The 230,686-nt window shown below is 35.2% G+C and carries 202 protein-coding genes, 14 tRNA genes and 3 rRNA genes (2 of these 219 cut by a window edge); 64 read left to right on the top strand and 155 right to left on the bottom strand.

Annotated elements, in window-relative coordinates; translation table 11 throughout:
• The 6 genes from EG359_RS20565 to EG359_RS20540 form a co-directional block, all read right to left on the bottom strand.
• Window positions 1-2: a 2-nt sliver of a lipocalin family protein gene (locus EG359_RS20565; protein ID WP_076353565.1), read on the bottom strand. The gene continues 538 nt to the left of window position 1, outside the view; just 2 of its 540 coding nucleotides fall inside the window; only part of the start codon is in view: it crosses the left edge, with 2 bases visible at window positions 1-2; its stop codon lies beyond the left edge, outside the window.
• 74 nt (window positions 3-76) lie between these two features.
• Window positions 77-811 carry a LytR/AlgR family response regulator transcription factor gene (locus EG359_RS20560; protein ID WP_076353563.1) on the bottom strand — a complete coding sequence of 245 codons (735 nt, stop codon included), beginning with the start codon at window positions 809-811 and terminating at the stop codon, window positions 77-79.
• Between the two features lie 72 nt (window positions 812-883).
• Window positions 884-1,300 carry a DUF6326 family protein gene (locus EG359_RS20555; RefSeq protein ID WP_076353561.1) on the bottom strand — a complete coding sequence of 139 codons (417 nt, stop codon included), beginning with the start codon at window positions 1,298-1,300 and terminating at the stop codon, window positions 884-886.
• Between the two features lie 7 nt (window positions 1,301-1,307).
• The gene (locus EG359_RS20550; protein ID WP_076353559.1) at window positions 1,308-2,015 is read right to left on the bottom strand and encodes a DUF4386 domain-containing protein; all 708 of its coding nucleotides are present in this window, start codon (window positions 2,013-2,015) and stop codon (window positions 1,308-1,310) included.
• 128 nt (window positions 2,016-2,143) lie between these two features.
• Window positions 2,144-2,869, bottom strand: a complete 726-nt coding sequence (locus EG359_RS20545; protein WP_076353557.1) for a PA3715 family protein — start codon at window positions 2,867-2,869, stop codon at window positions 2,144-2,146.
• A gap of 10 nt (window positions 2,870-2,879) precedes the next feature.
• Window positions 2,880-4,661 carry a tetratricopeptide repeat-containing sensor histidine kinase gene (locus tag EG359_RS20540; RefSeq protein ID WP_228435020.1) on the bottom strand — a complete coding sequence of 594 codons (1,782 nt, stop codon included), beginning with the start codon at window positions 4,659-4,661 and terminating at the stop codon, window positions 2,880-2,882.
• A gap of 341 nt (window positions 4,662-5,002) precedes the next feature.
• Between EG359_RS20540 and EG359_RS20535 the strand changes: the two genes are divergently transcribed.
• Window positions 5,003-5,677 carry an SIMPL domain-containing protein gene (locus EG359_RS20535; RefSeq protein ID WP_076353553.1) on the top strand — a complete coding sequence of 225 codons (675 nt, stop codon included), beginning with the start codon at window positions 5,003-5,005 and terminating at the stop codon, window positions 5,675-5,677.
• A gap of 150 nt (window positions 5,678-5,827) precedes the next feature.
• The gene (locus EG359_RS20530) at window positions 5,828-7,429 is read left to right on the top strand and encodes a DUF4139 domain-containing protein (protein WP_076353551.1); all 1,602 of its coding nucleotides are present in this window, start codon (window positions 5,828-5,830) and stop codon (window positions 7,427-7,429) included.
• 442 nt (window positions 7,430-7,871) lie between these two features.
• Here EG359_RS20530 and EG359_RS20525 read toward each other — a convergent pair whose 3' ends face one another.
• Window positions 7,872-9,077 carry an NAD(P)/FAD-dependent oxidoreductase gene (locus EG359_RS20525; RefSeq protein WP_076353549.1) on the bottom strand — a complete coding sequence of 402 codons (1,206 nt, stop codon included), beginning with the start codon at window positions 9,075-9,077 and terminating at the stop codon, window positions 7,872-7,874.
• Window positions 9,078-9,192: 115 nt separating this feature from the next.
• Between EG359_RS20525 and EG359_RS20520 the strand changes: the two genes are divergently transcribed.
• Complete coding sequence (locus EG359_RS20520) at window positions 9,193-9,573, top strand: SpoIIAA family protein (protein WP_076353547.1); 381 nt, start codon at window positions 9,193-9,195, stop codon at window positions 9,571-9,573.
• Between the two features lie 76 nt (window positions 9,574-9,649).
• Here the strand turns inward: EG359_RS20520 and EG359_RS20515 are convergent, their stop codons facing one another.
• The gene (locus EG359_RS20515) at window positions 9,650-10,852 is read right to left on the bottom strand and encodes an MFS transporter (RefSeq protein ID WP_076353545.1); all 1,203 of its coding nucleotides are present in this window, start codon (window positions 10,850-10,852) and stop codon (window positions 9,650-9,652) included.
• A gap of 179 nt (window positions 10,853-11,031) precedes the next feature.
• Between EG359_RS20515 and EG359_RS20510 the strand changes: the two genes are divergently transcribed.
• On the top strand, window positions 11,032-11,931 hold the full coding sequence (locus EG359_RS20510) for an AraC family transcriptional regulator (RefSeq protein WP_076353543.1): 900 nt from the start codon (window positions 11,032-11,034) through the stop codon (window positions 11,929-11,931).
• Window positions 11,932-11,976: 45 nt separating this feature from the next.
• On the opposite strand, the gene lipA is transcribed toward EG359_RS20510, so the two are convergent.
• Both lipA and EG359_RS20500 read right to left on the bottom strand, forming a co-directional pair.
• Window positions 11,977-12,843, bottom strand: a complete 867-nt coding sequence (lipA, locus tag EG359_RS20505) for a lipoyl synthase (protein WP_065396933.1) — start codon at window positions 12,841-12,843, stop codon at window positions 11,977-11,979.
• A 139-nt stretch (window positions 12,844-12,982) separates the two neighbouring features.
• Window positions 12,983-13,543, bottom strand: coding sequence for an RNA polymerase sigma factor (locus EG359_RS20500; protein ID WP_076353541.1), 561 nt, complete (start codon window positions 13,541-13,543; stop codon window positions 12,983-12,985).
• A 210-nt stretch (window positions 13,544-13,753) separates the two neighbouring features.
• On the opposite strand from EG359_RS20500, the gene tyrS reads away from it, so the two are divergent.
• Window positions 13,754-15,049, top strand: a complete 1,296-nt coding sequence (gene tyrS, locus EG359_RS20495) for a tyrosine--tRNA ligase (RefSeq protein WP_076353539.1) — start codon at window positions 13,754-13,756, stop codon at window positions 15,047-15,049.
• A 72-nt stretch (window positions 15,050-15,121) separates the two neighbouring features.
• Here the strand turns inward: tyrS and EG359_RS20490 are convergent, their stop codons facing one another.
• Window positions 15,122-15,523, bottom strand: a complete 402-nt coding sequence (locus tag EG359_RS20490; RefSeq protein ID WP_228435018.1) for a hypothetical protein — start codon at window positions 15,521-15,523, stop codon at window positions 15,122-15,124.
• 216 nt (window positions 15,524-15,739) lie between these two features.
• Here EG359_RS20490 and EG359_RS20485 point away from each other — a divergent pair, with 216 nt between their 5' ends.
• Window positions 15,740-17,713, top strand: a complete 1,974-nt coding sequence (locus EG359_RS20485; RefSeq protein ID WP_076353535.1) for an ATP-binding protein — start codon at window positions 15,740-15,742, stop codon at window positions 17,711-17,713.
• Complete coding sequence (locus tag EG359_RS20480) at window positions 17,703-18,341, top strand: response regulator (protein WP_076353533.1); 639 nt, start codon at window positions 17,703-17,705, stop codon at window positions 18,339-18,341. Before EG359_RS20485 ends, EG359_RS20480 begins: the two co-directional genes overlap by 11 nt.
• A gap of 47 nt (window positions 18,342-18,388) precedes the next feature.
• Here the strand turns inward: EG359_RS20480 and EG359_RS20475 are convergent, their stop codons facing one another.
• The gene (locus tag EG359_RS20475) at window positions 18,389-18,820 is read right to left on the bottom strand and encodes a hypothetical protein (protein WP_228435016.1); all 432 of its coding nucleotides are present in this window, start codon (window positions 18,818-18,820) and stop codon (window positions 18,389-18,391) included.
• Between the two features lie 329 nt (window positions 18,821-19,149).
• Between EG359_RS20475 and EG359_RS20470 the strand changes: the two genes are divergently transcribed.
• From EG359_RS20470 to EG359_RS20460, 3 genes are all read left to right on the top strand, one after another.
• The gene (locus tag EG359_RS20470; protein ID WP_076353529.1) at window positions 19,150-19,788 is read left to right on the top strand and encodes an alpha/beta hydrolase; all 639 of its coding nucleotides are present in this window, start codon (window positions 19,150-19,152) and stop codon (window positions 19,786-19,788) included.
• 121 nt (window positions 19,789-19,909) lie between these two features.
• Complete coding sequence (locus EG359_RS20465; RefSeq protein WP_076353527.1) at window positions 19,910-21,229, top strand: PDZ domain-containing protein; 1,320 nt, start codon at window positions 19,910-19,912, stop codon at window positions 21,227-21,229.
• Window positions 21,230-21,232: 3 nt separating this feature from the next.
• Window positions 21,233-21,760 carry a hypothetical protein gene (locus tag EG359_RS20460; protein WP_076353525.1) on the top strand — a complete coding sequence of 176 codons (528 nt, stop codon included), beginning with the start codon at window positions 21,233-21,235 and terminating at the stop codon, window positions 21,758-21,760.
• On the opposite strand, the gene EG359_RS20455 is transcribed toward EG359_RS20460, so the two are convergent.
• From EG359_RS20455 to EG359_RS20430, 6 genes are all read right to left on the bottom strand, one after another.
• Complete coding sequence (locus EG359_RS20455; protein ID WP_076353523.1) at window positions 21,753-22,796, bottom strand: L,D-transpeptidase; 1,044 nt, start codon at window positions 22,794-22,796, stop codon at window positions 21,753-21,755. The genes EG359_RS20460 and EG359_RS20455 overlap by 8 nt on opposite strands.
• Before the next feature lie 112 nt (window positions 22,797-22,908).
• The gene (locus EG359_RS20450; RefSeq protein ID WP_076353521.1) at window positions 22,909-23,667 is read right to left on the bottom strand and encodes a response regulator transcription factor; all 759 of its coding nucleotides are present in this window, start codon (window positions 23,665-23,667) and stop codon (window positions 22,909-22,911) included.
• A 462-nt stretch (window positions 23,668-24,129) separates the two neighbouring features.
• Entirely contained in the window at window positions 24,130-24,432 is a 303-nt protein-coding gene (locus EG359_RS20445) for a hypothetical protein (protein WP_076353519.1), read from the bottom strand.
• Between the two features lie 5 nt (window positions 24,433-24,437).
• Window positions 24,438-24,851, bottom strand: a complete 414-nt coding sequence (locus EG359_RS20440) for a hypothetical protein (protein WP_123867472.1) — start codon at window positions 24,849-24,851, stop codon at window positions 24,438-24,440.
• 177 nt (window positions 24,852-25,028) lie between these two features.
• Window positions 25,029-25,102: transfer RNA gene (locus EG359_RS20435), tRNA-Asp, on the bottom strand.
• Window positions 25,103-25,492: 390 nt separating this feature from the next.
• A complete protein-coding gene (locus EG359_RS20430) occupies window positions 25,493-29,269 on the bottom strand; it encodes an nSTAND3 domain-containing NTPase (protein WP_076353515.1) in 3,777 nt (1,258 codons plus the stop codon).
• Window positions 29,270-29,730: 461 nt separating this feature from the next.
• Here EG359_RS20430 and EG359_RS20425 point away from each other — a divergent pair, with 461 nt between their 5' ends.
• From EG359_RS20425 to EG359_RS20415, 3 genes are all read left to right on the top strand, one after another.
• Window positions 29,731-30,645 carry a DUF4238 domain-containing protein gene (locus EG359_RS20425; protein ID WP_076353513.1) on the top strand — a complete coding sequence of 305 codons (915 nt, stop codon included), beginning with the start codon at window positions 29,731-29,733 and terminating at the stop codon, window positions 30,643-30,645.
• 177 nt (window positions 30,646-30,822) lie between these two features.
• Window positions 30,823-32,013, top strand: coding sequence for a Swt1 family HEPN domain-containing protein (locus EG359_RS20420; RefSeq protein ID WP_123867470.1), 1,191 nt, complete (start codon window positions 30,823-30,825; stop codon window positions 32,011-32,013).
• Window positions 32,014-32,123: 110 nt separating this feature from the next.
• A complete protein-coding gene (locus tag EG359_RS20415; RefSeq protein WP_076353509.1) occupies window positions 32,124-32,762 on the top strand; it encodes a hypothetical protein in 639 nt (212 codons plus the stop codon).
• A gap of 166 nt (window positions 32,763-32,928) precedes the next feature.
• Here the strand turns inward: EG359_RS20415 and EG359_RS20410 are convergent, their stop codons facing one another.
• From EG359_RS20410 to EG359_RS20310, 21 genes are all read right to left on the bottom strand, one after another.
• The gene (locus EG359_RS20410; RefSeq protein ID WP_228450478.1) at window positions 32,929-33,594 is read right to left on the bottom strand and encodes a leucine-rich repeat domain-containing protein; all 666 of its coding nucleotides are present in this window, start codon (window positions 33,592-33,594) and stop codon (window positions 32,929-32,931) included.
• Between the two features lie 230 nt (window positions 33,595-33,824).
• Window positions 33,825-34,379, bottom strand: a complete 555-nt coding sequence (locus tag EG359_RS20405; protein ID WP_123867468.1) for a hypothetical protein — start codon at window positions 34,377-34,379, stop codon at window positions 33,825-33,827.
• A gap of 136 nt (window positions 34,380-34,515) precedes the next feature.
• Entirely contained in the window at window positions 34,516-35,136 is a 621-nt protein-coding gene (locus EG359_RS20400) for a hypothetical protein (protein WP_076353505.1), read from the bottom strand.
• Window positions 35,137-35,246: 110 nt separating this feature from the next.
• Window positions 35,247-36,101, bottom strand: coding sequence for a toxin-antitoxin system YwqK family antitoxin (locus EG359_RS20395; RefSeq protein ID WP_123867466.1), 855 nt, complete (start codon window positions 36,099-36,101; stop codon window positions 35,247-35,249).
• 285 nt (window positions 36,102-36,386) lie between these two features.
• A complete protein-coding gene (locus tag EG359_RS20390; protein WP_076353501.1) occupies window positions 36,387-37,142 on the bottom strand; it encodes a hypothetical protein in 756 nt (251 codons plus the stop codon).
• 50 nt (window positions 37,143-37,192) lie between these two features.
• Complete coding sequence (locus EG359_RS20385) at window positions 37,193-38,326, bottom strand: WD40 repeat domain-containing protein (RefSeq protein WP_076353499.1); 1,134 nt, start codon at window positions 38,324-38,326, stop codon at window positions 37,193-37,195.
• Between the two features lie 32 nt (window positions 38,327-38,358).
• Window positions 38,359-38,856: a DUF4844 domain-containing protein gene (locus EG359_RS20380; protein ID WP_076353497.1), complete on the bottom strand. Its 498-nt coding sequence runs from the start codon at window positions 38,854-38,856 to the stop codon at window positions 38,359-38,361.
• 473 nt (window positions 38,857-39,329) lie between these two features.
• Complete coding sequence (locus EG359_RS20375) at window positions 39,330-39,995, bottom strand: IS1 family transposase (protein ID WP_076353495.1); 666 nt, start codon at window positions 39,993-39,995, stop codon at window positions 39,330-39,332.
• A gap of 287 nt (window positions 39,996-40,282) precedes the next feature.
• Entirely contained in the window at window positions 40,283-41,698 is a 1,416-nt protein-coding gene (locus EG359_RS20370) for a serine hydrolase (RefSeq protein ID WP_084180385.1), read from the bottom strand.
• A 9-nt stretch (window positions 41,699-41,707) separates the two neighbouring features.
• Complete coding sequence (locus EG359_RS20365; RefSeq protein ID WP_076353493.1) at window positions 41,708-43,258, bottom strand: ELWxxDGT repeat protein; 1,551 nt, start codon at window positions 43,256-43,258, stop codon at window positions 41,708-41,710.
• Between the two features lie 78 nt (window positions 43,259-43,336).
• Window positions 43,337-44,626, bottom strand: a complete 1,290-nt coding sequence (locus EG359_RS20360; RefSeq protein ID WP_084180383.1) for a T9SS type A sorting domain-containing protein — start codon at window positions 44,624-44,626, stop codon at window positions 43,337-43,339.
• A 29-nt stretch (window positions 44,627-44,655) separates the two neighbouring features.
• Entirely contained in the window at window positions 44,656-45,792 is a 1,137-nt protein-coding gene (locus EG359_RS20355; protein WP_076353489.1) for an LGFP repeat-containing protein, read from the bottom strand.
• Between the two features lie 24 nt (window positions 45,793-45,816).
• Entirely contained in the window at window positions 45,817-46,209 is a 393-nt protein-coding gene (locus tag EG359_RS20350; RefSeq protein ID WP_123867464.1) for a hypothetical protein, read from the bottom strand.
• A gap of 138 nt (window positions 46,210-46,347) precedes the next feature.
• A complete protein-coding gene (locus tag EG359_RS20345; RefSeq protein ID WP_076353485.1) occupies window positions 46,348-47,487 on the bottom strand; it encodes an LGFP repeat-containing protein in 1,140 nt (379 codons plus the stop codon).
• Between the two features lie 12 nt (window positions 47,488-47,499).
• On the bottom strand, window positions 47,500-48,354 hold the full coding sequence (locus EG359_RS20340) for a hypothetical protein (RefSeq protein WP_123867462.1): 855 nt from the start codon (window positions 48,352-48,354) through the stop codon (window positions 47,500-47,502).
• 37 nt (window positions 48,355-48,391) lie between these two features.
• Entirely contained in the window at window positions 48,392-49,177 is a 786-nt protein-coding gene (locus EG359_RS20335; protein ID WP_076353481.1) for a hypothetical protein, read from the bottom strand.
• Window positions 49,174-49,560 carry a DUF3592 domain-containing protein gene (locus tag EG359_RS20330; protein WP_076353479.1) on the bottom strand — a complete coding sequence of 129 codons (387 nt, stop codon included), beginning with the start codon at window positions 49,558-49,560 and terminating at the stop codon, window positions 49,174-49,176. Before EG359_RS20330 ends, EG359_RS20335 begins: the two co-directional genes overlap by 4 nt.
• A gap of 223 nt (window positions 49,561-49,783) precedes the next feature.
• Window positions 49,784-50,161 (bottom strand): GxxExxY protein, encoded by a 378-nt coding sequence (locus tag EG359_RS20325; RefSeq protein ID WP_076353477.1) that lies wholly within the window; start codon window positions 50,159-50,161, stop codon window positions 49,784-49,786.
• Between the two features lie 88 nt (window positions 50,162-50,249).
• Window positions 50,250-50,990 carry a LytR/AlgR family response regulator transcription factor gene (locus EG359_RS20320; RefSeq protein WP_076353475.1) on the bottom strand — a complete coding sequence of 247 codons (741 nt, stop codon included), beginning with the start codon at window positions 50,988-50,990 and terminating at the stop codon, window positions 50,250-50,252.
• A complete protein-coding gene (locus EG359_RS20315) occupies window positions 50,983-53,934 on the bottom strand; it encodes a sensor histidine kinase (RefSeq protein WP_076353473.1) in 2,952 nt (983 codons plus the stop codon). The genes EG359_RS20320 and EG359_RS20315 overlap by 8 nt, the downstream gene beginning before the upstream one ends.
• A gap of 447 nt (window positions 53,935-54,381) precedes the next feature.
• The gene (locus EG359_RS20310) at window positions 54,382-54,573 is read right to left on the bottom strand and encodes a cold-shock protein (RefSeq protein ID WP_123867230.1); all 192 of its coding nucleotides are present in this window, start codon (window positions 54,571-54,573) and stop codon (window positions 54,382-54,384) included.
• A 446-nt stretch (window positions 54,574-55,019) separates the two neighbouring features.
• Between EG359_RS20310 and EG359_RS22590 the strand changes: the two genes are divergently transcribed.
• Window positions 55,020-55,169, top strand: a complete 150-nt coding sequence (locus EG359_RS22590; protein WP_164463089.1) for a hypothetical protein — start codon at window positions 55,020-55,022, stop codon at window positions 55,167-55,169.
• A gap of 234 nt (window positions 55,170-55,403) precedes the next feature.
• Here EG359_RS22590 and EG359_RS20305 read toward each other — a convergent pair whose 3' ends face one another.
• The 31 genes from EG359_RS20305 to EG359_RS20155 all read right to left on the bottom strand — a co-directional run bounded on the left by EG359_RS20305 (window position 55,404) and on the right by EG359_RS20155 (window position 85,380).
• Window positions 55,404-57,233 carry a hypothetical protein gene (locus EG359_RS20305; RefSeq protein WP_076357747.1) on the bottom strand — a complete coding sequence of 610 codons (1,830 nt, stop codon included), beginning with the start codon at window positions 57,231-57,233 and terminating at the stop codon, window positions 55,404-55,406.
• A gap of 5 nt (window positions 57,234-57,238) precedes the next feature.
• Window positions 57,239-59,206 carry a hypothetical protein gene (locus tag EG359_RS20300; protein ID WP_076357745.1) on the bottom strand — a complete coding sequence of 656 codons (1,968 nt, stop codon included), beginning with the start codon at window positions 59,204-59,206 and terminating at the stop codon, window positions 57,239-57,241.
• A gap of 11 nt (window positions 59,207-59,217) precedes the next feature.
• The gene (locus EG359_RS22975) at window positions 59,218-59,925 is read right to left on the bottom strand and encodes a T9SS type A sorting domain-containing protein (protein ID WP_123867460.1); all 708 of its coding nucleotides are present in this window, start codon (window positions 59,923-59,925) and stop codon (window positions 59,218-59,220) included.
• A 105-nt stretch (window positions 59,926-60,030) separates the two neighbouring features.
• Window positions 60,031-60,651, bottom strand: a complete 621-nt coding sequence (locus EG359_RS20290) for a response regulator (protein ID WP_076357741.1) — start codon at window positions 60,649-60,651, stop codon at window positions 60,031-60,033.
• Between the two features lie 47 nt (window positions 60,652-60,698).
• Window positions 60,699-63,671: a sensor histidine kinase gene (locus EG359_RS20285; protein ID WP_076357739.1), complete on the bottom strand. Its 2,973-nt coding sequence runs from the start codon at window positions 63,669-63,671 to the stop codon at window positions 60,699-60,701.
• Between the two features lie 596 nt (window positions 63,672-64,267).
• Entirely contained in the window at window positions 64,268-64,915 is a 648-nt protein-coding gene (locus EG359_RS20280; protein ID WP_076357737.1) for a hypothetical protein, read from the bottom strand.
• Window positions 64,903-65,640 (bottom strand): caspase family protein, encoded by a 738-nt coding sequence (locus tag EG359_RS20275; RefSeq protein ID WP_076357735.1) that lies wholly within the window; start codon window positions 65,638-65,640, stop codon window positions 64,903-64,905. The genes EG359_RS20280 and EG359_RS20275 overlap by 13 nt, the downstream gene beginning before the upstream one ends.
• A gap of 263 nt (window positions 65,641-65,903) precedes the next feature.
• Window positions 65,904-67,142 carry a site-specific integrase gene (locus tag EG359_RS20270; protein ID WP_076357733.1) on the bottom strand — a complete coding sequence of 413 codons (1,239 nt, stop codon included), beginning with the start codon at window positions 67,140-67,142 and terminating at the stop codon, window positions 65,904-65,906.
• 246 nt (window positions 67,143-67,388) lie between these two features.
• Window positions 67,389-67,462 (bottom strand) — tRNA-Asp (locus EG359_RS20265).
• Window positions 67,463-67,494: 32 nt separating this feature from the next.
• Window positions 67,495-67,568, bottom strand: a tRNA-Asp gene (locus EG359_RS20260).
• Window positions 67,569-67,600: 32 nt separating this feature from the next.
• Window positions 67,601-67,674 (bottom strand) — tRNA-Asp (locus EG359_RS20255).
• Between the two features lie 32 nt (window positions 67,675-67,706).
• Window positions 67,707-67,780, bottom strand: a tRNA-Asp gene (locus tag EG359_RS20250).
• Window positions 67,781-67,907: 127 nt separating this feature from the next.
• Window positions 67,908-68,225 (bottom strand): thioredoxin, encoded by a 318-nt coding sequence (trxA, locus tag EG359_RS20245; protein ID WP_027374941.1) that lies wholly within the window; start codon window positions 68,223-68,225, stop codon window positions 67,908-67,910.
• 84 nt (window positions 68,226-68,309) lie between these two features.
• The gene (locus EG359_RS20240) at window positions 68,310-69,485 is read right to left on the bottom strand and encodes a cysteine desulfurase family protein (protein WP_076357503.1); all 1,176 of its coding nucleotides are present in this window, start codon (window positions 69,483-69,485) and stop codon (window positions 68,310-68,312) included.
• Between the two features lie 2 nt (window positions 69,486-69,487).
• Entirely contained in the window at window positions 69,488-69,964 is a 477-nt protein-coding gene (locus tag EG359_RS20235; RefSeq protein ID WP_076357501.1) for a hypothetical protein, read from the bottom strand.
• A 24-nt stretch (window positions 69,965-69,988) separates the two neighbouring features.
• Window positions 69,989-70,576, bottom strand: a complete 588-nt coding sequence (locus tag EG359_RS20230) for an HAD-IB family hydrolase (RefSeq protein ID WP_076357499.1) — start codon at window positions 70,574-70,576, stop codon at window positions 69,989-69,991.
• A 2-nt stretch (window positions 70,577-70,578) separates the two neighbouring features.
• Window positions 70,579-71,304, bottom strand: coding sequence for an SDR family NAD(P)-dependent oxidoreductase (locus tag EG359_RS20225; RefSeq protein WP_076357497.1), 726 nt, complete (start codon window positions 71,302-71,304; stop codon window positions 70,579-70,581).
• Complete coding sequence (locus EG359_RS20220; RefSeq protein WP_076357495.1) at window positions 71,304-72,623, bottom strand: FAD-binding oxidoreductase; 1,320 nt, start codon at window positions 72,621-72,623, stop codon at window positions 71,304-71,306. The genes EG359_RS20225 and EG359_RS20220 overlap by 1 nt, the downstream gene beginning before the upstream one ends.
• On the bottom strand, window positions 72,620-73,507 hold the full coding sequence (locus EG359_RS20215; RefSeq protein WP_076357493.1) for a decaprenyl-phosphate phosphoribosyltransferase: 888 nt from the start codon (window positions 73,505-73,507) through the stop codon (window positions 72,620-72,622). The genes EG359_RS20220 and EG359_RS20215 overlap by 4 nt, the downstream gene beginning before the upstream one ends.
• Before the next feature lie 107 nt (window positions 73,508-73,614).
• Window positions 73,615-74,304: an OmpA family protein gene (locus tag EG359_RS20210; RefSeq protein ID WP_076357490.1), complete on the bottom strand. Its 690-nt coding sequence runs from the start codon at window positions 74,302-74,304 to the stop codon at window positions 73,615-73,617.
• Window positions 74,305-74,328: 24 nt separating this feature from the next.
• Window positions 74,329-74,820, bottom strand: a complete 492-nt coding sequence (locus EG359_RS20205; RefSeq protein WP_076357488.1) for a lipocalin family protein — start codon at window positions 74,818-74,820, stop codon at window positions 74,329-74,331.
• 227 nt (window positions 74,821-75,047) lie between these two features.
• On the bottom strand, window positions 75,048-76,730 hold the full coding sequence (locus EG359_RS20200) for a S8 family serine peptidase (RefSeq protein ID WP_076357486.1): 1,683 nt from the start codon (window positions 76,728-76,730) through the stop codon (window positions 75,048-75,050).
• A gap of 90 nt (window positions 76,731-76,820) precedes the next feature.
• Window positions 76,821-77,444, bottom strand: coding sequence for a WbqC family protein (locus tag EG359_RS20195; protein ID WP_174567041.1), 624 nt, complete (start codon window positions 77,442-77,444; stop codon window positions 76,821-76,823).
• Between the two features lie 59 nt (window positions 77,445-77,503).
• Complete coding sequence (gene lepB, locus EG359_RS20190) at window positions 77,504-79,150, bottom strand: signal peptidase I (RefSeq protein ID WP_076357484.1); 1,647 nt, start codon at window positions 79,148-79,150, stop codon at window positions 77,504-77,506.
• A 137-nt stretch (window positions 79,151-79,287) separates the two neighbouring features.
• Complete coding sequence (dapB, locus tag EG359_RS20185) at window positions 79,288-79,989, bottom strand: 4-hydroxy-tetrahydrodipicolinate reductase (protein WP_076357482.1); 702 nt, start codon at window positions 79,987-79,989, stop codon at window positions 79,288-79,290.
• A 54-nt stretch (window positions 79,990-80,043) separates the two neighbouring features.
• A complete protein-coding gene (locus EG359_RS20180) occupies window positions 80,044-80,685 on the bottom strand; it encodes a DUF5683 domain-containing protein (protein ID WP_076357480.1) in 642 nt (213 codons plus the stop codon).
• Window positions 80,686-81,576, bottom strand: coding sequence for a ParB/RepB/Spo0J family partition protein (locus tag EG359_RS20175; RefSeq protein WP_076357478.1), 891 nt, complete (start codon window positions 81,574-81,576; stop codon window positions 80,686-80,688).
• A 69-nt stretch (window positions 81,577-81,645) separates the two neighbouring features.
• Window positions 81,646-82,419, bottom strand: a complete 774-nt coding sequence (locus EG359_RS20170; RefSeq protein ID WP_002981269.1) for a ParA family protein — start codon at window positions 82,417-82,419, stop codon at window positions 81,646-81,648.
• Between the two features lie 164 nt (window positions 82,420-82,583).
• Window positions 82,584-83,429, bottom strand: coding sequence for an energy transducer TonB (locus tag EG359_RS20165; protein WP_076357476.1), 846 nt, complete (start codon window positions 83,427-83,429; stop codon window positions 82,584-82,586).
• A gap of 246 nt (window positions 83,430-83,675) precedes the next feature.
• The gene (locus EG359_RS20160) at window positions 83,676-83,966 is read right to left on the bottom strand and encodes a hypothetical protein (protein WP_076357474.1); all 291 of its coding nucleotides are present in this window, start codon (window positions 83,964-83,966) and stop codon (window positions 83,676-83,678) included.
• Window positions 83,967-84,093: 127 nt separating this feature from the next.
• The gene (locus tag EG359_RS20155; RefSeq protein WP_076357472.1) at window positions 84,094-85,380 is read right to left on the bottom strand and encodes an adenylosuccinate synthase; all 1,287 of its coding nucleotides are present in this window, start codon (window positions 85,378-85,380) and stop codon (window positions 84,094-84,096) included.
• 291 nt (window positions 85,381-85,671) lie between these two features.
• On the opposite strand from EG359_RS20155, the gene EG359_RS20150 reads away from it, so the two are divergent.
• Together EG359_RS20150 and EG359_RS20145 are read left to right on the top strand one after the other, a co-directional pair.
• Window positions 85,672-86,604 (top strand): alpha/beta fold hydrolase, encoded by a 933-nt coding sequence (locus EG359_RS20150; RefSeq protein WP_076357470.1) that lies wholly within the window; start codon window positions 85,672-85,674, stop codon window positions 86,602-86,604.
• Between the two features lie 88 nt (window positions 86,605-86,692).
• Complete coding sequence (locus EG359_RS20145) at window positions 86,693-87,211, top strand: HEAT repeat domain-containing protein (RefSeq protein ID WP_076357468.1); 519 nt, start codon at window positions 86,693-86,695, stop codon at window positions 87,209-87,211.
• A gap of 61 nt (window positions 87,212-87,272) precedes the next feature.
• On the opposite strand, the gene EG359_RS20140 is transcribed toward EG359_RS20145, so the two are convergent.
• Complete coding sequence (locus EG359_RS20140) at window positions 87,273-88,862, bottom strand: ABC-F family ATP-binding cassette domain-containing protein (protein WP_076357466.1); 1,590 nt, start codon at window positions 88,860-88,862, stop codon at window positions 87,273-87,275.
• Window positions 88,863-89,057: 195 nt separating this feature from the next.
• Between EG359_RS20140 and EG359_RS20135 the strand changes: the two genes are divergently transcribed.
• The 8 genes from EG359_RS20135 (at window position 89,058) to EG359_RS20105 (ending at window position 95,180) form a co-directional block, all read left to right on the top strand.
• Window positions 89,058-89,612 (top strand): phosphoribosyltransferase, encoded by a 555-nt coding sequence (locus EG359_RS20135; protein ID WP_076357464.1) that lies wholly within the window; start codon window positions 89,058-89,060, stop codon window positions 89,610-89,612.
• A gap of 131 nt (window positions 89,613-89,743) precedes the next feature.
• On the top strand, window positions 89,744-90,322 hold the full coding sequence (locus EG359_RS20130) for an adenylate kinase (protein WP_076357462.1): 579 nt from the start codon (window positions 89,744-89,746) through the stop codon (window positions 90,320-90,322).
• Between the two features lie 79 nt (window positions 90,323-90,401).
• Complete coding sequence (gene obgE / locus EG359_RS20125) at window positions 90,402-91,385, top strand: GTPase ObgE (protein ID WP_076357460.1); 984 nt, start codon at window positions 90,402-90,404, stop codon at window positions 91,383-91,385.
• Window positions 91,386-91,540: 155 nt separating this feature from the next.
• Window positions 91,541-92,029, top strand: a complete 489-nt coding sequence (locus EG359_RS20120; protein ID WP_076357458.1) for a DUF6438 domain-containing protein — start codon at window positions 91,541-91,543, stop codon at window positions 92,027-92,029.
• Between the two features lie 99 nt (window positions 92,030-92,128).
• The gene (locus tag EG359_RS20115; protein WP_076357456.1) at window positions 92,129-92,761 is read left to right on the top strand and encodes a porin family protein; all 633 of its coding nucleotides are present in this window, start codon (window positions 92,129-92,131) and stop codon (window positions 92,759-92,761) included.
• 24 nt (window positions 92,762-92,785) lie between these two features.
• Entirely contained in the window at window positions 92,786-92,929 is a 144-nt protein-coding gene (locus tag EG359_RS22585) for a hypothetical protein (RefSeq protein WP_164463088.1), read from the top strand.
• Window positions 92,930-93,042: 113 nt separating this feature from the next.
• Window positions 93,043-93,669, top strand: a complete 627-nt coding sequence (locus EG359_RS20110) for a porin family protein (RefSeq protein WP_076357454.1) — start codon at window positions 93,043-93,045, stop codon at window positions 93,667-93,669.
• A gap of 206 nt (window positions 93,670-93,875) precedes the next feature.
• The gene (locus EG359_RS20105; protein ID WP_076357507.1) at window positions 93,876-95,180 is read left to right on the top strand and encodes a DEAD/DEAH box helicase; all 1,305 of its coding nucleotides are present in this window, start codon (window positions 93,876-93,878) and stop codon (window positions 95,178-95,180) included.
• A gap of 3 nt (window positions 95,181-95,183) precedes the next feature.
• On the opposite strand, the gene EG359_RS20100 is transcribed toward EG359_RS20105, so the two are convergent.
• From EG359_RS20100 to EG359_RS20055, 11 genes are all read right to left on the bottom strand, one after another.
• On the bottom strand, window positions 95,184-96,251 hold the full coding sequence (locus EG359_RS20100; RefSeq protein ID WP_076357452.1) for an acyltransferase family protein: 1,068 nt from the start codon (window positions 96,249-96,251) through the stop codon (window positions 95,184-95,186).
• Window positions 96,252-96,256: 5 nt separating this feature from the next.
• A complete protein-coding gene (locus EG359_RS20095) occupies window positions 96,257-97,021 on the bottom strand; it encodes a TatD family hydrolase (protein ID WP_076357450.1) in 765 nt (254 codons plus the stop codon).
• Window positions 97,022-97,025: 4 nt separating this feature from the next.
• Complete coding sequence (locus EG359_RS20090; protein ID WP_076357448.1) at window positions 97,026-97,553, bottom strand: DUF4269 domain-containing protein; 528 nt, start codon at window positions 97,551-97,553, stop codon at window positions 97,026-97,028.
• Window positions 97,550-98,503 (bottom strand): GSCFA domain-containing protein, encoded by a 954-nt coding sequence (locus tag EG359_RS20085; RefSeq protein WP_076357446.1) that lies wholly within the window; start codon window positions 98,501-98,503, stop codon window positions 97,550-97,552. Before EG359_RS20085 ends, EG359_RS20090 begins: the two co-directional genes overlap by 4 nt.
• A gap of 77 nt (window positions 98,504-98,580) precedes the next feature.
• A complete protein-coding gene (locus EG359_RS20080) occupies window positions 98,581-99,552 on the bottom strand; it encodes a polyprenyl synthetase family protein (RefSeq protein WP_076357444.1) in 972 nt (323 codons plus the stop codon).
• 199 nt (window positions 99,553-99,751) lie between these two features.
• Window positions 99,752-100,087, bottom strand: coding sequence for a hypothetical protein (locus tag EG359_RS20075; protein ID WP_076357442.1), 336 nt, complete (start codon window positions 100,085-100,087; stop codon window positions 99,752-99,754).
• Window positions 100,088-100,193: 106 nt separating this feature from the next.
• On the bottom strand, window positions 100,194-100,508 hold the full coding sequence (locus EG359_RS20070) for a hypothetical protein (RefSeq protein WP_076357505.1): 315 nt from the start codon (window positions 100,506-100,508) through the stop codon (window positions 100,194-100,196).
• 89 nt (window positions 100,509-100,597) lie between these two features.
• On the bottom strand, window positions 100,598-100,732 hold the full coding sequence (locus EG359_RS22830; RefSeq protein ID WP_262488047.1) for a hypothetical protein: 135 nt from the start codon (window positions 100,730-100,732) through the stop codon (window positions 100,598-100,600).
• A gap of 301 nt (window positions 100,733-101,033) precedes the next feature.
• Entirely contained in the window at window positions 101,034-102,176 is a 1,143-nt protein-coding gene (locus EG359_RS20065; RefSeq protein WP_076357440.1) for an inorganic phosphate transporter, read from the bottom strand.
• A 22-nt stretch (window positions 102,177-102,198) separates the two neighbouring features.
• Window positions 102,199-102,837, bottom strand: coding sequence for a DUF47 domain-containing protein (locus EG359_RS20060; protein ID WP_027374906.1), 639 nt, complete (start codon window positions 102,835-102,837; stop codon window positions 102,199-102,201).
• Window positions 102,838-102,989: 152 nt separating this feature from the next.
• Window positions 102,990-104,705, bottom strand: coding sequence for a DEAD/DEAH box helicase (locus EG359_RS20055; protein ID WP_076357438.1), 1,716 nt, complete (start codon window positions 104,703-104,705; stop codon window positions 102,990-102,992).
• A gap of 391 nt (window positions 104,706-105,096) precedes the next feature.
• On the opposite strand from EG359_RS20055, the gene EG359_RS20050 reads away from it, so the two are divergent.
• From EG359_RS20050 to EG359_RS20040, 3 genes are all read left to right on the top strand, one after another.
• Window positions 105,097-105,762, top strand: coding sequence for a DUF2461 domain-containing protein (locus tag EG359_RS20050; RefSeq protein WP_076357436.1), 666 nt, complete (start codon window positions 105,097-105,099; stop codon window positions 105,760-105,762).
• Between the two features lie 287 nt (window positions 105,763-106,049).
• Window positions 106,050-106,844: an FkbM family methyltransferase gene (locus EG359_RS20045; RefSeq protein WP_076357434.1), complete on the top strand. Its 795-nt coding sequence runs from the start codon at window positions 106,050-106,052 to the stop codon at window positions 106,842-106,844.
• A gap of 9 nt (window positions 106,845-106,853) precedes the next feature.
• Window positions 106,854-108,332, top strand: a complete 1,479-nt coding sequence (locus EG359_RS20040) for a lipopolysaccharide biosynthesis protein (RefSeq protein ID WP_076357432.1) — start codon at window positions 106,854-106,856, stop codon at window positions 108,330-108,332.
• A gap of 48 nt (window positions 108,333-108,380) precedes the next feature.
• Here the strand turns inward: EG359_RS20040 and EG359_RS20035 are convergent, their stop codons facing one another.
• From EG359_RS20035 to EG359_RS20020, 4 genes are all read right to left on the bottom strand, one after another.
• Window positions 108,381-109,427 (bottom strand): hypothetical protein, encoded by a 1,047-nt coding sequence (locus EG359_RS20035; protein WP_076357430.1) that lies wholly within the window; start codon window positions 109,425-109,427, stop codon window positions 108,381-108,383.
• Between the two features lie 126 nt (window positions 109,428-109,553).
• A complete protein-coding gene (locus tag EG359_RS20030; protein ID WP_076357428.1) occupies window positions 109,554-110,408 on the bottom strand; it encodes a glycosyltransferase family 2 protein in 855 nt (284 codons plus the stop codon).
• A gap of 70 nt (window positions 110,409-110,478) precedes the next feature.
• Window positions 110,479-111,879 carry an aspartate ammonia-lyase gene (aspA, locus tag EG359_RS20025; protein ID WP_076357426.1) on the bottom strand — a complete coding sequence of 467 codons (1,401 nt, stop codon included), beginning with the start codon at window positions 111,877-111,879 and terminating at the stop codon, window positions 110,479-110,481.
• Between the two features lie 73 nt (window positions 111,880-111,952).
• Window positions 111,953-112,975: an N-acetylmuramoyl-L-alanine amidase gene (locus EG359_RS20020; protein ID WP_076357424.1), complete on the bottom strand. Its 1,023-nt coding sequence runs from the start codon at window positions 112,973-112,975 to the stop codon at window positions 111,953-111,955.
• A 135-nt stretch (window positions 112,976-113,110) separates the two neighbouring features.
• Here EG359_RS20020 and EG359_RS20015 point away from each other — a divergent pair.
• The 3 genes from EG359_RS20015 (at window position 113,111) to EG359_RS20005 (ending at window position 113,389) form a co-directional block, all read left to right on the top strand.
• Window positions 113,111-113,195 (top strand) — tRNA-Ser (locus EG359_RS20015).
• Window positions 113,196-113,209: 14 nt separating this feature from the next.
• Window positions 113,210-113,284 (top strand) — tRNA-Pro (locus EG359_RS20010).
• A gap of 31 nt (window positions 113,285-113,315) precedes the next feature.
• Window positions 113,316-113,389: transfer RNA gene (locus EG359_RS20005), tRNA-Arg, on the top strand.
• Window positions 113,390-113,515: 126 nt separating this feature from the next.
• On the opposite strand, the gene EG359_RS20000 is transcribed toward EG359_RS20005, so the two are convergent.
• From EG359_RS20000 to EG359_RS19990, 3 genes are all read right to left on the bottom strand, one after another.
• On the bottom strand, window positions 113,516-114,457 hold the full coding sequence (locus EG359_RS20000) for an alpha/beta fold hydrolase (protein WP_164463087.1): 942 nt from the start codon (window positions 114,455-114,457) through the stop codon (window positions 113,516-113,518).
• A gap of 188 nt (window positions 114,458-114,645) precedes the next feature.
• Window positions 114,646-115,704 (bottom strand): serine hydrolase domain-containing protein, encoded by a 1,059-nt coding sequence (locus EG359_RS19995; protein WP_076357420.1) that lies wholly within the window; start codon window positions 115,702-115,704, stop codon window positions 114,646-114,648.
• Window positions 115,705-115,964: 260 nt separating this feature from the next.
• A complete protein-coding gene (locus EG359_RS19990; RefSeq protein ID WP_228450477.1) occupies window positions 115,965-116,420 on the bottom strand; it encodes a thermonuclease family protein in 456 nt (151 codons plus the stop codon).
• 357 nt (window positions 116,421-116,777) lie between these two features.
• On the opposite strand from EG359_RS19990, the gene EG359_RS19985 reads away from it, so the two are divergent.
• From EG359_RS19985 to EG359_RS19970, 4 genes are all read left to right on the top strand, one after another.
• Window positions 116,778-116,852: transfer RNA gene (locus EG359_RS19985), tRNA-Pro, on the top strand.
• A 16-nt stretch (window positions 116,853-116,868) separates the two neighbouring features.
• Window positions 116,869-116,942 (top strand) — tRNA-Arg (locus EG359_RS19980).
• Window positions 116,943-117,256: 314 nt separating this feature from the next.
• A tRNA-Pro gene (locus EG359_RS19975) sits at window positions 117,257-117,331 on the top strand.
• 16 nt (window positions 117,332-117,347) lie between these two features.
• Window positions 117,348-117,421, top strand: a tRNA-Arg gene (locus tag EG359_RS19970).
• Between the two features lie 134 nt (window positions 117,422-117,555).
• Here EG359_RS19970 and EG359_RS19965 read toward each other — a convergent pair.
• Window positions 117,556-117,762 carry a hypothetical protein gene (locus EG359_RS19965; RefSeq protein ID WP_076357416.1) on the bottom strand — a complete coding sequence of 69 codons (207 nt, stop codon included), beginning with the start codon at window positions 117,760-117,762 and terminating at the stop codon, window positions 117,556-117,558.
• A gap of 424 nt (window positions 117,763-118,186) precedes the next feature.
• Here EG359_RS19965 and EG359_RS19960 point away from each other — a divergent pair, with 424 nt between their 5' ends.
• On the top strand, window positions 118,187-121,246 hold the full coding sequence (locus EG359_RS19960; protein WP_123867458.1) for a M60 family metallopeptidase: 3,060 nt from the start codon (window positions 118,187-118,189) through the stop codon (window positions 121,244-121,246).
• A 737-nt stretch (window positions 121,247-121,983) separates the two neighbouring features.
• On the opposite strand, the gene EG359_RS19955 is transcribed toward EG359_RS19960, so the two are convergent.
• The 8 genes from EG359_RS19955 to EG359_RS19920 all read right to left on the bottom strand — a co-directional run bounded on the left by EG359_RS19955 (window position 121,984) and on the right by EG359_RS19920 (window position 135,433).
• Window positions 121,984-122,829 carry an SH3 domain-containing protein gene (locus EG359_RS19955; protein WP_076357613.1) on the bottom strand — a complete coding sequence of 282 codons (846 nt, stop codon included), beginning with the start codon at window positions 122,827-122,829 and terminating at the stop codon, window positions 121,984-121,986.
• Window positions 122,830-122,850: 21 nt separating this feature from the next.
• Window positions 122,851-123,678 (bottom strand): 50S ribosomal protein L11 methyltransferase, encoded by an 828-nt coding sequence (gene prmA / locus EG359_RS19950; RefSeq protein WP_076357611.1) that lies wholly within the window; start codon window positions 123,676-123,678, stop codon window positions 122,851-122,853.
• Window positions 123,679-124,012: 334 nt separating this feature from the next.
• Window positions 124,013-124,726 carry a 3-ketoacyl-ACP reductase gene (locus tag EG359_RS19945; protein WP_076357609.1) on the bottom strand — a complete coding sequence of 238 codons (714 nt, stop codon included), beginning with the start codon at window positions 124,724-124,726 and terminating at the stop codon, window positions 124,013-124,015.
• A 317-nt stretch (window positions 124,727-125,043) separates the two neighbouring features.
• Complete coding sequence (locus EG359_RS19940; protein WP_084180558.1) at window positions 125,044-126,609, bottom strand: calcineurin-like phosphoesterase C-terminal domain-containing protein; 1,566 nt, start codon at window positions 126,607-126,609, stop codon at window positions 125,044-125,046.
• A 48-nt stretch (window positions 126,610-126,657) separates the two neighbouring features.
• Window positions 126,658-128,106, bottom strand: a complete 1,449-nt coding sequence (locus EG359_RS19935) for a SusD/RagB family nutrient-binding outer membrane lipoprotein (RefSeq protein WP_076357607.1) — start codon at window positions 128,104-128,106, stop codon at window positions 126,658-126,660.
• A gap of 11 nt (window positions 128,107-128,117) precedes the next feature.
• Window positions 128,118-131,090, bottom strand: a complete 2,973-nt coding sequence (locus EG359_RS19930; RefSeq protein WP_076357605.1) for a SusC/RagA family TonB-linked outer membrane protein — start codon at window positions 131,088-131,090, stop codon at window positions 128,118-128,120.
• A 362-nt stretch (window positions 131,091-131,452) separates the two neighbouring features.
• A complete protein-coding gene (locus EG359_RS19925) occupies window positions 131,453-132,199 on the bottom strand; it encodes a glycerophosphodiester phosphodiesterase family protein (protein WP_076357603.1) in 747 nt (248 codons plus the stop codon).
• 132 nt (window positions 132,200-132,331) lie between these two features.
• Entirely contained in the window at window positions 132,332-135,433 is a 3,102-nt protein-coding gene (locus EG359_RS19920) for a TonB-dependent receptor (RefSeq protein ID WP_076357601.1), read from the bottom strand.
• Between the two features lie 240 nt (window positions 135,434-135,673).
• Between EG359_RS19920 and ligA the strand changes: the two genes are divergently transcribed.
• Entirely contained in the window at window positions 135,674-137,680 is a 2,007-nt protein-coding gene (ligA, locus tag EG359_RS19915) for an NAD-dependent DNA ligase LigA (RefSeq protein WP_076357599.1), read from the top strand.
• A 76-nt stretch (window positions 137,681-137,756) separates the two neighbouring features.
• On the opposite strand, the gene EG359_RS19910 is transcribed toward ligA, so the two are convergent.
• The 14 genes from EG359_RS19910 to EG359_RS19840 form a co-directional block, all read right to left on the bottom strand.
• Window positions 137,757-138,221 carry a hypothetical protein gene (locus EG359_RS19910; RefSeq protein ID WP_123867457.1) on the bottom strand — a complete coding sequence of 155 codons (465 nt, stop codon included), beginning with the start codon at window positions 138,219-138,221 and terminating at the stop codon, window positions 137,757-137,759.
• A gap of 89 nt (window positions 138,222-138,310) precedes the next feature.
• Window positions 138,311-140,026 carry an ATP-binding protein gene (locus EG359_RS19905; RefSeq protein ID WP_076357595.1) on the bottom strand — a complete coding sequence of 572 codons (1,716 nt, stop codon included), beginning with the start codon at window positions 140,024-140,026 and terminating at the stop codon, window positions 138,311-138,313.
• A gap of 5 nt (window positions 140,027-140,031) precedes the next feature.
• Window positions 140,032-141,141: a histidine kinase gene (locus EG359_RS19900; protein ID WP_076357593.1), complete on the bottom strand. Its 1,110-nt coding sequence runs from the start codon at window positions 141,139-141,141 to the stop codon at window positions 140,032-140,034.
• Between the two features lie 355 nt (window positions 141,142-141,496).
• Window positions 141,497-142,582 (bottom strand): porin, encoded by a 1,086-nt coding sequence (locus tag EG359_RS19895; RefSeq protein WP_076357591.1) that lies wholly within the window; start codon window positions 142,580-142,582, stop codon window positions 141,497-141,499.
• A 12-nt stretch (window positions 142,583-142,594) separates the two neighbouring features.
• On the bottom strand, window positions 142,595-143,152 hold the full coding sequence (gene kdpC, locus EG359_RS19890; protein ID WP_076357589.1) for a potassium-transporting ATPase subunit KdpC: 558 nt from the start codon (window positions 143,150-143,152) through the stop codon (window positions 142,595-142,597).
• Window positions 143,153-143,162: 10 nt separating this feature from the next.
• Entirely contained in the window at window positions 143,163-145,202 is a 2,040-nt protein-coding gene (gene kdpB / locus EG359_RS19885; RefSeq protein WP_076357587.1) for a potassium-transporting ATPase subunit KdpB, read from the bottom strand.
• A gap of 180 nt (window positions 145,203-145,382) precedes the next feature.
• A complete protein-coding gene (gene kdpA, locus EG359_RS19880) occupies window positions 145,383-147,077 on the bottom strand; it encodes a potassium-transporting ATPase subunit KdpA (protein ID WP_076357585.1) in 1,695 nt (564 codons plus the stop codon).
• A gap of 438 nt (window positions 147,078-147,515) precedes the next feature.
• On the bottom strand, window positions 147,516-148,841 hold the full coding sequence (locus tag EG359_RS19870) for a sigma-54-dependent transcriptional regulator (protein WP_076357583.1): 1,326 nt from the start codon (window positions 148,839-148,841) through the stop codon (window positions 147,516-147,518).
• Window positions 148,842-149,257: 416 nt separating this feature from the next.
• Window positions 149,258-149,365, bottom strand: a 5S ribosomal RNA gene (rrf, locus tag EG359_RS19865).
• Window positions 149,366-149,510: 145 nt separating this feature from the next.
• Window positions 149,511-152,273: ribosomal RNA gene (locus EG359_RS19860) — 23S ribosomal RNA — on the bottom strand.
• 204 nt (window positions 152,274-152,477) lie between these two features.
• Window positions 152,478-152,551 (bottom strand) — tRNA-Ala (locus EG359_RS19855).
• 87 nt (window positions 152,552-152,638) lie between these two features.
• Window positions 152,639-152,712, bottom strand: a tRNA-Ile gene (locus EG359_RS19850).
• Window positions 152,713-152,909: 197 nt separating this feature from the next.
• Window positions 152,910-154,426 (bottom strand): 16S ribosomal RNA (locus EG359_RS19845).
• Together the 16S, 23S and 5S rRNA genes with 2 tRNA genes alongside form the textbook arrangement of a ribosomal RNA operon.
• A 708-nt stretch (window positions 154,427-155,134) precedes the next feature.
• Window positions 155,135-155,473: a hypothetical protein gene (locus EG359_RS19840; RefSeq protein ID WP_123867455.1), complete on the bottom strand. Its 339-nt coding sequence runs from the start codon at window positions 155,471-155,473 to the stop codon at window positions 155,135-155,137.
• A gap of 79 nt (window positions 155,474-155,552) precedes the next feature.
• On the opposite strand from EG359_RS19840, the gene EG359_RS19835 reads away from it, so the two are divergent.
• The gene (locus EG359_RS19835) at window positions 155,553-158,420 is read left to right on the top strand and encodes a M16 family metallopeptidase (protein WP_076356773.1); all 2,868 of its coding nucleotides are present in this window, start codon (window positions 155,553-155,555) and stop codon (window positions 158,418-158,420) included.
• Window positions 158,421-158,649: 229 nt separating this feature from the next.
• On the opposite strand, the gene EG359_RS19830 is transcribed toward EG359_RS19835, so the two are convergent.
• Window positions 158,650-160,788, bottom strand: coding sequence for a S46 family peptidase (locus tag EG359_RS19830; protein ID WP_084180528.1), 2,139 nt, complete (start codon window positions 160,786-160,788; stop codon window positions 158,650-158,652).
• Window positions 160,789-161,140: 352 nt separating this feature from the next.
• On the opposite strand from EG359_RS19830, the gene EG359_RS19825 reads away from it, so the two are divergent.
• Window positions 161,141-161,629 (top strand): copper resistance protein NlpE, encoded by a 489-nt coding sequence (locus tag EG359_RS19825; protein WP_228435118.1) that lies wholly within the window; start codon window positions 161,141-161,143, stop codon window positions 161,627-161,629.
• A 30-nt stretch (window positions 161,630-161,659) separates the two neighbouring features.
• Here EG359_RS19825 and EG359_RS19820 read toward each other — a convergent pair whose 3' ends face one another.
• The gene (locus EG359_RS19820) at window positions 161,660-162,307 is read right to left on the bottom strand and encodes an MgtC/SapB family protein (protein WP_076356713.1); all 648 of its coding nucleotides are present in this window, start codon (window positions 162,305-162,307) and stop codon (window positions 161,660-161,662) included.
• Window positions 162,308-162,507: 200 nt separating this feature from the next.
• Here EG359_RS19820 and EG359_RS19815 point away from each other — a divergent pair, with 200 nt between their 5' ends.
• Window positions 162,508-162,906, top strand: coding sequence for an immunity 22 family protein (locus EG359_RS19815; RefSeq protein WP_076356711.1), 399 nt, complete (start codon window positions 162,508-162,510; stop codon window positions 162,904-162,906).
• A gap of 93 nt (window positions 162,907-162,999) precedes the next feature.
• Entirely contained in the window at window positions 163,000-163,311 is a 312-nt protein-coding gene (locus EG359_RS19810; RefSeq protein WP_076356709.1) for a hypothetical protein, read from the top strand.
• 132 nt (window positions 163,312-163,443) lie between these two features.
• Here the strand turns inward: EG359_RS19810 and polA are convergent, their stop codons facing one another.
• From polA to tssO, 23 genes are all read right to left on the bottom strand, one after another.
• Window positions 163,444-166,278 carry a DNA polymerase I gene (polA, locus tag EG359_RS19805; protein WP_076356707.1) on the bottom strand — a complete coding sequence of 945 codons (2,835 nt, stop codon included), beginning with the start codon at window positions 166,276-166,278 and terminating at the stop codon, window positions 163,444-163,446.
• Between the two features lie 144 nt (window positions 166,279-166,422).
• Window positions 166,423-166,854, bottom strand: coding sequence for a hypothetical protein (locus EG359_RS19800; protein WP_076356705.1), 432 nt, complete (start codon window positions 166,852-166,854; stop codon window positions 166,423-166,425).
• Between the two features lie 90 nt (window positions 166,855-166,944).
• Window positions 166,945-167,358 (bottom strand): type VI secretion system tube protein TssD, encoded by a 414-nt coding sequence (gene tssD / locus EG359_RS19795; RefSeq protein ID WP_076356703.1) that lies wholly within the window; start codon window positions 167,356-167,358, stop codon window positions 166,945-166,947.
• A 396-nt stretch (window positions 167,359-167,754) separates the two neighbouring features.
• Complete coding sequence (locus tag EG359_RS19790) at window positions 167,755-168,345, bottom strand: hypothetical protein (RefSeq protein WP_076356701.1); 591 nt, start codon at window positions 168,343-168,345, stop codon at window positions 167,755-167,757.
• Window positions 168,346-168,936, bottom strand: coding sequence for a hypothetical protein (locus EG359_RS19785; protein WP_076356699.1), 591 nt, complete (start codon window positions 168,934-168,936; stop codon window positions 168,346-168,348).
• Window positions 168,937-169,539: a hypothetical protein gene (locus EG359_RS19780; RefSeq protein ID WP_076356697.1), complete on the bottom strand. Its 603-nt coding sequence runs from the start codon at window positions 169,537-169,539 to the stop codon at window positions 168,937-168,939.
• A gap of 4 nt (window positions 169,540-169,543) precedes the next feature.
• Window positions 169,544-170,638 carry a DUF4280 domain-containing protein gene (locus EG359_RS19775; protein ID WP_076356695.1) on the bottom strand — a complete coding sequence of 365 codons (1,095 nt, stop codon included), beginning with the start codon at window positions 170,636-170,638 and terminating at the stop codon, window positions 169,544-169,546.
• Between the two features lie 2 nt (window positions 170,639-170,640).
• Window positions 170,641-171,687, bottom strand: a complete 1,047-nt coding sequence (locus EG359_RS19770) for a LysM peptidoglycan-binding domain-containing protein (RefSeq protein WP_076356693.1) — start codon at window positions 171,685-171,687, stop codon at window positions 170,641-170,643.
• Window positions 171,688-171,693: 6 nt separating this feature from the next.
• Entirely contained in the window at window positions 171,694-173,853 is a 2,160-nt protein-coding gene (locus EG359_RS19765; protein WP_076356691.1) for a type VI secretion system Vgr family protein, read from the bottom strand.
• Window positions 173,854-174,051: 198 nt separating this feature from the next.
• A complete protein-coding gene (gene tssD, locus EG359_RS19760; RefSeq protein ID WP_076356689.1) occupies window positions 174,052-174,465 on the bottom strand; it encodes a type VI secretion system tube protein TssD in 414 nt (137 codons plus the stop codon).
• A gap of 353 nt (window positions 174,466-174,818) precedes the next feature.
• Window positions 174,819-175,685, bottom strand: coding sequence for a lytic transglycosylase domain-containing protein (locus EG359_RS19755; RefSeq protein ID WP_084180532.1), 867 nt, complete (start codon window positions 175,683-175,685; stop codon window positions 174,819-174,821).
• A 74-nt stretch (window positions 175,686-175,759) separates the two neighbouring features.
• Window positions 175,760-178,255, bottom strand: a complete 2,496-nt coding sequence (locus tag EG359_RS19750; protein ID WP_076356687.1) for an ATP-dependent Clp protease ATP-binding subunit — start codon at window positions 178,253-178,255, stop codon at window positions 175,760-175,762.
• 269 nt (window positions 178,256-178,524) lie between these two features.
• On the bottom strand, window positions 178,525-179,196 hold the full coding sequence (locus EG359_RS19745) for a hypothetical protein (protein ID WP_076356685.1): 672 nt from the start codon (window positions 179,194-179,196) through the stop codon (window positions 178,525-178,527).
• 34 nt (window positions 179,197-179,230) lie between these two features.
• Window positions 179,231-179,803 carry a hypothetical protein gene (locus tag EG359_RS19740; protein WP_123867453.1) on the bottom strand — a complete coding sequence of 191 codons (573 nt, stop codon included), beginning with the start codon at window positions 179,801-179,803 and terminating at the stop codon, window positions 179,231-179,233.
• A 425-nt stretch (window positions 179,804-180,228) separates the two neighbouring features.
• Window positions 180,229-181,923, bottom strand: a complete 1,695-nt coding sequence (locus tag EG359_RS19735) for a lipase family protein (RefSeq protein WP_076356679.1) — start codon at window positions 181,921-181,923, stop codon at window positions 180,229-180,231.
• A gap of 113 nt (window positions 181,924-182,036) precedes the next feature.
• Window positions 182,037-182,717, bottom strand: a complete 681-nt coding sequence (locus EG359_RS19730) for a hypothetical protein (protein WP_123867452.1) — start codon at window positions 182,715-182,717, stop codon at window positions 182,037-182,039.
• A gap of 2 nt (window positions 182,718-182,719) precedes the next feature.
• Complete coding sequence (locus EG359_RS19725; protein WP_076356675.1) at window positions 182,720-184,060, bottom strand: zinc metalloprotease; 1,341 nt, start codon at window positions 184,058-184,060, stop codon at window positions 182,720-182,722.
• A 3-nt stretch (window positions 184,061-184,063) separates the two neighbouring features.
• A complete protein-coding gene (locus tag EG359_RS19720; RefSeq protein WP_076356673.1) occupies window positions 184,064-185,995 on the bottom strand; it encodes a type VI secretion system Vgr family protein in 1,932 nt (643 codons plus the stop codon).
• A gap of 170 nt (window positions 185,996-186,165) precedes the next feature.
• On the bottom strand, window positions 186,166-186,573 hold the full coding sequence (gene tssD, locus EG359_RS19715) for a type VI secretion system tube protein TssD (RefSeq protein WP_076356671.1): 408 nt from the start codon (window positions 186,571-186,573) through the stop codon (window positions 186,166-186,168).
• Window positions 186,574-186,918: 345 nt separating this feature from the next.
• On the bottom strand, window positions 186,919-189,324 hold the full coding sequence (gene tssR, locus EG359_RS19710; RefSeq protein ID WP_076356669.1) for a type VI secretion system protein TssR domain-containing protein: 2,406 nt from the start codon (window positions 189,322-189,324) through the stop codon (window positions 186,919-186,921).
• 46 nt (window positions 189,325-189,370) lie between these two features.
• The gene (locus EG359_RS19705; RefSeq protein ID WP_076356667.1) at window positions 189,371-190,282 is read right to left on the bottom strand and encodes a PKD domain-containing protein; all 912 of its coding nucleotides are present in this window, start codon (window positions 190,280-190,282) and stop codon (window positions 189,371-189,373) included.
• Window positions 190,283-190,333: 51 nt separating this feature from the next.
• Complete coding sequence (locus tag EG359_RS19700) at window positions 190,334-190,858, bottom strand: type VI secretion system transmembrane protein TssO (RefSeq protein WP_076356665.1); 525 nt, start codon at window positions 190,856-190,858, stop codon at window positions 190,334-190,336.
• Window positions 190,859-190,869: 11 nt separating this feature from the next.
• Entirely contained in the window at window positions 190,870-191,403 is a 534-nt protein-coding gene (tssO, locus tag EG359_RS19695; protein WP_076356663.1) for a type VI secretion system TssO, read from the bottom strand.
• Between the two features lie 180 nt (window positions 191,404-191,583).
• On the opposite strand from tssO, the gene EG359_RS19690 reads away from it, so the two are divergent.
• The 6 genes from EG359_RS19690 to EG359_RS19665 all read left to right on the top strand — a co-directional run bounded on the left by EG359_RS19690 (window position 191,584) and on the right by EG359_RS19665 (window position 197,677).
• Window positions 191,584-192,255, top strand: a complete 672-nt coding sequence (locus tag EG359_RS19690; protein ID WP_076356661.1) for a response regulator transcription factor — start codon at window positions 191,584-191,586, stop codon at window positions 192,253-192,255.
• Window positions 192,256-192,535: 280 nt separating this feature from the next.
• Window positions 192,536-192,826, top strand: a complete 291-nt coding sequence (locus EG359_RS19685) for an HU family DNA-binding protein (RefSeq protein WP_002984212.1) — start codon at window positions 192,536-192,538, stop codon at window positions 192,824-192,826.
• A gap of 367 nt (window positions 192,827-193,193) precedes the next feature.
• Window positions 193,194-194,753 (top strand): Rne/Rng family ribonuclease, encoded by a 1,560-nt coding sequence (locus EG359_RS19680; RefSeq protein ID WP_076356659.1) that lies wholly within the window; start codon window positions 193,194-193,196, stop codon window positions 194,751-194,753.
• A 119-nt stretch (window positions 194,754-194,872) separates the two neighbouring features.
• A complete protein-coding gene (locus EG359_RS19675; RefSeq protein ID WP_076356657.1) occupies window positions 194,873-196,264 on the top strand; it encodes a T9SS type A sorting domain-containing protein in 1,392 nt (463 codons plus the stop codon).
• Window positions 196,265-196,329: 65 nt separating this feature from the next.
• On the top strand, window positions 196,330-196,800 hold the full coding sequence (locus EG359_RS19670; RefSeq protein ID WP_076356655.1) for an OsmC family protein: 471 nt from the start codon (window positions 196,330-196,332) through the stop codon (window positions 196,798-196,800).
• A gap of 226 nt (window positions 196,801-197,026) precedes the next feature.
• Entirely contained in the window at window positions 197,027-197,677 is a 651-nt protein-coding gene (locus EG359_RS19665) for a response regulator transcription factor (RefSeq protein WP_228450476.1), read from the top strand.
• Window positions 197,678-197,936: 259 nt separating this feature from the next.
• Here EG359_RS19665 and EG359_RS19660 read toward each other — a convergent pair whose 3' ends face one another.
• The 6 genes from EG359_RS19660 to EG359_RS19635 all read right to left on the bottom strand — a co-directional run bounded on the left by EG359_RS19660 (window position 197,937) and on the right by EG359_RS19635 (window position 203,400).
• On the bottom strand, window positions 197,937-199,448 hold the full coding sequence (locus EG359_RS19660) for a carboxypeptidase-like regulatory domain-containing protein (RefSeq protein ID WP_076356653.1): 1,512 nt from the start codon (window positions 199,446-199,448) through the stop codon (window positions 197,937-197,939).
• An 11-nt stretch (window positions 199,449-199,459) separates the two neighbouring features.
• On the bottom strand, window positions 199,460-200,821 hold the full coding sequence (locus tag EG359_RS19655; RefSeq protein WP_076356651.1) for a CsgG/HfaB family protein: 1,362 nt from the start codon (window positions 200,819-200,821) through the stop codon (window positions 199,460-199,462).
• Window positions 200,822-200,848: 27 nt separating this feature from the next.
• Window positions 200,849-201,259, bottom strand: coding sequence for a curli production assembly/transport component CsgF (locus EG359_RS19650; protein WP_076356649.1), 411 nt, complete (start codon window positions 201,257-201,259; stop codon window positions 200,849-200,851).
• 11 nt (window positions 201,260-201,270) lie between these two features.
• Entirely contained in the window at window positions 201,271-202,002 is a 732-nt protein-coding gene (locus EG359_RS19645) for a CsgE family curli-type amyloid fiber assembly protein (protein ID WP_076356647.1), read from the bottom strand.
• A gap of 10 nt (window positions 202,003-202,012) precedes the next feature.
• The gene (locus EG359_RS19640; RefSeq protein ID WP_076356645.1) at window positions 202,013-202,411 is read right to left on the bottom strand and encodes a hypothetical protein; all 399 of its coding nucleotides are present in this window, start codon (window positions 202,409-202,411) and stop codon (window positions 202,013-202,015) included.
• 170 nt (window positions 202,412-202,581) lie between these two features.
• Complete coding sequence (locus tag EG359_RS19635) at window positions 202,582-203,400, bottom strand: RIP homotypic interaction motif-containing protein (RefSeq protein ID WP_076356643.1); 819 nt, start codon at window positions 203,398-203,400, stop codon at window positions 202,582-202,584.
• 295 nt (window positions 203,401-203,695) lie between these two features.
• Here EG359_RS19635 and EG359_RS19630 point away from each other — a divergent pair, with 295 nt between their 5' ends.
• From EG359_RS19630 to EG359_RS19615, 4 genes are read left to right on the top strand one after another with little or no spacing between them, the layout of a single operon-like run.
• The gene (locus EG359_RS19630; protein ID WP_076356641.1) at window positions 203,696-204,325 is read left to right on the top strand and encodes an NUDIX hydrolase; all 630 of its coding nucleotides are present in this window, start codon (window positions 203,696-203,698) and stop codon (window positions 204,323-204,325) included.
• Window positions 204,326-204,352: 27 nt separating this feature from the next.
• A complete protein-coding gene (locus tag EG359_RS19625) occupies window positions 204,353-205,159 on the top strand; it encodes a lysophospholipid acyltransferase family protein (RefSeq protein WP_068939518.1) in 807 nt (268 codons plus the stop codon).
• 4 nt (window positions 205,160-205,163) lie between these two features.
• Window positions 205,164-205,601, top strand: a complete 438-nt coding sequence (locus EG359_RS19620; protein ID WP_076356639.1) for a hypothetical protein — start codon at window positions 205,164-205,166, stop codon at window positions 205,599-205,601.
• Window positions 205,602-205,607: 6 nt separating this feature from the next.
• Window positions 205,608-206,945 (top strand): UDP-N-acetylmuramate--L-alanine ligase, encoded by a 1,338-nt coding sequence (locus tag EG359_RS19615; RefSeq protein WP_076356637.1) that lies wholly within the window; start codon window positions 205,608-205,610, stop codon window positions 206,943-206,945.
• A gap of 131 nt (window positions 206,946-207,076) precedes the next feature.
• Here the strand turns inward: EG359_RS19615 and EG359_RS19610 are convergent, their stop codons facing one another.
• The 3 genes from EG359_RS19610 to EG359_RS19600 all read right to left on the bottom strand — a co-directional run bounded on the left by EG359_RS19610 (window position 207,077) and on the right by EG359_RS19600 (window position 209,605).
• Complete coding sequence (locus EG359_RS19610; protein WP_076356635.1) at window positions 207,077-208,153, bottom strand: NAD(P)H-dependent flavin oxidoreductase; 1,077 nt, start codon at window positions 208,151-208,153, stop codon at window positions 207,077-207,079.
• An 83-nt stretch (window positions 208,154-208,236) separates the two neighbouring features.
• Window positions 208,237-208,722 (bottom strand): hypothetical protein, encoded by a 486-nt coding sequence (locus tag EG359_RS19605; protein WP_076356633.1) that lies wholly within the window; start codon window positions 208,720-208,722, stop codon window positions 208,237-208,239.
• A 7-nt stretch (window positions 208,723-208,729) separates the two neighbouring features.
• Window positions 208,730-209,605, bottom strand: coding sequence for an aldo/keto reductase (locus EG359_RS19600; RefSeq protein ID WP_076356631.1), 876 nt, complete (start codon window positions 209,603-209,605; stop codon window positions 208,730-208,732).
• 870 nt (window positions 209,606-210,475) lie between these two features.
• On the opposite strand from EG359_RS19600, the gene EG359_RS19595 reads away from it, so the two are divergent.
• The gene (locus EG359_RS19595; protein WP_076356629.1) at window positions 210,476-210,910 is read left to right on the top strand and encodes a GNAT family N-acetyltransferase; all 435 of its coding nucleotides are present in this window, start codon (window positions 210,476-210,478) and stop codon (window positions 210,908-210,910) included.
• Window positions 210,911-211,378 (top strand): GNAT family N-acetyltransferase, encoded by a 468-nt coding sequence (locus EG359_RS19590; RefSeq protein ID WP_076356627.1) that lies wholly within the window; start codon window positions 210,911-210,913, stop codon window positions 211,376-211,378.
• Here EG359_RS19590 and EG359_RS19585 read toward each other — a convergent pair.
• From EG359_RS19585 to EG359_RS19575, 3 genes are all read right to left on the bottom strand, one after another.
• Window positions 211,352-212,251, bottom strand: coding sequence for a LysR family transcriptional regulator (locus EG359_RS19585; RefSeq protein ID WP_076356625.1), 900 nt, complete (start codon window positions 212,249-212,251; stop codon window positions 211,352-211,354). The genes EG359_RS19590 and EG359_RS19585 overlap by 27 nt on opposite strands.
• 234 nt (window positions 212,252-212,485) lie before the next feature.
• A complete protein-coding gene (locus EG359_RS19580; protein WP_076356623.1) occupies window positions 212,486-213,421 on the bottom strand; it encodes an alpha/beta fold hydrolase in 936 nt (311 codons plus the stop codon).
• A 269-nt stretch (window positions 213,422-213,690) separates the two neighbouring features.
• The gene (locus tag EG359_RS19575) at window positions 213,691-214,437 is read right to left on the bottom strand and encodes a metallophosphoesterase family protein (RefSeq protein WP_076356621.1); all 747 of its coding nucleotides are present in this window, start codon (window positions 214,435-214,437) and stop codon (window positions 213,691-213,693) included.
• Window positions 214,438-214,627: 190 nt separating this feature from the next.
• On the opposite strand from EG359_RS19575, the gene EG359_RS19570 reads away from it, so the two are divergent.
• From EG359_RS19570 to EG359_RS19555, 4 genes are all read left to right on the top strand, one after another.
• Window positions 214,628-215,242, top strand: coding sequence for an NAD(P)H-dependent oxidoreductase (locus EG359_RS19570; protein ID WP_076356619.1), 615 nt, complete (start codon window positions 214,628-214,630; stop codon window positions 215,240-215,242).
• Window positions 215,242-215,529 carry a putative quinol monooxygenase gene (locus EG359_RS19565; protein WP_076356617.1) on the top strand — a complete coding sequence of 96 codons (288 nt, stop codon included), beginning with the start codon at window positions 215,242-215,244 and terminating at the stop codon, window positions 215,527-215,529. The genes EG359_RS19570 and EG359_RS19565 overlap by 1 nt, the downstream gene beginning before the upstream one ends.
• A 2-nt stretch (window positions 215,530-215,531) precedes the next feature.
• On the top strand, window positions 215,532-216,284 hold the full coding sequence (locus EG359_RS19560; protein WP_228435116.1) for a type 1 glutamine amidotransferase domain-containing protein: 753 nt from the start codon (window positions 215,532-215,534) through the stop codon (window positions 216,282-216,284).
• A 163-nt stretch (window positions 216,285-216,447) separates the two neighbouring features.
• Window positions 216,448-217,431, top strand: coding sequence for an aldo/keto reductase (locus EG359_RS19555; RefSeq protein ID WP_076356615.1), 984 nt, complete (start codon window positions 216,448-216,450; stop codon window positions 217,429-217,431).
• Window positions 217,432-217,510: 79 nt separating this feature from the next.
• On the opposite strand, the gene EG359_RS19550 is transcribed toward EG359_RS19555, so the two are convergent.
• The 3 genes from EG359_RS19550 to EG359_RS19540 form a co-directional block, all read right to left on the bottom strand.
• Window positions 217,511-217,954 (bottom strand): carboxymuconolactone decarboxylase family protein, encoded by a 444-nt coding sequence (locus EG359_RS19550; RefSeq protein WP_076356613.1) that lies wholly within the window; start codon window positions 217,952-217,954, stop codon window positions 217,511-217,513.
• A gap of 7 nt (window positions 217,955-217,961) precedes the next feature.
• Entirely contained in the window at window positions 217,962-218,393 is a 432-nt protein-coding gene (locus EG359_RS19545; protein ID WP_076356761.1) for a DoxX family protein, read from the bottom strand.
• Window positions 218,394-218,456: 63 nt separating this feature from the next.
• Window positions 218,457-219,029 (bottom strand): Crp/Fnr family transcriptional regulator, encoded by a 573-nt coding sequence (locus EG359_RS19540; RefSeq protein WP_076356611.1) that lies wholly within the window; start codon window positions 219,027-219,029, stop codon window positions 218,457-218,459.
• A 66-nt stretch (window positions 219,030-219,095) separates the two neighbouring features.
• Here EG359_RS19540 and EG359_RS19535 point away from each other — a divergent pair, with 66 nt between their 5' ends.
• The 4 genes from EG359_RS19535 (at window position 219,096) to EG359_RS19520 (ending at window position 222,937) form a co-directional block, all read left to right on the top strand.
• Entirely contained in the window at window positions 219,096-219,461 is a 366-nt protein-coding gene (locus EG359_RS19535; RefSeq protein ID WP_076356609.1) for a DUF1304 domain-containing protein, read from the top strand.
• Window positions 219,462-220,001: 540 nt separating this feature from the next.
• On the top strand, window positions 220,002-221,252 hold the full coding sequence (locus tag EG359_RS19530; RefSeq protein ID WP_076356607.1) for a quaternary amine ABC transporter ATP-binding protein: 1,251 nt from the start codon (window positions 220,002-220,004) through the stop codon (window positions 221,250-221,252).
• Between the two features lies 1 nt (window position 221,253).
• Window positions 221,254-222,081, top strand: coding sequence for an ABC transporter permease (locus EG359_RS19525; protein ID WP_076356605.1), 828 nt, complete (start codon window positions 221,254-221,256; stop codon window positions 222,079-222,081).
• A 1-nt stretch (window position 222,082) separates the two neighbouring features.
• Window positions 222,083-222,937: a glycine betaine ABC transporter substrate-binding protein gene (locus EG359_RS19520; protein ID WP_076356603.1), complete on the top strand. Its 855-nt coding sequence runs from the start codon at window positions 222,083-222,085 to the stop codon at window positions 222,935-222,937.
• A 73-nt stretch (window positions 222,938-223,010) separates the two neighbouring features.
• Here the strand turns inward: EG359_RS19520 and EG359_RS19515 are convergent, their stop codons facing one another.
• The gene (locus EG359_RS19515) at window positions 223,011-223,400 is read right to left on the bottom strand and encodes a winged helix-turn-helix transcriptional regulator (protein ID WP_076356759.1); all 390 of its coding nucleotides are present in this window, start codon (window positions 223,398-223,400) and stop codon (window positions 223,011-223,013) included.
• A 91-nt stretch (window positions 223,401-223,491) separates the two neighbouring features.
• Between EG359_RS19515 and EG359_RS19510 the strand changes: the two genes are divergently transcribed.
• Window positions 223,492-224,496 (top strand): NADP-dependent oxidoreductase, encoded by a 1,005-nt coding sequence (locus EG359_RS19510; RefSeq protein ID WP_076356601.1) that lies wholly within the window; start codon window positions 223,492-223,494, stop codon window positions 224,494-224,496.
• On the top strand, window positions 224,489-224,959 hold the full coding sequence (locus EG359_RS19505; protein WP_076356599.1) for a cupin domain-containing protein: 471 nt from the start codon (window positions 224,489-224,491) through the stop codon (window positions 224,957-224,959). The genes EG359_RS19510 and EG359_RS19505 overlap by 8 nt, the downstream gene beginning before the upstream one ends.
• Window positions 224,960-225,170: 211 nt before the next feature.
• Here EG359_RS19505 and EG359_RS19500 read toward each other — a convergent pair whose 3' ends face one another.
• The gene (locus EG359_RS19500; protein WP_076356597.1) at window positions 225,171-225,632 is read right to left on the bottom strand and encodes a thioredoxin fold domain-containing protein; all 462 of its coding nucleotides are present in this window, start codon (window positions 225,630-225,632) and stop codon (window positions 225,171-225,173) included.
• Complete coding sequence (locus EG359_RS19495) at window positions 225,629-227,698, bottom strand: TonB-dependent receptor plug domain-containing protein (RefSeq protein WP_076356595.1); 2,070 nt, start codon at window positions 227,696-227,698, stop codon at window positions 225,629-225,631. The genes EG359_RS19500 and EG359_RS19495 overlap by 4 nt, the downstream gene beginning before the upstream one ends.
• 122 nt (window positions 227,699-227,820) lie before the next feature.
• On the opposite strand from EG359_RS19495, the gene EG359_RS19490 reads away from it, so the two are divergent.
• Entirely contained in the window at window positions 227,821-228,972 is a 1,152-nt protein-coding gene (locus tag EG359_RS19490; protein ID WP_076356593.1) for a homogentisate 1,2-dioxygenase, read from the top strand.
• A 423-nt stretch (window positions 228,973-229,395) separates the two neighbouring features.
• Window positions 229,396-230,686: the 5' portion of a succinate CoA transferase gene (locus EG359_RS19485; RefSeq protein WP_076356591.1), read on the top strand. It continues 221 nt past the right edge of the window; only the first 1,291 of its 1,512 coding nucleotides appear in the window; it begins with the start codon at window positions 229,396-229,398; its stop codon lies beyond the right edge, outside the window.

The following is a 230,686-nucleotide window of genomic DNA, read 5'->3' as shown; positions in this document are numbered from 1 at the left end:
ATGACAGAAATATTTTGTGTGATTCTGATAAAAACTTCAAAAATAATGCCTTTGGGCTGTTAAGAAACGATAAATTCTATGAGAATACTTTCAGAAAGTTATCCTTAAAGCTTCCTGAAACCTCAATTTCAGTATCATCAGCCAGCATTACGGTTCCACTTTTATGATAGGATTTTACAAAGGTTGTATTGATGATATGGGAACGATGAACTCTTACAAAAGGACTTTCCAACAGATCATCAAAGTGCTTTAAAAAGCGGCACACCATTTTCTTTGAGCCATCGGTAAGATAAACCTGCGTAAAGTTTCCATCCGCCTGAAGTCTTACAATATCTTCGGTTTTTACGACATCAAATCCCTGTAGAGTCGGGAGAATAAGCTGCTGTTTTTCTGGTTTTAGCTTTAGGTTCTCCAATAGAATTTTGTTACGATTAAGTTCATCCTTCTTTTCAAGACTTTCAGCAACTTTGTTTACTGCAAGGATCAACTCCTGGATGTCAATTGGTTTTAGAATATAATAGCTTGCCGACTTATTCAAAGCCTGTAAAGAATACTGTGAAAATGCGGTAATAAAGATTGTTTCATAAGAAAATTCCTTTGTAGCTTCCAATACGTCAAAAGCGTTTCCAAAGGGCATTTCTACATCCAGAAAGACCAATTGTGGCTGCTTTTCGGCAATCAGAGGGACGGCTTCCTTGATATTTTCTGCTTCACCTAGAATTTCTACCTGAGGACAGTATTTGGTGATATAGCTTCTCAGGACCTCTCTTGCTATGATTTCATCGTCTATGATTACGGCTTTGATCTTCATTAGGTTTTAACTATTAGATTGCAGATGCAAATTAGGGATATTTGATCAACCCTACAATTTTCCTAATACGTGTCATACTCTTTTCCACTTCCAGGCATATACTACTATCAAGATTGTTATCATGCATTCTACAGCTGCAAGGAAAACATAGAATAGATACCATTCTGAAAAGGATGAAATACCAATAAGCAGCATCACTACAGTAAAAAATATTCCGAAAACTATATTGAGAATCCTATTGATAGCCGGTTTCAAAATAAGGGAAAGAAATACCATGACAGCCGGTATTGCTAAAACGACTGCAGCCATCAGTAAATTCAGGGGAGAATTCAATAAATTATGACCATCTACAAGGCCCTGGGTTTTTCCTGGGGCATACAGCTCAAAGTAATCACCGTATAAGTAACATAGCGTAACAGAGGTCCAAAGTCCGGCAAGTATAATCTTGATATTTGCCTGGATGTCTTCAAATTGGGTAGATTTGTTCATGGTTGCATTAATTTTGATGAATAGTATTAATAGATTTACTTCTCACGCCTACAATCAGCAGCCACAGGCATATTCCTATTTCTCCTATTGAAGCAGGTAATGTTATATAGCTTGATATTGCATAGCTGGAAAATTGAGGAATTGTTATTCTTCCAAAAACATTGATCACATATCCCAAGCAACCCAACATTAAAAAGGCTCCCAAAACCTTTGGCAAAAAGTTAGACTTGTACACCAGATAACCAAAGGGATAAAGCCAAAGCCCCCAGAAAATCTGAACAATCAGAATTCCATTATTGTAATTTTTCAACAAAAGCATGACTTGTGCTTGTAATTCTTCTGTTTTATAGACTTTTAGATAATCAGCAGCATCTATAATCGTAAGCACTGAGAGTTTACTTTGAAGATTAATAAAAGAAATAGGCACACTGATAAGCGCCAAAATAACCATCAGTTTAGCATAAGTTCCGTTAACATTTTTCAAGAGCTTATACAAAACCAAAGGGAGCAAAGTAAAAGCCATATAGCAAAGTATACTGCTCGCAATACTCAAACTGAATAAATATCGTGAAGAAGAAATATTATTGAAAGTCTGTTTGGGATTTTCCCATTCAATCAGTTTTGAAGGTACATACATCAAACTGAAAAGCCCAGTTATGACAACGACAAGATAAATAAGGCCTGCCCATCTTGCTATTTTAGTATTAGAATCCATCTGATTAGTTTTTACCTAATAAGACGTTTTTATCTAAATTTCGTTACAAAAAACTCAATTAAATAATAAAAATTCAAAACACAAACGAAAATACCAATACTTTGATAAGCACTGTTACTATGAAAAATTTAGTGATAATAACTGTTTTTGAATTTCAGAATTTTATAGGAAGTTTTTGATGTTTCCTTACTTTCACATTCTCCTTTTACTTCCTTGTTTATTGTAGTAACAGAAATCGTTTTTATTTTAAGGTCTGTGAAATTATTGGTTTTGGATTGCTCTAGTATAATATAGGAGTGATTATCTTCAAACTCTCCGTTACATCGCGTATCCCATTCTCCACTGTATAAATCCATAGTAAACTGATCCAGAACTTTCTTAAAAGTTTTACCTTCCGGATAATACATGGACATTGTGCTTAAATCATAAGGATTAGGTCTGCTGCTCCCTACAAAATCTGCTTTCACCCCAAACGCGCGAATATTTGTTCCAATAGTATATAATCCGGTATCAATTGTAAAGCTTCTTAAACTAATGGCATCAGAATTTATTTCTGTTGGATCAAGATACTTATTCTTTATGGTTCCATTAGCATCTGTAATTAAAATATAATTCCGGACTGTAAAGACATAATCATCATTTTCCTGCTGTACTACGGCAGGAATGACTGCAATATAGGAATCTTCTGTATTGGGCATTTTCTTTTCAGTACAGAGTTCTTCCTTGATTTTTGTCTTATCTAATTTTAAACTTTTCAGAATATTATTCAACCGAGTACTATCGAAATCCTGTCCGGATAAAATACCGGAGAATAAACAGATAATCAGCGTTATCAGAGATATATTCTTTTTCATGTGAGTGTTTTTATATCAGATTAATTTGAATGGTCACCAAAACTCCACTATTATTTTCTTTATCCTTTACAGAGCAGGTAATATCTTTTTTATACAGATCATTCAAGAGTTTGATTCTTTCCAGCGTATTTTTCATACCTCTGCCCTCTCTCGTCTTTTGATGTTGGGTTTTCTGTTTTTTGCTTTCTTCAATTCCTATTCCGTTGTCTTCAATAATAATTTTCAGATATTGATTATTTTTTTCAAAACTGAGCTTTAAAAAACCTTTTTCCGTTCTATACCGAAGTCCATGCCAGATTGCATTTTCGAGAAACGGCTGTACCAGCATTCCGGGAACCTGCAGGCTGTGCATATTCAAGCTTTCGTCTACCTCTATTTCATAATCAAACTTATCTGTAAAACGTGTTTTTTCCAGAGCCAGATAATTTTGCAGAAGGTCCAGTTCTTGTTGAAAAGGGATAAAATCATCCGTAGAATTTTCCATCACCCCGCGCATCAGCTTAGAGAATTTTGTAAGATATTGGTTGGCCTCCAATTCATTACTGGTTGCTATGAAATGATTGACGCTATTCAAACTGTTGAAGATAAAATGCGGATTCATTTCCCGTCTAAGCGACTGTAGCGCAATTTTTTTATTCTTAGTCTGAACTTTTTTAAGCGTTCTAAAAATAAAAACAACCAAACCGGTCAATAGAATCAAAGCTCCAATTAAACCATAATTGAAGACATTTTTCTTACGAATCAATTCGTCTTTCAGTTCTTTTTCCTTTTCCAGTTGTGAAATTCTCTGCTCTGTATCTTCCAGAATCTTATTATCTACAAGGCTTCTGTCTTTCAAAACCAGATTCGGAAGTTTTTCCAGAAAATCTCTGTACAATTGAACAGAAGCATTTGTATTTCCTGAAATAGCATACAAACTGTCCAATCTTTTCACACTCTTTTGTGCTTCCAGTGTATGGCCTTTATCTAACGCAATTCCGTAGGCATTTTTCAATAAATCTACCGCTTCTTTTGGATCATTCTTTTTAATATAAATATCCGCCAGCTCCTGAATCTGATTGACCTTTTCCTGTGAATTTTCCTTTACAAAATCTTCTTTCAGAACTTTCTTTTTAGCTTCAATAGCTTTGTCAAAATTTTTATTTTCAACATAAAGGTCAGTTAATTTTTGATTGATAGCCAAGGCCTGTTGCGGTGCTCCTTTTTTGGAAATTTTATAAGCGTTATTCAAATTTTCTTCTGCCTTATTGATATCTTTCTGCTGTAGATTGATCTCTGCCAACTGACTGTAACCCTCTGCTACGCTAGCCTGCTCATTTTCTTTTTTACTGATATTAATATTATCCTGAATAGCTTCTGCTCTAAGTTCCGGTTTCGGGGAAGAAAGCCTTGCCACATCATTAGAATTTACAGTCTTGCTTTTTTCACTATAATTCATCTGTGCCGCCATGCTGTAATTGCTGAGGGCAGGTGTTATTTTATTCTGTTTTTCCTGTGACTGGGCCAGTTTTCTGGTAACGGATTCAAGGTTTTTTTTATCATTAAGCTTTTGAAAAAGAGCTTTAGCCTTGGTTAAATATTCTTCACTTTTAGCATAGTTTCCCTGATTATAGTAATCACCCGCCATTCCTACATACGTATCGGCAATGGCCTTATCATCATTTTTATCCACCGCTTTCTTTAGCTTTTCAGCAGACTTCAACACTTGTGAAACCTTTGTAGAATCCTGTGCAGAAAGGAAATTTCCCACAGCAAGCATTGAAATAAACAATATTTTAAAAACTAATTTCACAGACTTTGAATCTTTATTGCAAAGTAACTAAAACTTTATGTATCGTCTCCCATTCCTTACCAAGTGAAAACCTCACTTCACCAAGTCACTTAGTAAAATACTAACAATCATTATTTTAACACCAATACACTTTATTATATACCTTATTATTTATATTAAAGATGAGCCTCTTATACTTAAAGCAAAGCTTACTTTCATATCCCTACTTTTTACATTTTTAAATATGATACTCTTTTCACAACAACTCACCAAGTGAAAGCTTCATTTCACCAAGTCTCCCGATTTTCAGTTTCAGATCTGGCTAATTTTACATCAGAATTTAAACTTAAAAACAGGAAATTATGAAATTGAAACATTTTTTATTAATCGGAATTTTAACGCTGGGAAGTTTTGTAAACGCTCAGGAAGTAAAGAAAAATGCAATCGAGGTGACAGGTGTTGCCGAAATGGAAGTAGAACCGGATGAAATTATCTTCAGCATCGGAATAAAAGCAGATAACAAAAATGATCTGGCAGACAATGAAAAGAAGATGTTTGATATTTTAAAGAGTGCCGGCGTAAAGAACGAGGATATCAAATTCAAGTCGATGTACCAGAATATCTATTCAAAAACAGCAAAGTTTTCTAAAAACTATCAGTTTAAGGCGAATGCAAAATCAAATATTAGCAAGATCTTTGAAGACCTAAACCAAAAATGGGTAAGCAGCCTGAACATTTCAGAGGTAAAGAATACCAAGATTGCTGACTTCAGAAAAGCAGTAAAAATTAACGCCTTAAAAGCCGCTAAGGAAAAAGCCGATTATCTGTTGGAAAGCATGGGTAAAAAGACCGGAAATGCCATTGAGATTGTAGAAATAGAAGACTACACCAGTGACATGGTGATGCCTGTTGCCTATAAAGGCAGAATGAGCAATGTAAAGATGGAAATGGCCGATGCTTCTGCTGATATTTCCTTTGACAATATAGAAAATATCAAACTGAAATACAGTATCAAAACGAGATACGAAATCCTTTAAAATAACAGATTTAAGAAGACAGCTCCTTTTGGGGCTGTTTTTTTTTGTACCATTATCAGGTTTACCAAGTGAAAGCTTCACTTCACCAAGTTTCCCCATTTTCAGGGCTAAATACGGGTAATTTTACTTCATAATTTAAAATAATAAACGATGAAACGCTATTTTTTAATACTCATTACATTTTCGGTTGCTTTCCTAAAGGCACAGGAAATAAAAAAGGAAATTGATGTAAAACAGGCCACAGTATTTCTTCAGGGCGCAAAAGTCTTTGGAAGTACCAATGTAAGTCTTCAGAAAGGCCGAAATATGGTAAGGATTGTAAACCTTCCCAATGACCTGGATGAAAATACCTATAAAATTAATCTTGAAAAAAACACCACTCTTCTTTCGATCACCCCTCAAAGTAATTTTTTGAAAAATGATGAATTATCTGATGGTGAAAAGAAACTTGATGATGAAAGAAAAAAGCTTCAAAGACAAGTAAACCTATTGAATATTCAGGTTAAGAACCTTACCGGGGAGCAGAATATCATTAATGATAATTTAAAAGTATCTACCAATGATAAATCTACACCGCAGGAGCAGCTCATTAAGCTTACGGAATTCTACAGAAAAAGAATGCTGGAAATTGATAATCAAGTATTTTTACTGAACGAGCAGAAGTTTGTTCTGGATGAAAGTATTGCAAAGCTCAACAAGCAGGCTGGCGAGGAACAAACTCATAAAAACACCAACAGAAAAGAGCTTTTGCTTGAAATTCTTGCAGATAATGATACCAGTCTGAATCTTGGGGTAAGCTATATTGTTTCTGATGCTGGCTGGGTACCATCCTATGATCTACGCGCTGAGTCTGTAAAGAAGCCTCTCGAAATGGTTTACAAAGGGAAAATCTACCAAAAAACCGGACAGGACTGGAAAAATATAAAATTGTTTGTATCTACTTACAGACCATCATACAATCAGGACAGACCTATCCTTTCTCCGCTCTATGTTGCAGAATATACAGGTCACAATCCAATGCAGGAGATTTCTGGCTACCAGTTAAAAAACAAAGCAGCAGAAGTAAATGCCTATCAAATGAGAGAGGATGCCGTAGCAAGGCCAAGTCAGGTTCCTATTGCTTCTGTTTATGATAACCAAATGAATGTAATCTATGAACTGAATTACAATCAAACGATTCTAAGTCAGGAGAAAGAACAATATGTTATTCTGGATAAAAAACAAATTGACGCCACCTACAAATACCATACAGTTCCAAAGGTTAATAATCAGGTATTCCTGATGGCTTTTGTAAAAAACTGGCAGAACCTCAACCTTATCAACGGCGAGGCCAATATTTACTTTGAAGATAATTATATCGGGAAAACCAATATTACCAGCAATTATGTAAAAGATGAGTTCCCAATCTCCCTTGGTGTAGATGAAAGAATTACAGTGAAAAGAATCAAGCTGGAAGACAAAACCTCTCAAAAGTCAATGAATTCTAATAAATGGGAAACTGAATCTTACCAGATAAGCATCCGAAATAACACCAAGGAAAGCATTGAACTGGAAGTTCTGGATCAACTGCCAATCAGTGAAAACTCCAAGATTATGGTAAAAACGATAGATCTAGGTGGTGGAAGTCTTGATGAAAAAACAGGAAGTATTCTTTGGAACAAGAAGATCAGTTCCGGAGGTTCTGAAAAGATTGGCTTCTCTTATGAAGTAAAGTATCCGAAAGAGATGCAAATACAATATTACAGCAGATAATCTTTAAAGCGGTGGCTAAAATTTGGCCACCGCTTTTTATTTTGAAACTGTTTGCTTTTTAATAAAAATGCAAACCACAAAAGTCACAAAAGATTAAACACTTAAGTTATTCTTAAAGGACAAGCTTTGCGCATATAAAGGACACTTAAGTTTTCTGAAAATCAAGATTTTCTTCTTATTATGAGTTTCTATGATGTAAAGACTCTCTTTTAATAAAAATGTAAACCACAAAAGTCACAAAAGATTAAACACTTAAGTTATTCTTAAAGGGCAATCTTTGCGCATATAAAGGACACTTAAGTTTTCTGAAAATCAAGATTTTCTTCTTATTATGAGTTTTTATGATACAAAGACTCTCTTTTAATAAAAATGCAAACCACAAAAATTACAAAAGATTAAACACTTAAGCTATTTTACGGGACAAGTTTTGCATGTACAGAAGCTATCTCCCGAATTTAAAGTATCTGGACAGTGGATGTTTTTTATTCTTTAAAAATGAGGAAACCATTTCCATACCCGTCACTGAAAAAGTAATTCCGTTTCCTCCAAAACCTAGTACGAAATAAGAATTCTTGAATTTTTCATGTTCACCAATATAAGGCAGTCCATCCTTAGTTTCACCAAAAGTTCCTGCCCACACAAAGTCGGGATAAAAATGATAATCGGGTTTTATTTTCTTAAGGTTTTTCAAAATCTCCTTTTTCTTTTTTTCCAATAGGGCATCGCGCTTTTCAGCATCATAAAAATCTTCATCACCACCGCCAATTAACAATCGTCCGTCATCCGTTGTACGCATATAGATATAGGGGTCGTCTGTATTCCAAACCAATGTGTTATTGATATTTTTAAACTTGTCTTTATCCATTTCGGAAACAACGGCATAGGTGCTTTTTAAGTCTACGAAATTCTCTTTCAACAGATTTTTGCTTTCATAACCAATGCAATAGATTATCTTTTTTGCCTTAATCTGAAATCCACTATCTACCGTGGCAAGGTTAAAACCCTTGTGATATTCCACATTTACCATTTCAGTTTTATCAAATATTTTCAGACCTTTCCTTACATTATGCTTAAACAATTCATGAGCAAACTGGAACGCATCAATGCTGGCTCCTTGTCTGGATACTATTCCGCCATAGGTATTTTCAAATTCAAAATTCTTCAGGATCTGTTCCGAATTTAGCCACTTTACCTCAAAACCTGCATTTTTTCTGGCCTCATATTCTTTTTTCAACCATTCTACATCTTTCTTTTTTGAAGCAAAATACAGTGACTTTTTACGCTTGAATCCGGCATTGGATCTTATCTGTCTTGAAATTCCCTCAATAACATCAATAGCCTCTGAACAGGCTTTATAACTTTCAACTGCACCTTTCTTTCCTATTTTTCCGATCAGCTCATCAAGAGGAACATCTATTTCATACTGAAGCATCGAAGTGGTGGCAGAGGTACTTCCATTGCAAAGCTCCCGTTTATCGATAAGAATTGTTTCATAACCGTCTTTTATCATTTGATGAGCAATAAGACTTCCTGTAATTCCGCCACCAATAATTAAAACATCACATTTCTCATCGGATTTCAAAGACGGATAAGAAGCTATCAATCCATTTTTTAAAAGCCAAAAAGGTTCATTTGATTTAAGATCCATATTAATATTTTACATTAAAAATAACAATATCCATACCTATTTTAACAATTTATATGGAAATTATGGTGTAGTTATTGTTACTTTATTAAGTTCCAACCACCATAAAATATTCACTATGATAACAATTATTCCAGAAGCTCCGGAGAATGTTGCGGCATTCAGTGCAACCGGAGAAGTAACGAAAGAGGATTTTGAAAAACTGGTAATTCCGCACGTGAAAGAAAAAGTAGACCAATTTGGTGAGCTGAATTACTTACTGTACTTGGATACTGATCTGGATAAGTTTACCATGGGGGCATGGCTTGAAGATTTACTTTTAGGATTCAAAAACCTGGCAAAGTGGAATCGTGCAGCCATTGTTACAGACAAGCAAAGCGTTCAGAACTTTACGGATATCTTCAGTGTTCTGATGCCGGGAGAGTTTAAATCTTTCCCAAAAGAAAATTTATACAATGCGCTCTACTGGTGTAAAAACGGCAATGAAGTAGAGGTATAAACCTATTAATAAAAAAAAACGCCTGTTTCCAAGATAGAAACAGGCGTTTTTTTTTTATAAAACTAGATTAATGTCTTTATTTATCACAAGAAACACATTCTTGAACTGCCTCGTCTTCATTAGATGTTTTAGAACTATATAGATACATATATCTTACACTGATCACAAATCCTATAAAGGTCATCCCCACTCCTACCAGTGACGGGTAATTGAACGGCAAGTCATATTCCAGAGGAATCCCTCCAAGAAAAGCTCCCATGGCATTGGCAATATTAAAGCCTGCCTGCATAAAAGCAGCTGCCATCATTTCGCTTCTTGGGGCCGCTTTCATCATCATGATATTAATAGGTGCTGCAATAGACATTGATAAAGCTCCACACATAAATGTCAATATAAAGGCAATATTCTGATGCTCGGAAAGGAAAAATACGCCTATCAGGGAAATCATCATCAGAAAGATCAGAACAGCGCATGTTTTCTCCGGTCCCAGCTTATCTGAAACAATCCCCCCAACGAGGTTACCTACCACCATTCCGGCTCCTGCAAGCACCATTACATAGGCCATTTGACTACTTTGAACTCCTGAAATTACCGTCATTAGAGGCGTAATATAGCTAAGCCATGTAAAAAGTCCTCCAAACCCAATCGCAGTGATAGCCAGCACCAACCAGGATTGCTTATTTTTCAGGAATTTCAATTCTTCCAGAAAATGGGTATCTTGATTTGCTTCCATGGCAGGAAGCCATAATTTTAAAAACAATAAGGCAAAAAGGCCAATCACTGCCACAATAATAAAGTACAGCCTCCAATGGAAAGTATGCCCAATATACGTCACCAATGGAACCATCGCGAGGTTCGCAACCGTGAGCCCTGTAAACATCATTGATATATAGAATGCCTCTTTACCTTTTCCGGCCATTTTTGAAGCGACAACCGTTCCTACTCCAAAGAATGCTCCATGAGGAAGTCCGGACATAAATCTTATAATCAGCATGGTTGTATAATTCGGTGCAATAGCAGAAAGTCCATTAAATAGTGTAAAAAGGATCATAAAAGCGATCAATACCTTTTTGGGTGGAAACTTTACTGAGTACCCGATAAGGAGAGGAGCTCCAATCACTACCCCCATAGCATAGGCAGAAATTAAATGCCCCGCCTGAGGAATGCTGATTTGTAAAGTATTTGCAATGTCCGGCAATAGTCCCATAACGGTAAATTCCGTAGTTCCTATTCCCAACCCGCCTATTGCCAGCGGTATTATTCTTTTATCAATCTTCATTGGTATATTCTTTTTTCTGAATTAATTGGTAGAAATTTAGAATGGTTGCCCATCTTATATTTGAAAGTGCAAAAATCGAAAGAAAGATTGAATTTTACTTCTCTTTGAATGATAAAAATTTGCTCCGTATTAACCTTTTTATTTAATTTTAAATTCACAAACAATCAAAACAGAACAAAATGAAAATCCAGAAAGAAATTATTGAGTTTGAAAAAGGGAAATCTTTCAAGCTATTTTCTCCTTCTCTGAAAAACTGTTTTTTCTGGCATTATCATCCTGAAATTGAATTGGTATACGTAGAAGCATCCAATGGAATCCGACATGTTGGAAAAAATATTTCTGGTTTTACTGACAGTGACTTGTTATTGATTGGTTCCAATGTTCCCCATCTTAACTTCGACTATGGTATCCAGACAGAGTGCAAACAGCTAGTCCTACAAATGCGTGAAAACTTTCTTCAGAACATTATCTTTCCTGTTCCTGAGTTTGAAAACATCAGAAAACTGCTGGACAGATCTTACCTTGGTTTATCATTCTTCGGAGAAACAAAAAACATTGTTGTTGAAAAACTTCAGGTCATTAAAGATAAAAGCTCTTTTGAGGCATTGATGGGAATGATTGAGATTTTACAGATTCTTGCAGACTCTGCAGAAGTAAAGGAACTCAACAAAGAGGATACAAGGATCAAATGGTTCTTGAACGACAAGATCAGAATGGGAACCATCTACGACTATATTCATGAGAATCACGATAAGAAACCGAATGTGAATGAAATTGCAAAAATTGTGAGCCTCAGTACTCCTGCTTTTTGTAGATATTTTAAAAAGCAGACCAATATGACATTCACAGATTTTGTAAATAATTACAGAATCAACCAAGCAAAGATATATCTGTTAAAGGATTATTCTGTAACGGAAGTTTGTTTTCAGGTGGGTTTTGAAAGTCTGTCGTATTTTAATAAACTGTTTAAGCAGCATACCAGTGAAACTCCGTCAGAATTTAAGAAAAAACACTTTAAGCCTATTGAAATAAATGGGCGGATAGGAACTATTACAAGAGATTCTTCCTGTAATAAATAGATTTTAAAGAGTAAAAAAACCGCTCATCACTGAGCGGTCTATATTTTAATGTATATGTTTTTCTGCGTGGTAAGAACTTCTTACAAGAGGTGAACTTTCAACGTGTCTGAAACCAAGACTTCTTGCAAAATCTCCAAACTCATCAAACTCTTCCGGTGTAATGAATTTTTTTACGGGAAGATGTTTTTTAGTCGGTTGAAGGTATTGCCCAAGCGTAATAACATCCACATTGGCATTTCTGATGTCTTCAATCGTTTGGAAAACCTCATCTCTAGTTTCTCCTAAACCAAGCATTACACCTGTTTTTGTTCTTCTTTGCCCAGCTTCCTTTAAATATCTTAAAACCTCAAGGCTTCTTTCATATTTTGCCTGGATTCTCACTTCTCTGGTCAAACGTTTTACAGTTTCCATATTGTGAGAGATCACTTCAGGAGCTACTTCCACTAATCTATCAAGATGTTTTGTAATTCCCTGGAAGTCCGGAATTAATGTTTCCATGGTTGTTCCCGGAGAGATTCTTCTTACAGCATTTACTGTTTCGCCCCAAAGAATAGATCCCATGTCTTTCAAGTCATCACGATCTACAGAAGTAAGAACAGCGTGCTTAATCTTCATTAATTTGATTGAACGAGCCACTTTTTCAGGTTCATCCCAGTTTACATCAAGCGGTTTTCCTGTTTTTACGCCGCAGAATCCACAGCTTCTTGTACAGATATTTCCTAAGATCATGAACGTTGCCGTTCCTTCTCCCCAACACTCTCCCATATTCGGACAGCTTCCGCTCTGGCATATGGTATTTAATTTATATTTGTCCACCAAAGTCCTAAGCTCTCTGTAATTCTTTCCGGTAGGAAGTTTTACACGAATCCACTTTGGTTTTTGAACGGTAGTATCTTGAACTAAATTTTCCATTTCTAAAATTGAAGTTCAAAGTTAAGGATTTTTTAATGGAAACCATCAACTGGAAAAATTGATGAAACTAATAATACCAATGTAAAATTATTGGGAAAAGTAGGAAAGCTAAGATTTTCAGCAAGAATAATGACTATAATTAGTTATCCTCAAACTCATTATTTTTCAATAATTCAGCAAGGACTTTTTTAGCACGCATCACCCTTACCTTAGTATTGGCTACAGAAATACCTAATTCCTCAGCAATTTCCTTAATGCTTTTTTCTTCGAAAAATCTTAGTTTGATAATATCCTGATAATTGGCATCAAGAGATTCTATGGTTTTGATGATCTTTTTTTGCTCTTCTTCAGAAATGAGAAGCTCTTCAGGAGATTTTGCGTACTGGTTTTTAACCTCATCAAGGTTCTCAACAGCATCTTCATTTTCGCGGTTTTTCTTTCTCCAAAAATCAATAACCGTATTTTGAGCAATGGTTAAAATCCAGGTTTTAAACTGAAAATGAGGATCGAACATATCTAACTTAGACAATACCTTGGAAAAAACATTTACAGTAATTTCATCGGCATCATTTTCATCTCTCACTTTTTTCATTACAAAGGAGAAAACATCCACCCAAAAAACATTGATGAGTTTCGTCTGGGCCTTTTGATCTTTGTCCTTGGCCTTTTGAATGAGCAGAAATAGCTGTTCGTCGTTCATTAATAACAAATATAGATTATTTGGAGCGAAAAGGCAAATCTGCGAAAAGGTAAAAAAGTAAAGAGGAGAAAGAGCAAAACACCCGAATCATGGACATCATTATAAATTTCTATCAAGAATAGTAATTTGCAATATTGCCTTTTTACCCTTTTGCCTTTCATACTTCTGAATTTACTATCTTTGCACCGTAAAATTTTAAAGTAAAAATCAATGAATTCCTTTATAGAAGAACTGAAATGGCGTGGTCTATTTGCTGATATGATGCCCGGAACCGATGAACAACTGAATAAAGAGGTAACCACTGCATATATTGGTTTTGATCCAACTGCCGATTCTTTACATATCGGAAGTCTTATTCAGATAAAGATCCTTGCGCATTTTCAACAGCATGGTCACAAGCCAATTGCCTTAGTAGGAGGAGCTACAGGTATGATTGGTGATCCATCCGGAAAATCTGCAGAAAGAAACCTTTTGGATGAAGAAACTCTTTTACATTATGTAGATTGTTTGAAAAACCAACTATCAAGATTTTTAGATTTCGCAGGTAATGAACCTAATAAAGCGGAGTTGGTAAACAACTATGACTGGATGAAAAATATCTCTTTCCTTGATTTTGCTAAAAATATCGGAAAGAACATCACTGTTAATTACATGATGGCTAAGGATTCTGTGAAGAAGAGATTCTCAGGAGACGGAAGTGCTGACGGGATGAGTTTCACAGAGTTTACTTACCAGTTGATTCAAGGGTATGATTTCCTTCACTTATACCAAAACAACAATGTAAAGCTACAGATGGGAGGTTCTGACCAGTGGGGAAATATCACTACAGGAACAGAATTGATTCGTAGAAAAGCTCAAGGTGAAGCGTTTGCATTAACGGTTCCTTTGATTACAAAGGCTGATGGTTCCAAATTCGGAAAGTCTGAAAGTGGAGAAAACTATTGGTTGGATAAAAAGAAGACTTCTCCATACAAATTCTACCAGTTCTGGCTGAATGCTACGGATGAAGATGCTGAAAGATTCATCAAGTTTTACACGTTCCTTGGAAAAGAGGAAATTGAAGCCTTAGTTGAAGAGCACAAAACAGCTCCACACGAAAGAAAGCTTCAGAGAAAACTGGCTGAAGAAGTAACGGTTTGGGTACATGGAAGAGAAGAGTATGAAAAAGCTCTTAAAGCTTCTGAAATTCTTTTCGGGCGTTCTACAGCTGAAGATTTAGTAAGTCTTGATGAAGAAATATTCCTTGAGGTTTTTGATGGAGTTCCACAAAAGGAAGTTGCAAAAGCAGATGTATTGGGAATAAACATTATTGATCTTCTTTCTGAGAAATCAGGATTCCTTAAATCTAAAAGTGAGGCTCAGAGAGAAATGAAGGGAAATTCAATCTCCGTGAATAAGCAGAAAGTAAATGATACTTTTACAGCTAACGAAACAGATCTTATTGATGGGAAATTCTTATTGCTTCAAAAAGGTAAAAAAAGTTACTTCATTGTAAAAGTGATCTAATTTTAATACAATATAAGAAACGGGCGCTGAGATAAATCTCGGCGCCCGTTTTATTTAGAAAGTTATTAATTTTTAAAATACGTAGCTTGCAGAAGCTGATAAATACTGGCCACTGGAAGTTCCCTCTTTTTTCAGTTCACCATCTACCCAGATCTGAACTTTTAAAGTAGAAGAAGCATTGGTTCCTACTGCATTTACTGCTACATTAGCGTTATAAGCTCCTGCTTCTGATGTTACTTCCGGACTCGACCATGTTTCTCCACTAAGGCTGGAAGCTGTAGTAGGATTACCATCAATTCCATACACTGCTACATCAATATCAGCTCCTGAAGAAGCAATGGCCTTAAAAACTACTTTATGACTTTTACCTGCCCCATTCACATTGTCATCATCATCTTTACTACAAGAGGTTACAAACCCGAATAACATGGTTGCCAACAATACAAAAAATGTTCCTCTTAACAGTTGACTCATTCCCGCTTTTTTCATAATCTTTTTGTTTAAAATTTAGTTACTTTATTTAATATTCTATGATTAGTGATTCTGTACCTGCAAAGCTATTGGAGTCATTAAACTTTATCAATCCTGAAAAATGTGTAATTTTTTCTACCTAAATTCAGGTATTTTCTATGCTAAAATTTTTAATTAAATTGAACAGTTAAAAATATATTCTACAGAACTGATTATCTAATGAAGAGATTACTTATCCTGTTAAGCATATTGCTTTCCTTTAGTTTACAATCACAGCAAATAACTCCGCTCAATGAAAAACCTTATTTGGACAGTTTACAAAATATAGTAAAAACAAGTTCTCCTGATGCTTCAAAATCCAACGCCTACTTTATCTTATCAAATTATTATAGAAATATTGATTCACTGTTAAGCAAAAAGTATCTGGAAAGTGGAAAAGCATTCATTAAGGGTAATCCTCTTCTTTCCGCAAAATATGATTATTACAAAGCCCAGTATTATCTGGACCGAAACAAAGAGAAAGCCGGAATCTCTTATCAACAGGCGATTAAAGCACTATCCAAGATTAAAAATGAGGAATCGGATCTTCTTCAGGCTTCAGCCTGGTACAGCTATGGGGTAACACAGAAAGATAAAGAAGGCTATCCTTTTTTGGTGAAGACAATTCTTGAAAAAAGTATTCCGTTGGCTAAAAAATATGAAAACAGCAGAAACCTGGGATTTCTATATACTCAATTTGCTGTGATTCTTACTTATAATGCTGAATTAAAAAAATCTGAAGAGTACAACAAGAAAGCCTTGAAAATTCTCGAAAAACGTTTTCCGAATTCTTCCGAGTTATTTTTCACATACCTAAACTTTGCCAATAATTATTGCTATCAGGCTAAAGGAGACGAAGCCAAAAAGTTTTTGGATAAAGCTGAAAACCTCATCAATCCTTATCCGGAATCTTCAATCAATGCTTTTTATTATTATAGTAAAACACTTTACTATATTACCAGACAAAAAAACTCAGAGGCGCTACCCGTTATTGAAAAGGGAATCTTTTATACCAAAAAGTTCAATCAGAGCCTATTGGCACAGATGTTTTATTTCAACAAATATGACATCCTGAGAAAGCTAAAAAGATATGACGAGGCTAAAAATGTTCTGGAGGATATCTTAACGGAAAAATCCCTTGCCCTTGATCTTAGAAACAGAAAAACCATTTATAAGCAGCTTTCTACATTGAACGAGGAAATGGGAAATTCTAAAGAAGCCCTAGCATGGGAACAAAAATACTCTAAGCTTAATGACAGCCTGAATACCGAAAGTGTAAAGCTTGAGATCAATAAAATTGAATCTAAGTTTAATGCTGCAGAAAAGGAAAGAAAAATAGCAACCCTAAATGCTGAAAAAAACCAGAAAGATCTTGAGGTTAATAAGAAAAACTCTTATTTATGGGGGCTAAGCCTTATCCTGCTACTCCTTATAAGCCTTCTGATCTTCCTTTTTATCATCTTTAGGAAAAATAAAAAGATATCAATACAAAGGATCAATGAAATTAAACAAAAAGAAGAACTCTCCCTAACCAAGGCAATTCTGGATGGAGAGGAAAGAGAAAGAGAACGTATTGCAAGGGATCTTCATGATGGTTTGGGCGGAATGCTGGCAGGGGTAAAGATTAATTTTTCAACCTGGTCTGCCAATCATTTGGATGCTGAAAAGGATAAAGAATTTTATAAGATTCTAAGGCAACTGGACAATTCTGTGAGTGAACTTCGACATGTAGCAAGAAACCTGATGCCTGAATCATTGCTTAATTTTGGTTTGGAAACAGCAATCAATGATCTGTGTGAATTTTATAAAAGAAAAGATCTTGAAATTGACTTTCAGGCCATCAATATTGAAAAGAATCTGCCTTTAAACATTCAACTCAATATCTACAGGATTGTGCAGGAATTGTTAGCCAATGCCATAAAACATGCTGAAGCTGCCAATATTTTGCTGCAGTGTTCTCAATCAGGAAAAAACTTTTTCATTACCATTGAGGACAACGGAAAAGGCTTTGAAAATAATGCTGAGCAAAAGACTAAAAGCATGGGACTCCGGAATCTGAAAAACAGGGTTGATTACCTGAAAGGAAACATGGAGATCAGTTCGGACAATCAAGGGACAACAATTAACATAGAACTCAATATAGATGGAGAATGAAAGAATAAATATTGTTATTGTAGATGATCATCCCATTGTCATCGAAGGGGTGAAGATGATGCTGAACAGCCAGCCCTTCATTAATATAGTAGGAACTTTTACTTCCGGTTCTGAAATCATCAGTTTTATAAAATCTAACAAGGTAGATATTATTCTTCTTGACATTACTTTACCTGATGCCAATGGTACAGAACTTTGTAGGGAAATTAAAAAAATAGGTCCTGATATTTCTGTGATCATGTTCAGTAATCGTTCCGAAAGAAGTATCATCATGCAATCTATACAAAATGGAGCCAGTGGTTATCTTTTGAAGAATACTTCAATACATGAACTGGTCATATGCATCAAGGGTGCATTATCAGGTAATATTGTTTTCTGTAATGAAACCAAACAGATCATCAGCCGGCCCTCTCAAAACGAGTTGCAAATTCCAAGATTGACTAAAAGAGAAAAACAGATCCTGCAATTGGTAGCCCAGGGCAAAACAAGTAATATGATTGCGGAAGAGCTATTTCTAAGTCCGCTTACTATAGATACTCACCGTAAAAATTTGCTGCAGAAATTTCAGGCAAAAAACTCTACGGAACTCGTAAACTATGCCATACAGTTTCATATGATTGAAGAATAAAAAAACCGCTCTGTGAGCGGTTTTTATTTATATAAAAATATTTTAATTTAAGGTTCTAAGAAACTGAAATCGATTGATGCAACTGCTACACCTTTTCCTTTTTTCTTATCAGTTTTTACGATTTCCCCATCTATCCAAAGATTAATAATAAGCTCTGCATTATCATCTGGTAATGTTGCGTTAGCATCAAGGTTTAATTGTGCCTGGCTGGAATTTACCCATATATCTTCACTTGTCCAAGGGGATGTTATAGGGGTTGTTGGGGTGTCATAAATGGTATTTTGGGTGGTACCTACCTGTCTTACAACAGATATGATTTTCCCTCCTCCAGTTGTTTTCACTTCAAATTTAACCATATGATCCTGAAATTCTTCATCGTCATCCTTTTTACAGGAATTCAAAACAGTGATTGCAGAAAATAGTAGAACGAATAAAAAAGAAAGTCTAAGTAAACTTTTTGAATTGTAAAATTGCTTCATTTCTCCAAATAGATTTTTTAATGTTTCAAATATAAGTTTTTTATTAATATAAAAATAATTTTTATAAAAAATTTCCAATAAAGATTTACAAATAATATCAAATTGATAAAAAATAAAATCATATTATAAAATCCAATAATACAACTCAAATAACCAATCCTTACACATAAAATAACCGGATATAGTTTAAATAGTGAAAGCCGAAATGTGGAATTATATTTCAATGTCTTATCCCTTCATAGCCTTAATCCTTTCATGATTAAAATTGACTATTATATGAATAGCAAAAGTTAGGATTTACAATGTAATTTATTAATTATATTTGCTGTATGAATTTAGATTACATAGTAAGAGAGCCGGAAAATATTACCTCTACTACTCCTATACTTTTTATGCTTCATGGCTACGGCAGCAATGAGCAGGACCTTTTCAGCTTTAGAGAAACGCTTCCAAATGATTGGATTATCGTCAGCTTCAGAGCTCCTAGAGATACACAGTTTGAAGGATATTCTTGGTTTGACATCAACTTCAATGAACCTGAGAACTTTATGGATGTTTCCCAAGCTAAGGAGTCTTTAAATTCTGCATTGGAAAGTATACTAAAAGTGATCAATCATTATGGGCTTACTGAAAGCAATGTACATTTGTGCGGATTCAGTCAGGGAGGAATATTATGCTATGCTCTGGCACTTAAATATCCTGAACTTTTTAATAAAATAGCCTGTATGAGTTCTTATCCTGAAGAAAAAATTCTGGATGGTATTGTAAAGGATAAAAAGAAACTGGAAAGACTTCGATTCTTTGTATCTCATGGTACAGATGATGCTGTTATTCCACTTGAATGGGGAAGAAAGGCTGCTGATCTTTTGTATGACCTAAGCTGCTACTTCACTTTCAGAGAATATATGAGCGGGCATGGTGTCAATCAGAAAAACTATATGGACTTAATGGAGTTTTTCTCTAAATAAGCCAATCCCAATTTCAAATAAATTCAACGAAAACCACTACATCATTGTAGTTTATATAAACATTCCTGCATTTGGAATGTTTTTTTTATTACAATAAAGATAAATTCAGTAAATTCAGTAAATGAAACCAAGGCTCTTTTTACTGGGATTACTTTTATGCATTTTTGCCCATGCCCAGAACTCTTTTGAGTTAATTAATACAAAAAAAGCAGTTATTCCTTTTCAGTTTATCAACAACCTGATCTTTATCCCTATTAATGTTAATGGTGCAGAGCTTACCTTTCTATTGGATACCGGAGTAGCAGAAACCATTCTTTTTAGCCTTGAGAATAAAGAACTTAAACTTGGAAACGTTGAAAAAATAAAATTTTCTGGCCTTGGTGGAAGTTTAAGTATTGACGGTTTAAAATCTGATCGTAATACCGGGCGGATTGGAGATGCCCTCGTAAACACCTCCATGTCTCTTTATGTGATTATTGATGAAGAGTTTAATATCTCATCCCATGTAGGAATTCCCGTAAATGGAGTTATTGGATACCATTTCTTTAAGGATCATCCTATTTTTATAGATTATATTTCAAAAAAAATTACAGTTTATGAGAACAGTGATCTTTTAAAAAAGAAGATCAGAAAGTTTGAAGAACTTCCCATCACCATTGAGAGGGACAAACCTTATCTGTATGCCGGTGTGGAAATGACCAGTGAAAAAAAGGATTCAAAACTTTTAATTGATCTTGGAAACAGTGATGCTATATGGCTCTTCCCTGCCCTCATCAAAAACTTCGTGTACAACAGACCTAATATTGATGATTTCCTTGGACGGGGATTCAACGGAGATATTTATGGTAAACGAAGCAGAATCCATAACTTTTATCTTGGAGATTTTAAATTTGAAAAACCGCTTACCGCAATGCCCGATGAATTTTCTATTCAGCATGTAAATCTGGTAGAAAACAGAAAAGGTTCCATTGGTGGAGAAATTACTCGTAGGTTTACAGTAGTTTTTGATTATCCTAACAAAAAACTATATTTGAGGAAAAACAGAAACTTTAATGATCCTTTTCATTTTAATATGAGCGGATTAGACTTCAAGCAAGATGGTCTGGAATGGAAGCAGGACAAAATTAACATTGAAACTCAGAACTTAGCAACTATGGGAGCTGAAGCCTATAAGAACTCTTTTCAATATAAGTTCAGTCTCAAACCTATATTTTCTATTGCGGGGGTAAGGAAAGATTCTCCTGCCTATGAAGCTGGTTTACAAAAAGATGACAGAATTATCAGTATCAATGGGAATAGGTCCTCAGATTTGACCCTTGAAAAAATCATAGAACTCATGAAATCTGATGAAGGACGAAGCATTATTATGGTTGTTGAAAGAAAAAACGAAGAGCTTACTTTACGCTTCACTTTAGAAGACCCAATTCCCTATCAAGAATAGAATATGAAAACCGAAGAAACCACCTTAGACAGAATAAGAACCCGACCGAGATTTAAGATGTTTACCCATCTTACAAAGGAAGAGTATGCAGAAAATCTTAAAAAATATCTCATAGAACATAAAGATGAATTTTCCGGAAATATCAACAAGGAAGTCGCTACCATTTGGGTAGAAACAGAATATGATAATTACTGGAAGCCCCGCCTTTCCTTAAGAGTTGAAATGGAGGATGATGATATTGCAATACGTGGGGTATTTGGTCCCAGTTCTGCAGTCTGGACTTTTTTCATGTTTCTTTACTTCTCCTTTTCTATTCTTTGGATGACCTTTTTCACCATGTACTATGTAGAAAAGCAAATAAAAAGCGCTGAATACCCTTGGGCACTGAGCGCTTCTTTTGTCATGTTATTTTTTATTCTTCTTACCTATCTCGCTGCAAGATTCGGGCAGCATAAAGGGAAAGAAGAAATGCTTCAATTAAGAAGGTTTGCTGAAGAATCTACTTTACAATTTGAAAAGAAGATTATTTAGACAGCGTATCTGTAGGTCTTTCGTTTGGCACTGGTGTCGCCATAGCTCTTGCTGTTTTAATGGAATCAGCTACTTTTTCTCTGTTAGCCTGTTCTTTCAGCATTTTTGAAACATCCGGCTCCAATAGCTTCGTAAGTTCTTCCACTGAAATATTATTGGCATTGGGATCATCCAGAAGTTTTTTCCAAGGTCTTCTTCCACCCCAGTTATAATCACCAAAGACCATTACGGCAGTACCTTTTGCCTTTGTGGTAGCACCACCAGGATTCAAGATCCAAGTATCAGCATAGGAATATAACCATTGTGCATCTTTTCTTAATAATCGCAGGCAAGAATGGGAAGCCGGATATCCGGGAAGAGTATATTCATGCCATCCAATACCACCTATGTTGTGAATATTAAAGTTATAAGGAAGCTTCCATTCGGTACTCACTGTAGAAATAGATAACTTCTTTTTCCAGTTGGCAAATGTAAGTCCTCTGGTCGTCTGTGCTGTCTTCTTCCCCATACTCGTTGGACCCCACTTAACAAGACTTCCGTTGGAATAAACACCATACGCCTGAATAGGATATGAAAATATTACAAATTTTTTAACCCCGCTTAGCACATCCAATTGCATTGGAAATGGTGAATACGCCATTAACGTAGTATCTATTTTAGCAGGCACTACCAATGTATCAGCATTCCATTTGCTTTTAGAATCCAATCTGTTTAAGGCTAAAATAGCTGTACGCTCTTTCTCGTTATATTTTTTGCTGAACTCTGCATATACGGAGTCCCTCATTTTTTTATCCTTTGGAATGACAAATGCATTATAAAAACCATTCTCCTGCATAACGGGTGGAACGGATTCCTTTTTCACAACAGGCACAGAATCTTTCTTTATAGAATCTTTTTCTGCTTCAGGAGTCTCAGAGGCAGAAACAGTATCTTTAAAAGTATCACTTATTTTTTCTATTTCTTTCTTACAGGAAACAAGGAATAATGCACATAAGCAAGCATATAGAAATGATTTTTTCACAAGTATGTTCTTCATAAATAAAACAGGTCATTTAGTTTGGCTACCCAGTACAAATATCAGACCTAAAATCGAATCCCAAAAGACATTCTGAAAAATACCGTAAAAAAACGGTGGTAAAAGAGATTTTTTAAAGCAGTTTATTGGTTTTAGCGTAAGATAATGCTTCTGCAATATTGTTAACTCCAATTTTTTCAAAAAGCTTTTTGCGATGAAATTTCACTGTATCTGCTGTAATAAAAAGTTTACACCCTATTTCATTGATTGTCAAACCACTTGCGTACAAACTTAAAATTTCATATTCTCTGGAAGATAATTTTATTTTTTCGCTTTTCTCCCATTTCTCTGCAGTAAGATCATATTTCCAAATTTCATTGGATCCTTCCTTGCTAAGCATTACATTTCCTGAAGAGCTATTATTAGAAAGTGATACAGCGCATAAGGCTTTCCAAACCTGCCCCTCTTCTGTAAGAAACATTGGAGCAAGCTTATGATTAACTAGCACCATGTTTTTTTTGCTGTTGATAAGATAAAAATCATAGGAAATAGAATACATCTTTCTCTCCTCTATCGGAATTTTATCAAAAAACTCAAATCCTGCCTCATTGATCTTAATCAGCATCTCAACATCCTCAGGTTTTACATTCTGAAAATAGAAAGCATATCCGAGCTCCTTTACTTCCTCTGAGGTTTTACCACACAGAAAAAGAGGATTTTCCGAGACATACTCGAATCCTTTAGTTTGATAATTGATAACATAAAGACTTTGATATGTAGTTCTGGCAAGAGCCTTTATAGCCTCCAGATAATCTCCGGACTGGCTGAAATCAATATCGGCATCTTTACTTACCTCATTTTTATCATTAAAAAACCTTTTAATTCGTTCCATTTTTTTTAGAAATATCTACTAACTACACTAAAGGATAGTTTTCGATTTGATACCACAAATCTACACAAAAGTGTAGCGACTTTCAAAATGCCTTGATATAGTTTTGCAAACGAATTGCATGATTGTACCTTTTGTTAGAAAACCAATTAAAGGTTAATAGGAAAACCGGAACATACAAGCTATCTATAATATTGTAATCAATAACCATGATATAAAGAAGCTGCCTACATTATTCGGTCTCAAAAAGTTGATTCGTCAAATGAAGTTTTTATCGTAAATAACTCAGACAACGACACCTAATTCAGACAAAAATATTAAATGACATTGACCGAATGTAAAGCAGTTCAAAAAGATCAGCCTTTTAATCAGCATAAATCTCTGCTTAGAAACACACACTGATCTACACCCTATCACAAATCATTACTATTACTGTCTTATCTTGACAGTAATTTTTTTGCTCCATTAATACCCTTGTACAAGATTAGCAAAAATTCTTAATATCACTAAAAATACAATGAATACCAGTATAAAAAACTGAATTTTATTTACCGCTTTATTACCAAATTTACAGACAAAGATCCGATCACTAATCATCACCAGTAACACAGGGATCATCCATATCATGATAAAAATCCCATACAATCCATTTACGGCAAAAATGCCCATCATCAATACAATGGCAGCGACAATTCCTGTTATTAAGGTTAATAAGCCCAGAATAAGGAATAGGGTCCAGTTTTCAAATTGTCTTTTAATGAAATTCATTAATTTTATTTGAATCGGGAATTCAATCTGCTGTAATAAAATAGCCAAATGCAAAACCAAGGCAGGTAAGTAATCAGAAACAAAGCAATGTCATCCTTATTAATTTTTCCGTCTGCAACCGTACAATAATAGAAAACTGAGGAAATTACCGGAAGTAAGAACCAACATAAGGCTTGTTTTACTTTCCCATGAAATGTTTTTAAAAGAGAAAACAGACTACCAAAGGATAAAATATTGAGAAAAAATATCCAAAAAACAACAAAGGCATAGGCTAGTCCGCTCATATTACAATTTCTTGGATGCTCCCTTACCGGTTCTCTGGTCAATGCCATAAATATAATAATAAGAATGATTGAAATAACTGTTGAAATCAACCAAGTCTTCAGTATTGACCATAAAATGTATTTCTTTTTTGACATCAAATTCCGCATTAAATGCTAAAGTAATAATAACTTTTCAGCTCTACAAAAAATTCGCCTCCGGGGGGGGGGTATAATTATGGTTTCTTACATTCTTTACAGTAAATCATCTTTCCCTCTCTACAAGCTTATGATATACATAAATAAAAAAGTCTTCTATTTCTAGAAGACTTTTTGCGATCCGGACGGGACTCGAACCCGCGACCTCCGCCGTGACAGGGCGGCATTCTAACCAGCTGAACTACCGGATCAATTTTTTTAAAGTAAATTGACAAAACTTTTGCGATCCGGACGGGACTTGTTCTTATTTGAAAAACGCCCTATCCATAAGCTTTATAACGTTCTCTTATTTTTAGGTCACCGAATAGGTCACTTTTTTAAACAAGATTAAGATTGTTTGTTTTTACTGGTGCAAATATATGCCTTTTTTTATTTTTTGCAAATAATTTCACTAAATCTCATGAAAAATCATTGTAAATACCAGATTCTCAAACATAAAATTCTCAAATATTTTTACAACTCTATTAAAAGATATTGATTCTGAAATTCATTCATAGTTATTTAAACCAAATTAACCAGCACCACATCTGTACCATGTTGCTAAATATACAATAGAAATTGGATATTTCTGTTGACATATATTAATAGAACTCTTCCATAAAATCTCTTCTTTGCTCATATTCAATATCCTGTTTCTTCCAAATGATTTTTTGCTCAAAGTAATCAATATGCTCAGAGTAGTCCAAAATATCGGGCAGGGTATTTATCATTTTAATAATGTCCTGATAAAATTCAATTTTCTTTTGAATTATTGGCACCCTACTACCTGACCAACTTTCTGTTCTTCCAAAATTAATTCTTTTAGTTACTTCAATATTTTTATTAACAAGAAGAAATTCTTTGAAATAATTTAAGAACCAAGTGTTGAAATTATGGTAAACTACTTCAGAAAGTATCAGTAATACTTTTTCATTATCGTTGTGTTTCCTAATAAGATGTAAAATTAGATTCTCCATTTTTTCTGTAGCATTCTCTTCAGCGCTTGTATGTCTGAATAATGAATAGATATCTTCTTCAATTAAAAAAGAATATTGTTCTTTTTCTATTGCTGTTAATAACAATTCTTCAATTAGTTCTCCATATTCGTCATATTCCCATAATGCACTTGTATTGATATTCTCCAATCTAATTTTTGAGGAATAACTTAATCCAATTTTACCATTCTTTAAACTCTCATTTAGGAAGTTATGATCAATATCTAAAATCGCTTTTAATTCTTTACCATTATAATCAAAATGCGGATCTATTTCATATTGAGACCAAAACACATCTTTTAGGAGTTGTACATGATTAGTAAAAAAGGAAGCGCATTCTTCGCAAAAGTGAAATCCAAAATCGCATCTGGTTTGGCGTCGATTTTCAAAAATTATATTCGTTAGGTAAGTTATAATATGATGATTTTCTAGCTTAGGTTTCCCAATTTTGTATCTATTAAACACATTATCATATTTCAGATAATCTAGCATCCGATGAATGTATAAATATTCATTTTTACTTTGGAAAACCTGTATTAATATATTTAAGAATGACTCATTGACTTGTTCATCTGGTATCATTGTTACCAATACAGATTCCCAATATGGTTTCCCTTTAAAATCATATTCATTCATTAGATTTAAAAGTTCATTTGCTGTCATAATCTTTTCACTCATAGTTACATTCATAACAAATGCACGTAAAGGATAGGATACTTTACCACTAAAAAACAATCTTAATGCACTTTCAAATTCTGATTTGCTTTTCCGTGCAATTGTAGAATAAATATCGGTAATTGCACCTTCTATATGCCACGCATTACTATCTTTTTGCTGATTATAAAGCTCATCAACATTTAAAAAAAAGTTCTCCAGGTTCTGCCAATCATTCTCATTGACAAACTTTTCAAATTCTTGTCTTTTTTCCTTTTCACTTTCCTCAATTGACTTATCTCGTCTATATTCCCAACTCGGTGTTATAAATTTTGAAAGTTTAATAATATCGGATTCAATAAATTTATTCCAACTATCTGGGTAATCTACACCAGCATCTTTCAAATGCTTGGCAAGAACATTAACAAACTTACAATGAGCGTACTGATTATTATCTAATTTTTTTGAAATCCAATCTTCATATATTGGAAGTTCTTCTACAAAAATAGTCTTGTCAATATCTCCACCAGGACGTACAATTTTATTCAAAAGTTTTTGGGAATGTTCGTTTTCAAAATCATACAACTGGTATGCTTTATTAAGGATACGATTTCTTAGTGCAATTAAAGAATCAGATTTAAATAATCTAAAGTTCAAAATTGTAAATGCTGAACCTTTTGCTGAACCGAATTCTGTAAATTCCCAACCCAGCAATTTTTCCGATATATTTAGAAAAATGCCGTTGGCAATTAATTTTTCTACATCAGTCAATTTTTCATTTAACAGCACATCAAATAAGATATTCTGGCGCAAATAACCTTTTTCTAAATCTTCAACTCTATAACTAAAATAGTCATTTACGAATTTTAAAACTTCAGGTATACGACTTGGATTCTTCGCTACCATCTTTAATGTTAATTCTAGTGATGGAACTAATAATTCATTTGGATGATTCCAAAAATTGCGTAGTAATTCAAAATGTTTGTTCGCTTTTGTATGGTCGTTATGAACGTAACTAAATTCAAACTTTTCAGGATATTCTTCTTGAGAAAGTCCGCTAATCCATTTTTTTAAATAAATTAAACAATCCCGTCCTTTATAAAACCAAAAAAGATTGTAAAATTCATAAAATTCCTTGTCAGATCTTAATTGTGAAATTACTTCCTGCAAATGAGGCAAGACTAAGTCTTTTACGTGAAAATATGCAAACGTATTATTTATATCAATGAGTGTAGCACTAATTCTATGTGAATATTTTTCAATGAAAGCCATTATCCAATTTGCATAATTAATAACAGCGGACTTCTTATCAGTAAAACATTTGTAAAAAGCATAGGTAGCCAAAACCTGGTCCGATACTTTTACAATCTCTTCAGAATAAACATCCAGAATTTCACTATTATGAAGCTCCATTATTGCTGACCATAATTCGTTCCAATCAATTCCAAATTTGGTTAATAAAACATCCTTCAGTTCTTCATTATTTCTATCCAAAACTCCAAAAAAGGATACAATTGCCAAGGATTTGAGAATGATGGGTTTATTAAATATTCCTATTTCTTCAGATATTTTCTTAAAATATTTTTCATATAGCAACACAGGGCTATCCAAATAATTGGTTTCTGCTTCCGGTACAACTGAATTAGTTGCCATCAATGCTACTCTGGCATTTCCTTTTGCTAATTCAATAATTTTTCTTTTAATGTCCGGATAATGCTTCAAATTAGGTAAGGCAGCAACAATTATTTTCCCAATTTCCTCATCTTTAAACTCTTTGATATTTAATTCTCTATGCGTATAGTTTTCAAGGGTATGCGAAACTTGTTTTTTCACATAGTCTCTCGAAGTAATTATTACTTTAGCAGTATAAGATTGCGAGCCTTCTAATTTGCTTAATAAATAAACTAAGTTACTAACCGATTTATTAGCATCATCAAACAAAATAATATGATTTTTACCCGGCAAAAACAGATGTTGATAATCATCCCAAAGAGAAACACCAGAACTTTGAATTACAATAGGAATATAGTCTTCTTTTGAAAGTTCTTCTAATATTTTAACTCCTAATTTTGATTTTCCTACACCAGCAGCTCCTGATAAAAATAAAATATCAGAAGTTTTTAAAATATTAATAGAATCTTTTAATTCTTCTTCTCTACCAACAAATTCATTAGTAAGCGATGGCTGTAATCCTTTTTCAGTTTTTAGTAAAAACTGTTCAAGTGTATAGATATCTCCTTTTACTATCTGAATATTAAGATACTCTTCCGACAATTTTGGAATATCGAAAATACGCATTGGCAAATTTTGAATTGTCAATATATCAAGAGTCGCATTGGAATTAAAAGATTTTACTTTTTCATTTAATGAATCGTATTCATCTGTACTTACTTTTTCAATACAAGCCAAAAAAACTTTCTCGATTTTATCTTTGCTGATACTGGTTTCACTTTCATTAAAACAGTGATCTATATCTTTTGAGAGTTTATCAAAAAATGATTTTGATTCTCCAATTCTTTCTTTTGTTGTACATTCAACAAAAATGTAATTATCACCATTGACAAAAAAGGAATCAGGTGTTCCTTTACTTGTTTTTTCTTTACCAACTACAGCGCCTGGTGAACCGATAAATTTGTTCCCTTCTAAGTGCAACAAATGATTTATTAAGGTTTGAAAACTTGCCTGATTAATTGCTTGTAAAGCACTTTCTATTTGGGTTATAGTATTCATAATATTGTAAGCTATATTTTAAATCTTATTATTTTTTTTGGAAAACCAGGCTATATTTGTGAAATTTAGATACTAATTTATTAAAATTATAACGTACTTAAAATAGTTTTATAATAAACAGGACAAAAAATGATTCTGAAAATTAAGTCAATTATTTATTTGATTTACAACATCAAAAAAAACAATAATATCACTTAATTGTAATCCAGCTTATTCGTTGATAAATAGTAAAATTTTTATTTAAAACATTTAAGTATATAGTAGCCTTACTAAAAATAAGCCTTAGCTTTTAGCCCAATCTAAGAACTCCATCTCATTGTTTTGATTCATCTCATATTTCACAAAAAAAATTCACAACTAAAAAGCCGAAATACAAATCCTGAATTTGAAATGTAAATTTCTGATTTATTAATTATCTTTATAATACTTATCTCAGTAATAGCTTTTTAATTATCACACCAATGGAGAAACTTACAAAAAGACAGCATTTCGTTCCGAGAACTTATCTGAAAAATTTTGGTTATCAAAAAAAACAGGACATTTATACAAATGTTCTTCCAAAAAAGGCTGATGATGAAAGTTCAATATTTGAGTCTAATATTATAAATGTTTGTTTAGAAAAAGATTTCTATACACTACCAGGAAAAAACGCTAGTGAAAAAATGCTGTTAGAAACATTTTATAATGAAAACTATGAAACTCACTACGAAAGTATTTACCAAATCTTAATTGATCCGAAAAAAAATGAGTTGACAGAAAAAGAACATCGCCTAGTTATTTCTACAGTTGTTACTATGCTTTACAGAACAAAAAAATGGATAAGCGACTTTAATCATTTTTTTGACAGGGTTTTAGAATCCGCCTTTCTTCAATGCAAAGCTGCAGGTAAAGACTACTTTTCGTTTGAGGACGTTAAGATAAGCATCAAAGACAGAACTCTCGAAGATTTACAAAAAGAACAACGCATACAAAATAAGCATATTCAGGTAATCACAGTATTAGAAGCAGCCTTAAAGCTAATTGAAATTAGAATACACCAAGACGGCATTATGGTTTCCAAGCTTGAAAACGGTGCAGCAGGATTTGTAACAAGCGATAATCCTGTTTCGATATCAAATAATTATTCTGCAATATTAGCTCCGTTTGATCCAACCAATGTATTAAAAATCCCTCTGGATAAGGAACATTTACTGCATCTTATGCCATTTGCAAATGAATCTAATAAAAAACTGATAATTAGAAACAATCTTACAGACATTCTTTCTTACACCCAAAACCTGACTTCTAATTATGAGCAATATCAGAATGCTGAAAGATTCTTAATTGGAGAAGAACAAACATTAAAAAACTTTCTAAAACAAAAAAGTCTTATGTAATATTTATTTCTATATTATAAAATCCATAGGAACCGATAAAAATGAAAAATAGAATGTATAAATCTTAATATTTTTTCAACAAATATTTTTTTATAAAAACTATGCAAATACATTGCGTAGCATTCTTTTTACTTTACAAAATGGATATACTTAATAGGAACTTAGAATTACTTACAAATGATAACAATTGACAATTTAACCAAAATAGTTAGCACAACACTTAAAATGCTTCATATTTTAAATGATAATTGTGATGAGATAAATGTAAAGGAAGTCACTTTATTAAATGAGGATACTTTATGTTGTAGTTTTTATCCTGTTTCAAAAAACTCGAATGATATCAAGTTGGAAATTGTTACAATTATGGGATTTTTCAATGGCTTTTTCAGAGATACAAACTATGAAAATGTTAATCTTAATTACTATGCGGTGAGAGCTTATGACATTAATGATAATGAAATATTGAATGCTTTATCAACTAAATCTGCTGCAGAATTAATAGGGAAAGGAAATTCAATTGAATGGCTCAAACTAACTCTTTTTCAAGAAAACACAGAAGATTATCGTTTATCACAGGCAAAGAAAATAATTTCTGAAATTGAGAACGGCCTAAGAGAAATAGTAAAAACTAAGCTTAGAAGTAAATTTGGAGAAGAATGGTGGGGTATTGGATTGAACAACAAGCTTGGAGCGGACGTGAAAGAGATGTATTCCAAGCAATTTGATATTGATTGTACTAATGGTGATATTTTAATAGCCTACACATTTACTTTACAATTAAAAAAAATCATATTAACTCATTTTGATTTATTCAAGTCATATTTTCAAACTCAATTTGAAACATTAATGGATAATTTAAATAAATTGAGAAGAGAGGAAGCTCACAACAGAACGATTTCAGATTTGGATTTGAAAAACCTTCAGGATTTACACGAAAAGTTACTATCTAAAGTTTTGCTTGATCTGCCATCTTTTCAATCAGTTTTTCTTACTGAAAATTGGAGAATAAAAATTAAAAAGATTTTCAATGAAAGACAATATAAGTCAATTCATAATGAACAAGAAGTTAACAATGAATCAAATCTTGAAAAGAAGCTCATTAAGATTAAAGAAAACTTAACTTCTCTGATTTCATACTTGAATGATACATTAATAAAATTAAGGTCTGTTACTGCACCAATACATAAAAAAGACCTTCATAATGAATTGATTTTTTGTTACGAAAGACAAAAGGAACTACAAGAATCTCTTTTTGAACAAACATTGACATTGAATAATGAAAAAATAAATTGTATTGTCAATGAAATAAGAGTACATGAGATTAAAATGAATGAATTTTCTTCAAAAATTTTATTAAGCGAAACCTAAAAATTTGCACAAGTAAATAATATGAGATTTATAGCAAGTGAAGTATAAAGAAATTCCATTAGAATTGTATCTTTATTTAAAATCACAAGTTATATTTGTAATAAAAAAGTATGACTGGAATTAATTTTTCTCCACAGATATGGTGGAGCGCTATGGATCGAGCTGTCGAATTTGCAAACCATATGGGAAAAAATTTAATCCAAGATTTTAATTTTAAAAATTGGTTACAAAATGGCTCTATTGAACATAACAGTTTAGAGATTTATCAAGTTTCTGAATTAGAAGATATCTTAACTGGCAAGTATGAGTATCTACAAAATAATGATTATTATTACAGAGTATTTTTCAAAAACAGTTATGGAAAAAATGTTTATGCAAGTAATATTTCAGATTTAGAAAGTAAAATATTTGGGCAAGAAAATGTTCAAATCGAATATGAATTTAGAATTGATGCCTTAAATCATTATATAACTTTGCACCTTAATAATTGGCTAACTTATGGAGATTATGATGATTGGTTTCGTTGGAGGTTGTATTACTATTTTTTAGTTAATAAACTTGATGAACAGCTAAGTGGAATTTTTAATTACTATTGGAGTACGATACTAAGTCAGCTCAACATACAAACACATCTATTCAAATCGGTGGAACATTATAAAAAATTCCGTGATGAGTATGAAGAAATCAATAAAAATTCCGATACCTTTTTTCTCGCTCACCAAAAAAAGTTGCAATTAAAAAAATTATAAAAAAATAAGAAGTCATATACAGACTACATTAATTATCACAATTTCACGATTGTAAATAGTAAACCTAACTCTAAAAGGTTCAGATATCGAGTTTTTAATTAACTTCATATTTGAACCTTTACTCTTCGCTCTAGTATTTGCAAAACCTTTGTTAGTGATAGCTCGTTTATAATTCGTCTAATAATGGTAATTCGTTTAAAAGTTTTTCTCTATGACCATTTTCCAAATATCTTGGAAGAATGTGTAGTTTTTGCAATTTTTTAAGTGATAGCAAAGGATTGATGTCATCATTCTTTTTTTCTACATTCAAGATAAAAGCCAGATATTTTAGATTGGTCAGTTTTGATAGTGGCTCCATACTTTTGACCGATTGTCCTGTTCCACTTATTTTTCCGTGGTCTAAAAAAAGCTCTTCCAAACTTGCCAAAGAAGATAATGGTTCCAAATCATACAAATTGTTTATCTCGTAGATATACAAAGTTTTTAGATGGGTCAATCCTTTAAGAAAATTGATATTTTCTACTTTCTTAATACTTGAAAGAATCAATACCTCAAGGTTTTTTAAGGGTGACAAGTCTGGTATTTCTGTTTGCTTATTTATGCTTATATGAAGGTATTTTAAATTCGGCAATGTAGAAAAAACAGCAACTCGTTCATCATCAATTTCTCCTAATATTATTGCCTCAATATTTGTGTTGTTTTTTAATGCAGAAAGATTGGTGTATTTTAATTTAAACTTCTTTAGAGGAGTTGACATTTCCAAAATCTTGGTGTCAGTTGGAATTGTTGATAAGTCAAAAATTCCTCCCACAGCTCCTTCAAAGACACCCAAATGTGCATAATCGCCAAGAAGGGCTTTTCTTTTCTAATAAATAATTATTCCAATTCATTTTGTTTTTGTTGCTTATTTTTATGTATTGCAGGTAATTTTTCGGGCTTTGTGATGGTACGCAATCAAAGCACAAACCTTTAATTTTTATATAAAAGTTCAATCAAAAAACTACCGTTGAACTCTGCAGTTTTGTCTCGCTATTGCAAACCTCTTTGTTATCTACTATATCTCTATTTTGGTCTATTTATGCTGTCATTTATTGGTGGGGTTTCAATATCATTTCTAAGACCAGGTCGTGGTCCTGATAATGCTTTATCTATGTAACTAACATATTCCAAAGAATAATATTTCTTTTCATTATTCAGCGTCAAGCCTTTCGGATAAACATTTTCACCAGAATATGAGCTTGTTGGAAGCTGATAACGTTTATTTCTTTTGCTATACTTGAATTTATACGTTGTTAAAGTTGCAATAAATCTATTATAAGTAAGTTCTGATGGTAAATAATATGTTATACTTAAATATTCGCCACCTTCAACATCCTCTGTAAATATTAGCTCAACAATTTCTTTTGTATCTGATTTGATGAAATTAATTTTTTTTTGGTTTCCTGAAGAGGTATCATTTAATATTTTAAAGCCTTTCGATAATAATTGTTTATGTTCAGTCGGTTTATAATAATTAAAAGCTTTTCTTAAGTCGGATACTTTTAATGTCTGTCCAAAAGATATAGTTACAGATAGCATAAATATTAAAATGTAAAAACTATTTTTGACGATTTTCATTACTCTTGTTTTTTGTATTACGGTCTGTTCACATTGCAGGTTACGTTTCGAGGTTTTGAGATGATGGAGAAAGAACTTTTGAACTTTTAATTTCGCTCTACTATTATAAAACCATTGTTACCGTCTGGCGCTTTTGTTAGTTAAAGTTATACGGATAACCAATTTCGTTTAGGTCGGCTTCAAGTTGTTCCCAATCTTCAAGTTCCTCAACGATTGTCAAAACCATCTGTTTTGTAAGCGTTTTTCCGTTATAAATTTCTTTCACAGTTTCCAATGGGATACCACTTTCGTCAAAATATTCTGTTGCCCAATCAATGTAAGTTTGTGGATTTCCGTCAAAAATGCTCAACATTCCCTCAGAATTATCTTCGTAATTTTCAATTTGTCCAGTTTGCCAATTTTTCGCTTCAGTTGTCCAAATGCAAAATGTGGTTCCGATTGTTTTTACAGGTTCTCCGAAAATAAATTCGTTAAAAATAGAAGGCAAATCCTTTGTTAGTTTCTCTTTTTCTTGCTGTTGATATTCGTGTGCAAATCCATTTATTACACAGCCATCTTGTCTAAATAAAATTAGCATTTGGTCACCAGAATCATTTCGCATTTCGCAAAACTCTTCTTTGTCTGCCCATTTATTGTTATATGAATAATAGCGATATTCCCATTCTTGCGAAAGGATTGCGTCTAAAACAGAAATAGCTTTACAAATTGTCTGCAATTTTTGTCTGTCAGGTAAATTTAGTTTTTGAGTTGAAACCATCTGTTTCTTTATATTTTTTGTTCAGTTGAGTGTCGCACTATGTTGGCTTATATCGTTACGGGGCTTTGTAATAGTGAGAAAATCGAAGTGCAAATCTTCAATGTTCATTATTATTCCTCACACCTTACATTAGGATAACAAAAATCAGCCAACATATCACCATCCGATTTTATCCACCGAACATTATAGTAATGCTCCTTATTTTCGTCATCATATGTATATACTGTAAAATTTTTCCTCCCAATTCCCTCCCATATTTGACAAGGATTACAAAGCCCTACTTCTATACTTTTTGTTTCTTCATCATATTGTGTAGAGAAGAAAAAGTCTTCAAACAAAATCTCGTTTGCAGAACTGCTTACGTAGGACAAAAGGTATTTCATATAAAGTTTATTTCTTTTGTTATAGAAGTTTATAGTTACTTCATCCCGAGTTCTATCTTTTACAGTTTGAATTTTATGATACAAAGAATCGTTCAATTTGGTATAGACTGTTCTTTCTATTTTTTTATCGTCATAATATAAAGTGATGCTGTCCGAAAACTTTTTCCCGTTTTTGCTCCAGATTCTATTTCCCCAAGAATAGTCTTGAAAATTCAGTCGAATATATTTTAATTTGAAAGAAAAGTTCCCATTATTTTGTTGCTGAATTGATTCCTTTAATACATCATTTTCAAAAAGCTCTTTTCTTTTCCCATTTTCTACACCTCTAATTTGCCAACCTTCTAATTTATCATTTTTATAAGTTAGAGTATCTTGTAGAGTACCATTATAGTTAAATTTTATTGACCGTCCATTCTTCTTTCCATTGTTATAATTGGAAATATCATATAACTTCCCTTCACGGTTTGTACTTGTCCATATCCCTTCTTTTAAACCTTTTACATATTTTCCTTTTGAAGCTGCTCCAAGGTAATAAGTAAATGCTAGAGAATCGTGCTTGAGACCGTTTACAAAGTTTATCATTTCATAATCCTCTTTTTCACTTCTATTATAAATTTTGTATTTCCCGTGTAGTGGCTTATTTTTATAAAAATGAACATTGGAGTTATTTTTAACCTTCTGTCTTGGTATTTCTTTGTATTGAGAAAAAAGAGACACAGGAATTATTAAAAAAATAAAGGTATATAAATGCATAGTTTTACTTGTATTGGGAACGTTTAAGTTGAAATAATTTCTAAATATGAAGAACTACATCTGAATTTTGTACTTCGGTCAATCTAATTTACAACCCTTACTAGCAGCAAGTTTTTAATCAAAATATTCTTTTCCATTTATATCAACATAGCCTTTTTTACCATCTTCTAATGTGAATCTTGCCAATCCAAAAATAAAGTCGCTTAGGTCTGAATATTTTATTTCTGTCAAATTATAAAATCCAACTTTATTGTCTATTTTAACCTTTGTAATCCAATTTTTGGTTTCAATAATTTCGTCGTAAAAACTCAATTGTCCATTATATAAAATTCCTTTTTTTGTGCCTTTTTCAATAATTACAGCATAGGGAAATGTCTTGGTAAAATTAAATACAAAGTCATTTTCATTATAATTGATTTTCTGCAATTTATTGGTGAAATATATTTTATCTATTCCTTCTTTTTTGATTGAATCAATTACCTCAAAGGGTTCTTTGTTTCCATAGTCGTAGAAAGTTTCATCTTTGGTAATGATGAACTTATCGTTATCAATTTTAATTTCACAAGTATAATGTGGTACAGTTCCACATAAACCTAAATTGATTTTAGTTTTCTTTTGTTTTCTGCCTTTATTGTCAATATAAAACTTAAGATTATTTTCATCTAAAACTTGAAAATATCCCCAAATTGGCAGAATAAATTTCAAATTTTTAAATTTTACCTTATTATTCTTTTTTAGTAAAAATGTTCCATCAATTGTATTTTTATAGGCTTTTAAATTTTCGCTAAATCCATCTATTAATGAATCTCTGTCTTGAGAAAACGAAAAGCTGTAAAATATTGATAGCGAGATGATGAGAATTGCTTTCATAAATTTTATGTAATGAGAATGTCTATACTTAGAAATACGGTTAGATTATTTTATACGTTATAAATGCTAAAACAACCATAATCAGTTCGTACACATAATAAATTTTCTGCAACAAATTTAATTTTACAGCTTTTTACAAGATGTTCTATTTTAAAACTATGTAAAAGTTTTTTATCTGTAAAGTCGAATACATACACATCTGCTCGTTGAAGAAGAACTAATTTTGTTTGGTCTTCATTGAAGCAAAAAGCATTTACATCTTTTGTGTATTCCGGAATTTCTAATTCTTTTATTTGGATTTCATCAGCCGTGGATAGGTCGAAATATCGCATTCCCCAAGTTCCGTACTGCTCTCTAACAACTAATAATTGATTGTTGTCAGCAAACTCAAACTGATACACCATTCTAAAATCCGCAACAATTTTTTTCAGAAGATTCCCTGTTTTTGTATCGAAGATTTGAATTTCTCCTTCCTTGTTATGAAATGCCAGCAAATTACCGTCTTTTGATAATTTTCCACAGAATGGAGAGCTCCCATTTATAATTTCAATTTCATAACTTTTTGTATGCAAAATTTTATTGTGATTATCTACTATCGATAACTGGTTCAATGTCGCAAACGCCGTTTTATCATTTGCAACAGAGACAAAACTGTCTATGTGGCTATTTTCTTTTCCTATATTATGGAATACTCCATTCTCAATATCGAACTCATAAATATAATGGTCAATATCCATAATTAACGAGTTTCTTTCTTTCCTGTACTCTATATTCCAAGCCAACGGTTTGGGTAATTCTATAGTTTTTAGGACATTTCCAACTAGGTCGATTAAATTAAGAGAGCCTTTTATTCCTTCATTTTCTGATTCATCTTTATAAACAAAAATCCCCTTTGGTGTAGGTGCGAACGATATTGCCCCTGTATAAACTCCACCAAGAAATTTATGCAAGACTGGTTGTCCGATTTTTGCATTTTCATTATTTAAAACAAATCCTTTTTTCAAAGATTCCCATTCCTTCTTATAAAAGTTTTTCAAAGCATCTTCATTACTGGAAAATTCTTTTTTGGTTGTTTTAAATTTGTCGGTTTTACCCGTTTCAGAAATTAACATCCTATCTTTCAAGATAAGATTTATTATTTTATCCGATTTGTAGTCAATCAGTTGATGTTTTATTTCATTCATTTGTTTTTGTTTTTTTTTGAGTTTTCTTTTATTTAATTCGGGTTAAAATCATAGAGCCACTTATTCAAATCATTTTTTATATCAATTTTATTTTTTTGAGAAAGAAGAAAATACCATTCACTGATTGCTTCTCTATCTTCGGTATCAAGTCCTGCATTTTTCAGGCTCTTTAAACTTAATAATAATCGAGCTTTTATTTGTTCTTTATCTTTATTTTTTTCACAGAACTCAACATCTTGAATAATTGTTTGAGTATAATTCTCAAATTCTTGTTTGGTTATCATTTCTTTTGTCAACAGCATTTTGAATCTGCCAGAAACTTGTTGCTTAATTTCCGCATAATCTGGTTCTTTCGGTTTCGTCCAATTCTTTTGATAAATAGTAGAAAGCTGTTCATCAATTCCTAGTTTTTTAATCCTATTGATTCCATCATAAATATTAAGAATTGCAAGATTACTCTCGTTGCTTTTATTACAGTATTTCATCATCCCATCTGTCAAAATTTTCTTGAGTTCTTCGTTAGAAATCATAGTATCGTTTTTTATTTGAGTAATGATAGAAATGATATCATCATATTCGGAAGAAGAAATATCTGGATAGATTTTAAGGTTATAATATATTTGAATGTACCAAATTAAATATACTACTTGTTTTTAAAATCAATTTTATTGTTCATAGAGAAGTAAACTTGATTGTAAGGCAACCTAAGTAAAATAAAGTCAAACTATGATAACTTCGATTGCTTCAAATATTTAAAATTATATTGCAAAAACGCTACAACTACAAGAAACTTAATATGAATTTATTTATAGCTAAATCTTATTTAATTTTGTTCTGACGAATCATATCATCGACAAAAAGGTTTTTATAAAACAAACTTGCCAATTAGAACCTGCTGAAGACATTTGCCCCTATTTTTACTTATTTGGATAATTTGAATTAATAGTTTGACCTACAAATAAGACAAACTATTAGATTCCTTATTTTCATTAAATGAAATTCCTCAAAAATAGATTTTCAATATAGCGTCTGTATATTTATCTTTTTGAGCTTTACTAATACTTTTCCTTCCTAATCGCTTTATGTGAGTTCGTAGATCAAGAAATTTCCGTTCGATATGATTGATTTCTCTTCGTTTAGTACTGTGAAGATGTTTTGGAATTAATTTAGGATAGATGTTCAGGCGATCACTATATATCTTTTTTGGATTTGCATAAAGTAAAGTATCTATAATACATTGTATTGTCTTGGTCATTCTTCTACCAAGTTTATAGTCAATTACTTTCTTTGTCTCTCTGCAATAAGCTGCAACTACCCACCGTTCATTGGTTTTACTTTTAGTGTATGTCTTTAACTCATCAATTTCGATTGTTATATTCTGAGGGATTGGTGGCTTAACAACTTTAGAAGCGATTTTTAAAATCTTTTTTAGTACAGTCGTCTTGCTGACTTCAAGTAATCTGCTAATACCTCTTATACCAACTCCTTCTTTTATCAGCTGTTGAATATTATGATTTGTACTTTTGTGATATGCACGATAAGAATAGTTCCCAATGAACTTCTTGTTGCATTTTTTGCACTGATAGCGCTGCTTATTTTGTGATGTTATTCCCGCCTTGATACAGTAGCTGTAATTACAGTGAATACATTGATTCTGCCGTTTATTCATAATGATTTAAAGTAAATTAGTAACTCCACATCTAAACCATCTGATATAAAATCAGTACATTCCGGAGTCGCTATTTTGCTTTTTTAGTCGGCAAAAATAAAAAACGATGCATTATAGTACATCGTTTTTTTTATTATATCTTTGTATGGTATTGATAATCAATGAAGTTAATTAAAAACTCCACATCTGTACCATTACCTAATATGAATTTTCACTTTTTTTGTAACAAATATAAAATTTTTCTGAAAGAAGATTACAGAAATATATAGCAGCCTTAATCAATATGGTTACTTTCTAACATCCAAAACTTTAAGAATATCAAACGCAATTTTCTCAATATTATCGTGATCCAGATTACCCGTAGCAACATTGGACAGAACCACTACTCCATTTTTTGTTTTAGGATTCAGAAGTAAGGAAGATGAATAACCACCTGTCCCTCCATTGTGCCACAGCAATTTGCGTTGGGAATCATCTTGGTAAATATGCCACGCAAGACCGACTTTTGTTTTTTTATCTTTTGTGAAAGTTGGTATTTGCGTAAGCTGTAAATCTTTGTTGCTGAAATTGAACTGTGCCAAAGAAAATCCGGCTAAATCCTGTACAGAACTTACAGCAGAACCGCAACCTGACAAAGCGTCAAAATCCCACTGCGAGGTCTCTTTCCCGTCCTTATCCAAACCTTTTATAAGTTTCCCGTCCTTTTCTGCAAATGTTACATTGGTAAAAGAATTGGTCATCCCGAACTTATCAAAAATCCGTTTCTGTAACAATTTCTGAAAAGTTGTCTTCTCTTCTATAGCCATTGTAAAACCGAGCAGGCCAAAAGCAAGATTTGAATATCCGTAGTTTTTACCGGAAGCATTTTCAAGTATTAATGAATTTTGAAGATAGTCTTCCAATTTGTCCGCAGCGTAATTTTTATAAGGATTATTTTCTTCTATATTTTCTTCCAGGTTTTTCGGAATTCTGTACAATCCCGAAGAATGATTTGCCAACATACCGAAAGAAAGCTTAATATTATTTTTAAAAGGAAAATTGTAGAACCGATTGACATTATCCTCTAATTTTAATTTTTTCTCCAAAACCAGCTGCGCAAGAATAGTTGCCGTAAAAAGTTTGGTAACCGAGCCTATCTCAAATAGTTTTTGATGGTTATCAATGGTTTTCAAAGTATCATTTTTCCTGATGATTCCATAAAATGACGTCTTCCCGTTTTTGATGACAGCAATAGAAATCTGAGTCTGATCCGGGAATGTTTTAGAATAATCGAAAAGTATTTTTTTATAATCCTCCGGGATTTTAGAAAGCTGATTGGCCGCTGTTTTTTTTTCGATAAAAGGTGTAATGTCTATTCCGTCGATTTCATTATTTTTATTTAATGCGAAAAGAATATTCACAAAACCCTTATCAGCTTTGCCTTTGTACAATGCAAATCTTTCATTTTTGCTTTTTTGGGAAACAAATTCCGTACTTTCTATTTTTCCAAATTCTTTAGATGTCTCCAGAAAAAAATCCCTATTTTCTTTTAATGTAATTGCACCTTTCATCTGTGGAGAAAAATTCTGATAAATCTCATCATACTTCTCAGAATTGTAGAGTGAAACTAATTTATCTAATGAAACACCATAACTTTCTGATTGGGCAAGAGAAAGGTAAAGACCAAAGACGGTAAACAGCAAGGAGAGAATTTTTTTCATCATCAAGTCAATTTATTTTTTCAGAATTTTAAAATCTTTATATTCAGTGTCAGATTGTAAATGTAAGATATAGATTCCTGGAGAATAATTCCCAACGTAAACAGAAATTTTATCCGAAGTTAATTTCCCTTCCTGGAAAACTCTGCCCGACAAATCCAACAATTGATAATTCCAGTTTTTTTGTAAGCCTTCATTCTGAATCCAAACCACATCTGTAACGGGATTAGGATAGATTTTAAAATCTGATTTCCCGCTTGATGTTGCCGATAAATTAGAGAATGTCAGCTTGTTCAGCTCTACACCCAAATTACCGTTGTAGCAAGGCAGATAAAGTTCAGAATTGTAATTCAGAAAATTGATATCAGAATAATTTTCGGAGGAAATGTTTGGTGTAATTTGTTTAGTTCCGGCTTCCGTACCATCACTTTCAAAAAGATAGGTGGATGCAAGACTTTTTGCCAGAAAATACAACTTATCATTAAAAACATAAGCATAAGGAACAACACTGTACGGAATAGTCTTCACGAGAACTGTTCCCGCAGACGTTCCATCCGTTTTATAAAGAAGCCTGTTTGAGCCACTAAGAGCAAAAAAATAAACCTGATTACTGAAAGCTGTCAACGTTTGTATATTCGAGCCAGTGTTACCTGCCGTAATGTCTTTTACCAGCTGTGTTCCTGCTGAAGTTCCATCAGAAACCCAAAGTTCTTCGCCGGAAGTTCCATCATTTGCAAGGAAAAAAATCTTATTGTTGCTTACCAAAAACCTTGTCGGATTACTGTCTGAACCAGCATTAATATTTTTCACCAAAACTGTTCCGGCTGCTGTTCCGTTGGTTTTCCAGAGCTCGTAACCAATGGAACTGTCTCCTGCAGCAAAATACATCTCGTTGTTATAAATTGCCACGTTTTCCAAATAAGCATTGACACTGATATTCTTCAAAAGCTGAGTTCCCGCAACAGTTCCATCGCTTTTCCAAAGTCCGGGATTTCCGTTATTTCCTACGAAATAGACCGCATTATTGTAAGAGGGCAAAGCAAGCTGATGGTTGAAACTTTCTGCAATCATAGTATTGTCTGTAAGTTGCAGAGTTCCTGCATTGGTTCCGTCGGAAGTCCAAAGTTTGGTTCCCGAAATAAAAAAAACTTTGCCATTTGCGCCTGCCAGATATTGCGGATTAGAACCTGAACTACCTGGAAGAATATCTTTAATTAAAACAGTTCCTGCAGTTGTTCCATCGGATTTCCACAGCTCGGCGCCATTGGTGCCATCATCATAATTGAAAAAAAATGTATTATTATAAGAAATAAAAGGATACAAAATTCCTGAACCGACAGACGGACCAACCAATTGTGTCCCGGAAGAAGTGCCGTCTGAACTGTATATTTTGTCCCCCGTTCCCGGATTGGCAACAAAATATATTTTATTATTGAAAGGCAGTAAAGAATGCGGATTGGAACTTCCCAAAGGATTGATGTCTTTTACCAAAGTCAAGGTCTGGGCGGAATAAGTGAATACATTTCCGACAGAAAAAAATAAGGTTAGAAGTCTGAGTATTTTCATCTTATCTGTTTTAATTATTAGTGGTTCTTGTGATTTTTATATTGGAACATAGAATCGATAGAAAGGTCGAAATCGTTTTTAATTTTTAATCAGTTTGTATGTTCCGGTTTTCGTTTTAAAAAGATAAATTCCTTTAAGCAAATTGGCGGTGAAGATTTCATTTTTGCCTTTATTTAAGACTCCTTTAATCAGTAATTTCCCATCCATTCCGAAAATCTGAAAGGAACTTTCATTATTAGTTTCGATATAAATATGTTCTTTAAAAAAAGTGGGATAAACTTTTTCCTTAATTTCAATATTCGTTTCAGAACCAGACAATGTCCCTGATGGAGAAGCACCACAACCTGATGTAGACTTCAAGCCATAATTGGGGTTGTAAACAATATCATTTCCATAAACAGTAAGGTTTGCAAAAACACCATTGGTGGTCAGTTCCCGTGTCGATGAACAATCCTGGTCGTAAGCCCACGCAAGCCATCCGATTTCTCTCTGGCACAATTTGGTAAGTAAAGTCGGGTAATAGGAAGATAAATCTATGCTGCCGCAGCTGTTTCCATCCTGATTATTCGCAATTTCTCCCAAAAACCAGCACAATCCGGAGTTCGTCATTTCAGTAAGTTTGGTTTCCATATTAGCCGTTGTTGGTGCATAGTCCGACCAATAAGCGTGTGCTGAGAAAATGATTTTGTGAAGTGGGTCGTGATTATAAATCTCCTGCGCCACCGACAAAAGTTCGGAAGAAGAAGTCCCGCAATCCGGCGCATCTATCATAATCGGAACGTTGATACCTGCATTTCTGAGCTGGGTAATGGCATTTTTGTAATTGGTCTTGAAAGTGGTCATTGCTGTTGTGACATTTCCCGTCCATCTCGCATTACCAAACTCATTGGCAAGATTGATAATCAGATTGTTCTGATGAGCCTGAATGATAGAAACCATCTGCGTACTTTTCCAAAACGGGACAATAGAATTGTTGAACAGAGACCAGTCATTCCCACACGCACCGTTATGGATTTCCAAAATTGGAATCATATTTTTGGACTCCACATAAGTCAGAATATTACCAAGATGTCCGTTGTTGATATATCCCTGCACCGTTCCCGCAGTTTGGATATCCCGCCAATGTGTTCCCGGAAGATACCAAGCTATTCTCATTGCATTGGCTCCTGTTTTGGAAGCTTCGTTCAGGTAATACTGATAGCTGGACGGCGATGCAAGATTAATGTTTCCATCATCTATAAAAGGATAATTGATACCCCTCAAAATGACATTGCTTCCGTTTTTGGTAATATATTTTCTGGAAACGCCCATTTGTGAGAAAGCAAATGAGTACATCAGTAAAAACAATAAGTAGATATTTTTTTTCATATAAAGTCATTTATAATTTTTTATATTAACTACTTCTTCTCATACGCGCCTTGCAACTTGGTGTAATAGATAATCCCGCCCTGAAAATTCTGCGCTACACCATCTCCCGAATTATACTCATCACTGGTAGGTAAACCTAAATAGCCCTGTTCCCATTTTTTGGAAGCATAATAGTCGAAAATTGGCCCTTTGTGTATCACAAAAGCGTCCACTTTGTTTGTCCCTTTTGTAAAGCTTTCGTAGATATATCCTTTCTGAAACTCGGCAAAATACTGATAAGGATTTTTCGGATAATTGCGGTTGGGGGTTACCAAATCACCCAGAAAAGAGTTTTCTGCACCAGTTTCCAGCCATTTGTTATAAAGCCCACGTTGGCGATTGGTACCATTAAAAATGATTTGATAAGGTGCGGCTTTTGTGGATATCACGGCCCCAAATTCAAATTTCTGTACAGAATTGTTGTTTTTAATTATCTCATCACTTGTCGGATAGCCCAGTTTTCCTTTTTCCCAGCCTTGTTTTTTCCAGACTTCAGCTATCATTTTCGGAACAGCGAAAGTGCCCAGATTTGGATGGTAATAAATGGCTCCGCCTTCAAAAAAATTGAATCTTCCATATCCATCCGGTGTAGCCGTTTCATCCGTAACAGGAAAGCCTAAAAACGAATTTTCCCATCCCAAAGATTTCCATTTATTAAGGATATCTCCGTGAACTTCGTGCGCTCCGGTTGGTTGGCTCCAGTAGATACTTCCGCCATCGAAATGTTGTCCTGCACCTCTTTTCTGCGGTGTTGGAAATTCATCGCTAATAGGTGCACCGATGAACAGTTTTTGGTTTACACTCTTAAGTCTTCCATCTTTTCCTTTTTGCGAATCGCCCCACAACATTTTATCATACAACTTAAAAATATCGCCGCGAACCGCATAAGCTTCAGGAGCACCCACTTTGAAATAGACATTGCAGTCGTATCCATTGAATGAAAGAAAATATGCCCTGCTGCCCACCGAATAATCGAAAGCCTGCAAATCGCCGGGTTCCAGCTTTAGGCTTAATTTTTGTCCCTTTGCACGAATTTTGGCAATGATGGCATCCTTATCCTGAGCACTTACTCCAGTACTTAAAACTAGGACAAAAAGCAATAAAAATAATCTGAATATTGTTTTCATTTTTTTAAGATTTAAAATTATTCATTAGAGCACCGTAACATTATTTGTTTCAAAAGTTCCCGAAACGGAAAGTGTCTTTTTTGTTTTTTCATTATAAACAGTTCCGGAGAATTTGCCTTTCACGGTTTTGCCGTCGTAATAGGTAATTGTGGCAACATTGTCTTTGCTTCTTCTGGAGTACTGCAATCCGTCAACCATCAGAGTAAGGCTTTTACAGGGATAGGCTTGCCCGACTTTGAATGAATGTGGCGTTCCGTCACCAATCGATACATTATGCCTGTCGTTTGCGATATCTCCGATTTGTCCGTTGATAATGACTGTGCTTACTTCCTTAGTCTCAGTGTAGGTTTTTCCATTTACGGTGTAGCTGATTTTTCCAATGGTCTTTCCTTGTGGCTTGCTTTGTTGTTTTTGCATTTTGGCGGACATAGCCCGTATTTTCGCTCTAAATTCTGGACTGTCTTGTTGCGCTTGTGTTTTTATTGCAAATAGTACAAGAAAAACGAGGATAAATTGTTTCATATGTAGTTTTTACTTTGTTTCTGATACTAAATTTTATTTTTTACTTAATGACAGGATATAACCTACGCGGTAAGAATCGCCGCTGCCATCTGACAAATCATCTTCTCTGGTTGTCCTGTTGTTGTATTTTACGATTTCTTGTAGTTTGATATCTTTATAAGGATGGTTGCCGTTGTTATAATAAATAGAGCCTGTTGCCGTTTTCAATTTCAGATAATCATCCGAGCTTGATTTATCATAATCATTTAGCCAATAGACAATCCTTACGAAAGCATTTTCATTAATATCATTTTGAGTAACAGCATAATTCCTGATAAAATCTCTATTCGTAGGAATAAAGCTTAAATGGGTTTTGAATCCCTCATCAGCCATATATTTATCTTTTGGGATATTGAATAACGAATACGATTTCCCATCTATATCGTTAATTTCACTTCCATTTGCTTTGTAAACCCTAATGTCCATCCATCCGTATAAATCTATGCCGTCCAAATCACCGCCCGGTTCCCCTCCACTGGTATAATTGGGCGTAAAGCTTAATTGATATTTTTGAACTTCCGGCGGACTTGTTGCATTGGGATTATTGGAATACAATACATCTTTTCCGTTCCCAAAAAATAATGTTCCTCTTTCAAATTGTTGGTAGCGTGTATATCCGTTTACAGAAATAGCGACTTCGTCTGTTTTCGGAAAACCTAAATCCGGGCTATTTTCGTAGCCTCTTTTTGCCCATTCGTTTCTGAAAGCACCACCTACATAATGCGTTCCGTTTTTGGCACTGCTATAGATGCTGCCATTTTCGAATGCGGTGTAAAAACCATACACTTTAGGTGTTTCCAGATTATCTGATATCGGAAAGCCCATCCAGCCGATCTCATAACCTGCTTCTCCCCATTTTTTCATCATATTTTCCATTATTGCAAAGGCCTGGTTTAGTTTCGGGTTATAATATACCCAGCCTTTCTCGTAGCGTAAAAACCAACCACCCTTGCCTGCCGTCGGACGCATTTTAGGACTCTCGCTGTGGATTGCTCCAAGGTTGCGCAGTTTGGCCTTCGCATCTATCATCTGAGCAATGTTATACTGCGAATTATCAGTCTGGGACGGAAGCTGTGCGTAGCTTTTCATAAAAAAACTGATGAAAGCAATTAGCAGGATTACACATTTTTTCATAACTCAATTATTTTAAGGTTCTATCTGAATATTGATTTGATACAGAACTGGTTTTTTACCTTTCTGATTAGTTGCGCCTGCACATTCTCCAAAACCGCCGCCTGTGATTCCACCGGATGTGGCACATTTCTTACCGTCCATAGAAATGTAAAGACCATTTTGCTGTTCCGGTTTCGGGATTTTGTTTTCGGATATTTTCAGGAACAATTTTTGGTTAAAAAGTATTCCCGATGCCCAAAAATCTTCCACCGAATGTCTGTTTCCCGTATTTTTCAGTTCCGGAAAACGAAACAAAATTCCATCAGGAATTTTTTCCCTTGCCGAGTACACCAAAATCGTATCTTTCAACGTGGATTTATTTCCTTTTTCATACAAGGCCAACTTCCATATTTTGTCTTTGAATTCCTTTTGGACACTGATTTTATCTTTATTTATCAAGTCCAAGTAAATGGCATTTTGCGAAAGAAAATCGTAAGTGATGGGTAATTCGTATTTTGCTTTCAGAGTTTTATCATTAGAATTTAATACTATTTTAAATCGGTCTGGATGAGTTGCCATTTCAACGGTCATATCATCGGTCATCAACCAATAAAAACGATTTGCAGGAAGCTGATACGGCAGTTTGATACCGTCTAGGTTTTTTGTTGAATTTTGGAGAAAAGTAAATTGCTTTTTGATTTTCAACTGTTTTCCGCAGATAGTTTCAGTTTTTGGAACGATGGGTTTTCCCTTGTAAAAAATATTAGCCGTGACCAATTCGGGGGCTGCAATGCCAACCAGCTCAAAACCATATACAAAAGTGTTCCGGCATTGCGAATGACTTTGCAACGAGAAAAAAATGATGATTATGGAAATGAGTTTTTTCATTTTTGATAGAATAAGAATTAAATTTCTCATAATCAGTTTATTTACAAAGGTTATATTCAAAAGCGATGTTCATCCAGACCTGTTTTCTTTGGGTTTCGCCCTGATTGACGAAAGCGTAGGAAAAGTCTTTTTCCTTGTTCAGAATTTTTTGGGAAACCGAAGGGCAATCGGATAGAAAACGGCTTACCTTCTCATTGAAATTGGGAACAAAACGGTCAGATTGTGCATCAAAAACTTCGTTGCTTCTTGCAAGTTTGATGTAGAGTTTGGTTATTCTCTCGATATCTCCAAAGGAATTTTTCTGCGTGTATTCGTCTTCAAATAGTTGAAGATTTCCGTCATTTGGAGTGATGTTTTTCAGGAATTTGTAGGCACGTTTGTTCCACATATCCATTGCCTGAACCAGTTCTAGAGAATATTTGGCCCCATTGAAATAAATCCCGGCAATATCCTGCGGATAAAACCATTGGTAAGTATTGCTGCTGTTTTCCTTAAATGTGATTTTCTGTACAGATGAAAATTCATCAAAGCTTCTGATTTCCAATTTCCCGTTCAATACCTTTCCGTTGTTCAGGTAAAGCGTGGCTGGTTGTCCTCCCATATCGTTCACGTTGTGATAGAATGATGAACTGTTGCAGGAAATAAATAAAGTCAGAATAATTGCAATTGCTAATTTCCATATATTTTGGAACGTCGAATCACTCGCAACCCGACCTGAGTGGAGCTCATTTTTTTGCTTGGGAAAAGCTTTGGCAAAAAATAGCGGGAACGGAGGGCGGATAAGTTGCCCAAAGAAATAATATAAGGATTGAAAGATTTTCATACTACTCTATTTTTTGGAAAAATGAAACTTTTGCCCATCACAATCAATAAAATTCCGAATGCCGTCATAAGCAGCGAACCAGGAATTTCCTTTGCATTCAGAATGAAAATTTCCCGTGGATTCTTGGGATTGTAAATCACCGTTACTTTGTTACCCAAATGATAACCTGTAAAAAAGAACATCTGCAAAACTTTGCTGTATGTTTCTACCTCACTTCCGTTTTTTATTCTGAATTTTACAAACGGACTTCTTCCGCTGAACGGTTTTTTACTACTGCCATTCTCATTCAGTACTTTTCTGGCTCCGTTTTGATGGACTACAAATCCTGTAACCACTGCTTCGGTTTTATTTCCATAAAAAATCACACGTATCTTAAAAACCATATATCCAAAAATTATCAATCCGACAAGGAATGATATGAGACCGATGATTTTTTTGTTCCGAATGACCATTTGTAAGATTTACTGTCATCAAAGTTGTATCGAAACCGGGCAAAAAAAATATCGTATTTTGTGAAGTGTGGGGATGGGTTTTTGAAGTGGGCATTTGCCACAGATAATTATTTTCATCTGTGTATCTGTAGCATAAAACAAAAAATATCAGTGGCTAAAAAATGAGTCTTTTATAATTCAATTTCAGTTCTCCAAAATTTACAATTAATCCGATTTTGTTTTGTGAAACTTTCAAGTAATTGATAACTTGTGCAATGTGCTCATCCGCAATTCCTCTTTGAAGTCCTTTCACTTCTAATATCACATTGTCAAAAACCACAAAATCGGCATAAAATTTATGTGGAAGCAAAATCCCTTTGTAATAGACGCTGTACTCTTTTTCCCGTTCGTAGAAAATACCAGCACGTTGAAATTCGATTTCCAATGCATCTTTGTACACGATTTCCAAAAATCCAGCACCAAGTTGATTGTGTACTTCCATACAAATACCGATTATACGGTATGTTTCTTCTTTTAAAGGGAAATTTTCCATAGTTTGTGTTTTTGCCACAGATGCACAGATAATGGCTTGATGACTTATCTGTGCATCTGTGACACTAAGATATAAAATTAATCTATTCTTAGATTTTGTGAAAAAATGATAAAAATTCTTGTTTTTTATTGCGGCTCAAAGCGATGTTTTTACCATCTTCCATAATGATTTCTCCACCTTCGCCACGGATGTATTGTTTGATATTTTTCAGGTTGATGATGAAGGATTTTTGTGCCCGGAAGAAAAGCGAATTATCTTGTAAAATATCCTCAAAATTAGACAAAGGTTTGCTCGCCAAATGTCTGGATTTGTCGTTCATCACGATGTGTGTATAAGAACCGTCCGCTTCAAGATAAGAGATATTTTCGGTTTTTATAAAAATCAATCCCTGTTGTGTGGAAAGCGCCAAAGTATCCTGGATTTTTCCACGAATGAACTGATGTACCTGGTAGATTTGTTCCTGTGAAATCTGCATTTCATTGGCGTTATACTTTTGAATACTTTCTTCCAAATCTTCTGTAGAAATAGGTTTAAGAAGATAATCCAAGGCATTCATTTTGAGAGCCTTGATTCCGTATTGGTCGTAAGCGGTGGTAAAAATGACCTTGAAAGGCAGAGAATCAAACTGGCTCAATAGCTCAAAACCGTTCATCACAGGCATTTCTATGTCCAGAAATACTATGTCAGGACTGTGTTTTTCTATCAGTTCTTTTGCAGTAATACTTTCTTGTGTACTTGCAACGACTTCGATATTGTCCATCTCCGAAATCAAATGTTGAAGCGTGATGATACAGTGCTTCTCATCATCTACAATAATACTTTTAATCATAATACATTATGTTTAATTCTACCAATGTTCCTTTATTCCCGTTTCCATCATCCAAATCCGTTATCAGAATTTGGTTTTTAGGGTTCAGTATTTCTATTCTTTGTCGGGTAATTTCTATTCCGTAAGATTTATGCTTTATCTGTTCTTTTTTCAGCAAAGCGGAAGCTTCCCTGCCAATTCCGTTATCCGTAATTTTAATATTGAGCATAGATTCCTGTATTTCAGAAACTTCAATTTTCAGAAATCCATTCTCTTTTTTATTAACCAGACCGTGCCAAATCGCATTCTCCACAAAAGGCTGAATGATAAGCGGTGGAATCTGAACAAATTCTGTATCAATATCTTTGTCAATAATGATTTGGTAATCAAAACAATGGTCTAATCTGGCTGTTTCCAGCTTTAGATACATTTTCAGGGTTTCAATTTCCTTTTCCAGGTTGATGGTTTCGTGTCTTGAATTATCCAGAATATTTCTCATCAATTTGGAAAAAGTCGTGAGATAAGTGCTTGCTTCCTTACTTTTTTGCTGAACAATAAAACTATTAATCGAGTTTAAAGAATTGAACAAAAAATGCGGATTCATCTGAGAACGAAGTATTTGCATCTCCACGTCTTTGATGGTCTGTTTCAGTTTGCTTTTTTCTTTTTCCTGATTCAGAAGATAGCGGAAAATCAAATATCCAACGAATATCAACAGCAATATCATCATTCCTATAAACCAAAATCTGAGATAGAACGGCGGATTGATTTTCAGGTTAATTTTTAATTGTTTCTGTTGCCAGTTCCCTAAATTGTCTCCGGCTTCTATGATGATTTCATAATTGCTAGGAGGAAGTTTTATCAGTGAAAGTTTGGGTGTTGTTCCAAGGTAATTCCATTTTTTTTCATCAGAAAACCTGTACCGGTAAACGATTTTTTCATTGTCCGAAAAACTAAGCGCTGAGAAATTAAAATCCAACTCTGTAAAGTTGTAATCAAAATTAAATTCGTTGGACGTAACTGGAATTTCTACATTGTCTTTTTTTACGGAAGTTAATTTTAGTTCATTGATTAATTGAGTTTTAACAATTTTATCCAAATTCAGGATCTGTATTCCGCTATCAACAGCCACAGCAATCCTGTTATCATTAAATTTATAAAACCCGAACGTGAGGTCATTATTTTCCAGACCGTCTAATTGAAAAATCCTAATAGCTTTGTCTGTTGCAAAATTATATTGGTAAAGCCCTTCTGCGCAGGCAAACCAGATATTTCCGAGGGAATCTTCGGCAATTCCTTCGATATGATCATTCGCTATTTTATATTCTGAGGTGAAAAATGAACGTAGAATTTCGCCTTTTGGAGACACCAAATTCCAGCCACCATAACCGGAAAACAGGATATTTTGATTTTTGGTCAAAGTAATTCTGTTGTAATAATCAGTGATGAATTTCGATTCATTTTTGAATGATTTCAGACTATTAATTTCTTTAAACAAATGCTGTTTTTCATCAAAAAAAGAAATACCATAATCTTTCGGCATCCAGCTCGCAAGCCATATTGTACCATCTTTTGCTACCGAAATATCATTGCTTGTATTGGTTTTCCAATAACTTTCAGAATTCTGGATGGCGTTTTTATTTTCCTTGAAAGTGTTGGAATCAAATACCTTAATTCCATTTTTAGACGATAGAACCCATAATTGATTTTTATAGTCCTTAATAATTTTTTTAACAGGAAAAGGCAAAGAAATTACTTTTTTAATCTGATGATTCTGGATGATATAAACACCGTCAGAGGCAGAAATAAAAATTTTATCATCAATAAAAACATTCGTAAAAACAGTTTTTGGAGAGACTGAATGAAATACTTCAATATTTTTATCCGTTTTCAGGCAATAGATTTCAGAAGTATTATTGGTCATCCAAAGATTGTGGTTTTTGTCCTCCGTAATAGTTGTAATCGTTTGGTTATCTTTTCTTGAAAAATGAATATTTTCTATGCTCTCTTCATTGGAAATTATTTTCTGCAGACCACGATTGGTTCCAGCCCAGATTATTCTGGTTTCCTTATCGTAAAAAACAGTATTGATTTCATTTTTTGAAGAGAATATCAACTCAGATTTATTCAGTTTTTTATCATACTTATAAATTTCATTTTTGTTGTAAATCAGCAAAAAATTATCATTTCCTGAAAAAGATTTCACAAGATAAAGCGGAAGATTTTGAATTGATTTTAATAATGAAATTTTTCCTTTTTGAGGTTCAAATAGAAAAATTTCTCCTGAAAAACTACTAAGAAAAATTTCATTTTCAGAAACAGAAAATCCTGATACAAATGCATTTTTTGCTAAAACAGGATTGGAATGTTTTTGTAGGGTTTTTAGTTTTTCATTCCAGACAAAAATACCTTTTGGAGTTGCTACCCAGACTTCATTATCTACTTGAAAAAATCGTAATTTATTTTCCGAAAGATTTCCGGATTCATCGATTTTCCAGTTTTTATTTCTGTTGGATGAAAAGAATTTCAGGTTGTTCTGGTCACTGCACCATATTCGTTTTTTGCCGTCTATGAAGAGATTATCGTAATGGTCATTATTGGTATTATCATCATTAAAATTAACTTTTGTAATAACCTTTGGCTGATTGTAAAAATTACTCAAACTACAAATACCCCGACTACCCGAACTAAGATATTGAACATTATTTTTTAAGAATAATGAACTGATTGGTTCTGTTAAAAATTTTTGATTCAGAAAGCGATAACCATCGAATAAGCTAAGTCCTCTTTGGGTTCCCACATACAAAAACCCATCTTTTTTGTCTATTGACAAAATGTTATCCGAAGGCAAACCATCTGTGTACTTATAACTCTGAACTTTGTAATTGGATTGTGCAAAAGATTGCACGCCGTTCATAATAACAAACAGGAAAAGATATAAATGAAATGTAATGTTTTTTCTCATTTATCAGGAAACCATAGGATTATCCGTAAATTTTCCGGATGATACTGTTTTTCAAAAGTACTCATTTTCTTCCGACGGAGATTGTCAGGGTTTATAAAGTGTGAAAGCTGATTGATGAAGTGGAAAGTTTAATTTTAAAATATCAAAGTATAACTTAAATATTATTTATCAGGCTTTATGTTTCCAGTGGTAATAGATACATTCTATACCAAATAATCCGGAATATGTTTCAATGTTAAGGTAATTTTCTTTATCAAAATTATTAAAAATCTCAGGCTTTATATTTATTACAAGAGGCTTTGCATATTGTCTTAGTTGGTACATTCCTTCTTTCCAGAGTTAACTGTAATCCTCATATTTTCCTATTGGTACACCAAAAAAAAAGCAGATAACACTTATGTTATCTGCTGATTTTAACATCAAGAAAGCTTAAGCTTTCTACTGAATTTATGCTACTCGTACATTAACTGCGTTAATGCCTTTTTTACCGTTCTCTAAATCGAATGTTACAGTGTCATTTTCGCGTATATCATTAATTAAACCTGATGTATGTACGAAAATATCCTGACCTCCATTTGATGGTGTAATAAAACCAAAACCTTTGGCGTCATTAAAGAATTTTACTGTTCCTTGTTGCATTGTATTATATTATAAAATTATGTATTAAAACTATTTTGGCACGTGCCATTGCCTTATTGATACTAATAGTATCAAAGCAATTAATCGATCTGTAAACAAAAAATGAAGTTGGTATTTTTATCGTATTGAATATATTCAATTTGAAAAAGGAACTTTACCTGATATGTTGATGACAAAAATAGCGGCTGAAAAGGCGAAGACTGAGAAGAAAGAGTAAACTCGAAAGTTTTAGAAGAAGCGATGGCAGAAGCCTGATTATTCCACAAACATAAATTATTGAAAAACAAAATATTTTACATTTATAATATATTCCTTGATTAAAATATCCGGTAAAAAATATAGTGATATCTAAAATATTTCTTTCCCAAAGCTGTATTGAGAATCATATAGCAGATTCAAAAAGACCTCTAATCGAGAAATATCAATCGACGACACGTACTTTGAAAATGCAACAAGGAAGAACCGTTATTATGGATGAATATGCCAATCATAATTACGGAGGATTTGTGGGAGATTTAAAAATCCCAAACTGGATCATATTAATGAGTGATGAGCATTTTAAATTTATCAAAAACGAGCCTAATTTTGAGAAATAGATAGCTTTTCAGCAATACTTAGTACTTAAACAAGAACTAAACCGCAACTTTTGTTGCGGTTTAGTTTTTAATAAACTTTAGACTTTGTAGATTAAGAAAATTGTTATACGCAATGAAATTGATGATTTTCTAATTCTGTTTGCTAATTAGAAAATCGGTATTCATGTCAAGAGAGTGTGTAATATCTATCCTAAATAGAAAGAGTTTTAGGAATCTTTTTTCTGTTCAACTTTATCAGAAACCAGCCGCTCTTCCATTTGCAAAAATATCTCTTGAATTCAAATATAGTGTCGTAATATTGGGTAATGTAAATCCTATTGGCAACTCACTTTTACTTTTCAGATCTACAGTAGAACAGTCATACACTTCACAATAACCGCAATTAATATCTTTCCAAGTAATTTTTCGACACACCTTCGCTTTTGTTTCACAACATGTCAAGTTTTTTTCCGGAGGAAGAAGATAAACGAGTCTTAAAAAATCTCCGGAATTGATGTTTCTTCCATTTGAAAAAGAAAATACCACTTCATTATTATTGGATGTAGTAGAAATTCCGTTACCATAGGGTTGTATCGATGCGGGAATCATTAAACCGCCAATATTAATTCCGCCAAAAATAGAACCCAGATTAGTGCTTTTTATTTGACATTGCTTGCAGTCTTCGGGGCCATCCAACCATTCGAAACTGATTACCTCTACTTTCAATTCAGTAATTGGAGCATTAGAAAGAGCCGTAAAATTATATTTTTCAACGGCATAAGTTCCTTCGTTATAAGGATAACTTGGCGGAATCGTTGCTGCTGATGATAAGCTCAATGTGTTTTTGCAGCATAATGCGGAATTAAACGGACAATCAGTTTGCCAATCATTATTAATTCCGGCAACAAATCCGTAGGAAGGAGAGCTTGTAGAAAAGGAAGAACCTGAAAAAGTAAAATTCCCCGTAATCACAATGTCATAATTTCCTGAAGCTACTGTTCCAAACAATAACATTGAAAAGCTAAACGTTTTTAATGTAGTGTTAATAGATGATGAGGGAATCATAATCGGAGTTCCTACAGCAATTCCATTTTGGTATAACTGAGCTTGAAGAGAATTTAAAGTTCCTGTATTTGTAGGAGAATTGGGCAATGTATAGTTACCATTTACCACAGCATTTGATCCACAATCTTTTGACATGCCAGAAATACTTGCATCTCCTAAATCAGATCCTTTGCAACCCATGCATATATCATCAATATAAGCATACCCAAAATGTGCTCCTGCTGCACAATCCGAAACCAAAAACTCAATAGTGACTTGTTGACCGATATACTTTGACAAATCAACTTTTGCACAAGTCCAAGGACGTATTCTGTTTGTTCCTGAATTAATCCAAAAACTACTGGCATCAGAAACAAGGGGTGAAGTATTCATTGATCCTATCGTGGGCAGTAGAGGAACAAAATTAACTGAAGATAGTGTGTGGATTCTTACGCCAAAGAAAGGATTGCCCGTTCCATGACCAGGATCTTCTAAAACCAATGCATACCAGAAGCTAAGATTTGCATTAGAAGCATCTATTGTTACAGTTTTCATTATTGATTCTGCACTGAAATTAACCCCTGAACTACCTAATTTTAAAGCCTTTACTCCAGTGTGAACTTTTGATAGACCACTATATAGTGGATCATTTCCGGTACTTACAATTTCCCATAAAAAATTTGTAGAACCGCTGTTTACTGATGTTATAAAACCTGAAAGCGGCTGATAATTACTAAAATTCGCATTACTGCTGCTATTTCTAAAATTCATTGCAGCTGTCCATCCCCATTGTGAAAAATTTTTAGTTTCAAAACCTCCGTCATCACATATCTCATTTGTGTAAGGAGGAAGCGTCTGCGATATTTTTGAAATAGATTGAATTTTTGATAAAGCCGAAATCTGATTTTGAACAAATTTTTCAACATCTTTTTGAGGAATTTTTTCACTAATTGCATTTTTTTCTGCAATCTTTTTGAGATCCTGGGCAAAAGTGAGATTTGCAAAAAAACAAATAAATAGTATGGCTAATATTTTTCTCATGATTTTTAGTTTTTAAGGTTTTTAATTTGGATTTCCGCTTCGGAAGAATGAGGATTGAAAGGTCCGGAAGTTCCTCCGGTTGAAGTTCCTGAGCAACTTCCTTTTCTTGAGATTACAGATTTTACAAGTTTGTCGCAAACATTGCAGTCTTTGTCCCAAACCGTATAACGAATCCAGATTTCTACTGTATCATCACAACAGGAAACCGGCGAAACTCCTATTTTATGAACAATATTTGCAGGATTTGCAAGCGGAATTCCATTACTATTTGCGGAAGCAAAAGTTAAGGATCGCGAAATATTAGGATTGGTATTTTCACCGACATATTTTCCGTTTCCGCTGTTTTTCCAGCCTGTTCCCTGAATTTTATTGGCATCAATAAAATTATTCTGATTTTGTAGCAAATTGTTGCATTTCACACAATCTGAATTGGTCGGAAAGTATTTCACGGCAACCAAATCGGAATCAATCCGTACAATATTATTTGGCGTGGAAACCGAATTTGTGACTTGCAAAACTCCCGTATTTGGATTTACGGAAACGATAGAAACTGGTTTTACTACCACCGGATTTTTTTCGCAGCCATCGCAGCAATTCGGTAAATTAAGAGAAATATTGTCATCACAATTTCCGCATCCTGTTATTGCATTAATGGTATTTCCCTGAATATTCAAAGAGCTGAAACCTGGTTGCGGAACAAAATCAAAAATAATGGTTTGTGTAGCTCCTGGTGCAATGATTGTGGAAGCTGAATTTGCCGGAGAAAGATTTGAAATCGTGGCGGAATTTGCCGGAAGAACATTCAGGTAATTTCCGTTCGATGTATTTGGTGTACAAGCAATGGCGTAATGTCCCAATTTTGAACTCCCCGAAGTTGACAAATTTTTGTACTGAATGGAAACCGAATATTTTTTGTTTCCGTTCTGGTCTTTTCCGTTGCATTGTATATCGACTTTTACCACCTCGAAATTACATTTGGATTGTGCCGATTTTTTACTGCTTTCATTAACATATTGAAATGTGTTGTTGGCTTTTCTGTCCTGCTCATCAATTAATTTCTGAATATTGGGCGGAAATTTTTCATCTTCGGAAGTTATTTCCTGATGAATGGCAGTGTTTTTTGTTTTCTCATTTTTTTTAATGCCTTTTTCGGTAATTCCTTTTCCCAATCCGATGACGATTCCTCCATTGATACCAAAAGCAGAGTATGTCGCATTTTTCACCGTTGTTTGGTAAGTTGCGAAATTCATTTGCCCCACATTATAAAAACCGTTTTGTGCATTTCCTTCAGGAACAAGAGTTGTGGTAGTGGTTTTCATTTTTTGTCCCAATAAGTAATTTCCCTCTATCCAAAGCCCAATTCGCCCAAATTGGTAGATAAATTTTAATTTGGGTAAAAATCCGATTCCGGAAGATTTTTCTGTAATTCTGTCACAAAGATTCCAATCGTAAGAAATTCCGTTTATCGAAGAATTTTGTGTAATTGAACATTTGCTTTCGGAAAAACTGATGTAAGCTGCTTGGATTGAAGGCAATATTGAAAATTTATCTCCCAGCGAAAATTCCGCACCGGGACCGATTCCTATTCTAAAATTTGCTTGTCTTGGAACTCCTGACCCTTTTTCTGTGAGAACCGGCGGCGAATTTTGCCCCAAAATCTGAAAAGGCTCAATTGCAGGACAAATATCGCTATTGTTCCAGCCGTAATTAAAGCCTCCTTCAATTCCCCAACTCCGTTTGTCAAAAGATTTTACAGGGATATATGCACTAATGTTAATGTTCGTGAGGTTTTCAAAAGATACAGCATCTTTTGCAGTTGGGTTCGGTATAGAAATTCCTCCTCCGAGAAAAATTCGTGCGGGATATTTCTTTAATAACTTTACATGCCCGCCAGCGTCGGATTTTTGTGCGAAAGTGCTCATTGATAAAATCAGCATCAGATTGATGAAGATTTTGCATTTGAAGTTTTTCATAGTTTTATGTTTTATTGGATAATCAGTTTTGTTTTTAACCCATCCATTTTTAAAATGTACAATCCGGATTTTAGCATGGCTATATTTGCGGATTCATTAATGATTTTTAAAACTGTAATCAGTTTTCCATTCATATCATAAACTTCGGCTTTCGTATTGTTTTTAAAATTTTTGAAATGGATGATGTCTTTTGCAGGAACCGGGAAAATTAAATTTTCTTTGAAAGCGATTTCTGAAATTGCCAAAGAACTAGTGGAAATGGATATTGTATTGCTAACAGATTCTATATTTCCGGAATTGCAGGGATCGAAATTTATAAGCTTGCAAATAATTTGATCACCATTTACAAGAGTATTATCGGTATAAATGGAAGAATTACTTCCTACATTATTTCCGTTTTTTTTCCATTGATAGGTAGGCGTACCGTTATAAATTTCCGCTTTAAAAGTGACCAACGTTCCTGTTGATATAGGATTGGAAGGTACGTTCCAAATAAGAACATCCGGAGTTTGTTGTCCGTTTGGATTGGCAAATGATGGACTGCAATCACAACTGTCTCCAATTCCATCACTGTCTTCATCCGATTGAGAAGGATTGTATTTGAGGATGCAATTGTCTGTCGAATTTAGAATTCCATCCTGATCTAAGTCCAAAGGAAGTTGAGAAAAATATAGTGATGAACTTAAAAAACAAAGTGTAATAAAATATTTTTTTTTCATGGTAAGTATTTTAAAGATTTTCTGATTCAAAATTCCTTTAAAACCAAACACAAAAAAATCCCTAATTATAGGGACTGAAAAGAATTAGTTAAAATTAAAAAATGATTATTCACGAATGTTTTTATAAAACCATGCAATCGCTTCTCCAAGAGAAGAAATGTGCAGTTTCTCGTAAATATGTTTGATGTGCGTGTTCACCGTGGAATAACTTACCCCAAGTTGATTAGCAACCATTTTATAACTCATTCCCTCAGACAAAAACTTCAGTACTTCTCTTTCTTTCTGAGTCAGGATTTTCTCTTCATTTTTGGGCATAAAATATTCCAAAACCCTTTTGGCAATTGCTGGATTCATTGAAGCACCTCCTTCGTATACCTCTTCAATAGCCTGAAGAATTCTTCTCGGGGAATCGCTTTTCAGGATATAACCGCTTGCACCACCGGAAATGGAACTAAAAATTTTTTCACTATCATCAAAAGCAGTCTGAACCAAAACTTTAATGCCAGGAAATTTGGATTTAATAATTCTCAAGCCTTCCAAACCGTCTACCACAGGCATATTAATATCCATCAAAACAACATCGGGAGCATATGTTTCCATCTCTGTTTCTACCATTTCACAACAATACGAACCTCCAACATATTGCATGTTGTCAGTCATTTCTATCAGAGCCTGAAGACTGTGCAGCCGCTCTGCGTTATCATCGTATGCAAAAATTCTGATCATCAGAAGGAGCGTTAATTATTTTGTAGATACAAAGGTAGCAGAAGTTTTTAAGGATATTGATCCCTAATTTTAGGAATACTGATTTTTATGTGTGTTCCTTTTGTAGAAGTAATTTCAAAAATACCATTCATCTCTTCTGCTCTTTTTTTCATGTTTTGTAATCCGTTACCTATTTTTACAGGCAGCTCAAAACCTATTCCGTCATCTGAAATTTTCAATAGAAAATTGGAATTATTTTGCACAAAATTAAGCTGTAAATCTTTAGCATTACTGTATTTTGCAGCATTATTCAACGCTTCTTTTACAATGAGAATGATATTTTTCCTCATTGCAAAATCAGTAATTTCTTGATCTATATTCTCATCAATTTTTATGTGATAATTGATATTGGTATTTCCTAAAATTTCATTGGCAAAATTCCGTATTCTTGTGCTTAAAGTCATGAGTGCTGTTTCATTTGGTTTCATGCTCCAGACAAAATCTCCGATATTTTCTGATAGTTTCTGAGATTGGTTTTCTATTTTTATTAAAACATTTTTGGCTTCGGGAAGTTTTTGTTTATCAATTAATTGATTGGCAATTACAGAGTTTATCTGCAAGCTACTCAGGGTGGAGCCGATATCATCGTGCAAGTCTGCCGTTATCTTTTCTCGCTGTTTTTCTAAAGCCATTTTTTCACTGAACTCATTCTTCTGCTTAAATAATTTCCATCTTCCTACTGCATAAATAATTCCCCCGAAAAACAAACCGCCCAAAATCCCCCAGAACCAATACGATTGATAAAAAGCTTTTTGAATATTGAGCTGCAAAGATTTCTGAGATATTATTTTTTTGCTGAATTTGTCTGTGTAAGCAAATTCGACTTCATATTTTCCAGGAGCAAGTCCTGTTAAAATAAGAGGTGTTTTTTTTGGAATTTTTTTCCAAGAATGGTCCGTACTTTTTATCCGGTACATTAATTCCCGAATTTCTCCAAACTCCAAATCTTTGATAAAAGCTTTTATAGTTACATTATTTTCATCATTTTTCAAATCTAAAATTTTTAATGAATTTAATCCTTTTTGATAGCTGAAAATGGCATTATTAATCCGGATTTCATCAAAATAAATTTCAGGCTTATAGAAACTTTTGAACTGAAGCGGAGGTTTAAAAAAATTAAAACCATTTACTCCACCGAAAAACAAAGTACCATCCGAGGTTTTCAAAAACGCTCGGTTGTTGAAATCCCAATGCTGGATTCCGTCATTTTTATCAAAATTTATGATGGAATAATTTTCGGTATCTATACTGCTTAACCCTCTTTGATGGCTGCACCAGATTTTCCCGAAATCATCCATCAGAATTCCGTAAATATACGTTCCGGCGAGTCCGTTATTGCTATCGAATTTTTTTAAGATTTTAAAATTTTTATCCAGAAGAAAAACACCTTCATTGGTTCCAGCCCAAAATTGTTGTTTCTTTTCATATTCCTGAAGATAGAAACTTTGCATTCCTGGTAGAATTTTGCCGAGATTTTCCAACGAATTATCCGAATGAAGTTTTGCCAGAACCATATCGCCGTTAAGATAGCTAACAGCAATTCTGTCACCGCTAATTTTAGAAATGAAAAAAGAATTTTTTTTCGGAAGTGAAGTTATTTTTTCAAGTTTTTTATCTTCTGTATTCAGCCAGAACAATCCGGTGGAAAATGCCAGGAGTGGAAAACTGTTTTTAAAAAATGTCATATTTTGAAATACACCAAATTTAGATTTTTCAATATTAATTTGAATTTTTTTTGTGAAATTTTGAGATAATCTTTCAAACTCAAAAGTGGTTGCCGGATGGTTGGAAATCATCCAAATGTCTTTTGAATATGGATTTTGATAGCTTCTGGAACTTGAATTTTCCAAAGTTTTGGACATAAATGTTTTGTAATCAAAAAGGATTTCGGATTGTATCAAAACTTTTCCATCGGAAAGTTCAGTAAAATTGCCGACACCGGATTTGAATGCAGGATGCCCATTCTGAATATCATTATAGTTTTGCAACATATTTCCTTTGAAATTCATAATAATTTGCCCTACCCCATCATCGCAGCTCCATAGCCTGCCAACTTTATCAAACCCAAACACATATCCTAATGGATTACTTTCAAGTGAAGTATTTCGTTTTATTTTTCTATCAAACACATTGAAAATAAGATCCGAATTAAAAAAAATATTGTCCTCATTTATAGCAATACTTCCAATGGATTTTTTATTATTTAAAATATAAAAAAAATGTTGGTATTGTTTTTCTAAAACTAAAATTCCCTTATTTTGAGTTCCGATGAAAAGCTGGTCATTCTTTTTATCATAAGCACTGCATAGCATTTCGTCTGTATCTTTAGGCTGTATAACTTTTGATGATTTCTTGGTGATAAGGTTATAGACCGCAACTTCATTTTTCCCGATAAAGCAGATATTATTATGTTTATCGATAAAGGGCATACGGAAATAAAATAAATTCCCCTCATTATCATAAACGTGAATAGATTTTATCGGTTCAATTGGAACCTGTACTTCCAATTTTATTTTTTTTGATCTTACATCGAAACTTACCAATTGATAAGTTTCGTTAAAAATCCAGATTTTTCCTTCTGAAAAGCCAATGGGCATAGCTGTTTTAGAGGTAGAAATATTTTTGTAAACATCTATAAAACTGAATATATCTGTTTCATAATCATAAACATACAAGCCACGAGTACTGCCTATGTACAAGTTTTTCTCGTCTTCTGCAAAACCATAACCCTGCTGTAAAGCCGGACAATTTTTGAAGAAACGATTCAAATTATAAACCTTTACAGAAGAGCCATCATACCTATTAAGTGCATCATTGCAGGTAATCCACATAAAACCTTTCCGGTCTTCGAAACGGAAATAATTGGAACCTTGAGAAAGACCATCTTCCTGAGTTATTTTTTTCTTACTGAAATAAACAGGATTTCCCTGAGAAAAAAACAGAGTAATTAGAAACAGAAAGAAAATACAAAGAAATTTCACAAATGAGGTTTAATGTAAATTTAAATAATTTTCACTAGCTTTTTTAGTCCCAATATTCTCCTGCTATTTTTTTATCCTTATCGATTGCTCTTTTTGCTGTTTCAATTGGTATGATAACGAAGATATTTTCTATTTGGTCAGCCAATTCAGCATTATGTTTTCCCTTTAAAACAAAATCTTCAGGCTCACAAAATTTCGGTTTTTGAGGAATTTTTTCAGGTGATAAAAAATACTACTTATTTTAAAATCAATTTTATTGTCTATAGAGAAATAAAATTATTTTTTTTAGTGTAAAATAAATCTGGTACATTAAAATATATAGTTTTTAAAATCAATTTTATTGTTCATAGAGAAGTAAACTTGATTGTAAGGCAACCTAAGTAAAATAAAGTCAAACTATGATAACTTCGATTGCTTCAAATATTTAAAATTATATTGTAAAAAAGCTACAACTACAAGAAACTTAATATGAATTTATTTATAGCTAAATCTTATTTAATTTTGTTCTGACGAATCATATCATCGACAAAAAGGTTTTTATAAAACAAACTTGCCAATTAGAACCTGCTGAAGATGTAATCTTCGGAGATATTTTGCTAATTCTTCATTCCCAAAAAAATTCCATTTTTCGCAGCTGAAATAATAACTGCTTTTCGTTCTGTAATTTCTTTAAACAACTCTCTTCTATAAGGGCTAAACTCCCTATTCATAGGATAATAATCAACAGAGATGAGTTCGCCTCTATCAAAAATGATTGAAGTATGGAATCCATAAAGAACATTTATAGCATAGCACCGCTCTTCATTCTCACCTATCAATATCAACTTTGCATTTCGATCCTTTCCATTATTTAATGCTATTGATTGTTGCTGAGTTGATGGAAAATCTCGATAAAAAGTATAGTCTAAGTCCGAATTATTAAAAACTACAGCATTCTTAAGCCCCGATATAGTGACCATTGAAGAACTAGATTTATCATAGAGCATATCTTGAGAAAAATATAAATGATTAATCCATCTTTCGGTTTTTTCAAGAGATTTGTCAAAATTTATATCTATAGAATCTATTTCTTCCGATTTATTTAAATTGAGGAATGCATTTAATTTTTCTGACACAGTTTTCTCTTCTTTAAGATGTGTATCTTCTACACTCCTAACCGGAGTTTCTATATCTCCTTCCGAAACTAGACAAGATTCATCAAAACGCGCTAAGAAGCGCGGATCCCTTGAATTTACTTCTCCCATCGGAAACTGTGCAGTTCTACCTTTTTTTCCATTTCCAATGGCACAGTCTTTTTAAGATAACTATTTAGCTCATCTGTCATAACCGCCGGAAATCCAGGCTTTACTTTTCTAACCTCTAATATGACCTCCTTTATTTGACCATGAAGACATTCAAGCAGACAATCACTATATGTGCTTCTATAAATTCCTTTTTCATCTCTAACATCTACAGAAATTTTTCCTGGCCAAGTTGAAAAGAGAACATCAACTTCTGTTGTGGGATTTAATCGCTCAAGTTTGGGTAAAATGGCCGAGCCTGTAGCAGCCCTAAGATAGTCTGTATTAGAAGGAGAACGGCAAGCGTCCGAAATAAAAATTACGTGGGGTACACCAGAAGAGTAAGCTAGAGCCTTGTTCAAAGAAATACTTATACAATCACTCGGATCGTCCTTATATCCAGGCAATAACCATATATCATTAGTAGCGGTGCTTTCAACACCATGCCCTGCAAAATAAATAAGAAGTTGATCTGTCTCCTCGATGATTCCACGAATGCTCCTAAGTATATCTGTGCGAGAACAATTACCTGCAACAATTCGATCGTCAGGTTCGTCAACAAAAAGAAATGTTTTAAATCCTTGGCTAATAGCCCAGTCATTCATCGCTATCGCATAGGAAGAAGGTGTTGAGAGATAATCCAAATGTGGCACTTCATTAACACCAATTAAAATGGCATGCTTATTCATAATTATTATGGCGTATTAGTTTTTGTATCACCAAGTTAATAATTTTTCCTCAAGGACTGAAGAATTTTTATCTATATCCAAAATATGTGGTAACCTACTTTTATAAAATTGTAAATTCTCTCACTTTAAAACATAATCCATCTCAACTATCTAATTCAATACGTACAAAATATATAGTTACGTAACCTAAAAAAGCATCAGCTAATGATAACTGATGCTTTTTTTATTACTATAGAAATTGCTATATGAAATATGATTTATTACTACGCCAGTTTTCTTTGCAGTTCCTTTTCTTCCAGAACGCTTTTCAATGCAACCATATCTTCACTCACTTTTTTATCAAGAATTTTTGCATAGTGCTGGGTCGTCTTGATATTTTTATGCCCTAACATTTTACTTACACTCTCTATAGGAACCCCATTGGATAAGGTTACCGTTGTAGCAAAAGTATGACGTGCAATATGATAAGTAAGTTCTTTATTGATACCACACAAATCTGCAATCTCTTTAAGATAAGCATTCATTTTCTGATTACTTAGTACAGGTAGCAACTTTCCAGTGTTAATACAGATAGGATGGTTTATATACCGCCTAATAATATCCTCTGCTTGAGGAAGTACTGGGATATTAGAAGTTGTTTTAGTTTTCTGTCGAACTGTATAAATCCATTTATTACCATCTAAACCAATATTGATGTGATTTTTTGTTAGCTTTTGTGTATCTATGTATGCTAAACCTGTGTAACAACTAAAAAGAAAGATATATCTAACTTGAGATAAACGTTCATTTTTAAAATCTTTATTGAACAACTTCTCTAATTCTTGTTCATTTAAAAAAACTCTTTTTACTTCATCAAAATTTGAGTGATAATTAAGGAATGGATCTTTTTCCATCCAACCATTAGCAAGGCAACTACGAATAATCTTACCAAAGTTCTTTATATATTTTACCGCCGAATTGTTATTACAAGATTTTTCAGTTCTTAAAAAGAATTCAAAATCGTTCAGAAAAGTATAATTAATTTTTGTTACATCTATATCAGATACTTCCAATTTCCAATTTAGAAATTCCTTGATATGGCTGAGACAAGTTCTATATCTTCCCAATGTACCAAGAGCAAACTCTTTTCCTACAAGTTTCTCCATTCGGTCATTATGGTCATTAAAAATAGGAATTAGGGTTCTTTTGAATTCGTCTTTTCCCAATAACCGATTTTTAAGAGTTTCACATGTTACCCCCTCATCATCTTTCATCAAACTGTGATAGGTATTGTAAATTTTCTGTTCGAATGTCTTCAGAAAAAAATTAAGTGTTTTGCTTTCTTCAGAGGAACCAGCGACTTTCTGAGAATCAGAATTCCACTTTGAAGATTTTATTGTACGCTTTGTGCTAATCTCAGTTCTCTTACCATCAATGGTAATACGTAAATAAATTGTAACTTCACCTGCCTTATTAGTCTTAGTTTTTTTTACATAAAAAAGTAAATTAAATGTCTTGTTCATTTTATATGGTTTTAAGATTGAAAACTAACCTTAGTAAAACCATAGCACAAGATGTTCACTCGTTGAACTCCCTCCCGTAAAGGGTTTCACCTAATTTTGGTGACCTTTTTTGCCCTATTTATTTAGGACACCGAATAGGTCACTTTTAGATTGTGCTTTTTTATCTCTTTTTGAACAGATATAAAACGAAAAACGCTTTAAAACATAAGTTTTAAAGCGTTTTGTACTATTATGATTTAATAGTTGCGATCCGGACGGGACTCGAACCCGCGACCTCCGCCGTGACAGGGCGGCATTCTAACCAGCTGAACTACCGGATCAATTTTTTTAAAGTAAATTGATAAAACTTTTGCGATCCGGACGGGACTCGAACCCGCGACCTCCGCCGTGACAGGGCGGCATTCTAACCAGCTGAACTACCGGATCAATTTTTTTAAAGTAAATTGACAAAACTTTTGCGATCCGGACGGGACTCGAACCCGCGACCTCCGCCGTGACAGGGCGGCATTCTAACCAGCTGAACTACCGGATCAATTTTTTTAAAGTAAATTGATAAAACTTTTGCGATCCGGACGGGACTCGAACCCGCGACCTCCGCCGTGACAGGGCGGCATTCTAACCAGCTGAACTACCGGATCTGATTTGTTAAAGAACTTCGTTTCTTTTTCGTGGTTGCAAAATTACACCTTTTTTTATTACCTGCAAATTATTTTCAAAAAAAAAGCCTCCCAATAACGGAAGGCGTTCATTATCACAATTGTTTTTTTATAAGTGAGCGCTTAATTTTTCAGCGATTACCTCTTTTGGAGCTACACCTACTAACTTATCTACAACCTCTCCATTCTTAAAAATAAGAACAGTAGGAATATTTCTGATACCATATTGCATTGAAATTTCCTGGTTGTTGTCTACATCCACTTTTCCTACTACTGCTTTTCCTTCAAAATCTGAAGCAACTTCTTCAATGATTGGTCCCAAAGTTCTACAAGGTCCACACCATACTGCCCAGAAGTCTACTAATACTGGTTTGTCTGATTTTAAAACGGTATCCTGGAATGAGCTGTCTGTAATTTCTAAAGCCATTTTGTTTCTTTTATTTTAATTAATATTATTTTCTTGTTTTTCCCTTTATTGAGTCTTCAAAATTACGATTTTTACATCATAAGACTATCTATGCTCAACATTAGTTTTTTCTATAGTGTAATCACTTGAAATTTCCTTTAGAGCATTCGCCAATGCATCTATATCAGACTTGGTGGTCAAATGGCTAAAAGAAATACGCAATGGTGTGCAGTGGTCCATCTCATCTTCAGAAAGAACCATCATCATAACCATTGACGGTTTAGATGCACCAGAGGAGCATGCACTTCCCTGAGAAATTGCAATCCCTTTCATATCCAACTGAAGACCAATCAAAGGATTTTTATATGGAAGCAATACACTTAAAACACTGTCGACACTATTCTCCATTTCCCCACTTCTTCCATTGAATTTAATATTGGAAACCTCTGCAGATAGTTTTTCGATAGCGTATGCTTTAATTTCTCTGATATGGGCAGCATAAGCCTCCATATTGTTGATGCAAAGCTCTAAAGCCTTACCCAAACCTACGATACCCGCAACATTTTCAGTTCCGGCTCTAAGGCTTCTTTCCTGAGGTCCACCAGTAATAATTCCTTTTAAACCAGTAGCCTTTCTAATAAAAGCAAAGCCTACTCCTTTTGGACCGTGAAATTTATGAGCGCTGCAAGAAGCAAAATCTACAAGGGTATCTGAAAAATCAAATTCCATGTGGGCCATTGTCTTCACTGTATCAGAATGATAAAGAGCATTATTCGCTTTGCATAATGCTGCAATTTTTTTAATATCAACGATATTTCCGATTTCATTATTGGCATGCATTAAGCTTACCAACGTTTTTTTATCTGAAGCTTTTAACAGCTCTTCTAATTTATTCAGGTCAATATCTCCTTTCTCATTAGGACGGATGTAGTTTACTTCTACTCCCTTTCTGCTTTTCATATCCAAAATACTTTCAGAAACACATTTGTGTTCTAAAGGAGAGCTTATGATCCTTTCTACCCCTAGATGTTCTACTGAGGATTTGATGATCATATTGTTGGATTCAGTTCCGCAAGATGTGAAAATGATCTCAGCAGGAGTTACATGAAGATAGTCTGCAACCTGTCTTCTTACATTTTCAATAAGGATTTTTGCTTCCTGGCCAAAACTGTGGGTTGAAGATGGGTTTCCGAAGTTCATCTTCATTGTACCAACCATTGCATCTATAACTTCTTCTGCAAGCGGAGTGGTTGCGGCATTATCTAAATATATTTTATCCATTATTATTTTGAATATTTTAATTCTACGGAGGTAAACTGGTAATCTGCAGGAACAGCAAAAAGAAACCACGGGTTAGAAAGCACCTGAATTTCCATTCCGCCGGATGGTTCTCCTTCCGGAACTTCTACATACAGGACATTATTCTTTACAGAGATGCTTTTAATTTCATTAATGGTATGGCTTCCTGATCTGAAACTTCCCAAATTATATAAAACAACTTTTTTATTTTTAGGAAATTGCGGGTATTTGATGTAAGAGTCATCTCCCCCTGCATCTATAACGCCAAAACTTCCTTTGATTATATTGCGAAAATCTTTTTCTTCTTTAATGATTCTAAAACCGGCCTGCTGTGTACCTCCCTGTGATTGGGAAACAATAAATTCTACATTTTTCTGCATATCGGGCGATTTTTGTTGAGATGATGTTGCACTGGTACAGCTCATAAGCAGTGCCGCCAATGCAATTAACAGGCTTTTCATTTTTTACACTTTTATCACCCAAAATTAGTGAAAAAATTGGTAATGTCCCTCATTTGCCCATTTCAACATTGGCTTATCTCCGGAAGTATCCCCAAATGCGATAATTTTATCATATCTAGAATCATTGATTTCTTCCTTTATTCTGACTAGTTTTTCCTTTCCGTTACAATTTTTACCGATAAAGTTTCCTGTGAAAACACCGTTTTTAAACTCTGCACGCGTAGAAACAAGCTCCATTTTCAGTTTCTCTGCAAAAGGTTTTACCCAAATATCCAATGAGGCAGTTACTAATAAACTCTGTGTATTATTCCTATCGATATTTTGTATAAAGTCTAAAGCATTTTCTCTTACAATCTTAGGGTAGTGTTGCTCAAAAAATTGCTTAGACTTTAGCTCAATTTTTTCCTGGGTCTGTCCCTTTAGGATAGATCCGATAAAACTTTTCTTTACTTTTTCTGTGTCTGCCAATTTAAGCTTTAACAGGATAAAAAGAGGAACGTGTCTTAAAAATTGTATTCTATATTTTGTAGAATCATAAAATTTAAGATACATAAACATGGTATCCTTATATGTCAGGGTTCCGTCAAAATCAAAACAATACAATTTTTTCATTTTTAAAGCTTTAACTTTTTAAATATAAATTCAGGAATATTCCTGATAATCATCATAATAATACTCCAAATCGGCAAGACATATGCTACATCTTTTTGCTTTTTAAAAGCCTTATAAATGCTGGCTGCGGCTTGCTTGGGAGTGGCTGTTAACTTAGGATTCAAAGGTAATCCTTCTGTCATTTTGGTAGCCATAAATCCTGGTTTTATCGTCAGAACATGTACTTTTTTACTAAAAAGATAGTTCCTCAAACCACTCAGATATGCCGTAAAAGCAGCCTTTGCACTTCCATAAATAAAGTTACTCTGTCTACCTCTATCCCCAGCCACTGATGAAAGACCAATGATTGTTCCCGACCTTCTGCTTTCAAATTTATGGGCAAAATAATTCATTAACGGAATCAGCTTAGAGTAATTGATATTAATAATACGTTCTGTATTCTTATTATCATACAAACCCTCTTCTGTTCCGTCTCCTAAATATCCTACGGCACAAAATAATACATTTGAATTGATATTATCAAATCTATTATAATCAATTTCCTTCATCAGATCCAGTTCTATGACTTCCGACTGATGCAGAAACTTTACATCAATATGTCTTGCAAATCTTTCTGTAGTTTCTTTATTTGAGGTAAATAGATAGATTTTTTCAAACTTTTCTCCTTCCAGAAGTGCTTTTTCCACAAATGCTTGTGCCACTTCAGATGTACTTCCCAGAACTATCATTATGAGTTATTATTTATGATTCTTTTGTGCTGTAAAGACACAAATTTAGGACTTTGAATATTTTTCAGGTAATTGGTCAATGATGATCTGCTCATACTGTCCTTGGTAAGATAAATTCTTCCACCAAACTCCTGTACGATGCTGTCTAATTGATCCACTAGCTTTTTTAGTTTTGAATTCACTTTAAAATCCAGTGCCAACGTATATCCCTCAACCGGAAATGAGTTGTAAGCTTCCGGATTATGTTTTCCAAAAAGCTTTAACACCGCCAGAAATGAACCATTCCCACTATTGGCTATTGTTTCAAGAATTTTTTTCATTCCCTCTTTTCCTGCTTCTTTAGGAATAACCATCTGATATTGTATAAATCCAGATTTTCCATAGATTTTATTCCATTCATTAATGGCATCCAAAGGATAGAAGAACGTTTCATAATCGATAAAGTTCTTTACCTCCTTTTTAGATTGTTTTTTATAGTACAGCCAATTGAAGATTTTTACCGTCAATGCATTCAATACAAATCCTGGAAAATAGAACGGAATTGTAGGTTGTAATTTTTTCTTTAATCTTAAAGGAGTTTTTGCCATAGTTTGAGGCAGCTCATGCTGAAAGGCATGCTCACCTCTCATCAGAATACTTCTTCCGATATTTTTTCCTTTTTGAAGACAATCAATCCATGCTACGGTATACGTCCAGCTTTCACTTTCATCAAACAGCTTAAAGATCTCATCCAGATTTTCTGCTTTAATACTTTCCTGACGGATGTATGCAGATTCTATGTTCTTAAGCTTAAATTTTGCAGTAAGAATAATTCCTGTAAGTCCCATACCACCAATGGTAGCCCAAAACTTCTCAGAATTCTCTTCTCTTGAACAGGTAATGATTTCCCCTTTTTCAGTCATTAATTTAAATTCAATAACATATTCTGAAAAACAACCTTCTGCGTGATGGTTTTTCCCATGAACATCAGAAGCAATGGCACCTCCTACCGAAATAAATTTTGTTCCCGGGGTTACATAAAGAAAATACCCCTGTGGAACTGATATTTCAAGTACGTCCGAAAGCAATACTCCGGATTCGCACTCTATAACTCCATTTAAACGGTCAAAACTGATGAATTTATTTAGTTTTTTGGTAGAAAATATGGTCTCTCCCAACGAAGCATCTCCATAGCATCTTCCGTTTCCTCTTGCTATAACTTCATTATGATTGAGTACAAACTCTTTTATTTTTTTGAAGCTGTCTTCAGATCTCATTTCTTTTTCCACTACCGGGAAATTGCCCCAGTTTGTAACTTTCTGTGTGAAATTCGGCTTCATTTCTTAAAGTAAATTTGAATTAAAAATGCGGCAACCCAAAGTAATAGGGTAACCTGTATATAACGATCTCTGTACACAATTTTTGTGGGAGATTCTGTTCTGTTGTAAACAAGTGTCTGTTGCAGATACCTCAAAAGGGCAAAAACTACAAAAACTACTGTGTAGAAAACTCTTTCATGGAATCTTGCCTGAACTTCCGGCGACAGGGTAAACATCAGGTAACATACAATAGCAAGCGTTATGGAAATAGACAGCGCAATATCTGCAAACTGAACATTATATCCATCTAATGCTTTTCTTGTTTTTCCTGAAACCTGAGCGTTGATAAGCTCTCCTCTCCTTTTTCCAATGGCAAGCACCAATGCTAATACAAACGTAAGCAAGATCGCCCATTGTGAAATACTAATCCCGGTAATGTAACCACCCGCAAGAACTCGCAATACAAATCCTATGGCAATGATAAAGATATCAATAATAGGAACATGCTTCAATCTAAATGTATAAGCAAGATTCATCACCACATAAAAAGCAATGATGGTACCGAATTTCCATAAGAACTGATGGAAATAAAGCTGAGCAATGAACACAAGAGCAATGTCTGCAATGACAAGCCCGATGAGAATTCCTATCGCCTTGGATTTAGAGATTGCACCACTTGCTAACGGACGTCTTCTCTTTTCAGGATGCTTTCTGTCTGCTTCAATGTCATTATAATCATTCAGAATATAAACGACACTTGCGGCTAACGAAAAGATGATAAAAGCAAAGATGCTTTTGGCAAGGAGTTCTACATTGGTAATGTTACCAGAAAAGAATAGAGGGACAAATACAAAAAGGTTTTTCACCCATTGCTCCACACGGAGCAGTTTAAAATATTTCTTCATTTATGTTATTTCAATTACAAAAATAATAAATTCAAAATTACCAGCCTAAAAATACGAAAAAAACCGCCGAAGCGGTCTTTTACGAAAATATTTATATGTTAAATTAATTACTGCCCTTGCTTGGCATCATTAATCATTTTTTCATTTGCAGTAATAGCGAATTCAACTCTTCTGTTTTTAGCTCTTCCTTCATCTGTATCATTGCTTGCAACTGGCATATTTTTACCTTCACCTTTTGTGAACATTCTGCTTCCGGCAATTCCTTTTCCTACTAAATAAGCTTTTACAGCATCTGCTCTTCTTTGAGAAAGGGCTACGTTGTAAGCATCTTTACCAACGCTGTCTGTGTGACCATAGATGTTGATATTGGTATCAGGGTTGTTAACCAATACCTGAGCTAATTTTTCTAGGTTAGCCTGAGCTACAGAAGTAAGGTTTGAAGAGTCAAAGGCAAAGTTTACAATACTTTCATTCATTGTAACTTTAATACCATCTCCTACTCTTTCTACCTGAGCACCTGGTAATGTTTCTTTAATATCTCTAGCCTGCTTATCCATTTTGTTACCGATAACGTTACCTGCAACACCACCGATAATACCTCCTAGTACAGCACCAATAGCACCATTCCCACCTCTACCTACATTGTTTCCAAGGATACCTCCTAATACAGCTCCTGATGCAGCACCTACAGCGGTACCTCTTTGTTGGTGATTTGAATTTTGAACGGCTTCACAACTTGTCAATAATAATGCTGATGACAAGAAAAGAGCTCCTACGTATGTTTTAGTAAATTTCATTTTTTTGATCTTTTATGTTATAAATTATTTCATTCCAGCTCTTTCGAAGTTGTAAACAACTTTTACACTTCCATTTTCAAATGGAACGTCTTGCTGAAGAGAAAATTGATCTGTACTTTGGTTGATTACCGTTAAAGTATAACCTGCAGTATTTTGTTTTGCTTTTGTACCCTCCATAATTTTTTTAAACATAAACGTATCACCGTTTTTTATTTCAAATTTGATAGGTTGTGTAATAGCCGGGCAGCTTCCACCCCCATTCAGGGTATAAGCACCTGTCCAGTTATTAGGAATCAGTCTCCAGTGGCTTCCTACGAAACACTGAGCATCTGCTCCTTCGTCAAAAGGCTTAATTTTATATCCTTTTTCGTAATCTACGCTCACAATCTGCCAATCTCCTTTTAATTTAAGAAATTCTGCCTTTTGATTTTGAGCTGTAGCTGCGTTATTCACAGAGGAACAAGACACTGCAAAAAGTGATGTTCCTAACATCCCTGCAAGTAGTAACTTTTTCATTTTGTTGTTTATTATTTTGTTACAATAAAGTTACAAAAAACCGTGCCAAAATTTCAATTTAAAAATAAAAAAGTCCGAAAAAATTCGGACTCCTTTATTAGGTGTTTAAAAATGAATATTTTAACATGTTCCCATCTGGTAATTTTTATACTCCTGCATTGGCTTCCCATCCGAAACCTACAGATTATCCGATTATGAAAATGGATACAATAAACATATTTTAATAATTATTTTCTAACAGCTTTTTTTGCTTTTTTTGCTTTTTTTACAACAGGAGCTTTAGTCCCGCTATAAAAATTGTTATATGCATATTCTGCTGCTTTTTTTACATCTATAACTCCTCCTGCTCCAGAAAAGTCACTGAAACCATTGGATGTACTTAGATTGCTTGATTTTTTCAATGCTTCAATAACCTGAACAGGTGTCAGATTTGGCATATAAGCCAATAACACTGCAGCAGCCCCTGCTACCACCGGAGATGCCATGGATGTTCCATCCAGATATTCGTATTTGCTTCCTTTAACGGTAGAATAAATTCTTTCTCCCGGAGCAAAAACATCCACCATTTTTTTATTATAGTTGGAGAAGCTTGCTCTTAAGGCATTGTTATCATTGGTACTTGCACCAACAACAATTACGTTATTAACAAATGGTTTTTCATCAGTAACGTTTTTAAAATTTGTAGGATATGCCAAATGTTCTGCTACATCTTCGTTCTCATTTCCGGCAGCTTTTACTAAAAGCACTCCTTTATCTTCTGCATATTTGAAAGCATCCCACACTACATTTTTACCTGGGGAAACGGGTTTGCCAAAACTCATATTCAGAACTTTAGCACCATTATCTACAGCATATTTTATGGCATTGGCAACGTCTTTATCTCTTTCATCACCATCTGGCACGGCTCTTACCGTCATGATTTTAGCTACCTTAGAGGCTATACCATGTTGTATTTCTTTTCCTTGTGGAAGTCCGGCAATGATTCCTGCTACGTGTGTTCCGTGCTCAGCATCAGGGCCTTCATAATGATTATTTCCGTAGTTCTTTTCGGAATAGTCATCATAATTATCTCCTACAATTTCTTTTCTTGGATCATATGAAAGGTCATATTGTTTTGCTGAAGGGGCATAATGATCGATTGCCTCTTTCATTTGCTCTTTCATCAGTTTTTCAAATTCCGCAGATGATTTCCCTTTAAACTCAGGTCCTTGAGATACCTGTCCCAGAATTTCCAAAGCGATTGCATCTTTCTGTTCTGTAGGTTTCTTAATTGCTGAAATATTTTCTGCTGTCACCGATTTTCCTGCCAACAACTTTACCATGTTCGGGATAAGATCATTGATCATTGAATAGGTTTGGAAGTTTTGCTTTGCTTCGATGCTTTTCTTTGTGAAAAGCCCTTTTGCTTTCATATACATAGCAAATTCTTCCGGCATTTGGGCTTGGTTTGCTTTGTTTTTAGTAGAATCATCTCCTTCGAAAATTGGTTGATATTTCGCAACAACTCTGGTTACTTCCATGTTATCAATTCCAATATCGCCATTCTTTCCACCTATAAAGTTCCATCCATGGATGTCATCGATATATCCGTTTCCATCATCATCCTTACCATTTCCTGGTACCTCGTTGGGATTCGTCCACATATTTTTCACCAATCCTGGGTGATCTACCTGTACTCCACTATCCAAAACCCCTACGATTACTGTTTTTGGCTTCAAACCTTTCGACTCCAGATATTTATATGCATTTTCTGTATTTACACCATATACTTTTGAAGTGGCAAAATCTTTGTGATACCACATCATCAGATTTTTATCTTCTTTCGAGTCAATACTTTTAGTTTTAGACTCTTGTGCAAAAGAGTAGCTAAAACCTGTCAAAAAAACTGCAGCTAATAATACCTTTTTCATATGTTGATATTTATTTATTATAAAGTCACATGCAATCGTCAAGGTCATCTGTTTTTATTTGCCAGAAAATCCGGTTACAACGATTTCATATTAATATGACTGTTTTATTTTCTTTATATAGGTAAGTGATTCGGGGCCTTTGTTACAAACAAGATCCAGAATCGATAAATCTTCCAAAAATCCTAACTTATCTGAGAAAGTCTGATAATAGTCTTCCATTTCAAATTCTGAGGAAGTCTTTGCAGAGAATTTCTCTCTAAAATTGATACTTTCAGGATTTTTGATATATTCTTCATTCAAAGAGTGTGCCTTTTCTGTTTTAAGTATCTGTTGGATTACCTCCAGCCCCTTAAGGTTAAAGTCTAAAAGAAACTTTTCTTTAAGGTCAAATATCTTTCTGAATTTATCTTCGTAGTATTCAAAATAGGGAGAACTCTGATAGGCTGTTTTGATTGACTTCCAGTGAAGTCCTCTCCAATCTTCTCTGTAAGAGATCTCTATATCTTTCATCTCTCTCTTCCCGTTATGATTGATAGGAATAATCAGAGATAGTTTTCCGTTCGCTCCATAGATATTCGCTCTGTTTCTATAGGTCTGTTTCGGAAAATTTTCAAACTGTTCAAATACAATTTCATTCTCAGGATTCAAAAACACTGAGAACCATGAGATTGGGGGCATATAAAATGCCGGCAATAATACATTCGTCATATTCATAATACAAAAATGAAGCATTTTTTCAAATACTTCATTCTATTTTAAGTTTAATTTTTCTATTAATTATTTTCAGTTTTTTCCTTTCTGAATAATTTCATGAAATAGTCCCAACCAAAGAACAAGATCAGGATCATCGCCGCAATCCACCAGTAAGAGGTTTTATTGGACTCACCTGTATTCGTTGCCTTAAACATTCTCTCCCAACGGATTTTCTTAGGGGCCTGATACGTTGAACTTGCATCCGGGAATACCCCCTGCACACTCATCCATGTAAACATTGGTTTTCCTACAATATTTTCTTCAGGAACAAAACCAAAGAATCTTGCATCTAGAGAAGCATCTCTGTTATCTCCAACCATCATGTAATAATCTTGTTGAATGGTATATTGATTGGCTTCTTTTCCGTTGATAAGGATTTTCCCGTTCTTTTTCTCCAAACTATTGTGCTCATATTCGGAAATAATCCACTGGTACATTGGAAGTGTTTCCTGATTGATCGCTACAACATCTCCTTTTTTAGGAATTCTTAGCGGGCCATACCAATCCTGGTTCCAAGGTTTGTTGATTGGGAATATTGACTGCGTTGTATCAATTTTTGTTTTAGCTTCATCTTTATAATATACAGCAGCTTCTCCTTTAATTGAAACATCCTCCTTCATATCAATTACCTGAGGAAGCTCTTTAATTTCCTTTGCTGTTTTATCAGTTAACCCTTGAAAAGCATAAAGATATCCTCCATTAGGCTGTTGTACCTCCTGAACGGGTAAAAATCCATAGGCTTTATATAAAGTTGGGATATCCAGTTGGTTTTCTGTAGTTACAATATATCTGTGCTGTACTTCCTGATCTCCTAAAACGGTTTCCGGTTTGCCGTTAACGAAAAGTCTTCCGGCTCTCATTTCAAAAGTATCTCCTGCTGTAGCCACACATCTTTTTACATAAGGATCTTTTCTATCAATCGCTGTATGTACTGAATCCTGAGGATAGTTGAAAACAACTACATCATTTTTCTGTGGTTTATTGAATTGCAAAATTCTTGTGTAAGGAAGCTTCACTCCATCTACATAAGATTTGGGATCATCTTTTGGATTTCCTTTTTGTCCTGTATCCATGATTGTTCCCTGAAGGAAAGGTATTGCTAAAGGACGCATTGGAAGTCTGTATCCGTAGCTCCATTTGTTTACAAAAAGGAAGTCTCCTACCAATAATGTTCTTTCCATGGATCCTGTAGGAATTCCGAACGGCTGGGTTACAAAAACGTGGATAATTGTAGCAAAAACAACGGCAAAGGTTATAGAGCCTAAGAATGTATCTTTTTTCTTTGCTTCTTTTTCTTCATCTGTAAGGAATAGGTTATTTGCATTTTCGTCTTCCAACTCTACATCTTTAGAGTAGTTTACAGTAGCCATATAAATAAACGGCAGAATCACTGTAAGGATTTGATCTTTGAAAAGTGACTTTCCAAATTTTTTCATTAAATAAAGATGAAAAACAGACATCATGATTGGCCCTACAATCGGAAGATATGACAGGATTGCCCACCACTTTGGATGTTTTGTTTCTTTTAAAATGATAAAGTAGTTGTAGAAAGGTATAAATGCAAATAAAGGGCTATAGCCCATTTTCTTGAACAACTTCCAAGTTGAAATCCCCATTAATATGGATAAAATGAGGACATACACTGTATAAGTTAAAAAATAATTCATAAATTTTTTGTGCCTATTCTTATGATATAAAATGATAAATGATGAGTAATAAATGATAACAGCTGTATGCTATTTATAATTCACTATTCATCATTCATCTGTATAATTTGTCTGCAATTTACAGAATTTGTTACAAATTAAAGCCCCAAAACATCTTTCATTCCGAAGTTTCCTTTTTTATCTTTGATCCATTCTGCGGCAACTACAGCTCCTAATGCAAAACCGTTTCTGTTGAATGCAGTATGCTTGATCTCGATTTCGTCTACTTCACTTCTGTAGAAAACGCTGTGGGTACCCGGAACCTCATCCTCACGAATGGCAAAAATTCCAAGTTGATCTCCCTGGGTTTCTTCCAGTTTCCATGCTTCAAACTTTGGATTGTTATTGATAATTCCTTCAGCTATTGAAATAGCGGTTCCGCTGGGTGCATCTTTTTTGTGAATGTGATGAATTTCTTCTAATTGACAAGAGTATTCATCTACATTTTTCATTAGATCAGCAAGTCTTTCGTTTAAAGCAAAGAACAGATTCACTCCTAAACTGAAGTTTGAACCATATAGGAATGCTGTATCATTTTCTACAGCCAATTTTTCTATTTCGTCTCTTTTCTCAAGCCACCCTGTGGTTCCACAGATAACAGGAATTTTATTTTCAAGGCAAGCCTTAATATTTTCAAATGCAACTTCCGGCAAGGAAAACTCGATAACAACATCGGGATTATTAAGATTTTCAGCAGTTGGGGTTTCCTTTAGGCGGGCAACAACTTCATGACCTCTTTTCTGTGCAATCTCATCAATGATCTTACCCATTTTCCCGTAACCAACTAATGCTATTTTCATATAATCTTTTATTTTTATTGTTACATACAGCCTCTAGGCTTTATATATTGTATGTTAAAATCTATAACTTAAAACAAATCCTGTTTTTGGCGCATCATAACCATATTGATCCTGAATAACCGATGGCTTAAAGGTAAGATCCGGATCATGACGGCTCTCATAAAGATGGGCATCCACTACTGCATCTACAATATTTAAAATGTAGATTAATCCCGTAATGGCAATGGCATAGTCTCTTTGTCTTTTAGCCCTGTCCTGTGCATTTCCTAAAGCTTTCTTGTCCAGCCAAGGATGACTGTCTACGAATTCATTAGGCGTACCGTTAAGTTTAGCGACGTAGTATTCGCGGTATTTCTTGTACTGATTGTCATTCCAGACTGCAATACCAACACCTGCTCCTACAGCTCCCCAAACAATTGGAATCTTCCAGTATTTTTTATTGTAAAACTGTCCCAATCCCGGTAAAACAGCTGAATACAGACCTGCTTTGGTAGGATTTAACTTTATGGTTTTTCTTGTGGGCCCGTTGGCATTTTCTAAGTCTGCAATGATCTTAGATTCTGTTTTCCCAGGTTTTACTGCAGGAACATTCTCTTTCGGAGGTGTTAGTACCTGAACAGTATCAATAGGGGCTACAACTTGTGAATAAGCCAATACAGCCATACACAAGAAAAATGTGAAAAATATTTTCTTCATTTATTTAATATGGGATAAAATATATTCCAGCTCTTCTTCGTTTTTGAAGTCCAGAACAATTTTACCTTTTTTACCATTTCCAGAAGCCTTGATTTCCACTTTTACATCCAGGATGTCAGCGATGGTCTTTTGTGCTCTTTTATAGTTATTGGAAAGCTCGGCATTTACTTTTTTTGCGGCAGGAGATTTTGGGTTTTTCAATGCAGCAGCTGCCTGCTCAGCCTGACGAACATTTAATTTTTCCTTGATAATAAGGTCAAATAAAACCTGTTGATCTTCCTCACTTTCAAGACTGATGATTGCTCTTCCGTGTCCTGCAGAAATTTCACCGCTTCTGATGGCATTCTGAATATCCGGATTTAATCTTAAAAGCCTGATGGAATTGGTAATTGTACTTCTGTCTTTTCCGATTCTCTGGCTCAGATTTTCCTGGGTAAGACCAATCTCCTCCAAAAGTCTATGATAAGTAAGGGCAATTTCAATGGCGTCAAGATCTTCTCTCTGAATATTTTCAACAAGAGCCATCTCTAGAAGTTCCTGATCGTTTACTAAACGGATATAGGCAGGAATAGTTGTTAAACCGGCAATTTTAGTTGCTCTGTAACGTCTTTCCCCTGATATAATCTCAAACTTCTCACCATCTTTCCTTAGGGTAATCGGCTGGATTACTCCCAGATTCTTAATAGACTGTGCAAGTTCGTTTAATGCTTTTTCATCAAAATAAGTTCTCGGCTGCGTCGGATTCGGATAAATATCTTCAAGCGCAACTTCTACTATATTTCCCACAAACTTATCTGCTCCTTCATCAGTAGCTGAATTGATAGTTGCTTTAGATTCTGCACTTAATATGGCGCCCAAACCACGTCCCATAGCTCTTTTTTTGTCCTTCATAGATATAATTGATAAATGATGTTTAATAAGTGATGACTAGCATTCACTCATTTCCCATTTATTATTAATTTAATTCTTTATTAAGTTTTCGTTCTTTAGAAGAACTTCTTCTGCTAGCTGAATATACTGAACCGCTCCTTTACTTTCGGCATCATAGTTCAGGATACTTTCTCCGAAGCTTGGTGCTTCGCTCAATCTTACATTTCTGCTGATTATTGTTTCAAAAACCATTTCCGGGAAGTGTAGGTTTACTTCTTCCACTACCTGATTTGACAATCTTAGTCTGCTGTCATACATGGTAAGAAGAAGTCCTTCTATTCCCAGGTCTTTATTGTGGATCTTTTGAACATTCTTAACGGTATTCAAAAGTTTCCCAAGTCCTTCTAATGCAAAGTATTCGCACTGGATAGGGATAATTACAGAGTCAGCTGCAGTAAGAGCGTTCACTGTAATAAGACCTAAACTCGGTGCACAGTCGATAATGATATAGTCATAATCATCTCTCACACTCGCTAAAGCCTTTTTCAGCATATATTCACGGTCTTCTTTGTCTACCAGTTCGATTTCTGCTGCTACCAAGTCAATATGTGACGGGATAATATCCAGATTCGGGGTAGCAGTTCTCTTGATACAAACTCTTGTATCAGCACTATGCTCCAGTAGATTATATGTAGAATACTGAACATCTTCAACGCCTAATCCTGATGTAGCATTAGCCTGAGGATCAGCGTCAATAATTAATATTCTTTTTTCCAATACTCCTAATGCTGCTGCTAAATTTACAGCGGTGGTAGTTTTCCCAACACCTCCTTTTTGATTAGCAATACCTATGATTTTTGCCATTATTAGAACTTTAAGTTTCAAAAATACACTTTTTTCTTTGCTCTCGATGAGTGGCGAAAATCAAAATTGAGTTAAAGTATTGTTAATAAACATTTTAACTGTTAAAAAAATTATCCACAAAAAAAAATCTTTGTGGATAACTTTAAAAAAATTGTTTTTTGATATTAATTATCAAACTTCATGGAAATTGGAATTTTGAAGTAACTTCTTACAAATTCTCCTTTTTTATTTTTGGCAGGAGTCCATTTTCCTTTGTTGGAAATTAATTTCACTGTTCTGATTGCCTCATTATTAAAATCGGCGTTGGTTCCATTAGCTTTTACCCCTGATATTGTTCCGTCCATTTCTACAATAAAGGTTACCGTAGTTTTCATGACATCTCCTGATTCAAAACCAGAACTGTCGAAGTTGCTCATTACTTTATTTCTGAAAGCATCTATTCCTCCATTAAAATTGGCTTCTACACCTAGTTCTCCAGCATCTACAATTTTATTTTTATCCACCGGATCAGAAACTACTGGTGTAGGTGTATTAATTACAGGGCCTGTTCCAACTGATACAGTTGGGACATTTGGTGTATTAGGAGCCACTGGATCTCCTTTAAAATGATTCACTAAGCCTGCAACTGCATCATCAGGAACAGGGTCTTTTTTCACATTATCCCGAGCTGTACTTGATGGTGTAGGAACTGTACTGTCAAACGTTTTCTTATTTGAAGATACTGTAGGTTTCACAGGAGTAATTGTCACTGGTGGAGCAACCGGATCATCAGGAATGATCACTGGTGGAGGAAGCTTCCAGGTATCTTCTACAATTTCCGGAGTTTTAAATGCTGAAATTACAAACGGCGTAATTGATACGGCAGCCATTAAACTCGCTCCTATAAAAAGCGCTTTGGTTAAAATTCTATCTGATTCGTTTCTTAATGCATAGGCACCATATTCTTTGTTCCGGTGCTCAAAAAGAACTTCGTTGAATCGAAATTCTTGATTTTGGTTCAGGTGTTTCATCACTATTACTATTTAAACTGTTAAAAAAAGTGATTATTAGTTTTATTAGTTCTTATCGATAAGCAATGAGTCAATATCAAAATATCTGCCATAATTTTATCAAAACAACATAATTTTACAAAAATTTATGACAAAGTTGAAAATTTAACATTTAAAACTTGAACACTTTCTTGAAATTCGAATTATTTTTTAGAGGAATGAGAATACTACAGTAAGCTTATAGCTGCTGAGTTTGAGAATATTGAATTATGTAAAAACCACCAACAAGAGAGCCAGAGGAATTAATAATCCTAATGAATTAATAATGATCAGAATAATTGAACTCTTCTTTACCTCTTTATAACTTTTTGCTGCGGAAAAAATAGCCGCTAAAGTAAATACCAAACCGCAGACAATAAATAGTTTGAATCTAAAATTACTGATTTGATCAAGGGGCATTTCATTATATATAAATAGCAAAACTCCGTAAGCCACTGTAAAAAGCAAGCTGAATAGTATATTGTTCAGCATATTATGAGATTTATTATTATCCTCCATTTGATAGAATTAATTGATTAAATATAGGCATTATCAACAACTATGAGAGATAATCGGGGGTGATTTATAAAAAAAGAGACCGCCCAAACTGACAGTCTCTTTTTTATTTTATGTTCAAAGAATATTATTAGAATAATTCTTTTCTGATAATGTTCTGGCTTCTTTCCGGTCCTACAGAAACCAAATATACGTTGATTCCTAAATACTTCTCGATAAATTCGATGTATTTCTGAGCATTGTCTGGAAGTTCATCGTAGCTTCTTGCTTTTGTGATATCTTCCTCCCAACCTGGTAAATCCTGGTAAATTGGCTCGTAATTGTATAATTTCTCTGTAGATGAAGTGAAATAGTCGATAACTTTTCCGTCTTCAGTTTTATAATGAGTAACAATTTTAAGGTTTTCAATTCCTGTAAGAACATCTAGTTTTGTTATTACAAGGTTGTTGATCCCGTTAATCATACAAGCGTGCTTTAGAGAAACAAGGTCTAACCAACCTGTTCTTCTTGGTCTACCTGTTGTAGCTCCAAATTCACCACCAATTTGTCTGATTTTTTCACCTAATTCGTTATCCAGTTCAGATGGGAAAGGTCCGTTTCCTACTCTTGTACAGTATGCTTTTGCAACACCGATCAAGTTTTGAAGTGAAGTTGGCGGAACTCCCGCTCCTGTACAAACTCCTCCTGTAGATGGAGAAGATGAAGTAACGTATGGATAAGTACCGAAGTCGATATCAAGCATCAAAGCCTGTGCTCCTTCGAATAAAACGTTTTTACCATCTCTGATCGCTTCGTTCAGCTCTAATTCAGTATCAACGATTCTGTCTTGAAGTTGTTTTCCGATTTCTAAATATTCGTTGTAGATTTCTTCAACGTCTAATGTTGGCTTTCCGTAATATTTTTCAAATAGAGAGTTTTTAACCTTAAGGTTTTTCTCAATTTTATCTCTTAAAATTTCAGGATTCAAAAGGTCAACCATTCTGATTCCAACTCTTGCGATTTTATCTTCATAGCAAGGTCCGATTCCTTTTTTGGTTGTTCCGATTTGAGTTCCTCCGTGTTCTTCTTCACGGTAAGTATCCAAAAGGATGTGGTAAGGCATGATAACATGCGCTCTTCTGCTGATAAAAATGTGATCTGTTCTCAAGCCTTTGCTCTCGATCTGACCAACTTCTTTAATGAAAGATTTAGGGTTTACCACTACTCCGTTCGCAATGATACATTTCCCTTTGCATTGAAGAACTCCTGAAGGAAGAAGGTGTAAAACGAATTTCTCTTCACCCACATAAACCGTGTGACCAGCGTTGTCTCCCCCTTGGAAACGCACTACATAGTCAGATTTTGCTGATAAAACATCCGTGATTTTTCCTTTGCCTTCATCTCCGTACTGAAGACCTACAACTACATAAGTTGACATAATGTACTTTTGTTTTTAGATTCATGCAAAATTACTTTTAAAAAAAATGACGGCCAAATTATAGGGGATATTTATTTTGGGTTGGGGTGAAAATCATGGGGTTGAGAAACCAAAATATAAGTTAATAAACTCCAAACACTCATCGTTAACAGACTGATTTTAGTGAAAATTTAAATTTATTTACTTATATGTCTTAATAGAATAGTAATGCCAAGAAAAAATTAACCTTGTTATATTCTTAATCTATAGAATTCTCTTTATATCTTTGATTATCCTGAAACAAAAAATATTATGTCTCTATCCCAAGAATCTGCGTATTTACCATCCAAAATAGACAATGAATCCCTGCTTTTCCACACCCTGTTTTCTCCGGAAACAGCAAAAGCCACGCTGCTCATCGTTCACGGCATGCAGGAACATAGTGGTAGGTATTCTGAGATTGCAGAATATTTTGCAGCTCATGGAATTGCTGTATTAACCTATGATCATCTGGGACATGGAAAATCTGTAAAAGATAAAAAAGACATTGGGTTTTTCCAGCTTGAAAAGCCGGATGAGAGATTGGTTGCAGATGCAGAAATGATGGCAGACCATCTTGCAAAGCAATATCCTGATGTACCTCATTTTATTCTTGGACATTCTATGGGATCCTTCATCACTCGTTGTCTTCTGCAAAAGGCAAGTACTAAATTTTCTGGCGCTATCATTACGGGAACCGGTGGACCTTTGCCAGGAATCGATATTTTAAGGGGGTATTTATCATTAGCTAATGCCATTGCTCCACGTCATCGTACTTTTTTGAATTCTGTTTTCACGAATGTTAATAACAAGCATTTTAAAAAGGATAAAGATTTTGGAGCCACCAGCTGGCTTAGTATTAATCCTAAAAACAGAACTGCCTTTGAACAGGATAAACTTTGCGGAATTCCTTTCACTCATAATGCATTTTATACTTTATTTACTGTTTACAAAAGGGCTACGGCAAGAGATTGGGCTTCTTCTATTTCCTCATCATTTCCGTTATTGTTTGTAAGCGGGCAGAATGACCCGATTGGAGATTTTAGTAAAGGTGTTATCTATACTGTTGATCATTTAAAAGCTGATGGATTTCAGGATGTAGATACCCAGATCTATCCGGATATGCGTCATGAGATTCTCAATGAAGAGATACGAGAGGAAGTACTTAATGAAATTTACGAATGGATTTTAAAGCATTGTAAATAATCTATCACAGGTTTAAAGGATTTTTGCAGATCTCTATTTTTAAAAGAAATTACTATTTTAGGACACTGAAAAAACAAAATCAATCACTGTGATCATAGAAGAACTTTTTAAAGACAAAACAACAAAAGCAAAGGAAAAAACCGAAATTCTCAGCAAATGGATCATTGACACATCTCTTCCTACCGATGAACTGATTGCCTTTGCAGAAACATCTAAGGATCCTGTAAAAGGAACCTGCATAGAAGCCATTGAATATGCTACCAAGCAGACCCCAAGCCTTGCAGATGAAACTGTATTTACATTTGTCACCAATACACTTACTGAAAAAGCACCAAGAATAAAATGGGAAAGCGCAAAGGTAATAGGTAATACCGCTCATTTATTCATTGAAAATTTGGATAAGGCAATTACAAATTTACTAGCCAATACAGATCATGAAGGAACCGTGGTACGCTGGAGCGCCGCATTTGCATTGGGCGAAATACTTAAATTAAAAACCAAATATAATACAACGCTTCTCCCTACTCTTGAAAGCATCAGTGAGAAAGAAGAAAAGAACAGCATTAAGAAGATTTATCTGGATGCCATTAAAAAGACAAAGAAATAACAGAAAGCGGACTAAAGTCCGCTTTTATTGAGTTTTATACAATCCGCAAAAAAATTGTTCGTTATTTCAACACTACTTCCCCACCAATTCCAATCTCATCAAGAAAAATCTCATCATGGGAAATCACCAATAGAGTTCCGTGATAATCTTTAATAGAGTTGGTCAGAATCTCCACATTCTGCAGATCCAGATTGTTCGTTGGCTCATCTAAAATAATTAAATCCGGAGCTTTATTGCTTATTGAAAGCCCACACAGAAGTAATCTTAAACGCTCTCCACCACTAAGGAATTCACATTTTTTATCCCAAGTTTCCTTACCAAACAAAAATCTCGATAACAAGGTCTTTACTTCCGATTCTTGTAACGCACTGTCATTAAAGGTCTGAATAAAATCATAAACCGTTAATTCAGGATTAATTAAGGAATATTCCTGATCAACATAAATGCTTTGGAATTCTGCCCTGCTTACTTTCCCCTCAAAAGGCTCAATGTTTCCTAATAAAAGCTTTATCAAGGTAGTCTTCCCGGATCCGTTTGATCCCTTAATGGAAATTCTGTCTCCACTTCGAACTTCAAGGTTAAGATTTTCAGCCCAAAGCTTATCCGTTCTATATTTAAAATTGATATTCTCCACAGCTAATAAAAGCTTACCAGAATGCAGGCTGGAATCATTAAAATTCACTTTCATTTGATCAAAGTTCCTTACAGTAGAACGCAGATCCCGCAGATCTCCTGAAATATCATTGATCTTCTCAGCATGTATATTTTTCAGCTTAGAGGTATTTTTTTCTGCATTGTTCCGGAGCGTGTTCATCATAATTCTGGCAACTCCCGATTTCTCCTGTTTCTGTTTTCCCCTTGCATCGAGCTTTTGTTTACGCTCCAAGGTTTCCCGCTCCTTTTCTTTTGCCTTTTTTAAAGCACGTTCCTTGGCATTGATATCATTATGTAAAGCCTCCTCTTCAACTTCTTTCTGCTCTGTATAGAAATCGAAGTTTCCGCCATAGGCAGTGATTCCCTGGTTGCTTAGTTCAAATATAGTATCAACCAGATTCAACAGTGATCTGTCGTGGCTTACAATAATAACCGTCGCACTTATTTTTTCTATAAGGTCATACAATAGTTTTCTTCCCTCCAGATCCAGGTGATTAGTAGGCTCATCCAAAATAATAATGTCAGGATGATTAATTTGAATTCCGGCCAGAAAAACCTTTGTCTTCTGCCCGCCGCTTAATCCCTCTAGTTTTTGATTCAAATCAAAATCCTGAAGTCCCCAATATTGCAGGGTATTCTGACAGCGTTCCTCAATGTCCCAGTCGTCATTTAAAATTTCAAAATATTTTTCATCGACCTCTCCGTTTGTTATTTTGTCAAGTGCATTGAGCTTTTGATCTATTTTCAAGCACTCTGAGATCGTTAAGTGATTAAAGTTTCCAAACATCTGGGGAACGTAGAATATTTCGCCCTGAATATTTATATTTCCGCTTAAGGGCTGTGTTTCATGAGCGATTATTTTCAGCAAGGTAGATTTCCCCATGCCGTTACTCCCTACTAAAGCCGATTTAGTATGAGATTGTATCGTAAAATTGATATGATTAAATAGAAGATTTCCTCCCGGAAACCCAAAGGATATATTTTGAAGTAAAATCATGATTTCTTTCTTAATAATGGTTAAACACCAGTAACTTATTGGTTACCGTTTTAATGAATCTGAAAGAAATTATATCCTACATGTCTGTATTTATGGGTTTTGAAAGAACAAATATAGGACAAATCCGGGATTAAACACAAAAAGATTTTATTCAAAAATCAAAAATCCGTAACTTTGCCTCCTACTAAAAATTTTATGGAAAGCATTAAAGTTCACGACAAAAATTTCGTTCCTTATTTAAAGGAGTCCGAAATTCAGGAAATTGTAAAAGAGACAGCGTTAAGAATTTATGAAGATTACAAGGATGAAGTTCCTGTTTTCATTGGTGTATTGAATGGAGTGGTCATGTTCTTCTCAGATCTTTTAAAGTATTATCCAGGTGAATGCGAAATTGCCTTCATTCAGATGAGTTCTTATGTTGGGACTGAATCCACAGGGATTGTTTACCAAAAAATGGAGCTTACTAAGGATGTAAGAGACCGTCACATTATTCTTGTAGAAGACATCGTAGATACAGGAAATACGGTTGAAAGTCTTTTCAAATACTTTAAGGAAACTCAGCGTCCTAAATCTGTAAAACTGGCAAGTTTCTTATTGAAACCGGAGATTTATAAGAAAGATTTCAAGTTGGATTATATTGGAAAGGAAATTCCAAATAAATTTGTACTTGGTTATGGATTAGATTATGATGAATTGGGAAGAAACCTACCTAATTTATACCAATTAGAAGACGGACAAATCAACCATTAATTATTGTCATTAGCTACCGGCTATTGGCCTTTAGCTTTAAAACTTAATCGAAATAAAAGTAAAATATTAACTTAAAAAAGCTAAAGGTCAACTATTATACGATTATTATAGACCGGAAGCGAATCAAAATTATGATAAACATTGTTCTGTTCGGCCCTCCAGGAAGTGGAAAAGGAACACAAGCTCAGAATCTAATCGAAAAATTCAACTTAAAGCAGGTTTCAACAGGTGACCTTTTCAGATATAACATGAAAAATGATACTGAACTTGGAAAACTGGCTAAGTCTTACATCGATAAGGGAGAATTGGTTCCGGATCAGGTAACAACAGATATGCTGATTGATGAGATTAAAAAACCTACTGATACCAATGGTTTTATCTTTGATGGTTACCCAAGAACAACTGCTCAGACAGAAGCCTTGGAGAAAATCGTTAAGGAAGAACTGAATGATGAGATTGATATCTGTCTTTCATTGATAGTAGAAGATAAAATTTTGGTTGAAAGACTTCTTAAAAGAGGAGAAACCAGCGGTAGATCTGACGACAGCAATGTAGAGATCATCGAAAACAGAATTAAAGAATATTATGCTAAAACAGCAGAAGTAGCCGAACTTTATAAGCAGCAAGGAAAGTATGTAGAAGTAAACGGCGTAGGTGAAATTGATGAAATTTCCCAAAAACTTTTCGCTGAGGTAGAGAAAATTAAATAAGGATTTAGGATTTAGGGATTAGGATTTAGCATAGTTAAATATCTATTCCCTAACCCCTAAGGCCTAAACCCTAAAAATTATGTCAAACTTTGTAGATTACGTAAAGATTCATTGTAAAAGCGGACACGGAGGAGCAGGTTCTGCCCACCTTCGCCGTGAAAAATATATTCCCAAGGGAGGTCCTGATGGTGGTGACGGAGGCCGTGGAGGACACGTTATCATGAGAGGAAATGCTCAGGAATGGACTTTACTTCCGCTTCGTTATACCCGTCACATAAAAGCTGAACGTGGTGAAAACGGAGCGAAAAACCAGCTTACAGGAGCTGATGGTTCTGATATTTACATCGATGTTCCCATTGGAAGCATCGCTAAAAATGAAGAAGGAGAAATTATCGGAGAAATCCTTGAAGACAAGCAGGAAATTATTTTAATGCAAGGTGGAAAAGGAGGAAGAGGAAATGAGTTTTTCAAGTCTTCTACCAATCAAACTCCAAGATATGCTCAACCCGGAATGGAAGGTGAGGAAGGCTATATTGTCTTTGAACTTAAGATTTTGGCAGATGTAGGTTTAGTAGGGTTTCCAAATGCAGGAAAATCTACACTTCTGGCTTCTGTTTCGGCAGCTAAGCCTAAGATTGCAAACTATGCGTTTACCACATTGACTCCTAACCTTGGGATTGTTGATTATAGAAATTACAAGTCATTTGTAATGGCTGATATCCCGGGAATTATTGAAGGTGCAGCAGAAGGAAAAGGATTAGGACACAGATTCCTGAGACACATCGAAAGAAACTCAATTCTGTTGTTTTTAATTCCTGCAGATTCTGAAAATCACTTCCAGGAATTTAAAATTCTTGAAAATGAATTAAAAGAGTACAATCCGGAGCTATTGGATAAAGATTTCATTATTTCTGTTTCAAAATCCGATCTTTTGGATGATGAGCTGAAAAAGGAAATCTCAGCAGAATTTCCGGAAAACAAGCAACCGCTATTTTTCTCAGGAGTAACAGGGGAAGGGCTTGTAGAATTGAAAGATGCTATCTGGAAACAGTTACATGGATAAAATAATTTTGATCACTACTCGTGATTAATATTGTTAGAAATAAAATAAAGAGGAGCAATCGTGCTTCTCTTTATTTTTTTACCATGTTCACACTATCAATTCTTCCCCTGTTCCAATTGGAATAATTATTGAAAGACCATTCTGAAATTTAAACTATGAAATATTTACTAGGCCTTTGTGCATTTATCTTTTTATTTTCGTGTACTCCACAGACAACGAATTCAAAATATACTAAAATTGAATATCAGGCAGGTGCTTGCTTTGGATTTTGTCCTGTTTTTAAAATGACCATCAATGCGGATAGAACTGCCATTTTTGAAGCAGAGCATTTTAATTTCAATGATAAACCCTCAAAGGATGAGTTTTCAAAACCTCGTGAAGGTACTTTTACAGGAACAATCAAGGAAAAGGATTACAATAAATTGATCCGTTTGCTTGATGGCTTGGATGTAAAAAACTTAAAGGATAAATATGGAAGCAGAAACATCACTGATCTTTCTACAGCTTATTTAAGAATTAACTTCAATGATGGAACTTCTAAAAATGTAGAAGATTACGGAAAACGTGGCAGTGAAAAACTTTCGGAAGTATATCATTTTATTGAAGACTTAAGGAAGAACCAGGAATGGACTAAGGTCCAGTAGTCCCATTTAAAATATTTAAATTATTTTTGTACAATAATTCTTTCATTTTGGAAGAATTATTTTTTTTAAAACAATAATCAATTAACTCAAAAAACAAACATGAAGAAGAACATTCTTTTCGGTGTACTATTAGCTGTTCCAACTTTAATTAATGCACAAAAGACACAGGATAAACCTATAAGTTTTGGAGTAAAAGGAGGATATAATTTATCCAGTATGAAGTTTTTTGATGAAAAGCTGGATTCAAAATCTTATTTCTATGCAGGTATTGTAGCAGAACAAGCATTATCACCTAAATTTGGATTACAGGCTGAAGTTCTTTATACTCAATTAGGAGGTAAAGTTGCATATTCTACAGTAGCCTTAATAGGAAGTGAAATTGTGGAAACAGGAGATACAACATTCGAATATCGCCTTAACCAAATTCAGGTTCCTATTTCTGTAAAGTATTATATTATTCCAAATCTTTCTGCATCTGCAGGGATGAATTTTGGATTTAATATTTCAACAAAAGCAGAATCAAGCAACGCTATTACTGGAACTGATAAGAGAAACTATGATGGAATAAAGACATTAAGCCTTTTCCCATTTTTAGGGGCAGAATATAAGATCAATGATCAATTTTTTGTGGATACAAGATATAATTTCAACTTCATTGAAATTAACAAAAACAATAGCATTCCAGTGAAAGTAGGCTTTCTGCAAGCAGGTGTAGGATATAGATTTAAATAGTATCTATTTCTTAATAAAAAACAAATGGCTGCCTATACTGGGCAGCCATTTTATTTTCCAACAATGAACTTCCAAAAACTCACGAAAGCACTTTTACAGGAACAATCAAGAAAGATTTCTAAAGTATACCATTTCTTCGAGAACTTAAGGAAAATCAGGGATGGATAAAGGTTCAATAGATCTTTATAAAATATTTAAACTATATTTGCAGAAATAATTCCCTCCATACGAAGGAATTATTTTTTTTATAAAAACGTAATCATTTAACTCAAAAAATAAACATGAAGAAGAACATTCTTTTCGGTGTACTATTAGCTGTTTCATCATTCCTTAATGCACAAAAGACTCCGGATAAACCTATCAGTTTTGGAGTGAAAGGAGGATATACTTTATCCAACATGAAAATATATGACACTAGTTTGTCATCAAAATCTTATTTCTATGCAGGTGTTGTAGCAGAGTATCCCTTATCTCCTAAATTTGGCATTCAGGGTGAAATACAATATACACAATTGGGAGGAAAAGACGTATACCCTTGGTTTGTTGTTATGAACCAACAAATTATATACATGGGAGATAGAACTTATGATTATCAAATAAACCAGATACAAGTTCCTGTTTCCCTAAAATATTATTTTATTCCTAATTTTTCAGTTTCTGCAGGTATAAATTTGGGATTTACAGCCTCCACAAAGATAGTGGTAAAAGACAATACGGGTGATACTTATGAAGATGCAGCTGACAATGATGGGATAAAAAAAATGATGATATTTCCTTTCCTAGGTACGGAATATAAGATTAATAAACATATTTTCGTTGATGCACGATATAATTTCAATTTCTTTGAAACCTCTTCTCCAGTTAATATTGGATTTTTCCAGGCTGGTCTAGGATACCGATTCAAATAAGAACTTAATAATTATAATATAAAAACAAATGGCTGCCTATACTGGGCAGCCATTTCTCATCTAATTCCTTATACATGAAGAAACCAATAACTCCATAATCAGTCAAAAAGAATAATGCGAAATTTTTAATTTTTTTTAGACTACCTTTGCAGGATGCAATTCTTTCAAACAGAAAGAATTTTTATATAAATTTTAAAATAATTCATTTGAATTTTACAGACTTAAACTTAATAGAACCTATTGCGAAAGCAATTAAGGAACAAGGATATACAACTCCAACACCCATTCAGGAAAGATCAATTCCTGATATTTTAGATGGCAGAGACTTTTTAGGCTGTGCACAGACAGGAACTGGAAAAACAGCAGCTTTTTCTATCCCTATTTTACAGAACTTATCTAAAAATAAAATTCCGAATAAACATATAAAGGCATTAATCCTTACTCCAACCAGAGAGTTGGCTATTCAAATTGAGGAAAACATTAATGCTTACGGTAAATACCTTCCTTTAAAGCAACTTGTTATTTTTGGAGGCGTAAAGCAAGGAAATCAGGAAGCAGCTTTAAGAAAAGGAATTGATATTTTGGTTGCAACACCAGGAAGACTTCTTGATTTTATTGCACAGGGAATTATCAGCTTAAAAAATATTGAAATATTTGTCCTTGATGAAGCTGACAGAATGCTTGACATGGGCTTTGTACATGATGTTAAAAGAATCATCAAGCTTTTACCTCAGAAAAGACAAACTTTATTCTTTTCAGCAACAATGCCTGGTGAGATTCAGAAGCTTGCTAACTCAATCCTAAACAATCCGATAAAGGTAGAAGTTACACCAGTTTCTTCTACAGCAGATACCATCAAACAATCTGTTTATTTTGTAGAAAAGGACAATAAATTGAATTTATTATCCCACATCCTGGAAAATGATATTTCAGAATCTGTATTGGTATTTGCAAGAACGAAACACGGAGCCGATAAAATCGCAAGAAAGCTTCAAAAAGACAATATCTCTGCAGAAGCCATTCACGGTAACAAATCTCAAAATGCAAGACAGAATGCTCTTAATAATTTCAAATCCGGAAAAACAAGGGTTCTTGTAGCAACAGATATTGCCGCAAGAGGAATTGACATTGATGAGCTAAAATTCGTTATCAACTTTGAGCTATCAGACGTTTCTGAAACTTATGTACACAGAATCGGAAGAACAGGAAGAGCTGGTGCTGAAGGAAATTCTATCTCATTTGTAGACGGACTAGACCTTTTAAACCTAAAAAATACAGAGAAACTTATTGGAAAGAAGATTCCGGTAATCAAAAACCATCCGTTCCACACTGATGATTTGGTTGCACAGAAAAGAGATTCTAATAACAAACCTTTTTCTGGCGGTTCTGAAAGACCTAAGACTTCTAGCAATAGCTCCAGACCGAATAAGAACAATAAGAAACCTGCTGGTACTGCGGCTCCGACTGGATTTAAAAAACCTAAGAATAAAAACTTTACCAGAAAAAAATAGTTCTTAGCGGGACGCTGTTCTATACTTATTTTTTAAAACAAGAAATCTCTTTTCAAAATATTGATACGAGAGATGAGAAATGAGTATAGTAATCAGTATTACCAAAAGAAAACTAGAAATAATAATTACGGGATCACTTAACTTGTATTTGGAAACGGCCTTAAGGAGGATAAATCCTACAGGTTGCATTACAATAGCATGATACATGTAGATCCCGTAAGAAATTTTCCCAAGGTGAATAAGGCTTTTATTCTCAAAAAAACGAATAGGTTTATGGGTGAAAAAAATAAGGAACACGCCAAATAATACCATTCCAAAGATATGATATTGTAAATCTGACATATTATTGATGAAAATATCAGTTGTAAAGTAAATGAGTAACAGAATACTACTTACAATACATATAAAGCTATTATACCTACTGTCTTTAATTCTCAACAAAGAACACCACCCCGTAAAAGAAAAATAGAAAAACATCATTTGATATTTACTTAAAAAGCTTAAGGCAGGGGTAAAGTATAAACCAATAAACAGAAAGCTAAAAATAAATAAAAAGGCTTTGATATATTTTTGTGGAACCAGAAGAATAAGGGGTGCTACCAAAAGATAAAACTGCTCTTCAACCCCTATAGACCAAAGCATTTCGAGAATTCCTCCAGGTCTTGCAACAGCAAAAACATTAGGAAAAAATGTAAACAGGAGAATTATACCCTCTAAAAGGTTATAATTACTCTGAAAATCAAATCCCATTTTAGGAAGAATGACATGGTAATAAAGCATTCCTATAATGGCAACAAGATAATACAACGGAAAAATCCTGAGCATTCGTCTTATATAGAAATTCTTCAAATCAATTCTTCCTGAAATTGTCTTCTCTTCAAATAGCTGTCTGATAATAAGAAAACCACTTAAAGAAAAAAACATATATACCGCTTCACTTCCTTTATTAAATATAGGCAAATCATTGAATGTCGCTAGTCCTCTATTTCCAAAAAACTGTGGGATATGAAAGATCATAACCAGGAAAGCCAGGAAAAACCTTAATGAAGTAATGTTAGGAAGCAATTTCATATTTTTTAAGTATGAAAAATATTTCTTGCGTTCTCTGTAGTAATTCTATCTATCTCAGAAAAATCCTTACCATAGATATCTACCAGTTTCCCGGCAACTAAATCAAGGTATGAACTTTCATTTCTTTTTCCTCTATGGGGAACAGGAGCCAAATAAGGAGAGTCTGTTTCAAGTACAATTTTATCTAAAGGAATTTCATTCAGAAACTGGTCTATTTTTCCATTTTTAAAAGTTACTACCCCACCTATTCCTAAAATGAAGTTCAGGTCTATGGCATGTTTTGCCTGCTCCAGATTTCCAGAGAAACAGTGGAAAATCCCTCTTAATTTTGGATGCTTTTTTCTTTCCAACACTTCGAATGTTTCATCAAAGCTTTCTCTTGTGTGGATCACAATGGGAAGATCCTTTTCTATAGCCCAATCGATCTGCTGTTCAAAAGCCTTTACCTGAATATCAAGAGTAGTTTTATCCCAATATAAATCAATTCCGATCTCTCCTATTGCAGGAAAATGTCTTTGATCAAGATAATTTTTAACAATCTCCAGTTCCTTTTCCCAAGATTCCGGCTTTACATAACAAGGGTGAAGTCCCATCATTGAAAAAATCTGCTTTGGATACTCTTCTTCCAATTGCAGCATTTTCTCGTGAGATTCAGAATCAATGGCAGGGAGATAAAACTCTGTAATACCTTTATCTAAACCTCTTTGAATAGCTTCCCTTCTATCTTCATCAAATTCTTCTGCGTATAAATGTGTATGTGTATCAATCATTTCTTTATAATTTTAATAAATCTTCATAGGGATTTTTCAGATTCATCAGCATTCCAAATGCCGGCTCTGTTTTTATCCCTTGCTTTTTAAGATCTATTATTTTCTGTTTAAAATCCTCTCCTTTTTCCTGCAAAATATTGTATTCTGCAATCATATGTCTGTAAGCATTTTGTTCTGTAACAGGTTTATTTTGTCCGAAAATCTCAATAGGAAATTCTTCAAGCATAAAGTTCAGAACAATACTTTTCTCTCCGTTTACGGTTATATTTTCGACCTTAACATCCGTACCGAATGGAATTAAATTTCTAACTGTCAGATCTTCTAAAAAATCTTCTTCAAATCTCAGATCAACCTCACAAATAATATCAAGATCACTGCCTTCAACATCAATTTTAATAGGAATTGTTCCGGCCAAAACAGCAGAATAAGGTTCTAGTTTTTCTAAAATATGATATTTTGTAAGAACTTCATAGGCTCTTTTTTGCCTTTCATTTCCATTTTTCAAATAGTCAATTCTTGTAAAATCAATCATCTGAATATAGTATGCTTTACTTTCTTTCGTTGATTTTCTATTCTTTGATCCAGCTTTTCCCTAAATTCTATAAACTTCGGATCTTTCTTATCATTGGTTTTGTGTTCCAATGCCTTGATGATTTTAAAGTTTTCTTTGATAAAGTTTTGGGTTTCTTCTGAAAAATAGGAATCTCCAAATTTGTCAAAAATATAATTAACAGCCTGCGTACTTGGATGAATCATATCTTCCTTGTAAAAACGATAATCTCTCAGATCATCCATCAAAATTTCATAGACAGGCAAATAATGACAGTCTTCAAATAAAGAAATAGATTCATGGATAGCCGTAATTAATTTTGATTTACTCAATTGATTTTCAACCATTCCATCCTTGGTATGTCTTACCGGTGACACCGAAAAGAGTATTTGCACATTTTCCTTACAAATATCCTTAAGCTCCAGGATTGTATTGTAGATAGAAGCCGTCAGTTCCTGATGAGAAAGCAGCCTCTTCTCAAAGAATTTCTGTGGAATTTTATGGCAATTAGCCACCAATTTATTCTTTGGAAGAAATTCATAGATAAAAGATGATCCGTAGGTGATAATAATCCAGTCAGCTTCCTGAAGAAAGGCATTTCCCTCTTCAATGTTTCCGTTAATTTTATCTAACGTCTGATGAATATACCTTGTATCAAAACTGGTATGATGATCCAGTGAAATATATTCCTCATTGTATATAATCAACTCCTCCTCCTCATAGAATGCAGAGTCATGAAGCCTTTTTACAGCATTATTGATCGAAAAGGGGTTAAAAATTGTTCCGAAAGAATTATTAAGCGTCTGAAGCTGACCATCTTTCAGTAAATCAGTCATTTCAGTAGCAAAACAAGACCCGATTGAAAATATTTTATCTTCAATCTCAATTTTCTTTTCCGATTTTGGGATGTCAACCTCTGTTCTGAATTTCATTATGTAGATATTAGGTTACAGGAAATAGGTAGCAGATCAGTTACTGATAACCGTTACCTACTCTCTGCTGCCTATATTTAGCTTTCTCTTCTCAATAAATAGTTTGCCAATTCAATAAATGGTTTTTTCTTCTCGTCAGGAATATCAATTTTCTGAAGATAGCTTTGACCGATTTCGTTATGTTTTTCAATTAAACGGAGTGCTTTTTCGTCTACTTTTGTTCTTCTGAAGATCTTTTCAACACCGTAGATTTTATCGATATTATCTGTTTTTTTAGAATACCAGTAATCCAGTTCCTTTCTTTCCTCCTCTGTAGCATGCTCTTTTGCCAATAGATAAAGAACTGTTTTCTTGTTTTCGTAGATATCCCCTGCATGTTTTTTTCCAAACTGTGCCTGATCTCCGAATACATCAAGATAATCATCCATGATCTGGAATGCAATTCCAATGTGTTTACCGAAGTTGAAGATAGCTTTTGCATCCTTAAAGTCAGCTCTTGCAATCAAGGCTCCGATCTCAAAAGAAGAAGCACTTAAGACCCCTGTTTTATAGGTGATCATTCTGATATAATCATCAAAGGTTACATTTTCCTGAGTTTCAAAATTGATATCATATTGCTGTCCCTCGCATAATAGAAGTCCGGTATGGGTAAAGATTCTGATACAAGCCTTGAAGATTTCAGGTTCAAGATCCTCAAAGAATTTGTATGCCTTAAGCATTAATCCGTCTCCGGAAAGAATTCCAACGTTTATACCATGTAACGTATGAATGGTAGGCTTATTTCTTCTTAAAGGAGCCTCGTCCATAATATCATCATGGATCAGGGTGAAGTTATGGAAAAATTCAATAGCCAAAGCCGGTTTTATAGCCTGTTTAAGGTCTCCCCCAAACAGATCACAAGCCATTAGCACCATAATAGGACGAAGACGCTTTCCACCATGGGAAATAATGTAATTCATCGGATCATACAGCTCTGTAGGTTTATCTTTAAAAGTGTACTTATTAATGGCGTCAGCAACAATCTGTTGGTATCTGTCTAAAAATTCCATAAAATCTTATAATTTGAACAAAAATACGATTTTTCGAGGCTTTATAAAACAAAAAACTTTGCCCAAATGGACAAAGCTTATAAAAAATCAACCTCAGTTTCTAAGACAGTTTCTTTTGTATTTGCATCCCTTAGAAAATAAAAGCGGAATTTCTTCCGCTTTTATTCAATTTGATTAAAATTATTACTGATTATTAAGGTTACTTATAAGGCTTTCCTCTACAATACCAATCGTGTCTGATAATAGTATCCTTTTTATGAATAGCAAGCATTAAATCTCCTCTTTTCTTAATTATTGTATCTCCCTCTTCAACTTCATTATAATCGTCAATCCAATTATTATGTACCATAATATTAGATTTTTTATTTGTTATGGGATCATAACCTATAATTTTGATCCATGAATTATCTATATTTGATTCTCCGACAATCAAATTGTATTCATCCGGGTAGTATGCTTGTTTCACAATATTACACTCAGGCTCTCCACATGCAGATAGCAACATTAAAAAGCTTAAAAAAACAAATATTTTCATAATTTAATCTAATTGAGGACTATAGCCAATATTTTTTTATTTAAATTGATAATACCACTTAGGTAAGTATAGAGTCTTCAGCTTACTTATAAGGTTTTCCTCTATATTACCAATTATGTCTGATGATAGTATCATTTTTATGAATACTAAATATTAGTTCTCCTTTTTTCTTGACAATAGTATCCCCTACATCAATTTCATCGGCAAACATATTCCACCATCTATTATGTGTTTTACAAACCTCTTTTTTTTGGGTAACCGGATCATATCCCTCCGCTTTAAACCATACTGAATTGTTTGGTGGAATCTCTATGACTAAGTTACATTCTTCATCTGCAAGAATCTGAGCATATTTCTGATCATCATTCTTGGAACAGGAGGATAATAAGATTAGGAGCACTAGTACAATTTTTTTTTCCATAATTATTTTTTTAATCAAGCTGAGGCCTATAGCCAATATTTTTTTATTTAAATTGATAATACCACTTAGGTAAGTATAGAGTCTTCAGCTTACTTATAAGGTTTTCCTCTGCAATACCAATCATGCCTGATAATGGTATCCTTTTTATGAATGGCAAGCATTAAATCTCCTCTTTTCTTAATTATTGTATCTCCCTCTTCAACTTCGTCAAAATCTAAATCCAATTATTATGTACCATAATATTAGATTTTTTATTAGTTATTGGATTAGAACCTCTGATTTTTATCCATGTTCCATTTATATTTGCATCTTCCACAACCAAATTGTATTCATTAAGATAGAATCCTTGTTTCGTAGTATTACAATCAGTTTCACCGCAAGAAAATAAACAAAATAAAAAAACAAATAATTTTATAATTTAATCTAATTGAGGCTTAAGGTAAATATTTTTTTAAACCAACTTTCAAGAAACAAAAAACTTTGCCCAAATGGACAAAGTTTATATGATAAGCTGTAATTTTTATCTTAGGAAATGAAAGTTACCAAAAGATAGGTAATTCCTGCTACAATAGCTGAAATTGGAATGGTTAATACCCAAGCCCAAAGTAAGCTTACTGTAATCCCCCATCTTACGGCTGAAATTCTTTTCGTTAGTCCAACCCCGATGATAGAACCTGTGATCGTATGTGTTGTAGATACAGGGATACCAAAGTGGTCTGTAATGAATAAAGTGATTGCTCCCGCAGTTTCTGCACTTACTCCTTCCAATGAGGTTACTTTTGTAATTTTAGTTCCCATTGTTTTGATGATTTTCCATCCTCCACTCATGGTACCTAAGGCAATGGCAATAAATGAAACTAAAGGCACCCAAATATAATGTTGAGCAAAATAATCAAAACGTCCTGCAGAAGGAATATTCAAATACTGTGCATCCTGAAGCATATTGACGTGATAATAAATTACCGCCGCTCCAATGATTCCCATTACTTTTTGAGCATCATTCAAACCATGTCCTAAACTAAACAGTGCTGATGAAACCAACTGTAGTCTTTTAAAAGACTGGTCTGCTTTATGTGGATTTGATTTTTTATAAAGATGTACAATAATCAATGTAATAATGATTGAGATAACCATCCCTATGATTGGTGCCATGAAAATGAACAAGAAGATAGGTATCACTTTATCAAACTTTACAACACCCTGATGAGTTACCTGACTAAAAGCTTCTTTAATGGTATCCCACATCCCAAGCTCTGGCTGTGCTGCTGCAACATCATGATAATCCATCATAAAAGCATGCATAAGAGCTGCCCCTAAGAAACCTCCAATCAGCGTATGCGATGATGATGAAGGGATCCCGAACCACCATGTCAAAAGGTTCCAGGCAATTGCAGCTATAAGACCGGAAAATATAACCTCAAGAGTGATAAAATTCTCATTAACTGTTTTGGCAATTGTATTACCAATTTTGAATTCTCCAATAATATAAGCAGCAATAAAGAATGCTGCAAAATTCCAAAGCGCTGCCCAAAGTACAGCCTGGAATGGAGTTAAAACTTTTGTAGAAACTATAGTTGCAATTGAGTTGGCTGCATCATGGAAGCCATTGATATAATCGAAGATCAGAGCCAGTGCAATAATAACTATAAGTAAAATCGGAAATTCCATTTTTTGCTATGTTAAATATTGTTTAGGCGTATTTAATCATGATGTTCTCAATTGTATTGGCAACATCTTCTGCTTTATCAGTTACGATTTCAAGATAGTTCAATACAGATGAAACTTTAATAATGTTAATAGCATCATTGGTTTCAAATAATTCTACCATTGAGTTGGAAAGCAAGTCATCTGCAATATTTTCAATAGAGTTTACTTTAATACAAGCTTCTTTCACCTGCTCCATGTTCTTGAACCCTTTAAGGTTCTTCATTGCATTCTGAATCTCAAGACATGCCTTGTGGATCAATAGAGAGAAATCTGAGTAAGCTTTCATCTCCGGAGATTTGTATAGGAAGATATATTTTGTAGAAGCGTAGATATAATCAGCAATATCGTCTAATCCGGTTGCTAATGTGTGAATATCTTCACGGTCAAAAGGTGTAATGAAGTTTTTTCCTAGTTCTACGAAGATCTCGTGAGTAAGCTCGTCATTTTTATGTTCGAAATCACTCATTTTTTTCAACATTGAATCGTCATTAAGATCGAAATCCTTAATTCCAGTGTTGAATTCCTCAGACATTGCAACTAGGTTTTCAGTTACCTTTTCAAAAAGTACAAAGAAGATTTTATCTTTGGGTTGAAAAGCGTGGAAAATATTACCAATTCCCATTTTTTAGTATTTATAATTCGAGTGCAAATTTCCTAAAAAAGGATCGCCCATGAAACTATATAACATTAAGTTTTGTTAACATTCGCTTACCATCTGATTATCAAATAAAAAAACCGGCATTACTGCCGGTTTTGTATGGTATGAACAAGGGGTTAGTTTGCAACTTCAGCCCTCATATCTTTTCCTTTGAACTTCATGGATTGAATATTGCTCAAGACATTGTCTTTGAACGATTTTTCAACCTCGAAGAAAGAGAATTTCTCTAAGATTTCGATATCACCGATCTCAGCTCTTTTCTTGCTTTTTCCTTCACCTGTAGCTTTATTGATAATATCTAAAACATCAAGCTTCTTCAAGTGATCTTTCTTACCAAGATTGAAGAAGAACCTTACCATGTTCTCATCTTTTCTTCTTGGCTTTCCGCCACGATCTCTATCTCTTCCGCGATCTCTGTCTCTGCTATCTCTTACATCTCTGTCACGACCTCTATCTCTGTCTCTATCACGACCACGATCTCTTCTTGAGTAATCATCATCTCTACTGCTAAACTTCTGCTCAACAAGATCATGTTTGTCTTTGTAATATAAGGCAAGATCCTTTAATTGGAATTGTAGCAACTGGTGCACCAATTCTTCTTTTGTAAATTTGCTTAGATCCGGGATTAAGCTATCATCAAATTCGAATAAGTCTTCGTGTTCTGTCAATAATTTCTCGAACACACCTCCCACCTGAGCCTTGATAATCTGATCTCCTGTAGGAATGAATTTTTCGTTAATTTCAATCTTTGTTGCAGATTTGATTTGCTTCAATTTTCTGCTTTCTTCAGGCTTAATTAAAGCCATGGAAATACCGTCTTTTCCAGCTCTACCTGTTCTTCCGCTTCTGTGAACGAATACTTCAGGATCATCTGGTAAAGAGAAGTGAATAACGTGAGTTAGAGAGTTTACATCCAATCCTCTTGCTGCAACGTCTGTTGCTACAAGAATATCAATGTTCTTCAATCTAAATTTCTTCATTACCGTGTCTCTCTGTGCTTGAGAAAGGTCTCCGTGAAGAGCATCTGCCGCATAGCCATTCTGCATCAAGAAATCAGCAACCTCCTGAGTTTCCATTCTTGTTCTACAGAAAATAATGGAGTACTGATTAGGGTTTGCATCGATCAATCTCTTCAATGCTTCTTTTTTCTGACGGTAACCTACCACGTAATATTCGTGTGTAATGTTCTTCTTCACTTCGTTGATAGAACCTACTGAAATACGGTGTGGTTTTGTAAGGTAATTTTTAGAAATTCTTTCCACTTCTTTATTCATCGTAGCCGAGAATAAGAAAGTTTGTTTTGTTTCCGGAGTTTCTCTTAGAATTGTTTCCAATTCATCTTTGAATCCCATAGAAAGCATTTCATCAGCCTCATCTAATACCAACCAATGAATAGCAGAAAAATCAAGTGCTTTTCTGTTGATAAGATCAATTACTCTTCCTGGAGTTCCCACAATAATCTGTGGTTTGTCCTTCAAAGATCTCATCTGATCTACAATACTACTTCCACCATAAACCGCAGTGGTTTTGATGTCCTTCATGTACTTAGAGTAATTCTTTATGTCTTTCGAAATCTGAAGACATAATTCCCGTGTCGGACAAAGCACCAATAATTGGATTTTGCGACTCGTTTCGTCAATCATATCCAAAATCGGAAGCGAAAACGCTGCTGTCTTGCCTGTCCCTGTTTGCGCAAGTGCGATCAAGTCGCGAATATCTGAAAGAATAAAAGGGATAGTCTGTTTTTGGATTTCTGTTGGGCTTTCGTAGCCCAGTTCGCCAATTGCCTTAAGGATATCAGGTCTTAAATTGGTTTCCGTAAATAAATTCATTAACTATTTTAAAATTTTTGCAAAGATACAATAAATATTTGACTTGTTTTTAAACAAAGTTTTAAATATACAATCTTAAATTCACAATTCTTTAATATTTTGTTAATTTTTAAAAAATAAAACCTAAAAAAACACGTCTATAATTAAAAAACTCCTAAACAATATTTTTTTTTATTAAAGCAGATTGATTTTTTTGGTACTATTTATGATTTTTCAAACAAAACTACACAATTGTACTTTTTTATTTTGATTTTCTTCGTTATTATGTAAATTTGAATACTGGGATAGTTTTGAGATTCATGAGATAAAGTTCAGAATTCTAAAGTAAGAAACAATGTCAAAAAGTACAAATTTCCAGTAAAATCAACCAAAATAAAAACACCAATACTATATGCCAGCCAGTATTTCTCCCCAAACATTTGATTTTCTAAAAAAATTAAGCAGCAACAACAACCGTGAATGGTTCAATGAAAATAAAAAACTGTATACAGATTCCCAGGAAAACATTATTTCGTTTCTGGATGACCTGATCAAGGAAATGTCCGGTTTTGATGAAGAGCTTGCTAAAATCGACAGTAAAAAAGCATTATTTAGAATTTACCGTGACACTCGATTTTCAAAGGATAAAATTCCTTATAAAACCAATTTTGGTGCTTCCTTAGGAATGGGAAAAGGAAATCAGAAAGGAGGTTACTATCTTCATCTGGAACCTGGTAAATCATTTTTGGCAGGAGGAATCTATATGCCTGAATCTTCTGTATTGAAAGAAGTACGAAAGGAAGTATCATTGTATGGTGATGATTTTCTTAAAATTATAAATAACAAAGATTTCAAAAAACATTTCCCTGAACTTGATCAGGATGATAAGCTGAAAAAAGTTCCTCAAGGTTTTGAAAAGGAAGACCCAATGGCTGAATATTTAAAACTTAAAAACTTTATTGTATTGCACCATTTAAAAGATGAAGAGGTTCTGGACAAAAATGCGGTAAAGACAATGACTAAGATCTTTACATTAATGAAACCATTTAATGATTTTTTGAATACACCTTTTAGCTAGGGTGCCCATATTATTAAAATATTCCAGGGAATTTCATTGTATGAGATTCCCTAAATTAATTTTAAGCATCTAATATTTATTTTCATTTTTTTGAATTTAAATCAATTTAATAAGCTGTTCATCAACCAGAGGTGTCTATGTGACAAATCAATAACCTGTTAAAACTCATTTTTCTTGAAAAACAGCCAACACAGCATTTCCATTGAAAATCAACAGATTATATTTAACATTTTTTAAGATAAGTTTTACATTTTTGTTTATCTTTGCTATTCGTCAAAAAGCTAAGGATGTCTTTATACCAAAAAATTGCAGAAAAACTACAATATATAAGTCCGAATTTTTACAAAAAAAGATATTTTAAGACCTTAAATAATCTTAATAAAAATAATTTTTCGGAACGCAATGTAGAACCAGAACTGGTATGGATCAAGGAATACCTTTCTAAAAGTGCTATTATACTGGATATTGGTGCCAATGTAGGAACTTTCCTATATCAGCTGGAGAACAAGTTGGATCATGAGCATATTTATGCTTTCGAACCTAACAAAAGGCTTTACAGAAGGCTAAAAAGACTATTCCCAACTATGCGGGTACTTCCTTTGGCACTTTCTGACGAAAATACGGTAGCCGAATTCAAGGTTCCGATTATCAATGGAAAAACGATTGCTTCCCGAGGAACTTTAAATACCTCCTACAAAGAAAAAGGTGAAGAAAAAAGCTACACCGAAAAGGTAAAGGTTATCAAGCTAGACGAATGGGCAGCAATAGAACACTTCAGCAGATTAGATTTCATTAAGATCGATGTTGAAGGAAATGAAATAAAGACTCTTTTGGGAGCCAGGGAAACCATCAAACAGTTTCTTCCAACCCTTATGGTTGAAATGGAACAAAGACACCACCAAACACCAATATGGAATGAAATCTCTACAGTAAAAAGCTGGGGATATGAAGCGAAGTACCTTAACAGAGACAGCTTCACCCTGGAAACACTTACGGAGGACATTCTACTACAAAATACAAACGACGAAAAAAATAAAACTCAGTACATCAACAATATTATTTTTATACCTAAAAACCCTTAAAACAACTTTATGAGTGTAGTAGCGAGACAAGGCTTCAAATATTCCATTATCGGTTATATTGGTTTTTTGCTGGGCACAGTTTCCGCAATATTCATTTTTCCTAATGATTTTGAATTTTACGGAAAGCTTCGCTATATCCTCCCTACTGCTGAAATGTTGGTTCCTTTTGTGGTATTGGGTATCTCCTATTCCAATGTGAAGTTTTTTCACACAGTAGAAAAGGATGGCAAAAAACAGAATATGTTATCGCTATCATTACTTACTGTTTTTGTCAACTTTCTCATTTTTACGGCTGTATTTTTTATACTGCCTTATTTTTATCCAAAATTCAGACATTCGGAAGCATGGAAGATTAAGGAAATGATTCTTCCTTTGATTTTAATTCTTTCATTCTGTGCCATTTTCAATAAATATACATCCAATTACAAAAGGATTGTTGTCTCTAATATTTTTGACAATTTATTTCCGAAAATAGCCAATCTTGGAGCTTTCTGTCTGTTTTATTATTTTGCTTTATCTCAAAAGATTGCATTTGCATTTTTCTTTGGCATATTTACCCTGATGCTTTTCGGGTATATTTATTATACCAACAAACTGGAAAAAATTCAGCTTGATTTCAATACAGATTACTTCAAGAAAAATAATTTCTGGCAGGAGTTTTTCAATTACAGCTTCTTTGGATTTTTGGGAACCTTTGGAAATTACCTGGCTATTAACAGTTTTATGATTGGGGAATTCATGGGCATGGAAGAGGTCGGAATTTATTCTGTTCTGTATGCATTAATCTCTTTGATTTCAATCCCACAGTTGGGGTTATTCAATATTTCCGCTCCTATCATCAACAAAACGCTGGCAGACGGAGATATGGAGGAACTGGACAGGTTTCACAAGAAAACCTCGCTATCTTTATACTTTTTGGGTGCCGTTTTATTCTCATGCATCATGGTAGGATTCCCTTACCTTACCCAATTTATGCCAAAAAATGGCACAATGCTTAGGGAATACGAGCCTGTAGTATGGATCTGGGGCTCTGCTGTTTTAATAGATTTGGCAACCGGATTCAATGGAAATATTATTTCCCTCTCAAAATACTATAGATTCAATATTTTGGTGATGCTTTTATTGGCAGGATTAACTATTGGACTGAATTATTATTTCATCAAAAATACAGATCTGAAGCTTATAGGAATTGCATTATCTACCGCAATTTCTCTAACCATTTACAATGTGGTTAAGATTGTCTTCAACTACTTTGTATTTAAGGTTTCACCTTTGACGATTGAAATGATCTTTGTTTCCATTATCTGTACCTTGGCAATTACTGTAGCTATTGTTTTACCTAACTTCCACAGCAATTTCATCAATCTGATTTATAAACCAGCTGTAGTTTTAGCGTTGATCTACGTAGGAAATTACTTTACAAAGATATTCCCGATAGAAAATTACCTGAACGCCAGGTTTATTAAGAGTATTTTTAAGTTTAAATAATAAAACTAAGAAAGCCGAGAGAATTAAATTCAGATTCAAAAAAGACTTTTATTTGGAAATAAGCTGATTTAATAACTGTTCCAATTTTTTTTGAACTTCTTCTTTAGCATAGCTTTTCTGAAAATCAAAATAATTATTGGAAAGCCCATTCAATTGCTCTTGAATGTTTTCTTTTTCACCCAGAATAAAATCTAGTTTTGAAGGATAGTTATTAGGAAAAACAGCCAGTTTTCCATAGGCAATAGCGTCCCCAAGATTTCCGGTCATCTTGGTCTTTCCATAAATTTCCTTGATGCTGAAAAATTCCGTTTCCTGTTGAATAGGACACCAAAGAACATCGGCTTTTTGCATCCATTTCTCAAAGTCTCCTACAGAAACTCTTTCTGAAAAATAAGTAATCGTAATGTTTTCAGTTAATGTTGAGGATAAGTTTTCAAGCTGCTTTAATTCGTGATCCTTTGCTTTACCAAGGAAAACAAATTCACAGTTCATACCTACCCCTATTTTCTGAATGGTTTTAAAAATATGATTATAATCCCTCCTTTTCTGCGAAACACCTCCAGGAATAACAATAACCAGATTTTCATTTTCAATTTTATCAAATGTTTTTGTATAAAAAAGAGGTAGAAACTGATATCTATCTGAAATCAATGCCTCATCCAATACAACAAGAGATCCTGATTTCTGATATACCTTGGTTGCATAGAGCAAGCCTTCCTTCCACCAAAGTTTCAACCTGTACATGATATCTCCTTTGAACACACTTTTTATCAAATCCAGCTTGGAAGCTTTTGTAAAGTTCAGGTTATGGGTAACAACCGCTGTATTGTATTTTTTTGTTACTGCTAAAAATGTATTGAAAAAACGATGAACAGTTCCAATTATAACCAGATCATATTTCTGGGTTTTCAGCTGATCTAAAATCATAGAACTATCTGACAGAAACACAGCTGCATCGGATTCATTGATCTGATCCTTGATTTTTTTTGAAAAATAATAATCTACACTGAAATGTTGATTTCCCTCCATGATATTCATGAAAGCCTGTGCTATTTCTGCATGGGTGTCAATTTCTATGTACGCTATTTTTTTCACTGATTAATTGGGTTAGATGGGTTTTGGCTAAAGCCAACTGTATTTTTTGTTTTATTGTTAAACGGGTTAAAACCCATTCCTATTGATATTGATAAGATTTGGAAAATCACTTTACATCATTTTCTCCTACATTTTCAGCCATTTTTTCTTCAACATTCTCCAGCGTTGATCATTAACGGCCTTTTGCTCTTCTTTTGTAATTTTCAATTCCAATTTTTGAGATTTGCAGGCTTCATAAGCTTTAATAATATCAAAGAAAAATGATGGTGATTTACTTTTCATCGCTTCTTTTGAAGAGGCAATATAGGCCAGAAATCTACTTAATCCGAGGAAATAAAAATATCGACCATAATAATCGGCAGGTCGTATGGTATAGTCTGCTCCTTTTACCTTGATCAACTTTACATGAAGTTCTGGTAAGACAATTTCTTTCCATCCCAAGTGTTCCAGCAGTATGGAGTCTATATTGTCCCAGCCTAAGGTTTCCCTTAAACCACCTATTTGAATAAAGCATTCCTTTCGGTAAGCTTTCATTGGACCTCTTACATGGTGTTTATTGGAATTCCCCTCGTACACCCAGCTTTCCTCTTTTTCTACATAGAGCAACCCTCCTACTAACCCAAATTTTGGATTGTTTATAAAAGCGTTAGCTACAACTTCCAGATAGTCTTCTGGCAAAATAATATCGGCATCAAATTTACAGATGATATCGAATTCATCAAGAGATTGAGTTTGCAAACCATTTTTAAAGGCATGAACAACCTTGGATCCGGGCTGATGCTCTGATTTTTGAAGATTAATGGTTTCAAAACGGGAATCAGTCTCTGTATATTTCCTGATAACTTCAGGTGTCTTGTCAGTGGAACCGTCATTAACGACCACCACCTTAAAGTCCCTGCTACTTTGCTGCTGCAAGGAATCCAGAGTGAATGAGAGGTTCTGCTCTTCGTTGTGGGCAGGAATAATGATTAAAAACCTCACGAATTATTTTATAAATGTTGAATAACAAGTGCTAAGTGACATAAAGCCGCCACTTAGCACTTATTTTATGTTATTTGTTATGCGGTTTCAGCATGTTTTTCGGATCAAGGATTTCGTCCAGTTTTTCCTGGGAAAGAATTCCTTTTTCCAATACAAGGTTGTAAACGCTTTTTCCTGTTTCTAATGCTTCTTTTGCAATCTCTGTGGATTGTTTGTAGCCGATGTAAGGGTTAAGAGCTGTTACAATTCCAATGCTGTGTTTTACCATGTTCAGGCACACTTCTTTGTTGGCTGTAATTCCTACTACACATTTCTCACGAAGGGTATCCAACGCATTGCAAAGGAAATTGATGTTTTCCATAATGGCATGTGAAAGTACCGGTTCCATTACGTTAAGCTGAAGTTGTCCTGCTTCTGCAGCAAAAGTTACTGTAAGATCATTTCCAAATACCTTAAAACAAACCTGGTTTACCACTTCCGGAATAACAGGGTTTACTTTCCCTGGCATGATGGATGAGCCTGGCTGCATTGGAGGAAGATTGATTTCGAATAATCCTGCTCTTGGTCCTGATGAAAGTAGTCTTAAATCATTACAAATTTTAGATAGTTTTACTGCAAGGCGCTTCATTGCAGAAGAATAAATCACATAAGATCCGGTATCCGGAGTTGCCTCTACCAAGTTAGGTGCAGAAATAACCGGGTACCCTGTAATCTGAGCCAAATTTTTGGCACAAAGAACTGCATAGCCTACCGGGGCGTTTAATCCTGTCCCGATCGCTGTTGCTCCCATGTTAACTTCTACAAAAAGGCTTGCATTATTATTCAGCTTAGAAATATCTTCTTCTAACGTGGCTGCATAGGCTTCAAATTCCTGTCCTAATGTCATCGGTACGGCATCCTGAAGCTGTGTACGTCCCATTTTAATAACATCCTGGAATTCTTCTCCTTTTGCACGGAAAGCTGCTATAATTTTTTCAAGCTTTTCTACCAGACCGATATTCATCTGCAACAATCCCATTTTGATTGCGGTAGGATAAGCATCATTGGTTGACTGCGAAAGGTTGATATGATCATTGGGTGAGCAGAATTCATACTCGCCTTTATTTTTTCCTAATTTTTCTAATACAACGTTAGCAATTACTTCATTCGCATTCATATTGATTGAAGTTCCTGCCCCACCTTGAATCATGTCTACCGGAAACTGGTCATGATATTTCCCATCTACAATTTCGTCGCACGCTTCTGCTATCTTGAAATACAGGTTTTCGTCTAGAAGGCCTAATTCATAATTTGTTTTTGCTGCTGCTTTTTTTACAAAAGCCAATCCTTTGATAAAATCCGGATATGAAGACAAAAGCTGTCCTGAAATCTTGAAATTATTGATTGCTCTTTGTGTCTGAACCCCATAATAAGCATCTAAAGGCACGTTCAATTCGCCTAATAGATCACTCTCTTTTCTGAAATTTTCCATTACAGATATTTTACTGTTTTTGATCGTTTAAAGATAGCAAAAACGCATCTAACCGATGCGCTTTAACTTAAATTTATTTTACTGAATATTTTACATTTAAAGCTTGTAGTATTGCCCATGTTTCGGCATCCATAATTCCGTCATAGTTTTGTGGACGGAAGTGATATTGAAATGCTTCAATGGTTTTCTTGGTAGCATCATCCCATTTTCCGCTAGGCTCTACTCCATATCCGAATTTTTGCAAAGCAGTCTGAATACCGAAAATAAATGACGGATCACTATATTTTACGGCAAAGTCTTCTTGTGCAAGATCAAAGTAATCCTGTTTGGTAGTCTGGTCATACCACATCCCTATCTGATACTCATCATAAAGTTTTTTCCATGGGAACATAGGCCCTGGATCCTGTTTTCTTGCAGGGGCAATATCTGCATGAGCAAGAACATTGGTTGCAGGAATTTGATATCTTGTAATAATGTCTTTTGCCAATGCTGCTACTTTTCTTACCTGATCGTCACTAAAAGGAGCAAATACTCTTGTACCTGTTCCATTAGGGAAACCTGCATTCACAATTTCAATTCCTATTGAAGTATCGTTAAGGTTTTTGTCACTTCTCCATGAGCTTACTCCTGCATGGTAGGCACGCTTATTCTCATCCACCAGCTGATAGATTTCGTTATCTCCTGTATTATTTACCAGATAATGGGCACTTACAGCCTGTTGTGTAAGAACTGTAATGGATTTATCATCCGGAAGTGCCGTATAGTGTAATATAAGGTAACGCTGTCTGAAATTCTGAGCAACGGCAGGGAAATAAGTTTTCACTACCTTATATCCGGCCGGTTTTGCAGATACAATAGAACCGTAACTTGCCGTATTATCATTTTTTGTTGCGTCTGCTATATTAGTAGTAAAAAATTCTACGCCGTGCTCGTTTGTAATTTTTGGTTTTGGAGCTTCCGAAGTTTGTGTTTTAGCTACAGGTTTTGGCTGTACCACTGGGGTTTTCGGTTTATATGTATTTTTTTTCACATTTTGCTGTGAAGTACATGAAAAAACAAATGTGCTTAATCCGATGATATATAATGTTTTACGCATCAGTTTGGTTTTTGAATGATTTATTACCTCAAAAATACACAAATTTTTCTTGAATTTTATTTGGTAAATAAAGAAATCTATTCTATATTTGCACTCGCAATAACGGAACAACGATCATTAAAAAATAAACAAAAAGGAGGGTTGCCAGAGTGGTTAATGGAGCAGTTTGCTAAACTGTCGACGCGAAAGTGTCGCAAGGGTTCGAATCCCTTACCCTCCGCACTCTTATATATTCGGGGCGTAGCGTAGTCCGGTCATCGCGCCTGGTTTGGGACCAGGAGGTCGCAGGTTCGAATCCTGCCGCCCCGACTGTTTTAGTAATTTTCTCAAAATTACAAATGGGTGCGTAGCTCAGCTGGATAGAGCATCTGCCTTCTAAGCAGACGGTCAAAGGTTCGAATCCTTTCGCGCTCACAAATAAGGCCATTTAAAACATATGTTTTAAATGGCCTTATTTTTTTATATAGGTTTCCTTATTATCATTTCTTTCAGAATTTCCATTCATTGTAAATAAGCCTAATCAGATATCTATTATTTATCTTACTTACTTTTTAAGGAAATTAGACATTCCTCATATATGCCACTTAAAGCTTCTGCTACAATTTTAGGGTCTTGTTGATGTATTCCATGACTGTAACGCGGTAACAGGATAAGCTGACTATTACTGTTATTTTTTATCATCTCTGCATAATGCTTTATTCTTAATTCATCCAACTCTTTCCACCACGAGGCTAAATTAATCCCTAATTTCAGTTTTTCATTCATTTTTGTTTCGTAATCTTCAATATGCTTGTTGTATGAAATCATTACGGTTACAGGAATATCTTTAAGAGGCTGTAAAGATTTGTACCTTTTAAAGAACTCCGATGAACTCTCATTCAACTCTCTCTTTGCTTCAGATCTAAACCCATCTGATGTTGAGCTATCATTGATGATGTTTTTAAGATTTATCTCAAATAATTCCCTATACCCTGTTAAGCTTGATGTATTTATTTTCACTTTGCTGTCTTCATCTTTTGTAAGCATAAAATCTGTTGGATCTATAAAAAACAACCCACAAACTTCATTTGGATACATTGAAGCATACAAACGTATAAACGGTCCGCCTATCGAGTACCCTACCAATAGATAGGGTGGGCTTATTTTTAAAGTTGCTAACAAATCGTGAAGCCTTTTTATAACATCTTCATCTGTTTTTATGGAAGTATCTATTTCCGACTCCCCAATTCCATTCCTATCATAAACTATTCCTGGATATTTTTTTTGAATAAAAGGGAACAAGCTTCCATACCCACCGCCACCTGAACCAAGCCCACTTTCAAAGACTAGAATTGGCTCATTAGCTTTTCTTTCATCAAGCCCAAAAGTTTTATATGCCATTTGTTTATTGTTGATCGATATAAATTTCCTTTCAGAAGTCTGCGAAAAAACTAATGTAATTGAAAAGAAAATAATAAATACAGATATTATTATAGATTTCATCTCTATTATTTTTGGCATAAGTGTAATGAACTTAAAATTGCTATCAGCTCAAAAAACACATACAATGTGTAATCTGAATACTTTAAACAATATTAATGAATTTTTAAAGGCTACAATACACTTTATCAATATCATCATAAAAAAACCACTTCAAATGTTGAAGCGGTTTTCTTCTTTACATCTACAATCTATTTCAAAACTTTATCGTAAATTGTATTGAGCAGATTTTGTCTCATTTTTGAGTTTCTTTGGTTTAAAAGAATGATAAATCCCCATTTTTTAGCCCTATTGTAGCAAATGATTGAAGATTGCCCCATAGAATCTCCGGACTTTAAATAGATTGTATTCTGATCATCAGTACTAATGCCAAGCCCTAAACCCATTTCTCTTTTTTCATCTTTATAATAGATCTTTTCTGTTATTAATGCAGCTTCAGATATAGGATTTCCTTGGGTTAAAATTGCTTTTAGATAAGTTATCATATCAGAAGCATTTGATTTTACCAATCCGGCAGGTGCGGTAACGTTCCATTTGAAAAATTCCTGAGCACCACCATCAGGATTGTAACCTGTTGTTTTATTTTTCACATTAAATTCCTTTGTGAATGTATTTCTCATTTTTAAAGGTTGAATTATTTTCTCACTGATTATTTCATCATAACTTTTACCGTACACTGTTTCCAGGATTTCTCCCATTAAAGTATATCCAATGGTAGAATAACGAAACTTCCCATAGTCAACAAGTTCAGTACATTTATTGATCATAGAAGCCAAAGATTCCTCAGTAACACTACTCACAGGCTGCTGTGGATTCAATTCCATTAATTTCCCAAAATCCAAGTCAGGTAAACCGGATTGATGAGATGCGAGATCTGAAATTTTTATCTTGTTTTTAAGATTCGCGTTTAAAACATATCTTTTTGGTAAATAGCTGTCAATATAATCATCTACTTTAAATTTATGATCAATAACAGCCTGCGCAATTAAATTGGAAGTCAAAATTTTAGTAATAGAAGCAATTTCGAAAATGGAATTTTTATCAATATTAACTTTGCTTTCTTTGCTCAGCTTACCATATGCTGTGAAAAATTCTTTATTGTTGTCGATAAACCCAACACTAATTCCTACATCAGGATTCTTTTGATAATTATCCTTTACGATGGAATCAATTTTCTTGGAAAAATCTTGTCCAAAAGAAAAACTGCTGATTAATAATAGAACTGCTAAAAAGGTGAATGAAGTTTTCATTGTATCGTTATTTAATGTTATAAAATTATTTCGATACAAATTTGAAAAAGCAAAATCTCTTATGCGACCGAATAAAAATATTCGACCTTATTTATAAAAAGAAATAGGTAGGAATAGTTAAAAAAAAGAGTACGAATAATTACAAATAACTATAAAACAATATATTACAAAACCAATTCAATACACTTTTAGTTTTTCTCCAAAAGGATTATTAATGAAATATTCTAAATAAAAATATACTTCAACCAATATTTCTATTATTAATTTTTAGCAACTTGATACTTTTTACTTCTTTGTTCCCTCTTCATTTTCCTGTATTCCCAAGGAGCCATTGCATGAACATCCTGCCAAAGACCAACATTAGTACGTTGTGCATTTTGCTGCAATTGTCCCAAAGAGGCATCCTTGGAATAAGAGAAGTACCACCACCCCATTCCTGCTTTTATCAGCTCTTTTGAAAGGTACTTGCCATTATCATAGTAGACCTTGGCTACGGAACGGCCATAGCGGTCTTTATTGGTTTCAATAAACTTAACTGTTTTACCAAATACCTGAGCCGAAGTAAACTGCTTGGCATTTTTACCAAACGGCTGTCCGCTTTCAGGGCAATCTACCTCAGCAAGTCTTAGCTTTTTTTGTTCGTTTCCTTTTAAAAGTAAGGTAATAGTATCTCCATCTGAAATTTTGATTACTTTTCCGCTTGTTTGAGAAAACATGATGACCGGAAAAAATAAGCTCAACAACATTAATCGTTTCATCCGGCAAATATAGGAATTAAGGGAGATTTTTGTGTTTTTAGATGAGAAAAAGAAGCTTGTAAATTAACTTTCTTCTTTTCGTACTGAATTTAAAAACGCTGCTCTTGCAATCTTTTTTCCAAATCTTCATATCAGTTTAAAAAAATAAATATTTTCTAAAATCATAAATCCATGGTTATTAACTTAATAAAGACAATCAAAAGTGTTCACAAAAAAATAATTAAAAATTCTTCTCATTTTATTTTTTTTATTCCAAAAAGTATTGCAACTTTGCAACCCCAAAAACGATGTAAGATTCGTTATTGATGGCCATCTCGGGGCGTAGCGTAGTCCGGTCATCGCGCCTGGTTTGGGACCAGGAGGTCGCAGGTTCGAATCCTGCCGCCCCGACTTTTCAAGATTTTAAGGGTGCGTAGCTCAGCTGGATAGAGCATCTGCCTTCTAAGCAGACGGTCAAAGGTTCGAATCCTTTCGCGCTCACAAAAAGACTCACAGGAAATTGTGGGTCTTTTTTGTTTTAATTTCACCTGAACTTTCCAATAAACCTAGCTACCACCTGAATTAAATAAACACCACACGGGACACCAATGAGAAATAAAGAACAAAAAAAATATTTTTTTTTCAATTTTAATTAAAACAATCTAAGATCATGGTTATTAAATAAGTACGGATGATCAAAAAGGATTCACAAAAAATTAATTAAAATTTATTCAGTATTTTATTTTTTTATTCCAAAAAGTATTGTACCTTTGCAACCGCAAAAACGAAGTAAAATTCGTTATTGATGGCCACCTCGGGGCGTAGCGTAGTCCGGTCATCGCGCCTGGTTTGGGACCAGGAGGTCGCAGGTTCGAATCCTGCCGCCCCGACTTTTCAAGATTTTAAGGGTGCGTAGCTCAGCTGGATAGAGCATCTGCCTTCTAAGCAGACGGTCAAAGGTTCGAATCCTTTCGCGCTCACTAAATGAGACAACTATTAAATAGTTGTCTCATTTTTTATACCCATAATCATCTGCAGCCCAACCTCTTACAATTGGTATATTTAGAGTTCGATTTTTGAAGATAGAATTCTTCTATTACTTGTTTGAAATTATCTAGAAAAGCCTCAATATCTTTCCTATAGGACTTTTTCGCAAATTCGAAATCTCCTTAGGTATATAGTGTCTTTTTTTCTGATTTTTTGAGATAAGATAAAGCAAGTCTAATATAACTGCTATTTCTTCATCATCTACTTTAATGTCATTCTTTACTAATAGGGCAATTGCCTGTTCAATTGATGTTTTTTTATAAGTGAAATTCATTTTTCATATTTTTTCGATTAGCTTCTATCGTAGTATATTGTTCTTACTTGAAAAATTTGATAAAAGTCAAAAAAAAAAACATAATTTCTCTCTTAAATTTTTATATCGCCTACCATCTTTAATCATATCTTTTAATTTTCTTTTTTAATACTTCTTTAAAATTCATTAGAATCATTGTCACATTTTGTGAAATAAAATCACCTCATTTAGTAAATATTTCATGGATTAACACATTATGAAATTTAATATATTGATTTATAGCTACATATAATCAAGTAGTACATTAATAGTATATTGTTTTTTTTTGATTCTTCTTATAATTAAGTTTTTTTGCTTCATATTTTAAGAATAATGAACTTTTAAAGATATCCATCTTTGAAAACTAATTCAGAAATCTATCAACCTTAATAAATAAAATAACTATATGAAAAAATTATTATTGAATTTCTTTATTTTATGGGGAACGCTTGTATTTTCACAGCTTTATCAGGTTCCCGTCTATTCAATTTCATCTTTGCAACCGGCGCAGCCGGGGAATAAAGTTACAAATCTGCTTGACGGTGATAATACCACGATTTATCATTCGAAATGGTATCAGAACGGTATTCCGGATGAGCTTAAATTTTATTTTACCTCGAATGTCACCAGCATTAAAAAGCTGGTTTACACTCCCAGACAATCCGGGGGGCCAAACGGTAGGTGGACCAATGTAAGTATTTCCTACAGTACACAGGGGGCTCCCAATACTTTCATCTCGGTAAGCAATAATTTAATTTGGGCATCCAACACTCAGGATAAAGAAGTTGTTTTTCCAACAGCTATCCAGAACCCTTACATGATTAAAATTTCAGTAAACGCTGGCATTGGAAACTTATCGAGCGGAGCGGAGATGAAATTCTTTTCTGAAACACAACCTGCGATTACTGACGGTATAGACTGTAGCATCAATACGTCAGAATTAAGTATAAATGACACGAAAGCTACCATCATCCCTTCAGGAACAACCGCATCATCTTACCAGGGGGGAAACAATATCGATAAATCTTATGATAATGATGTAAATACGGTGTACCACTCTTCGTTCAACAATCCTACTTTTCCGGTGGTATTAAATTACAGATTAGACGGGGTCACTCCTATTGATTATCTGAAATATACGCCTAGATCCAGCGGGTTAGATGGTCGGTTTGGAAGCGTGAACATAAGTTACAATACTACTGCAAACAGTACGTTTGTTAACCTGATGTCATTTGATTTTCAGCATTCTTTTTCTCCTATCAGTGTCTACTTTCCCAACCAGATAACTCCTTTAAATGTAAGAATTACCGTAAACAATAGCCAGGGAAATATTGCTAGCTGTGCCGAAATGGGCTTTTATACAGTAGGCTCTTCAGGAGCTGTAAATCCTTACGACAATATTTTTGCCAACACACTTTACTCAGCATTAAAACCTTCTGTTATTCAGGCAGATATTGATGGGATGGCATCACCGTTCTATAAAGGGCTGGCACAGTGCCTGTTCAATGGAACTTATGCAAATAAATACAGGGTTCAGGATTATAAGGTTTACCCTCCTATTTCTGTTACCACAGGTAATTTAAAGGTGGCAAGCGGCTACGACAGTTTTGAAAATCCTACAGGTATTGTCTTTGCACAGGGAGATAAAGTGGCCTTGTTTGCTCAGAATATCCCTTCCGGTGTCAGCATCTCGTTGCAGGTAAAGGATTTTTCTACCGTTCTTCTCGGTACTACCTCCTATTATGAACTTCATAATGGTTTGAATGTATTTCAGCTGACCAACAGTGGTTTAGGATACATCAGTTATTATAATACCAATGCAGCTTTGCCTGATATCAAAATCAATATTGTCTCCGGTAAGGTCAATGGACTATATCATTATCAGACCTCTACGCAAAGTGACTGGGAAACCAATCTTACAAATTCAGCATATCATATGATTGACGTTGTGGGGCAGCATTCTCATTTGGTTTACAAAAAAAGCATGCTGAGAAATCATGCTCCTTTTAATCCTGCAGAGCTTGTTTCAAAATATGACCTTATTGTAAAAAATGAATGGCTTGTGATGGGGTTGTATAAATATAATTTAGTTCCCAAAAACCGTATGTTCGGATATAGTAATAATGAAGGAGGCTGGCATGCTGCCGAACTAGGTATAAATTTGGATTCTGACGGGGGCGAAGAGAAGATAGCTGATGTCAATCAATTGTCTTTATGGGGAATTGCACATGAATTCGGGCATGTCAATCAGATAAGACCGGACGTTAAATGGATTGGCACTACAGAGGTTACTAATAATATGCACAGTACATGGGTAGATTATCATATGAATCCACAAAACGATGGAATGTCCAGCATGGAAAGAGAGTCTGTAGTACCGACAACAGGAATGGAGAGCATTGAAGGAGGAAGAATAAACGGAGCCATTTTGAATACAACCGTCAATCAGGAAGCTTTACAAGGGAATACCAATCCGGATGTTTTTAAGGTGCTGGTACCTTTCTGGCAACTTGAACTGTATTATCAGCTGGCGGGAGCTTCAAGAAATGCCCCGGTTCTTTCCTTTAACTATCCGACTAACTATACAGGAGTAGATTATGCACACTGGTTTGGGACGGTTGCAAACGTTGCAAGAAGTTATAATTCTTCTGGGATTTCAAATGGTGAACTGCTTCTGAATTTTGTGAAGAATACCTGCGATGCGGTACAGGAAGACTTAACCGGATTCTTTATTAAAACCGGATTTTTAAAGCCTGTAAACAACTATATTGATAATAACGGTATCGGGCAGCTTATCATTACACAAGCTCAAATCGATGCTACCATTGCATCCATACAAGCTAAGAACTATCAGACACCGGTTTCGCCGGTAATACATTATATTTCATCCCGAAGTATTGAGGCTTTCCGTAACCAGCTTCCGCTTAGCGGACAAACAGGTCAGGGAGTTACTTTAAGCAATAATTATCTTACTGTACAGCACAGTGTTTGGAAGAATGCAGTTGCCTATGAAACATTCAATGCCAATAATCAATTGATTTATGTATCTGTTATGGGAACGGGTGATACTAGCAATCAAACTACAAAGGTATACTACCCTTCTACCGCTACAGCTGTTTATGCAGTGGGGTATGATGGACAGAAAATTTTGGTTTATCCTTCTTTTCCCTTGGAAACACTTACTACCACGGAAGCAGAAAACAAAGGTTTTGAATTGATTGTCTATCCTAATCCTGTGGAACAGAATGACACAATTCACATTCAGTTAAAAAATGCATCAGGAAATTACAATGCACAGATTTCCGGTCTGGATGGCAAAGTAATATTCAGTTCAAAGGGAAGTCTTGAAGCTATTGAAAGGGAAATAAATACAGAGGTTCTTAAATATCATACAGGAATTTACTTACTTTCTTTGAAAGATGCAAAAGGTAAGGCCTTTAAAACCGTTAAGATTATTAAAAGATAATTTTAAACATTTTGCAATACACTCACATAACAGCTTTAAAGTCTATTTCGTGAGTGTATTGCTTTTAAAAGCATGAAATCTTTTATAAGAAATTAGATTACGATCTAGTTGCTTGTTCAAAAATATTGAAGTCATATAAAATTCAAAATTATCTATTAGGTTTATTAAAATTCGATCAGTATCGGCAAGAAATTGGTTCGAAGATAATACTGTCAAGGCCACAAAAGACTCACAATTTTTGTGAGTCTTTTTGCTTTTATAGATGTTATTACTTCTAATGACTGGAAATGATTCCATATTCATTTCGCAAGGTGAAAACTCCGTTTCATTTACCTATTTTGCTGCATCAACTTAACTTTTACCCCCATAAATAGCTATTATTATTACTTTTAAAGCGGTAAGCTTTAACAAGGGAGCCATTAAATGTTAGTTTTATGATGTAAGGAAACCTGATTAAGGGTCAATAATTTTTTTGTGCAACTTTATATTCCCTATAGCCATTATGGCTAAACTATACACTTAATCATGTTTGGGTAGGATTGGTTGACTCCAATCCTATTTTTTATTTCTCTTCTCTATTGTGACAGAAATGAGAAAGCCCCAAAAAAGCCTCTACACTATTGTAAAGGATTCTTTATTGTCAGAACTTATATTCATCTATCATTATCATTCAATAGGATTTTAAAACAAAAAACCACTGTATTGTACAGTGGTTCATTTATTTTTTAATGAAGATATTATTTCAACCTGTAAGAAGTTCCATTCCAAAGATAAGTCTTGGATGAACGTTTTTTTGTTTCCCTTTCTTTTTCGTCTGTTTCCATATCTTCTACCTTAAGGATAAAAGCATCGGAAATACCTCCTTTATCATTTGGAAAAACATATTCTTCACTATGATAATAAGCACCTGCATCTCCTACGTTCATCAACTGTGGCAGTGCAATGAGTTTTTTATCCTTAAAAAGAACATATTGATCATAAGTTGCAATACCACATGCTTCACCCGAAACCATTGCTTTCAGGGTAAACTCAACATTCTGTAACTTGTGATTGCTTTCAATATTGAATGCAGCTATACTTAATTCTTCTCCTCTTCCTGTATCAAAATATACCTCATCAATCAGGGTATTCCCCTCCATTACTTTGATTCCTGCTATATTTTGTTTCTCAGTTTCATTAAGCGTTTTAATTTTCCTATCTATTGTTTTTGATAAACCAAAAAGGAAATCATACCCATTTTTATTACGATAGCCTACACAAAGATTTCCTCCCCAAACATATCCCTCAGAGGTCACATCTCCTTTCTGATAGGAAATCTTATACCAATTGGCATTTCTTTCTCCTAATTTCAGAACAGGAACTGTTTCTACCTTTTGAAGAACCATCACGGGTTGATTGACCTGTAACGAGTCTGTGATCTGAGCACTGACACTGGGCTCTTTTCTTACTCTTGTCCAATCTGTAAAAATTTTCTGGGTTTTATTTTCTGTAAAACCAAAAACACCATCCGCATACACTTCATTTTCCTGAGCTGCAAAAAGCTGCAACATCAGTATACATAAAGCTGTCAACAAGGTTTTCATATCTGTATTTTGTTTTTATTATTATTTTTCAAGCAATAGACTTACCCATTCTTCTCTCTGCAGCTTTTTCTTCAAGGTAAGACCACTTTCTTTACATACTTCCAGAATATCATCTACATCAAAGAAGCAAAGTCCTGAAAGCAATAGTTTCCCCCCTTCATTTAACACAGAAACATAGGTTGGAATATCTGAAATCAGAATATTTCTGTTAATATTAGCCAGAATAATATCGTAATTTTCCTTTCCAAGGTTTTCTGCTGTTCCCTGCTCAATATCAAGTTCAACACTGTTTCTCGCAGCATTTTCCTTTGAGTTTTCTACAGACCATTCGTCAATATCAATTGCTTTTGTATCCCCTGCACCCTGCTGTTTTGCATAGATAGCCAATACAGAAGTTCCACATCCCATATCCAATACTTTCTTCCCGGTAAAGTCGATATCCATCATCTGCTGAATCATCAGGTGTGTTGTTGGGTGGTGTCCTGTTCCGAAAGACATTTTAGGCTGGATGATAATCTCATGCATTCCCGGTACAGATTCATGGAATTCTGCTCTGATTAATACTTTATCGTCGATATTGATAGGAGAAAAGTTTTTTTCCCACTCTTCATTCCAGTTGATGTTTGGCATTTCTTCATAAGAATACTCAATTTTTACATTTTCGTTTTCAAAGATGGAAAGTGCTTTAAGCTGATCTTCGTGAAACAACTCTGTCTGGATATATCCTAAAATTCCGTGAATTTCTTCTGTAAAGCTGTCAAAACCTATTTCAATAAGTTCTGCCATTAATATCTCATTCCAAGGTTGCAATGGAGTAATCTTGAAGTTGAATTCTAAATAATTTTGCATGTGAATAATTTGGTGCAAAAATACTAATGTTATTATTGCTAAAAAAATAGAAAGGCTAAGTTTTAGCTAAAGCCAGAGGATTTTATGATTTTGTTCAGTGGGCTGAAGCTTATTTTTATTGAATTCTGATATGACACTCTTGCTGATTATGGAGATTAAGCAGATTGTTGTGAGAAAGATGGATAACCTGTGAGAAACAAAGTTATTTTTTCGGACGTAAAATAAAAAAGCGGGCTTCCATTGACTGGATTTCCCGCTTTTATTAGATTTCATTATTCAAGACAAGCTTACAGGTGTTTCCGTATCTTACCTTGAATTTTAAGTTTTCTAATTTCTATGGATTTGTAGAGAAGATAGAACCATTAGCAATTAATGCTCTTCTGTTCATTTTCAAGATATCTCTTACCCATTCTGCAAAATCCTCAGGTTGTAATACAGTATCCGGATTTCCATCTGTAAGTCCTCCTTGAATACTCATATCAGAAGCAATTGTGCTTGGTGTTAGGGTCACTACACGGATGTTTTGCTTTCTCCATTCTGCCATCATAGATTGTGATAATGAAACTACAGCGGCCTTTGAGGCTGCATACGCTGACATATTCGGGCCTCCTTTTAATCCTGCTGTGGAAGCTACATTCACAATATCACCCTCTCCTTTAGCTTTCATAAATGGGTGTACGGCCTTAGCTGCATAATACACTCCAAATAAATTGGTTTTGATTACCTGTTCCCATGTTTCAGAAGGCATATCTTCAATGGTTCCGAAGTCTCCAATACCTGCATTGTTCACAAGAATATCTACTCCGCCTAGTTTTTCAGCTAAAGCTTCAATTCCTGCTTTTACAGCTGCTTCATCATCAATACTGAATACTGCATAGGCAGCATTTACTCCTAATTTTTGAATTTCGTCAACTGTATTTTTAAGGTTCTCTTCGTTTCTTCCTGTAATGGCAATATTCACTCCTTCATTGGCCAAAGCTAATGCTACAGCTTTACCTAATCCTCTTCCACCACCTGTTACAATGGCATTTTTTCCGTTTATATTCATAGTAATAATACTTTTCGTGTTACAAAGTTACAAAAGAACATTTTTACGGAATGGAAAGAATAGAGATTTAATAGTTTTTTAATGGTTTGATAGATATTTAACCCTTGAATTTCACTAAAATCAAAATAATAAGTTTAGGCTAAAGCCATTGGAATTGGGTATTATTAAGAAAGCGGGCTAAAGCCCGCTTCTATTGAATTTTTATTTAAAACTGATATTCAGGTATTTTCCGACAACTTTAAACTTCAGCAAAAACAAAGCCGGCTCACGATGAACCGGCTACTCAATCTAAAAAAGTATAGTAAAAAATGAAAAACTTAAGGAATCTGGATGGCATTCTGCACTTCAAACTCTTCTGAAGCTGAGAATTGATTTCCATACATATCTACGGCTCTAACCTCAACTTTATGTTTTCCTAAGGCTAGTTTTTTAGGAAAGTCTGCTTCCCAGATATGTTTTGCTATTTCGGGATTGGATGGTCTTCTTCCTTGTAAAATTTTCTCTGTGGTGTCCCATTTGAAAACAGAAAGAGCAAAATTTGGGTCAATGGTTTCATCATACTCCATTTCTTCCCATTTTCCGTTGTCTATTCTGTATTCAACCTTGTCTTTTTTGCTTCCGATAAAGAAGTTAGCCAATACTTTTGCTGAAGTTTTTGATGGAAAAGGAATCACCTTTGGAACGTATAATTTGATTTGATAATCGTCCGGTTTTCCGGCTGTCTTATATTTCACTTTATATTGGTTATCTGTAAAGCTGATGAATGAATACCCTTTGGCTGTTCCATCTCTCATCGTTGAAGTAGGAAGTCCCTCTTCATCGGGTGTTCCCGAATACCAGTCACCGCAAGTGGTTCCTACGTTGTATTCATGTAGTTCTTTTACACCATTCCATCCTGCTTTTTTACCATAGAAAATCTGCTGTTGAATATGGGTATGTGCCGATAAAAGCAATACATTCGGGAAAGGATTTAGGAAATCGAATAACTTCTGACGGTCTGCATTTCTGAAACTGTCTTCATTGTTATGCTCTAACGGAATATGGAAAGACACTACAATAAGTTTGTTTTTATCAACCAGTTTCAGGTCGTTTTCAATAAACTGCAGCTGGTCTTCTCGGAAACCACCCCAATATCCTTTACCATCTCTTGGATCAGGATACAAGATGTCATCCAGAATAATGAAGTGAACATTTCCATAATTGAAAGAATAATTGGCAGGACCAAAATTGGATTCGAAGGTTTCATCGGAAAGATGGTCATCTTTAGCATCATAGTTCATGTCATGATTCCCCATGACGTTATACCAAGGCAGCCCGACTTCTTTCATTACGTCTGCATAAGGTTTCTGCAGGCTTAGATTATCTCCTACAAGATCTCCTAAACTGATTCCCAGCACTGCATTTTTCTTGGTATTTTTAACTTCATTTACAATTCCTCTCTTAAAGTAATCCAATTCTTTCTCGGTATAAGGCTGTGGATCTCCAAAAACCAGAATATCAAAGTTTCGATCTTCATTCTGCTTATAAAGTGGGAAATTTAATTCCTTGGGAAGGTCTCCGGTTGGTGCAACTCCCTTGTACTTAAAATCTGCTGGAGAACCTTTGGGCTTATGATGGTAATAAAACTGTGGTAGATTGTTGCTATTTAAAGCGGTCTGATAGCCCGATGGCTTGATCACAAAAAAGGTCTGATCTTCCTGAATTGGCAGGCTATAACGTCCGTTTTTATCTGTTAATACAACCTGAACTCCGTTGGAAACAGCGACTCCTTCAATCCCTTTTTCACGGTTTTCTTTCTTTTGGTTTTTATTACTGTCTTCGTATACATATCCTGAAACAGAAGATTGAGAGAATGCCATTGCTGAAATCAATAGACAAGGCATTAAAAGTTTTATTTTGATACTCATTTTATTTCTTTTTACTTATTAAGTTTATTTATTCCACCACATTTTTACGTTGATATTGTCACCGCCCATCTCCTGAACTGCCGCCTGATAGTTCTCCATATTTAAAACTCTTGAATTAGGTGGATACATTAATCTTTGAGGAAGATTTCCTCCATTTAAAAGTCCACCGTTATTAGGCAATTCGGGGAAGCCTGTTCTTCTTTTTTCAAACCATTGCTGCTGATCTACAAAGAAGAGCGATATGTATTTCTGAAGCATAATTTTTTTCAGACTTCCCGTTCCGAAAGCTACATTCGGATTATCAAAATAATTGGCAGGAACCACCGATCCCCATTGTTCTATAGAACCTTTTACTCCATTTTCATAAAAGGTCTTTGCACTTCCAGAAATGATCCCCTTCAATGCCAGTTCTGCCAATGTAAACTGAAGTTCAGCATAGGGATAAACAAAAATCTTTAATGGTGCTTTAGCTAAATTCTGGTTAAGGTTTGATGGCTGATTGGTAAATACGGTTCCAAAGGGATATCCTGACGGTGCACCCAGGTATCCAATATTATTTCCTTTAGGATCTTTTGCCTGAGAGAAAAACATGGAAATACGTGGATCATTATTAGCTTTCATACTCTCTACAAAGAATTCTGAAGCGGCTCTACCTGTGGTAAAATCCTGATATCTTGCAATAGGAGGCATTAATGGATAAATTCCTGAAATATCTACTTTTACCGCATCCGCATTACTTTGGAAAATCGGAAATATTGTTGGATTATTTGTTATTTCCTGAATTCTTTCTTTAACATTCACTTCTCCATCTCTGTTTAAAATCCTTGTCAAAAGTCTTAGAGAAAGAGAATTACAGAACTTCTTCCAGTTGATAATTCCGTTGGCATCTGTGTCTGCCTTGTAGAATAAATCTCCTCCGGAAAGCATTTTATTGGTAACAAAAAGGGAGTTTGCCGTTTTTAAGTCATCCAATAACTTTACATAAATATCCTTTTGCCTGTCAAATTTCGGTTGTGAAATATTTCCGTCCAATTGTGATGCTTCAGAAAACGGAACATCTCCATAGGTGTCTGTAAGGTTAGAATAAATCCAGGCATTCAGTACCATTGAGATGGCCTGATAGTTTTTATCTCCTTCAGCAACGGCTGCTTTTCTAAGGTCATCTACCTGCTTTAACCATCTGTAAGAATTATTCCAGAAGCCATTTCCTGTGTTTTCTGTGATGTAATAACGGCTCAGTGAGTTTCCTTCATTGGGAAAATCCAGAGAAACCTGCATGATATCAAAGGTAAAATCATTGGCTCTGTTATATCCTACCGAAGCCATATTGTACTGGATGGGAACCAACAAAGAACTGGCAACAGGTTCATTAATTCTACTGGTATCTTTATTGATTTCATCAAGACTCCTGTCACATGAAACAGTACTGCCTACAAGCGCTAGGAATGAACATATATAGATTAATTTTTTCATTTTTTCTGATTTTAAAATTTAACGTTTAACTGAATTCCAACGGTTCTGGCCTGAGGCAGCTGCCCCATTTCCACTCCCGGTGTGATGGTAGAATCATCCAGTGTTGCTGCTTCAGGATCAAATAATGGGAACTTCGTCCACATCCAAAGGTTTCTTCCGAATAAGGCAAGACTGATATCTGTAACTTTTAAAGGTTCAACTACTGATTTTGGGAATGAGTAAGAGATTCTGGCATCTCTCAGCTTAATGAATGAGGTGTCAAATGAATTGGTTTCCACGTTCGCTCTTCGGTAATAATCTCCATAATAAGTAGACACAGGAATTCCTTTTGTATTTGGTGAGAAGCTTCCGTCAGGGTTCTGTACCACTCCCTGGCCTACAATTAAACCTCCGGGATTATCTCTTCCGGCAAGGGTATGGGTAAGCTTCCCTTGTTCTGACATCTTGTGATGGGACTGCGAATAGGCCATTCCTTTGTACTGACCGTCGAATGAGAAGCTAATGCTAATATTTTTATATTTGAATTCATTTTGAAGACCTGCTCTCCACTTTGGATAGGCATTTCCAATTTTTCTTACTTCGGTTGGCTTGGCTGTTAACCCATCAGTATCATAAATTACCTGCCCGTCCGGAGAATATAGTAATCCATAACCATAAATATCTCCCAGAGATCCGCCTACCACAGCATTATAGTATACAACACTTCCTACGCTTCCCATGGTATAAGGTTTTCCCTGATATTCTTCCGGAAGTGAAAGAATCTTGTTTCTGTTCATGGACCAGTTGGCATTTACATTCCAGGAAAAGTTTTTATTCTTAATTGGATAAGCATTTAATGTCATTTCAATTCCTCTGTTTCTCAACTCTCCGGAATTGATAATTCTTTTGTTATAGCCTGTTTCATACAGCATAGGAATTACAATTGACTGGTCTTTAGAGTTGTTTTGATAGGCTGTGAAATTGAAAGTCAATCTGTTTTTCAGCACTGTAAAATCCATACCTCCTTCTATGTTGGTAATCATTTCTGGTTTAAGATTCGGATTCGGATATAATAGCGGAGATTCTACAGACCCTGTAAATGCACTGTTTTCGTAGTACTTTTCAAGCATATAGTTGTAGGTATCATTTCCAACTTTTGACCATGATAATCTTAGTTTCCAAAAATTCAGGTTATCAGATTTTATTTTAAAGATATCTGACAATACAAAAGATGATGATAAGGACGGATAGAAGTAAGATCTGTTATGAGCAGGAAGCGTACTGCTCCAGTCGTTTCTGGCCGTTACATCCAAAAATACCATATCCTTATAGCTGAAGTTGGCCAATGCGTACATACTGTTCACCTGATTATCATTAGGCTTAGGAAGCTTGGTTTCAAGAGAGGTAGCATTGGAAAGCTGATAAAGGCCCACTTTATTTAATCCATTGGCTCTGTAATCATTCATGATGTATTCATGATATCTGATATTACCTCCGGCAGAAGTATTTACTCCAAAGTTTCCGAATTTATTTTTATAGGTGAATAAAATATCATTATTCAGATCCAGATATCTGATGTATTGCTCTCTGTAAAAACCTTTCAGGTAATTGGCAGAACTCCAGGGTCTTCTCTGCGTACGAAGTTCATTATTCCACTCTACCCCGGTTTTATAGGTTACATCAAAGTTTTTTGCCAGCTGATAATTGATATTAATATTTCCTGTAATTGTTTTCTTATTGGTTCCGTTCAGGTTTTCGTATGCAATCAGGTAAGGGTTATCAATATAGGAGCTGAAAGGGTGAACCTGCTCTATCTGCTCCTGTCCTTTTCTCCAGATGGGTTTGTACCATGCAAGATCTACGTTAGGATTCTGGAAAATCATAAAGTACGAGATCGATTGGTTGTTGTAGCCCGTTGCAGGAAGGTTATCACTTTTTGTCTGGCTAAAATTGATTTTGGTTCCGATCTTCAGCCTGTTGCTAAGTTTATGATCTAAGGATAAGGCTGCATTCAATCTGTTGAATCCTGTATTCGGCATCATCCATTCATTCTTCAGATAGGAAAGAGATGTTCTGAAAGCTGTAGTCTCATTAGAATGCTCTATCGACAAGCTGTTTGAATAGTTAGAACCCACCTGCCAAAAATCTTTGATATTATTGGTATAAGGTCTCCAAAGTTTTCTTTCCAAGCTTTGTCCCTCTATGTTTGGGTCATATTGAAAGTAATACTGTCCTGCAAATTTTGGTCCGAATGCACTACTTGTAGATCCGGTATTGATCCCATCTACAGAAAGTCCGTAAGAATAATAATAGTTCCCGTTTTTGTCTTTCTGCTGGGTTCCCTGCCCATATTCATACTGGTAATCCGGCCATTTCAGAACGCTATCATAACTTGAATAGGAATTAAAGGTAATCTGAACTTTTCCTTTTTTACTTTTTCCTGATTTGGTGGTAATCATAATGGCTCCTCTGGAACCTCTGGAGCCATACAATGCTGAAGCTGTAGGACCTTTCAGGATAGAGATTGATTCAATATCATCAGGGTTGATACTATTGAAACTGTCTCCGTAATCAATGGGCAGATCACCTCCGGAGCCTGCACCATAAGCCGCTGTTCCGGTTCCGGTCTTTTTTCCACTCAAAGGAACGCCATCCACAACAATCAAAGCATCATTATTCCCCATATTCATGGAAATGTCTCCACGAAGCGTGATACGGGTTGTACCAAGAGGTCCGGCTCCCGCAGTCTGAACTTTCAATCCGGCAACTTTACCCTCTAAAGCCTGTGCCCAGTTGTTATTCTGGGTTTTTAAGATTTCCTCAGATTTAACAGTTTGAGTTGAATACCCTAAAGACTTATCGTGCCTTTTGATTCCCAAAGCAGTTACCACTACCTCATCAATTCCTTTGATCGTGTCTTTTTTAGCTTTCTGCTGAGCTGTCAGATTGACGCTGACTAATCCTAACAGTGACAAAACCAGCAGTTTTTGTGTCTCTTTACGCATATCCTTTTTGTTTGCGCAAAATTAGAGCGACATTACGAGTACGGCTTTAACACTATTTTAACATTTATTAAAGATTTATTGAATACTATATTAACTTTTTCTTAACAAAATGAATTAAATAGCTGATTTACAATAATTTAATTGATTAATAATTCTTAATGCCATTTCATAGCTATATTAATGTATCTTTATTGTCTTCACCTGAGATAATAAACCATAAAGCACTATTATTCAATACATTAAATGAAATTAAATTTTCAAAAATGTATTCTAATGGTTAAAAAGTGTGATTTTAAGGTAAAAAACAACAGTCTGCCCCTTTGCAGAGGCAGACTGTGGAATTTATTGATTGTTTAAAAGTGTTATTTATCTTTCAGTTGTTCAGGAATGTTTGTGGTTACAAACCCGATTCCTTGTTTTTTCAACTCATCGTATACTGCAACATCATTTACTGTCCATGAATTGGTAATAAGTCCTAATGTTTTCGCTTCTGAGATCCAGGTTGGGTTCTTCTGAAAAACACTGTAGTGATAATCCATTCCGTCAAGTCCTTCTTTTTTAATTTGTTCCGGAGACAATTCTCCGTTCAGGTATTGAACCTTAAAAGCAGGAGCTAGCTTTTTAATCTCCTTACAGATATTCAGGCTGAAAGAAATGAATTCACTTTGAGATTCCAGCTTCATATCCTTGATCATTTTAATGGTCTTTTGAGTAATCTCATTTTCAATTTCAGGAGTTTTGGCTGGCTTGATCTCTACAATAAGCTTTACAGATGGATCTTTTTTCCCTTGCTTTAAATAATCCTTTAAGGTAGGAAACTTTTCACCATTGGATAACTTCAATGCTTCCAGTTCCTTGAATGATGCTTCAGAAATCTCCATTTTACCGTGATGTTCATCGTGGTTAATTACCAATACCCCATCCTTAGTCATTCTCACGTCAAATTCAGATCCGTAAACCTTTAATTTCTGAGCATTCTCCAATGATGTAATGGAATTTTCCGTGGTAGGAGGCTGAGCCTGAAAATATCCTCTATGTGCGATAATCTGAGTTTGTGCTTTCATCAAAACTGTACTTAAAACTGCTAACCCTAAGATAAAATTTTTCATAATATAATTTAGATAATTAAAAACAAAGTCCCGAAACTTTTGATAAAGGTAGTTAATATGAGACTTATTGAGAAATATAAACCACAAAAGACAGCCTTTTAAGTCTTTTGTGGTTTAAGAAATTATTACTGATTAAAAACTATACTTTGCTCCAATCTGGATCTGGTATGGATTTCCTGATAGAGGCGCTAAACCGCTACCACTAATGTTTTTTTCATACTCGAACTGTCTGGTTGCCGGATTGAAATTTTTGATTCTGTACATGGAAGTGTTTCCATATGTCTCGTTAACTCCCCATTCTTTGTTAAGTAGGTTCGCTACGTTGAAAATATCTACAGAAAGTTCAAAAGCACCAATTTTATCAAATTTTATTTTCTTGGCTACACGTATATCCCAAACTCCATAGAATCCATTCTTTCCGCCATTACGTTCTGCAATCTTACCGTTGTATTCCTTCACATAATCTTTCAATGCCTGCCCTACCTGAGGATCGTTTAAGATAGATTCTGCAATATTCGGGAAGATATAGGCAAGATCATTGGTATCTACAAAGTCTCCGTTAATGTTTCCTCCTGATGTCATAGAGAAACGTGTTCCTCCCATTCCTGAATATCTAAGACCTAAAGTAAATCCGGCAATGGTAGGTGAGTTACCATAGATTACAACTTTGTTACGGAACTGATTGTCAGAATACGTCATTCTTAAATCTCTAGGATCACTCTGAATAAGAGTTGATAATGTTGCAGAATTGGCTACGTTTCCGTTGTATGAAGTATTGTCCTTGATGTCTGACCATGTATAACTTGCGGTAATTTCTCCGTCTTTCCAGTAGCGGTAACTTGTATCTACTACAAAAGAGAACTGATTGACTTTACCATCACTTACCAATTCCAGTACTCTTCCGAAATTTTTATTAATTCTTCCTTCTTTCCAGTCTAATTTCGTTCCCTTGATCGTTGAAATCGGAACATATACTCCTCTTCCTCCTTCATTATCCAAGGTAAAGAAAGGATTGGATACCATGTTTCTGTCGTAATAATAGTAGTTATTTCTTCCTAATGCCATATAACCGGCAATTCCTGCGCGGAATCTTTCATTAAAGAAATGGGTATAGGAGATATTAGCCTTATAAACAATTGGAATTTTAGCATCTTTTCCTGTATAATTAATAGTCGGCATCTGATCCTTAGGAAGTGTAGGTACCGTATTATAATTATCTCTGTAACTGTAGAAATCAGGAGTAATACCTGCCACTGCCGGATCTACATCTACCGTTGCTAAATGTTTTCCATCAAATACAAGATTATTAATGATCATATAATTGTTGATATCGGAAGAGAATATCCCTGCTCCAAACTTAATGAAGTCCTTATTCTCCTCGTTAATATTCCAGTCAAACTGGAACCTAGGCTGGATAACAAATGATTTGATCTTATTATCCGTTCGGATTCCCATTTCATCAAACAACTTTTGGTTGAACTCTGCTTTTGGATATCCTCCGTAATCCAATCTTATCCCTGCCATCAAATCAAGACCTTTTGCAATCTTTGTCTGAAATTGCCCATACAACCCGATGTTCCAGATATTGGATCTTACAGAGATATCATCCATTAAAGGAACTTCTCTGTAGAATCTATAAGGAGTGAGTTTTTCAAAATTATAAAGATTATTATCCGGATTGGTTGTAATATTTTCTCTGAAATGGAATCTTCCGTTCACTTCACTTCCGTATATAGATTTGGATGAAGTATACATCAAATCAGCCCCGAAAGTATATTTAACCTTATCCGTATTATAGTAAAGGTTATCTACAATCTGAAATACATTGTTTTTAAAGCTTTCCTGCCCGTAACGGTGTCCTCCAAACTGGATATTGGTAGCTCCTAAACCGGGAGTTGAAATATTCTCTACAATTGCTCTTGGAACAGGTTTTCCTAGTTCATTGTTTTGGTAACTATCCTGAAATGTATAGAGATATTGAGCTTTTAATTCGTTGGTTAAATTAGGCTTCAGATTTGACCTTAGTGTTAATAACAAGCTGTTATCAAGGTTTTTGTCATTTCCATAAGATTCAAAGAAGTTAATGCTTGTATTATCAACAAGCCCATTTTTATTCAGATCGTGAGTAAAGTTATTTCTTAACGTCAATAAATGCTTTTCGCTAATCTGCCAGTCTAAACGTAAAAATGCTGCATCAGAATTTCTTACCTTATCAAAACTTCCGAATTGAGGAGTGTTTCCTACCCCATACTTTGATCTTGCAATATCCAGAAACTTATTAAGAGTTCCTGCATTAATGTTCAATCTTTTCTCATCATCCTGCGATTTGATATCTGCAATCTGCAATGGTCTTGAATCCAGCTGGTGATCCCAAGCTACAAAGAAGTGTAATTTATTTTTAATGATGGGTCCTCCCAAAGTGAATCCAAACTGAGAAGTAGAGAAATCATTTTCTCTCTTATTTCCTCTAATGTCATATGGACTGGAAAGCCAGTTGGTTCTTAAATACTCCCAGGCGCTTCCGGAAAATTTATTGGTACCTGATTTGGTAACGGCACTTACTGTTCCACCACCACTTCTTCCCAATGTCACATCATATTGGTTGGTCGTAATCTTAAATTCACGTACTGCTTCAATTGAAATAGAAAAAGGAGCACCGCTTCGACTGGTAGTAGCTCCTGCAGAAGTAGGGTTTTTCGCAGTCATCCCGTCAATAGTAAAGTTGGTAGAAGAGCCTAGCTGTCCTGAAATACTTCCGTTTTTTCCACTTAAAGGAGAAAGATCCGTAAGACTGGCAAAGTTTCGTCCGTTTACAGGAAGTATACCGATGTTTTTTGCAGAAATAGCTGTAGCAGCACCAAGATTTCCAATTTTGTTTTTAAGGTTTCCGGTGATTTTTACTTCTTCAATCTGCTTTTCACCTCCCAAGTCCATGTTTACGGTAACCTGGTCTCCAAAGTTCACACTGTATCCTTCTTTCTTATCATCGTTTACAATCACTGTATAAGGGCCTCCAAGAGGGATTTCCTTAAAGATATACTCTCCTTTTGAGTTGGTTTCTGTCTCGGTTCTGAACCCTGTAGATTCATTTACAATCGTAACTTTCACTTTTTCCTGAACCGAACTTCCCGGCCCGGTCACTTTTCCTACAATGGAAGCCTGTGTGGTTTGTGCATAAGCCATTGTTCCAAGTCCTAAAAACAACAACCCCAATACAATCTTTACTTTTCTCATTTATTAGCATTAGATGTGCAAAGGTATCCTGACTTTTTAGGCTGGCTATTTAAGAGAATTTTAACATTCTTTTAATTAAATTAGAACGTTATGTTAAATTACTTTAAACAAATGTTTTATTCTTTGGCTAACCAGTTTGTTGTGGGGTATTACGTATTCTTAATTTTCCGGTAATATTTAATTCCGTTATTTTTTAAATGAAATTACTTTAGTTATTTTTGCTCAAAAGATATAAAAGCAATGTCTGAAAACATTCAACAAAAAATAGAACAGCTTCGCAAGGAGCTTCACCAGCATAACGAAAACTACTACCTTCTGGATACTCCTACCATATCTGACTATGATTTTGATATGCTACTGGAGCAACTTCAGGATCTTGAGGCAAAACATCCAGAATTTTATGATGAAAATTCACCAACAATGCGTGTAGGTGGTGGCATCACAAAGGTTTTCCCAACCATTCAACATAAATTCAGAATGTACTCACTGGATAACTCCTACGATTTTGATGATCTGGAAGACTGGGAGAAAAGAATCATTAAAACTATTGATGAGCCTGTAGAATTTGTAGCCGAACTGAAGTATGACGGGGCTTCTATTTCCATTCTTTACGAAAACGGAAAGCTTACTCAGGCAGTAACCCGTGGGGATGGTTTTCAGGGAGACGAAATCACTCCGAATGTCCGTACTATCTCAGATATTCCTTTGACATTGAAAGGAGACTTTCCCTCTCAGTTCTTTATGCGTGGTGAAATTTATTTAACAAGGAAAAACTTTGACAAGCTTAACAAACTTCGTGAGGAAGAGGGGCTGGACCCGTTCATGAATCCTAGAAATACAGCAAGTGGAAGTTTGAAAATGCAGGACAGTGCTGAGGTAAGAAAACGTTCTCTTTCTTCTGTACTGTATCAGTTTATTTCCGAAGAAGTTCCGGCAGAAACCCATTGGGAATTACTTCAAAAGGCTCAGGGCTGGGGATTCAAGACTTCTCAGCAGGCCAAATTATGTAAAACCCTTGATGAGGTAAAGGAATTTATCACTTTCTGGGATACGGAACGTCATAATCTTCCATTCGAAATTGATGGAATTGTTTTAAAGGTAAACTCTCTGCACCAGCAAAGACAGCTTGGATATACTGCCAAATCTCCACGTTGGGCTATGGCTTATAAATTTAAGGCCGAAAAGGTAGAAACAGAACTTCAAAGTGTTTCTTATCAGGTAGGTAGAACAGGGGCCATCACTCCTGTTGCCAACTTAAAACCTGTTTTATTGGCAGGAACTATTGTGAAAAGAGCTTCTCTGCATAATGAGGATATCATTAAAAAACTGGATCTTCATGAAAATGACTTTGTCTATGTAGAAAAAGGAGGTGAGATTATTCCAAAGATTGTAGGAGTAAATACAGATAAAAGAACAGAGGAAAGTAGAGAAATAGAATACATTAAACATTGTCCGGAATGTGGAACTGAATTGGTAAAAATTGAAGATCAGGCCATTCATTTCTGTCCGAACGAACTTCATTGTCCGCCACAGGTTGTAGGAAGAATGATTCATTACGTTTCAAGAAAAGCTTTAAATATTGATAATCTGGGAAGTGAAACCATTGAACAGCTTTACAGGGAAAAACTGATTGAAAATCCTGCAGATTTCTATGTTTTGACAAAGGAACAGCTTCTTCCGCTAGAAAGAATGGCGGAAAAATCAGCACAGAATATTATTACCGGAGTTGAAAAATCAAAGGAGATTCCATTTGAAAAGGTACTGTACGGAATTGGGATCAAACATGTGGGAGAAACGGTGGCCAAAAAACTGGTCAAAAACTTCCCTACTATTGAGGAATTGAAAAATGCTACTGTGGAAGAACTTTGCCAGGTGGAGGATATCGGGGCAAAAATTGCGGTAAGCATCGTAGACTTCTTCCAAAACACTGAAAATCTATTGATGATTGAGCGCTTGAAATCCTATGGAGTTCAGCTTGAAAAAGGAGAAAGTACCAATGAAGTTCTATCCAATGTATTGGAAGGGAAAACATTCCTCTTCACCGGAAAATTATCACTCTTCACCAGAGAATCAGCCGAGGAGATGGTGGAAAAACATGGTGGAAAGAACATTTCTGCAGTTTCTAAAAACCTAAACTATCTTGTTGTAGGAGAAAAAGCAGGAAGCAAGCTGAAGAAAGCTCAGGATATTGGAACCATTACTATTCTGGATGAACAACAGTTCTTGGATTTGATTGAAAAACAGTAATTCATAAAATATTACTACCCATAAAAAAGACTGCAGAGTTGTTCTGCAGTCTTTTATTTTTTTAGATCTTCAATATTTACTTAAATACAAGAATCGTATAGGGATTGTTTACGCCGGCTTTGGGGGTAATCAGCCTGATGTGTTCTTTATTTTTATAATAATCTCTATAAGAGTCTTTGGTGAAGGTCTTTCCTTTTTCAGTTTCCTTATAGCCGGAAGCCAGAATTATTTTAACATATTGATCGTATTCTTTTTTGCTACTAAACTCATACTCAATCCTGTCCTCCGATTTTTCTTGTGCAAATACAAATTTTCCAATCTTGGATTTATAGTCAGGAGCATCATATTCATTTAAAACGAAACCTAAGCCTTCTGTTCTGTCATAAAAACTATAGTTAAGCTTTTTCATTTCCTTTTTAAAATCAGACATTTCAAGCTTATTGAATGCTGCAAGCTCCTCTAATGTAAAAGTCTGGGCAGAAATTTTTGTACTCAGTATAATGAAGAATAATACAATAAACAAACTTACTTTTTTTCTCATATCATTAATTTGTTTGTAAATATAGGAGAATACTGGCAAATCAATTTTTAAAATAAGCATGTTTGTTTATCATCCAAATATATAAAACTTTATGCCACAGGCAATCTGAAATAAAAGGTGCTTCCATTATTCAGAGAGCTTTTCACTCCAATTTCCCCATTTTGCTTTTCGATGAAATTTTTTGAGATTGCCAGGCCAAGTCCGGTTCCATTCTGGTGTTCTCCGGGAACCTGAAAATAGCGATCAAAGATCTGGCGATGATACTTTTCATCAATACCACTTCCTGTATCTATGATATTAAATTGAATGAATGACTCATTTCTTTCTACCACAATTTTAATGCTTTCATCCTGAAAAGAATGTTTTACAGCATTGGTAAGGAAGTTATTCATCACCCAAACTGTTTTATCAAAATCTGCAGTTACAAAATCTGTATCTTCCAGCAAATATTCCGTATTAATTAATACATTCTTCTGCTCTGCTAGTTTTTCTACATTTTTTACAGCTGTCTGTACAATTTCCTTTGGTGAACATTTTTCGACCATCAATCGAATATTTCCGGATTCTACCTGCGAAAGATTGAGAAGTTCTCCTGTAATATCCAACAAACGTTGCCCATCTTCATTGATGCTTTTCAGTAGTTCCTGCTGCTGTTCGTTAAGTGCTCCAAACTTCTGGTTTCCCAACAATTGTACACCCATTTTTATGGCAGAAATTGGTGTTTTCAGTTCATGAGAAATAGTAGCAATAAAATTGGTTTTAGCAAAATCAAGTTCCTTGAAAGGCGTAATATTTCTTAGCAAAATTACCTTACCAATATATTTTTTCTCCTTTTCTCCGGTTCTCACAATATTGATGGGTACAATATCCTGTTCAAAATAGTTTTCCTTATTGTCTCTGACAATTTTAATCGGTTCTTTTACAGGATGATCGATGTTTTTCAGCAATTCCCGCATCAAATCATTATTCACAGCAACTTCATGAGCTGTTTTCCCGATAATCTCCTCTTTACGAAGATTGGTAATTTTTAAGGCTTCATCATTGATCATGTAGATAAAATGATTTTCATCCAGCCCGATCACTGCATCATGCATGTTATTTACTAAGGTTTCTATCCTTTTTTTCTCCATCAATTGCTGGGAAAGTGTACTGCTTTCATATTCCTGTAGCTTTTCCGCCATCACATTAAAGGACTCTGCAAGGCTGTTAAATTCCTCACTTCCTTTAAAGTGTACCCTTTCATTATAGTTTTTATCAGCAATCTGTCTGATACTGAATGTTAATTGATTGATAGGCTCTGCAATGGTCTGTGGCAGATTGAAAAGCAAAATAAAAGCAATTAAAAAACATACCGTTCCAAGGCTGACAATCCAAAAGGTTGCATTTTCCGCTGTAATAATAGCAATATCACTTTTCCTTTCAATCCCTTTCATATTGAGGGACATGATCTTCGCCAGATCTTCACGGATTAGTTTTTCTTTATTGAAATTCGGTTCTTTTAAATAACTGTTGAAGTGCAGATTCAGATTCTGGGTAGCCTCTTTCTCTCCAAACTCAGTAAGGTTTTTTTCCTGCAGTTTATTATTTTTCTGAAAATCAGCAATGGCCACAGTACTATCAATACTTATATGATCCAGTGCCAACAGCATATTTTTGGAAAACTCCAGACTGTTGTAATTGGCTGTAAGGATCTTCTCGGTGTCAGATTTTAATTTATTGATATATACAGAACCTATTACTGAAAGCAGAACAATCAGTAAGAATAAAAGGCCGACGCCTAAGGTAAGTTTTGTTTTAAGTTTCATTACTTTTAAGATAAAATAATAATATCTACCTGTCTCTCATTCAGTCCATTCATAAGGCTATAAATCCAGCTGTATCCAAACAGACGCTGCCAAAATTTTGCATGGGGCTTTCCAATACAAACCGTAGTGATATTATGGGCAATTACATATTCAAGAATTCCGTTATGAACACTGCTTTCTTTTATTCGGACAACCTTGGCTCCCAATTCCTGTGCTAAATTAAAATTATTAATCAAATACCGCTGTTTATCCAATGCAATTTTTTCAGGATTTTCAGAGGGTTTCTGAATATATAAAACGATCCACTGACTGTTGTAATAGCTCGCCAATCTTGCCGTTTTCCGAATGATTGTTTTAGCAATCTTTTCATTACTGCTGATACAGGCAAGGAATTTTATGGGTTTGAAATTTTCAGTTTTAATCTCAGTTTCCACTTTTCTTTCCACATGGGTAGCCACTTCCTTTAGAGCAAGTTCACGAAGCTGCAAAATATGTCCGCTTTGGAAAAAATTACTGAGCGCTGTCTGAATTTTTTCTTTTTTATAGATTTTTCCCTCTTTTAATCTGGTCAGCAATTCATCAGCAGTGAGGTCTATATTAACAACTTCATCGGCCAATGCCAAGATTTTATCGGGAACCCTTTCTGTGACTTCAACTCCTGTTATTATTTTTACTTCCTCATTCAGACTTTCAATATGCTGGATATTCATCGCGCTGATGACATTGATTCCATTGTCCAGAATTTCCAAAACATCCTGCCACCTTTTTTTATTCTTGGATCCTTCCACATTGGTATGGGCCAGCTCATCCACCAGAACCACTTCAGGATGTTCATTAATAATAGCCTGAAGATCCATTTCCTCCAGATTTTTACCTTTATAAAAGACTGATTTTCTTCCTATTTCCGGAAGCCCATCTACAAGAGCTACCGTTTCTTCCCGATCATGGGTTTCTATGTAACCTATTTTTACATCAATGCCGTTTCGTAAAAGGGAATGAGCTTCCTGAAGCATTCGGAATGTTTTTCCGACACCTGCACTCATCCCAATATAGATCTTAAATTTTCCTTTTCGGGACTTTTGGATCAGTTCTAAAAAATGTTTTGCTGATGACATTGATTATTACTTTTTCAGTATTAAGTTATTGTATATTTTTTGAACCACAAAAGTGACAAAAGCGTTCTTTAATAAGGTACCTTATAATAAAACATTTTGGGACTATTAACTTTTAAACACTCCTGTAAAGCTTATAATATTTTTTACACTTTAGTTATTTTTAGGTACTACTAACTGTTTGACAAGAACACTTTAGTTTTGAAAATCATTGATTTTCATCTTATGTGAACTTTTACAGAATTTTCTTTTAAAGTTACTTAAGTGACTAAAGTATCTTACAATAAAAGCTTTTGTGACTTTGTGGTTATTTATTTCACGGCATAAAGCCATTAATTTCTAAATATTAATTTATCATTTAAAACCAGGCTGCCAGACTCGTTGTAATAAAGAAATTTCCTTGCTTCAATCCGTCATTCTTTACAAAAATGGCATCTTTAGACGTAAACCCGCGTGCTTCTGTACGGAAAACTACATTCTTAAAAATAGCATAATCTACGTTCAGAGAATATCCAAAAGTTTGAAACCCATTAGGAGTTCCTGTACTGATGATCACTCCATTTTTATCATTGTAATATTCCAGTCTTCCTGCCAGTGCCCATTTATTGTCAAACTGATATTTCATCTGTACATTGGGACTGTACCAGATATTATACTGCTCACTTCCTTTTAGCTTCTGCTCTGCTCCGACATCAAACCCCAGCAATGCTGAAAACTGATCCGTCAGTTGAAAACTTCCATATAAATCATGGAAATAACGCATTCTTTTTTCATTCTTAGTTTTGTCATTTCCAATAAAAGAGCTGCTGTTCAGGGTAACCTTATCATTGGGTTTGTAGGTCACCTGATGTCCAAAAGAAATACTCTGATTTCCCTCCACTTTAGCAATGCGCTGCCAACCGTTCAGAACCAAACCGCTTAAAAACCATTTTCCATTGTCTGAAGTATAGGAAATCTTGGCTCCGGTTTCAAAATAAGGAGAATTTTCAGCAGCAAAGCTTCTTGTCAGATTAATATTATCCTTACCAATAGCGCTTTCCCAACCGATGTGGGACGGCATAATTCCCGCATCAATCCATAAATTTTTATTTTTTGAGATTTTGATTCCAATATTTGCTTCATTGATATACCGTAAAGCTCCTTGCTCTGCAGCCATATTGTCCTGTGCATAGGTTCCGCCCATTAAAGCAATGTTAGCACGGAGGTTATCACTCTGATAATTTGCTTTAATAAGTCCCAAATTGAGATTCAACTCATTATGTCTGTTGTATGAGTATAAAAAATTTTGACGGAGATGATTGTTTGGCTCATTAAAATCATAGGTATAAAAAAGTTCTGCATATGCGGAAAATGTAACCTTATTTCCTATTTTTAATGAATCTGATGATTGTGCTTTTGGAAAAAACACACCCAGTAACAATCCTATAATTAGATATTTTTTCACGTTAGTTGTATATTATTTTAATTGGTCTAAAGCAATATTAAGCTTCAGTACATTTACTTTTGATGGCCCAAGAATTCCTAAAAACGGTTTCTCAGTCTGGTTTTTAATTAAATTATTGATTTGCTCTTCAGAGAGGCTTCTCACTTTTGCAATTCTCTTAACCTGATATAAAGCTCCTTCCTCTGAAATATCAGGATCTAGCCCACTTCCACTTGCCGTAGCCAGTTCTACAGGAACTTTAGCATTTCCCATTTCGGGATTTTGAAGTTTAAGAGTATCTATCCTTTTTTGTACAGTTTCCAGATATTCTTCGTTGCTTGGACCTTTATTACTTCCCCCGCTTCCGGCTGCATTATAGTTTACAGAAGACGGACGACCATGAAAATATTTTTCAGATTTAAATTCCTGACCAATATTAGCATAGAATTTCTGGCCATTATGGGTAATAATTTCTGCATTTCCTTGCGTAGGTAATATTTTTGAACCTCCATAGACGATAGCCAAATAAATTCCTACTATGACCAACATTACAAGAGTTAATCTGAATGCTGAAACAATATGATTTTTCATTTTTTAAATTTTAATAGAATAAACTAATCAGTAAATCAATGATCTTGATTCCAATGAATGGAACAATCACACCACCCAAACCATAGATTAAAAGGTTCCTTCTCAACAATGCACTGGCACCAATCGGTTTGTAAGCCACCCCTTTTAAAGCCAGCGGAATAAGGAAAGGAATAATCACCGCATTGAAAATAACTGCTGATAATATGGCTGTTTCCGGACTATGAAGATTCATGATATTCAACTTCTGAAGAGACGGAATAAAAGTAATAAACAAGGCTGGAATAATGGCAAAATACTTTGCAACATCATTGGCAATACTAAATGTCGTTAGTGTTCCACGAGTCATTAGCAACTGTTTTCCAATTTCTACAATCTCAATCAGCTTGGTAGGATCATTATCCAAATCTACCATGTTACCGGCTTCTTTCGCTGCCTGTGTTCCGCTGTTCATCGCTACGCCCACATCTGCTTGCGCTAATGCCGGAGCATCATTTGTACCGTCTCCCATCATGGCAACCAATTTACCTTCCTGTTGCTCTTTCTTAATGTAATTCATTTTATCCTCAGGCTTGGCTTCTGCAATGAAATCATCCACGCCTGCTTTTTCTGCGATAAATTTTGCAGTTAAAGGATTGTCCCCCGTTACCATTACCGTTTTCACTCCCATTTTTCTCAATCTTTGAAAACGTTCCTGGATTCCGGTTTTAATGATATCCTGAAGTTCGATTACTCCCCATACTTTTTCGTTAACAGCTACTACTAGAGGAGTTCCTCCGTTTTCAGCAATTTTGGTCACAGCATCCTGTGTTTCCTGTGGGAAGATGCTCCCGGTTTTTTCAGTCAGTTTTTTTATAGTATCGTAGGCTCCTTTTCTGATTCTGGTATCCTCAAAATCAATCCCTGAAGTTCTGGTTTCCGCCGTAAAATCTATATAAACAGGATTTGGAACCAATAAATCCTCCGATTTCAGCTGGCTAAGTTCTATAATTGATTTTCCTTCCGGAGTTTCATCGGCTACAGAGCTTAAAGCAGAAGCTTTAATGAAATCTTCCAACTTAATTCCCTCGGCAGGATGGAACTGTGTTGCTTTACGGTTTCCGATAGTGATTGTTCCTGTTTTATCCAGCAAAAGAACATCAATATCTCCCGCAGTTTCTACAGCTTTCCCACTCTTGGTGATCACATTGGCTCTTAATGCCCTATCCATTCCGGCTATTCCAATTGCAGAAAGCAGACCTCCGATTGTTGTCGGAATAAGACAAACGAAAAGTGAAATAAATGCCGCAATAGTAATCGGTGTCTGCGCATAGTCTGCAAAAGGCTTTAAAGTGAGGGTAACAATTATAAATGTAAGGGTAAAACCCGCTAAAAGTATGGTTAATGCGATTTCGTTGGGTGTTTTCTGTCTTGATGCTCCTTCTACAAGAGCAATCATTTTATCTAAAAAGGATTCACCTGGTTTTGTAGTTACTTTTACTTTAATTCTGTCCGACAATACCTTTGTACCCCCTGTTACAGAACTTTTATCTCCACCTGCTTCACGAATTACAGGAGCACTTTCTCCGGTAATGGCAGATTCGTCAATGGTTGCCAATCCCTCGATGATCTCACCGTCCATTGGGATTTGATCTCCTGCTTCGCAAAGAAAAATATCTCCCAGCTTCATTTCTGCAGACATTTTTAACGCTGTTTCTACCTGAAATCCAGGTTTATTATCAACAACTAATTTGGCAGGAGTTTCTTCACGGGTTTTTCTAAGAGTATCAGCTTGTGCTTTTCCTCTGGCCTCGGCAATAGCTTCCGCAAAATTGGCAAACAGAACCGTGAAAAATAAAATTATAAATACGAAAAAATTATAAGAGAAACTTCCCTGACTTTTATCACCAGCCAAGCTGAACATGCTTACAATAAACATGACGGCAGTTCCGATCTCCACCAGAAACATTACTGGATTTTTAAACATAATTTTAGGATTCAGTTTTACAAAAGACTGTTTAATCGCCTCGTTTACCAAATCTCTTTGAAACAATGTTTGTGATTGATTTTTCATTTTTTTGAAAGAGTTTATAGCATTGTAAATCAATAATAACCATCAAGGCAGACTAAAATTATTAAGAAATGGAAATGGATAATATTATGTAGTGAATGTTTCGGTAGTTTAGACTAGCATTCCTGAATATTTCAGTTTCCTTAATGGTTGAGTATTGATTTTAATTTTTAATGTTCACTTTTATTTAGAGAAATACTGGATCTGCTCAGCAATAGGTCCTAAGGTTAATGCAGGGAAGAATGATAGTGCTGCAATAAGCAGAATCACTGCCAATGTCATAAACCCGAAAGTTGCTGTATCCGTTTTTAAAGTTCCTGAACTTTCCGGAATGAATTTCTTCTGTGCCAATAATCCTGCAATGGCTATCGGTCCTATAATCGGAATGAATCTGGAAAGTAATAGTACAATTCCTGTTGAAATGTTCCACCAAGGGGTATTATCACCTAGCCCCTCGAATCCTGATCCGTTGTTGGCAGAGGAAGAGGTAAACTCATACAGCATTTCACTGAACCCATGAAAACCAGGATTATTCAATGTTTTTGCTCCAAATTCAGGTAAATAGGCTGTTAGTGCAGTTCCCACAAGAATTAAAAAAGGATGAAATAAAGCCACAATCATAGCGATCTTCATTTCCTTGGCTTCAATCTTTTTACCCATAAATTCTGGTGTTCTTCCCACCATCAGACCACTGATAAATACTGCAAGAATGATAAAAATAAAGTAATTCAGAATTCCGACTCCACAACCTCCATAGAAGCAGTTAATCATCATAGCAAGAAGCTCGTTCATTCCTGAAAGCGGCATTGTACTATCATGCATAGAGTTTACAGAACCTGTTGAAATAACAGTGGTTGCAATACTCCAATATCCTGATGCAGCACTTCCAAAACGGATTTCTTTTCCCTCCATTGCTCCAAGACTGCTATCAGCCCCCATCTTTGTAATCAAAGGGTTACCTCCTGTTTCATTCACAATATTTGGAATGGTAAGGGCTAGAAAACCAACAGTCATTACAGTGAAAATAACCCAAGAAAGTTTTCTCTTCTTTAAATAAAAACCTAGGGCAAAAACCAATGCAAACGGAATGATCATTTGAGTGACCATTTCTGTCATATTCGTTATATAATTGGGATTTTCAAGAGGATGTGCAGAGTTGGCTCCAAAAAAGCCTCCACCATTGGTTCCAAGATGTTTAATCGCAACAAAAGCCGCTACTGGTCCTCTGGAAACATCAATTTTTTGTCCCTCTAGAGTAGTAATATGATCTTTTCCTTCAAAAGTCATTGGACTTCCGTTTATAGAAAGAATGAATGCAACAATTATACTTATTGGAACTAAAATTCTGATCATTGACTTGGTAAAATAATCGTAAAAATTACCAAGTTCGGTAGCTGTTTTCTCTTTAAAAGCTTTGAAAAGAACAGCCATTGCAGCCATCCCTGTTGCAGCAGTTACAAACTGTAAGAACATCAGATAAAGCTGACTTAGATAGCTTACTCCCGTTTCTCCCGAATAATGCTGTAGATTACAGTTCACTAAAAAAGAAATGGTTGTATTAAAAGCCAGATCAGGAGACATATTCGGGTTTCCATCAGGGTTTAAAGGAAGCCACGCCTGATTTAGCAAAAGCAAAAATCCAATGATGAACCAAACCAGATTAATTGCCAGCATGGCATACATATTCTGTTTCCAATTCATCTGACGGTTAGGATTAATTCCCGATATTTTATAAATTAACTTTTCAATCGGCTCAAAAACCGGGTCAAGAAAAGTTTTCTTGTATCCATAGACATTAGCAATGTATTTACCTAAAAATATCCCGATGACTAATGTAATAGCAAACATTGCTATGATGCCTAAAATTTCTGTATTCATGATCTCTTAAAATTTTTCAGGTTTCATTAAAACGTAACAGATATACACAAAGGCAAGTATTGAAAGGAAAAATAAACTCCACATAATTTTATATTCTATCAAAAAATTCAACTGATTTATATAAAAGCCAAAACAGTACTGCAAAAAGCAGAATCAAACTTATGAGCATCATACTTTTATTATTAAGGTTAAAAGAGTAAACAATACATACGATACAATCAGCAAACTCAAAGTGGAATGCTCACGTTTTTTGAACGTTTTTCTTGAAATTGTCATTTTTAAATATTTTATTCAAGTACTATATGCCAAAAGAAAGTCCAAATTAGAATTAATCAACATAACCAATTAAAATACAATACATTAAATAAAAACATCTAACTACCTAAAAACAGAAAAGCCTATCAAAATGATAGGCTCTTTATTAAAATGATAAATTGTTTATTTTAAACCGTATTCTTCCAGTTTACGATACAGCGTAGCAATACCAATCTCCAGGAGTCTGGCCGCTTCTGCCTTATTTCCTTTGGTATACTGCAATACTTTCTGTATATGAATTTTTTCAAGAGTTCTCATGCTCAGAGAATCACTTTCCGGAACTGGTTTTTCAGAATAGTGAGGAAGACTTTCAGCATCCAGCACATTATCGTTCATTAAAATAAGGCTTCGTTCCACAGCATTCCTCAGTTCACGGATATTGCCTTTCCAGTCATTTTTTTCCAGTGCTTTATAATAATCAGGATTCACCTGAATAGAGGATAAATGAAGCTTATGAGAAAATAGATCAATGAAATTCTTTGTCAATATTTTTAAATCCTCCTTTCTATCTCTTAATGCAGGAAGACTAATCTCAAAAACATTTAACCTGAAATATAAGTCTTCTCTAAAATTTCCATGTCTTATTTCTTCTTCAAGGTTTCGGTTGGTTGCAGCAATCAGCCTAAAATCAGATCTAGAAACCTTGGTTTCTCCCATTTTGATAAACTCTTTGGTTTCAAGCACTCTCAGAAGTTTTGCCTGAAGCTCTATCGGCATTTCACCAATTTCATCCAGGAATAATGTTCCACCATTGGCCTCTTCAATCAATCCTTTCTTATCCTTTAAGGCCCCTGTAAAGGACCCCTGTTTATGACCAAAAAGCTCGCTTTCAAGAATTTCTTTACTGAATGCAGAGCAGTTGATAGCAACAAAACTATTTTTCTTTCGATCACTCCCTTCATGAATGGCATTTGCAAAAACTTCCTTACCCGTTCCTGTTTCTCCAGTTAGAAGTACAGCAGCATCCGTTAACGCAACTTTTTCCGCCATTTTCTTTGCATGCAAAATCAATGGAGAATTACCAAGAACCTGTGCAAAACCCTTTACACAAGCAGTTGACTGAACTGTTCTGGATCTGTTATCCTTAACTTTTTCTAAGGCTTTATATACCAAGGGAATAATCTTCTCGTTGTCATCACCCTTTACCAGATAATCATAGGCTCCGTTCTTCATCGCCTGAACAGCATCCGTAATATTTCCAAATGCCGTCATCAGGATAATTTCAAGATGTGGGTACTTTGTCTTTATTGATTTTATAAGATCTACCCCAAAGGCATCAGGAAGCCGGACATCGCTCAACACAACATCAAAATCATACTGCTCCAGCATTGTCATCGCAGAACGTGCCGTAGAAGCTTCTTTTACATTAAAATTTTCTTGGGAAAGGATCATTCCTAATAATTTAAGGAGCTTGATCTCATCATCGATGATCAGAATGTTTCCGGACATTATAGTTATTTTTGGAAAACTAGTACAAACTTATTGAATTTATTCCAGTAAAACCCTTTTATAAAGGGAAATTATTTTCATAAATTATAAGAGAAGCTTTATCCCGCTATCCACTTATACTCCTCGCACCACAGCCCTTCCATTCCCTGTCCCTATCTGCCATCCTGCTGTGGGGTAACCGTTTCTATCGGGGCTAATGATAAGTAATAAGTAATAAGTAATGAGTAATATTATAATGAATAATGATTAATAATCGCAACCAATTCCATAGAAATAGGCTTTGGCTTGTTTGATTTTAAAAATGATTGCTTGTATTTAACTAGTAATGGTGTATGAGTATGTGTATGTGTATCTCAAAGTATATAACAAAAAAAATCCTTTATCGTAATGATAAAGGATTTTAAAAATAAAATAAAAACTGGCGGCGGCCTACTCTCCCGCGTTAGCAGTACCATCGGCGCTGGTGGGCTTAACTTCTGTGTTCGGAATGGGAACAGGTGAGCCCCACCGCTAAAACCACCCTAAAGGCTGTATATAAGGTTGCAGGTTAGAGGCAAAGGGATGCAGGCTTATCCTGCTTCCTAATAGCCAACATCTGCTACCTGGTTTATTATTCGATAAAAACCTTCACAAAGAGGTAACCTTGCTGCACTTCCGTGCACCATATTAGGCTATAAATCTACGGGTAATTAGTACTACTCGGCTATGACATTACTGTCTTTACACCTGTAGCCTATCAACGTCGTCATCTCCAACGACCCTTAAAAGATGTCTCATCTTGAGGCGAGTTTCGCACTTATATGCCTTCAGTGCTTATCTCTTCCAAACGTAGCTACTCAGCGGTGCACCTGGCGGTACAACTGATACACCAGAGGTTTGTTCAATTCGGTCCTCTCGTACTAGAATCAAGCCCTCTCAAACATCTAACGCCCGCAATAGATAGAGACCGAACTGTCTCACGACGTTCTGAACCCAGCTCGCGTGCCACTTTAATGGGCGAACAGCCCAACCCTTGGGACCTTCTCCAGCCCCAGGATGTGACGAGCCGACATCGAGGTGCCGAACCTCCCCGTCGATGTGAGCTCTTGGGGGAGACTAGCCTGTTATCCCCGGAGTACCTTTTATCCTATGAGCGATGGCCCTTCCATACGGAACCACCGGATCACTATGTCCTGCTTTCGCACCTGATCGACTTGTAGGTCTCACAGTCAAGCACCCTTATGCCATTACACTCTACGCACGGTTACCAAGCGTGCTGAGGGTACCTTTGAAAGCCTCCGTTACTCTTTTGGAGGCGACCACCCCAGTCAAACTACCCACCACGCAATGTCCTTCTAAAAGAAGTTAGGCTCCAAGTAAGTAAAGGGTGGTATTTCAACGTCGGCTCCACAGACACTAGCGTGCCCGCTTCAAAGCCTCCCACCTATCCTACACATTACTTACTCAAAGTCAATACGAAGTTATAGTAAAGGTTCACAGGGTCTTTTCGTCCCATTGCGGGTACTCGGCATCTTCACCGAGACTACAATTTCACAGAGCTCATGGTTGAGACAGTGCCCAGATCGTTACACCATTCGTGCAGGTCGGAACTTACCCGACAAGGAATTTCGCTACCTTAGGACCGTTATAGTTACGGCCGCCGTTTACTGGGGCTTCAGTCAATGCCTTCGGTTTAACCCTAAGCACCTTCCTTAACCTTCCAGCACCGGGCAGGTGTCAGACCCTATACTGCATCTTTCGATTTTGCAGAGTCCTGTGTTTTTGATAAACAGTCGCCTGGGCCTCTTTACTGCGGCCACCATTGCTGATGGCGTCTCTTCTCCCGAAGTTACGAGACTATTTTGCCTAGTTCCTTAACCATGATTCACTCTAGCACCTTAGGATTCTCTCCTCGACTACCTGTGTCGGTTTTGGTACGGGTTGCTTCACTTCGGCTTTTCTTGGAAGCACTTTCCCTGCAGCAGCTTCGCCCGAAGGCTAGGCCTTGACTATTCCGTCAGTCTCCAGCAGGTACGGCACTCCGTCCCCTTTTTAGTGTGAGCAAGTATGGGAATATTAACCCATTGTCCATCCACTACCCCTTTCGGGTTCGCGTTAGGTCCCGACTAACCCTCAGCTGATTAGCATGGCTGAGGAAACCTTAGTCTTTCGGTGAGCGGGTTTCTCGCCCGCTTTATCGTTACTTATGCCTACATTTTCTTTTCTATCCGCTCCACAATACCTCACAGTACTGCTTCGGCGCAAATAGAATGCTCTCCTACCAGATGTACTATAAAGTACAAATCCATAGCTTCGGTAATATGTTTATGCCCGATTATTATCCATGCCGGACCGCTCGACTAGTGAGCTGTTACGCACTCTTTAAATGAATGGCTGCTTCCAAGCCAACATCCTAGCTGTCAATGCAGTCCAACCGCGTTGCTTCAACTTAACATATATTTGGGGACCTTAGCTGTTGGTCTGGGTTCTTTCCCTCTCGGACATGGACCTTAGCACCCATGCCCTCACTGCCGTAGAACATTTATTAGCATTCGGAGTTTGTCAGGAATTGGTAGGTGGTGAAACCCCCGCATCCAATCAGTAGCTCTACCTCTAATAAACTTATATACGACGCTGCACCTAAATGCATTTCGGAGAGTACGAGCTATCTCCCAGTTTGATTGGCCTTTCACCCCTACCCACAGGTCATCCGAAGACTTTTCAACGTCAACCGGTTCGGTCCTCCACTCTGTGTTACCAGAGCTTCAACCTGCCCATGGGTAGATCACAAGGTTTCGCGTCTAATCCTACTAACTAAGCGCCCTATTCAGACTCGCTTTCGCTCCGGCTCCGGTACTTAATACCTTAACCTCGCTAGTAAAATTAACTCGTAGGCTCATTATGCAAAAGGCACGCCGTCACACCATATAGGTGCTCCGACCGCTTGTAGGCGTACGGTTTCAGGTTCTATTTCACCCTTCTATTCGAAGTGCTTTTCACCTTTCCTTCACAGTACTTGTTCACTATCGGTCTTTCAGGAGTATTTAGCCTTGGAGGATGGTCCCCCCATATTCAGACAGGATTTCACGTGTCCCGCCCTACTCATTTATCACTTAAATATGCCTTTCATATACGGGGCTATCACCCTCTACGGCCGTTCTTTCCAGAACGTTCTATTAAACATAAATTAGCTTTTGGGCTAATCCGCTTTCGCTCGCCACTACTTACGGAATCTCTTCGATTTCTTTTCCTCCGGGTACTTAGATGTTTCAGTTCTCCGGGTTTGCTCTCCAATAAATTGGAGTGACTGGTCTTCAACCAGACGGGTTGCCCCATTCGGACATCTGCGGATCAATTCGTGTGTGCCAATCCCCGCAGCTTTTCGCAGCTTACCACGTCCTTCTTCGCCTCTGAAAGCCTAGGCATCCGCCATACGCCCTTAACGATTTCTTTCCTAATAATTATATTAGTTCAGTATTTTTTGATAAATTCTCATTTATCGATATTTTTATAAACTCGGCACTCGAAAGTGCTCGGTTATCTCTTTGTGATGTCTTTACCGTTAATGTCAATGATCTTAATGTCTTCTTGTCCGTCTGATGAACAGATATTGTTTTTGGCTCTATCCGTAACTTTTAAATCAAACTTCCAAAACTGTGGAGAATAAGGGAGTCGAACCCTTGACCTCCTGCGTGCAAGGCAGGCGCTCTAGCCAGCTGAGCTAATTCCCCCTCTAGTAGACTTCAGATGTCAGATTACAGACTTTAGACCTAAATGTCTGACGTCTCATATCTGATGTCTTCCCGTCTTATAATTAGTAGTCTCGGGCAGGCTCGAACTGCCGACCTCTACATTATCAGTGTAGCGCTCTAACCAGCTGAGCTACGAGACTTTGTTATGGTAGTGAGTGATGTGTAAAAGGAAATTCCCAATTCATACATTCACTTCCCAATCTCTTTCCCTAATACTAATTTCTAGTGGGTTTTGTATTTTATATATATATCAACCAAATAAAAAACTAAAGCTTCTCTTTAAGCAAGTGCTTGTATCTTGCGATACTAATTTTGTTTATCGTCCAAAGACGCTCTAAAATGAGATGTTCCAGCCGCACCTTCCGGTACGGCTACCTTGTTACGACTTAGCCCTAGTTACCTGTTTTACCCTAGGCAGCTCCTGTTACGGTCACCGACTTCAGGTACCCCAGACTTCCATGGCTTGACGGGCGGTGTGTACAAGGCCCGGGAACGTATTCACCGCGCCATGGCTGATGCGCGATTACTAGCGATTCCAGCTTCATAGAGTCGAGTTGCAGACTCCAATCCGAACTGAGACCAGCTTTCGAGATTTGCATCACGTCACCGTGTAGCTGCCCTCTGTACTGGCCATTGTATTACGTGTGTGGCCCAAGGCGTAAGGGCCGTGATGATTTGACGTCATCCCCACCTTCCTCTCTACTTGCGTAGGCAGTCTCACTAGAGTCCCCAACTTAATGATGGCAACTAGTGACAGGGGTTGCGCTCGTTGCAGGACTTAACCTAACACCTCACGGCACGAGCTGACGACAACCATGCAGCACCTTGAAAAATGTCCGAAGAAAAGCCTATTTCTAAGCCTGTCATTTCCCATTTAAGCCTTGGTAAGGTTCCTCGCGTATCATCGAATTAAACCACATAATCCACCGCTTGTGCGGGCCCCCGTCAATTCCTTTGAGTTTCATTCTTGCGAACGTACTCCCCAGGTGGCTAACTTATCACTTTCGCTTAGTCTCTGAATCCGAAAACCCAAAAACGAGTTAGCATCGTTTACGGCGTGGACTACCAGGGTATCTAATCCTGTTCGCTCCCCACGCTTTCGTCCATCAGCGTCAGTTGTTGCTTAGTAACCTGCCTTCGCAATTGGTGTTCTAAGTAATATCTATGCATTTCACCGCTACACTACTTATTCCAGCTACTTCAACAACACTCAAGACCTGCAGTATCAATGGCAGTTTCACAGTTAAGCTGTGAGATTTCACCACTGACTTACAGATCCGCCTACGGACCCTTTAAACCCAATAAATCCGGATAACGCTTGCACCCTCCGTATTACCGCGGCTGCTGGCACGGAGTTAGCCGGTGCTTATTCGTATAGTACCTTCAGCTTCCCTCACGAGGAAAGGTTTATCCCTATACAAAAGAAGTTTACAACCCATAGGGCCGTCGTCCTTCACGCGGGATGGCTGGATCAGGCTCTCACCCATTGTCCAATATTCCTCACTGCTGCCTCCCGTAGGAGTCTGGTCCGTGTCTCAGTACCAGTGTGGGGGATCACCCTCTCAGGCCCCCTAAGGATCGTTGACTTGGTGAGCCGTTACCTCACCAACTATCTAATCCTGCGCGTGCCCATCTCTATCCACCGGAGTTTTCAATAAAAAACGATGCCGTTTCTTATATTATGGGGTATTAATCTTCCTTTCGAAAGGCTATCCCCCAGATAAAGGCAGGTTGCACACGTGTTCCGCACCCGTGCGCCGCTCTCAAGATCCCGAAGAATCTCTACCGCTCGGCTTGCATGTGTTAGGCCTCCCGCTAGCGTTCATCCTGAGCCAGGATCAAACTCTCCATTGTATGTTTGTCTGACTCACTCAAAGTTTTGACGCTTTAGTTTTTCCTTACTTGGTTGTTATATTGTATGTCAATGATCTTTATATCTTCCGCTTTTTAATGAAGCACTCTTCTCTGTCAGTGGCGCCCCATATTTGCGAGTGCAAAAGTAAAACTTTATTTTGTAATGACCAAATGTTTCTGAAATAAATTTAAAGTTTTTTAAGTAACCCTAAACTTTATCCTAAACCTCAATCAACCTACTCCTGCGCTCCCGTTTTATTGGGACTGCAAAGATACAAACTCTTTTTTATCCCGCAAGTTTTATTGACTAAAACTTGAAAGTTTTTTTTTCGCCTGTCTCTCTCGTAGTGTATAATGTTTATGCCCATCAAAGGGCTCTCTGCGCTACTGAATGTACTCTCGTTTTCAGTGGGGCAAAGATAGAAACTTATACCATACCCCGCAAGATTATTTAACATAAAGTTCATATTTGCATCCCTTTTTTCCATAAGCCCCTGGAATGCAGGGACAAAAATTTTAAACATTTGTTTGGAAGAGCGAAGGGAAGTGTGGGTGGGTTGGGGGCAGGAGGGCAAGTGGGGAGAAACGGGGGCATTTGCAGTCATTATATAAGGGATGGGTAATGGGTAATGGGTAATGGAAGATATCCTATTATAGTATATAAGGAGGTTGGTAATAATCCCTCTCCTACTTCTCGGGATGCCGTTTTTATTTTTTAGGCGGGACTAGGGCCAAATTTGACGGGGATTTTATATTAGCATGGATTAAAGCCCATCCCCAGTGAATAGGTGTAGGCAGGAGATGGATTTTTGTAGAGGACCTCCCACTAGCCCTGATAGGAATGGTTACCCCACAGCACGCAGTGGAAAGGCGTCCGGCCTGGGCATTGGAATACAGTGAGCGAGGAGTAAAAATGGAGAGCAGGAAAAAGCTACTAATAAATTTTAGGGTTTGAAGGTAAGAAAGTGTGGGTGTGGGAGAATGTGAAGATGGTATTCTTGGTTTGTGATTCAGGTTTTCAACTATAATAATAGATGTAATAGTCATAAAAAACGGGAAACATTTTTTTTGATTGCTTACATTTGTATCACATTCTTATTCTATAAGGAATGAAATGAGCTTATATATGATAGACAGAAGATATAAAGAAACGATTCATACGGATAACAATCAATACGAATATACCACAGTAACTCACGATGAAAATAAGGTAAGAATCTATACATTGAAAAACGGTCTAAAGGTTTTCCTTGCCCAAAATTTTGATGCACCAAGAATACAAACTTTTATTCCGGTGAGAACGGGAAGTAATAATGATCCTGCAGATAATACCGGACTAGCTCATTATCTTGAACACATGATGTTCAAGGGCACCTCTAAGTTAGGCACTCAAAACTGGGAAAAAGAGAAAGAACTTCTTGATCAGATCTCTATTCTATTTGAAGAACATAAAGCTGAGCAAGATTCTGAAAAGAAAAAGGAAATCTATAAAAAGATTGATGAAGTTTCTCAGGAAGCCAGCCAATATGCAATTGCCAATGAGTACGACAAGGCTATTTCGTCACTTGGAGCCAGTGGAACTAATGCACACACCTGGTTTGATGAAACAGTTTATAAGAATAACATCCCTAATAATGAACTGGAAAAATGGCTTAAAGTAGAGAAAGACAGATTTTCTGAAATTGTACTTCGTCTTTTCCATACTGAACTGGAGTCTGTGTATGAGGAATTCAACAGAGCACAGGATAATGATACGAGGCTTGTTAATTATGAATTGATGGCAGCTCTTTTCCCCACTCATCCAAATGGACAACAAACTACACTGGGTAATCCGGAGCATTTGAAAAATCCGTCCATGAAAGCTATCCATAAGTATTTTGATGAATACTATGTTCCTAATAATTATGCGATGGTTTTGGTGGGTGATCTTGATTTTGAGGAAACCATTCAATTAATTGATCAGTCTTTTGGTACTCTTCCTTATAAAGAATTGCCTAAAAAAACACCCATTATTGAAGAGCCTATTACCAAGATTGTAAAAAAGACTGTAAAAAGCCCTACTACTCCAAGGGTTCAATTGGCCTGGAGAACGGACAGCTATGGAACCAGAGAAGCCATGCTCGCAGATGTTTTTGCCAATATTTTGAGTAACAGAGGTGAAGCAGGATTATTGGATCTTCATATCAACCAGACTCAAAAAATGCTTTGGGCACAAGCGTTCTCTGTGGGGTTAAAACAATATGGCTATTTTTCTATTGTTGCAGTTCCGAAAGAAACTCAAACTCTGGAAGAAGCTACTGAAATGGTTTTAGAGGAAATTGAACTTGTAAAAAAGGGTGATTTCCCAGACTGGATGCTTCCTGCAATCATTAATGACTTTAAGCTTCAAAGAATGAAAGGTCTTGAAACATCGGAAGGTCTTGCCACTACTCTTTACGACACCTATATAAAAGGGAGAAGCTGGGAACAGGAACTGAATGAAATGGACGAGTATGCAAGCTTCACAAAAGAAGATATTGTCAATTTTGCCAATGATTTTTTCAAGGAAAATTATGTGGTTGTTAACAAGGAGAAAGGTGTTAACGAAAGATTAATCAGAGTTGAGAACCCAGGCATCACTCCTATCAAAATTAATCGCGATACGCAATCTGAGTTTTTAAAGGAAATATTATCTGAAAAAACGGAAGATATTCAACCCGAATTCATCAACTATCAAAAAGAGATTACCACTGATGAAATTAAGGATAAGAAACTAAGCTTTGTAAGAAATAAATATAATGATCTTGCTCAGGTACATTTTATTTTCCCTTTTGGAAGTGATAATGATAGAGAACTGGGAATTTCTACACAATTGCTGCAATATTTAGGAACCCATGATCTTTCTCCTGAGGATTTAAAAAAGGAATTTTTCAAAATCGGGGTAAGCAATAATTTTAAAACAACCAGTAACCAGTTACTCATCTCTCTGAGTGGATTGGAAGAAAATATCGAAAAGGGAATTTCTCTTTTACAGAACTGGATGTATAATGTACAGCCTAACCAGGAGATCTATCAACAATTTGTAGGAACTGTTCTGGAAAATCGTCAGGCCATGAAGAAAGATAAGAACCGCATTATGACTGCACTCATCAATTATACCAAATTGGGAAGTACTTCGCGGTTTACGGATGTTATCTCCAAGGAAGAGCTTGAAAGCAGTAAAGCTGAAGTATTCACAGACCGAATGAAGCAGCTTTTCAAGTATCCTTACCAAGTTTTCTTTTATGGAAAGGACTTTGAAAGATTCAAAGGGTATATTGGCCAATATATTGAGACAGCAAGTCTTCAGATGCCGGAAGCCAAACAATACCCGGAACCTGCTACAGGTGGTAATGTTTATTTTACAGACTATGACATGGTTCAGATGGAAATGAGTAAGATTGGAAAAGGAAATCCGGTTAATCCGTCTCATTTTGGAAAAATCAATGTATTCAATGAGTATTTTGGAAGAGGATTATCCTCAATTGTTTTCCAGGAGATCCGCGAAAGTAAGAGCCTTGCTTATTCTGCCTATGTCTCCTACGCTGCCAATGCTGAATTAAAGCACCCTGATTACATTACCACTTATATAGGAACGCAGCCGGACAAGCTCATGATTGCTGTGGACACGATGAACGAACTGATGAATGAACTTCCTGAGGTACCCATTCAGTTTGAAAATGCAAAGAATGCAGCGCTGAAACAAATTGCATCAACCAGAGTTATTAGAAATAATATTTTCTTCAATACTTTAAATCTAAAGAAACTGGGTATTTATCATGACTTCAGAAAAGATATTTATGAAGAGATCCAAAGTCTGAGATTTGAAGATATCAAACAGTTTTATGAAACGGAAATCAAACCTGTGCATTTTAATACAGCCATTATTGGTAAAAAGGAAAACCTGAATATGGAAGCCGTAGGAAAAATGGGAACATTTACAGAACTCAAGCTAGAAGATATCTTTGGACATTAGAAAACTACATTCCATAAAAGCAAAAAATCCCAGAACAACCCGGGATTTTTTATTGGTATTTAGCCAAAGAATTTTTCACAATTTCTTTGGCATTCTTTTCTACATTTTGATAGGAATAAGAGTTAACCTATATAAAATCTTAAATCTTCCTTTAAATTTAAAACGTTACGAAGCCTCCATAAAACAAAAAACCTATTTAATTTTTGATTAAATAGGTTTTTATAATTATTTATTTGATGACTTTCATTTCATCAACAAGCCATTTTGAATCGGCGAATTTTTCAATAACGAAAAGAATATATTTTGTATCCACCATAATGTTTCTGCTGAAACGAGGATCGTAGTTAATATCACTCATGGTTCCCTCCCACTGTCTGTCGAAGTTCAATCCTACCAGATTTCCATTGGCATCAAGAGCCGGACTTCCTGAGTTTCCTCCTGTAGTATGGTTTGTTGCAGTAAACCCAACAGGAACGTCACCTGTTTTGTCTTTATAAATTCCGAAATCCTTTTTATTGTAAAGTTCAATCAGTTTCTTAGGAACATCAAATTCATAATCTCCAGGAATATATTTTTCCATTACTCCAGCCAGGTGAGTCTGATAACCGTAAGAAACAGCATCTCTTGGAGCCGATCCTTTTACTTTACCATACGTTACACGAAGAGTTGAATTGGCATCCGGGAAGAATTTTCTGTCTTTATCAGTTTCCATCTGCTGAGCCATAAACTTCTTCTGCATGGCATCAATTTTTACCTGAAGTGAAGAATATTGAGGATCTGCAGTCTTCATATACGTTTCTTTCAAGGAAACATACAGTTGATAAATAGGATCTTTCTTTAATGTTTTTATCAGTTTATCCTGATTAGAAAATGCCTTATCAATATCTGCAGTTAATGTTCCTCCATTTACAGCAGTTCTTCCTGTGATGATAGAGTTTTTAGACATATCTTCCACTACAGGAATGTTTGCATTTTCGTCTTTATATTTGCTGAAACCTGTTGGTAAAAACTGTGGTGCAGTTTTATTGGTGTATAAAGCCAATAATTTTGCGGTTACCCTTGCATCAAGTTCTGCACTGTAATCCTTATAGAAAGACGTTAGCTTTGTTTTTAACTTGGTAAGCTCTTTCTCATCCATTCTGCCAGCTTCTACGGAAGCTACAAAATCATAATAATCTCCTGCCAGCTTTAATGTCTCGGCATTTTTTACTACTTCTGTGTAGTAAGCATTGTTTAATGCATAAGGAGCCTGATCATTGTAAAGCTTGTTCAATTGATCCAAAGTAGTCTTGATTTCAGGGTTTTTAGAAACTAAAGAACCTTCATACATTACCTTTTTCTCAACTGCGTTAGATTTCTTCAACCCCTCTACTTCACCTATCCATTTTTTCCAGTAATTGGCAACAGAGGCATACTTAGAAGCGTACTTAATACGTGTTTCGTTATCCACACGCATTTTTTCATCCAAAGTCTTTAAAGCTACATCACGTACAGCAATTCTTGCAGGATCAATGTCCTTCATGATCTTCTCTACAGCTACTGCAGGAAGATATTCTGTAGTTTTTCCAGGGAAACCGAATACAAATGTAAAATCGTTTTCGTTTTTATCTTTTATAGAAACCGGTAAATAGTGCTTTGGAACGTAAGGTACATTGTCCTTGGAATATTCTGCAGGCTTATTGTTTTTGTCTGCATAAATTCTGAACATAGAGAAGTCTCCTGTATGTCTAGGCCAAACCCAGTTATCAGTATCACTTCCGAATTTCCCTATGCTTTGAGGTGGTGCACCTACAAGACGGATATCCTTATATGTTTCGATGGTGTAAGCGTAGTACTTGTTTCCATAGTACATAGGCTTTACCATGATGGATTGATAAGATTCAATTTTCTGAGAGTTTTTATAAACCTCAATATTGTTATTGATTCTTTTGGTAAGCTCAGGCTCTGTAAGGTTATCTGTTCCCTCCAATACCTGGTCTGTAACTTCTTTTATATCTACAATAAAGTCTACTTTCACTCCCGGATTAGGAAGTTCACCATTGGTATTTTTAGCCCAGAATCCGTTTGAAAGAAGATCGTTCTGAACGGTAGAATGTGCCTGAATCTGACCATAACCACAGTGGTGATTGGTCAACAACAATCCTTTAGGAGAAATAATTTCCGCGGTACATCCACCGTTAAACTGCACTACAGCATCCTTAATGCTTGGCTTCTGAGGGTTGAAAATATCTTTAGCAGAGATTTTCATTCCCAGATCCTTCATTTCCTTTTCATTCAGTTCTGTAGGAATCCACATTCCTCCATATTGTTGTGCAAATGCCATTGCAGCCGGCAAAAGAAATACGGATAAAAGTATCTTTTTTGTCATAATCAAAATTTTGCCCGAATTTACGAAGAAAAATAGGAATAGTACCCATAAAACGACGGTAAAAGTTGATATGAGTATTTTGTATGATATAAAATGTGCAATCTTTTAATGAATTTGGAAGTAAGAGATTAGAAGCTAGAAATTAGACCCTGCTGTTCCTTGGTAATGTTCGATACCTATTTTTCACCATGCTAATTTTGATCATTAAACCCTATTACAAAGCGTTGAATACTTATTTCGCATCTCGATTTAATTATAATTCGTTCACCTTTTCCTCTAATTTCCTTGGCTCAGTTTTTGTTTATTATTAGCCAGTTTATTATTAAAAGTATACTAAAATCAATTATTTATTATGATGAAAAACAAAATGTTTATTTTGGGAATTGGAGCAGCTTTGTTTCTTGCTTCTTGTTCTAAAAAAGAAACAGTTGAAACCTCAGGTACTTCTACAGATTCTGCAACAGCTGTTCAGCCAGTGGCTACAGACAGTATCACAAAGGCAACTCCTACAGCGGCTGGTGACACTTCTGAAAATTCTCTTGACTGGAACGGAACCTATGAAGCTGTAGTTCCTTGTGCAGACTGTCCGGGAATCAAGACTTCATTAACGTTGAATGATGATAAAACATTTAGCATTACGGAGGAATATCTTGACAGAAATTCAAAAAATCAGGATAAGGGATCTTTCACCTGGGATACTACGGGAAGTGTTATTACTTTAAAGGGAAAAACAGCAAACTATAAATATAAGGTTGGCGAAAACATACTTATCCAACTGGATATGGACGGTAAGGAAATTGACGGTCCTCACAAAGATCTGTATATATTCAAGAAAAAATAAAGGCCTAGGCCTTTATTTTTTTGCTTTATCCTAAAATTGATAAGCTATTATTTTAGGGTCTTCCATCAGGCATTTGATGACTTCCTCATGATGGTTATTTTTTCCTGTAAGCCTCCAGGTAACGGTTAAGTTCCCTTGTGTATATTGTTGTTTTATCATCAAATATTTTAAATGATGATCCTTGAAAATAGTTTCACAATGTTTAAATCCTATAGAATCTGTTACGGCAATTTTATATTCTATTACTTTATTATAGTTATCAATGAAGCTTTGAAGATAAGTTAATGCACTCAGAACTATTAATACCAAGGCTGTTCCTAAAAGTGAGAAATAGACATATCCTGAACCTACCGCCATTCCTATTGATGCAGTTGCCCAGATGGTAGTTGCTGTAGTAATTCCTTCAATTTTATTTTCTCCTTTAAATATTACTCCAGCTCCCAAAAAGCCTATTCCTGTGATAATATTGGCTGCTAACCGATCCGGATTAGCGACTCCGATTTTTATGGAAAGTATGGTAAACAGACAGGAACCAAAACATACTAAAATAAATGTACGAAGTCCCGCTGATTTGTTGCGGTATTCCCGTTCAGCACCAATCAGCAATCCCAGAATCACGGAAATAAAAATAAGAAGCAGCTCGTTTTGGACTACATAATGGTCCTGAAGAAATTCCATTTATAAATATTTTAACCTAAGAATAAATTTACAATAAAAAAATTTACGGAACTATTTTTGATTTCCTGACTTTATACTATTATGAAAAATTGATTTCAAGAAAAAACTTTTGTAATATTACACTTCAAATAAAAAAAGCAGGTATTGAACTTGCTTTTTTAACCACAAATAAAGAATTCAGAAATTAACAAAAATAAATTATGGACAAAGAAACTTCTCACTTCTGGCTGGGATATTTTAAAAATGAAGAGGACTTTTATGACTTTGTAGAAGAGGATGAAAATTATTATCTGGAAGAGGAAAATGATGATCAGTACGTTTCAAAATTTGCAGAATCCCAAGGTATCAAGTGGTTTGATGATGACTTTATAGAATATGGCTTTGAGGACGAACGATTAGGCCTTTATGAAAAGTTTTCAGAATATTCTTATGCAGATCAATGGCTTCCGATCCTTGAGAAGAAACTTAACGAAATGGGGTTAGATACTCCTGTAAATACTATTGTTTTTGCCAGTAGGTTTGTTATTCCTAATCCCGTTTCTGTGGATGGGGAAGAAAACAAATTGTATTATGTAGGTGAAATTGAATTTGATGTTTAAATAACATCACAAAAATTAAAAAGCTGGCTGTATTTTTCTATTATAGCCAGGTTTTTTATCTAAAATAAAACCTTTCTCTCAAATTAATACACCATGGCTATCGCAAAAAAGGGACTTAGAAAGATTATTGTTGATGATGATATTTTTTATTGGAAAATAAGAAAGAAGATTTCACACAATGAAAAACATGATATTGAATATGAAATTCCTGTACAACATGAAAACGATGGACAAATTCTTCTAATCAATATTGGTTTTTGTAGATCTGAATCTTATGGGCGAGAATTTATGGAAATCACTCCCAGTATTATCAAATCTAAAATAGCTGAAGCAGTAGAACTTGGCTGGAAATATCATAAACAAGGAAAGCCTGTAAAACTTATCAATAAGGGGTTATTTTTTTGATGAAAATATTATAATTTTAAAACAGAAATCTATTATACCGTTTTATTTTCCTTTTGCAATAAACAAAAACTTCCGCTTACAAGCAGAAGTTTTTGTTTATTGTTCAAAGATAAATTTGAAATTATGTTTTTATTAATGAGCTTCCAGCCAGTTATCTCCTACCCCAATCTCTACCAACAATGGAACCTGTGTTTTTAAGGCATTTTCCATTTCAGTTTTGATCAGTTTTGAAGCAGACTCAATTTCATCAATCGGGGATTCAAATACCAATTCGTCATGTACCTGAAGCAGCATTTTTGTTTTTAATTGCTGTTCATCCAGTTCTCTATCGATTTTAATCATCGCCAGTTTTACAACATCCGCAGCACTTCCCTGAACCGGAGCGTTTACCGCATTTCTTTCTGCGTGCCCTCTCACAACGAAATTGTTGGAATTGATATCTTTTAAATGACGTTTTCTTCCTAAAATTGTTTCTACATATCCTTGCTGACGGGCTTTATTCACCTGCTCTGCCATGTATTCTTTCAGTTTTGGATAGGTTTCAAAATAAGCTTCAATCATCTGCTTGGCTTCAGTACGAGACAATCCGGTTTGCTCTGCCAATGCAAAAGCACCCTGACCGTAGATAATACCAAAGTTTACTGTTTTAGCTTGGCTTCTCTGTGTTTTAGAAACCTCTTCCAAAGGAATTTTGAATAGCTTAGCTGCTGTGGAAGCGTGAATATCTTCACCATCCTGGAAAGCCTTGATCATGTTATCTTCTCCTGAAATTTCAGCGATAAGGCGAAGCTCAATCTGTGAATAATCGGCAGAAATAATCTTCTTTCCTTCTCCTGAAACAAAAGCTCCACGAATTTGTTGTCCTCTCAATGTTCTGATCGGAATATTCTGCAGGTTAGGATTCACACTTGCCAAACGACCTGTAGCCGCTGTAGTCTGTGAGAAGTTGGTATGTACCCTGTTATCATGTTTGTCAATCTGTGACGGCAAAGCATCTACATAGGTTGATTTTAGCTTCTGGTAGGTTCTGTATTCCAGGATATGCTTGATAATCTCATGTTTTGAGGCCAATTTTTGAAGTACATCTTCTGAGGTAGCGTACTGTCCGGTCTTTGTTTTCTTTGCCTTTGGATCAAGCTGCATCTTTTCAAACAAAATTTCACCCAATTGTTTTGGTGAGTTCATGTTGAATTCTTCTTCTGAAAGTTCAAAAATTGTAGTTTCTAATTGTTTCAGATCATTTTCAAGATCAATACTTTCCTGAGCCAGCCATTTCTCGTCCAGAGAAATTCCTGTAAGTTCCATTTTGGCCAGAACTTCCATCAGAGGCATTTCTATGTTAAAGAAAAGTTCTTCCAGATTTTCTTTTTTCAATTGTGGAGCAAATAACTCATACAATTGGAATGTTACGTCTGCATCTTCAGCAGCATAATCTGTCTGGGTTCTTAGGTCAGCATCTCTGAAGTTTCCTTGTTTTTTACCTTTCTTTCCAATGATAGTTTCAATGGAGACGGGCTTATAGTTCAGGTATACTTCTGATAGATAATCCATACCGTGTCTTCCGTCCGGATTCAACAGATAATGGGCAATCATGGTATCGAACATGGCACCTTTAACAGTGATGTCGTATTGCTTTAATATTTTATAATCGAATTTTAAGTTGTGGGCAATTTTCAGCAGGTCTTCTTTTTCAAAAAACGGTCTGAAAATTTCCAAAGTCTTCAAAACTTCATCTCTGTCTTCAGATAGTGGAATATAATACGCCAGTCCTTTTTTGTAGGAAAAGCTCATTCCCACCAGTTCTGCTTCCAGCTCATTTAATGAAGTGGTTTCTGTATCAAAACAAACGGATTTTTGTTTCAACAGGTTTTCTACCAGCTTTCTCTGAGCCTTTGGATTGTCTATGAACTGATAAAGGTGATCATTGTGCTCAATAGAAGTTTTTGTAGTGGTAGCCTGATCCAGCTCTTCAAAGTTGGCAAAAAGATCAAGTTGCATTGCCTGTCCTTTTACCTCAGCACTTGTTGGGGACTGCTTTACTTCTACTTCGCTTTCTATCACAGTTTCTACAGGTGCAGAAGCAAAAGCTCTGTAAAGATTTTCATACAGTCTTCTGAATTCAATTTCTTCAAAAACTTCTTTTACTTTTTCAAAATCCGGAGTTTCAAGGTCGTATTGTTCTTGATGGAATTCTACAGGAACATCACAGATAATGGTTGCTAGTTTTTTGGACAAAATTCCCCGTTCAGCAGAGGCTTCTACTTTTTCTTTTAGCTTTCCTTTCAGTTTATCGGTATTTGCCAGTAGATTTTCAATGCTTCCGAATTCTTTCAGGAACTTCATGGCAGTCTTTTCTCCTACACCCTCCAAGCCAGGAATATTATCCACTGCATCACCCATCATGGCCAAATAATCTATAACCTGCTTAGGGTCTTCAATTTCATATTTTGCCTTAACTTCTTCTACTCCTAGAATTTCAATATCTCCGCCTTTTAAACCGGGTTTATAAATCTTGATTTTATCTGTTACCAGCTGTGCAAAGTCTTTATCCGGAGTTACCATAAAAGTGGTATATCCTTCTTTTTCTGCCTTGCAGGCAATGGTACCTATCACGTCATCTGCTTCATATCCTTCTACGCCCAGAATAGGAATATGCATTCCTTCAAGAATTCTGTGAATGTATGGAACAGCAATTTTAATGGCTTCAGGAGTTTCACTTCTGTTGGCTTTGTAATCTGCGAAGTCATCGGTTCTTACGCTTGCTCTTCCCACGTCAAAAACCACCGCCAGATGGCTTGGCTTTTCTCTTCTGATCAATTCGATCAATGAGTTGGTAAAACCAAAAATCGCGGAAGTATCCAGTCCTTTACTTGTTAACCTCGGATTCCTGATCAATGCGTAATATCCTCTGAAAATCATCGCATAGGCATCGATGAGAAACAGCCTTTTATCTTGTGTTGCGTCCATATTATCTATAATGAACAAATATAAGAAAATAGGAGTATAATTTGCTATTTGTAGGGACTGTTTCGAGGAGGGAAATTTCGAAATGCAGGATATAGAGTTATCCCATTCGGATGAAGTATTTCAGCTCTAACTTCTAGTAATAAACTAGCAGTCGTGATTTTCATAGTTTAGTTTTTCCATTTTGTCCTGATAGCTTTCTATTTCTTTCTTACTCATGGTTACTTTTTTCAATTCTACAGGAATTTGTTTTTTCCCATCCGGACTTATCCATGTTCCATTCATCATGTCACCCTCTTTTTTTACAATCATCAGTCCAGTAAAACCCTCTTCTACCATTGCGAACTGTTGCTTCACTCCTTCTGTAACGCTAAGTTGTAACCAATTGCTTACTTTATCATACTGATACATTGCATCGTAGTAAGGATCTCCGCCACAACCATTTTCTATGGCCTGTATAAATAATGTTATGGGCATTTTTCCGTTCATTGTTCCTTTATACAAGGTTGGATTGCTTTGTGCATGTAAGGAAACTGAGAATATTGTGATCGTTAAGATAAGTAGAATTTGTTTAAGCATTTTTTAGTGTTTAATATATTTTACTGCAAAAATAAGACAGTATACCCAATGAGTATACTGCCTTGATTTGTTTTTTTAAGTGTTACCGGATTATTTACCAGATGATGGCCAAAGTCCAGCGTACTGAGAAGTACCGTAGTCAATTGTTTCAGCACTAACTACAAAGCTGATCAACATACTGTTGCTATCAACTGCATCGAAATCTACTTCGTGCTGAATCACGTATCCGTTTTCCCAGTTCAAAGTGATTAATGTTCCTTCTTCGTGAGATTTATTGAAAGTAATTTCTCCTTTTGTAGGCTTATATTTTCCGTTTAGTAAGCTTTCAAGGATGTCAGATTTTTCAGTAGCTTCTACTGTAACCTTGATTAATGCGTTAGAAGGATCTGATGCTACACGTCCTGATACGTCTGTAGATCTAGAAACGCTGTAGTTCATTTTTAATAATTTTTGTCCTTCTCCTCCGTTGAATTTTAAAATTCCTCTTGAATTTCTTTCTGCCATGATTGTAAATTTTAGTCGTTAATAATATTTGTTATTCAATAATTGTAGAACAAAGATAAAGCCGTTGTAAAAGAAAAAAAAGCTTTTGGGAGGAAATCTTAAAATTTGTAGTAGTTCTACGATTTCGTGTCGTAATTCTACGACAAAAGAGTTAAACAGGTGTATAATTCCTTATTAATAAATATTTTAACCATAATTAAAAAACAGCAATAAAACATCAGTTATTACACCGTAAAGAGATATATTACATTATAAAACCGACTTTATAATAGTAAAATAGATCATTTAAACCTCATTTTTTATTGGCTTTAAGTTTCAAAATTTGGTGTTTGGTTTAAAGCAAATAACAGTTTTTTATAGTTAAAAAATTATGTAACCTATTTTTGATTCTTTCATTTACTTTTTAAACATTGCTCTATATTCATCTTTAGGCATAAAGCGTGATAAATACTGCTCGATGAATATAGCATTGGTTTCAGGACTTATATGGAATGTTTTAGCTTCAAGTTCTATACTTTCATTTAATCTTCCATTAAGTTCTAATAAATCTTTTCCCCACACAGGTACTGGATTATCTTTTGTTCCATATGCTGGATTTTTTAATTGTTCCTGATTCACATACGCTCTAAACCTTGTTGTATCATTTATTTTATACAAAAAATCAATTCTAAGCCTACCTTGCTGATTAGCTTCTAAATAATCAAACATATACAAATTAAAATATTTTTTATATTGATTATCATAAAATGTATACCAATATAAAACTGCAGAATTAGCACCTCTTTGCAAGCCGGCAATGTATTGTTTATGGTCTTCTTTTAACCATTTATTAACTGCAAAAGTTTCAATTTTACTGTTTTTTATATATTCCTGGGTTTCGATATCTGAAGCACGATTACCCGAAAAAAAGAGGTAATTCGCTCCAAAAGCAAATAATGGTACCCCAACAACCAATCCAACTATGTAGCCTATTGTTGATCCTTTCATTTACTTTTTAAACATAACTTTATATTCATCTTTAGGCATAAAGCGTGATAAATACTGTTGAATGAATATAGCATTGGTTTCAGGGCTTATATGGAATGTTTTGGCCTCTCGTTCAATATTTTCATGGACGTTTCCATTATACTCTAATAAATCTTCACCCCAAGCAGGAACCGGATTATCTTTTGTTCCATACACTAGACTTTTTAATTGGTCTTGGTTTATAAAGGCAGTAAATGTAGTACTGCTTTTAATATGTCTTAAATCACTTACCCTTTGGCTTCCTTGCTGATTGTTTTCCAAATAACTAAACATATATAAATTAAAATACTTCCCTGTACTTTTATCATAAAATGTAAACCAATGTAATGCAGCTGAATTAGCTCCTCTTTGTAAACCAACCACATACTGCTCATATCCATCATCAATCCATTTATCTACTGTGAAGGTCTCGATTTTACTATTCTGGAGATAAACATTAACTTCAATGTCAGTTGCATTATTTCCTTTAAAAAAGAAATGATTAACACCATAAGCAAAAAGAGGAATTCCTATTATTAATCCTAAAATGTACCCAAATTTTGATCCTTTCATTTACTTCTTAAACATTGCTTTATATTCATCTTTAGGCATAAAATGAGAAAGGTATTGTTGAATAAATAGAGCATTGGTTTCAGGATTTACATGAAATGTCTTTACTTCAAGTTCAATATCGTTCATATCATCTTTTTGATCTCTTCCATTATATTGTAGTAAATCTTTTCCCCAAATAGGTACGGGATTATCTTTCGTTCCATATGTTACATTTTTTAATTGCTCCTGATTGACATAGGCTGTGAATTTTGTTTCTTTATCTACACTATATATAAAATTAATTCTATTTCTTCCTTGATAATCTTTTTCTAAATAATCAAACATATACAAATTAAAATATTTTTTATATTGATTATCATAAAATGTATACCAATATAAAACTGCAGAATTAGCACCTCTTTGCAAGCCGGCAATATATTGTTTATGGTCTTCTTTTAACCATTTATTAACTGCAAAAGTTTCAATTTTACTGTTTTTTATATATTCCTTGGTTTCGATATCTGAAGCACGATTACCCGAAAAAAAGAGGTAATTCGCCCCAAAAGCAAATAATGGTACCCCAACAACCAATCCAACTATGTAACCTATTTTTGATCCCTTCATACTATTATCTCTTTGTAGCTATTACTCCAATATTATTATTTTTATCCATCACGTTATATTTCTTTTGTTGGATCATCGAATCATCTTCATAACTTCTTTCCCAAGCATTAGCTCCCTGATCTATGGCAAAGCCTACAATAGCTCCTCCAAAACCTAATCCTGCTGACTTGGCAAAGTCTTTCCAAATAGCTCCAGGAGCGTTGGCTGCCATGCCCCACATATTGGCTGCTGAATCTATAGATTCCTGGGAAGCTCCGTTTAGAATTCTTGAGAACATAACGTTTTTCCAAACCCAAGCTTCCAGTTTGGACATTCCATGTTGATAGCCTCCTTTAGTAGCTCCCTCGGTAATTCCTCCTCCGTACTGTATTCCTGAATTCTTCACATCATCTCCTGGATTAAACTGCTGATTAGACTCTCCGCTTTCAAATTTCATGTAAAAGCCTATTGTCATAACCACACCAGGTACAGATCCTCCTCCTGTAAGACCGCCTACAACACCACCTAAAAATTGACTTCCAAACTGTATCAGAATTTCCTTGGTATTATTTGAGCTTATCAGTTTTCCTGCCTCTAAGGCAGCAATATCACTTACAATCAGTTCAAGCCTTCCACCTTGTTTACAAGTCATAAAAGAACTATTTAATAAAGCTTTTTGTTTTTGAAAAAGAACTTGGCTATGCCCACCCTCCCAATCTGGAGATTCTTTTAATGCTTTACAATCTGTATGTTCTTTATAAATGCCTATTCCCACGCTAACAACAGCAGCTCCAACAGCAATTGCAACTGCTGCTTCTGAAGCAACTGCTGCTGCCAGTAAAAACGGTGCAGCGGCTCCTCCTGTTGCAACAGTTAAAGCTATAGCTCCCACAATAGCAATACCAACACAAAGCATTGCCAGCCCACCCCATTTCTTTGCAGCCATTTTACACTTAAAAGATTCTTCTAAACTCTTGTCTACAACGGTTAGATAATATTGGTTTTTCCCTTTGTGTACAATATTGGGCCCAGATCTTGAGTATCCGATTTTATTAGGTCCCGGTATCTGCATATTACTGCAAATAACATTGGTTCCCTGTATGATATATGAATCTGCCATTTTTATTCTATTTTTCGTACAGTATAATGTATTCTTAATTCCAGATTATTTTTGATCTGCTCCATTATGGTAACGTCCATTTCTTCGAGATAATTCTCTTTTTCATTGTATGAACTTCTTTCTCTATAGCTGGTTTCATAGGATGAAAACTGATACCCAATCATGGGTTTATATCTTAAATCGTATAATTCTTTTGCTCTCTGGGTATCTTTACTTAAAGTTTCACTTACTTTTCGTACCGTTAGCAGGTCTCCATTTTGATCCAACACATCCTGTCGGATTGAAATGTCTGTCTTTTGCCCTTCAAACAGCTGTGATCTAAACACCGTTTGATATGAATCCAGTTTATCAGGACTGTTGGCTAAAAATTTATTGAAGTAAATATCGAAAAACATTTTTCCTTTATAATCATCGATAAGATTTTCTTCATTTAAGATCTGATCATCAATAAGATTAATAAAATTCTTTACTTCTTTTTTAGCCTGACTATCCAACGTCACACTATTCTGTTCAAACTCTGCTCTTTTCTTTTCCCAGCCTTTAATGATTTCTGAATGATTAACGATTCTAAGAATGCTTCCGTCGGTTTCGTTTACCTGTAAGATAACATCGTTGCATTTTATTACATCCAGCTGAGCAATTATATTGGCTGCCTCGGCATAGGTGCTTGGATTAACTTCTAAAATATTATCCAATAGTTTTACTTTTACAAAAAGTTTTTCTTCAAGTATTTTTAATTCAACGAGGCAATCTCTTTTGGTAGTAGCATTTGAAACCGGAACTTTATTAATATAAGTAAATACGTTCTGTTCACATCTATATTTTAACTGTCTTTCTGTAAATTTTTCTGAAACCTTTTCTTTACTTTCTTCAACTTTACTTTCTAAAAAAACAAATTCTAAATGCGCTGGAAGAACATCAATAATTTTCTGGGTAATTCCACAATGTTGATTATGAAAATCTTTAAGTTCGTTGATTGTAATTTTATATTTCTCAGCAATAGAATCTAATGTATCTTTCTTCTGAATTTTATGTTTTATCAATTCCATTCTACACTAGTTTATGTCTACAGGTTTTCCTTCAATTACAGTACTTCCGTTAAAGACAGCTTTTGCATTGCCGCTTCCGTTTATTGATGATGAATTTTTTCCTTTTATTTCAATAACATCACTTTCGATGATAATTTTAGTACTTGTAATTTCAATATAACTAGTATCTGAAACCTTTATTTTAACAGATTTTTTTCCAGATAAATCAATTACGCCATCGCTTCCCATTGTAAGAACACTTTTACTTTCCCCTACAGTATGAGTACTTTTGGATTTTACATTCACTGTACTATTATTTCCAATTTTCACAGTACTGTCATTCCCTATTTTCTCAACGCTATCATTGCTTACTTCAGTCTTAATATTTCCTGTACCACTCAACGTAACATGATTTCCATTTCGGTCTTTAATTTCAATTCCGCATCCGTCATGAAACTGGATAATATTTCCACTCTTGCTGCTAAGGCTCATTACATTATTTCCGGCTCCGCCACCACCGCCAATACCACCGTGGAACATTCCTCCCATCACAAATGGGCGGTCAGGATGCTGATGTACGAAGTTAATGATAACCTGGTCGCCTACTTCAGGAATAGACATGAAACCACGGTTTTTACTTACTTTATCACTACTTCCTGCATCTGGAGACATTACACGGATGAATTCTGTGATATCCTGTCCGCTTTGCCAGTCAAATTGTACCTGAACTCTTCCTTGGTTTTGAGGATCTGTATTGGAGATTACCTTTGCAAATTGTGCTTCAGCCCTTGGTGTTTCAAATTCCGGACGCGGAATAAATCCTGTATCTGCTGCAATAGCCTCAAATTTTCCGTCATAATATCCTCTGGCATCTACTTCATGGGTGACTTCCATAATCATCAGCTTGGTAAAGTAGGAAGTTTCATTACTGTCTGATTTACGCATTTCAATATCTGCGGTACATCCAGGATATAGAAAAGGTACAGTGGTTGTTCCTGAAGTGATAAAAACCTCCGAAGCCTTACTTCCTGCAGTTCCTTTTTGAGAAGCATCAATATCCATAAAAGATGTAGCTTTTATAGGAGCCACTCTTAAAGAGGGAGTTGTAAAGGTTCTTTCTGATATTTCGTAAGCACGTCTTGCAATGTCTGAGGTATGGTTAATCTTAGAGCTACCTGCAGTCAGTTTTTCATGCTTGCTGCTGTTGTAGCCATAAAAAGTTGGGCTTACATGTTGGGCCTTCATGGTTATTGCAATATCATTTACATTGCTTCCGTAGGTCAGTTTCACAGGTTTTTCCTGTGGTGGAAGTTTTCCAAAGTGAAGAACCTCACCATCATAGTAAAACTGCTCACCATAGGCTTCAGCTATTCTTGCAAGGTAGTTATAATGGGTTTCTTCATATTGTGAGCTGTAGGAAACGTTTCCATGCTGAGCATCTACTCTAAAGTCAAATTTATTTTGTCCCAGCCCTTCTCTTATCACGTGATCTGCAATACTGTTCAGGCTGACCGGCTGATTTCCTCCAAAACTTTGGATATGGGGTGCGGCATCCAAAAGCACAGTAGGGCTGTATCCCTTAAGGACTATATTTCCAAGGCTTCCTTTTTCCTGGCTGAATCCTACTTCTGTAACAACGCCTACAAAGTTACGTTCAGCGCCTTTGTCAATATCTTTATATTTGAAGACAACGGTAATTCTTTTCCCCAGAAAATTCTGTGCTTCTTGTAAATTATGGTTTTCTGCACTTCCTAATGTATCATGTGCCAATGTGAGGTTGAATTCATGATGCTTGGCCGCACTTTGTATCAACTTAAAATGTTTGAAGTGCTTAATGATTTTCCCTTCGACAACTACATCTAATTTTACAACACGGTTAATACCGGCAATAAAACTTTCTGCAATCGCTTCAATATTATGTATTTTTGATGTTGGCTGCTTGGCCCACACTTTATTTTCAATGATATCAGGGTTATTGGAAACCAGGGTTTGGTTCATAAACATATTGGCTCCTTGTACAGCACTTATCCCCTGTTGTCCTGCTTTTGCCACTTTTTTAACTTTCTCGCCCGCTTTATTCATTTTTTCTTCTGCTTTTTTGGCAACATTTTCATTGGCTGTATTTTTCAACTGCTCTTTGCCATTCCCTAGGCTTTCTACTTTAATTGTTTTGTCATCCTGAAACATAGTGTTTTGTGTTTAAGTTAAATATTAAATAAACTACTGATAGTACAGCATATACAGAATCAAAAAATATAAGGTTAATCTCATGGTCTTTCTCAAAGACTGCATTTTTTTATCCCTTACATGAAAAAACAGGACAGCATACTCTTGCGAGTGCACTGTCCTGTACCAATTTTATTTTTACTAAGATGATGAATAGGCTTATTTACCTGATGAAGGCCACAGTCCAGCGTACTGAGAAGTACCGTAGTCAATTGTTTCAGCACTAACTACAAAGCTGATTAACATACTGTTACTATCAACTGCATCAAAGTCTACTTCGTGCTGAATCACGTATCCGTTTTCCCATTTCAAAGTGATTAATGTTCCCTCTTCATGAGATTTGTTAAATACAATTTCTCCTACTGTAGGCTTATATTTTCCGTTTAGTAAGCTTTCAAGGATATCAGATTTTTCAGTAGCTTCTACTGTAACCTTAATTAATGCGTTAGAAGGATCTGATGCTACACGTCCTGATACGTCTGTAGATCTGGCTACACTGTAGTTCATCTTTAATAATTTCTGTCCTTCCCCGTTGTTGAATTTTAAGATTCCTCTCGAATTTCTTTCTGCCATGATTTGTAAATTTTAATCGTTAGTAATATTTTGTGATTCGGTGATTGTTTAGCAAATATATAGGGTCTTTTTTGGTAAAAAAAACTTTTAAACATAAATCTGAGAATTTGTAGTAGTTCTACGACTTTTTGTAGTAATTCTACGACATTAGATTTAATAACTCTACTAAAACACCTTAAAATAAAGCATTTACAATTCTCACAAAACACTGACAACAATAGGTATTACCCACATCAATGAGAAATATTATGATTTTTTTAATAAAATTTAGCATGCATTAACAAACTCTGAATACGCATAAAAAAAGCCGTCACTAAAAGTACGGCAATCATTATTTTCATGTTAAAATAGACTTACTGCTGAAAACTATTTCCCTCTTTTATAGATCTGGTAAGAATCTTGTTTTTTCTCAGGAGAAAATCTGGCATCAAATCTACGGGAAGATAAAAGGAACTTTCTCCTTTTTTCTGCAATTCTTCTGTAATTCCGGGATTCCAGGCAAGAATTTCATTCACTTCCACATCAAGTTCATCAGCAATTATATTTAAGCTGAATCCGGCATTAATCTCTGTTTCGGAGAGTGCAGCAGCAGTTACCTTTCTGTTTCCTTCTTCAAAGAAAACTTTATTAATACGCGAAGAGTTATAATTACTTAAAACACTTTGAAGCTCTCCTGTTGCGTAGCAGGCATTCAGATATTTTTTTACGTGGTTAATAGTTTCTGCGGGAAGATATTGAGAAAATTCGTGATATTGAGTGGAACCAGCAGCCTGCATGGCTTTTGCAATGTTCCCCTCACCACAGTTATAGGCTGCAACTACGGTTACCCAATTGTTATACTTTTTGTAAAGGTTGGCAAGAGAAATAGTGGCTGTTTTTGTACTCTTATAAACATCTGTACGATTCTGTTCTGAAAGACCATATTGATTGGCATGTGCCGTCATAAACTGCCAGATGCCTACTGCTCCCGCTCCTGAGGTAATATTTCTGTTAAAGTGCGATTCAATCAGGGCAAGGTTTCTCAAATGCTTGGGAAGCCCTTTCTGCATGAGCAATTGTTCGATAAATTCAACAAGATCTTTGTTGGAATTAATAATTCCCTGATATTTTCTTACACTACTTTCCGAAGTATCTGAAGCAGCCAGAAACTGTCCGTTTACCAAAACCACAGTTCCTAACAGCATGACACCTGTAAAGATATTTTTGACAATAGTTTTCATCTTAAATGTATTAATAGCAAAAAAGTAAAAAGGCCAAGGAGCAAATGTGCCAATCAGCCTTTTCATTTTATAATTTAATCTACTTTCCAGCTTAGCTTTTCTTCTTCATTATTCCAATCTACATGAATGGTCTGTCCGGATTTCACTTCTTCTCTTACAATCATTTTGGAAATAGGCCTTGCCAATTGTGCACGGATTACTCCGGAAATTTGTCTGGCTCCATATTTACTGCTAAACCCTCCTAATGCAAGGTTTCTTACGGCATCATCAGTGATTTTTAAGGCAATTCCTAATCTTGTTAATGAAGTATGAAGTGATTTCAGCTGGATATTGAAAATTCTTTCTGCAATAGATTCTGTAATCGGTGCAAAAGGAATAATCTCTGTAATTCTGGCTAAGAATTCTGGTCTGAATCTTCCTGAATTCGACATGATCTGCATCAGCGAGGATGATTCCGGAATTTTTCCTTCTTCAAACTGTTTTACGATTTCCTCGCTTCCGATATTGGAAGTGAATAAAATCAGTGCATTACTGAAGTCGCCCTCTTTTCCAAGTTTATCATGTACTTTTCCCTCGTCCATGATTTGAAGGAATACATCAAAAACGGAATGGTGAGCTTTTTCAATTTCATCAAATAAAACAACGGTATAAGGCTGTTGTCTGATCTTGTTAACCAGCATGCCTCCTTCTTCATAACCTACATATCCCGGAGGCGCTCCGTATAATAATGCTGCTGAGTGTTCTTCTTTAAATTCCGACATATCGAAACGAACCATTGCCTTTTCATCGTTGAATAATAATTCTGCCATTGATTTTGCAAGTTCTGTCTTACCTGTTCCGGTAGGTCCTAAAAGGAAGAATGAACCGATTGGCTGACCTGGTTTATTCAATCCGCTTCGGTTTTCAACAATGGCATCGGAAAGTATTTTCAATGCATGATCCTGTCCTACCACTCTATTTAATAGTAGGGATTCCATATTCAGGAGTTTTTCTTTTTCCTGAGCCTGAATTTTTCCAATTGGTATATTGGTTTTTGCAGCCATTACTGCAGCCAATTCCAGACGGTCTACTTTTTCTCTTTTTTTAGCAGCATGTTGTAACAGTTCAGCATAGGTGTCTTCAATAATCTTCTGAATCTGATCTACAGGCATCGAATTGTCGATGGCAGGCTGTTCGCTTAATGATCCCCATAAAATAGGGCTTATTTTGTCTCTCAATAAATTGTATGTCCAGATCAGTTCGTCTGCCTTGTCTTTATTATCGAGAAATTCTTCTTGTAAAATAGCATCGTAGCTTTCTTTCCAGCTTCCAAGTTCTTTTTCGGAAAGTTCATCAAGCATTTTGATGGCAGCCATAGTTCTGTCCAGCAAGTCAATTGCTGCATCCGGTAATTTTTTACCTTTTGCATATCTTTTTGCCAAACGTACACATTCCGGAATGGATGTTTTTTCTACTTCGATGCCGTGGTGTTTTTTGTACCCATCAAGAAGAACGTCAATCATTTTTACGCAGGTCTTTTCATCCGGCTCATTAACGGTTAATACTTCAAAACGACGGTTAAATGCCTGTTCCGGCTCAATAATCTTTCTGTATTCCTCCTGAGTAGTGGCTCCAATTACAGTGATTTCACCTCTTGCCAATTCCGGCTTTAATAAATTGGCTACGTTTCCGATGCTTCCTTTTGGATCTAAAAGCGTGTGAATTTCATCAATGAAAAGAATTGCTTTTTCAATTTTCTTGCATTCGTTGATAACTTTCTTCAAACGATCTTCTATTTCTCCTTTATAAGAGGTACCTGCCAATAATGCTCCGGTGTCCAGTTCTAAAAGGGTACCGTTTTTAAGCATTTCCGGAACATTTCCTTTTGTGATTTCAATGGCAAAGCCTTCTACCAATGCTGTTTTTCCAACTCCCGGCTCTCCAATGATGATTACGTTTGGCTTGCTTCTACGGCAAAGGATTTCAACCAGCATTCTGAGTTCTTTATCTCTACCGATAATATTTTCCAGGCTTCCGTTTCTTGCCTGTGCTGTTCTGTCTACACAATAGCTTTTAATGGATGGAAATGATGAATCTGTAAAGTCTGATCCATTTGAAAATAATGATGCAAAATCACCGTTTTCTGAAACGGCAAACGGGGTATCTTTTCTGTACAGATTAAAAATATCATGTTCTCTTAACGGAAGAGATTTTAGTTGCTGTAATGAAAATACAACCTGAGGCTTTACAATGGCCGTTAGGATACAGATGGGCGTAACCTCATCCAATCCCAGTTTTAATCGGATATCATCTGCTTCTTCTATAAGGGTATCTACAGCATCATCCTGAGCTACTTCGTCTGGAAGATGGTTGGTTTTAGGATATTCTTCAATACGAACATCCGCCCATTCGTAGAAATAGCCAGGATCTTTATCTATATTCTTTAAAAATTCATTAAGACCAATATCTTTATGCATTAAGGCCTGCAAAATATGTGGACCTCCGTAGTTGGCATTATAATTTTCCTTCGCTATCGACTGAGCAATATGAAATAGCTGTTTTACTGTTTCGTTGGTTACTAGTACTCCCATTTATAATTTTTCTTATATTAATATATTTGCGTTCTGTTTATGATCTTGTTCAGATTATTTGATGTTTGGAAACTCTACTTTTTCATCATTGGTGATCTATGAATCAAAAGTTGTTCTTTTTGTTTTGTTAAAATTAAATATTTTATTCTAAACGTTATAAAGATAGTTAATTCTTCAATTAGAGAAGTAATAACCATATTTTTTTATCTTAATCATCCGTTTCCAGACAAAAATAAAATACCAATTAGTACTGCTAAGGCATTATATTCTTATATATTTAAAAAGTATATTAAGACCAAGCTCAGCCATTGAAGCCCAATGTAGATATAAAATATCATGGCTGAAGGTTCTGCCAGTTCATGTAGTTTTTCAATCAGGGTGGTTTTTATAATGTCATAGAAGTTGGTACTTTCATCCCCTAGATTCAGTTCATCAAACTTTATTTTTTTCAAGGCATATCCCAGAATACGCTTGAGTATTTTGTTTTCTGAACTGTTCTTGAATTCATTCAAAAGCTTAACCTTGGCTAAGGCATAATCTGCACTTGTACGGACTACTATGGGCTGATTGGTTTTAAATTTATCAAGAATTTTATCTATGAACGGAATTAAAATTGTCTTTGAATGATCCTGTATCAGTCTGCTGATAATCCTTGACATTGCATATTTTGTAGCAAAAATGACAGTACAAAATGGTGCGATAATCATTAATACATAGAAAAGACCTGCTGATAACGGCTTAGCCATTACTGTTGCTACCAAAAACGCAACGGCACCACTATGTCCTAAAGATGCGCCCAAACTGTTAGCCAAAAGATAAATTCCCAGTGTGAAGGTGATGACCGTAGAGAGAATTCCTATTGCATAGATTTTTAATATGCTAAAGATAAATACAGCAGATAGTTTTGAGAAATATTTTAAATGAGTCGTTATATTATTCATTGGCAATCATGGTTGTCTAGTTTGGTTAACTTGGTTATTTTTTTTCGTTTTCTTTATATAAAGCCAGGCATTTCTCCTCATAATCAAAACACAGGGCATCGCCAAATGTTTCCAGATAAGTAACCGGAAACGTCATTTTTGTTTTAATGGTTGGCATTTTTTGTAGTTTTCCGTGGGATACTCTATAAAAGTTTCCAATATACTCATTGGTGATAAGATTTACCCTTGACTCTCCTTTTGCTTCATCACCGTAATCGAAGCTTAGGATATCATCAATTCTTCGCATTTGCACCAAACGCATTTTCTTTGCCTTGGCATCATATTCAAAAACACATCTAAAGCCTGATCTGTCGAAATCATTCCAAAATTCAAATCCTTTTTTTGTAGGTTCCAATGTATTTCCGAAATTCAATTTCTGAATGACGCCGCTTTGTATTTTTTTAAATTTTTGGGTAGATAAAAAACAAATAAGGGTACGGCTATCACTATCAATACGAATCGTATCTTTTATGGAGTCTCCGTCAAGATCCTTGATGATTTCACGGGTTGTTTGTCCAAAGGCCAAAACTGATAGGCCCATTAAGAGCAAAAAACTTACTTTCTTCATTACTTTACTGTTATTTAATACCTTTTACATTCATGATTTACCATGAATACGCTGTCATTTTAATCTTTCTAAAAGTCATAAGATCTTATTGGGCGAAAGGATCATCTATTAAACCACTAATTCCTACATACCAGTAAAAAATATAGTAAATGATATACAGCAAAACCAGTGCGATAATGATTATTAAGATTTTAAAAAGGGTATTTTTAGCAATTTTACTATAGAGAAAATGGCTTCCTGTTATGATTAAGGAAACGGGAATTGAAAATATAATTCCAAATCTTAATATAATATTTGAAACAGACTTTAAGTTAAATTGTACTTCAGGAATATCAATAAACAAGAAAAGAACTATTACAATATTAACGAATAAAAAAAGAATTAAAAATTCAATAAAAAATGATTTTAATAATCTCATTGCTGTACTATTTTTTTTTGTAACCCGGGTTTTTACCAGAACTGAAAGCATTCTTTAGCCCCTCCTCTACCTGTGGCCATAACTGAGTATGGCTTAAACTGTGTGAAGCCATAGCCAAATAAGGAACCGTCCCCGGTCTTTTCATCATATCTGAAATTTCCCGCTCATCTTTTTCTGCCACCAAATCGGCATTATATTGTTTCACAAGATCAATATAAACCTCCAGATTTTTTCTTAATATTTTAATCTGGGCATCTATTTGACCTGTAAAGTACATTTCTGCTCCATGTAGGGCATAAGTTACATATTTTACTTTATTCGGTTTTACAAACTGGCTTAGCAACCTCATCAATACTTCCTGAAGATTATTATTTTGAACTGCTTTTGATGTATTTGATATAAACCTCTTGGATACCAATTTTTTATTTCTGGTATGATAAGGATCGCTGGTTGTAATATTGACATCTAAGATGGGAAGCCCTTTTGTTTGATGTACAGGTGTCCAGGACGTTACTTCAATACTATCTGTAATACCTGCTTCAGCAGCAAAAACCTTAGCTAAAAAGTTGAGCATATAACTATCGGTAACACCTGTTTTTATACTGAAAAGATTATTAATAGCACCGATTCCTGATGCAAGGTCCAGATCTGCAAAAAATTCTGGTCTTCCGTAGCCTCCTGCACGGTTTCTGCTATTTCTATTAAAAGTAGCATGGCTTGTAAAGGTCCAGTGTTGGAAAATCTTCAATACATTGATAAACTGATCCATTTCCTTTGTTAGGTTAGGCTTACTTGGCTTTATATTTTCAAGGTAGTTGATGAACTCCGCTGTAAGTTGGTTTATACCTGCTAATCCCGTAGCTGTTTCTCTCCAAAGTTGTGGTCCCTCAGTATCATCATTGATCCATACATTCAGTAAATGTTTAAATGCAGAAGTATCTACAGACTTTAGCGTATCCAATCCTGTCTGGAAGCTTTTCATTTGAAAGTTTCTCAGAAAAATTTCCAGATTTACCAAGCTGAAATCTGCAATAAGCTGCTGGGTAAGGTCATATTCATTATGTACATTAATGATCTTACATTCTTTATGCAGTTTACTATGATTAAGCTGGTGTTTCTTCTTGAAAAAAGGAGTAGATAAATAGGTGATGCTTTTTACTTTCCAAGGCTTAGGATATTTTGCATCCGTTGCTATAAGCTCTGTAAACTGATTGATAACATTTCCACCATGAGAATGCCCTATTAAATGGATATGAACTTCCTGATTTTTCCAGAATTTGTATACTCTCAAAAATAAATCCAACAGCCTTTCTGCTGCAAGATTTCTTTCCTTTGTATCGTTATCTCCTGACCAGCTGAAAAAATCGCCTTCAATATGGAGATCTAAAAACTGTGGCTTTATATCTTTTATCTTGTTCCAGAAATTATTCTGGCTGCTTCTCCAGTAATTGGTATTGGCCTGATGCTTCAGACCTGCCGTATTCACAGGATCTGTAGTTCCGGCTACAAACATTACCACATCAATGATTCTTTTTTCAGACTTGGGTGGACTTTTAGGACCGCCATATTTTATACCATTTGCTTCCCCGGTTTCGGTTACAGACTCACCAGCACTGGTAATAATGTTTTCCTTGGAATACATGCTGTGTCCCTCCTGAGATATTTTGGTATACGTTCCTTTTACGATTCTCGTCCTGCTCATAGCTGAATGATATTTTGATTGTTCGTAACTGCAGTTTTATCTTTACATTCTATGATAAAAAAGAATACTCCTAAAATTAAAATAATGTTTTTATCTGTAAAACAATTTCAAATCTAACGTGCAAGCGGATTCAATGTGTATTCTGTTACACTTAGCTCAGCGCCTGTATTTCCGTTAAGAATTGCTTTTTTAAATAAATAAGATTCTCCGTCACCAGCCATTTTTCCGGTGTTCCAATTGAGTTCCCAAACATAGGCATTGTATTTTTTGGATTGGGATCTTGAGATTTCACCATTTTTAGTAAAATCTACCTTTTTATCTTTACCATATTTTAAAACTTTATTCAGATCGAATGCATAGTTTTCATCTTTATCTTCGGTCTTTACAACAGCACCATTCTGGTAATACTCCCATTTTCCGATCTCTAAATTGTTTCCGAAATAATGTTTAACAGACTGTAATGTACCTGTATTGTCAAAGGTAAAGATATCTCTAAGCCTGTTGGTAATTACTTCTTCCACATAGTTTTGTACGAGACTTTTTGTATAGGTTTCTTCTACGTATCCATCCTTAATAATGTGATACTGCTTCACATAAGTATCCTTATCCTTGGCATATCCTTCATAGGAGGGATCTTTCTTTATATTAGCTTCATACTTTGCAATATCAAATTTTGTCATTTGTACATTGGTGTTTACTGATGGTGTTATATTTTGGTTGGAAACATATTTCTCTTTATTGCTTTCACTACAATTAAAGAATGACAGCAAAATCCATATAAAAATTATTTTCATAATTAAATCATTTTTTTTAATATATCCCATTGCCATTTATATGTTTGCTTTGCTATAATTGCTGTAGACTGAGAGTAGTAATCCATAATATTATCTGTATGGAATTTTTCGAATGTCAAAGGACCATCATTATCAAATGTATGGTATAATCCGATAGCATGAAGCAACTCATGGGTGGCGGTTGTTTTTACGGATTCAAAAGGAACTCCTGCCGTGGTAGCTGTATCTTGTAAATTAAGGACAAATACTGTTTTTGAGGGAATATCCTGGGCCTGTCCCAAAAGATAGCCACCACTCGCTAAATGTATCACCTCAGAAATAAAGTAAACTCTATAGAAATCATCATATCTGTTGCCTACCACGCTGCCATCTGAAAACTTAGCTGCCCTCAATTTAGCATCAAGATATTGATGGATTCCGCTGTTACTTCTCAGCTTTGGAATAAAGTTAGCATCACTGGAAAGATTGATATTAATGCTCTTAACATCAACATTGATGTAAGCCTGTTTCATATAGTTCTTCAATCTTTCGGCCTCTCCGGTTGTGCTTCCTGTTCCGGATGATGAAATGACTTTAATAAATAATACCTTACCCTGTTTTTGATGCGCAGCATCATTGGCCAGGATCTTTATTTTACCACAAACGGTATCATCTGCCCAAACTTCAATAATCTGATCTCTGCTGAAAGATTTCAGACAAGTGATCTCAAGAAAATTATCCAAAGTGTATTTTCCTTTTTTTATAGTGATCTGATCTTTATTAAATTTAAAGTAATCATTTTTATCATCTTTCCCCTTAAGATGTACAATGGTAAGTTTTTTAGGTTCTTCCTCAATTTCAATTTTTAATGATAATTTTTGGGTATCTCCTTTATAAATTGTCATATAAGGAACAGGATACAAATAGGGCTGCTTATTCACCTTGGGCTTCCAGAAGATAGTCATATTACTAAACTTATTTAAAAGTTTGCTATATTCTGCAGCTTCTTTCACAAAGGTTCCACCATAGTATATCTGTTGTAATGCATTGGTGGAAGAATTTCTATATTTCCCTACAATATTTCTATACCATGTATCTCCTTTTTTACCTGTATCGCCTGCTCTTAGCCAATCAAAACCAAATTCCCCACTCCAATTGGCGTGAGGTCTAAACATAACGATACATTTTGCCTTAATTTCTCCTGCAGGAGGATTTTTAGGGTCTCCATAGCTTACCCCGTCTTTCTCTCCGGTTTCTGTTATGGCTGCTCCTGCATTGGTTATAATATTTGCATTAGAGTACATGCTATGGCCTTCATGAGAAATCTTGGTATAGGTACCCTTTACAATTCTCGTTCTGCTCATTGCTTAATGTGATTTGGATTTTTCTCCGCTATTATTTTGTACTTCTTCCTGTGCATGTTTATGAACAAACTTACTGGATTGTATATTCATATCTTTTTCACTGACTTCGTTTCTCTCTTTCTTTGTTTCGCTGTGAACATCTCCATCAATCATCTCTGTCAGTTTTCCGGTAATAAACATACTTGCGTCTCCAACTACGGAGGTCATTTTCATTGCGCCTACACTTTCCGTATTGTTCATTCCGATACTGTTGGATTTATTCATTCCCACGGTTGTCGTCATATTTTCACCTACATTGATGTTCATATTCTTACAATTCAGGGTCATGGTTTCCGGTGCTGTGATATTAATGTTGCTTCCTGTAGTATCCAGGTGAATTTCATTACCGCTTTTATCAGTGATGATGATGCTTTCATCTTCTGTAAAAACAACTCTGTGTCCACTTCTGGTCTGAATAGATTTTACACGGTTATCTGCACCACCACCTAATCCAACGCCACCATGGAACATTCCTCCCATTACAAATGGCCTGTCAGGATGACTGTGAACAAAGTTAACCATTACCTGATCTCCTACTTCAGGAATGGCTACATATCCTCGGTTTTGAGTAATCTGGTCAGTTCCTCCTGCATCCGGGGTCATTACACGTACAAAGTGGGTAACATCATTCATCTGCCAGTCGAATCTTACCTGAACTCTACCCTGACCTTCTGGATCTGCATTGGCAATTACTGTTGCAATTTGGGGCTGAGCAATAGGAACTGTAAATTCAGGTTTTGGTAAGAATCCTGTATCTGCTGCAATGGATTCAAAACTTCCTTTATAATGCCCAATAGTGTCAATTTCATGGACAACGTCAGTTACCATAATCTTAGTAAAATAAGTGGTTTCATTAGTGTCCGGCTTTCTCATATGAATATCCACTACACATCCGGGATGCAAAAACGGAACAGTTGTAGAACCAGAAACTGAAAATACGCTTACGGCTTCACTTCCTGAAGCACTTTTTTGTGAGTTTTCTACATCCAAATGAGTGGACGCCTTAATGGGTGCCACCTGAAGAGCGGGAGTTTTGTATATTTTTTCGTTATGACTGTAAGCAGTCTTGGCAAGATCTCCTAAGTGATTAACCGGAGTTTCTCCTGAGGTTAACTTTTCATTTTTACTGCTGTTATAGCCATAGTATTGTGGCTTTGTATGAACAGCCTTTAATTCTACTTTGATATCATCCGCATTACTTCCATAGGTAAGTTTTATAGGCTTATTCTGAGGCGGAAGTTTTCCAAAATGTAATACTTCTCCGTCATAATAGAACTGTTCGCCATAGGCTTCTGCCATTCTTGCAAGATAGTTATAATGCGTTTCGTTGTACTGGCTGCTGTAGATAATCTGAGAATAGTCGTTGGTATCTACTCTGATATCAAAACGTCCTTTGTCTATTCCCTGCTTAATAACCTCTTCAGCAATAATCCCCATATTAACAGGCTGTGCTCCTCCAAAGCTTTGAATATGAGGAGCTCCATCCAATAATATTGTTGGACTGTAGCCGGAAAGAACAATATTCCCCAAACTCATCTTCTCTTGGCTGAATCCTACCTTGGTAATGATTCCTACAAAATTTCTTTCAGGACTTTGTTCTATATCTTTATAGGAAATAACCACTGTGAGGCGTTTCCCTAAGAATTTATTAGCTTCTTCAAGGGTATGACTCTGTCTGTCACCCAATGCATCATGGGCAAGGGTAAGGCTGAACTCGTGGTGATTACCTGCTTTTTGTTTAAGTGTGAAATGTTTATAATACTTAATAATTTTCCCCTCCACAACCAGTGAAAGTTTTACCAGCCTATTGATTCCTGCCTGGTGGTTTTCAGAAACTCCGTCTGCATTTTGTGATGGACGGAATGAAGAACCTCTTGTCTGTGATTCGGTTTTCATATGCTTTGTGTTTGGTTTAGTTTAAAGATAGCATTTTTTTACGAAATAGTCACCATATCAATATGATATGAAAATAAAACAACCAATATAAAGTTCATCCTAGGCAAAAAAAGACCGCCTTTAGTAGGGACAGTCTTTTTTTCGTATGAATGTTGATAATGTGTATAATTTTAGCTAGTTGGCCAAAGTCCTGCATACTCAGAAGTACCATAACCAATTGTTTCAGCACTGATTACGAAGCTGATCAACATACTATTGCTGTCAATTGCATCAAAATCAACCTGGTGCTGGATTACGTATCCATTTTGCCAGTTCAAAGTGATCAATGTTCCCTCTTCGTGAGATTTGTTAAAAACAATTTCTCCTACTGTAGGTTTATATTTTCCGTTCAATAAACTTTCCAGAATATCAGATTTTTCAGTAGCTTCTACTGTAACCTTGATTAATGCATTGGATGGGTCTGATGCTACACGTCCTGATACGTCTGTAGATCTGGCTACACTATAGTTCATCTTTAATAGCTTTTGACCTTCTCCGTTATTAAATTTTAAGATTCCTCTCGAATTTCTTTCTGCCATGATTTGTAAATTTTAATCGTTAGTAATATTTTGTGATTCAGTGATTGTGTAGCAAATATAGAGGGTCTTTCACTCTTAAAAAAACTTTTAAAGATAAATCTGAAAAATTGTAGTAGTTCTACTACTTTTTGTAGTAATTCTACGACATTGGATTTACAAACATCATGATAACCACTATCATTAAAGCGATTTAACCATTTCTACACTTTAAAGATAAAACGTCTTTTTACACCTGAAAGAGAAATAAACGGCTTCCAGATCAAAATTTTAAATGACCTTGAGTTCATTATATAAAAAAAGCAGAAGTACAATTACTCCTGCTTTTCATATTATAAGAAATAACAATTAATGTTTAGTATATTCCGGTGCTTCTGTTGGAAGTCTTGACGGTGTAAAATACTCGTTAAGCCAATAGAATGTCTGTCCGTTTTGCTGGATTTTCACAGCCGGATTATTTCTATGATTAAGCATTCTTTCTGCCAGATCCTTGTAGTGACGGAAATACGTTCTTACTGTTTCATTAGGAACAATTTTAGACTTTTTCCATCCTTTAAGCTTATACTTGGCCATCAATTCTTCTTCAGAAAGATCGAATCCTGTACTCATTCCAACAGCATAGGACATTGGTAATTCATAAAGGTCTCCTTTATCCAGGAATTTGATGGTAGGATTGTATTTCTTTAACAGTTTTACATATTCTCTGATTGCTGCTGCCTGATTGAAATCTGCTTTTTCAGCACCTGTATTTTTGTATACTTCTGTGTAGAAAGCTTTCAGATTGTCGTACTCTGCTTCAGAAATAAGAATTCCTTTTTCTATTCCCGGAGTATATTCTTTCAATTCTTTTGGAATATATCCTTTTACCAGGAATGGATTTCCGTAGTTGATCAGCTGTGCTGCAATTCCTGCAGAAACCGGATTGGTAAGCCCCGGATACAGATATTTATATTTCAAGTCAACATCTGTTTTTCCTGCCCCTACAGAAGAGTGGAAGTACTCATTAAGCGATTTATCAACATTCTGATTATCCACTGTCACCTGTGCAATAAGACTATCTACAGATTTCTTCAGGAATCCCGGTGTAGCAACGTCTCCTTTTTTAGGAAAAATAACGAATCCCTGGGACATACTTTGCTTAGGATAAGCCAATGAGAAAAATCCGGCATCTCCTTCTACTAAGCTGAAATTATTCTTGGTAAGAACATCTGACTGATTGATAATTTTTTGCTTTTTAAGCTCGGCAATATTTTTAGCAGTAGCAGTAACTACATTTTCTGCCATTAATACAAAATCATTGTAGGTATCGGAAGATCTCGCACTGGTCTGGAACATAATCAGTCTTGCCTGGGCCTGTGTAAGGGAACCTATCACACTGTACATATTTCCACTTTGGTTAGCAGATGTTCCTACAGTCACTACAATATTGGTTTCATCCGGAACATTGGAGAGAAGATTTCCGGCTGCAGAAAGCGCCTCTCCTACCGGCTGGTAGCCACTATTACTGGCACAGTTCATCTCATTGGTCTTCTGATCAATAAATGTTGTGATTTTACTGTAGTCAGTACTTAGGTTAGATACTGAAAGATTATTTCCGCAAGGGTTATTTTTATATAAAACAACACCATATTTCACATTATTGAAATAAGATGGTTTTTCAAATCTAAGCTGTAAATCCTGCAACAATGATTTTACAATTGGGGCATAAGGAGCATTTCCGGCACTTACATCCAATGCAAAAACAATATTGATATTTTTATCTCTATCTGTAATCTCTCTGTAACGGTCAAAATAGATAGGCTCTCCTAAAACATTGAACACGTAGTTTTTACTGTAATCCAGAATATTGGTAAAATACTTCGTTTTGGAATTGGGAGTAGGAGCTTCATTTAAAGGTAAAGTCACGGGGAAAATATTTTCCAGTGGTTTTCTTTTATTGACATCAGTAAGCAGAATTGCTGTTTTATTTTCAGCATCAGATCCTGATCCTCCAGGGTACCCTTCATGTATTCCCAATTCGGATTCGCTGATTCCTGTTGTATTTTTCAGTTTTACAGCGGAACGTTCTCCCCATGTAGAAATCACGTTAGAACTTACCCATCCGTAAAGGCCTTTACCAATACTGTCTATATCAACAGACGGCTTTTTACCTACCAGGAATCTCTTATTATTCTCTGCCTGCTTGTATACATACACCATTTGCCCGTTAGGAATTTTAACGTTGGCAGTTTCAATAAGGCTTGGTGAATTGAACACCATAATAGAGTCGTTTTTGTAGTATCTTTCAGCGTTTTTAATAACTTCACTGTTGTTAGGTACTACTGCCACCCTTACAGGATACCCAGTTTTTTCGCTTTTTAGAGAGTGATTCCATAGAAGCAGGTCCGATTCAGGAATCCAACCGTATGTTTTTACGGATTTTGATGATACTTTCTTCATTAAGGCATCCGGAACATATTCCGCAACCTTTACCATTCCATCTCTATGTTTTAAAACCATTAAAGGCTCCAGAAATTTAACTTCCTTGTATGATTTTTCATCATCTTTATCCAAATAAGCCGTGTTTCTTGATCGGTCTGAAATAACGATCCATGGAACTGACTTTTTAGGATAACCATTGACTACCGGTGAATTATCTACCTGGCCATACTGTGATGGCTCCGGAGTTTTCTTTGACGGCAGCTTTACCTGGCAACTCGTCAATAATACTGATAATCCTATGTAATATGCTGCTAGAGGAAATTTATTTTTCATCCTATTTTATCTTTTATGATTGGCGCATCCAGAAGACTGGACGGTATTATTTGCTTTGGTTTATATCTACTTTTGTTACACAGTTTTGTGTATCGTCAAAATTCACTTTTACAGTTTGGATCACCATGTTTTTGTCAAACTGAAGACCTGCACAATACATGTAGAAGTTATTTACTTTACTTTCGTTTACCTTTACCACTGTATTTTCATTGTTACACAGATAGGTTTTCAACAGGTAATTATAATGCGTGTTGAAACTGTTTCCGTTAGCAATTTGCTGTAGGTGGTATTTAAAGTCGTTATCGATTTTCGCATAAGAATCTTCTACAGATACTTCCTCTTCTTCAAGAGGGTTATAAATAGGTTTAATCTTGATACGGTGGTAAATAGGCTCCTGGCTTTCTTCTGTGTACAAAGTAACCACATAATCTCCCGCTTTTTTATAGGAATAAATAGCTAGTTTCTCTTTAGAATCTGTATTACCTGTTTCTCCAAACTTCCATGCAAACTGTGTAGCATCAGAAACAGCACGGAACTGTACATTTTCATTCAGCATAGCTTCTACCGGTGCCTCAATGATTGTTTTGGATTTTACGCTGTCTTTGGATTGCTTCACGCTTCTTGCCGATACCATTACCGGGAAAGATTTAGTGTACTTGTTGTCAACGATCAAACTTACCTGGTAATATCCCGGTTTATTATAAAAGTGGATTCCACTATTTTTATCAGAAGTTGTACCGTCTCCAAAATTCCATCTCTTGGATTTTGCAAACTGGGTTTTATCTTCAAATAAAAGTGTATCCCCTACCGACAATGCAGACGGATAAACTACCCCAACAATATCATCAGCAGAGTGGATTACCTTTTTCTGCAGCCAAAGTGCAACAAGGGCTGCAATGAGCAATGTTGCAATAACACCGATAATAATGTTCTTTTTGTTCTTTTGAAAATAATTCATAGTTAATAATTGTGATGTGTTTTATTTATAGTTCCTATATTCATTACTGAATTACTGCGTGCGTGCCTTTAGAGCACTTTTACGCTGATAAATCTTATCCTGCTTATCTTTGAAGCCAATTCTGCATTCTTCCACCTGCTTTTCAAATCTCTTGATATCATCTGAAGTAGTTGAAATTATCTTTTTGTCTTCAAAATACATTTTGTAGAATTTAGCGATCTGTGGGTAGGCATCTTTTCGGGTATCAACAATGTCGTAGCTTTTAAAGTAATTGTTAAGATCATTAACCCCTACAAAGATATTGTTTTCCACAAAAGGCTGTGGAGCTTCGTCTGTAAGTTTAGTAATCATGGTATAAGTACTATCCATGATTGGCAGAATAACTTTCTGATGTTGGTCAAACTCTGCTTTCTGTTCAAGATTGTGAATACCTCTTACATCTTCATCAGAAAACGGAGATTCAAATCCTTTTAAAAAGATAACTCCCAAAAATAACATGGCAGTTACAAGCATCAGTATTAAATAAAAAAACTGATAATGCCTTTCCTTCTTAGATAATGTAATGTGTCCTTGCATATCCTTTATTTTTATCTTCTTTTACCTCCTGTAAAATTTCTTGTATAGTCTTTTCTAAGCTCATTATTGGCCCTTCCTACTTTTCCCATACATTCTTCCAGATCCCTTAGAACTGTTTTCTTCTTATACTCAACGCCTATAATTTTAGTTTTTAAATTAATCATAGGTTCTATCTGTTTCATTAAAACAGCATAGTGCTTAAAGTTCCCTGTACTGTCTTTCCCCATAATATTTTTAGCATCCCTCACGTTATCCATGATATTGGTTCTCAGAAATACATCATTCTGCACCTTGTTCATGTCAAGCTGGGTCATACGGTCATAAATATTATCTACATGAGTTTTCAGTAAGTCACTTCGGCGCATCAGTTCCATATAATTTTCTGCTTCCCTGCTAATCCCTTCTCGTTGTATATCGTAGCTTTTAAAAAAGAGGTACAGACAACCAAAGGATACCACAGACAATACAGCAAAAGAAAGAATAAACTTCCAAATGCCCGTTCTGACGTCAGATTTGTTCAATTTTTTTTCCCTGTTCGAAGACATATATTTGCGATTTGTTTGGCCTGTGAAAATATAAAAAAAAATTTTTATGCACAATACGTATTTTCCCCGCCCTGTTTTCGTGAAATCCCTGATTAAATTAATATTAATTTCCACTTTAATAAGTTTTTCATAAATTAGGCCTCTGAATTTTAAATATCATTCGCCAAATCGATATTAAGAATGAGTAAAATATTATCTAATACCGTGCGTTTCTCAATAGCAGACAGTGATTTTTATTTTAAAAAAATAATGATCAAAACCCTAATGGAGAACCCTTTCTATATGCTTCTGAATGACTGTAACAATGGCCACGAGCTTGTTAACAGAATTTACAGAAGACAGGAAGATGTATTTGTTATTGAGCTATTTATGCCGGTATTGAGTGGAATTGAAGCCATTAAGTACATTAGAAAAAACAACACAGAAACTCCTATTGTCACCTATTCGGGGACTTATCAGGAGGATATGGCTGAAATTCTTTCGAAGATCCCTAATATATACTATTGCCAAAAGAAAAGTAATATTATTAAGGATATCATTAAAGGAAGTATAGCTTCTGACGATTTTGATTATGCAGCCTATTCCAAAGAATGGGAGCAGCAACCGTTGGCTGTGCAGGAATACATGGACAGGCAGAAAAAGGGGCAAGAAGAGCTGTCGTCATCAGAAATACAGCTGATGAGATTCTGCTACGAAGGGTTCAGTAATAAAGAAATTGCAGAAAAGCTGAATCTGAGTACAAGAACCATTGATACCTACATCAATAGGCTTACAGAAAAGCTGGGACTGAAGACAAAACTTCACCTTATTCGATTCTGTGTAGAAAATGGATATTATAATTCCAGTTTGTAAAAAGATTTTGAATTTTATTTTTGAATTTCTCATTGGTAAGAAGTACGGAATCCCCTTGTAGTAAATGGTTTGCCAGTTTTTCCTTAAGATTATTCCTTTAAATTTCAACATTGCTGTACATTCATATTATTTTATTATTAAATTATCTCCAATTCACGTTAACATAGTGTATACATTGAAAACTGAGCGATCTGGAGAAAAATATTTTGCCACTAATTTGCTAGTATTCAATTTTTTTAACTAAATTTGCACACCTAAAATTTAAAATTAAAATAAGGAAATGACAAAGGCAGAATTGGTAAACACCATCTCAAATAAGTTGGGAACAGAAAAGAATGAGACACAGAAAGTTGTAGAAGCTTTTATGCAGGAGATCAGAACTTCTATGTATAATGGGGATAACGTTTATCTGAGAGGTTTTGGTTCTTTTATCATTAAAACAAGAGCTGCTAAAACAGGAAGAAATATTTCTAAGAACACTGCAATTGAGATTCCTGCTCATAACATTCCTGCTTTCAAACCTTCAAAATCTTTTGTAGAGAAAGTAAAAACGAAAGTTGCAGTAAAATAAGAACATTAACTGAATATTAACTAGTTACTAAAAAATTAAAATTATGCCAAGCGGAAAGAAAAGAAAAAGACACAAGGTTGCAACACACAAAAGAAAGAAAAGAAGAAGAGCAAACAGACATAAGAAAAAATAATCTCTTCTTATCGAGATTCAAAATATAATAATATAGTTGGTGATTTTAAATTTTTAAAGTTCACCGACTATATTTTTGTTTGCAACTATAAGATTCCGCGGAAAATGGATGGTTTCAAATATTATTTTAATAAAAATATAATGGTTTTCATTCAAAATCCTTATATTTAATAGATGAATTAATCATGAACACCCCCTATTCCCTAAAATCTTAACAATTTTATCTTATAACAAAATGAAGAAAGAACTAATAGTTTCGCATGAAGATGATCTTACAAAGATTGCACTGCTGGAAGACGGAAGACTATGTGAACTTCATGAGCAAGAAGACAAAAGCGATTTTATAGTTGGAGATCTGTTTATAGGAAAAGTAAAAAAGCTGGCACCTAACCTGAATGCAGCATTCGTAAATATTGGATATGACAAGGATGCATTTCTACATTATCAGGATCTGGGACCGCAATATCTTACCTACAGAAAGTTTTTAAGAGATACTATTTCTAAAAAACAAAGCACTTCAAGCTTAAAAAATTTCGAGATACAGCCCGAAATAGATAAAAACGGAACGGTAGAAAAAGTAATAGCAAAGGATGATCTTGTTCTGCTACAGATTACCAAAGAGCCTATTTCTACAAAAGGACCCAGAATTTCTACCCAAATTTCACTTACAGGCCGTTTTTTGGTTTTAATTCCATTCGACAATAAGGTTTCCATTTCCAAAAAAATCAGAAGTTCTGAGGAAAAAGAAAGACTGAGAACTCTTATAGACAGTATCAAGCCTGAAGGTTTTGGAGTTATCATAAGAACTGTAGCCGAAGGAAAAAAGGTTGCTGACCTACATAATGATATGAATCAGCTGATTCAAAAATGGGAAAGCACTTTTAAAAATATCCAGAGAAACAAAGTTCCGTCCAAAGTTTTAAGCGAAGAAGACAAAGCTTCAGCTATTTTAAGGGACAATTTTAATCAGGATTTTGTGAATATCATTTGCGATGATGAGCAGATGGTACATGAAATGACCAATTACGTTGAAGTAATTGCTCCTGAAAAGAAAAATATTGTCCAGTTTTATGATTCTCATATTCCACTCCTGGAATATTACAATGTTGAAAAACAACTTAAACAAAGCTTCGGAAAACACGTAAACATTCCAAGCTCAAAAGGCGCTTATCTTGTTATTGAACACACAGAAGCACTTCACGTCGTTGACGTCAACTCCGGAAATAACATTACCACCGGAACTGCTGTTAATAAAGAACACGCCCTAAAGGTGAATAAAATGGCAGCCACTGAGATTGCCAGACAGCTTCGCCTCCGCGATATGGGAGGCATCATTGTGATTGACTTCATCGACATGATCAATTCCGATCACAGAAGAGATCTTTATGAACATCTAAAAGAGGAAATGAAGCGTGACAAAGCACGTCACAAAATTCTTCCTCCAAGTAAATTCGGTCTGATCCAGATTACCAGACAAAGAAACCGTCCGGAAAAACAGATCGAAACCAAAGAAGAAAACCCGAACAAAGATGGAGAAATTGTAGCTCCAATTGTTATCGTGGAAAGAATGGGTGAAACCTTAAGAAATATTCTGCAGAAAGAAAAAGGAAAAATTTATCTGCATGTACACCCATTTGTAGAAGCCTATTTAACGAAAGGCATCAAAAGTATCCAAATGAAATGGTTTATCAAATACAAAAAATGGGTAACCATTGTTCCAAGGGATTCTTTTAAATATTTAGAATACAAAATCTACAATGCAAAAAAAGAAGAATTAATAGAATTCTCTAATTAAGACAAAATTCAAACCTCTAGTTTTACTGGAGGTTTTTTTATTATATTTGCAAAAAAGTGCTGAGAAAAATTAAAATTATTATCGGCTTTTTTTAAAACACATTTTAGAAACTCAAATAAATGAAAAAAATTTTATTACTGGCTATTCTGGTGATCCAGAATATCTCTGCTCAGATTATTTCGAAGGATCCAACTTTTGCTATCAATGGAATAGCTACAATGCCAGGAAACCTTACCTGGTCTATGGCTCAAGATTCTAACAATCAAATTTATTTTACACATAATGTGAATACTGGCAATGGAATCAATGTCACTGAATCTTATGTAACAAAACTTACAGCCAACGGAACTCTAGATCAAACTTTCGGGAACAGCGGTAAACTTCAATTACCTAATAACAGCTACCTGAATGAAGTTAAAGTACAATCAGATGGAAAATTGGTCGTTTTCGGCTTTACGAATACAGAAGCAGCCGCAATATCCAGAATACTTCCTAATGGGCAATTAGACAATTCTTTTGCAACAAACGGTACTGTTATTATACCGTCCCTTATTACTGATCAAGAGTATGCTTCCTATGGAATTATTTTGCAGAATGACAAAATACTTGTTCATGCTATCAGATACATTCAAAACATTCAGCACAACCACATAATTCTCAGACTTAACGCCAATGGAAGTTTGGATAATACTTTCGGAAACAATGGCTATGTAACCACGCAAGGAAGTCCTGCAGGCAGAACATTTGTACGTATGGACAACCAATCTAATATTATCTGTTTCAATAGTAACGGCGGTTTTATTCAAAAATTTAATTCAAATGGGCAACCAATAACTAGCTTTGGGAATAATGGCACTGCACCCTTGTTAGATGCTAACGGATATGGATATGGCAATACTAGTGCTGTATTTGTAGATAGCAATAATAAAATTCTTTTCTCCCTAGGTTCAGATGATAAACTTTTAAGAATAAACCCGGACGGAAGTCTTGATAATACATTTAACTACAATGTAAATACAAATTCCGGACTGAATGGAGGCGCATGGATTCAAAGTATTACAGAAGAAGAGGGATCTTATTATATTGGAGGAGCAGGCAATTCAAGTAATTTAATTTCAAAACTTACTCAAAATGGTTCAGTGGAACCTATTTTTAACAATTATCTACAAACAGATTCTGATGTGGAGGAAATGATTGTTAATAATGGCAATATCATTATAAGAGGAAACGGACATATTGTAAAGTATCTGCTTACCAATGCTACCTTGTCAACAACTGATATTACAAAGATCAATAATGATATTTCCTTTGAAAACCCTATGAAGCAAGCCTTGGTTTATCAATCAAAGGAAAAAGTAAACAAAATTGAAATTTATTCTCTTGACGGAAAGATTTTAAAAACCTTAAAAGGCAGCAACATTTCTGTTTCTGATTTACCTAAAGGTGTTTATATGGCTAAAGTCACCTTTGAAAAAGGAAATAGCACAGCAAAAAAACTTATCAAGGACTAATAAACTTGATATTTGATTTTTTTTAAGTATTTGCTAATTTTAGCAGATACTTTTTTTTTATTAAAATGAGCAAAGAGCACCATTACAAAACTACGATTCAGTGGACAGGAAATAAGGGAACCGGAACCAGCGGCTACAGAGATTATGAAAGGAGCCATATTATCTCTGTAGATCATAAAATTAACATTGAAGGTTCATCTGACCCATCATTCCGGGGAGATCAAACAAAGCATAATCCTGAAGAAATTTTTATTTCCTCGCTTTCCTCATGTCATATGCTTTGGTATCTTCATTTTTGTTCCGAAGCAGGCGTTATTGTTACAGACTATATGGATGAGGCTACCGGTATCATGGCAGAAACACCCAATGGAAGTGGGCATTTTACTGAAGTTACCTTACATCCTAAAATTACGGTGGCGGATAGATCAATGATAGAAAAAGCAGAACAGCTGCATCATAAAGCTAATGAATTTTGTTTTATTGCCAACTCAGTTAATTTTCCGGTAAAACATATCCCTGTCGTGTTAGTTAAATAATTTAATTGATCAAAACAACAACACTTAAATACCGACAGAATAAGAAATTTTGACACAATAACTCTAAATTATCACATCAAAACTCAACAAAAAGAGAATTATATTAATGAATAATCAATAAAAATAACAATTTACCATCAATATATATATTAAAAAATGAAAATATATGTCAATTTTGTTTAAAATATGAAGTTTTTTTTATATTTTTATATAAATAAAACTAACCATGATGAAACCAAGACTAACCATTTTTGACGAGCCTATGTTGTACACTGAAGGCCTGTCGAAATTGCTGACCCAAAGCAAAATCTTCAACTCAATTCATATCTGTAATTCATTAGAAACTCTTTCAAAGCATTTAAAGGATGAACCTCCTGAGATTCTTGTGATGAGCTCAAACATGTTAATGCTTACAGAACTTTACAAATCTGTAGAAAATATAACCTCCGAAAATCATACTATCAAAATAATTATTATTGGAAATTGCTATGATGTAATTGATATTCGTAAGCTTTTCAACAAAGGCATAAAAAGTTATCTTGATAAAAACTGCAAGTATGATGAGTTTTTAAAATCTATTAATGCCTTACTTCTCAACGAAATTTATATCTGTGATCATGCCAAGGAAAGAATGATCAACTTTATTAGCAACGAACATGAAAAAAGAAGTATTCACATAAGAGATCCCCTCACCCGCCGTGAAATGGAAATTCTTAAACTTATCTGTGACGGCTTCAGCAGTAAAGATATCTCTGAAAAATTATTTATAAGCATCAATACGGTAGAAACACACCGAAAAAAAATTCTTTTGAAACTCAACGTCAAAAACACGGTAGGAGTCGTAAAATATGCTATTGAGAACCATATTATCGACTAATCTAAAACCAAGAAAAATTCCAGATCTTACGGTCTGGAATTTTTATTTGCCTATTTCCCAAATTCCTATTAATAACAAGCCAGGCAAAACTGATTATTAATTCTTACAGATATGATAGATAATAAAGAATAAGATTTCGGATAGGAATAAGAGTAAAACTTTAATCATGAATTATATTCTACATTCCGAAATCTTATTCTTTTTAACTTGCATTTCGCAGTACAAACCACGAATTAATTCTTGGTATTAATCTATCTCATTATTCGTAATCCGGCATCTCTCCGTTACTGAAAAGTGCAGAACGCGTAAGATCCGTCATACTACTACTCAGGTTAACTACCATTACATTTCTTTGAGAAATATTATCATTGGAAGTATTCATAAAGATCACCTGTGCATTATTTGGCGAGAACCTTGGATCAAGATCATTTGTTCCCATTGCTTTTTCGCTTTCCGCAGAAATGTCATAAAGGGCATCAGTGCTTAGATTATAGATAAAAATATGGGAATCCAGCTGACGGTAATTTCCGCTTCCGTCCTGATATCCGGATATATCACGGGTAAACAGGAGAAGTTGTCCGTCTACAGAGAAATTAAGGCCTCCGCTGGCTCCCAATGATCCGGACAGTACCGTTTTAAGGACATTTCCTGTAATATCTATCACGTATACCTTTGTGTTATAGCCATTATAGTCATTCGTCTTCAAGGCGATTTTACTTCCGTCATAACTCCAGTCACACTCGGAGATCAAACTTCCGTCAGGCGTGGTGTACACCAATGTAAGGCCACTGCCGTCTTTATTAATCCTATACAGTTTATTAAAGTTTGAATAAATAATTTCTTTACCGTTGGTACTCCAGGCAAAATCCATTTCAAAATTATTGAATCCGGCGACCGGAACGGTTGTTACTTTAAAAGGATTGGAACCGTCTGGATTGGCAGTGTAAATATGTGTACTTCCACCTTCTGTTCGGAGAAATGCTATAAGGCCGGCATTGTTATTTTTCCTTGGCCTCCAGCTGTTGTACGATGAATCAGTAAACTGAAAATGATTTCCTGCATCATCGCTGGATATTATTACAAAATTACCGTTTTGTTTTTGTACATAATGATACCTGTTGGCAGGAACCGTATTGGTAGTAAATTTACTGATTAAACTTAAAACTGGCTGGTGAATGCCGTCCGAAACAGACACCTGCCAGAAGTAACTTACACCAAACTTCAAATTTGAAAGCGTATAATGATTAGCTGTCAAATCATTAACCTGAATCACGTTAGTGTCAAGATTATTTTTAATTGTCAAACTGTACTTTAAAACATCTGCTGTATCCGGATCTGTTGCACTCCAGGTCAGCTCAACGCTTAACGGTTGATTTACCGCATTATCTATCGGACTTAGCAGTTGCGGTGTTGTGGGTGGAGAGTTCAGAGATTCATCATCATCCATCTCAAATACCACCGTCACTGTCTGATTTTGATTCTGCATATTAACAGACTGAAAGCTTGTAATATATCCTGAAAGTTCTGCTTTTACGGAGTAATTCCCTACCGGCATAGCTGCGATTTCAAAAGAGCCGTCGGTACCACTGAAAACCGTCTGTGTGGTAGGATTTGTAAAGATTTTCACATTGGCAAGCGGCGTATTACTGCCTCTTTTCACTACTTTCCCTTTTAATATTCCTGTTTGAGCCTGTTCTACAAGGTCTTCACTACATGAAAACAGACAAAAGGCTAGGATGAATATACTGAGTATTTTTATTAAAGTTTTCATAATTGGTGTTTTTATTTGTTTCCAAGGTAAAAATTGATTCCCAAAGCAAAGCGTAGGGCCTGATCTTTTCTTTTTCCGCTTACAAGACCTTCCCAATCGTCCTTGAAGCCAAGGTCATATTGTGCTGAAGCTCTCAGAGAAACATTAGGACTAAACATATATTCAAGTCCTCCTCCAAACTGTCCTTTGTATTGAGGTTTGTATTTAGAATACAAGGCCCCTACTCCTCCATAAATGTATGGACTAAATCTGTACTTGGGAAAAAGCAGATACTCCAGATTTACTTCCGGACCGAAGTAGTTTCTTTTTACAATATTTTCATTTTCCAACGTAAAATAATTGCCACTAATTTCTACATTGAAATTGGGATTGAGAAAGTATTTAACCCCTGCTTTTCCTCCTATATTCATCTTAGGATTTACATAGTCATCTTTTACTTTCTGTGCCTCTACGTTGGCAAATACGGATACTTTTTGTCTGTAATTATTCGGAAATCTATTTCCAATTACTCTTCCGTCATTATGCTCTTGTTCTCTATTATATTCATTAATCAGAGCCTGATAACTTCTGTCTTCAATGGCTTTTCCCCATATCTTATCCTGAATTCCCTCTATAATAAGAGATTTCACTGCTTTTTCAATAGCTTCAGTTACGGCGAGTTGAACTGGTTCATTTTGGGTAAATCCCACTTCACCTTCCAGGAGTCTTTCCGTATCTACATATCGGAAAACGCTGCCGTTCACGCTGGTTGAAAGAATGGTTTTGGAAGTATAAACAGTTTTAAGGATTTCTCCGTTAAGTGTGGAGACAGCACGCAGATAAATGGTAATTCTATCCTGACGATATTGTGTGGAAGCACCAATTCCGAAGTATCTGGCACCGAGGCCTCCCGTTAAGATATTACTGTCATAGGAAATAACTCCACCTTCCAGAAGAATTCCGGCATATAGAAGTGGTGGAAGTGCCTGGCTGCTTTTATCTGCATCCTTGATGTATTCCTGACGTGTGGATCTGATGATTTGTCTTTCATTGAGTAGATTTGCGATGTTTTCCCTTTCAATCGGGATAAACCATCGGCTATCTTCCAGTGCCTTGATGAGTATAGTAGTGGTTCCTTGTGGCACTGCGGTACTCCAGTTGTTTCCGTTTTCCGATGGTTTATACTGGCCTGTCTGGTCTCTGAATTTGTAGACTCCTATTACTACTTTTTCTTTTGGTAAAGGAAGATTCTTTAATTCTTGTGTAGAAGAGGTTACCTCTCCCATCGTTGGCTTTTCGGGATCTGAGGGTAAGCCAAAGATAGAACTACAAGCCTGCAAAATACATAGCAGAAAACTACAGAAAAAAATTCTGGTGTAAATGTAAGTTCTCATGGTAAGTTTGGTTTTTAAGTTTATTTTTTATTTTGGAATTACGATCTCGGACTGATCGCCTGTACTGGTATCCAAAATATTGATCAAAAGTCCCTGATTCGTGTTGGTAATCTGTAGGTAAAGTGATCCGAAGAGGTAGTTACCGGGTTTTATACTTCCGTCTCCGAACTGATCTTCAAACAGTTTTCTTGAAAGCTCACTGAGGATCTGTCTGTTGAGACTTTGGGTGAAGCTGTCAAGAGAATTTACACGATCAAGTAATTTACTATAATCGGTTTTTTCATCAAATGGATTTTGTGCGTTTGCAGAGCTTAATAGCCACTGGTAGTTAAAAGTATCTCCTCCGAATGCCGGATTTACGGGTTTATAAACGAGCTGTTGAGATTTTCCGTAGAAAATACCCGCAATAAAGATTAAAATAATGATTAATGTTTTCATGGCGGACGTTTTTAGTAGATAAATTCATTTTTAATAAGGTTTTTCTTTGCGTTAAATTCTTTGATATATTTTAAGCTGAAAGCCAGTTGTTCCTTTAGGTAATCCTCTCCCGGATTGCTCATGAAACTGTAGATCACTTTATCATCAATCTGGATATTGATCTGGCCGCTTGTTCCACGGAGGGGAAGTTCAGAAATAGTAACGGCGTTGCTGCTTTTATCCGGAAGCTGGCTGTATTGCATATAAAACATATCATAAAAGTCTTTTCCAACCTTAGTTTTGGTTTCATCAATGGTAAGGCCTTTCAACTCATAAACAGCATCATCTTCTATTTTAGCTATTTTCTTTTTAAAAAGATCACTGTTGAGTTCCAGGCTATCCTTAGCCACTAATGTTCGGGTTTCTTCATCTCTGATGTACAGAAAAGCTTTCAGAGCATCTTTAGAATCAAGGTTTACACTGAACTCAGACAAAACCTTTACCTCATTGGGATTTACGGAAAATTTACCACTTTGCTGATTGTTGGAAAGATTTCCTCCGTTTCCTTTTTTTATGGATACCAAAAGATAATTCAGTTCTTTGTAGACAGCAGTATTATTCATTACAACCGCTTTGAGCTTAATCTGATTTTCCAGAAAGCTGCTCTGGATTTTAGCGGTTACTTTTTTATCCTCCTGCCCATAAGCCAATACAGACAGGACGATAAAAAAAGTGCTCAGACTCAGGGAATATAAAAGTTTCATCACCTGTGTTTTAATAATTTCTCATGAAAACTGTTTTATTGTCTCCCTTTACATTGATCTGAATTCCATCAGAGATACTGTTGCTTCCCGTAATATCAATAATATTATTACTTCCTTGAGCAGTAATGGCAGTTTGGGTTTCTTTATCTGTAAATGAATTGATAAAAAAAAGAGCATTGTAGTCCCCCAACTGTTTTACAGTAATACTAGTTCTTGCATTAAGAGAAAGCTCGGCATTGTTATTATTCCCCACCTGAATGATATCGGAATAATAGGAGCTCTGATCAATAGTCTGTCTGGATATAAGATTGAAGACTGTATTACTATTCACCTTATCCCAGTCGATTTCCTGAGCATGCAATGGCAATAACACAATTAGAGCTAGAGCGCTCCATCTTAAGTTAAACATGGCATTTTATTTTAATTAAAGGTACATTAATAGAGAATTGAAAAAAACACGCCCAGTAGGTACTGATGTAAAATCACTGTTTACGGGGATATTTTTAGTAGTAAGCCAAAAAAGGAGAAACCACCCTGTAGTTCCTCCTTATTTTTAAAGATTTACAGTATAAAAAGGGCTTAATTGGACTGATTCACGATCATTGAGTTTCCGTTACCTACCTGAGTTCCTAGATGGAAATGTGAATCACCAGTTTGAGTGATCCAGCTAAAGTTACCATTACCCATCTGTAAGTCAATAGCTGTATTGGAATCTCCTAATTGAAATTGGTATAATTGGTTAGCGTTACCAACCTGTACTCCTACGGCAGTGTTATCATCTCCAACCTGAACAGCAGCGGCAACGTTATTGCTACCAAATTGAGTATGGTTTGCAACGTTATCATTACCATCTTGATATTGAACAAGGAAGTTGTTAGATCCCACTTGAAGTCCATCTGCTTCATTTCTTCTTCCTAACTGAACTTGGAAAGCAGAGTTACCGGTTCCTAACTGGATTGCGGAAGCATCATTTCTTCTTCCATCCTGATACTGAACTACAGCGTTACCTACACCCACCTGAATTGAAGATGCATTATTTCTTCTTCCAATCTGAGTTTGAGTTGTAGAGTTAAGAACCCCAAACTGCCAAGTTGAAGCAGAGTTTCTGTTTCCCAGTTGGCTTACATTATTTGAGTTTGCAATACCAATCTGATCAACATCTATCGAGTTTCTGTTTCCGGTACTTACTGCAGTATTCATATTTAAGATACCTACCTGATCAATATCTGCAGTATTACGATTCCCTGTTTGTGTTAAGGAATTAATGTTCAAAAGACCTGTTTGGTCTACAGTAGCTGTATTCAAGTTTCCAGTTTGAGTAGTTACGTCAATATTAAATTGAGCGAAGCTGAAACTCATGGCGATTAGTGTAAACACACCTGCAAGTAAATTTTTCATTTTATTAAAAATTAATTGGTTAATAGTATGACAAAGGTATACTCTGCTTCAATGTGAAAAACCACCATCAAAGTGTAAATTCTAAAAATCACCATATACAGTTCTTAAAGTCACCATTTATGGTTTTTAGGAAGTCATGGGTTCCAGTTACGTAAAAATACGGTATTGATTGCAGGGATGGGGACATGAACAGAGAATCGTCAATTCATTTTTAATCTTCCCATTCTATTCATTACATTGGTTAATTAATGTTAAGGCTCTTACTTCTTCAAGAATATATTGTTAAATTTGAGCTATGGAAAATTTTGGAAAAGATTTATTAAGAAAAATAAAAAGTGTAGAACTTCCTGGTGAACACGCCCATGGAGTATTCTCACCTCCCTCACGTCCCGTTTTCACCTATGACGAAGTACTGGCAAAAAATCCCAAGTTTGCAGCAGTTAACATTGTATTGTATTTAAGAGACAACGAATGGTATTTTCCACTGATCCAAAGAACGATTAATGAACACGACAGACATAGCGGGCAGATCTCCTTACCAGGCGGAAAGCGCGAGGAAATGGATAGGGATTTTGCTGAAACAGCTGTTCGGGAAACCTCTGAAGAAATCGGGATAGACAAGCATTATGTAAGGATTATAAGAGAAATGTCACCTATCTATGTTCCACCAAGCAATTTTTACGTGTATCCTTATATTTCATATACTAAAAAGAATCCCGAATTTATTCTTCAGCAGAGCGAAGCCGTGGAATCTATCGAGTTCCCTATCACGTCTTTCCTAAATCTGTCAGATACTCCTGAAATTATGGCGCTTCCGAGTGCGGGAGGACATGAAGTTCCTGTAATCAATTTCAACGGATATATTATCTGGGGTGCTACAGCAATGATATTAAGTGAATTCAGCCAGTTGCTGAAAAAAATGTAACTTTGCACAACCGTGTTTAATTGAGAAATGGCGAAGAAAAATATTTTCACCGATGCATTCGGAACACCTTATTTTTTGAAAAGGTTTATTATTTTTATTTTAGGAGTTGTATCATACAGAAGATTCAACGGCTTTAATAAGTTAAAAATAACCGGTACAGAACACCTTGTGGATCTTCCGGACTCTAATGTACTGTTTGTATCTAACCATCAAACTTATTTTGCAGATGTAGCAGCCATGTATCATGCTTTCTGTGCCGTAAATAACGGATATTTGAATACAATCAAAAATCCAATCTACCTGTTGAATCCCAAAATCGATTTTTACTATGTAGCGGCTGAAGAAACCATGAATAAAGGTATTCTTCCTAAAATTTTCAAAATAGCAGGTGCCGTTACCGTAAAAAGAACTTGGAGAGCTGAGGGAAAAAATGTCAACAGAATGGTAGACATGAGTGAGGTAGACAATATCATGAAGGCACTGGACAATGGCTGGGTAGCCACTTTCCCACAAGGGACAACATCTGCCTTTGCACAGGGACGAAGAGGTACTGCCAAATTGGTGAAAAACCAGCGCCCTATAGTTATTCCGATTAAGATTAACGGTTTCAGAAGAGCATTTGATAAAAAAGGACTCCGCGTAAAGGTAACCGGTGTAAAACCTACGATGGAATTCAAGGCTCCTCTGGATATTGATTACGATAATGAAAAAGCACCGGAAATTCTATTGAAGATCATGACTGCCATTGAGCAGACTGAAGACTTCAACCTACTACACAATTATGATGAAGAACTTAAAGCTAAAAAATTAGAACAAAAGGACTCAAATAATTAAAATTATGAACAGAATAATTGGAATCTTATTCGCCATCATAGTACTCGTTTCATGTAATAGCCAAAAGGTATATTCAGATTTTGACATCAGCTATTCTAAGAGCGGAGGTTATGCTCCGGTATATGAAAATTTGCTTATCAAAGGGAATAACGTTCATTATTCTTTTGAAGGCCAGGGAAAAAAGCATAAAGAAGACTTTAAAATCTCTAATGAGGATTTGAAGAAACTGGATCAGGTTCTTTCCCAAAATAACTTCAGAAGAATACAGGAAGACCGTAAAAAACTTTACGATAATGTTTCAACTTCTATTAATGTGAAGAAAGGTCCGAATGAAGGCAGTAAAACAGATGCCAGCATGATTATTCCAAACTATCAGACAAACTGGAACAACATTCTTGAGGCTTTCCAGCAGATCATTAATACTAATGTTAAAAAACAGTAATTACAATTGAAAACCCACTTCATTGCCATTGGCGGGAGCGCCATGCACAATCTTGCCATTGCTTTAAAAGATAAAGGATATCAGGTTACAGGTTCAGATGATGCTATTTTTGAACCCTCAAGATCCAGACTGGAAAGAAAGGGAATCCTTCCCCAGGAAATGGGCTGGTTCCCCGAAAAGATCACGTCAGATATTGATGCTGTCATCCTTGGAATGCATGCTCACCAGGACAACCCTGAGTTGGCAAGAGCAAAGGAACTGGGGTTAAAGATATACTCCTATCCTGAATTCCTGTACGAGCAGTCAAAGAACAAAACCAGAGTTGTTATTGCAGGTTCACATGGTAAAACTACCATTACCTCAATGATTCTTCATGTTCTAAACTTCCACCAGAAAGACGTAGATTTTATGGTAGGAGCGCAATTGGAAGGCTTTGATTGTATGGTAAAACTAACGCAGGATAATGATTTCATGGTACTGGAAGGTGATGAATACCTTTCTTCTCCTATTGATCTGCGTTCTAAGTTCTTACTATATCAACCGAATATTGCTTTAATGAGTGGTATCGCATGGGATCATATCAATGTTTTCAAAACATTTGATGATTATATTGAACAGTTCAGAAAATTTGTAGCCAGCATTACTGCAGGAGGTGTTTTGGTATATAACGAAGAAGATCCGGAAGTGGTAAAGGTGGTGGAAAATGCTGAAAATTACTTCAGAAAAATCCCTTATAAAACACCTGAATATGAGATCAATAATGGAAAAGTATATTTAAAGACTGAAATGGGAGATGTTCCACTTTCTGTTTTTGGAGCACACAACCTATTGAATCTTGAAGGAGCAAGACATATCTGCCGACAACTGGGAATTATGGATGAGGATTTCTATGAAGCAATCATGAGCTTTAAAGGAGCTTCCAAGCGTCTTGAAAAGGTTGAAAGAGAAGATAAAGGAACGCTTTATAAAGACTTTGCCCATGCACCAAGTAAAGTAAAGGCTGCAGTAAAAGCATTCAAGGAACAATTTAAGAACGAAAAGAAATATGGTTTCCTTGAACTTCATACATATTCAAGCTTAAATCCTGCCTTTTTGGAGCAATATGACCATGCAATGGATGGTTTAGAGGAAGCTATCGTATTCTATTCTGAGGATGCCTTAAAAATTAAAAGAATGGAGCCAATTTCCCCGGAATTCATTAAGGAAAAATTCAAGAATGAAAATCTAAGAGTTTTCACTAATGCTGAAGATCTTCATGCCTATTGGAATACGTTAGATAAAACGAATGGAGTTTATCTGATGATGAGCTCAGGAAATTTTGGCGGACTGGATCTTACGAAATAAATTAACTTGAAAATTTGATAATGAGAGCTTTCATTTCAAATTTCTATATACAAACAAAATTCCTTTCACTAGCTGAAAGGAATTTTTATTTTATCTAATACTTACAAAATAGGTTTGAAAGATGCTCAGCTTCACACTGATTTCATCTCGCTCTCCTCTGATTGTTGTATGAGTTTTCTCAGAATCTCCTCTGTGGATAATTCACTGTAGTCATGAATAGACTGTCCCATCCAAAGCCCTACAAAATCTATATTTTGCTGATCTTTAGCCGCCTTACGTAATCCATTCGTTAACTTATTCTGATAAGGATAGGGTAAAATATATTCTGTATTTTCAACAACCTCGATGTACTTATTTCTAACCCCTCTGGCATATCGTCCTGAAAAGCTTTTCGTTAAAATAATTTCCTCTTCTTTAACCTTTTTGAGTCTCTCTTTTTCAAAAGGCTGTAAAGAACTCTCCTTGGATGCCAACAAAAGATTTCCCACCTGAAAACCCTTTGCACCCAAATCTTTTACCGCCCGTAAAGTTTTTGCATTATAAATTCCACCGGCATAGATTAACGGGACATTGACATGATCATAAACCTGCGACAATAAAGACAGACCTCCAATCTGCAAAACATGGTCAGGATCAAACGCCCCGCGGTGTCCTCCGGCTTCTGTTCCCTGTACACAAATGATATCAATTCCTGATTTTTCTAAAATTAAAGCCTCTTTTACTGAAGTACAGGTACCAATAAGCACTACTCCATTTTCTTTTAGCTTTTGAATACTTTCATCATCAAGATTTCCAAATGTAAAGCTCAGAATTTTACAACCTTCTTCAATTATTGCCTCTACCTGCTCATGATAACTTCTTATCCTGATGTTTTCAAGATCGGGAAGACTGACTTCAATATTATTTTCCTTAGCCAATTGCTCGAGAAATTGCTTAGTCTTTACAAATTGATCTTTTAAAGTATGAGTTATCTCGGGAATCTGATGTACAAAAATATTGGCTGCAAACGGCTTATCCGTAAGAGTTTTTGTTTCCCTGATCAGCTTAATGGATTCATCTGCTGAGAGATCACCCAAAGCCAGTGATCCTAAACAGTTTGCATTTGATGCAGCGGCCGCCATTTGTGGAGTACTCACACCAAACATCGGAGCCTGAACTAAAGGATATTCTATTCCTAATTTTTTACTGATTGTATCCGGCCAAAACATAAGAATAATTTTAATCAAAAAGGTACGAAAAATATGAATCGTTCATTATCAATAGGATATGATATTGCTCACTCCTATTTCACTTATTTTAACCAAGCTTGATATTTCTCTTCTACCCAAGCTTTCATATATTCATTAAATTCAAATAACAATAACTCTGTTTCTGTTTCAAAGCACCCCAAAGGTAAACCGTCTCTAATACTAATTTCCAATCCCTGATCTAAATTAATAAGAAACCGTTGGGAACCAAAATCTGAAATATCAAAAGTAATATAATTATAATTCTGTTTTAACCCTTTAACATCCAAGTCTATAAGCTTTTCAAAATAGTCAAATATCTTTCCGGATAATTCACCTCTTTCCTGAAAAAAATTTGAATTGTTTTTTGTTATTTTCTCATGCTCAAAAGCGCTCATCTGAAAAATGAAGTTAAAATCATGATCAATTAATAATTCAGCAGCTAAAAGTCTTTCACAAAAACCATCATACTTGGAATACGAAAAAATATAGTCACTGTTTAAAGTGACCCTATTTTTATCTTCATCGAATCTTTTAGTATAAATCCACATTGAATTACTAAATATCTGCTACAGCATTCAGCATCTTCTGCTCCCATTCAGGATCCTTAGGATCAAAGAACAATCTTTTCCCTGTATCTAAAGAACGAACAACATTCATTTCATCTGCTGTCAGTTCAAAATCAAATACATTAAAGTTTTCTTCAATTCTGGATGGAGTTACAGATTTCGGAATTACCACAAAACCTTCCTGCAAATGCCATCTCAAGATCACCTGAGCTACTGTTTTATTATATTTTTCAGCAATGGCTTTTAGTTCGGCATTGCTTAAAAGATTAGCATTTCCGTTTCCAAGCGGGCTCCACGGTTGAGTAATAATATTATTTTCTCTGTCGTATACTTGTAATTCTTTTTGCTGGAATACCGGATGCAGTTCAATCTGGTTGATTACCGGTAAGACTGTTGAATTAGCTTTTAATTCCTCTAACTTTTCAACAGTGAAATTACATACCCCAATTGCCTTAATTTTTCCCTCTTTGTACAAATCTTCCAAAGCTTTCCATGTTCCCAGGAAATCTCCGTAAGGCCAATGAATAAGATACATATCAAGATAATCCATCTGCAATCTGTTCAATGTTCTCTGGAATGCACTCTTTGCTTTTTCATAGCCATGATCCTGAACCCAAACCTTAGAAGTAATGAATAATTCGTCTCTATCTATACCACTATTCTTTACGGCAGTTCCAACAGCTGTTTCATTCTGATAGATGGCAGCAGTATCAATCATTCTGTATCCGGTTTGAATGGCTTTAATGACTGCATTTTCACATTCTTTCAGGTCTTCCATCTGCCAAACTCCAAAGCCTAAAGCAGGAATATCAACTCCATTATTTAAAGTTACTACAGGTTGTCCTGTATAGGTTTTCTTTTGCATAAATCTTTATTTTAATTATTAATATAAAGTGATTACACAAATTTGCTACAAAAAATCGAAAATACGACTTACCAATTTTACTGTTTTTTGTTAAAAAATGTTATTTAATAGGCTTTTAAAATACTGTTGGAAAACGCAAAGGCGCTACTTTTTCCCTCTAGATATGCTGATAAGGCGCAAGGATTTTATTTCTGATAAAATTGAACACTGCTAATTCCTATTGGGATAATTAAAAAAAGTACAATTCTAACTTAAAGTCTTCGATTTTATTGCGCCTTAAAAAGTAACTTATTAATTTTCCCTTTGCGTCTTCGCGTTTTAAACAATTCACACTCATAAGCTCTCAAGAGACTGTTGGAAAACACAAAGACGCTATAGTTTTCCTTTGTATACGTTTATAAGGCACAAGGATTTTATCTTTGATAAAATTGAATTCTGCTAATTCCTATTAGGATAATTAAAAAAAGTACAACTCTAGCTTAAAATCTTCGATTTTATTGCGCCTTAAAAACAATATTCTATTAATTTTCCCTTTGCGTCTTCGCGTTTTAAACAATTCACACTCATAAGCTCTCAAGAGACTGTTGGAAAACGCAAAGACGCTATAGTTTTCCTTTGTATACGTTTATAAGGCGCAAGGATTTTATTTCTGATAAAATAGAATTCTGCTAATTCCTATTGGGATAATTAAAAAAAGTACAATTCTAGCTTAAAATCTTCGATTTTATTGTGCCTTAAAACAACATTCTATTAATTCTCTTAGCGCCATTACGTTTTAAACAATTTACACTCAAATGAACCGATACAAAACATGTTTCTAATACCCGACTAATAATCTCTATTTTCCTATTTTTGTATAAATTTCAAATCATGTCACACCCAATCAGACTCGCTAATGCAGAAGATTATCCAAGAATTATGGAAATTTGGGAATCTGCTGTAAAGGCAACACACGATTTTCTTGCTGAAGAAGACTTTAATTATTTCAAGGAAGCTATTCCAAGAGATTACCTGCCAAATCTGGAGGTTTATTTGATTACTGAAAATGATGACGCCAAAGGATTTGCCTCTGTGGTCGACGGAAATCTGGAAATGCTTTTCATTCACAACGATACCCGTGGAAAAGGCTATGGAAAAGAACTTTATCAGTTTATGAAAGAGAAGACCGGTCTTACCAAAGTAGATGTTAATGAACAAAATCCACAGGCCATTGGGTTTTATGAAAAAATGGGATTCAAAAAGGTAGGAAGGTCTGAGAAAGATGGTTCAGGGAAAGACTATCCACTTATTCATATGAGTCTGTAAATGGAACAACTTACATTTAATAAAATCGCCAAGGATTCGGAAATTCCTTATGAATTACTATTGTTAGCTGATGAAACCACTGAAGCCATTGATCAATACATTTTCAGTTCCGATATCTATCTTTTACATGACGGAACTGAAAATATTGCCGTCATGGTATTGCATAAAAATAATGATGCTGAGCTGGAACTTAAAAACATTGCCGTTATTGAAAGCTATAGAAGTAAAGGAATTGGAAGCATTTTAATCAATAAGGCTAAGGAAATTGCCCATGAAAACAAGTATAAACTCCTTACGGTGGGAACTTCAGATACCGGCTTCCAACAGATCAGGTTTTATGAAAAAAATGGCTTCGTAAAGACCGGAATACGCAAAGATTTTTTCATAGAAAACTATCCCGCACCTATTTATGAAAACGGATTACAGATGCGGGATATGGTTTTACTTACCCATTACCTTTCGGAATAGGTGTTTAATATGATCTATTTCTGATTGATAATTGGTTTTTTTTCTACAACCGAAATACAGGGTATTTTCAAGTTTTTTCTTACCCTCCCAAATCAGCTTTACATTTCCATTTTCTATTTCATTCTTGCATAAAAAATCAGGAACAACAGCCAGTCCGGCTCCCCCTTTCAGACAACGGATGATAGAATTTAAATTCGGGACAATATAATTCGGACGAAAATTAGGTTTATGGCCAAAATTTAGGGTCCAAAACTGAAAAAGATGTTCCATATCTCCGGTGGTTCCATACCATTTTTCATTCTTCAGCCATTCTTCGATCTGCTCTGCATCCCTTGTTTTTAAAACTTTATTGAAACTATTGGTATCAACATCCTTCCCTCCTACCAGAATGATTTGTTCGGAAGAAAATGCCTCGTGTTCTATATTCGGTGACGATCCTTTTTTCGGGGTGATGATAAGATCAAGAATTCCTTTATCCAGTTGATCCAGCATCTCAGGATATTCTCCAAAACTGATAATCAGGTTAAAAGGTAAAGTAGAAACATACTGTTCCAAAGTCGTCTGAAAAGTTTCAAAACACATCCCCACACTAATGGTTGGCGTATGTTTTTCTGTAGATTTCTGAAAATTTTTCTCTACATCTTCCAGTTTGGTAATAGGCTCAGCAACTGCATTGAACAATACCTTTCCTCTTTCTGTGGGAATCATCTTCCGGCCAGTTCTATCAAACAGTTTATATCCTACATATGATTCCAGAGAACTTAAATGCAGGCTTACTCCGGGCTGCGAGATAAACAATGAATCTGCTGCCCCCGTCAATGTTCCAGTTTTATATATGGCTTTAAAAGTACGATACCATTCTAAATTGACCATTATTTAAATTATTAATATTCTGATACAAAATTACAAAATAATTATAATACTGATCGATAACTTAATGAGATAAGAAAGCTTAAAGCTGGAAGAGAAGAGCTAATATACCTTATACAGCAATCATCACCTGACTTTATTGATTTTTTAAATTATTTAATCAAAATAACAACTATAAATAATCTGTATAATAGTAACTTACAGCTTCTTTCTTCCAACTTTTGCCTCTTAATTATATTATTTTAGCATCTGAATGATTGAATTCTGGAACTTTTCCGACTCATCTTTATGAATCTGATGTCCTGAATTTTCAAATAAAACCAAGTCTTTCTTAGGTGCCTTTACTTTTTGGAAATATTCAGTGGTAATTCTGGTAGAGGTTTGAACATCATTTTTACCTACAAAGAAATAAATAGGACAATCTACTTTCTTTAAAGTTTTTGGCAAGTCGATATTCATCACTTCGTTCCATGCAGGTGACCATGTTTTTGACCATTGAAGAAAGCCTTTCTTGAAATCATCAGTTTTTACATATTGTTTCCCATCTTTATAAAAAAGCCATTTTCTTAAATAGAACAGGTCTTCATCTACCTTGAACTGGATTTGTACGCTTGCTAATTCTTTAGTGGCAACAGGATCTTCTTTAAAATGATCTTTTAAAATCTGAAGCAATTCTTTCTCGCTCTCTAGTTGACTCACAACAGGATTTACCGCAAAATAAGCATGCAATAGATTAGGATGATTTCTTACGATGTAAAAACCTAAAGCATTTCCCCAAGAACTACCCAATAGATATATTTTTTCCTGTTTTAATTCTTTTCTCAGAAAATTGATAACCTGATAGGTATCTTTTCCCATTAGCTCCACTGAAGGCTGAACGGGAGATGGATTTAATTCCAATGTTTTTCCGGCGTCTCTCTGATCCCACTGAACAATGGTAAATTTATTTTTTAAAATATTGGTAAAAGAATCTGCATTTTTCCTCATTGAGCTTCCGGGTCCTCCCGATAAAAAAAGCAGTATAGGCTTGGTAGAATCATCTGTTTTAATGTCTATAGCTTGCTTTATTCCACCAATTTCCGGAGTAAGTAAAGTATCTATTTTTCCTTTGTGTAATTGTGCTATACAAAATACTGATAATAGTAAAAAAATAAAAAGGCTTGTCTTTTTCATGACTTCTAAGATTTTAATTTGATACAAATATCCATCAGATAATTTTCAGAGAAGTCCGAATAAAAATATTCGAACTGATTTCTATAAAAAAATGAGTTCGACTTGCTACAAATCAAAGTTCGAATAGTTACAAACAACTACAAACCAATTGATTACAATGTAAATTATGTAAACTTTTTAATAAAGAAAGAAAATAAAATCTTATATGAACTGTTCATGATAGATACAAAACGACTTTTGTTTGTGGATAAAATTTCAATAAAAGAGCATTATAATAACGATACTTTTTCATTTTTTAAAAAAGCAGAGTAATAATCAGGAATATTGCTTTCTTCAATACCACGCACAGTTTCTTCAAGCGGATAAGCTATCTGTATAATTTCTGGAAAAATCTGTTCTTCATCTAATCTTAAAATTAAATAGGAAGCTAATCTGTTCTCTTCTTTTGATCTACCTACAGAACCACAGTTAACTGCCCATTTTCTATTCTCAAACTGTTTTTTAAATGATAAGTGAGTATGCCCCATTACAATTAAATCAGCCTTTGAGTCTTCCAGCATATTCATAAAAACCGCATCATTTTCCGACTCATATAAATAAGTATCATTGCTTTCCAGACCGGAATGCAACAGTTGAATATTCCAATGCTTGTTCCCTATTTTATAGTTTAGCTTTAAATGAAAAGGAAGCTCAGCTAAAAAATTTTTATTCTCTTCTGTGATGTATTTCTTAGAATGATCAATAGCAATAAACCTTGCCTCCGTTTCTTCTTCCGAATGCTTACTTAAAGGAAAAACGGGTAAATCGAAAGCGATCCGTTCATCATGATTCCCCAATAAACATGGGATATTCAAGCTTTTAATTTTTTCTATTACTTCATTTCCCCAAGGAGCAAAATCAACAAGATCACCTAAGCAGAATTTTTGACGGATTCCTCTTTGCTCAATATCATTCAACACCGCATCCAGCGCAGGAAGATTTCCATGCACATCACTAAAAACCGCTATCTGTATCATTATCATTCAATTTACATAACAAATTTACAAGAGAATGATGAAATCAGGATGAACAGACTGCATGACATTTTACATAAATTCAAATATTTTAACTATCATTTTTATAATAGATAATTATTAATTATACTATTTTAATTATACAAACTTCCATCATAACTTTGCAGAGTAAAATTTAAACAATCATAAAAAAATGAAAAAAGTACTAATCATCAACGGAGGACAAAATTTCGGACATTCCGGAGGAAAATATAACCAGACTATTGCAGAAAATACTTTAGAAGCTCTTAAGGAATTTGAAAATGTAGAAGTAAAAATAACCAATGTAAGCGAACCTTATGATAAGGATGAAGAGGTTCAAAAGTTTGTATGGGCAGATTATATTATCTATCACACCCCGATCTGGTGGTTCCAGCTTCCGAACGGATTTAAAAAATATATTGATGAAGTTTTCACTGCAGGTCATGCAAAAGGAATCTACATGAACGACGGAAGAAATGCGGCCAATCCTGAGATCAACTATGGTACAGGAGGAATGCTTGGTGGCAGAAAATATATGTTGACAACGAGCTGGAATGCACCTGCAACAGCATTTACACTTCCGGGAGAATTTTTCAATGAAACCAGTGTAGATGATGGACCTTTATTTGGTTTCCATAGAATGAATGCCTTTGTTTCGTTAGAAAAAATGGAAAGCTTCCACTTCCATGATGTGGAAAAGAATGCTAATATAGAGCGAGATATGAAGCTTTACAGAGATCATGTGAGAAACGTATTTGAAAAAGAATTAAAACCGGAATTAGTATAATGAAAATTCACCTTACAGCAGTTATAAAGACCAAAGAAGAGCACCAGTCAGAAGTATTGGAAGTTCTTCAGAATATGGTAAAAGAAACAAGAAAAGAGGAATCATGCGAGCTGTACAATCTTCATCAGGGAATTGAAGATAAAAACCAATTCGTCTTCTACGAAATCTGGAAAAGTGAAGAGGGGTTAGCACAGCATAACCAACAGCCTTATATTCAAGCTTTCGGGGCTTTGGTAGATGAAAAACTTCAGGAGAAGCCTCAGATTTATATCACCCAACTTATTTAATCATGAAAAAGACAGCGCTTTTATTTCTTACCCTTTTCACCATTGGGTTTATTCAGGCACAACATCAAAAATCCACTCCTATGAAAAAGAAAATTTTATTTGTCGTAACCAGCCATGATAAAAAAGGCAGTACAGGCGAAAATACAGGATATTATTTAGGCGAAGTTTCTCATCCATGGGAAGTTCTTCACAAGGCCGGCTATGAAATTGATTTTGTGAGTCCGAAAGGGGGAACGCCTCCGGTAGACGGATTCGATTTAAAGGATCCTGTAAACAAGGAATTCTGGGAAAACAAGGAATATAAAAACAAAATTGATCATTCTTTACAACCATCACAGGTTAATTCAAATGATTACTCAACCATTTTTTATGCAGGAGGACATGGAGCGATGTGGGACTTTGCAGACAACACAGAATTGGCAGGTATTGCTTCAAAAATCTATGAAAATGGAGGGATTGTAGCAGGGGTATGTCATGGCCCTGCCGGCTTGGTGAATATTAAGCTTAATAACGGAAAATATCTGGTAGACGGGAAAAAGATCAATGCTTTCACCAATGAAGAGGAGGCTGAAGTAAAATTAACAGACGTTGTTCCTTTCTTATTGGAAAATAAATTAAAAGAAAGAGGGGCCAAATTTGAAAAATCAGGACTTTGGCAAAATCATGTGGTTACAGATCAACGAGTAATTACAGGGCAGAATCCACAATCTGCAAAGAGCGTTGGAGAAGCCATACTAAAAGAATTAAAGAAATAACAGACAATTTTTAACCACAAAAGTCACAACAGTTTTCAGACACTTAAGTCCTTAAAAGTGTCATTGAAACTGCGAGAATTCCCCTCCTCTGGAGGGGTGGCGAAAATTCAAAGAATTTTTGACGGGGTGGTAAATAAAAACAATCAATTTTAATACAAACAAAATGGAATATAGAAAACTAGGAAACACTGATTTGGAATTATCAACAATCACACACGGAGCCTTTGCAATCGGTGGAAATATGTGGGGAGGAAATGAAAAACAGGATTCTATTAACTCTATTCACGCCTCATTAGATCATGGAGTAACTTCTATTGATACCGCCCCATTCTATGGTTTCGGGTTGAGTGAAGAAATGATTGGACAAGCTATTAAAGGAAAAGACCGTACAAAAATCCAGTTATTAACCAAATTCGGGTTAGTATGGGATGGAAGCAATAAGGGAAAGGGAGAATTTTTCTTTGATGCTGAAGATAACGGAAAAACAATTCCGGTTTATAAGTTTGCTTCTAAAGAAAATATCATCAAAGAGGTTGAAGAAAGCCTACAAAGACTAGGAACAGATTATATTGACCTTTTGCAGCTTCATTGGCCGGACAACACAACGCCAATCAGTGAAACAATGGAGGCTATGGAATTATTAATCCAACAAGGAAAAATTCGTGCTGCCGGAGTAAGTAACTATAGTGTAGCCCAAATGGAAGAAGCCAACAGAACGCTGAAACTGGCAAGCAACCAGGTTTCTTACAGCATGCTGAACCGTGCTATTGAAAATGATCTTATCCCTTATTCTTTGGAAAATAATTCAGGAATCATCGTGTACAGCCCAATGGAAAGAGGTCTTTTAACCGGTAAATATTTCAAGGAAGATAAATTGAAAGATAACGACCATAGAAACGGTTATTTCTCACAGTTTGATTTAAATAAAGTAAAAACTTTCCTTGAAAAAATAGAACCTATCGCTCAGGAAAAAGAGGTAAGCCTTTCACAATTGGTATTGAGATGGACTACTCTTCAACCGGCAATTACAGTAGTATTGGCAGGAGCAAGAAATGCACAGCAAGCCATCGAAAATGCAAAAGCAATGTCTATAGATGTATCTAAAGAAGAACTGGAATTTATCAATTCAGCTTTACATCAGCTTTAAATTCTTTTTTATAAACAAATAAAAAGCTCCTTTTGAAGGAGCTTTTTATTACCATCTGTTGGCAAATAGTACGTATTTTTTATTTTGCAATCGGAAGATGTGTACTCACTGCGATTCTGTTCCATGCATTGATGGTTACAATTGCAATGATGATTTGAGCAATCTGAGCCTCGTCAAAAACCTGTTTAGCCTTTTGATAAGTTTCCTCAGTCAAGCCTTCATGGCTAATCAATGTAATTTCTTCTGTCATCGCCAAAAGCACCTGCTCATCTTCTGTAAAGAAATCTTTTGCTTCTCTCCAGCCTTCCAAAATGAAGATTCTTTGTGTAGTTTCCCCATATTTTAAAGCATCTTTTGTGTGCATATCAAGGCAAAAAGCACATTTATTGATTTGGGATGCCCTGATTTTAATCAATTCTTTTTGGATATGACTTAAAGAAATGGTTTGTAAATAACTTTCTAGCCCCATCATCGCTTTGTAAGCCGCTGAATCTACTGTTGCAATATTTAATCTTGCGCTCATTATATTATTATTTTTTGGTTAATTGATCTATACTAAAAGAATATCGTTGCTGAACAGCCAATAAAAGAGCTGCCGCACTTCCCACCCAAACAGAATAATTGAGTGGAGCTTTAGAACCTAATGCAATGGTCATAGATACTGCAAAAATCAGCAATAAAATACTAGTCCCATACGCTGCTATTTTGGTTTTAAATCCTAAAATCAACATCAATGGAACCAGAATTTCCAGAAAGGTGGCTGCATATGCTGAAAAAGTACTCAATGCTTCCGGAAGAAAAAAGGTCAGCTGTCTTGTATATTCTTCAAAACTGGCCATACTTCCCCATGATGAATTTTCTTTGCTCCATAGCCCAAACCGATCTGCCACTGCAGAAAGCATGGTTACCCCAAGAGCAAGTCTTAAAAATAGCTGCGGAAATTGATTTTTCGTATCTGTCATTGTATTGGTTTTTAATAACATGACAAATTTCCGGTTTATAATCCGTAAAAAACTTAAACTGGTTTAAGAACGTAATTTTGCCCTGATTTCACTTAAATATTCTGGCGTAAAACCTAAAAAGGAAGCAATTAAGTATTGCGGAATTCTTTGGATAAACCAAGGATACAATGTACTGAAATGCACATAATATTCTTCTTTTGTCATCTCATAAATATAACGGATTCTTTTTTCGGCAGCAGCATAAGCTGTTTGGTATACCATTCTGAAATATCGTTCCATAATGGGGTGTTTTTCCAATAAAAGTTCCTGAGACTGAAAATCAATGATTAAAATTTTGGAATTCTCTACAGACTGAATATTAAAGCTTGATTTCATCTGTTTTTCAAAAGCAAAAGTATCTGACATCCACCAGTTTTCTATAGCAAACTCCGTGGTTTGCTCTACCCCTTTTTCATTGACAAAAAATTTTCTCAGACATCCCTCCAAAACAAAATACTTAAACTTACAGATATCACCCTCAAGCATCAGATTTTCTTTTTTTTTCACTTTTAAAACCTCAAAAAAGGAAATGATGGAAGCAAATTCCTCGTCATTGACCGTAATGAATTTATCTAAATGTGCTTTGAAATGATCCATCTTTTAGAATTGAATAACCAAACTTAACTTTATTTTTTTAGTTTTACAATGAATAAATATTAAATCATGGAAGTTGTAGCCAAAATTCTTATCGCTATTGTAGCACTGGAACATCTGTATATTCTTTGGATGGAAATGTTCGCCTGGGAAACCAAGGGAAAGGAAGTTTTCAAAGCTGCTCTACCGGCTGAAATGTTCAAACCCACCAAAGGACTGGCTGCCAATCAGGGCCTTTACAATGGTTTTCTGGCTGCAGGATTGTTCTGGTCATTTTTGATTAAAGATCCGCAATGGCAAACGAACGTAGCACTCTTCTTTTTAGGATGTGTAGCCGTAGCAGGAATCTATGGAGCTATTTCAGCGACTAAAAAAATATTTTTCGTTCAGGCTTTGCCTGCTATCCTGGCCATTATTGCCGTTTTACTGAAGTAATTTCATTGCCCGTATTTTTAAAAATCTTCTTAAAAATATATACATGATCAATACCCTCTTATCTTTTATGATAAGGGAAAAATTGCTGTGCTTATCTCCTTCCATCACCAGACTTAAAACCAGTATCTTACGTCTCAAAAAATCCATTTAATATAAAATTCGTAAATTTGCATCGTCATAAAAGATTGATACACAATATTTTTATATTGACCTGCATTATGATGAAATGCAGAAATTCAAGTTGTTCAGTACACATATCTGTAATTACTTCATCAGTAATTTAATTGTAGAATCGATGTAAAAGATTAAGTTCTTTTTACACGATACACTCTTTTTCTAGAGTATAATCTATTGAAATATTTAAAATAAACATAAGGCCTTAGGTGCTTTGTGGTCTTATTTTTTTTTGAAAAGCTTCTATCATGATAAGAAGCTTAGTAGATTATTTTATGCTATCGTCATCACCAGAACAACAACGTAAAATGGAGGTATAATGAATTGGTGTACAATTTTTTATACCATTAATTAAAAAATCTGAATATGGAAAAAAATGAAAACAGTAGAAAAGTAAAACTTAAAGTTGAAGATCTGACTATTATTTTTGGTAAAAACAAAGAGAAAGCACAGGAACTTTTAGACAAAGGTTTTTCCAAAAAGGAAATTCTTGAAAAAACAGGCTGCACCATAGGAATCAATAAAGCAAGCTTTGAAATCTATGAAGGTGAATTCTTTGTCATCATGGGATTGTCAGGAAGTGGAAAATCTACTTTACTGCGCTGTCTAAACAGACTGAATGAACCTACTTCAGGAAAAGTATACATCAATGACGATGATATTACCAGTAAAAACAATAAAGAACTTCTGGAAGTAAGAAGAACGGAAATGAGTATGGTGTTTCAAAAATTTGGTTTGCTGCCTCATCATACTATTTTAGACAATGCCGGTTTCGGACTGGAAATCAGAGGAGAAGATAAAGCTTCCCGTGATGAAAAAGCACAGAAAGCACTGGACATTGTAGGATTGAATGGTTTCGAAAATCAGTATCCTTCCCAACTTTCAGGAGGTATGCAGCAGAGAGTAGGATTAGCAAGGGCTTTGGCCAACGATCCTGAAGTCCTGCTCATGGATGAAGCTTTCTCCGCACTGGATCCGTTGATAAAATCTGAAATGCAGGATCAGATGCTCGACCTGCAAAATACATTGCAAAAAACCATTGTCTTCATTACCCATGACCTGGACGAGGCCATTAAAATTGGAGACCGTATCGTTATTATGAAAGATGGCGTCATAGAGCAAATAGGAACAGCAGAAGACATTTTGACTAATCCTGCAAGCGACTATGTAAAAGCATTTGTAGAGAAAGTGGATCGTAAAACTATTATCACCGCCAGATCTTTGATGTTCGACAAAGCTACGGTGGTACGTTTCAGAAAAGACGGTCCTGAAGGAGCTTTAAGAAAAATGAGAGCAACAGGCTTGGAAAACTTACCTGTCGTAGATTTTCAAAATAAATTTCTTGGGTTTGTTACTCTTAATGATGTCGTTCGAATTGCAAAAAAGAAAGAACCTACAGTAGAATCAATCATCAACAGCAATGTTCCTTCAGTCTATCCGGAAGTTACTGTAGAAGAAATGCTACCGTTAATTTCAGGAAATAAATCGGCTATCGCCGTGGTAGACGAAAACAATAAATTTTTAGGTCTTATCACTCAATTATCTCTTATCATAGAAGCTACTAAGTTTAACGAAGAAGAGATCATTGAATTAAAAGAAATCGCAAACAATCAATAAGATGAATAAAACTATAGATATAGGTCAATATGTAGAAACTGCAATCAATTGGCTCACAGAAAATGGAAAACCTGTATTTGATGTCATAAAACACGTGGGAAACTCTTCTATTATGGGAATTGAATGGGTTTTGGTACACACTCCCTTTTATGTTATCATTCTCTTTTTTACGCTGCTGGCATTATGGAAAGCCGGAAAAGGCATCGCTGTTGTCACGGCAGCCGGGCTGAGTTTAATATTTTTAATGGGATTATGGAAAGAAACCATGGAAACCCTTGCCCTTATTTTTGTAGCAACCATTACGGCCCTTATTATTTCTATCCCTCTGGGAATTTGGGCTGCCAAAAGTAAAATAGCCGCAAAAATTATCCGCCCTTTACTGGATTTAATGCAGACTATGCCTGCATTTGTCTATCTGATTCCAGCTGTACTATTTTTCAGTATCGGTAAAGTACCCGGAGCTTTTGCAACAATCATTTTTGCAATGCCGCCTGCGGTACGATTAACGACATTGGGAATTGAAGCCGTTCCGAAAGATATCGTAGAAGCAGCCAGAGCTTTTGGAGCTACCAACCGTCAGATTCTGTTTAAAGTAGAACTTCCTCTAGCTATGAAAACGATTTTAACAGGGATCAATCAAACCATACTATTATCCCTATCCATGGTTGTTATTGCAGGAATGATTGCTGCAGGTGGTCTAGGTGAAAAAGTATTGGAAGGAATTAATAATCTGGATATCGGATTAGGATTTGAAAGTGGTTTATCCGTTGTGATTTTAGCCATTATCCTTGACCGGATTACCCAGGGATTTGTAAAGAAAAAACAATAAGATGAAACATTTAAAATATTTATTTTTTCCCGTTTTAATAGTGGTATTGGCTGTCTTACATTCGTGTGAAAATATAAAAAACTCTAAATATATTACCATAGGAATGGTAGATGGCTGGGCGGAAGATGTGGCGATGACCCACGTTGCTAAAGCCATTTTGGACCAGCAGGGATATCATGTCATTATTCAAAAAGCCTCTACGGATATGATTCTGGCCTCGATGAATAATGAAGATACAGACCTTTTCATGGGAGTCTGGCTTCCTTACACGCACGCTAAAAAACTTGCTAAGTTTCCGGGATTGGTTCATCTTGGAACCAATTACAACAACGGTCGTATAGGATTGGTCGTTCCGGAATATGTGCCTGTTCATTCCATTGAAGAACTCAATCAGCATCAGGAGCAATTTGATCATAGAATCATAGGAATTGAAAAAGGAGCCGGATTAACAACCGGAACGGATAAAGCCATTATTGATTATAAACTGGATTATAAACAGATCAACTCTTCTACCATTGCCATGATCACCGAGTTACAGAATGCCATACAACGAAAAGAATGGATTGTGGTAACGGGATGGCAGCCCCACTGGATGTTTGGCAAAATGAAACTTAAGTTTCTTGATGATCCTAAAAAGATATTTGGTGAAGCAGAACAGATTAAAACCTATTCCAGAAAAAACTTTGGTAAAGATCATCCGGATTTAGCCAAATTCTTTTCCAAAGTTCATTTTGATGATGAAACGATGTCTGACCTTTTAATGAAGATGGAACAGAGTAAAAATAAAGAAGCCACCGCTAAGGAATGGGTAGAAAACCACTCTGAACTGGTCAAGTTATGGTTAGATAAAAATTAATATAACGATACAATTTGGTATTACTTAAAATCCTCAACTCTACATGAGTCTGAGGATTTTTTTATTGACACCCCTATGATTCAGAAGAATTCATCGATTTTTTGATCTTTTCTCTATGGATTATACCCCAGTTAACTAGCGTTTCTGTCACCGGAAATACGGATTTTCCATACTCTGTCACTGCATACGTTACCGTGATGGGTTTTGTATCCTGAATCGTTCTTGTGATCAGGAGATTGGTTTCCATTTCTTTTAATTCTTTGCTCAGCATTTTAGCAGATATTCCCTCAATACTGCGTTCCAATTTTTTAAAATGAATCATCTGATCTGGTCTGTTCGTCAGATACCGTAAAATCATCAGTTTCCATTTTCCTCCCAATACATCCAAACTGTCACGCATTGCAAACAATTCTTCCGTACAGCTGGCTTCTCTTTTGATGCCGTTTTCTATGATTTTTGCCATAATAGTTTCATGAAGGTAACTAGTTACCATTAGTTAACTAGTAGCAAATATAAACTATTCCCTCTTTACATTTGTACAGCAAATTAACAGTATGAAAGCAATTATTTTAAATGAAAAATTTCAGCTTGAAGATGGAATTACAAATCAGCCACAACCTAAAAACAATGAAGTTTTAATTCAAATCAAGGCAAGTGGCTTTAATCCTATCGATTATCAAATGCTGGAAAATGAATTGGAGCGAAAATTAATCAAGTCACCCATACTAGGCCGTGAGTTATCCGGAATTATTGTAGAAAAAGGAACGGATGTCACTCAATTCAACATTGGGAATGAAGTATTTTGCGGAAGCGGTTCCATGGGAAGTAATGGTACTTACGCTGAATATATTTCAGTTCCGGAATCCATTGTTTCCCTTAAGCCAAAAAACATTTCATTTGAGCAGGCGGCTGCTATACCATCAGCAGGACTTACATCGTTGCAAATTTTTAACCGTTTACAATTACAGCCGGAGCAAACCATTCTTGTAACCGGAGCTGCAGGAGGAGTTGGATCATTTTTAATCAAAATTTTACTCGCTCATCATATTCAAAATTTCATTGTAACAGTGGGCAGTGAAGAAAACAGGCAGATGCTTATCAATTTAGGAGTAAAGAACAATCAGATTATCAACTACAAACAGGAAAACCTGGCCGAAAATATTTTAAAAACCAATAATAATCTTCCTTTTGATATTGGAATTGACCTCGTAGGAAATGATATGTCGGAAATCACGGCTGATGTTTTAAAGATCAACGGAACTTATGTAGATGTGACTGCTTTAGTAACAAAAGATGCCCATGAAATGCTCTTCAATAAAGGATGTCTGATTATGAATATCTCTAATTATAGCTACAGCATGATCAAAAAGTATGATTATTACCAAAACAGCTTGATCGAAATTAAAAACCTGATTGAAAGCGGAGCTATCCCACCACCACAACACAAAGTAATAGGAGGCCTTTCCCTTAAAACGGTTCTTCAGGCACATTCTATACTTAAAAACAACCAGACACAAGGTCATAAACTTATCATGAAACACTCATCAACCCATGAATAAAATACCAAGACGCATTGTAACAGGAATCAAAAACGGAAAGTCCATCATTGTGGAAGATCAGCAGGTAAAAAATGCAGTAGAACATCTTCCTGGACTGATTATTTCAGACATCTGGAATACTCAAAATACCCCTGCAAGTCTAGATTTTGAAACCACAATTCCCAACACAGGATTTCCACAAACCCCAAAAAACGGAACCTATTTCAGGTATGTAGTCATTCCGCCGGATAAGGATTTAAGTGTTGAGTTTAAAAAAGGAGAACCTCATCCCATGATGCATCAAACTTCAACGTTGGATTACATTATTATTCTTTCCGGAGAGCTACATCTGATTATGGAAGAAGGAGAGACAATTCTTAAGCCTGGAGATATTGTTATCCAAAGAGGAACCACCCATGCATGGAGCAACCGATCTGATGAACCTTGCATTCAGCTAGCGGTGTTGATCGATGCTGAAATTTAATATTAAAGAATTTCACACAAATACCACAGATAAAAACTCACGCAGATCTAGCGGATTATGCAGATTTTACATAAACATCTGCGTAATCTGTGTAATCTGCGGGAAATAATATATAAACAGTATTCAATTTTATCGCAGATAAAATCTTTGCGTCTTAAAAATAGCTCAAAATAAAAAATCTTGCGCCTTTGCGTTTTCCAACAAATCACACTTATAAAACAGAAATCTCCAGCAGTTTTTGCTTCATTTTTTCTGGCGTGAGTTGCCCCTCCTGATAATACACCAGATTTTGATTCTTATCCAAAAATATCCACAATGGATAAACTGGCTGGTTTTTGTTTTTTGATAAAGCCAATGCTAGTTCATGAATTCCTGAACTTCCATTGGATAAATATTCAAATTCCTGCCCTTGAAAACGGATCTTATCCCTTGTTTTTTCTGCTTCAAAATTGATCAGATAAAAATTTTCATTCATCATTTTAACCAGATCCTTGTCCTTACTCAAATGAAAGGATTCAATTTTACAAACTGTACACCAATCCGTATAAAGATGGATTACTACAGGTCTTGGAGATTCTTTTTGCAGAAATTCCAACTCAGAAAAAGTGCCTGTCTTCATCTGAGACAGATAAAAACAGGGCACTAACATTAAAAATAAAGCTATTTTTTTCATTTCAGGGTATATTTTACACCCAAGAACCCTCTGATACCTTGCATTGGGGCATACCCATAGGCTGTATCGAAAGTATAGTGGTTAGGATTGTTGACAGGGTCATCAACATGTTTATCAAATGGGTCAAACGGCCTCATCAGAGGATCTTTAGGAGTAAAGTTGAATAAGTTTTTCACCCCGCAATACACTTCAAATCCAGATTTAAAACTCTTTGAAACCTGAATATTCGCCAGGGAATAAAATGGTGAATACTCCGGTCGGTAGTCATTCGGTAAAATAGGTAGTCTCATTGGACCATAAAACTGTCCGGTGAAATCTATAGTCAGATTACTTGGAAATTTATAGGTAAGATTATAAGTACCACTCCACTTCGGAGCGTGTAGTTGCTGTGTTTTTTGATTTTCATTGTCAAATTTCTGATACACATCAAGGTAGGTTACTCCTAAATTAACACTCAAAGGAAAAGAAAAACTAAAGTCCACATTCAAAGAAGCTCCCCTTGAAATTCCATATCCCTGAAGGTTGTCATAAATAATTTTATTCGGGTCAGAATCAAAATCACCAACAATCTTATTACTGAAATAAGTATAGAATGCCGAAGCATCCAAATTCACCAAACGGTTTCCTACGGGTATTTTCCAGATGTAGTTTAAATTTCCATTAACTGATCTTTCCGGTTGAAGATCTGACTTTACAACCACCTCCCTTGAACCCGTCAATGCTGCGTGGTCTTCAGTAAATAAGTTTACTACTCTAAACCCTGTCCCAAAATTGAATCGTAACGTATGATAAGGGTTGGGTGAAAACTTCCAAGCTAATCTTGGAGAATGCACTGAGTGGTGCACCTTATCATAGTCATATCGATAACCCAATAACAGGGTGTTTTTATCATTAATCTCCCACTGATCCTGAACAAATGCGCCCCATATCGGAGACTTCATCGGTGCATTGGTTACTCCGTCTGAAGCTAAAGTTCCCGGTGTATTATCATCATAGAAAGTTCTTTTAAAGGTAAATCCGGCTGTAATATCGTGCTTACCGAAACTTCTGTCCCAATACGTTTGTACAAAAGCCACCTTCTGAAGAGCATTGAAAGGATTGGATCCGTAAAAGGAATTCTGATCATGGTAATTGTAAGAAAACTGGGTAACAATATGTTCTTTCATGGGCCATTCATATAACCCGAAAACTTCTGCTCTATTGGTATAAATGCTTTCTCCATACACCTCATCACTTCCACGGAAAGATTTATTCCATTGCATTTCTCCCCCAAAACGGTCTTCATACAAATATCTCATGGCAAAACTTGCCTGTCTGTTTTCCTTTCTTTTAAAATTCCATTTATTGAAAACTGAAATTCTACTTTGTAAAGCTGCATCAGCAAAATTATCCCTATTCTGATCTATTCTTTCCTGAAAGCTGAAATAATTTAAACTTAACAGTGAAGCGGCATTCTTTCCTATATTAAACTTTGTAGAAAGATCAAGATTATTCTCACTCCACGTACTGGTCATCATATCTACACTTAGTTTAGGAGCTGTCAATGCATTTTTGGTGATGATATTAATTACTCCACCCATTGCTTCAGAGCCATAGATAGAAGATGCGGGACCCTTTACTACTTCTATTCTGTCTACCAGACTATTGGGAATTCCGCTCAATCCGTACACTGTGGAAAGTGAACTTACAATGGGCATTCCGTCAATCAGGATCATGGTATAAGGGCCCTCCAAACCGTTGATATGAATATCTCCTGTGTTACATACAGAACAGTTCAGCTGCGGTTTTACTCCATTTACCATGGCAATGGCTTCAAAAATACTTGGAGTAGGATTTTTCTGGAAAAATTTCTGGTTGTAGATTTCCACTGCAACCGGACTTTTGGATCTGCTCATTGGCTTTATAGTACCGGTTACCACTACATCCTCAATATTACTCGTCTTGATTTCTTTCTTGAAAACCCTTGTAGAATCTGTGCTTTTATGTTGATTTAAACTTAAACTATCCGTCCCTTGTGAAAAACAATAAGAGGATAAAAAAGTAATAGAAAATAATATTCGCTTCATGAAATTAAAATTGTTAGACAAATCTAACAATTATTTTTGAATTACAAAACTTGCTGAAAAATATTTGATGAATTCAATTCATGAAAAATGATTAAATTTGAGAAACTACATATGAAAGTAAAATGAGATATCATCTAGCGGGAAACATCCCACCAAAAAGGCATACTATCTTTAAGTCTCCAGAGGATAAATTTTACTATGAACAGCTTTTCGGAACAGAGGGCTTTCACGGTATTTCTTCTCTGTTATACCATATTCACCGTCCTACACAGATCAAGTCAATCGGAGAACCGAAAGATGTAACTCCTAAGATTGCGGTGGAAAAAAACGTTGCTCCAAGAATGTTCAAGGGAATGAATGTAACTCCCGAGGATGATTTTATGGACAGCAGAAAGATCCTTTTGATGAACAACGACCTGAAAATGGGATTGGCAAAGCCAAGAAAATCAATGGATTATTTCTATAAAAATGCAGAATGTGATGAACTTTTATACGTTCATCAGGGAACCGGAATTTTAAAAACTTTTATAGGAGATCTTGAATTTGTAACCGGTGATTATCTCATTATTCCAAGAGGTACAATTTATCAGGTGGAACTTGGCTCTGATGATACTGTATTCTTTGTATTAGAAAGCCACTCTCCTATTTACACTCCGAAAAGATACAGAAATGAATTCGGGCAACTTCTGGAACATTCTCCGTTCTGCGAAAGAGACATTATTGCTCCCGTTTTCAAAGAGCCGGTAGATGAAAAGGGAGAATTTTTAATTAAAGTAAAAAAAGAAAACCAGATTACAGACTTCATCTATGCAACACACCCATTTGATGTGGTAGGCTGGGACGGATATTTTTATCCTTATAAATTCAATATCAAAAATTTTGAGCCTATTACAGGAAGAATTCACCAACCGCCACCGGTTCACCAGAATTTTGAGGGACACAATTTTGTAGTTTGCTCATTCTGTGCAAGAATGTACGACTATCATCCACTGGCTGTTCCTGCTCCTTATAATCACTCTAATATTGATTCTGATGAAGTATTATTCTACACAGAGGGAGACTTCATGAGCCGTAACCATATTGATCTTATGGACTTCACTCTTCACCCAGGTGGAATTGTACACGGACCTCATCCAGGTGCCATGGAAAGAAGTATCGGTAAAAAGTTCACTGAAGAATATGCCGTAATGGTAGATCCTTTCCGTCCTTTGAAAATTACGGAAGAAGCTTTAAAAGTGGAAGATCCATCCTACAAAACTTCTTGGTTAGAATAAGATGTCCTTATAACGAAATATTCTTAATTGATTAATTTCAACCACAAAAGTCACAAAAGATATAAAAACTTAAGTTTCATAAAGTAAATAATGCTTCTCAAAAAAGAGCACTTAAGCTTTTTGAAAATCGAAGATTTTCTTCTAATGTGTACTTATATCTAGCATTTTCTAAAGTTACTTAAGTGAACTAAAGTGTTTAAAATAAAAACTTCTGTGGTTAAAAAATAGAATAGATTTATTTAATACTAAAGAGCCTCAACAATTTTATATAAAAGTATTACTAATTACATACAAAAGACGCTTTAAATCCTTTATTTAAAGCGTCTTTTTTCGTAAATTTGTGAGGCATGGTTAACATCTGTAATCATCATTATTTTCATAACAAACACTAAGTAATGGTGGTTAAATAAAAATCAATATTACATGTTAGAAAGAATCAGATTAGAAAGTCTACACCAAAAGGTAACAACAGCTGAAAATGCTGTAAAAATGATTAAAGACGGTATGATCATAGGATCTAGCGGCTTTACAAAGGCAGGTGACAGCAAGGCTATTTTGCCGGCACTCGCAGAAAGAGGAAAAACTGAAGACCTAAAGGTTACTTTAATGACCGGTGCATCACTAGGGCATGGTACCGACGGGAAATTAGCAGAAGCTAATGTATTGAAGAAAAGGATGCCATTTCAGGTAGATCCAATCTTAAGAAACAAAATCAATAATGGTGAAATTCTCTTCATTGATCAGCATTTAAGTGAAAGTGCCGAGCTTCTTCACACCAAAAATCTTCAAAGTATCGACGTAGCAGTTATTGAAGCAGCCTATATTGAAAGAGACGGAAGCATTGTTCCTACCACTTCTGTAGGAAATTCTGTAACGTTTGCAGCTTTGGCTAAAAAGATAATCATCGAGATTAATACGGAGGTTCCTGAAGAGGTTTATGGAATTCATGATATCTACCAGGCTGAAGATTATCCTTACAGAAACGTTATTCCCATTGTAGCTCCATGGAACAAGATCGGAAGAAAAAGCATTCCTGTTGATCCTAATAAAATTGAGGCCATTGTTTTCACCAACCTTAAAGACAGCCCTGCAGACATTGCAGAGCCAGATGAAAAGACAACCGCTATTGCCCAGCATCTTCTTGGTTTCTTCGAGAATGAAGTTCGTTTAGGACGTCTTACAGATCGATTACTTCCCCTACAGGCAGGTATCGGTAAAGTTGCTAATGCCGTTCTAACAGGCTTCAAGGATAGTAATTTTTACGATCTGACTATGTTTTCCGAAGTGCTTCAGGACAGTACATTTGACTTGATAGATTCCGGTAAATTGAGTTTTGCTTCAGCATCATCTATTACCGTTTCCAAGGAATGCTATGAAAGAGTTCTAGGAAATCTTTCAAAATATAAAGATAAATTTGTTTTAAGACCTCAGAATATCTCCAACACTCCTGGATTGATCAGAAGATTAGGAGTTATTGCAATCAATACCGCTATTGAATTTGACATTTACGGAAATGTAAACTCTACGCATATCGGCGGAACAAAAATAATGAACGGAATTGGAGGTTCCGGAGACTTTGCCAGAAATGCCTACTTAAGTATTTTCGTAACTCAGGCTGCATCAAAAGGAAATAATATCTCACACGTTCTGCCCATGGTTTCTCATACAGACCACACAGAGCATGATGTAGACATCTTGGTTACCGACGTAGGAT

Origin of the sequence: Chryseobacterium joostei, assembly GCF_003815775.1 — a bacterium.
Classification (GTDB): domain Bacteria; phylum Bacteroidota; class Bacteroidia; order Flavobacteriales; family Weeksellaceae; genus Chryseobacterium; species Chryseobacterium joostei.
The sequence above is the reverse complement of the archived record's forward strand: the minus strand, read 5'-3'. Positions and strand labels throughout refer to the sequence as shown.

What these genes read in the sequence shown, in the direction of transcription:
- EG359_RS20560 (WP_076353563.1), bottom strand. Translation starts at nt 811, where the DNA reads ATGAAGATCAAAGCCGTAATCATAGACGATGAAATCATAGCAAGAGAG.
- EG359_RS20555 (WP_076353561.1), bottom strand. Translation starts at nt 1,300, where the DNA reads ATGAACAAATCTACCCAATTTGAAGACATCCAGGCAAATATCAAGATT.
- EG359_RS20550 (WP_076353559.1), bottom strand. Translation starts at nt 2,015, where the DNA reads ATGGATTCTAATACTAAAATAGCAAGATGGGCAGGCCTTATTTATCTT.
- EG359_RS20545 (WP_076353557.1), bottom strand. Translation starts at nt 2,869, where the DNA reads ATGAAAAAGAATATATCTCTGATAACGCTGATTATCTGTTTATTCTCC.
- EG359_RS20535 (WP_076353553.1), top strand. Translation starts at nt 5,003, where the DNA reads ATGAAATTGAAACATTTTTTATTAATCGGAATTTTAACGCTGGGAAGT.
- EG359_RS20530 (WP_076353551.1), top strand. Translation starts at nt 5,828, where the DNA reads ATGAAACGCTATTTTTTAATACTCATTACATTTTCGGTTGCTTTCCTA.
- EG359_RS20525 (WP_076353549.1), bottom strand. Translation starts at nt 9,077, where the DNA reads ATGGATCTTAAATCAAATGAACCTTTTTGGCTTTTAAAAAATGGATTG.
- EG359_RS20520 (WP_076353547.1), top strand. Translation starts at nt 9,193, where the DNA reads ATGATAACAATTATTCCAGAAGCTCCGGAGAATGTTGCGGCATTCAGT.
- EG359_RS20515 (WP_076353545.1), bottom strand. Translation starts at nt 10,852, where the DNA reads ATGAAGATTGATAAAAGAATAATACCGCTGGCAATAGGCGGGTTGGGA.
- EG359_RS20510 (WP_076353543.1), top strand. Translation starts at nt 11,032, where the DNA reads ATGAAAATCCAGAAAGAAATTATTGAGTTTGAAAAAGGGAAATCTTTC.
- lipA (WP_065396933.1), bottom strand. Translation starts at nt 12,843, where the DNA reads ATGGAAAATTTAGTTCAAGATACTACCGTTCAAAAACCAAAGTGGATT.
- EG359_RS20500 (WP_076353541.1), bottom strand. Translation starts at nt 13,543, where the DNA reads ATGAACGACGAACAGCTATTTCTGCTCATTCAAAAGGCCAAGGACAAA.
- tyrS (WP_076353539.1), top strand. Translation starts at nt 13,754, where the DNA reads ATGAATTCCTTTATAGAAGAACTGAAATGGCGTGGTCTATTTGCTGAT.
- EG359_RS20490 (WP_228435018.1), bottom strand. Translation starts at nt 15,523, where the DNA reads ATGAGTCAACTGTTAAGAGGAACATTTTTTGTATTGTTGGCAACCATG.
- EG359_RS20485 (WP_076353535.1), top strand. Translation starts at nt 15,740, where the DNA reads ATGAAGAGATTACTTATCCTGTTAAGCATATTGCTTTCCTTTAGTTTA.
- EG359_RS20480 (WP_076353533.1), top strand. Translation starts at nt 17,703, where the DNA reads ATGGAGAATGAAAGAATAAATATTGTTATTGTAGATGATCATCCCATT.
- EG359_RS20475 (WP_228435016.1), bottom strand. Translation starts at nt 18,820, where the DNA reads ATGAAGCAATTTTACAATTCAAAAAGTTTACTTAGACTTTCTTTTTTA.
- EG359_RS20470 (WP_076353529.1), top strand. Translation starts at nt 19,150, where the DNA reads ATGAATTTAGATTACATAGTAAGAGAGCCGGAAAATATTACCTCTACT.
- EG359_RS20465 (WP_076353527.1), top strand. Translation starts at nt 19,910, where the DNA reads ATGAAACCAAGGCTCTTTTTACTGGGATTACTTTTATGCATTTTTGCC.
- EG359_RS20460 (WP_076353525.1), top strand. Translation starts at nt 21,233, where the DNA reads ATGAAAACCGAAGAAACCACCTTAGACAGAATAAGAACCCGACCGAGA.
- EG359_RS20455 (WP_076353523.1), bottom strand. Translation starts at nt 22,796, where the DNA reads ATGAAGAACATACTTGTGAAAAAATCATTTCTATATGCTTGCTTATGT.
- EG359_RS20450 (WP_076353521.1), bottom strand. Translation starts at nt 23,667, where the DNA reads ATGGAACGAATTAAAAGGTTTTTTAATGATAAAAATGAGGTAAGTAAA.
- EG359_RS20445 (WP_076353519.1), bottom strand. Translation starts at nt 24,432, where the DNA reads ATGAATTTCATTAAAAGACAATTTGAAAACTGGACCCTATTCCTTATT.
- EG359_RS20440 (WP_123867472.1), bottom strand. Translation starts at nt 24,851, where the DNA reads ATGTCAAAAAAGAAATACATTTTATGGTCAATACTGAAGACTTGGTTG.
- EG359_RS20430 (WP_076353515.1), bottom strand. Translation starts at nt 29,269, where the DNA reads ATGAATACTATAACCCAAATAGAAAGTGCTTTACAAGCAATTAATCAG.
- EG359_RS20425 (WP_076353513.1), top strand. Translation starts at nt 29,731, where the DNA reads ATGGAGAAACTTACAAAAAGACAGCATTTCGTTCCGAGAACTTATCTG.
- EG359_RS20420 (WP_123867470.1), top strand. Translation starts at nt 30,823, where the DNA reads ATGATAACAATTGACAATTTAACCAAAATAGTTAGCACAACACTTAAA.
- EG359_RS20415 (WP_076353509.1), top strand. Translation starts at nt 32,124, where the DNA reads ATGACTGGAATTAATTTTTCTCCACAGATATGGTGGAGCGCTATGGAT.
- EG359_RS20405 (WP_123867468.1), bottom strand. Translation starts at nt 34,379, where the DNA reads ATGAAAATCGTCAAAAATAGTTTTTACATTTTAATATTTATGCTATCT.
- EG359_RS20400 (WP_076353505.1), bottom strand. Translation starts at nt 35,136, where the DNA reads ATGGTTTCAACTCAAAAACTAAATTTACCTGACAGACAAAAATTGCAG.
- EG359_RS20395 (WP_123867466.1), bottom strand. Translation starts at nt 36,101, where the DNA reads ATGATAAACTTTGTAAACGGTCTCAAGCACGATTCTCTAGCATTTACT.
- EG359_RS20390 (WP_076353501.1), bottom strand. Translation starts at nt 37,142, where the DNA reads ATGAAAGCAATTCTCATCATCTCGCTATCAATATTTTACAGCTTTTCG.
- EG359_RS20385 (WP_076353499.1), bottom strand. Translation starts at nt 38,326, where the DNA reads ATGAATGAAATAAAACATCAACTGATTGACTACAAATCGGATAAAATA.
- EG359_RS20380 (WP_076353497.1), bottom strand. Translation starts at nt 38,856, where the DNA reads ATGATTTCTAACGAAGAACTCAAGAAAATTTTGACAGATGGGATGATG.
- EG359_RS20375 (WP_076353495.1), bottom strand. Translation starts at nt 39,995, where the DNA reads ATGAATAAACGGCAGAATCAATGTATTCACTGTAATTACAGCTACTGT.
- EG359_RS20370 (WP_084180385.1), bottom strand. Translation starts at nt 41,698, where the DNA reads ATGATGAAAAAAATTCTCTCCTTGCTGTTTACCGTCTTTGGTCTTTAC.
- EG359_RS20365 (WP_076353493.1), bottom strand. Translation starts at nt 43,258, where the DNA reads ATGAAAATACTCAGACTTCTAACCTTATTTTTTTCTGTCGGAAATGTA.
- EG359_RS20360 (WP_084180383.1), bottom strand. Translation starts at nt 44,626, where the DNA reads ATGAAAAAAAATATCTACTTATTGTTTTTACTGATGTACTCATTTGCT.
- EG359_RS20355 (WP_076353489.1), bottom strand. Translation starts at nt 45,792, where the DNA reads ATGAAAACAATATTCAGATTATTTTTATTGCTTTTTGTCCTAGTTTTA.
- EG359_RS20350 (WP_123867464.1), bottom strand. Translation starts at nt 46,209, where the DNA reads ATGCAAAAACAACAAAGCAAGCCACAAGGAAAGACCATTGGAAAAATC.
- EG359_RS20345 (WP_076353485.1), bottom strand. Translation starts at nt 47,487, where the DNA reads ATGAAAAAATGTGTAATCCTGCTAATTGCTTTCATCAGTTTTTTTATG.
- EG359_RS20340 (WP_123867462.1), bottom strand. Translation starts at nt 48,354, where the DNA reads ATGAAAAAACTCATTTCCATAATCATCATTTTTTTCTCGTTGCAAAGT.
- EG359_RS20335 (WP_076353481.1), bottom strand. Translation starts at nt 49,177, where the DNA reads ATGAAAATCTTTCAATCCTTATATTATTTCTTTGGGCAACTTATCCGC.
- EG359_RS20330 (WP_076353479.1), bottom strand. Translation starts at nt 49,560, where the DNA reads ATGGTTTTTAAGATACGTGTGATTTTTTATGGAAATAAAACCGAAGCA.
- EG359_RS20325 (WP_076353477.1), bottom strand. Translation starts at nt 50,161, where the DNA reads ATGGAAAATTTCCCTTTAAAAGAAGAAACATACCGTATAATCGGTATT.
- EG359_RS20320 (WP_076353475.1), bottom strand. Translation starts at nt 50,990, where the DNA reads ATGATTAAAAGTATTATTGTAGATGATGAGAAGCACTGTATCATCACG.
- EG359_RS20315 (WP_076353473.1), bottom strand. Translation starts at nt 53,934, where the DNA reads ATGAGAAAAAACATTACATTTCATTTATATCTTTTCCTGTTTGTTATT.
- EG359_RS20310 (WP_123867230.1), bottom strand. Translation starts at nt 54,573, where the DNA reads ATGCAACAAGGAACAGTAAAATTCTTTAATGACGCCAAAGGTTTTGGT.
- EG359_RS22590 (WP_164463089.1), top strand. Translation starts at nt 55,020, where the DNA reads ATGCAACAAGGAAGAACCGTTATTATGGATGAATATGCCAATCATAAT.
- EG359_RS20305 (WP_076357747.1), bottom strand. Translation starts at nt 57,233, where the DNA reads ATGAGAAAAATATTAGCCATACTATTTATTTGTTTTTTTGCAAATCTC.
- EG359_RS20300 (WP_076357745.1), bottom strand. Translation starts at nt 59,206, where the DNA reads ATGAAAAACTTCAAATGCAAAATCTTCATCAATCTGATGCTGATTTTA.
- EG359_RS22975 (WP_123867460.1), bottom strand. Translation starts at nt 59,925, where the DNA reads ATGAAAAAAAAATATTTTATTACACTTTGTTTTTTAAGTTCATCACTA.
- EG359_RS20290 (WP_076357741.1), bottom strand. Translation starts at nt 60,651, where the DNA reads ATGATCAGAATTTTTGCATACGATGATAACGCAGAGCGGCTGCACAGT.
- EG359_RS20280 (WP_076357737.1), bottom strand. Translation starts at nt 64,915, where the DNA reads ATGGGAGAAGTAAATTCAAGGGATCCGCGCTTCTTAGCGCGTTTTGAT.
- EG359_RS20275 (WP_076357735.1), bottom strand. Translation starts at nt 65,640, where the DNA reads ATGAATAAGCATGCCATTTTAATTGGTGTTAATGAAGTGCCACATTTG.
- EG359_RS20270 (WP_076357733.1), bottom strand. Translation starts at nt 67,142, where the DNA reads ATGAACAAGACATTTAATTTACTTTTTTATGTAAAAAAAACTAAGACT.
- trxA (WP_027374941.1), bottom strand. Translation starts at nt 68,225, where the DNA reads ATGGCTTTAGAAATTACAGACAGCTCATTCCAGGATACCGTTTTAAAA.
- EG359_RS20240 (WP_076357503.1), bottom strand. Translation starts at nt 69,485, where the DNA reads ATGGATAAAATATATTTAGATAATGCCGCAACCACTCCGCTTGCAGAA.
- EG359_RS20235 (WP_076357501.1), bottom strand. Translation starts at nt 69,964, where the DNA reads ATGAAAAGCCTGTTAATTGCATTGGCGGCACTGCTTATGAGCTGTACC.
- EG359_RS20230 (WP_076357499.1), bottom strand. Translation starts at nt 70,576, where the DNA reads ATGAAAAAATTGTATTGTTTTGATTTTGACGGAACCCTGACATATAAG.
- EG359_RS20225 (WP_076357497.1), bottom strand. Translation starts at nt 71,304, where the DNA reads ATGATAGTTCTGGGAAGTACATCTGAAGTGGCACAAGCATTTGTGGAA.
- EG359_RS20220 (WP_076357495.1), bottom strand. Translation starts at nt 72,623, where the DNA reads ATGAAGCCGAATTTCACACAGAAAGTTACAAACTGGGGCAATTTCCCG.
- EG359_RS20215 (WP_076357493.1), bottom strand. Translation starts at nt 73,507, where the DNA reads ATGAAGAAATATTTTAAACTGCTCCGTGTGGAGCAATGGGTGAAAAAC.
- EG359_RS20210 (WP_076357490.1), bottom strand. Translation starts at nt 74,304, where the DNA reads ATGAAATTTACTAAAACATACGTAGGAGCTCTTTTCTTGTCATCAGCA.
- EG359_RS20205 (WP_076357488.1), bottom strand. Translation starts at nt 74,820, where the DNA reads ATGAAAAAGTTACTACTTGCAGGGATGTTAGGAACATCACTTTTTGCA.
- EG359_RS20200 (WP_076357486.1), bottom strand. Translation starts at nt 76,730, where the DNA reads ATGAAAAAGGTATTATTAGCTGCAGTTTTTTTGACAGGTTTTAGCTAC.
- EG359_RS20195 (WP_174567041.1), bottom strand. Translation starts at nt 77,444, where the DNA reads ATGAATATGACGAATGTATTATTGCCGGCATTTTATATGCCCCCAATC.
- lepB (WP_076357484.1), bottom strand. Translation starts at nt 79,150, where the DNA reads ATGAATTATTTTTTAACTTATACAGTGTATGTCCTCATTTTATCCATA.
- dapB (WP_076357482.1), bottom strand. Translation starts at nt 79,989, where the DNA reads ATGAAAATAGCATTAGTTGGTTACGGGAAAATGGGTAAGATCATTGAT.
- EG359_RS20180 (WP_076357480.1), bottom strand. Translation starts at nt 80,685, where the DNA reads ATGAAGAAAATATTTTTCACATTTTTCTTGTGTATGGCTGTATTGGCT.
- EG359_RS20175 (WP_076357478.1), bottom strand. Translation starts at nt 81,576, where the DNA reads ATGAAGGACAAAAAAAGAGCTATGGGACGTGGTTTGGGCGCCATATTA.
- EG359_RS20170 (WP_002981269.1), bottom strand. Translation starts at nt 82,419, where the DNA reads ATGGCAAAAATCATAGGTATTGCTAATCAAAAAGGAGGTGTTGGGAAA.
- EG359_RS20165 (WP_076357476.1), bottom strand. Translation starts at nt 83,429, where the DNA reads ATGAAACACCTGAACCAAAATCAAGAATTTCGATTCAACGAAGTTCTT.
- EG359_RS20160 (WP_076357474.1), bottom strand. Translation starts at nt 83,966, where the DNA reads ATGGAGGATAATAATAAATCTCATAATATGCTGAACAATATACTATTC.
- EG359_RS20155 (WP_076357472.1), bottom strand. Translation starts at nt 85,380, where the DNA reads ATGTCAACTTATGTAGTTGTAGGTCTTCAGTACGGAGATGAAGGCAAA.
- EG359_RS20150 (WP_076357470.1), top strand. Translation starts at nt 85,672, where the DNA reads ATGTCTCTATCCCAAGAATCTGCGTATTTACCATCCAAAATAGACAAT.
- EG359_RS20140 (WP_076357466.1), bottom strand. Translation starts at nt 88,862, where the DNA reads ATGATTTTACTTCAAAATATATCCTTTGGGTTTCCGGGAGGAAATCTT.
- EG359_RS20135 (WP_076357464.1), top strand. Translation starts at nt 89,058, where the DNA reads ATGGAAAGCATTAAAGTTCACGACAAAAATTTCGTTCCTTATTTAAAG.
- EG359_RS20130 (WP_076357462.1), top strand. Translation starts at nt 89,744, where the DNA reads ATGATAAACATTGTTCTGTTCGGCCCTCCAGGAAGTGGAAAAGGAACA.
- obgE (WP_076357460.1), top strand. Translation starts at nt 90,402, where the DNA reads ATGTCAAACTTTGTAGATTACGTAAAGATTCATTGTAAAAGCGGACAC.
- EG359_RS20120 (WP_076357458.1), top strand. Translation starts at nt 91,541, where the DNA reads ATGAAATATTTACTAGGCCTTTGTGCATTTATCTTTTTATTTTCGTGT.
- EG359_RS20115 (WP_076357456.1), top strand. Translation starts at nt 92,129, where the DNA reads ATGAAGAAGAACATTCTTTTCGGTGTACTATTAGCTGTTCCAACTTTA.
- EG359_RS22585 (WP_164463088.1), top strand. Translation starts at nt 92,786, where the DNA reads ATGGCTGCCTATACTGGGCAGCCATTTTATTTTCCAACAATGAACTTC.
- EG359_RS20110 (WP_076357454.1), top strand. Translation starts at nt 93,043, where the DNA reads ATGAAGAAGAACATTCTTTTCGGTGTACTATTAGCTGTTTCATCATTC.
- EG359_RS20100 (WP_076357452.1), bottom strand. Translation starts at nt 96,251, where the DNA reads ATGAAATTGCTTCCTAACATTACTTCATTAAGGTTTTTCCTGGCTTTC.
- EG359_RS20095 (WP_076357450.1), bottom strand. Translation starts at nt 97,021, where the DNA reads ATGATTGATACACATACACATTTATACGCAGAAGAATTTGATGAAGAT.
- EG359_RS20090 (WP_076357448.1), bottom strand. Translation starts at nt 97,553, where the DNA reads ATGATTGATTTTACAAGAATTGACTATTTGAAAAATGGAAATGAAAGG.
- EG359_RS20085 (WP_076357446.1), bottom strand. Translation starts at nt 98,503, where the DNA reads ATGAAATTCAGAACAGAGGTTGACATCCCAAAATCGGAAAAGAAAATT.
- EG359_RS20080 (WP_076357444.1), bottom strand. Translation starts at nt 99,552, where the DNA reads ATGGAATTTTTAGACAGATACCAACAGATTGTTGCTGACGCCATTAAT.
- EG359_RS20075 (WP_076357442.1), bottom strand. Translation starts at nt 100,087, where the DNA reads ATGAAAATATTTGTTTTTTTAAGCTTTTTAATGTTGCTATCTGCATGT.
- EG359_RS20070 (WP_076357505.1), bottom strand. Translation starts at nt 100,508, where the DNA reads ATGGAAAAAAAAATTGTACTAGTGCTCCTAATCTTATTATCCTCCTGT.
- EG359_RS20065 (WP_076357440.1), bottom strand. Translation starts at nt 102,176, where the DNA reads ATGGAATTTCCGATTTTACTTATAGTTATTATTGCACTGGCTCTGATC.
- EG359_RS20060 (WP_027374906.1), bottom strand. Translation starts at nt 102,837, where the DNA reads ATGGGAATTGGTAATATTTTCCACGCTTTTCAACCCAAAGATAAAATC.
- EG359_RS20055 (WP_076357438.1), bottom strand. Translation starts at nt 104,705, where the DNA reads ATGAATTTATTTACGGAAACCAATTTAAGACCTGATATCCTTAAGGCA.
- EG359_RS20050 (WP_076357436.1), top strand. Translation starts at nt 105,097, where the DNA reads ATGCCAGCCAGTATTTCTCCCCAAACATTTGATTTTCTAAAAAAATTA.
- EG359_RS20045 (WP_076357434.1), top strand. Translation starts at nt 106,050, where the DNA reads ATGTCTTTATACCAAAAAATTGCAGAAAAACTACAATATATAAGTCCG.
- EG359_RS20040 (WP_076357432.1), top strand. Translation starts at nt 106,854, where the DNA reads ATGAGTGTAGTAGCGAGACAAGGCTTCAAATATTCCATTATCGGTTAT.
- aspA (WP_076357426.1), bottom strand. Translation starts at nt 111,879, where the DNA reads ATGGAAAATTTCAGAAAAGAGAGTGATCTATTAGGCGAATTGAACGTG.
- EG359_RS20020 (WP_076357424.1), bottom strand. Translation starts at nt 112,975, where the DNA reads ATGCGTAAAACATTATATATCATCGGATTAAGCACATTTGTTTTTTCA.
- EG359_RS20000 (WP_164463087.1), bottom strand. Translation starts at nt 114,457, where the DNA reads ATGAAATCTATAATAATATCTGTATTTATTATTTTCTTTTCAATTACA.
- EG359_RS19995 (WP_076357420.1), bottom strand. Translation starts at nt 115,704, where the DNA reads ATGAAAACTTCATTCACCTTTTTAGCAGTTCTATTATTAATCAGCAGT.
- EG359_RS19990 (WP_228450477.1), bottom strand. Translation starts at nt 116,420, where the DNA reads ATGTTTTCTCAAACAAGCGGAAAAGTAATCAAAATTTCAGATGGAGAT.
- EG359_RS19965 (WP_076357416.1), bottom strand. Translation starts at nt 117,762, where the DNA reads ATGAATTTCACTTATAAAAAAACATCAATTGAACAGGCAATTGCCCTA.
- EG359_RS19960 (WP_123867458.1), top strand. Translation starts at nt 118,187, where the DNA reads ATGAAAAAATTATTATTGAATTTCTTTATTTTATGGGGAACGCTTGTA.
- EG359_RS19955 (WP_076357613.1), bottom strand. Translation starts at nt 122,829, where the DNA reads ATGAAAACCTTGTTGACAGCTTTATGTATACTGATGTTGCAGCTTTTT.
- prmA (WP_076357611.1), bottom strand. Translation starts at nt 123,678, where the DNA reads ATGCAAAATTATTTAGAATTCAACTTCAAGATTACTCCATTGCAACCT.
- EG359_RS19945 (WP_076357609.1), bottom strand. Translation starts at nt 124,726, where the DNA reads ATGAATATAAACGGAAAAAATGCCATTGTAACAGGTGGTGGAAGAGGA.
- EG359_RS19940 (WP_084180558.1), bottom strand. Translation starts at nt 126,609, where the DNA reads ATGCCTTGTCTATTGATTTCAGCAATGGCATTCTCTCAATCTTCTGTT.
- EG359_RS19935 (WP_076357607.1), bottom strand. Translation starts at nt 128,106, where the DNA reads ATGAAAAAATTAATCTATATATGTTCATTCCTAGCGCTTGTAGGCAGT.
- EG359_RS19930 (WP_076357605.1), bottom strand. Translation starts at nt 131,090, where the DNA reads ATGCGTAAAGAGACACAAAAACTGCTGGTTTTGTCACTGTTAGGATTA.
- EG359_RS19925 (WP_076357603.1), bottom strand. Translation starts at nt 132,199, where the DNA reads ATGAAAAATTTTATCTTAGGGTTAGCAGTTTTAAGTACAGTTTTGATG.
- EG359_RS19920 (WP_076357601.1), bottom strand. Translation starts at nt 135,433, where the DNA reads ATGAGAAAAGTAAAGATTGTATTGGGGTTGTTGTTTTTAGGACTTGGA.
- ligA (WP_076357599.1), top strand. Translation starts at nt 135,674, where the DNA reads ATGTCTGAAAACATTCAACAAAAAATAGAACAGCTTCGCAAGGAGCTT.
- EG359_RS19910 (WP_123867457.1), bottom strand. Translation starts at nt 138,221, where the DNA reads ATGAGAAAAAAAGTAAGTTTGTTTATTGTATTATTCTTCATTATACTG.
- EG359_RS19905 (WP_076357595.1), bottom strand. Translation starts at nt 140,026, where the DNA reads ATGAAACTTAAAACAAAACTTACCTTAGGCGTCGGCCTTTTATTCTTA.
- EG359_RS19900 (WP_076357593.1), bottom strand. Translation starts at nt 141,141, where the DNA reads ATGTCATCAGCAAAACATTTTTTAGAACTGATCCAAAAGTCCCGAAAA.
- kdpC (WP_076357589.1), bottom strand. Translation starts at nt 143,152, where the DNA reads ATGAAAAATCATATTGTTTCAGCATTCAGATTAACTCTTGTAATGTTG.
- kdpB (WP_076357587.1), bottom strand. Translation starts at nt 145,202, where the DNA reads ATGAAAAATCAATCACAAACATTGTTTCAAAGAGATTTGGTAAACGAG.
- kdpA (WP_076357585.1), bottom strand. Translation starts at nt 147,077, where the DNA reads ATGAATACAGAAATTTTAGGCATCATAGCAATGTTTGCTATTACATTA.
- EG359_RS19870 (WP_076357583.1), bottom strand. Translation starts at nt 148,841, where the DNA reads ATGTCCGGAAACATTCTGATCATCGATGATGAGATCAAGCTCCTTAAA.
- EG359_RS19840 (WP_123867455.1), bottom strand. Translation starts at nt 155,473, where the DNA reads ATGACTATTACATCTATTATTATAGTTGAAAACCTGAATCACAAACCA.
- EG359_RS19835 (WP_076356773.1), top strand. Translation starts at nt 155,553, where the DNA reads ATGATAGACAGAAGATATAAAGAAACGATTCATACGGATAACAATCAA.
- EG359_RS19830 (WP_084180528.1), bottom strand. Translation starts at nt 160,788, where the DNA reads ATGACAAAAAAGATACTTTTATCCGTATTTCTTTTGCCGGCTGCAATG.
- EG359_RS19825 (WP_228435118.1), top strand. Translation starts at nt 161,141, where the DNA reads ATGATGAAAAACAAAATGTTTATTTTGGGAATTGGAGCAGCTTTGTTT.
- EG359_RS19820 (WP_076356713.1), bottom strand. Translation starts at nt 162,307, where the DNA reads ATGGAATTTCTTCAGGACCATTATGTAGTCCAAAACGAGCTGCTTCTT.
- EG359_RS19815 (WP_076356711.1), top strand. Translation starts at nt 162,508, where the DNA reads ATGGACAAAGAAACTTCTCACTTCTGGCTGGGATATTTTAAAAATGAA.
- EG359_RS19810 (WP_076356709.1), top strand. Translation starts at nt 163,000, where the DNA reads ATGGCTATCGCAAAAAAGGGACTTAGAAAGATTATTGTTGATGATGAT.
- polA (WP_076356707.1), bottom strand. Translation starts at nt 166,278, where the DNA reads ATGGACGCAACACAAGATAAAAGGCTGTTTCTCATCGATGCCTATGCG.
- EG359_RS19800 (WP_076356705.1), bottom strand. Translation starts at nt 166,854, where the DNA reads ATGCTTAAACAAATTCTACTTATCTTAACGATCACAATATTCTCAGTT.
- tssD (WP_076356703.1), bottom strand. Translation starts at nt 167,358, where the DNA reads ATGGCAGAAAGAAATTCAAGAGGAATTTTAAAATTCAACGGAGGAGAA.
- EG359_RS19790 (WP_076356701.1), bottom strand. Translation starts at nt 168,345, where the DNA reads ATGAAAGGATCAACAATAGGCTACATAGTTGGATTGGTTGTTGGGGTA.
- EG359_RS19785 (WP_076356699.1), bottom strand. Translation starts at nt 168,936, where the DNA reads ATGAAAGGATCAAAATTTGGGTACATTTTAGGATTAATAATAGGAATT.
- EG359_RS19780 (WP_076356697.1), bottom strand. Translation starts at nt 169,539, where the DNA reads ATGAAGGGATCAAAAATAGGTTACATAGTTGGATTGGTTGTTGGGGTA.
- EG359_RS19775 (WP_076356695.1), bottom strand. Translation starts at nt 170,638, where the DNA reads ATGGCAGATTCATATATCATACAGGGAACCAATGTTATTTGCAGTAAT.
- EG359_RS19770 (WP_076356693.1), bottom strand. Translation starts at nt 171,687, where the DNA reads ATGGAATTGATAAAACATAAAATTCAGAAGAAAGATACATTAGATTCT.
- EG359_RS19765 (WP_076356691.1), bottom strand. Translation starts at nt 173,853, where the DNA reads ATGTTTCAGGATGACAAAACAATTAAAGTAGAAAGCCTAGGGAATGGC.
- tssD (WP_076356689.1), bottom strand. Translation starts at nt 174,465, where the DNA reads ATGGCAGAAAGAAATTCGAGAGGAATCTTAAAATTCAACAACGGGGAA.
- EG359_RS19755 (WP_084180532.1), bottom strand. Translation starts at nt 175,685, where the DNA reads ATGAAAACTATTGTCAAAAATATCTTTACAGGTGTCATGCTGTTAGGA.
- EG359_RS19750 (WP_076356687.1), bottom strand. Translation starts at nt 178,255, where the DNA reads ATGGGAGTACTAGTAACCAACGAAACAGTAAAACAGCTATTTCATATT.
- EG359_RS19745 (WP_076356685.1), bottom strand. Translation starts at nt 179,196, where the DNA reads ATGAATAATATAACGACTCATTTAAAATATTTCTCAAAACTATCTGCT.
- EG359_RS19740 (WP_123867453.1), bottom strand. Translation starts at nt 179,803, where the DNA reads ATGAAGAAAGTAAGTTTTTTGCTCTTAATGGGCCTATCAGTTTTGGCC.
- EG359_RS19735 (WP_076356679.1), bottom strand. Translation starts at nt 181,923, where the DNA reads ATGAGCAGGACGAGAATCGTAAAAGGAACGTATACCAAAATATCTCAG.
- EG359_RS19730 (WP_123867452.1), bottom strand. Translation starts at nt 182,717, where the DNA reads ATGAAAATAATTTTTATATGGATTTTGCTGTCATTCTTTAATTGTAGT.
- EG359_RS19725 (WP_076356675.1), bottom strand. Translation starts at nt 184,060, where the DNA reads ATGAGCAGAACGAGAATTGTAAAGGGTACCTATACCAAGATTTCTCAT.
- EG359_RS19720 (WP_076356673.1), bottom strand. Translation starts at nt 185,995, where the DNA reads ATGAAAACCGAATCACAGACAAGAGGTTCTTCATTCCGTCCATCACAA.
- tssD (WP_076356671.1), bottom strand. Translation starts at nt 186,573, where the DNA reads ATGGCAGAAAGAAATTCGAGAGGAATCTTAAAATTTAATAACGGAGAA.
- tssR (WP_076356669.1), bottom strand. Translation starts at nt 189,324, where the DNA reads ATGAAAAATAAATTTCCTCTAGCAGCATATTACATAGGATTATCAGTA.
- EG359_RS19705 (WP_076356667.1), bottom strand. Translation starts at nt 190,282, where the DNA reads ATGAATTATTTTCAAAAGAACAAAAAGAACATTATTATCGGTGTTATT.
- EG359_RS19700 (WP_076356665.1), bottom strand. Translation starts at nt 190,858, where the DNA reads ATGCAAGGACACATTACATTATCTAAGAAGGAAAGGCATTATCAGTTT.
- tssO (WP_076356663.1), bottom strand. Translation starts at nt 191,403, where the DNA reads ATGTCTTCGAACAGGGAAAAAAAATTGAACAAATCTGACGTCAGAACG.
- EG359_RS19690 (WP_076356661.1), top strand. Translation starts at nt 191,584, where the DNA reads ATGAGTAAAATATTATCTAATACCGTGCGTTTCTCAATAGCAGACAGT.
- EG359_RS19685 (WP_002984212.1), top strand. Translation starts at nt 192,536, where the DNA reads ATGACAAAGGCAGAATTGGTAAACACCATCTCAAATAAGTTGGGAACA.
- EG359_RS19680 (WP_076356659.1), top strand. Translation starts at nt 193,194, where the DNA reads ATGAAGAAAGAACTAATAGTTTCGCATGAAGATGATCTTACAAAGATT.
- EG359_RS19675 (WP_076356657.1), top strand. Translation starts at nt 194,873, where the DNA reads ATGAAAAAAATTTTATTACTGGCTATTCTGGTGATCCAGAATATCTCT.
- EG359_RS19670 (WP_076356655.1), top strand. Translation starts at nt 196,330, where the DNA reads ATGAGCAAAGAGCACCATTACAAAACTACGATTCAGTGGACAGGAAAT.
- EG359_RS19665 (WP_228450476.1), top strand. Translation starts at nt 197,027, where the DNA reads ATGATGAAACCAAGACTAACCATTTTTGACGAGCCTATGTTGTACACT.
- EG359_RS19660 (WP_076356653.1), bottom strand. Translation starts at nt 199,448, where the DNA reads ATGAAAACTTTAATAAAAATACTCAGTATATTCATCCTAGCCTTTTGT.
- EG359_RS19655 (WP_076356651.1), bottom strand. Translation starts at nt 200,821, where the DNA reads ATGAGAACTTACATTTACACCAGAATTTTTTTCTGTAGTTTTCTGCTA.
- EG359_RS19650 (WP_076356649.1), bottom strand. Translation starts at nt 201,259, where the DNA reads ATGAAAACATTAATCATTATTTTAATCTTTATTGCGGGTATTTTCTAC.
- EG359_RS19645 (WP_076356647.1), bottom strand. Translation starts at nt 202,002, where the DNA reads ATGAAACTTTTATATTCCCTGAGTCTGAGCACTTTTTTTATCGTCCTG.
- EG359_RS19640 (WP_076356645.1), bottom strand. Translation starts at nt 202,411, where the DNA reads ATGTTTAACTTAAGATGGAGCGCTCTAGCTCTAATTGTGTTATTGCCA.
- EG359_RS19635 (WP_076356643.1), bottom strand. Translation starts at nt 203,400, where the DNA reads ATGAAAAATTTACTTGCAGGTGTGTTTACACTAATCGCCATGAGTTTC.
- EG359_RS19630 (WP_076356641.1), top strand. Translation starts at nt 203,696, where the DNA reads ATGGAAAATTTTGGAAAAGATTTATTAAGAAAAATAAAAAGTGTAGAA.
- EG359_RS19625 (WP_068939518.1), top strand. Translation starts at nt 204,353, where the DNA reads ATGGCGAAGAAAAATATTTTCACCGATGCATTCGGAACACCTTATTTT.
- EG359_RS19620 (WP_076356639.1), top strand. Translation starts at nt 205,164, where the DNA reads ATGAACAGAATAATTGGAATCTTATTCGCCATCATAGTACTCGTTTCA.
- EG359_RS19610 (WP_076356635.1), bottom strand. Translation starts at nt 208,153, where the DNA reads ATGTTTTGGCCGGATACAATCAGTAAAAAATTAGGAATAGAATATCCT.
- EG359_RS19605 (WP_076356633.1), bottom strand. Translation starts at nt 208,722, where the DNA reads ATGTGGATTTATACTAAAAGATTCGATGAAGATAAAAATAGGGTCACT.
- EG359_RS19600 (WP_076356631.1), bottom strand. Translation starts at nt 209,605, where the DNA reads ATGCAAAAGAAAACCTATACAGGACAACCTGTAGTAACTTTAAATAAT.
- EG359_RS19595 (WP_076356629.1), top strand. Translation starts at nt 210,476, where the DNA reads ATGTCACACCCAATCAGACTCGCTAATGCAGAAGATTATCCAAGAATT.
- EG359_RS19590 (WP_076356627.1), top strand. Translation starts at nt 210,911, where the DNA reads ATGGAACAACTTACATTTAATAAAATCGCCAAGGATTCGGAAATTCCT.
- EG359_RS19585 (WP_076356625.1), bottom strand. Translation starts at nt 212,251, where the DNA reads ATGGTCAATTTAGAATGGTATCGTACTTTTAAAGCCATATATAAAACT.
- EG359_RS19580 (WP_076356623.1), bottom strand. Translation starts at nt 213,421, where the DNA reads ATGAAAAAGACAAGCCTTTTTATTTTTTTACTATTATCAGTATTTTGT.
- EG359_RS19575 (WP_076356621.1), bottom strand. Translation starts at nt 214,437, where the DNA reads ATGATACAGATAGCGGTTTTTAGTGATGTGCATGGAAATCTTCCTGCG.
- EG359_RS19570 (WP_076356619.1), top strand. Translation starts at nt 214,628, where the DNA reads ATGAAAAAAGTACTAATCATCAACGGAGGACAAAATTTCGGACATTCC.
- EG359_RS19565 (WP_076356617.1), top strand. Translation starts at nt 215,242, where the DNA reads ATGAAAATTCACCTTACAGCAGTTATAAAGACCAAAGAAGAGCACCAG.
- EG359_RS19560 (WP_228435116.1), top strand. Translation starts at nt 215,532, where the DNA reads ATGAAAAAGACAGCGCTTTTATTTCTTACCCTTTTCACCATTGGGTTT.
- EG359_RS19555 (WP_076356615.1), top strand. Translation starts at nt 216,448, where the DNA reads ATGGAATATAGAAAACTAGGAAACACTGATTTGGAATTATCAACAATC.
- EG359_RS19550 (WP_076356613.1), bottom strand. Translation starts at nt 217,954, where the DNA reads ATGAGCGCAAGATTAAATATTGCAACAGTAGATTCAGCGGCTTACAAA.
- EG359_RS19545 (WP_076356761.1), bottom strand. Translation starts at nt 218,393, where the DNA reads ATGACAGATACGAAAAATCAATTTCCGCAGCTATTTTTAAGACTTGCT.
- EG359_RS19540 (WP_076356611.1), bottom strand. Translation starts at nt 219,029, where the DNA reads ATGGATCATTTCAAAGCACATTTAGATAAATTCATTACGGTCAATGAC.
- EG359_RS19535 (WP_076356609.1), top strand. Translation starts at nt 219,096, where the DNA reads ATGGAAGTTGTAGCCAAAATTCTTATCGCTATTGTAGCACTGGAACAT.
- EG359_RS19530 (WP_076356607.1), top strand. Translation starts at nt 220,002, where the DNA reads ATGGAAAAAAATGAAAACAGTAGAAAAGTAAAACTTAAAGTTGAAGAT.
- EG359_RS19525 (WP_076356605.1), top strand. Translation starts at nt 221,254, where the DNA reads ATGAATAAAACTATAGATATAGGTCAATATGTAGAAACTGCAATCAAT.
- EG359_RS19520 (WP_076356603.1), top strand. Translation starts at nt 222,083, where the DNA reads ATGAAACATTTAAAATATTTATTTTTTCCCGTTTTAATAGTGGTATTG.
- EG359_RS19515 (WP_076356759.1), bottom strand. Translation starts at nt 223,400, where the DNA reads ATGGCAAAAATCATAGAAAACGGCATCAAAAGAGAAGCCAGCTGTACG.
- EG359_RS19510 (WP_076356601.1), top strand. Translation starts at nt 223,492, where the DNA reads ATGAAAGCAATTATTTTAAATGAAAAATTTCAGCTTGAAGATGGAATT.
- EG359_RS19505 (WP_076356599.1), top strand. Translation starts at nt 224,489, where the DNA reads ATGAATAAAATACCAAGACGCATTGTAACAGGAATCAAAAACGGAAAG.
- EG359_RS19500 (WP_076356597.1), bottom strand. Translation starts at nt 225,632, where the DNA reads ATGAAAAAAATAGCTTTATTTTTAATGTTAGTGCCCTGTTTTTATCTG.
- EG359_RS19495 (WP_076356595.1), bottom strand. Translation starts at nt 227,698, where the DNA reads ATGAAGCGAATATTATTTTCTATTACTTTTTTATCCTCTTATTGTTTT.
- EG359_RS19490 (WP_076356593.1), top strand. Translation starts at nt 227,821, where the DNA reads ATGAGATATCATCTAGCGGGAAACATCCCACCAAAAAGGCATACTATC.